The sequence below is a fragment of the Gilliamella sp. B3783 genome (assembly GCF_026536125.1).
GTDB lineage: Bacteria > Pseudomonadota > Gammaproteobacteria > Enterobacterales > Orbaceae > Gilliamella.
In genome coordinates, this window is sequence record NZ_JAFNOU010000007.1 from 1 (window position 1) to 206,744 (window position 206,744).

The window sequence follows — 206,744 nt, forward strand, 5'->3', positions numbered from 1 at the left end:
AGTTTGCTGTCTCAAGGGCTGCGTATACTACGCTACACCTTTTTATTCGTCAAGATCTTTTTTCAATATTTTTGATCTTGCTCTCCAACACGTTCTTCGTTTGTTTTTCACTAACGCCGTGTCAGTGGATGCGCATTATAGGCTCTTAAAAAATTCCTGCAAGTGTTTATTGCTATTTTTTTTCTGTTTGTGTTTTATTTGCTCAATTTAATTGTTGTATAGACAATTATCGTAAAATAAATAAACATTAATAAGTTTATTAAAAAATAATTTATTACTTTAATATTAGTTTATTAACTTGAACAGGAATTAATATCCTCGTATTATCTGATAATAATAGAAAGCTTAATAAGATATTGGGTTAAACAATGAAGAAGTTTGTATTATTAACTACTGGTCTACTTTTTACGTTCAATAGTTATGCTGATGAAATGGTATTTGATTGTCCTGAAGTGGTTTATATTGATTCAGTTGTATTAGAGCATAATCGTCCTTTACCTTTTAATATCGATGTGAATGCTTTTACTAAACCAAAAGCACATCTAACTAGCATTAATCTTTATAATAATGATAAACCCATACCCTCTGAAAACAAGGGCAATAAAAACTATCATTGGAAAGATTTGAATTCTTATAATCAGGGATTTAATGATTGGATTTACTTCGTTTGCCAGTATGAAAATAGTATTCAATTAACCAAAAAAGCTATTTATGTTTCTGATTGCAAAGCACTTACTGTGCCGTCAAATAATAACAAATATCTCATAAGCGCTGAATTTCAATGCGAATAATTGAGGATTAGCGACTTCCCCCAATAAAAAATTTAGCTTTATCTTTGAAGATAAATTTTATTGCATTAGCTATAACAATACTAATAGATAATGTTAATACTAAAAAGCTAATTGCACCTAATGATGCGAGTTGACCATTATCAGTTTTAATGACATCTCCTATAGCTGAACTAATCACTTGCTGCTCAAGTTCTAATACGATAATTTCATGTATAAAATAAATTGGAAAGCTGATATTAGCCATGTAAGAGAAAAATTTATAAACTCGACCATCGTTGTTTTTATGATTTAGTGGATCCAATAAATAGAGCGCTAATATGAATAAAATAATTTTTTGCAATGTATCAAAATAAAGATTTTCAATACCCAATTGGCTAATATATCGATAAGCAAAGGGCACAAAAAAGCATAAACAGAAAAAGGATATAAACAAAAATAGGTTATCTTTCACTGCCTTCATAATAGTTTGATAATTTTGCTTAATCATCATACCAATTAGATAAACCGGACCATAATGCAATAAATTTAAAATAGGCTGAGTAAAATCAGGTTTGGTAAAAATCACGACCCAAAACATAGACATTAAACCAGCAACAATTAAATTTTTATGTGACCACATATACAATAAAGGAGCCATTAAATAAATAATAATAATCATTGGCATAAACCATAACGGTAATAACTGTGTTCCAGTCAACATCATTTTAGTTATTGTGCTTAATATGCTAGGCTCTGTTGATGAAATCCACGGTAAATCAGATAAATATTGATAATGAAAAAACAGAAAACAAAAAATAGAGACTGAAATATATGGGCATACTACTGTTTTAAATTTCGATAAATAGTAAGTTTTAGTATTAAATTTATAAGTCAAATGTTGAAATAAAAATCCGGCAATGAGTACAAAAAATGTTGTGAAATTAAAGGCAAATAGATTTAAAAAAGAAAATAAGTAACTGTTTGCAATTAAATTACTATTTTTAAACACACCTAAACAGTGGCTAAAAACAATCATGATAATAGCAACACCACGTAAAACGTGGATTGAGTGAATTTTTTGTGATTTTGCAGATTCCATCTTAAATATCGAAATTCTACGTTTAGGAAATTGCTATACATTAGCACATATTCACTTAACTATAATTAAATTTGTAAAAAATAATAATCAAAATAAAACTTGACAGTATTTGATTCAAATTTTTTAGTTTATTTGAATATGGTTCTAGTATTATTTCATCAATTTTTTAGCTGCATAAGAACAGATAGGAATAATTTCACGTTGTTCTTGTTGCAATTTGGTCACAACCAAATTTAATAATTTATCTGCAATCCCTTTGCCACGATATTCAGGATCAATATAAGTATGATTAATTGTTGCTTTATTTTGACCAACTCTAGTAAACGTCATTTCTGCTATTTGCTTATTGTTAGCATCACAAACATAGAAACGCTCATGATCTTCTAAATAATTTAATGCCATTATTTATCTCCCCTCTTCAATAATTAATTACTTATAATTGATAATAATAATGAAATGAAACTTTATTGAAGCATTTATCAATGCTAATGACTAAAGTGGTGCATAAACCAGTTAATTTGCACTTTTGTAAAGACTATTATTTAAGAATAACGAACTAACTTAATTTTATCAGCTGATAACTAAGAACTTCAATGAAAAAAGTGAATACTTATTTGGTTAAATTATTACCAATAAGCATTCACCTAAATTGTTTTATTTTCATAACACTATTAATCGTGCGGGATCAAACTCACCGCTAGAAAAGACGTTTTGCTGTATTATAAAGATCCATATCAAATGGTCGTTTCATATTGTTAATTGCATCAATAATATCATGATGAACTAACTTACCATTTTGCACACCGACACTTCTACCTGCATGCCCTTCTAGAAGTAATTGAACGGCATATGCACCCATACGTGAGCCAAGTATACGATCATAAGGAACAGGACTTCCACCACGTTGCACATGTCCTAAAACAGTAGCACGAGTTTCATGATCTACCGCATCTTCAATGTCTTTAGCTAGCTGATTAACATCACACATATGCTCAGTGACAGTGACAATGGCATGTCTCTTACCTTTAGCAAAGCCTAATTTAATTTCTTCAATCAAATCTTCTTTAGTATAAGAAACCTCAGGAATGATCATGAACTCACACCCGCCAGCTACCGCTGCATTTAAGGTAAGATCACCACAATCGCGCCCCATGATTTCAATAACTGAAATTCGATGATGTGATGAACAAGTGTCACGCAGTCTATCAATAGCTTCAACCGCTGTACTTAACGCAGTGAAATAACCAATAGTATAATCAGTACCACGAATATCGTTATCGATAGTACCCGGTAAACCGATACATGGAAAACCTTCTTCGGTTAAACGCATGGCGCCCATATAAGAACCATCACCACCAATAACTACTAATGCATCAATACCGTGTTTTTTTAAATTCTCGATACCTTTTTTTCTAACTTCTTTATCTTTAAACTCAGGAAATCTAGCCGAACCCAAGAAAGTACCGCCACGAGTGATAATATCGGAAACACTATAACGATCAAGTTGAGATATGCGATCCTCACACAGCCCTAAATAACCATCATAAACACCATAAACATCTAAACCTTCTGTTAACGCAGTTCTAACTACTCCTCGAATAGCAGCATTCATTCCCGGAGCATCACCACCACTCGTTAAAATACCTATTTTTTTTATCATACAAAATAACTCCAACTAATTAAATTTTAACTATTATAGAGTTTAAACAGATATCTAACAATAGATGATAAAAGCTATTTTGCTGAAATTGTCTACTGCATCATTTCGATAGGTACAACAGAAATAGGATCTTGATGGATAATAACAGTTGCCGGTGAGAACTCTTCTGAAATACGTTTTTCAACACTATCGGCAATAGCATGGGCTTGAATTAAAGGCATATCATCATCTAGCTCAAGATGTAATTGAATAAATTTTAATGGTCCGGCTTGTCTGGTTTTAAGATCATGAAAACCACGCACATCGGGATAGGCAGCAATAATTTCAGCAATTTTGGCATTATCACTATCCGGTAAAGCGCGATCAAGTAAATCTTGAATAGCATTATAAGCTATTTGATAAGCGCTATAGCAAATATATAAAGCAATAAAGAAAGCAAAAAAAGCATCAGCATAAGCCACGCCATACCAACTTAAAGCTAAGGCAAATATGACAGCAATATTCATTAACATATCCGAAGAATAATGCAACATATCAGCTTCAATTGCTTTACTTCTTGTCAATTTTATGACGTACTTTTGATATAAGACTAAAAATGCAGTTATGACAGTCGATATAATTGAGATAATGATACCGAGTAAAGGAACCTGAATTTCACTAGGCGAAATAACTGATTTTACACTCGACAACAATACAATTGTTGCCGACCCTATAATAAAAGTACTTTGTGCTAAAGCAGCTAGTGATTCAGCTTTACCATGTCCAAAAGTATGATCATCATCTGCCGGCTTTAACGCATAACGAACCAAAAAAAAATTCAATCCTGAAGCAAGCAAATCAATACTTGAATCTAATAAAGATGCCAACAAACTTATTGATCCTGTAAGCCAACAAGTTAGCAGTTTTATTATGATCAAAACAATAGAAATTAAAACAGCACTAAGTGTCGCGCGTTTTACTAACTTTTCATACAAATGTGAATTTGACATTTGATACCTATTGATAGCATTCAATACCTGATGGTAGAACAAGTTGCTGTGCAACTTCAGCGGCTTTTTTACTACCGAGTAAAACATCAATAATTTTTAGCGCAAAATCAATTGATGTGGCAGGACCTTGACTGGTAATCACGTTATTTTTTTGATCAAAATAAACTCTTTCATTTTTCCAAAGTTGAAAGGCATCTTTCGTTGTTGGGTACCCAGTCATATAAGCGTTAGGAAATAAATGATGATGCTGTAAAACCATTGCTGGTGAAGCACAGATTGCAGCAACGATATTTCCAGCTTGATGGGTTTGCTGTAGTTTTTCAATAAGCGCAGGACAATCACGAAAATTTTCTGCGCCTTTTAATCCACCAGGTAAAATAACAACATCAAAATTAAGTTCTTTAACTTCAAGCCAAGTTTTTTGAGCTAAAATAGTCACCCCTCTTGAGCAATGCACTTCTCTATCCTGCGAAATACTTGCGGTGGCAACATTAATACCCGCTCGGGTTAAAAGGTCAATTGTTGTTACAGCTTCTGTTTCTTCACAACCATTTGATAAACAGACCAAAGCTTGTTTTGTCACGATTACACTCCTTTATCACCTTACGTTGTATTTACAAGTATTTTAAGTTAAAAACTACTTAATTCTTTCAATATTAGCGCCTAATTTTCTAAGCTTATCTTCAATATTATCATAACCACGATCTATGTGATAAATACGATCAACCAATGTCGAACCTTCAGCAATACAACCGGCTAAAACCAAACTAGCTGAAGCACGTAAATCAGTTGCCATAACTTGGGCACCACTTAGTTTATCAACTCCATGCGTGATTAAAGTGTTACCTTCAATCTCGGCTCTAGCGCCCATTCGAATAAGTTCAGGGACATGCATAAATCGATTTTCAAAAATTGTTTCTTTAATAATTCCTGTGCCTTGAGCAACCATATTAAGTAAAGAGAATTGAGCTTGCATATCAGTTGGAAACCCAGGATAAGGAGCAGTATGGATATTAACTGCATTAAGCTGTTTACCTTGCATATCTAAGCAAATCCAGTCATCGCCAGTTTGGATATCAGCGCCCGCTTCTTTTAGTTTAGATAATACAGCATCAAGCAATTTTGGATCTGTTTTACGACAGGTAATTTTACCTTTTGATATCGCTGCTGCTACCAAAAAGGTACCGGTTTCGATGCGATCTGAAACCACTTCATGTACGCCGCCGCCTAATCGCTCTACGCCTTCTATCTCAATACGCACGGTACCAGCACCCGAGATTTTAGCACCTAACGTATTTAAAAATTTAGCCGTATCAACAATTTCAGGCTCACAGGCAGCATTTTCGATTATCGTTTTCCCTTCCGCTAATGTTGCTGCTGACATAATAGTCACAGTAGCACCAACACTAACTTTATCCATTACAATATGTGCGCCTTTTAATCGACCATCGACAGTTGCTTTAACATAACCCTCGTCAAGAGAAATTGTTGCCCCTAGTTGTTGCAAGCCAATAATATGTAAATCAACAGGTCGAGCACCAATAGCACATCCCCCAGGTAAAGATACTTGACCATGACCAAATCGAGCAACTAATGGGCCTAATGCCCAAATGGATGCGCGCATAGTTTTCACTAGCTCATAAGGTGCGCAATAATTATTAACTTGCCCTGCATCTAAATGAATCGAGCCATTGCGGGTACATTTCACACCTAACTGACTGAGTAATTCTAACGTTGTATCAATATCTTTTAACTTAGGAATATTTTGAATTTCGACGGGTTTTTCAGCTAAAATTGCAGCAAATAAAATAGGTAGGGCTGCATTTTTAGCCCCAGAAATCACAACTTCACCATTTAAAGAAGTTGGACCAGTAAGGTGAAACTTTTCCATTATAGACTCTTATTAGAATTAAATTGCCCGATATTATAAAAGTTATTTACTCATAGATAAATCAATTTATTGAAACCTTTTTTAAAACATCACCACTTGAATTTAATCAATCAAAATTAAAATTGCTTTTAAGCTTTTATAGCATTGTATAAATTAGTATTAATCAGCAATTGACTCAAACAAATTAGCACTTTATAGTGAATCAACAGTAATTCGTGATTTATGTGTCACAGATTATAATGAAGAAATAAGATCTACTTATCAATATCTTTAGCTAATAAGAGATAAAATATGTTTGATTCAATCGCCAAAGCAGGAAAATATCTAGGCCAAGCAGCTAAACTTATGGTCGGTATTCCAGATTATGATACTTATGTTCAACATATGAAACTAACCCACCCAGAACAAACGCCTATGACTTATGAAGAGTTTTTTAAAGAACGGCAAGATGCACGTTACGGTGGTAAAGGCGGATTCAAATGTTGCTAGTTGCTAAAAAGTAAAGAATGAAGAAATGACAATACAAACCAGTTCCCCATCAATACCTGTCACTTTATTAACTGGATTTTTAGGTTCAGGTAAAACCACATTAATTAATCATTTGTTAGCACAGAATCCTAACGAAAAAATAATTATTATCGAAAATGAGTTTGGCCCGATAAACGTTGATAGCCATCTGCTAAATGTAACAACCGACATTAAAATTGTTGAAATGACTAATGGATGCATCTGTTGTACAGTACAAGGAGAGCTAACCGATGCCTTATACCAATTACACGATCAGCGCATAGCAGGAGAGTTATTATTTGATCGATTAATAATTGAAACAACTGGACTTGCCGATCCTGCACCAATTATTCAACTATTTTTTATTGATGATTTGATTCGTCAAAGCTTTCAACTTGATGCAATTATTACTTTAGTCGATGCCCAGCATATCTTACAGCATCTTGATGAGCATCGCGTCACGCTTTCACAAATTGGGTTTGCAGATCGTATTATTGTGACTAAAACTGACTGCATTAGTAATTCAGAAAAATTAAAAGTGATTAATCGAATTAACAACATCAACCATAAAGCCACAATCATTGAAGCCGTAAACGGGCAAATACCTAAATCGCAGTGGATTGATATACATGCTTTTGATCTAACGGATGATCTAAGTATTCATAAAGGCTATTTTGTCATTAATCCCGCCAAAAAATTTATGGCCGATTTCACTGTTCTGCCTCGACAAAAGCAAACTCAATCATGGAATGATGATATTTGCTCTTATCTTTTTGAAGCAGGTGAGCTTGATATCAAAAAAATTGGTTCTTTTATGGAAAATTTAGTCGAGCAATACGGCAATGACATGCTACGATACAAAGGTGTACTTGCTATCAAAAATAATCCACAACGCTTAATTGTTCAAGGTGTCCACAAAGTCGTTGGCTTTGATTATGGTTCACCCTGGCAAGATTCGGCAGAAAAACTATCACGTTTAGTCATAATTAGCCGAACTTTACCCTTTGAAGAATTAAACCAAGCTTTTTTGACAACCGTTGCCAGTTAAAAATAGCCAATTTTAACTTAGCTATATGGGATTATATATCCATATAGCTTAATAAATACTATGTCAACGATACCTAACTTACCCTATTCTCGTCCTTGATTAGCCACATTTCACTTTAAATGTGATAATATAACATTAGTCAAAAATTGATAGGGCAAATAACATAATTTTATGGATTACGATATTGCAATTATTGGTCTAGGGCCTGCCGGTAGTACGTTGGCACGATTACTTAGTCCTTCATTTAAAATTATTGCACTAGACAAAAAAAACCAAACAGGTCATGATGGCTTTCATAAACCATGTGGTGGATTACTGGCAAATGATGCGCAAAAATCTTTTGTCAGACAAAAATTAAACATACCTGCTGACATTTTAACCGATCCACAAATATTTAGCGTTAAAACCATCGATTTGCAAACTCAACTAGTTCGTAATTATCAACGCAGTTATATCAGCTTTGATCGACATAAGTTTGATCTATGGCTAAAGTCACTCATTCCCGAAACCGTTACTGTTTTACATAATACGTTATGCAAAGAAGTAAGAAGAATCATTGATGGATACCAAGTCACTTATGTTGATGAAAATAATAGAGAACAAAAATTCACTGCTCAATATGTCGTAGGTGCTGATGGTGCTAATTCCATTGTAAGGCGAATGCGTTACCCTAAACATTCCATTAGACAATATGTCGCTATTCAGCAATGGTTTGCTGAAAAACATACTACACCTTTTTATTCTTGCATTTTTGACAACAATTTAACTAACTGTTATGCATGGAGTATGTCTAAAGATGGTTACTTTATTTTAGGTGGAGCCTTTGCAAAAAAAGAAGCAAATCAACATTTCGAAAAGTTAAAACAAAAATTAACGCAACAAGGTTTTATTTTTAGTGATTTAGTCAAAACTGAAAAATGCCTCGTTATCTATCCAAATCGTTTACGCGATTTTTACACGGGCAATGAGAACATATTTTTAATCGGTGAAGCGGCTGGTTTTATTAGTGCAAGTTCTTTGGAAGGAATTAGCTATGCACTCGATAGCGCTGAGATTCTAAGTAAAATATTAAATAGCGGCCAAGCAAAACCCAATAAACTGTATTACCAAAAAACACTACTATTACGTCTAAAATTATACAGCAAAATTATCAAGGCCAAAATTTTAACCACACCAATGTGGCGAAAATTAATAATGAAAAGTAAAATCCAACACATTGAAACCAATTAAATAATATAAAGTTTATTTTCAAAAATAATACAATCTTATAATAATGAAATATTAAAGGAATAGATGAATGGTAAATGTAAACGATTTAATTCGTTTTAATCACGAGTGGTCAGAAAAAATTGAGCAAGAAGATCCCGAATTTTTTAAACAACTAGCAATTGCCCAAAATCCTAAATTTTTATGGATCGGCTGTTCTGATAGCCGGGTTCCTGCCGAAAAACTGATTAAATTGCAACCTGGTGAATTATTTGTCCATCGAAATGTAGGTAATTTAGTCATTCATACCGATCTCAATTGTTTATCTGTCGTCCAATATGCCGTTGATGTACTTAAAATTGAAGATATTATTGTCTGTGGCCATTTAGGATGTGGTGGAATACGCTCAGCTGTTGAAAACCCAGATTTAGGTTTAATTAACAATTGGCTTCTACATATTCGAGATTTATGGTTTCGATATAGCTCACTTATTGGTGAATTTCCAGCGCATATTCGCCTAGATATTTTATGTGAACTCAACGTCATTGAGCAAGTTTATAATTTAGGTCACTCAACCATTATTCAATCGGCATGGCAGCGCGGTCAAAAAGTTAATTTGCACGGATGGGTTTATGGTATTGATAATGGTAAAATTACTGACTTACACATCACCTCGTCTAGCAGTGAAAATCTAGAAATTAATTATCGTGAAGCGATTTCTTATCTTTTAAACTTACACAAATCGCAATAATGGCAAATAATTTTATTGTTTAAATCGATGTATGATTTGATTGCTGCTTCCTCGCCATAACAGCCGAGGATCAGCAAGTTCTTGAATAAATTTACCATCAATTAATACATCAATATAAGGCACTACTGCTTGTTGTTCGGCGGTTAATTCATCAAGTTTATACCCCGTCCATAGCCAAATATCTTTGTTAATACATTCTGATTTAACCCGTTGAACTAATTTTAATATAGCTGGAACATTTTGTGGATGCAAAGGATCACCACCAGAAAGCGATAATCCTTGGCGTTTGATCTCTGTGTCTTGCAGATCTTTAATAATTTGATCTTCAAGCGATTGTGTAAAAGGCACACCTGAATTGATTCCCCATGTACTTTTGTTATAACAACCAGGACACTGATGTACACAACCTGCGACAAACAGCACGCAACGCGTGCCTTCACCATTTACAACATCTACAGGATAATAACGATGATAATTCATAACTATTTAATTAACATTATCCAATTTGACCATTGTTTAAATGTTTAACTCGTCGTTTTACTTCCTCTTGTTTACCGGCATTAAATGGACGAGCATCAGGACTACCTAAATAGCCACAAACTCGGCGAGTAACTGAGACTTTTGACGAATCATGATTACCACAACTTGGACAAACAAAACCTTTACTTGTACACGAAAATTCACCAGTGTAGCCACACTCATAGCACTCATCAATCGGGGTGTTAGTCCCATAGTAAGGAACTCGACTATAACTATAATCCCAAACATCCTCTAATGCTTTAATATTATTCATCATGTTAGGGTATTCACCATAACAAATGAATCCGCCATTAGCTACTTCAGGATAAGGCTTTTCAAACTCTATTTTTTCGTATGGATTGACTTTCTTCTCTACATCTAAATGAAAACTATTTGTATAATAACCTTTGTCAGTTACCCCTGGAATAACACCAAATTCAGCAGTATCAAGTCGACAAAAACGATCACAAAGGTTTTCGCTTGGGGTACTATACAAACTAAATCCATAACCCGTTTCAGCTTTCCACTGTTCCACGGCTTGTCGTAAACGCTGAACAATAGCTACGCCTTTTTCGCGCAATGTATCATTATCAAATGGATGCGTTTTATTTCCATAAAGTGCATTTAATGTTTCGTGAATACCGATATAGCCTAAAGAAATCGAAGCTCGACCATTTTTGAATATTTCACAAACACTATCATCTTCTTTTAATCTCACACCACAAGCCCCTTCCATATATAAAATAGGTGCGACGCGAGCTTTTACCCCTTCAAGACGAGCAATACGTGTCATTAAGGCTTCTTTGCATAATTCTAAACGCTTATCTAAAATTTGCCAGAAACGAGATTCATCACCTTGGGCTTCAATGGCAATACGCGGCAGATTCAAACTAATCACGCCAAGATTATTACGTCCATCGTGAATTTGCTCACCATCTTCTTCATAAACACCTAAAAAGCTTCGACATCCCATTGGGGTTTTAAATGATCCTGTAACCTCAACCACTTTATCGTAATTCAAGATATCAGGATACATACGCTTACTTGCGCACTCTAACGCTAGCGCTTTAATATCGTAATTAATATCACCTTGTTTGTGATTAATACCATCTTTAATGGCAAACACCAATTTTGGGAAAACTGCTGTTTTATGATTTTTACCTAAACCCTTAATGCGAACTTTTAGAATAGATTCTTGAATTAAACGTGATTCCCAACTTGTTCCTAAACCAAAACCAAAAGTAACAAAAGGAGTTTGGCCATTAGCAGTATGTAAAGTATTAACTTCATACTCTAAAGATTGAAACGCATCATAACACTCTTTTTGAGTACGGCTTTCTGCATATGCCTCTGGATTAGGTATATCCCACTCTTGAGCGATTTGTTTATGTTTTTGATAACTAATGGTAACAAATTTCGCTAGCACTTCATCGATACGATTAATAGTTGTACCACCATAAATATGGCTCGCAACTTGTGCAATTATTTGTGCGGTGACCGCTGTCGCTGTTGCAATCGACTTTGGTGGCTCAATTTCAGCGTTACCCATTTTAAAGCCATTGGTCAACATACCATCTAAATCAATTAACATACAGTTAAACATAGGAAAAAATGGTGCATAATCTAAATCATGATAATGAATCTCGCCACAATCATGAGCGCGTGATATTTCTTTTGGTAATAAGTATTGTTTAGCATAATGCCTTGCTACAATACCGGCTAACAAATCGCGTTGTGTTGGAATAACTTTACTATCTTTATTAGCATTTTCGTTCAAAATTGCAACATTACTCTGTTCAATTAAGCCGCGAATATCTTGAGTCAAACGACTACGTTGGTCTCGCGCTCGGTCACGATCATGTCGATATTCAATATAAGTCCTTGCCAGTTTTTTATAAGGTCCTGACATTAACTGATTTTCAACCGCATTTTGAATTTCGTTAATATCAACACTTTCACGTTCTGTCATTTGATTAGTCACAACGCGAGCAACAGCAGCACAATAATCAGGATCATTCACATTAGCAGCAACAGCTGCTTTAACTATGGCATCTTTAATCCGACCTTCATTAAATGCGGTTTGACAACCATCACGTTTGATGACTACGGGCATATATACTCCTCAATATTCATGGTTTATTAGCGGTTAATGGGTCATATATCAATGTTAATACTCATTATAATTATCGGGATTTCTTAAATCTTTATTAGAATATTAGACTTAATTTGATATACGCCGGAATTTTCACATCGCTTGACTGATACTATATATAGTAAATATATTATGATTATACACCATATATTGTGTTTTTCTACAATTTAAAAAAAATAAAATTGCTTGACAAGCCTAAGATTAATGCACGCAACGGTTTTTATTTTTAATAATAGAAATGAGCTTAATAAAGCGGGGCGGATTCAAAGAATTTTTTAGTTAGAGCGGAAGGTATACTTACACTCTAACTAAAAAATAGATGTAACAGTATTACGACCAATTACGATTCAATATTTAACCAATCAGTGTGAAATACACCTTCTTTGTCTAAACGTTTATAGGTATGCGCACCAAAATAATCTCGTTGTGCTTGAATTAAATTCGCTGGTAAAACAGGCGAACGATAACTATCGTAATAAGCAATAGCAGCAGAAAGCGTTGGCACTGCAATACCTTGTTGAACGGCTAAACAAACCACATCACGTAATGCTTGCTGATAAGCTTGAGCTGTTTGAGAAAAATAAGGTGTTAATAACAAATTATCTATATCATTATTGTCTGCGTAAGCATCAGTAATTTTTTGTAAAAATTGTGCACGAATAATGCATCCTGCTCTAAATATTTTAGCAATTTCACCAAAATTTAACTGCCAATTATAATGAGTTGATGCAGCTTTGAGTTGTGCAAAACCTTGAGCATAAGAGATAATTTTTCCCATATAAAGTGCTTTGCGAACCTTCTCAATTAATTCTTTTTTATCACCAGTATAAGTCACTTGTTGTGGCCCTTTTAAAACTTTTGCCGCAGCAACACGCTGATCTTTAATAGCCGAAATGTAACGGGCAAATACTGATTCAGTAATCAATGATAAAGGCTCACCTAAATCTAATGCACTTTGACTGGTCCATTTACCGGTTCCTTTATTACCTGCTGCATCTAAAATCACATCTATCAGATATTGACCTTGTTCATCCTTATATTTAAAAATATCAGCAGTAATTTCAATTAAATAACTATTTAACTCGCCCTTATTCCAGTCAGTAAACACACTTGATAATTGCTCATTATCTAATCCGACCACATGTTTTAATACTGAATAGCTTTCAGCAATTAGCTGCATATCACCATACTCAATACCATTGTGAGCCATTTTCACATAATGGCCTGCGCCATCAGGTCCAATATAAGTAACACATGGTTCACCGTCAGCTTTGGCAGCGATTTTCTCTAATATTGGTGCAACTAAATCATAGGCTTCTTTTTGACCACCAGGCATAATAGATGGTCCTTTAAGTGCTCCTTCCTCACCACCAGAAACACCAGTACCAATAAAATTAAAACCCTCATCTGAAAGCATTTTATTGCGACGGATGGTATCTTCAAAATAGGCGTTACCACCATCAATAATAATGTCGCCTTTATCTAACAGGGGGCGTAGCTCATCAATTACGGCATCCGTTCCTTTACCTGCTTGTACCATTATCAGAATACGGCGCGGTTTTTCTAATGAAGCAACAAAATCTTCAATCGTAAAATGGGGAACCAATTGTTTATCGGGATGTTCAGCCATCACTTGCTCGGTTTTATCTTTAGAGCGATTATAAATCGCGACAGTATATCCACGGCTTTCAATATTAAGAGCAAGATTTCGCCCCATTACTGCCATTCCAATAACACCGATTTGTTGTTTAGACATGATTTGGCTCCTTTATATAATCTCACATGACCTTGATAATAAGGTTTTTACAACTTAAAACTTAAACGGGTTTTATAAATTATCTTATATTTTGCCATAAAAAAACCGTATCAAGATATAATACGGCTATTTTATTTTTGACTAAGCTAATTGATTCCCAAAATCATGAGCGTTTCATCATTTCAAAAAACTCGTCATTGGTTTTGGTCATCGCTAATTTATCAATTAAAAATTCCATCGCATCAATTTCACCCATTGGGTTTAAGATCTTACGTAGAATCCACATTTTTTGTAGTTCATCAGGCGAAGTCATTAAATCTTCTTTACGTGTACCTGAACGATTAAAATCAATAGCAGGGAAAACACGACGCTCAGCAATCTTACGAGATAAGTGTACTTCCATATTACCGGTACCTTTAAACTCCTCGTAAATAACTTCGTCCATTTTTGAACCGGTATCAATTAATGCTGTTGCAATAATGGTTAAGCTACCACCCTCTTCTACATTACGTGCTGCACCAAAAAAGCGTTTAGGGCGATGTAAAGCATTTGCATCCACACCACCTGTTAATACTTTGCCCGATGAAGGAATAACAGTATTGTAAGCACGCGCCAAACGAGTAATTGAGTCTAATAGAATAATCACATCTTTTTTATGTTCAACTAAACGTTTTGCTCGTTCAATTACCATTTCCGCAACTTGAACATGTCTTGCTGCTGGTTCATCAAAAGTTGAAGCAACCACTTCACCTTTAACTAAACGTTGCATCTCGGTAACTTCTTCAGGACGTTCATCAATCATCAAGACAACTAACTCACATTCAGGATGATTTACCGCTAAACTTTGTGCGATATTTTGCAGAAGCATGGTTTTACCTGCTTTCGGTGGAGCAACAATCAAACCACGTTGACCTTTACCGATAGGTGATGCTAAATCAAGTACTCTTGCTGTGATATCTTCTGTTGAACCATTACCTCGTTCCATACGTAATCGAGAATTTGGGTGAAGCGGAGTTAAGTTTTCAAAGAGGATTTTATTGCGGGCATCTTCAGGTTTATCATGATTAACTTCATTAACTTTTAATAAAGCAAAATAACGTTCACCTTCTTTAGGCGGTCTTATTTTACCGGCAATGGTATCACCCGTCCGCAAGTTAAATCGTCTGATTTGACTAGGTGAAACATAAATATCATCAGGACCCGCTAAATACGAACTATCAGCAGAACGTAAAAAGCCAAATCCATCTTGCAAAATTTCAAGCACACCGTCACCAAAGATATCTTCACCACTTTTGGCATGCTGTTTTAAAATAGCAAAAATAATGTCTTGTTTTCTAAGGCGAGCAAGATTTTCAAGACCCATTGTTTTTTCGCCAAGCGTTACAAGCTCGGAAACAGAAGTGTTTTTTAATTCAGTTAAATTCATAATTTTAAAAATTCTTGAGGATAAAATTGATATGTTTGCAATTACTGCTATTTTTGTATATTTCTTTCATTTATTAATAAAAAAATCTCTTTCTTACAATATACAAACGCAATGAATTACTAAGTTTTCAATGATAATTATGCGTTTAAATATAGACTGTTCACCCACTTAATCAATAAAAACAATGGATTGCAGAAAGGAGCTTTCGTAAGAAGTTAGCAATTTACACTAAAAAAGGTAGTCTGTCTATATTTAATTATGTTATTGAATATAACAACGCACTTGATTTAAGCAGTAATAAGCGTAATTTTTATTACGCTTATTACTGTTTTTTATTGATTTTGTGAGGGCAGCAATCACAACTATTACAATTGTGCTTCAATAAAACTTTTCAATTGGGCTTTAGATAACGCGCCAACTTGTGTTGAAACAACTTCACCATTTTTGAAAATGAGTAATGTAGGAATGCCACGAATACCAAACTTAGGTGCTATATTAGGATTTTCTTCAACATTTAGTTTAGCAATAACGATACGATCACTATATTCTTGAGCTATTTCTTCTAAAATAGGCGCAACCATTTTACAAGGACCACACCATTCAGCCCAAAAATCAACTAGTACGGGTTTAGTTGCTTCGTTAATGGTTTTCTCAAAACTTGCTTCAGTTAACGCAACAATATTATGACTCATTTTATTATCTCCAATAATAATATAATTTTTATGGTTTTAAATGTTAAAATATTTTCAAAGCACGCGCTAGTAATTATTATAATAGGAGATAATTATTAGTGATGTCAGTATGACTAATATGTTATAATTAAAAAACTTTGATAATTAACTTTGAAACCATAATGATTCAATCCTATCTCACCAAAACGACTTTTAGTCAGTTTCCTTTACATCCATTAGTACTAAAAGCCCTTGATCAAAATGGCTTTACTTATTGTACGCCAATTCAAGAAAAGACGTTACCGTTAACCACAAAAGGAATTGATATTGCTGGGCAGGGACAAACAGGGACAGGAAAAACCATCGCGTTTTTAGCCTCAACGTTTAATTATTTATTGAATCATCAACCATTACCTGATCATCAAACCAACCAACCTCGAGCAATCATTATCGCGCCAACTCGCGAACTCGTTGTGCAAATCTATCATGATGCTCAAGTATTATCAGAACAAACAGGTCTAAAACTAGGTTTAGCATTTGGTGGTGATGGTTATGATAAACAATTAAAAATGTTATCAGCTGGCGTCGATATTCTCATCGCAACGACAGGTCGTTTGATCGATTATGCTAAACAAAATTATATAAATCTTGAGTCAATACAAGTTGTTGTTTTAGATGAAGCTGACCGTATGTTTGACTTAGGATTTATTCGGGATGTTCGTTGGATTTTTAGACACATGACGCCACCACAAAAACGATTAACTATGCTATTTTCTGCAACACTCACGCATAATGTCCGTGAATTAGCATTTGAGCATATGAATAATCCACAATATGTTGAAGTGGAACCAGAACAAAAAATTGGTCATCGTATAAAAGAAGAACTATTTTTCCCATCGAATGAAGATAAATTAGCGCTGTTACAAACACTAATAGAAGAAGAGTGGCCAGATCGCTGTATTGTGTTTGCCAATACCAAAGTTGCGTGTGAAAAAATATGGCGCCATTTAGTTGCAGATGGCCATCGAGTTGGATTATTAACTGGTGATATTGCACAAAAGAAACGTTTATCGATTCTTGAACAATTTACGCAAGGCGATTTAGATATTTTAGTGGCAACAGATGTGGCTGCGCGAGGTTTACATATTCCTCATGTAACACATGTTTTTAATTACGACTTACCCGATGACTGTGATGATTACAGACATAGAATCGGGCGTACTGGTCGTGCTGGTGCAGAAGGTTATTCTATTTCACTTGCTTGTGAACGTTACTCACAAAATTTACCCGCTATCGAAAAAGCGATTGATCATGCTATTCCTGTTAGCCAATACGATCCAACAGCACTATTAACGAATTTACCTACACCAAAGCCATTTAAACGAACATCACGTCGTAGAACGTCTTCATAACAATATTTACAAAAAAACAGTTATCCTAACATGAATTGATTTCAGGATAACTGTTATTTTCATGGTTGACTGATAATCATAATAATAGATAAAAGTTTACAACTTAATTATCCGATATATTGTCTAAAAAATCTTGATATGCAACTTCAATATCAGTTTTTGTCGATTTAGATAATACTTCTACATGGCAATAATTTAATGCACTATATAAAACAAATAGAACATTGTCCGAAATAGTCGATTTTATACTCTTAATTCGGTAAAAAGCCTCCAGATAACCAACTTTATTAAATATTTCTATATTGGTTATACCAACGCTAAATAATAGTTTTTCCAAAGATAAGTTGATATTAGGTAAAGTCTTAATTTGCTGATTTTTTAATTGAATTTTCTCACTATGTTCTAAAATAGCATATTCAATGACCATTTTGACCATAGCGTGAAGCTTATTAGGATGTTTTAACAATTCATCACTCACTTTATAATAATCAAGTGATTTTCTAGACATTGCGGTTGGTAGTGTTAATGTGGGCATATCCAAATCAATAAAAACTGAACGATAGTGATCATGCCCCCTTAAATATATCTCACCTTTACCAATCCATCCAAACATGACTCCTTTGCTATTGATACTAAATCCACCAAAAAATGTTTTGATTGAAATATCCTCAAAGCAAGAAAAATCTTCTAGTATTTTATTTGCAAATGTTGAACTCATAATTTATTTCCATTTAAAATTAATTGACTGAATAACATAAACAACTTACTGCTCAAATAAAATTATAGTAATTTTTCTAATACTCAAACTATTTTTCAAATAAATTCATCATTTTGGGATCAGTCTTCCATAAATAAAGATAAATAAGATTATTGCTTGATAAAATATATAATTATATTGTTAGATTTACTCAATACCTTTAATAAAGGTTAAGTATTCACCAATCTTAATAATTCTTTAAAAAAGAAAAGGGGGATTAACATTGTTATTATTCTTTAAAAATTATACAATCAAGGCAACTTAACTTAATAATTTTTATTTTTTGTCAACTCCAACCAACATGATCAAAAGCGTTATTACAGTAATACTAATAGTTTGTTCTTTTGTCGCATCAGCCGATAAATTACCATTAATAGAGTCATTATCTCTCTGTAATACCAATTTTTTCAAAGCTATATATGATAATAAAGATGAGTTACTAAAAGTAACAAATGTCAATGTAATTAATAATAATCAGGCCTTTATTCCCGTTGAAAATCGCAGTGACACTAATAAAAATTATGTTTATTTTCAAACCCCTATCCACTATAACAATCTAACAATTAAAGGTTATTATGATAGTGCGATGGATTTAGGCAAAATAGGAAAATATTATTTTTGGGGTTTTATTATTGATAACGATATAAATCAAATAAAAGAGACATTAAATTTTATCAATTGGAAAGATATGGAAGATGACTTACTGTACATCGCCAATCCAATGATTCGTAACATTAATGATGATGTTCATGTATGGAAAGAAAACACCGGTACTGTAGTTGGTGTAAAAACAATTCCAGCACCGGATACAACAGAAAAATTACTCTTAATTGAAAAAGGCACAAATATGAATCTGCTTATTTGTTCTATGCAGGGCATTGTGACTAATGAATTACTCAAACAAGAGCGACCTGATATCAAATAATCTCAATTAAATTGCAGAATCATCCATCTCACCAGTACGAATACGGATAACTTGTTCTACATTATAGACAAAAATTTTACCGTCACCAATTTTGCCTGTTTGCGCTGTTTTCATAATGGTATCAATGCACATTTCTAAAATATCATCTGATACAACCAGTTCGATTTTTACTTTGGGTAAAAAGTCCACCATGTATTCAGCGCCACGATAAAGCTCAGTATGGCCTTTTTGACGACCAAAGCCTTTAACCTCAGTCACGGTCATCCCCGTAATACCTTGATCAGCTAGTGCCTCACGAATATCATCTAGTTTAAATGGTTTGATGATAGCTTCTATTTTTTTCATATCTATTTGCCCTTAATTGCCGATGGCCAATTGTTAAATCCAAAAGCAGAAGTAATTGGATAGCGTCTGCCTTTTCCAAAGTTGCGCGTTGTAATTTTAGGACCGACAGCTGCTTGACGTCTTTTATATTCATTTATATCAACCAGTTTAATTACCTGTCTTATGGTTTGCTCTTCATACCCTTGTGACTTAAGTTGTAAAACGGTAAGATCTTGCTCAACATAACCTTTTAATATGCCATCCAAAATTTCATATGGCGGTAAACTGTCTTCATCTTTCTGATCGGGTGCAAGCTCCGCTGAAGGTGGACGAGTAATAACTCTGTCAGGAATAACATAAGAACGTGTATTGCGGAATTGAGATAATGCAAACACCATCGTTTTAGGCACATCTTTAAGTACGTCAAACCCACCTGCCATATCACCATAAAGCGTTGCATAACCAACCGACATTTCACTTTTATTGCCAGTAGTTAAAACCAGTCTACGGCGTTTGTTAGAAAGTGCCATTAAAATAACACCTCGACAACGTGCTTGCAGATTTTCTTCGGTAGTATCTTTTTGTGTTCCTGCAAATAAGGGAGTTAATGAAGACATAAATGCATCAAACATTGGTTCAATCGAGATAATATCAAATTCAACACCTAATATTTCAGCCTCTTCTTTAGCATCAGCAATACTAATATCGGCCGTATATCGAAATGGCATCATGACGGCTTGTACTTTATCTTTACCAAGCGCATCAACGGCAATAGCAAGCGTCAAAGCAGAATCGATCCCACCAGATAGTCCCAATACCGCCCCTTGAAAACCATTTTTAGTAATATAATCACGGGTTGCCAAAACTAATGCATCATATACCGATGCTAATTGGGATTGTTCTGTTATCTCAACTTGTTGAGATGGGTAATTAGAAGAAAACGCAAAAAAGGCGACTTGCTCTTGAAAGGATTTCAATTGGCAAATGATATCGCCATGCTCATTACAGACAAAAGAATCACCGTCAAATATCAGCTCATCTTGCCCCCCTACCTGATTAACATAAATAATCGGTAATTGAGTACGAGTAGCATGTGCTTTAATTAAATCTTGTCGTTGTTTTTGTTTTTGGTAATCATAAGGTGAAGCATTGATAGTGATGACAAAATCAGCTTGTGCTTGTTTGATATCATCAATAGGTTGATTTTGCCAAAGATCTTCACAAATTAATAAGCCTATTTTTTGACCTTTAAAATGCACTACACAAGTTTGTGTTCCAGCAGTAAAGTAACGTTTTTCATCAAATACATCATAATTAGGAAGCAACTGTTTATGATAAGCCGCTAACAATTTTCCTTCGGCAAAAAACGAAAGTGAGTTATAAATTTTATCACCTTGCCAATCTGGATGACCAACAATCACAGCACATTTTGTGCTAGCTTGTTGGATATTTGATAATGCTTTTTGGCAACGTTGTTTAAAATCTGAACGAAAGATAAGATCTTCAGGTGGATAACCACATAACGCTAATTCTGAAAAGATAATAAGATCACAAGATACATGGCTATTGATTAATTCAATAATTTTTTGAGCATTGCCTTCTATATCGCCTACGCGCCAATTTTTTTGAGCTAAAACAAGAGATATTGACATATTAAATTTAATATTACTAAACAAAATTGGCGATAAGTTTAAATGATTCTAAGTTGCACTGCTACTTTTTTATCGCTAACATGCAACAATAAATTAGCTTTGACTTGTCTGGGTATTATTATGCAAAAAATTTTAAATGTGGCGCTAGCAAAACGTAGTTATCCTATTACTATCGGCGAAAATCTTTTAACTCAATTTAAACATTTCAAACTCCAGCCAGGTCAACGTGTATTAATCGCAACCAATGACACCATTGCTCCACTATATTTACAAACTTTAATTCATATGCTTGAAGACAACGGTATAAAAACTGATTCTGTCATTTTGCCTGATGGTGAACAATATAAAACCATGGAAACATGGAATAAAATTCTTACCGCTTTGCTTGCCAATAATCATACGCGCAATTCCAGACTAATTGCATTAGGTGGTGGTGTTATTGGTGATGTCGCTGGATTTGCGGCATCAGCGTATCAACGAGGAATTAAATTTATACAGGTGCCCACAACTTTACTTTCGCAAGTGGACTCGTCTGTTGGTGGTAAAACCGCCATTAATCACCCTCTTGGTAAAAATATGATTGGCGCATTTTATCAACCTCAATCAGTGGTTATCGATCTCAATTGTTTAAAAACGTTACCACAGCGTGAATTATCAGCAGGTCTGGCCGAAGTCATAAAATATGGCATTATTATGGATGCTGATTTTTTTAATTGGTTAGAATTGCACATTGACCAGTTACTTAAATTAGATGTCGAAGCACTCAGTTATTGCATTTATCGCTGCTGCGAACTCAAAGCACAGGTAGTTGCGGCCGACGAAACTGAACAAGATATGCGTGCAATTTTAAATCTGGGTCATACTTATGGTCATGCCATCGAAGCAGAATTAGGTTATGGTAATTGGTTACATGGTGAGGCTGTCAGTGTCGGTATGTTGATGGCTGCTCAAACAGCTAAACTGTTGGGTAAATTTACAACCGCTGATATTGATCGTATTAAAACACTGCTTATTAGAGCAAAACTTCCAGTTACCCGGCCATCTCAAATGACAAGTGATGCTTATATTCCTCACATGTTACGCGATAAAAAAGTTTTATCAGGCAAACTCAGGCTGGTTATTCCGACACAAATTGGACAAGTTGAAGTGCTTGATGGCATTGATAAAAACATCGTCCTTGAGTCGATAGAACGAACATAATAATGTATATAATAGTGAATTATTAGATTGGTAGTTAAGTATACAAAATAAGGAGCACAGAAATCTGGCTCCTTTAGCTTAAATGCGAACTTATTATTAATTGTTCGATTGTCTTTGTTTAGTAAATTTATAAATCATGTTTAACACTAAGCCAACAAAGGCTACAGCGATCGCAATATAAAATGCGTAAGTATAACTGCCATTATTATTGATAAGGATATCCGCCGTTAATTTTGGTGCAAAAAATGCCGCTGAAGAATAACCCACAAAAATAATACCGTAGTTAACACCTTGGTGAATCGGTCCATAATTTTCCATAACCATTGGTGGGAACACGCCCATCACACCACCAAAGCATAAACCAAGCGCGATAATTCCTATTGCAAATCCGGCTTGTGTTGGAATAAATAAAAATGCCATAAAAGCCAAAATAATTACCGAAAAGATAATATCTAATGTTCGATTACGACCAAGTTTATCCGATACCGTTCCCCAAACAACTCGCCCAGCACAATTACTTAATGAATATAAACTGACATAAAATGCTGCTGCCACAGAAGATAGCCCAAACATGTTTTGCCCAATACTCGATGCATTCGAAGCTATCATCAACCCAGAAAATGCACCAGTACCTAACATAAAAAATATGAGGTAAAAATATGGCGTTTGTAGCATTTGTTGCCAATTTTTGTTAACAATAGGCGCATTTTGTTGGCTGTGTGCTTGAGTCCAACCTTGCGGTTGATAATTAGCGGGTGCTACCTTTATAAAGAAACTGGCAACAATAACCACAGCTATGTAGGTACAACCTAGAATTTGGAAAGCATATAGCACATCAAAACGCTCAATCAAATGGTTACCGATTGGTGCTGATATAATTGCAGCGCCCCCCATACCTGCTGTAATGATACCTGAAGCGAGACCTTTTTTATCAGGAAATAATTTAATGGTATTACTTAAACAGCCCGAATAAGCAAGCCCTTGACCAAAGCCACTTAATAAGCCATAAGTCACATAAAGCATTAGTGGACTGGTCACATAACCCGTCAGAAAAAAGCCTAGTCCAAACAGCAAACCACCTAAAACACTAGACCATTTAGCTAATCCTCTATCCGTTAAAAAGCCACCTAAAATCATAGGAATTGGGCCAACAGCTGAATTAATAGCAAACGCTGTCATCACCTCTGACATACTCCAATTTTTAGCGGCACTTAAAGGACCGGCAAAAACACTAAAAGCATAAATCGCACCAGTACAAAGCAAGATTGATGTTGATGCTATCAGTACAAGCCATCGATTGAGATTTCTAGTTTGTTGTTCCATGTCCAGACTCCATTCTTGACTTGATATCTTTCAAAGCAGTTTTTCCCGCAATTCGTCCAAAGGTAAAAATATCGGTTAGTGAATTACCACCCAATCTATTACCCGCATGGATACCCCCAGCTACTTCTCCTGCCGCATATAAGCCAGAAATTTTTTGTCCTGATTTATCCAAAACATGGGTTTGTGTATCGATTTTTAGTCCACCCATTGTATGATGCACCGCTGGTTTTCTTGGTGTTGCATAAAATGGAGCGACTTCTACTTTCAAATCAAATACATCTTTACCAAATTCAGGATCATACCCAGCATCAGCATACGCATTATAGTTGGCAATCGTTTGTTTAAAAATATCAGCATCCATTCCCAGTTTTTCGGCCAATTCTTCTAAAGTGTCTGCACAAAATAGCGTACCAGCCGCAATTTGCTTATCAATTTTTTCTTGTGATGTGTTGTAAGCCGTCTTTTTGATTTCTTCATCAGCTATTAAATAAAATAATCCACCATTATCAATAGCGGCTTGTGTAAGTTTGTCTCGGCTGCCATATTCATTAACAAAACGTTTTCCTTGCTTGTTAACCATAATGAAATTTTGTGGTGGAACTTGTAACCCACTAAATAATGCCCCAGTCTCTGGGTCAGAAACAGGCATCATTTGTGAAAAGCCCATACCAACCAGATCCGCACCAACACTTTGTCCTAACAAAATACCATCACCAGTGATTGCCGGAGAATTAGAGGTTTTAATATTGTCATCAATTTCAGTCCAATAAGTGTTATACTCTTTGAGCATTTTGGTATTAGCACCAAAACCACCCGATGCCAAAATGACAGCATCGGCTTTAACGGTAACTTTTTTACCATTTAAGCCTTGTCCAATTACCCCAGACACATGCCCATCTTCAACAATTAACGATTTAACAGCCGTATCGGTTATGATAATTCCTCCCTTATCTTCTACATATTTTTGCAATGCAGAAACATAAGCATAACCTTCACTTTTTAACGGTTTATGACCTCGACGCCATAAAGCTCCTACTGGCATAGTGACATCATGTTTATCAAATTCAACACCAATATTTTCAAGCCATTTAACCGATTCTAGCGCCTCATCAGTCAAGATTTTAACCAGATCATATTGTCCATAAATTACATTTCCTAATTGGTCGGTACGCTTACCGCCAAGATAGGTTTGAATACGATGAAGTAGTGCCGAATCAAATAGGTAACCGGTTTTACCTTTATTTTCTGATAAATAATCATTAATTTGCTGTTTTAAGCTTCTAAAATCTTGCAAATATTCAGGATCAATCACGGACTCATCAATTGCTACTATTTCAGATAAAGTATGGCTTTCGCCCGCGATAGCATCGAAAGTATTTTGCCATTTAGGATTGGCGGCATTCATTGGACCACCAGTACGGACAGTATTCCCACCAACGGCTGGAAATTTTTCAACAACGACAACGCGCTTGCCTTCTTGTAAAATACTTGCCGCGGCTGATAATCCTGCACCACCAGCACCAACCACAACGACATCTGTTACATATTGCGCATCACTATTATCAAGCGCGCTTGGTGCTTTTGGTCTTTTCCTTAATACATCAGGATTAGCACCTGCCATTTTAATGGCTTTTGCCACACCATCAATAACACCATTACTTGTAACCGATGCACCAGAAATCAAATCGACATTCAGTGTCTGACCTTCAAGGATTTGAGATGGAATACGTTTAAACACAACGTCAGCAATACCTTCTGACTCGCCTTCGGTATCAATATCAATCGATTCAATGCGGTCAGTTGATAAAGTAACAACCATAGGTAAATCGCCATTATGACCCGGTGCTGTTACACAATATTTACCTGGTTCATACGAGATTTCTTCCGGCACATTAAGTAAATTGACAACTTGAGTAAATCGCAAAAAACGTAAAAAACAGCTTTCTAAAAAATCGACTGTTCGTTCTGATTTAAGATTGCCTTGCTCATCAAAAGCTTGATGGGCTCGACCCAGTAAAAATTCAGAGCCCGGCATAACTGTTGCATTAACCCCTGGCGCATCAAGGATTTGACGTAAATGTAATTGTGCTCGAGAAGAGCCTTGTACATCATAAGATGCACCAACAATCATAACCGGTTTACCATCAAACGGATGCAAATTAAATGACAACCATTCAATGATACTTTTTAAGGCCGATGGAATCGAATGATTATGCTCTGGCGTGGCAAGAATAACACCATCTGCTTGAATAATTTTATTATTAAAATTCTGAATGATAGGACTATTAGATTGGTCATCTGATTCATTAAACATTGGAACATCGGTCAACTCTAATATTTCAATTTCGGCTTTATGACTAAAATGTTTTTGCATAAATTGCAATAACATGCGGTTATAAGATTCTTGAGCATTTGTTCCTACTATACCAATAAATTTCATAACGATGCTCCTTCTTCTGCGGCCTGTTTCCAACTAAATTTTTTATTTTGATCTGTATTAATTTTTGCTGTTTTGAGTAATTGATTAGTAATGGACACAAATAATAAAAATTCATCAAAGCATTCATCTAACTCTTTGACTTTATCAGCATAAACAAGATTACCTTGATCATCAAAAGCCTGTAACGACTGCCCTAATAAAAACTCCGAGCTTGGCATAATTCGTGCTTTTAATTCTGGCGCATCCAAAATTTGGCGTAAATGAGCCTGTGCCCTTGATGACCCCAACATACCATGTGAAGCACCGACAATCATTACACATTTATTAATCAGAGGGCGGGTAGTATAAGACAACCACTCAATAACACTTTTCAACGCAGCGGTAATGGAATGATCATATTCGGGAGTAGCAATAATCACACCATCTGCGGCTAGTATTTTATCCGATAGCTCTTTTACTGCTGCTGGCGGAGTTTTATCCTTAGGTTCATTAAATGCTGGTAATGATTTAATTTCACAGACCTCAATTTCTGCTTTCTCGGCAAAATGCGTTCGCATAAAATGCAGTAATTTTCTATTAGTAGAACGATCAGAATTCGTTCCGACTATAGCAACAAATTTCACTTTAAAACCTCACTTAGTACCTTGCGGCACAATTTTGTTAATATTTAATTTTCGTAATACAAATTCTTTAGCTAATCACACAAAATGGTAAAATAAATTCTTGTTCTATTAATTATGTTAATTATTGTGCAATATGATTTGTTATCTAGTGTAAAATAGAAAAAAATATTTGTGAAATAGCTGATTAATTATGGGGTTATAACTAATTTGTTATAATCTTAAAAAGGATGAAAACAAGCGGAATGGCTAAAATTAATTCACTAATAATGCTGCAATATATTGATGTTTTAGTTAAGCATGGTAATTATACCAAAGCAGCACAAAACCTTTATATCTCGCAATCTTACCTAACACAAACCATAAAAAAAATAGAAAATGAACTAGGTATTGAAATCATCAATCGACAAACCGTCCCATTACAGTTAACCGAAGCGGGAAAAATTTATTATGAATATCTCACGTCGTTAGTCAACAAACAGGAACAGTTTAGAAAAAAAATCCAAAAATATACTGATACTAACTACACAGCAATTCAAATCGGTGTATTGCCAAGCTTAGGAACCTACTTATTACCTCTAGTTCTACCTGCTTTTATGCAAAAATATCCCAATATTAAAATCGAATTACATGAATATATGCCCAAAAATAGTGAAGAAAAAACCATTAACCAAACTCTCGATTTTTTTATTGGGCAAAATCCTGAAACAATATCCCCAAATTTAATTAGTCATAAATGTGGTAAACATCATTATTATGCACTTATACCAGAAAGTTCTAAACTTTATCGAAAAAAAACAAGTAATATTGAATGTAATCATTCTTTTATAAAAAAATTATTGCAAGAAAAACTTATTCTAACGTCTCACGGTTCAGGTATACGACAACAAATTGAATACCTCATTGCAAAATATAAGATTAAACCCGATATCGTACTTGAAAGCAGTAACATTTTTACTCTTGTCGAATTAGCAAAAAAAGGAATGGGGGTGACGTTTATTCCGGAAAGTGTCAATATCTGCGGAAAAACTGGCGATTTAGCATATAATTTGATCCCCCTACCACTAGAATTCATCTCGTTAAGTTATTTCATTGCATATTCAGCAAATAAAATGCTTAGCGTGGCTGAAAAAGAATTCGTCAACCTTTTCGTCTCTTCTTTTAATCAATAATACAAAGATGAAAACTAAACGAGTGTTAACGCGGTAACATCATATAAATACCTAGATCAATAGACCATTAGAACTAGCATATTCATGATTTTTGGTGATAACTATCCCTTCGATATGGTCAATTTTATTTATTTGCTTAATTACCTGTTGAGCAGAATAACCATATAATTGTGTAGTCCATATTTCGCCATCTATAGCATGCTCAGTCACAATAGTAATACTTTCAATATCGGTTTCAACAGGATAACCTGTTTGACTATCAAAAATATGATGATAGGTTTTACCATTATAGTTAAATGTTCTTTCATAGATACCAGAAGTCACCACTGATTGATTTTGAATCTTCAAAACAGTAATCACATTGCCTCTGGTTAAGAAGGGATTTTGAATGCCTACTCGCCAATATCCATCATCATGAAAAGGACACGCCCCAAATGTTAAGACATTTCCACCTAAATCAATATACGCTGCGTGAGCGTTTTGTTGTTTAAAAAATTCAATAACTTTATCAGCAAAATAACCTTTGGCTAACGCACCTAAATCGATTGCCATTCCAGAATGCTTTAACAACACAGATGAATTATCTTCATCTAAAAGAATATCATTAGGGTTAATGAGTGTTAAAAGCTGATTGATTTCTGAAACAGAAGGATATCTAGCATCACTAAAGCCAACCCGCCACGCTTGAATAAGTGGTCCTATTGCAATATTTAAAAAACTATTTTTTGCTAAACTCTGAGTTTTGCCTATTTTTATTAATCTAAAAAGATCAGATTGCAGTTTTACGGGTTTAATACCCGCATTAAGATTAACCTGCATTAATTGAGAATCTAAGCGATTAGCACTAAAGCGCTGTTCGTAGTCGATTAACATTTTTTGAGCTTGATTCAATAAGTGTTCAACCTCATCATGTTCTAGCCATATTTGAATCTTCGTGCCCATCAAATTAAGCAAGCGCTTACCTTGGTTCATTTTGCTTTGTTCCTAAAATTAATATCTTAATACCTTACAATGATAAAATAGGAAAATCTAGCCATCACCAAAGACTTGTTAATAATAAATCATTTCAAACATATAAAGTGTAAATATTTCATTACAATAAAGTGTAAAATAGCTTTTCTGGTATAGAAAAAATCAAAAAAACATCGATTATACCAACATTAAATTATTATCTTTGTAAAATTCACAAAATATCATTTACTATAATGTAATTTTGTGTTTACATATTAACCGTTAATTGTAATATTTTTTTTACAAAAAAGTTTAAATGATTTTAACTAGGAAAATACAATGTTAAAAGACACACTGAATAATGTTCGAATTCGAGATGAACACATGCTCATTACACCTGATGAAATAAAAAAACTTTATCCATTATCAAGTGAGTTAGAAAAACAAATTAGTTTATCTAGACAAACAGTCGTTGATATTTTAGAACGCCGCGATCACCGGCTACTTGTTGTTTGTGGCCCTTGCTCAATTCATGATACCGATGCTGCAATTGAGTATGCGCATCGATTAAAAAAACTTTCAGATGAAGTAAAAGATAATCTATTTATTGTGATGCGTGTTTATTTTGAAAAACCAAGAACCACCGTTGGTTGGAAAGGCATGATCAACGATCCACATATGGATAGTTCATTTGATATTGAATATGGTCTAAAAAAAGCACGAAAATTATTACTGGATATCGCGCAAATTGGCTTGCCAATGGCAACAGAAGCTTTAGATCCTAACACTCCACAGTATATCGGTGACTTAATTAGTTGGTCTGCTATCGGTGCAAGAACCACTGAATCACAAACACATCGAGAAATGGCTTCTGGATTATCGATGCCAGTTGGTTTTAAAAATGGAACAGATGGCAGTTTAGATGTTGCAATCAATGCGATGAAATCAGCGTCTATGGCACATCGTTTTGTTGGTATCAATCAACAAGGGCAAGTTACTGTCCTACAGACAATGGGTAATCCACACGGGCATGTTATTTTACGTGGTGGAAAAACGCCAAACTATGATGCTCAAAACGTATCATTATGTGAAATTCAAATGAAAAAAGCCGGTTTAGTACCAAATTTAATGATTGATTGTAGCCACGCTAATTCCAATAAAGATTATCGTAATCAACCAATTGTAGCTAATTCAATTATTGAGCAAATTGAGAACGGTAATAATTCAATTATTGGCGTTATGATTGAAAGTAACTTATTTGAAGGTAATCAATCGTCAGAACAACCAAAAGAAAACTTTAAATATGGTGTATCGGTTACTGATGCTTGTATTAATTGGGACAGCACTGATGAGTTATTACGAAAAATGAATAGCTTGTTAGCTGAGCCTTTATTAAAAAGACAACAACAACCAATAACCGCTTAATTGGTTGAAAACACATTATCGCCGACTTTTATCGGCGATAATTTTTATGTTAACCTAATTGCCGACGAGCGTTACGGAATATCCGCATCCATGGGCTATCTTCCCCCCAATTATTAGGGTGCCATGAATTACTTACCGTTCTAAATACCCGCTCTGGATGCGGCATCATAATTGTTGCGCGTCCATCTTTAGATGTCACAGCAGTAATACCATTAGGTGAACCATTTGGATTAGCCGGATATTGCTGGGTAACTTGACCAAAGTGGTCAATATAACGCACAGCAACAAGTTTGGCTGCCTCTAAATGAGTTAGATGATTTTCGTCATTAACTTCAACCTGTCCTTCCCCATGTGAAACTGCAATTGGCATATGACAACCCGCCATATCAGTAAAGAATAAAGAAGGGCTTTGCTGAATCTGCACTAAACTAAAGCGCGCTTCAAAGCGTTCTGATAAATTTCGCACAAAACGTGGCCATAATTCAGCACCTGGAATCAGATCTTTCAAATTAGACATCATTTGACAACCATTACAGACACCAAGTGATAGCGTATCGTTACGATTAAAAAACTGTTCAAACTCATGACGAACACGTTCATTAAAAAGCACTGATTTAGCCCAGCCTTCACCGGCCCCTAACACATCACCATATGAGAAGCCACCACAAGCAACAACGGCTTTAAATTGATCTAAACTGGTGTCACCAGCAAGTAAATCGGTCATATGCACATCGATTGCAGCAAAACCAGCCCGATCAAAGGCGGCAGCCATCTCAACATGTGAATTTACACCTTGTTCACGTAAAATAGCGACTTTAGGTTTTATACCTTTGGCTATAAATGGGGCTGCTATATCTTGCTGTGGATCGAATGTTAATAACACATTTAGACCCGGATCGTTTTCATTTTGTTTTGCCTGATGTTCTTGATCGGCACATAGCGGATTATCACGTAAGCGTTGCATCTGCCAAGTGGTTTCTGCCCACCATGTTCTTAACGTTAAACGTGACTCACTAAAAACAACTGCTGATTGATTTCGAATAATAAACTGCTGCCCAACTTTAGCACTACCAAGCACTTGCACGCAGTGAGATAAATTAAACTGCTTAAAGCACGCCATTACCTGATCTAAGTGACTATTTGCAATTTGAATAACAGCACCTAATTCCTCATTAAACAGCGCGGCAATCACATCATGACCTAGCATCGAAATATCAACATCTATACCACAATGTCCAGCAAAAGCCATCTCAGCTAAGGTAACCACTAAGCCGCCATCTGAACGATCATGATAGGCAAGCAATAAATGTTGATTCACTAGCATTTGCATAGCTTGATAAAAACCAGCCAACGCTTTAGCATCATGAACATCTGCCGTTTTTTGACCTAAATGGCGATAGACTTGAGCAAGGGCTGTCGCACCAAGAGCCTGATGACCTTTTGATAAATCGATAAATAATAATGTATTATCTTGATCTACACAAAGTTGAGGTGTAACAGTTTTGCGAACATCTTCAACCCGAGCAAAGGCCGAAATCACCAATGATAACGGCGAAGTTACCGATCTTTGTTCACCATCTTGCTGCCAAGTGGTTTTCATTGACATGGAATCTTTTCCAACAGGAATAGCAAGTCCCAAAGCCGGGCATAACTCTTCACCAATAGCTTTCACTGCTTGATAAAGTCCGGCATCTTCGCCTGGGTGACCGGCAGCGGCCATCCAGTTAGCCGAAAGTTTAATTCGTTTAATATCACCAATATTCGTTGCTGCAATATTGGTAATCGCTTCACCAACAGCTAACCTTGCTGAAGCGGCAAAGTTGAGTAATGCAACTGGCGCACGTTCACCAATTGACATTGCTTCACCATAATAACTATCTAAACTCGCTGTGGTAACAGCACAATCAGCCACCGGTACTTGCCATGGACCGACCATCTGATCACGTGCCACCATACCCGTGACAGTTCGATCACCAATAGTAATTAAAAATGTTTTTTCAGCAACTGTTGGTAAATGTAACACACGTTTTACCGCATCATATAAATTAATGTCAGAGGTTGAAAAATTATCACCATGAGCTTGATAGGTTTTTACATCGCGTAACATTTTCGGTGTTTTACCTAAAAGAACATCTAAAGGTAGATCAATAGGATTATTGTTAAAGTGATTATCATGCAAAACCAACGTTTTATTTAACGTTGCACTACCAATTACAGCATAAGGCGCACGTTCTCGCTGACACAATTTATCAAAGAGCACCAAACTTTCGGGGCGAATAGCTAGCACATAACGTTCTTGTGATTCATTACACCAAATTTCTAACGGTGACATGCCAGGCTCATCGTTTAAGATATTTCTCAATTCAAATTGACCACCACAACCACCATCATTAACAAGCTCCGGCATGGCATTAGATAACCCACCCGCCCCAACATCATGAATAAATAAAATAGGGTTGTCATCGCCTAATTGCCAACAGCGATCTATCACTTCCTGACAACGACGCTCCATTTCAGGGTTATCACGTTGTACTGAAGCAAAATCCAGATCAGCATCAGATTGACCGGATGTCATTGAGGATGCGGCTCCGCCACCTAATCCGATATTCATAGCAGGTCCACCTAAAACAATCAATTTAGAACCTACCGGAAATTCACCTTTTTGAATATGATCACGACGAATATTCCCTATTCCTCCCGCAAGCATAATGGGTTTATGGTAACCTCTAACCTCTTCACCATTGTAACTATTTACCTTTTCTTCATAAGTACGAAAATAGCCCAATAAAGCAGGACGACCAAATTCGTTATTAAAAGCAGCCCCACCTAAAGGTCCGTCAATCATAATATCAAGCGCACTCACGATACGATCAGGCTTACCAAAATCATATTCCCAAGGTTGAACAAAATCTGGTATACGTAAATTTGATACTGAAAAACCAACTAATCCTGCTTTTGGTTTGGCGCCGCGCCCTGTCGCACCCTCATCTCGAATTTCACCGCCACTACCGGTTGCCGCTCCTGGCCAAGGTGATATTGCTGTTGGGTGATTATGCGTTTCAACTTTCATTAAAATATCTGCATATTCTTGAGAATAGCTATAGGTTTTATTTTCGTTATCAGCAAAAAAACGTCCAACCATAGAGCCATCCATCACCGCTGCATTATCTTTATAAGCCGAGGAGACATAATCAGGTGTGCTTTCAAACGTATTTTTGATCATTTTAAATAGCGATTTAGGCTGCTTTTTGCCATCTATAACCCAATCAGCATTAAAAATTTTATGTCGACAATGTTCAGAATTCGCTTGTGCAAACATATAAAGTTCAATATCGGTCGGATTACGATTTAACTTTTTAAAATTTTCGATTAAATATTCAATTTCATCCGATGCTAATGCTAAACCCAATTTAAGATTGGCTTGCTCTAAAGCTTGTCGCCCCTGCCCTAACAAATCAATGGTAACAACTGGTGCGGGTTGTTCAGTTTTAAATAATTGATCAGCTTGATCAAAACTCGTTAATACCGATTCCATCATCCGATCATGTATTAATGCTGCAAACTCATTTTTTTGGATGTCGGTTAACGCAGAACTCACTTGCACATAATAGGCAATACCTCGCTCAATGCGATGAATGTGCGATAGACCACAATTATGTGCAATATCAGTTGCTTTTGATGACCATGGCGAAATCGTACCGGCTCGAGGTGTAACTAAAAAGAGTAATTTACTGTCTTTATTTTGAATATCGATTTGGGCATTTTTAGAACCATATTGCAACAAACTTTCGAGCGTAGATTGTTGATCCGCTGTTAAATCACCAAACAAGTCAATAAAGTGAATGTATTGCGCTTCTAAGTTAATAACAGGAATCGATGTTTCACGGCAAGTTGATAAGATTTTACTAATACGAAATGCAGATAGAGCAGAACAACCAGCTAAGATTTTCATGTAAGTTACTCTTTTTAAGCCAAAAATAAGTAAAAATAGAGCAATATTATAAAAGAAAGTAACCCAAGTGGCTATCTTAAATAGTGTATAAAAATTTTTTTTGTTGGTAAAACCAACTAGCCTTTCATCATAAAAAACACGAAATAAAATGCAATTATTCAACTATTTCAAACTAAAAACAATTTCACTAAATGGCAATATCTGTTATGCTCTTGATGAAAAAAACTACAACCAATAATTTATAAAACGTTAGTACGTTGATTAACTTGAAATAAAAGGATACTACTATGCCTAAGGCGCTCAGCAACCTAATTAGCACATTAGGTGAAAAAGCTGGCATTAACAACATGTTATCAGATGTTAGCCATAATCGTTACACATTAACAATTGAAGCACTAGGCTCAGCAATATCGGTATTAGAGGTAAGCAGTGATGAAGCCCTTAACCAGCCCTGGCATTATCGCATTTCCTTTACAAGTTCAGATAAACACCTCACGCTTGACTCGGTTTTAAATCAAAAAGCCGCATTTATTTTTCACCCGGCGAATAATTTCAATATTGTCTCAAAGGTAACGCAAACGCTTAATACCTTAAGTGCTTTTGCTCCGCTCGATCCCTCGTTGACCGACTTGTTATCGTCAGGCGATTCACGCATTGTATACGGGGTGATTACTGAGTTTAGTCAGTTATCGGTCAATAAAGAGCAAGCGCACTATCAGGTGGTATTGTCCTCGGTGCTGGCAAAGCTGGCACTCAGTCATAACAGCGCTATTTTTCAAAATTTGAGTGTGGTGGGCGTTGTTGAAGAGGTGCTGCGTGGACATGGTTTTACCGGTATTGACTACCGTTTAGAATTAAAAAACCGTTATCCGGTCCGGGAACTTATCACCCAATGGCAGGAGAGTGACCTGACCTTTATTCAACGAATTTTAGCCGATGTGGGGATTTGGTTTCGTTTTGAAACGCATGCTGAGCACAATTGTGATGTTATGGTCTTAAGTGATTACGAACAAGGCTATCAGCAGGCAAAGGATATCGACTACAAACTACCGAGTGGCACTTTAGATGCAGGCGTTGACAGTGTGTGGGATATGGGTTTACACAGTCAGATGGTTGAAGCATCAGTTCAGGTGCAGGATTATAATTACCGGGATGCAGGCAGCAATTTACAAACGGAAGTGAACAGTCAGCCAACAAACGCGACGACGTATGGCACGAATTACCGTTATGAAGAGCACTATAAAGGATTGAATGATAATGGCACGGCTAATGCCGGTCGTGATAGCGATACAGCCAACCGTTTTGCGGCAGGGGAGCAAAATGGTAACCGCGAAGGTGACCAGGATAACAGCATTGAAAGTGGGACATGGTATGCGCGTATTCGTCATGAACAGGCAATCAGTAGTCAGGTAATCATCAGCGGTAAAAGTAACCGCTGTCAGCTGGTGCCGGGTCAACGTATTTGCATAACAGGTAACCCGTTAGCCGATACGCAAGAGGGGTTTATCATTATAAGTGTGGCTGGGCACGGTAACCGCACGGATGCTTATGAAGTAGTATTTACCGCCATCCCGTATCAGGTATTAAAACCCTACCGCCCTAAACCGATAGCATGGCCACAAATCAGCGGCACCTTACCGGCACGGGTAACCAGTCCGGATAATGACACCTATGGTTATATTGACACTCAGGGTCGGTATCGGGTTAAGTTTAACTTTGACCTGAAAAGCTGGAACAGCGGTGAAGAGAGCTTATGGGTCAGACTGGCAAAGCCGTATGCCGGTAGCCGTTATGGTTTTCACTTTCCGCTTATTGACGGTACGGAGGTGGCGATAGCCTTTACTAACGGTAACCCTGACCGCCCTTATATTGCTTATGCGATGCATGACAGTGCCCACCCTGACCATGTTGCAACGGCCAACAAACATCGCAATGTGATTCGCACAGTGACCAACAATAAACTGCGGATGGATGATAAACGCGGTCAGGAGCACATCAAGTTAGCCACTGAATACGGAAAAACCCAGCTTAATATTGGTCACTTAGTTAACCAGAATAAAGAGCAGCGAGGTGAAGGGTTTGAACTGCGCACTGATGAATGGGGCGCCTTAGCGGCGGCAAAGGGGTTATATCTGACCACCCAAACCGAACCGAAAGCGCAGGGCAAACAGCTGGATATGCAAGGTGCAATTACTCAGTTAGAAAACGCCTTATCGATAGCTAAATCCCTGCAAAATGCGGCTAAACAATCGGAAGCACACAGTGCTGATACCGACAGTCAAAATCAGCTCAAGGCAAACTTAACTGAACTGGCGCAAAGTGGCATTTTAGCTTATGCTCAGGAGGGCATGGCGTTAACCAGTCCTGAAAACATCCAACTATCTACGAGTAGCAGTATTTCCTTAACCAGTGAAAACCAGACTGATATTACCGCCTTAAAAACCATCACCCTGTCTGGTGGTGAATCATTGGGATTATTTGCCCACAAATCGGGGATGAAAGTCTTTGCTAACCAGGGGGATATAAACCTACAAGCGCAAAATGCCAACCTGAATATGGCCGCCAGGCAGGATATCAAAATTGACAGTGTTGATGGTGAACTGACAATCACAGCCAGTCAAAAAATCACCTTAATTTGTGGTGGCTCTTATATCAAAATCAGTGAAGAGGGGATTGAACTCGGTACAGCTGGTAATGTGTATATAAAAAGCAATGCCCTGCAAAAAATGGGGGCGGCAACCATCAATATATCGCCCCCTTCTCTACCTAGCCCATTATCAGCCACAACAAACCGCATTTGTTTACGCTGTTTAATTCAAGCTGCTGAAAATGGTGAAATGTTTATAGTTAGTGAGAGTTAATTAGTCATGTTAAACACCCATATTGTAAATCAAATAATATTAGAACGCCAAAAACAGTCACGATTTAAATTACACCTTTATGCTTTAATCGATGGTCTTGAATATGAACGTTTATTTCGAGATGAAATCGTTGAAAGTGAAGGAGTGGCTCCGTTATTCATTAAACCCAATAATCAAGATGTTGCTTTTGCAGGACCTTGGATTTTGAATGTCTCGCAATTGAGTGATGATTTAAAAAGCCAAATCATTAAACTTGAACAAACGTATCCCTCTGTATCATGGATAATGTCATCGTTATCTTTTAACCATTTATTGAATCATTTAGAAAGACAATTACATTTAACATTGGAAGATAATCGTTATGCGTTACTTCGTTATTACGATCCACGAGTATTAAATAGACTCCCTAGCGTATTCACACCGGAACAATTTAAACTCTTTACGTTACAAATTAATGAGTGGATTTTTTATCTTAACAATCATTATTACTCATTGATGACAGGACGATTATCATGAAATTTAGTACAGAACAAATCAATAAAATTTTAGAGCAAGAAAAAGATGAATATCTTTGGGATCTCATACATAAATTTAAAAATGATAAACGTTTGAAATTACCTGATGAACAAATTGAAGATCTGTTTAAACGGTTAAAAGAAACATATGGCTATCTTATGGAATTAGGGTTTTCTAAAAAAAATCTTATTGAAGCATTTTTATATGGTGAAGCAGTTACCCCAGGTTATAAAGACAATCCAATGATAAAAAATTGGGTGGAAAAATTAGGGGAAACACCTGAAAACCAATATGAAGATTTATTGATTATTGCCGACAAAATGCAAAAAGGGTTACTTTAAGGATAACGGATGATTGAACAAATAATTTATGCTTATCAAGAATATTTACTGCTGATGGGCGCTTCACTTGAGAGTTATCAAAAAAGTCAGGATTCTAATTTATACCCGCCAGGTTATGAAACAAGTTTAGATCCAGTAAATCCCTCTCAATATAACGTACCACAAGTAAAGATTAAATTACCTAACTTACAAAATGCCACCATATTTTCATTATTAAATTTAGCTTTTACTTCCTGCACATGTAATACTCCCAATTCTCAATCCACTGAGGTAATTGATCAAACGGATAGTGATGACATTGAGCCAGATACTAAAGAAGCTATTGAGCAGTTAAAAAAAGAAATTGCACTTTTTCAAACTGTTCACATTGATTATTACCAAGAAGATTTGGATAGAATAGCAAACAATCAACCTCAAAAAACGACGTTAAGTAAAGCAAGATTGGAAGAGTTACTTACTAGTAGTAAGGAAAAGATGCGTTTATTAAAGTACGATCTTGCTATCGTTGAATCACATAGCCAACGGGGATTAACTGATGAGGAAGAAGAGAGCATTAGACAAACCGCAGCGGAAAAAATGGTAAGAGTTAAAGAAGGGCAAAAAGAGAAGGCTAAAAATTGTGATTGTTCTATCATCCCGTTCATAACAAAAAAGACATTTCGACGTAATATGAGCGATCTATCCGCCGATTACCAAGGCGCATTTTCAGGGGAATGTTGGCAACGGACAGAGAACCCGAAAACCGGTAAAATGTCCCTTGAGATGAAAGAGTGGTTATACGTAGGTCCTGCTGGACGAGCCGATTTTGATGGCTGGTTAGAAATGTTTTGTTTACTGCTTGAAATGAAAGCTAATTATGATTCATTGATGTTTAGTCGGACAGAGTTTGAAGATGTAGAGAAAACGATACCGAAGTTAAAATCGTTAGGAAAGACTAAAGTAAAAAGTTTTACTCAACAAGCAAAAAGACATAACAAAATTTGTTCGGCACACCCTTACGCCCACTGTTGTTGGATCTTTATGACACCATGGGCGTACAACGCTTTTTTGGATATTTTAAAAGCTAATTCCTACCCAGCATTAAGTGCAATTTGGGTTCCCTTACCCTAGTTATAGAGGATATTTTATGCGAGAAATAATAGATGTTCAGTTTGATATAATCATTTATTTACCGAAAGTCACCTTCATTACCTACGCTGATTTTTGTGACCGTTTGGAAAAGGCCTTAAAGGTTTATCAACACTGTTTTGACCCCAAAATGACTTGGTATTTGCTCAAAAATACGGTGAAAGTAAAACCCGAGGCGCTAGTCCATAGTCCCGATGGTTTTACTGAGTTTGGTTTAAAAAAACTCTCTTTCGCTCACAAAAAAATCGATAAAGAGGGTGATATGCTGATTTCATTTATTGATGGTGAACACAATACCTTCGGAAAAGTTATTACTTATGATGCATCTAAATCCTTAGATAACTCGTTTGTTCAATCTAATATTGACTTTTTTTTCACTGAACCCAACGAGCCTCAAATTTTAAAACAAATCACGTTTTTTGTTACCGAGCTGGCAAAAGTCTTTACCGATAGCTATATTGAAATCGATTTGATGCAGACCTTTTCGAAAGTGAATGCGCTATTTGTAAAACGGATTGGTGTCTCATTAATTGCTTATATTCCAAGTCCCTTAAAAGCTAGCGACTATCCCGAAGCCCACCAAGTGATCCCGATTTATAAAGACGATAAACAGGTGGGAACTGTGATTGTATCGCTTGATCATTTACCAAGTATTGAAAACACCGAAGATGTGAAAACAATCAATCGGATTGATTTAAGATTGCGCGATGCTGATTTATTACCAATAAGAAGTGATTTATAAGGGATATTATGTGACAAGCTACGCTGTTCAATGTGATTATTAACTTAGCGAAAAAAGCGTTCATTACCTTTGTCGATAGACATGTGTGACCTCGAAAAATTGTAATTGCCCACCCGATGTCTATAAGCGGGTTAAGGTAAAACCAATACGTCGAGGTATGAGCTTACTATCACTCGATTATCAATCAGCGAGTGGTGATGTTGAATAGTACGTTGAGGTAGGTAATAAAAAATCACATTTTATTCCTGAGTGGGTCTATTTTTAGAGGTTAAAGCTCATTATGATTTTTTATTTCAAAAAGGGTTAGGAAAGCCGCTGTTAAATAAATGAGCTAGGCATTATCACAATTCTTTAGTTAGTCAAGCTAAAAAGCAAAATAAGGTATGTAGTTTTAATACTACTGCAAAATGTTAATGATTTCGAATATATTCAATGAGTTATACTGCCCAAAAAAATAAATCAATACGGAAAAAATTAATCATTTTTGTCACTTTTTTGGGTTTTATTATTGGTATTGGCCTTATATATTTAAATACTGATAATTCAAAAAAACGAAACTATGAACTTAATCAATCCGAAAATTTAATTAGGGACTTTACCATTTACCCTTCAACTATTCCCGAAAATGAATTATTACGCATAGACGAAGCTAAAAAGCTGTATGAATCAGCCTTTGACGATGGCGTATTTTATGGTGTGGTTAATCCTGAACAATTGATAAAATTTCTTAAACATGCTTGGCAATGGGATAAAAATGCTATGCCATATTATTACTCTCTCCTTAGTTGGCAGGAACTCTTTAATGAAGGTTACAAAGATGGTGGGATGATCTCATTTACAGAATTTATGCGCAAATATCGGGATCAGTTAGTGGATAGTGCTGGTAAACCGTTAGTCGAACCTGACGTATTTAAAAGTGAGCAAATACAGTGGTATTTATGGGATAAGTTTGCCGATTTAAAATATCCGTATTTTGCCTATAAAAAGGGGTGGGGAATGGGTTTTTGTTGGTATGATGAACAAGGTATGGCGCGCCCCTGTCCTGATGAGCAATTAGAAAAAAGTATTGAGTATTTAAATTATGCCATTGACGGTGGCTATCATTGCTACGAAGATTTGATAGCTCGAATATTATTTCAACAAGGTGACCATTATCAGGATGAAAAGTATAAACAAATAATTAAATTAACCGAATACCGTAAAGCATTAAAATCAGACGATTTAAAACAGGCAATAGATTATGCACAGCTAATGGCCGAGCATAGCTCAATGATTGGCATATTGCGCATGACTGAAGCCTATTTCTATGGATTAGGTCGAGAGCAAGATCCGGTTAAAGCTTATGCCTGGTCGCTGTTAAGTGATTATGCAAAACAAAAAATCACTGAGATAGGCAACAATTTAGCGTGGGATGCAGAGCAATTACCACCGGTTTGGGAATATAACAAAGAAATCCAACAACGTTTAGAACAAATGCTTACCCCAACCGGAAAACAAGCGGCATTAGATTATTTGGAAACACTGAAAACCAAAGTGATCACTTGGAATTATAATCTGTGGCGCAACCAAATAGATGATTTTCATCCTAAACCTTAGTTTGTTTGAATATATTACCATACATTAAACTAAAAGGTGTTTGGATTGAAAAAAATACTGGTCAAATAGTGAAAATTAGCTGGCCGGCAAAAAGTGAAAAAGAGTACGCCAAAACACGTTTACTGCAAGTGCACCAACCGCACCTTAACCAACAGGGTGATTGGCAACGGCTCATTCACCCCGATCACTAACATAGAAGGACTGCTTATGTTGAAACACATTATTACCGTCATCAGTTTGGTAATGCTTATCACCGGTTGCCATACCTCACGTAACGCTAACCGAGTTGATCCCAATTTACCCCAAAAACCTTACGCTGAATGGCGTATTGGTGGTCGTTATCCACTCTATTTTCAATCAACAGTTTTTTCAACCATGGTAAAAACCCAATCCAATAAATATAAAATTATTAATATCGCTGCTGGGGGTAATTACAGTCGGGATCCGGGTAAATGGAATACACGTTTTGGTATCAATGACCTGCCTGTGTATTCTGATTTACCGGAAGAATTTTATATTTGCTGGTCCTCTTTTGCCGATCAAACCTTTTATCGTACTAAATTAGTGGTGCCATTGTGGGCACGGCAAGAAATGGTAACGCCACATCATTACTATTCTGAAGCCTACGATCAAAATGAGATTGGTTATAATGACACGGTTATTATTGGTTTTGCCCCGGGTGGCAGTGTGACCGGTTGGCTCATAGGCGTTGCTCACCCTGATGCACCATCAATAGAGTTTGGTAAAGGGATCACCGAACGGATACCGCAAGGATCTGATGTGTGTCCCAATCCTTACCCGAACGGAAAAATAACTGAAATCACTCCCGAAGCTAAAGCCTGGTTAAAAAAACACGGCATGCCTAAAGCGTGGCAAGAAAAGTACAATAACGTCACCATGGGACAATACCTGAAACTGAAAAATCCACCCAATTTTTAGGCTATGAGCAACGAGTAATGATCATTACAGCTAGTCAAAAAATCACCTTAATTTGTGGCAGCTCCTACATCAGAATAAGCCAATCAGATATTGAGCTGGGGACAGCCAGTAATGTGTATATAAAAAGCAATGCCCTGCAAAAAATGGTGGCAAAAACAATAGCACATAATCCACTTGCACTACCGTATATTATTGCTGATTATGCAGTTAAATTTATCTGTAAAGATGAAGATGAAAATGAAAAAATTAAAGCCATTACTACATTACCCAATGTTATATCCTATTTACCAAGAAATTAAAAAATTATCCGAAAAAAATTAAATTCTACCTTGCCGAGTATTTAATAAAGGTCAGTTAGAAGCGCGCATTGTTGAAGTAGATGTGTTTAATCAAAATGATTTGGAATATATTTAATGAGTTTTACTGCCAAAAAAAACAAATCAATACGGAAAAAATTAATCATTTTTGTCATTATTTTGGGTCTTATTATTAGTATTGGCTTTATATATTTAAATACTGATAATTTAAAAAAACGAAACTATGAACTTAATCAACCGGAAAATTTAATTATGGACTTTACCATTTACCCGTCAACTATTCCCGAAAATGAATTATTACGTATAGACGAAGCTAAAAAGCTGTATGAATCAGCCTTTGACGATAACGTATTTTATGGTGTGTTTAATTGATAAAATTTCTTAAACATGCCTGGCAATGGGATAAAAATGCCATGCCATATTATTACTCTCTCCTTAGTTGGCATAAATTCTTTGATGAAGATTACAAAGAAGATGGGATGATCTCTTTTACAGAATTTATGCGCAAATATCGGGATCAGTTAGTGGATAGTGATGGTAAACCGTTGGTTGAACCAGAGGTGTTTAAAAATAGTCAAATACAATGGTATTTAAGGGATCGGTTTGCCGATTTAAAATATCCCTATTTTGCCTATCAAAAAGGTTGGCAAATGGGTTTTTGTGGGTATGATGAACAAGGCATGGCGCGCCCCTGTCCTGATGAGCAATTAGAAAAAAGTATTGAGTATTTTAATTATGCCATTGATGGTGGCTATCATTGCTACGAATATTTAATAGCCCGCATGTTATTTCAACAAGCAGCTCACTATAAAGATGAGAAATATGAGCAACTGAATAAATTAACCGAATACCGCAGATCATTAAAATCAGATGATTTAAAACTGGCCATAGATTATGCGCAGCTAATGGCCGAGCATAGCTCAATTATTGGCATATTGCGCATGACTGAAGCCTATTTCTATGGATTAGGTCGAGAGCAAGATCTGGTTAAAGCTTATGCCTGGTCACTGTTAAGCGATTATGCAAAACAAAAAATCACTGAGATAGACAACAATTTGGCGTGGGATGCAGAGCAATTACCACCGGTTTGGGAATATAACAAGCAAATCCAACAACGTTTAGAACAAATGCTTACCCCAACCGGAAAACAGGCGGCATTAGATTATTTGGAAATACTGAAAACTAAAATTGTAACTTGGGATTACAATGAATGGCGAGATCAGATAGATGATTTTCATCCTAAACCGTAATTTATTTGACTATATTGTAGTGAGTAAAATTTAAGGTGTATTAAGAAATCGCAAATTGAAGTAAATGGACAATAGTGTGAATAAACGTAACGTTAAATGCTCGATGCTTAAATTATTAATCCTTATAATTGGCATGAATAGATTGGATGTTATTATGACAAAAATTTTGAATATTTTCGAATCATCTAAAAATAATCAACCTAAATAATGTTTTTTAATTTTATCTAGTACAGCCCCTTCTTTGGCTAAAGACTGCGTTATATATAATAATTCTAAAGATAGTTTCAAACTAGCTTTAAAATTTACTTAGTTATATTTTGCGTAAAAGTGATAACTTTTTAATTTTAATTAAAAATAAGTTAAATAAAACGCCGACTGAAGCCGGCGATCATCATTACTTAGCTTGAGTTTCGTTCCAGCTATCTCTTAATCCAACCGTTCGGTTGAATACTAAATTGTCATCAGTTGCATATTTACTATCTAAACAGAAGTAGCCTTCACGTTCAAATTGGTAAGCTTTGCCAACTTCAGCATGTTGCAGGCTTGGTTCAACAAATCCTTTTTTGATAATCAATGATTCTGGATTAATAGTTGATAAAAAGTCTTCAGCCGCCCCAGGATTTGGAGTATTAAATAAACGATCATAAAGACGAATTTCGGCTGGTTTTGCGAATTTAGCCGATACCCAATGAATCACACCTTTAATTTTACGCCCATCTTCTGGGTTTTTATTAAGGGTGGTTGGATCATAACTACAATAGATAGTTTGTATATTACCTTCTGCATCTTTTTCAACGCGATCAGCACGAATAACATAAGCATTACGTAAACGGACTTCTTTTCCTAATACTAAGCGCTTATAATTTTTGTTCGCCTCTTCTTTAAAATCAGCGCGATCAATATAAATTTCGCGGGTAAATGGTGCTTCACGATTGCCCATCTCCGGACGATTTGGATGATTTGGCATGCTGAGCACTTCATCTAAGGTTTCTGAAAAGTTTTCAATCACAACTTTCACTGGATCAAGCACAGCCATTGCTCGTGGTGCGTTTTCGTTAAGATCTTCACGAATACAAAATTCTAGCGTGCTCATTTCAACGGTATTTTCTTGTTTGGTTACACCAATGCGGTTACAAAATTCACGAATGGAAGCAGGTGTATAACCACGGCGACGTAAACCTGAAATAGTTGGCATACGTGGATCATTCCAACCATCAACAATTTGTTCTGACACGAGTAAATTTAATTTACGTTTTGAGGTGATAGCATACTCTAAATTTAATCGAGAAAACTCATATTGATGTGGGCGAGCGTCAATTGTGATGTTATCTAATACCCAGTCATATAAACGGCGATTGTCTTGAAATTCAAGTGTGCATAATGAGTGAGTAATATTTTCAATTGCATCAGAAATACAATGAGTAAAATCGTACATTGGGTAAATACACCATTTATTGCCTGTTTGATGATGTTCGGCAAATTTAATACGATATAACACTGGATCTCGCATAACAATGAAAGGGGAAGCCATATCAATTTTTGCTCTTAAACACGCTTTTCCTTCAGCAAATTTTCCTTCTTTCATTTGTTGGAATAGCGTTAAATTTTCATCGATACTACGATCACGATAAGGACTATTTTTGCCGGGCTCTTTTAAAGTGCCACGATATTCACGAATTTCATCTGCTGAAAGTTCATCAACATAAGCAAGACCTTTATTAATTAACTCAATTGCATATTCATATAATCGGTCGAAATAATCAGATGAGTAACAGATTTCACCATCCCACTCAAAACCTAACCAATGAACATCTTCTTTAATCGATTCAACGTATTCAACATCCTCTTTGACTGGATTAGTATCATCAAATCGTAAATTACATTTACCCTGATAATCTTGAGCAATACCAAAATTTAAACAAATTGATTTAGCATGACCAATATGCAAATACCCATTTGGTTCAGGTGGAAAACGCGTATGCGTAGTTTTATATTTACCTGCTGCTAAATCTGCATCAATAATTTGACGAATAAAGTTAGTTGGACGATTTTCTGTCTCTGTCGGTAAGGAACCGCTCATAAAAAAACCTCTGATTAAATATTTCAATGACGAATTTAGAAATTTGTTTTGTCACTTTTTATCATTTTGGCCAAAGAATATAACAAATTTTTTGTTTTTCTGAAATGGAAAAACGTGTATTTACTGTGACAAAATAATGTTTTTTATAAAATCGATGGTTTTCCTAAAAATTGCATGTGACGACAACCTAAAAAGTGACATTACTCAAATATAATTAAAACAACTATTAAAATTGGGTATTATTTATATTTGAGTAAACTAGTGAGTTTAAAATTTTAGTTTTAGTAATAAGATAATGTTAATTTTTATTTTTCTTTTCATTGACAAAAAGCATAGCGGTTATACCCACTAAAGTTAACGCTGCGGCTAAATAAAAACCACTATTTAAACTACCTGTTTTATCCGCTATCAATCCAGTAAAATAAGGAGCACAAATTGATGCGCTCATACCAAAAAAGTTGTATAACCCAAAAGCCGTACTAAGCGAAGCTTTAGGCGCATTATCGGCAACTAAAGCGATTAATACTGGATTCAAGCTTATTTTACCAATAAAACCATATAATATAAGTACTGCAATTAATACAGCATATGATTCACTATACACAATCGAAAAAATAGCAATTAATGATAATGGCATCATGCATAACACTACCGGTTTACGTCGACCAAGTTTATCCGATATATAGCTACACAACAAAGTACCAATAATTGAGATCCAAGGTACAATTGATGCAATTTGTGAAGCTTGTAATTTATCCATTCCTCTTTCTGCTTCAAGATAGTTTGGTAACCAGGTGATAATGACAAAAAAACCATATATTGAACAAAAGATTGTAATATAAGCTAAAACCAAATTGCGGTTCTTGAACAATTCCGAAAATTTTATAGACTGTGAAACCTGTGTTGCTGTCGGTTTGGCCACTTTTTCTTTAATACACACAGCCATCAGTAAAGTAACGATTATTATTGGAATAGCAACAACCACAAACGGTAGCTGCCAAGAACTATGGAATACTGAAATCATTATACTTGATAGATAATATCCCATGGCAATACCAAATGACATTCCACTGCCAATAATAGCACTGCCTAACGTTATCCATTTTTTAGGAATAGCTTCTGATGATAACGCATATTGTGGTCCATAATAACAGCCTTGTGCCGCACCAGCTAATATCCAAAGAATCAAAAAGATTATGAAAGAAGGAGCAAAATATATTGATGCAATAAAAATGGCATATAATATGAATCCTGTCACAAGCACACGCTTGCGACCTATTTTATCGCCCAATATACCTGAAGGTATTTGAAATACGGTATAAGCAAGAAAAAACAGGCTCATTATACCGCCAGTTTCAGCCTTATTTAAGCCAAACTGAGTTTGTAATTCACCAATAAGCGGACTTAAAACTGATCGCCCAGCATAAATAACAATCCAGCCCAAAAAGAAAATGATAACTAATTTGATCCAATAAGCATTTGGAGTGGCGTTTTTTGAATCGCTTGCCATGTTACTCACCTTACCGTTGCATAAAGTAAGTATCATCTTATGATAACGTCAAAAAAATAAATTACTCACATATCACAATTATGATTATTTTTAATAAAAAAACATTGATTATAAAAAAATAATTAACAATCATTCGATTTTAATGAAACAACAAATCGTGCGCCACCCAATGGACTTGTCACCACAAATGCTTTGCCATCGTGAAATTCAGCCATTAGTTTTACATAAGCTAAACCAAGACCATAGCCGCCCGTTGAACGAGTTCGACTAGTATCTAACCGCGCAAAAGGCATAAAAATTTTTTCTCGAGCATCAAATGGAATACCTGGACCATCATCATCGATTTCAAACACAACGCCATTTTCTTGTTTGGTGATATTTAATACCGCTTTATGTGCTGCATATTTAAAAGCATTTAGCAGTAAATTTTTAACAATGGTTTCGGCTAAATTGATATCTATCACGGCTTGAGCATCTTGACTATTACACACTAACTCAAAGTCTTTGGGTTTGAATAATGCGAGTGATTGGCAAACTTTTTCGCTCCACTGTTTTAGTGATACTGCTGTTAAATTTAGCTCAATATTACTCTGCTGCATTTTAAAGTAACTTAAACTAGCATTAATTAACGTTTCAAGTTCGTTAATGTCATCATTCATACCTTTTTGTAGCAATAACCGTTCTTGCTCGTCGGTTGACTCTTCAAGCATGCTAAGTTCAAATCGCATTCGTGCCAGTGGGGTTCGAAGTTCATGCGCCATGGCATGTGAAATAGTTTGATTGGTCCCAACTAAATGTTCAATATGTGTCCCCATGTTATTAAGGACATTAGCCAATGGCTGAAATAACCAACCTTTGACATTTTCCGTTCGCGCCTTAAGATTACCCTGTCCTAACTGCTCAGCTGTCTGCCTAATATTAACTAAATCTTTCCAGACCGCACTGAAAGCAAAATAGATCAAAATAAAGAAGATAATAGCGCTAAATAATGCCCATATAATTAAAAAAACACTAAGTGACATAGTGTTAGATTTTAAAATATCGCGCATAACCATGGGCCCGAGTTGTAGCAACTTGCCATCGTTTAAATCGATATAGACAACCTCTTCATCACCATCGTATGAAAAACCTAATTTTTTTAACTCGTTGTGTACAGTTTCAGGCAGTGGTGTATTAGCGGGTAAAATGGTTATTGGATAACCAAAATAGGGTTGTAATTCATTGACCACTTCTTGAAGAGGACGATGTTTATTTTCATTAATGCGCATGCGTATCAGGTTGACTGTACCTCGTTGTGACTCACGAAACACAATATGATCATCTGGCATATCGGTTAATGATGAAGGTAAAGAATCAAATACGAGTAATGCACCATAAGCAATGATACATTGCAATGAAAGCAAAATGACCAGATAAAATACGATGCGGCGATTAAAAAAAAGGGGTTTTGCTAATAATTGGCTCAATGATTATCCCCTTCTCGCATAAATAAATAACCTTTGCCTCTTACTGTTTTAATGCGTGATGGATTATCGGGATCATCAAGTAATTTTCGACGTAGTCGAGAAATCCGAGCGTCAATTGAACGATCACTACCATCAAAATCAATTCCTCGAACTTGAGAAAAAATATCATCACGAGTCAATATATTACCGGCGTTAACAGCGAGTAACCAAAGCAAATCAAATTCAGCGGTGGTTAAATCAATTTCTTGATCTTGTAATAGCACCTTACGATTTTCACCATCAATAGTAAGATTATCAAAAACTAATGTTTTGTTATTGAGCGGAGCGGCTGTTTCTTTACTGCTATCTTTGTCTAATTCAATTTGTTTTCGCCGAAGTAGCGCTCGAATACGTGCAAGTAATAATCTTGGTTCAACAGGTTTAGCCAAATAGTCATCGGCACCCAGTTCTAAACCGACAATTTCATCAATATTATCTTCACTTGCTGTCATAATAAGAATGTAATTATTGAACCAAGTACGTATATCACGGCAGATATCAAAGCCAGATTTTTCCGGTAACATGACATCTAAAATGACTAAATCGGGATTAAATTGTTGAATTTTTTCTTCTGCACCATTACCACTATTATGCCATTGAACAAGATAACCTTGTCGAATCAAATAAACTTGTATTAAATTAGCAAGTCGCTGGTCATCTTCAATAATTAGTATACGTTCACTCATTCTTATTCTCAGTATGGTAACAGTAAGTAGTAAGGCCTTATTATACAGGCAATTTTATTCTCGTTACAAAATATATACAAAGAGCCTACAAAGTTTGAAATCACTCTATGAGAAAATTTGCGACAATATCGATAAATAGGCTATTTAATTTCAAAAATGAATAATTTTTCATCAATTACAAGTCATCTATTTCATCCATCTTATTCACAACATCATACGCCAATCGTGTTGTGTGATTTTGATGGTACTATTAGTGTTAAAGATGTAACAGATACTTTACTGAATCATTTCGGTAAAGACGGATGTGACGAGCTTGAAGAGTTATGGGTGAATGGTAAAATTGGTTCTCAAGAGTGCATGAGTAAGCAAATTGCTTTGATGGATGCCAGTTTAGCAGAACTTAATGAAGTTTTATCACAAATTGAAATTGACCCAACCTTTAAGGCATTCATTGATTACACTGATCAAAACAACATACCGGTTCACGTTGTCAGCGACGGATTAGATTACGCAATTGAATTTGTGTTAAAACGTCATGGCATAGAAAATTTACCTATTTTTGCTAATAGATTATTACACGATAATGAACGTAGCTGGCGTCTTGAATTTCCTTATGCTAATCAAAATTGCATTAAACAAAGTGGAAATTGTAAATGTAATCACGTTAAAAAACAGCAATATTTTCCACAAATTCTTTATGTTGGTGATGGAACGTCTGATTATTGTGTTTCTCATAATGTGGATTTTGTTTTTGCCAAAGATAAATTGATTCATTATTGCCAAAAAAATAATATTGAACATAGTGCTATTAAATATTTTTCTGATGTTACTCAAGCATTAAAACAGTCACAGCAAGCACTTATTCCAACTGTGATGGTAAAATAATAGGAAATAATAATGAGTACAATTCAAGATTTATCTTACTTTTTACCAGGTAATAAAAATGGGGTGCTTTTAATTCATGGATTAACAGGTACACCAAATGAGATGAGAATTTTAGCAAATGGCCTACATAAAGCTGGATTCACCGTTTATGCAATACAATTAGCTGGCCATTGTGGGACTGAAGCCGATCTTTGTAAAACCACATGGCAAGATTGGTATAAAAGCGTACAAGATGGCGCAGATTATCTAGCCAACCATGTAGATAATATTTTTGTGGCGGGATTATCAATGGGCGCCCTGCTAGCGTTAAAGTTAGCAGCTGACAGACCTGAACAAATTAAGGGAGTGGGTGTGCTTGCGCCCACTTTTTATTATGATGGTTGGAGTATGCCTTTTTGGGCAAAAAAATTCTTTTTCTTACTCGTCTATTTTAAAAAATTAGGTATTTTTCAAAAAGTTTCTTTTATTGAAAAGCCGCCTTACGGGCTTAAAGATGAACGAATTCGTGCTGTCGTTTCAGAAAGTATGCTTAGTGGCGATGCAGCGTCTGCCGGCCTTGCTGGTAACCCTTTTCCGGCGCTGGCAGAAATGCAACTATTAGCAAAAAATGTACGACAAATTTTGCCGAATGTTACCTCACCTTGTTTAATTATGCATTCGGGTAATGATGATATCGCAAATATTGAAACCAATGCCAAATTAGTTGAAAAGCATGTATCGGGACCTAAAAAATTAATCGTATTAAATGAGAGTTATCATTTAATCACCATTGATTCTCAACGCCGCGAAGTGATTAAAGAATGTGTTTCTTTTTTTAACGGTATAGTAGAAGGAACAAACACTTAATGTCACCATTAGTCATCATACTTTGGGTTAGCAATATCTGTTTTGATACTTTAGGGCAAATAGCCTTTAAATTCGCTGCAACTTCAACAAATAATCGTGACGGTTGGTACTATTGGATCGATTTATCAAAAAATCATTGGATTTGGATTGGTATTATATCCTATATTGCTGAATTCCTACTTTGGTTAGCATTTTTAACATTAGTTCCACTGTCACAGGGTGTTTTACTTGCCTCATTTAATATTATTACCATCATGTTGGTTGGTCGTATTGTTTTTAAGGAACTTCTCACCTTTCATCGTATAGTTGGTATGCTTTTAATCACAGCTGGCGTTATTTTTGTGGGATTGTCTTAATATGGCACGATTTTATTTAATTGGCTTCACAGTATTACTCATCTTTGATACGATTGCACAATGCAGTTTTAAATTAGCAGCAATTCACGCTGAACCTTTAGCGATGAGTATTGATTGGCTGGTTCGCGTATTTACTAATCCATGGATCTATATATCAATTGCTGGTTATATTTTCACGTTTTTTACCTGGATGACCTTACTAAAAAAAGCACCAGTTGGACCCGCTTTTGCCGCTTCTCATTTTGAAGTGGTGACAGTTATGATCGCATCAATTTGGTTATTTAACGAGCCAATAACCTTATTTAAATTGATTGGAACAATATTAATTGTGTCAGGAATTGTGTTTTTAGCGATAGCTGAAAACAAATTAACTCAACAAAACAATCATTAAATTAAACCTAAATTATTCAATAAAGTGTAGGTGGTTTTCTATTAAAACAACTACACTTTCTATTCGATTTTTCAGTTATATAACTAATGCTTTTAACAAGGTCAAATTAAGTTGATGTTGTTCACTTTGCCAAGTTTGTAACTTATCAGCCGGTATGATGGGTTGTTTATCTAACGAACTTAAAAAGCGCTTAAACCAGTTCGATGGTTGCCATATTGACAATTCGCCGGTGATATCACTACCAATAACACGCTGTTTAATCGATGAAATAACATCCAATAGGTGGTAAGTCTGTAACTGACCTTGATCCCAATTGGTATGAATAACCTCTTCACTTAATACATCTTTATCAATCGATAAATAAACGGGTTCTGCATTGTGATACTGTTCAGATAAAAAACTCGCAATAAGATCATCTGGAGTAGAAAAATGCCGAAATGCATGACCTAAACCTATTTTTTTTGCCCATGACACATTAACACCTAGGCTCCAATAAGTGAGTTTTTTATGAAAAAGTGGTTTCCATCTATTTTCCCAAAAATGGCTAATGCCAATATCATGTGAGGTAATACCCAATACGTGCACCTGTTTCACAAACGGTAAGCTTGCGACATAACTGACCCATGAACCACAATGAATACCAAATAAGTAACGCATATTATCGGGATGATTATCAAAAATTATTACTTCAATGGGATTTTCTGCTGAGTAATATTTCGCTAAACGCGCAATCAATAATAGTGAGATATGATGATAATCCCCGCTTCCCATCAAAACTGTACCATAATGCTCAGGTAAAAATTGTTGAAGTTTTGCGCTAAATTGTTGAAATTTAGTTCGAGAGCATCCAAAACGCAGAGTCTCTTGCCAAGCAGTTAAATCTATTTTTTTAGCATCACTAATTTCACCGACACTTTGATCAAAGTCGAGAATTATAGGGCATTTCATGCTACTTTCTCCTTGTCACTTTCAAAGTGACCAATCAATTTACGTATTACCACTCTTAATAAAGGATTGCGGATATAAACTAAATGCTTTGTTAACGTAAATTTGGCACCAAGTGATGCTTTAACTTCGGGATCGGTCCAACCGGCAATATAGTGACTAAAGCCGTTTTCAACTGCATATTCAAGATTAACAAACCAGCTGACAAAATAGAGATTGAGATTTTGAGCTTGGGGGTAAACCATACCAATATATTTATCAATTAACATGTTATTGACCACGTAGCAGATATTGTAACCAATAAGTTCATTGTCATGATAATAAGTAAAAATACGTGTTTGAGCAGATTTGTTCTGTAATAATTGCACGAAAAATGGTTTAGTTAACAAATCAAAATGTACGTCGCTTTGCTGATAAACATTAAGATAAAGTTGATAATATTTATCTAAAACAGCATCATTAAAAAAACAGTCATCGCCACTATTTAAAACATTAATCTCTAGCTTTTGGCGAGATTTTAATTTCCGCCTAAAATTTTTTCGACGACTATATGAAAAACGTGAAAAAACTTCATCTAAGCTATCAAAATCTATAGGTAACCAAGCTAATGCTTGCCCTTCAACTTCAATAAAACCTTGATTTTTTAACGCCGATATAAATTCGGCAGAATATTGATTATCTTTATCACTCAATAAGGGGGAAGATAAAGGTAAATCTTTAACAATAACAAAAGGATATTCTTTGCTATAACTTGCTTTCAGGTTACCCGCTAATTTTTTTGCATCAACTTTATCATTGAGCATGCCATATTCAGAGACAGTTGTCCCAACAAAACATGTTTTAGGTTGTAACCAGTGCCGCCATTTTTTGGATAGTGGTAATTTTTCAATTTTATTTTTGAAATTATCATCAGCTGTTGTCAATAAATCGAACTTTGCTGAAAAAACAGGCACACCACCATCACTTAGCCAAGCAGCAAAATTATGTGGAGGATGATTTAAAAAATTGTCTATTAATTCATTAGGCTCTAACTGATTAATATATTTCATAACGATATAAATGTTAACTGTTTGAATTGAATAAGAGATCCCGCTAATAGCCATTAGCGGGAAAATTTAGAAATAATGGATTAAAGCTCTTTTTTAGCTCGAGTAATTAACTGATCCAGTAATTCAATACCTTGATCAATCTCTTGACGAGTAATGTGTAGCGAAGGGGCAAATGTAATTACGTTTTTGTAATAACCACCGATATCAAGCACTAAGCCCATTTTCGTACCTTTCCAATCAAGATCGCCTGACATACCAATGTCTACCATTTTATCAACCAAAGCTTTATTGGCTGTAAAACCATCATCAGTACAAATTTCAGCACGAAGTGCTAGACCTAAACCATCTACTTCACCAATCTCTTTGTGTTTTTTCTCTAGTGTTTTTAAGCCCTCAAGGAAATATGCACCGCTATCCATTACCATTTTTTCGTAATCAGTTTCAGACGTCATTTTTAACACTTCAAGACCAACGGCTGTACCTAGTGGATTTGATGCAAAAGTTGAATGCGTCGATCCAACAGGGAACACTTCAGGATTAATTAACTCTTCACGAGCCCACAAACCACCTAATGGATTTAAACCATTAGTTAATGCTTTAGCAAATACCACCACATCAGGTTTAACATCAAAATGTTCAATTGACCATAATTTACCAGTACGGTAAAAGCCCATTTGGATTTCATCTACAACTAATAAAATACCATATTGATCGAGAACTTTTTTCAAACCTTTAAAGTAATTACGTGGCGGAACAATATAACCACCCGTTGCTTGTAGTGGCTCAGCATAAAATGCAGCATATTCAGCTTGACCTACTTTTGGATCCCATACGCCATGGTATTCTGTTTCAAATAAACGCGCAAATTCAGCAACTAAATGTTCACCATACTCTTCAGCAGTCATGCCTTTTGGACGACGGAACGGATATGGGAATGGAACAAACATAGCACGATCACCAAAATGTCCATAACGACGACGGTAACGGTAGCTTGAAGTAATTGAAGAGGCACCCAGTGTACGTCCATGATATCCACCTTGGAAAGCAAACATCAGTGACTTACCGCCTGTTGCATTACGAACAACTTTTAGCGAATCTTCAATACATTGTGAACCACCAACATTGAAATGCACTCGACCTTGATAACCAAATCGCTGCTCCATACCTTGAGCAATGGTTTTTGCTAATTCGATCTTGGTTGGATGCAAATATTGGCTTGCACACTGTGGTAAGGTATCAATCTGTTTTTTTAGAACATTGTTTAATCGTTCATTAGCATAACCAAAGTTACATGCTGAATACCACATTTGTAAATCAAGAAAGGCTTTACCTTCTTTGTCGTACATGTAGCTACCTTCACAGCCATCGAAAATTTTTGGCGGTTCAACATAATGGACGGTATCACCAAAAGAGCAATATTTGGCTTCGTCGGCCAATAGAGTGACATCATCAGGGCGACTGTTAATCATTTCTAAAGTTGGTTTACTCATAATTTATCTCACTAATCCATATTCAAATACGATAAAATGTGGCATTATTATTCAAGAAATTTGTTTGTTACAATGTACAATTAATGTATAGATTTTGTGACCATTCTTTTTAGTTCAATCCAAAACAAAAATATTCGACCAGATAATGGCATTACAAATTTAATGGGTATAAAGAAAATGAAAAAATCGCGCTGCGCTGCTTATATATTTACATTAATGACTTTAGCATACATACCTATTGCTTCTGCTGATCCAACTTCTATTGGAATTGGAGCAGGTTGGGCAACGTCACCTTATAAGAGTTACAGCTCGAAACTTTATCCAGTTCCACATATTGATTATGATAACGGTGTATTTTTTATCGATGATTTATCTGCAGGTGTTTATGCATATCAGGCCAATGGACAAAGTCTTTCAATTGGTGCTCGCTATTTAGCTAATGAATTTAAACCTCATGATTCTGATAATCACCGCTTAAAACAATTAGATACTCGCCATTCTACTCTACTTGCAGAAATCGAATATTCAATTGATACTGACTTCGGCAGTTTTTCTAGTAGTGTTGGTACCGATGTTCTTAATGAAAGTAACAGCATTTTAGCTAATGCTGATTATAGCTTACCTTACCTAGAGGGTAATTTAGTTATAGTACCAACCATTGGTATCAATTGGGCAAACAGCAAACATAACGATTATTACTATGGTGTGTCTCACAGAGAATCATCTCGCTCTGGATTACGTTATTTTAATGCTGATAGTTCAGTAACCCCTTATGCTGAAATCGGCGCCCAATATTCATTAACGGATAATATTGCTACTTTTGGTGGTGTTCACGTTGATAAATTAACCGGTGATGCTGCCGATAGTCCAATGGTAGACAGCAGTACAATTACTTCTGTTTATATGGGATTATCTTATAAATTCTAAGTGTTTTGGTCTGTTTTAGAATTAAAGCTGATGATAAAACAATAGGTCAATCGTATTATTATCGTACGCTTTATTTACGACAATTATGGTAAAATAGTTATCCTAAATAAAACTTAGGAAGTGTAATAACATGCTTTGGTTTAAAAATGCCATTATTTACCAACTTAATAATGACACCTTACTAAATAAAGACACTATTGAAAAAGCAGTCAAATCCCAATTGTTTACACCCTGTGGTAACCTTGATACCACTAAAATAGGTTGGGTATCACCTTATCGTGATGATAACCAAGATAATTTAATTATTGATATCAATGGCCAATATTTACTACGTATAAAAAAAGAGACAAAAATATTACCTGCGCCAGTTATAAAACAAGCATTATTAGAAAAGATAGATAAACAAGAGCAAACATTAAGTAGAAAATTAACTAAAAATGAGAAAGCGACATTAAAAGATGAAGTCATGATTGATCTCATGCCTCGAGCCTTTAGTAAATATAATCACTATTGGCTTTGGATTGATACCAACAATAAACGTATCATTGTCGATAGTAGCAATTTTAAACAAGTTGAAGATATTTTAGCTATTTTACGTAAAGAGTTAGGTGCACTTGCCTTAACACCGTTATCAATTGATAAACCGCTAGAACAAATATTAACAACTTGGGCTAAAGAAAAACTTAGCTTTCCACCTTTTATATTAGGCGATCAAGCTGAATTGAAAGATCCGCTTGAAGGAAATGGCATTATTAGTTGCAAAAATCAAGACATCACTAGCGATGAAATGCTAATTCATTTTGATTCAGGAAAATGGATCACAAAAATGAAAATTATTGATGATAGAGGTGTGAATTTCATTGTACACAGTGATTTGACGTTAAAAAGAATCAAGTTTGATTCTATCATTTTAGATGAAAATGAAGATATTGGCTCAGATGAATTTGATAAGCGTCTCGAAGCTGATTTTATTATTATGTCAAATGTTTTAGCTAATACCATTAATGAGTTCACACTCGTGATTAACAAAATTATTTGATAATATTATTTAAATATTTTTTTAGTGTTGTATTATAAACTCTAGCTTTGCATATAAAGTATGCTATAATCACAAAAGATTATGTATAGCATAATTTACTTGAAGATAAATTATTATTAGTTTATTTCAAATAAACTTAAATAAAAACAAACTAAACAACGTCTATAACAACATATAAGTTGAGGCAAGAAAATGAAAAAAACAACTCTAGCTCTAGCAATCGCAGTTGCAAGCTTAACAGCTACTGCAGCTAATGCAGCATACGAAGACAACACTTTTTATACAGGTGCTAAATTAGGTTGGGGAGAACTTTATAGCTTAGATGCAAATAAAGTTAAAGGTGCTGATTTTGTTGGCATCAGTACTGCTGATCGTAGCAACGTTGCTGGCGGTGCATTCGTTGGCTTCCAAGCTAACCCTTACTTAGCATTTGAATTAGGTTACGACTGGCTAGGTTCAGCTAAATATAAAAGATCATTTGGTTTTCTAGGTAAAAGCTATGATTTAGGTCACAGTAAAGTATCTGCACAAGGTGTATCTTTAACTGGTAAATTAAGCTATCCATTATCATTCATCTCTGATGATTTAGATGTTTATGGCCGTGCTGGTGGTATGGTAACTATCGCTAAATGGAAAAATGGTGGTGTGTATAAAGACGTTTATGGTCATGGCGGCACTAAAACTGATGTATCACCAGTTTATGCATTAGGTCTTGATTATCGCTTCGACGAAGACTTCTCTACTCGTTTAGAATACCAATACACTCAACATATTCATACTAAAAGTGATGCATCACCTGATTCAGGCTTGTTAACTTTAGGTATTACTTACCGTTTAGGTTCTCCAGCAGTTGCTGCTCCAGAAGTTGAAGTTAAAACTCAAGAAAACCGTTATGTGTTAAACGAAGATGTTCTATTTGCTTATGCAAAAGCTGATTTAAAACCAGAAGGACGTCAAGCACTTGATAACCTATTAACATCTCTTGTTAAAATTAACCCAACTCAAAGTGCAATCGTTGTAATTGGCCATACAGACCGTATTGGTTCAGACAGCTACAACCAAAAACTATCTGAACAACGTGCACATTCAGTAATGAAATACCTAGTAGAAAAAGGTGTTCCAGCTGATTTAATTAGTGCTCGTGGTATGGGTAAATCTCAACCAGTTACAGGTACTAAATGTAATGCACTTCGCGGCGCTGACTTAAAAGCATGTTTAGCACCAGATCGTCGTGTTGAAATTGAAGTTAAAGCACGTAACGTTAAAGAAGTGAAAGTGATCGACTCAACCAATTAATTTTGATTGACCTAATCACTAGAACCCGGCTGATGCCGGGTTTTTTATTTATAAGATTTGGTTAGTAACTAAATAATATATCACCTTCGATCTATAAATTACCCACAAAAAAGATTATAATCAGTTCTGTTTTGTTAGTAATTATAATTAAAGGGGTTATTGTGCCTACCGCTATTTGGCAAGATTGTCTTTCTCAATTACAAGAAGAACTTCCGACAACTGAATTTAATTTATGGATTCGGCCATTGCAAGCGGAAATGGTTGATAATAAACTTTACATCTATGCCCCAAATAGATTTGTGCTCGATTGGGTTCGAAATAAATATCTCACAACCATATCACAACTATTAAATAAACATTTTAATAATGATTCTTTGAAGTTATATCTTGAAGTTGGCTCTACTTTATCAATTGATAAAAAAGTCAAAAAGGAACAACCGAAAGCTGATCTGGCTCCGGCATGGAAAACAACTAAAGAAAATAATAGTAATTATAATTATCATTCAGGAATCAATCAAAAACATACTTTTGATAGTTTTGTAGAAGGTAAATCTAACCAACTTGCTGTCGCGGCGGCAAAACAAGTGGCAGAAAACCCAGGTAAAGCCTATAACCCATTATTTTTATATGGATCAACGGGTTTAGGTAAAACACATTTATTGCATGCAGTTGGTAACCAAATAATTGAAGAACAAAATAATGCAAAAGTTGTTTATATGCATTCGGAACGATTTGTGCAAGATATGGTCAAAGCATTACAAAATAATGCTATTGAAGAATTTAAAAATTACTATCGATCAGTCGATGCGTTATTAATTGATGATATCCAATTTTTTGCCAATAAAGAGCGTTCACAAGAAGAATTTTTTCATACTTTTAACTCATTATTAGAAGGTAATCAACAAATTATCTTGACATCTGATCGCTATCCGAAAGAAATAAATGGTGTTGAAGATCGTTTAAAATCACGTTTTGGTTGGGGGCTAACAATAGCAATAGAACCACCAGAGCTTGAAACTCGCGTTGCAATACTAATGAAAAAAGCAGAAGAAAATCATATAAAGTTACTTGAAGAAGTAGCATTTTTTATTGCTAAACGCTTACGTTCTAATGTACGAGAACTAGAAGGTGCATTAAACCGAGTCATTGCCAATGCTAATTTTACAGGTAAAGCGATAACGATTGATTTTGTTAAAGATGCGTTAAAAGATTTACTCGCATTGCAAGAAAAACTTGTGACTATTGAAAATATTCAAAAAACTGTGGCGGAATATTATAAAATTAAAGTATCAGACCTATTATCTAAACGCCGCTCTCGCTCTGTAGCAAGACCTCGTCAAGTTGCGATGGCATTAGCTAAAGAATTAACCAATAAAAGTTTACCTGAAATTGGTGATGGATTTGGTGGCAGAGATCACACTACCGTTTTACATGCATGTCGAAAAATTGCAGAATTAAAAGAAGAAAACAATGATATTAAAGAGGATTATTCCAATTTAATTCGAACATTATCAACTTAAAAAAGAATCAACATTATGAAATTTATTATTGATCGCGAAAAACTTATCAAACCACTGCAACTTGTCAGCGCACCTTTAAGTAGCCGTCCAACGTTACCCATTTTAGGTAATTTATTATTACAAGTGAACGATAATACTTTATCAATGACAGGCACCGATCTTGAAATCGAAATGATTGCGCATTTACCTTTAACTGAAGCAAATGAACCGGGTGCAACAACAGTTCCAGCAAGAAAATTCCTCGATATCTGTCGAAATTTACCCAATAATGCGCAAATTTCGATAACCGTTGACGATAATCGATTAATAATTCAATCGGGTCGAAGTAAATTTTCCTTAGCGACCTTACCTGCTAGTGATTTTCCTAATTTAGAAAATTGGCAAAGCGATGTTGATCTTGCAGTTCCGCAAAAAACAATAAAACGACTTATTGATGCTGTTCAATTTTCAATGGCTAATCAAGATGTAAGATATTACTTAAATGGTATGTTATTTGAAATTGAAGACGGTCTATTAAAGACAGTTGCAACTGATGGGCATCGTTTAGCCGTTTGTGCTCAACCAATTGGTCAAAATATTGCTAGCCCTTGCTCAGTCATTATGCCAAGAAAAGGGGTGATAGAACTTGCAAAATTAGTTGCCGATAATGAAGAACTGATTAATATGCAAATTGGTAATAATAATTTACGCGTTAATCTTGGCGATTTTACCTTCACTTCAAAACTCATCGATGGTAGATTTCCCGACTATAAACGCGTATTACCTAGAAACCCAGATAAACCACTTGAAGTATCCTGTGATGAATTAAGAAATGCATTATCTCGCGTGGCAATTTTATCCAACGAAAAATTTCGTGGAATAAGATTATACGTACATAATGATCAGATAAAAATTACGGCCAATAACCCAGAACAAGAAGAAGCAGAAGAATTAATTGATGTTAAATATCAATCATCAGAGCTCGAAATCGGCTTCAATGTCACCTATTTATTAGATATATTAAATACTCTAAGATGTGATAGCGTACAACTTTTATTAACTGATGCAACATCCAGTGTTCAAATTGAAGATATCAATGATCAATCTGCCACATATGTTGTCATGCCAATGCGCTTATAATCATAACTTCTCTTAGCTTCTGATCCCAGTCGGAAGCCTTATTTTATACTATATGACAATTTCACAAATCAAAATTCATCATTTTCGTAATATTGATCATGCCGAGTTATCGTTATCTCGGCATTTTAACTACATTATTGGTGATAATGGTAGTGGAAAAACTAGCCTACTTGAAGCAATATACATGCTTGGACATGGCCGGGCATTTAGACATATTCAATCCAATCGAATTATACAACATGAACAACCTGAATTAATTTTATTTAGCCAAATTGAATCTGCCAATCAACAAACACGCACAATTGGCTTATCAAAAACACGCAATAATGAAAACAAAATAAAAATTGATGGTGATGAAGGTTTTCGGCTCACTGATTTAGCAAAACTATTACCTATTGAACTCATTACGCCAGAGGGTTTTGATTTACTCACTGGTGGTCCTAAATATCGACGAGCTTTTATCGATTGGGGCTGCTTTCACCATTACCCTGAATTTGTCTATCTTTGGAACAATTTAAAACGATTATATAAACAGCGTAATGCGTTATTAAAACAATCTTATAACTATAACCAACTATTACCTTGGGATAAACAGCTAGTCCCGGTTGCTGAAAAAATAAGCCAGATTAGAGCGGATTATACTCAACATATTTTTCCAAAAATTATAAAAACCTGTGTAGATTTTCTACCTGAATATCAATTAAATTGCCTGTACTATCAAGGTTGGGAACACAGCAGTGATTATGCAGAAATACTTTACAAGCAATTTGAACGAGATAAATTACTTAATTATACCTCGCTAGGTCCACATAAAGCAGATATCAAATTGCGAGTTGACAACATTCCCGTTGAAGATCTTTTATCACGTGGTCAGTTAAAACTACTCATGTGTGCTTTACGTTTATCACAAGGTGAGTATTATTCAAAACAAACCGGGCAATCATGTATTTATTTAATTGATGATTTTGCTTCTGAACTTGATAACAATAAACGAAATCTATTAGCAAAACGTTTAAAACTTGCAAATTCACAAGTGTTTATTACAGCCGTTAACCGAGACCAAATAACCCAGATGATCGATGAAAATGATAAGATTTTTAACATAAAATCTGGTATAATTTCATAATTGTACGAAACGATAAAAGAAATTAAATAGGTCAAAAAATCCATGTCTAACTCTTATGATTCATCTAGTATTAAAGTGCTTAAAGGGCTTGATGCAGTCCGCAAACGTCCTGGTATGTATATTGGAGATACCGATGATGGAACAGGCCTTCATCATATGGTTTTTGAAGTCGTTGATAATGCCATTGACGAAGCATTAGCAGGTTACTGTAACCATATCGAAGTAATCATTCATCCTGATAACTCTGTATCCGTTCGTGATGATGGACGCGGTATTCCAACGGGTATACATAAAGAAGAAGGTATCTCAGCAGCTGAAGTCATCATGACTGTTTTGCATGCTGGTGGTAAATTCGATGATAATTCCTATAAAGTATCGGGTGGTTTACACGGTGTTGGTGTTTCGGTAGTTAATGCTTTATCTGATAAATTAGAACTTGTCATTTATCGTGAAGGAAAAATACACAAGCAAACCTATCATTTAGGTGTGCCAGAAGAACCGCTTAAAGTTATTGGTGAAACCACTGAATCAGGGACTTATGTTCGTTTTTGGCCAAGTCCAAAAACGTTCACCAATATTGAATTTGTCTATGAACATTTAGCAAAAAGGCTACGCGAACTATCATTTTTAAACTCTGGTGTTTCTATTAAACTCATTGATGAACGTACAGGTAAAAGTGAGCATTACCATTATGAAGGTGGTATTAAAGCATTTGTAGAATATTTGAATAAGAATAAGAATCCAATTCATCCTAAAATATTCTACTTTAGTACCGAAAAAGATAATATTGGTGTTGAAGTTGCATTGCAATGGAACGATGGTTACCAAGAAAATATCTACTGTTTTACTAATAATATTCCTCAACGTGATGGTGGTACCCATTTAGCCGGTTTTCGTGGTGCTATGACTCGTACACTAAACAATTACATGGAAAGCGAAGGATACAGTAAAAAAGCAAAAATTAGTGCCACCGGTGACGATGCACGTGAAGGGCTTATTGCTGTCGTATCTGTCAAGGTTCCCGACCCTAAATTCTCATCACAAACAAAGGACAAATTGGTTTCATCAGAAGTTAAATCAGCAGTGGAATCGGTTATGGGTGAAAAGTTAACCGAATACCTACTTGAAAATCCTTCTGATGCGAAAATTGTTGTCGGTAAAATTATCGATGCAGCCAGAGCGCGTGAAGCAGCACGTAAAGCACGTGAAATGACTCGACGCAAAGGCGCATTGGATTTAGGCGGTTTACCTGGCAAACTTGCTGACTGCCAAGAAAAAGATCCTGCTTTATCTGAACTTTATTTAGTGGAAGGGGACTCTGCGGGCGGTTCAGCCAAACAAGGACGAAACCGTAAAAACCAAGCAATTTTACCATTAAAAGGTAAAATTCTAAATGTTGAAAAAGCTCGCTTTGATAAAATGCTCTCTTCTCAAGAAGTCGCAACATTAATTACAGCATTAGGTTGTGGGATTGGTCGTGATGAGTATAATCCAGATAAAATGCGATATCATAGCATTATCATCATGACCGATGCCGATGTCGATGGTTCACATATTCGCACATTATTACTCACGTTTTTCTATCGTCAAATGCCAGAAATTATTGAACGTGGTTATGTTTATATCGCACAACCTCCACTCTATAAAGTTAAAAAAGGCAAACAGGAACAATACATTAAAGATGATGATGCAATGACACAATTTCAAATTGCATTAGCATTAGAAGATGCCTCATTACATGTTAATGATCATGCACCAGCACTTGCTGGCGAAGCGCTTGAAAAACTGATTGCTGAATATCAAAAAGTTGAAAAACTCATTACCAAAATGGAACGTCGTTACCCTAAAGCGTTACTTTCTGAATTGGTTTATCATGATGTTTTAGATGAAAGTATTTTACAGAATCAACAATCAGCACAACATTGGGCTAAAACCATTATTGATAATTTAGCCAGCAAAGAACAACACGGTAGCAGTTATCGCTATTCAGCAGACTACAACGATAAAACACAATTATATGTGCCAATAATTAAAGTAAGAACACATGGTGTTGATAATAACTATGCATTAGATCAAGTGTTTATTCATAGTAATGAATACCGTAATATTTGTCATTTAGGTGCGCAATTAAAAGGTTTACTGGAAGATGGTGCTTTCATTCAACGAGGTGATCGCAAACAGCCAGTTAACTCATTTGAAGAGGCAGTAGATTGGTTAATTCGTGAATCTCGTCGTGGTTTAACCATTCAACGCTATAAAGGGCTTGGTGAAATGAACCCAGAACAGTTATGGGAAACAACAATGGATCCAACCAGCCGTCGAATGTTACAAGTGACCATAAAAGATGCAATCGAAGCTGATCAGCTGTTTACTACCTTAATGGGAGATGAAGTTGAACCACGTCGCTTATTTATTGAAGAAAATGCGCTAAAAGCGGCTAATCTTGATTTTTAACAGCCTATCAGCCCTATTACAGATAACAAAAAACCAGATAAACATCTGGTTTTTTTATAGTGATTAATAGTGATGGCTAAAGCAAATTAGCCTTATTTTGTAAGATAAGTTAATGCCTTAATACTTTATTATTGTCTTTATTGGCAAACAGGTCTATTTATTTTCAAATCAGACACCGCATTGTTCATCTGTTTAATCATATCTTTTGGACTCTGAGCGATATAGACCTTCCCTCCTGTCATATCCGCAACACAATCAATTTTATGTTCGCCTGCTATATCGACAATGTTAATTTTTAATTTTGGTTTCTGCGTCGAAATATAATTCGCTAAAGTACAAATATTATTCCTTGAACAGCTATCTTCACCATCACTGATGATCAAGATATAATCATTACGATTCACACCATCTAACATACTACTCGCTTTTTCAAGTCCACTATAAAGTGGTGTTCCACCCCCACCTGCACCTGATGGATTAAGTCTGGTGATATTATTTTTTAAAATACTACGACCAGCATAATCATAAAATTGCGTAAAATTTGCCGCCGGACAGCGATTTAACGTGACAAGCGATATACCAATATTGGGTTGTATTTTATCGATACTCGATAACGCTACGCTTTTACTTGTCGATAAACGACTGGGTAAACGCGTCATTTTTTTCTGATAATCAACTTTTTCCTGTTCGGACATATTACGAGGATAACCATAAGACAGGTATTGAAAAAATTGCTCAACTTCTGCTGGCGATTCAGCTAAAGTTGCAGTCATCGATAGGGAATTATCAAACACAATAACCATTTTCGATGGATTTGGATTGTTCTTTATCTCATCTTGAGTGATACAATTAGGCGGATTTTTAACCTTAGGTTTTGGTTTAACTTTGGGTACTTCTTGAGTATTAATGATAGGCTCTGGCTCTATAGCAGGTACGGGATCAGGTTCTGGCGTAGCGACAACTTGCGGCGCTTTCGGAGGTTCCACTACCGGTGCCGGCTTAGATACAGGTTCAGGTTTATTGACTAATACTGGCGGAATAATAATTAACTCAGGTACAGATTGCACCTTGTTTTCTGGTGAAGATGGATAAAAAATGTACCACAATAGGCTCAATAATCCTAGTAATAGCAATGCCAAAATTAACCAGTACCACCAACGCCAAAATGATTTTGAAACCGTAACAGGGGGAATAACCGGTTGCGATAAAACGGGTTTTGCTAGATCGAAAATAATAATGGGTTCATCATTAATAACAAAAATTTGATTGGCTAAATTTTTTATTCTAGGCAACCATAAAGCTACCAATTTTTGTTGTTCATCATTTAAAGGAATTGATTTAATCGCCGTTTCAATATCATTAATTCGCGTGGTTAATGTATCTTTTATTTTTTGCTTATGCGATTCATCTGCAACATGATCAATTAATATCGGTTGCCCTTCAAGATGAGTATACCAACCTAAATAGTCATTGTTACTCATAAGTTTAGGTATAGCAAAAATAGAAAAAGTGCGTTCTGTCAAATGCGGTTTTAACAACGATAACATTAAGGAGTATTGCTCCAATAAAGCCAACTTAGTTGAATCATTATGATCAATTGAAATCCGGGTTATTCGTTGCATTATTCACGCATTTCCTTCTATTTTGAACGTATAATAAACAAGCTATTAACTCAAGGCTGTTTTTATCAACAACATCAAAAATTTATTATCGCTTTACACTACTCACAAATCGGTTTACTAATATTCATATCAGACACAGCATGATTCATTTGATTGACAATTTCTGTTGGATTTTGTGCAATGTAAACTTTACCACCAGTACTTTGAGCAACACAGTCAATTTTATGTTGCCCTGCAATGTCGACAATATTAATTTTCAAACGTGGTTGCTTAGCCGCTATATTACTCGCTAAGGTACAAATATTACTTTTAGTACAATTATCATCACCATCACTAATAATTAAAATATAGTCATCACGATTTACGCCATTAAGTAATTTACTGGCTTGTTGTATACCACTATAAAGTGGCGTTGCGCTGTTATATTCTAACGGATTTAATTTATTGATTTTATTTTTTAACTTTGATCGATTAGTATAATTATAAAATGATGTGGTTTGAGCGACAGGGCAACTTGTAAGTGTCACTAATGCGATATCAATATTTTGCTGTATTTTATCAATTGTGGATAGTGCCACTTTTTTACTACTTGATAAACGATTAGGTAACCTAGTCATCTTTGCTTCATAAGCGTTGGCTTGACTTTCTGACATGGAATTCAAATTAGTTTTTAAATATTGATCTATTGCGGATTTTGACTCCATTAATGTCAATGTCATTGATGCTGAATTATCAAATATTATTACCATTTTAGAGGCGTCATTATTATGGGCGACGTCTTCTTTTCGAATACAATTTTTAGCTACTGGCTCAGGCACAGGTTGCGGAACAACAGGTTCAGGCTCTTTCGTCGGCGGTTCAACAACAGGAGCTGGTAGCTTGTTAACTAACACAGGCGGAATAATTATTAACGCCGGAATAACATCAGGCTTTTTATCTTTATTAAATGGGCAAAAAAAGTACCCTAACACACCTAAAAGTCCTAATAGCAATAATGCCAACAATAACAAATACCACCATCGCCAAAATGATTTTGGGGCAACCACAGGAGGAACCGGCGTAGGTTTGGGTAAAATTGGTTCTTCAAAAGAATTAACAATGACAGGTTCACCATTAACAATATAAATTTGATTACCTAAACTTTTAATTCTTGGTAACCAAGACGAAACTAATGTTTGTTGCTCACTATCTAAACGCATTGACTTAACGGATAATTCAATATCGTTGATGCGTGTTTGTAACGTTTCAGTAACTTGTTTCTTCACGAGCTCATCATTAACATCACTCAGTGAAGTAGGCTGTCCTTGAAGTTCGGTGTACCAACATAAATATTGATTATCATCAATTAATCGAGGTATCGCGAGAATTGAAAATGATCGCTGAGTTAAATTGGGCTTTAACAACGATAACAAAGAATTATATTGATCCAATAAAGCCATTTTTTGTGAGTCATTATGGTCAACTATAACCCTTGCTATTCGTTGCATGCGCAATATATTCCTTAATTTTAACTTTTCAAATAAATAATACTGTTCAAGTTTTCAGATAGCTAAATATTTAGTGCTTTCTGTAATTGTTGAAGTTTTTTATTTAATTTATCCAGTTCGACCTGTTTTTCTACTTCTGATTTGTTTGATTTATTTACTTGATTATACTGTTGCTCAATGTCATTAACTTGTTTTAATAAATCGTCACGACCTTTCGCTTTTGCTTTTATTTCGCTCGTTAATTTAGACAGATCTTGCTTTAACTTCTGCTGCTGAGCTTGTTTCTGTTTTACACTCAACGTAGTATCGTTTTTCTGTTTTTCGATATTTGCATAAATCTCTTTAAATTGTTGATTAGCCCTTTGTTCGTTCTCAAGAATTTGTTTTTTCTGATCAATTCTAGCCTGATAATTACCGGAATAATTGCAACTTATTTTATCCATAATACCGATATTAGTATTTTTAGGATCACATTGTTCTGGAGTTGTAGAACAGCCGGCGAGTAAAGCAAGCGATAAAATAGAGATAAAAGATATTTTTTTCATAATTAACCAACCTTAACAGCTGAGCGTTGTTGAGTAACTAAATTCACTTGTTTTTCAAGTGCTGCTATTTGTTTATGTAATTGACCGATTTCTTGATCCAATCTAGTGACGTTCACACCGGATCGTTGTTCCTGAACAGACAGGTTAACCCAATCATTTTCAACTTTCTTAATTCGTTTTAATTTATCATTTAAATAAGCAATATTCGCGTCGATTTGAGTTAACTCTTTCTGAGCCTGCTTTTTATTGACACTTTCGCTTTTTATTTGTTGATTTAAAGCGTTAAGCGTAGCTAAATTTCTATCCACAACATCTTTAGCACTTCGTGTAATTGATTGCACTTCTGCGGTGTTTTGTTGAACATCTTGAATATAGGCATCAATGCGCGCCTCAGCATTAGCATATTCTGCTCGTTTTTTATCCAGATAATAATTTCCGCCCATCATTACTCCACAACCAACAGCGGCAGAAGCAAGGCATGCAGCAGGTTTTCCACCTAATAACACACAGCCAAGCCCACTAATACCTGCACCTATGGCACAAGATTGCCATGCAGATTTACTAAAAAATTCAGCAGTTGAACCTTTAGTTAATTCAGGATCGACATTTTTTGTACTCGCTCCGCCAGATGTAGATTGACAACCTGCCAAAACTAGAGAAATGCATAAAGCAAGTGTACCTATCATTTTGTTCATTATTTCTTTCCTTTTATCTCATTACAAGATTGCAGCCAAGTTGTTCTTTCAATCTTACCAGACTCAATATATTGATTAATATGTTGTAAATAAAGTTTTAAGTAATCACTCATATTCGCTTTACCACTGTTTTCTAAAATAAATTGCGTGGGCTTTGCTTGCTCATCAAGAGTATTTTTTTCATAGTTTGATGCGGTATTAACAATGGTGTCAGCATAATATTTTAAAATAAAGTCTCTGGCATTTTTCGACTCATCAAGAACGTGTTTTAAATTATTGAGTTTTTCGGGTGAACACACACCGTCATTATTAACATTTTCTGAATCTTTTGTTTCACAAACTTCATTATTTATGGTGTTATATAAATTATTATTATATTCAAATTTACTATTTAAGTCAGAGACATTTGCACACAAAAAAGCGCCTAACTGTAGCGCGGATTGAATTGAGCGGTTTCGCTGTTCGTCGCGAGCTTGATTGGCACTACGTAAAAGGGTATTTAGTTGATTGAGTTCTTTTTTAGTCTTTTCATCTTCGACTTGTTTAGTGATTTTTTCAAGCTCACTCACCACATTTTGTTTTTGATTTTCTTCGGCTTCTGAGCCTAATTCATTCCATTCTTTGTCTAATTCTTTGATAATATCGCTACTAGACATCACTTCAGTTGTATAGACCACTCGAAAACCGACATCCATACTTTTATAAGCACCTTTATCATCGTAATACGGTTTTTCAATACGAAAAGCAGTGGTGATTGACGATTCAGGTGTCAAATAACTGCCGCCTCTAACCGTCATACCACCAGGTTGACCATGATAACGATCAAGTTTATTCATGCGAAAAGAATCAAACATCATTTCGCTAGCATTGCCTAACATATCATAAAGATCAATAGGATTAGGCTGTAAGCGTCCAATAAGCTGTAATTTACCATTGGCTGATTTTGCACCAGAAAACCATGCATAATTTTCTAAATTTGCCGTCATTGGGAAACGCATTTCACGGAACTCAGAATCTGTCACTTTTGACCCTCCACGAGCTGCATATTCCCATTCGGTATTATTAGGTAGACGGATATAACCTTTCGGTAAGGTATTAGCGTTAATCTTCGACTGATTTTCAATCAACCAACGATTATATTTATCAGTAAAAGCAACAGCATCAAACCAACTAATGTTGGTAATAGGAAAGGTAAGTGCTAGTTTTGCTGTGGGGCAAGTATCACTCATGACAGCTTGATATTGCAAAGCGGTTATTTCATATTTGCCAATCAAATAATAACGCTCTTTTCCCTTTTCAGAAAAACTACCAGAAATATAATTGGGGGTTGCATATTCGGCAAAACCGAGCTCTTTTTGATTACTGCCTAAAATAACTTTAATATCATCTAAAGGCTTATTCGTTGGTGTATAGATTTTTTTCATTACCAAACTACCATCACATGGCATAGGCAAAATAACATCATCTTTTGCTGGTTTTGGATTGAAAAAATTACTATTCCAAGGTTCAGCATAGCAACTTAACGGAAATAAACTGATAGTTAATCCCCAAAAAGCAATTTGTTTTAAGTTACGCTTCGCGTAAACTTTCTGCTGGTTGGATCTTAATAGCACGTCGACCTCCTATGGCTACAACGACACCTGAAATAACTATACACAACAAAAATGCAATGATAAGGTGGTAAAATTGTAAGCGACTTACAATTGGTTGTGAAATCAAATTTTTACCTAACACAGCATTAAAGGCATAATTGCCTAATAAAAATAACACAAAGGAAACGAAAAACGCCAAACAACTCAAAATAACGGCTTGATTGATTAAATACCCCATTATCGCTTTGGATTGGAAACCAAGTAATCGCATAAAAGCAATATCTTTGCGCTTACGTTCAATATTTGATAGAAACGAACCCGCAAACGATAAAATACAACCTAGTCCTGCGGTTATTGCAATCACGCTAAAAATAAAATTGAGTACCCGATCAATCGCCTTAACATTTTCAATGACATTAGACTGCGTGCGTGTTTCGATGTTCTTTTCTCTTAATTTAAACGACAATGGTGCTACGTTATCTAACGAATTGGCATAAATGCGAGCCCTTGCAAATAATGAATGGGGTGGCGGATTATTTTTACCGGTATTAGTTGCAAATAATTCACTTTGATAGCCATCATAAAAATTTTCCATTGCAATGAGTAAATCTAAACTGACAAACGCAGCAGCACGACTATAGCGATTGTCAGGAATAATACCTTTGACCTCTAATTCAATTGATCCTTTCTCGAACTTGCCATCTAATTGACGGGTAATAAATAATTTTATATGACTACCCACAGTTACTTGCAATTTTTCCGCTGATAATGCACTTAATAAAATTTGAGTTTTATCATTAATAGAAGGCAAATCCTGTGTAAGCGGATCGCCACTCGCTGTAGGAATAATTTCAGCACTGCTCACAAAGTGGCTTGAATCTTTGACTAGATCGGCTTGAGTATTAAGCGAACGCGTTAAAGGAATCACAAAGCCAGTTTCAGGTTGTTTTTTTATCCAGTCAAACATGGCATCATCCAGATTTAAATTACCCACAATCTTTATCTCTAAATTTTGTGGATCATTAAGTAGTTGCTGCCGTAGCTGCGAAACTACGCCATATTTTAAGCTGAACAATAACAATAATGGTGTAATGACCGATATGACCGATGCGATAATACAAAATGAGACTTTTTTGTCGTACCATAAATCAGACAATGATAACCGTATGATTAGCAACCATTTTAATATCATTTTACTCATCGACGCATACCTTGCTTTGTAATGGTAAAAAAACTGATGATTGTGGAGAGTTTAATTTGGCCGATAAAGTAAATAAGCCTTTACTTGCAATACGTTGCCAATCATGCGTAACAATCATCGCGGCAATATTATCTTGTTTTGCCTGTTCAATAATCAAATCAAACAGTAAATTGGCGTTATATGGATCTAACGCTGAAGTCGGTTCATCAGCGAGTAATAGTGCTGGTTTATGAATAATCGAACGAATAAACGATGCTCGTTGCCTTTCACCAATTGATAACTGCTTAGGATATTTACTGAGTAAATGTGCAATGTTAAGATTGTCGACTAAATAATCGAATCTTGACATATCAACGGGTAGCTGAAGTAATTTAAGCGGTAATACAATATTTTCCCGAATAGTCAAAAACGGCAGTAAACCACCAGTTTGTAACATAAATCCTAAATAACGAGCACGAATAATCGCTAACTCATCGATATCATTACGGTGAATTAATTTAGCTATATCAATATCGCTATTATCTAAAACTAATTTATAACAATCCAGCTCATCAGGTTTTAAAATCATGCCAATCATTTCAAGCAACGTACTTTTACCCGATCCGCTATCGCCTTGTATCACGACAACTTGCCCTGCGTTTAATGATAGCTCTGGCAGGCAAACGTTGAAAAAAGATTTGCCTGTAGAGCGAGAGATGGCTAATTGCTTTATTGTTAACATGAGCTTTACGGTAACATTTCTAATGGGATAGGGTAAACATTATCACGAGGATCACTACCTTCAGCTAATGAAATCCAACGATCAACATCGGCATTACATTTCTGATAATAACGAATTTTGCTATTAAGATTACGAATAAATTTTTCTTGTTCAAGTCCACTCATGCTTTTCCAAGTATCTTGATCCAGTCCAGTAACATCACTTTTATAAGGAATATTATCCAAATATTCGCCAAGCAAACCTAAATCAGCAATTTTGGTAACTGAATCTGATTTTAGTTTACTTGGATCTTGCCCCATAGCTGCGGCAACAGAACGTAATTGTGAAAACATATCATCAGAAGAAATCAATCCATCATTAGCTGCATTAGCAATTTTACTAACCACATCACTTAAGTCACTCAATTGCGACTTAGTTAATAAAATCCGAGGCTCTGCTGTTGGTATTGTTGGTTTAACAAAATCTTTATCCGCAATCCACGCTTTAAAAACTGAAGGGGCTTTCGTTCCATTGGTATCACCTAAATAAGCAAGCTGCATTGCTTTACTCAATAATAATGCATCTTTTAGCATATCCGAATCATCATCTTTAGCATTAAGTGCATTACCTACAGATGCTTCACCTTTATATGCTAATTTCACTTGTTCAGACAACGCATCAGCTAATAAATCAACTTTCTTACCAAATTCTTGAACATCACCAGCATTAACAGGGTAATAAAGTGATTTATGAATAAAATCATTGTAGGTTAAATCAGAATATTGCGCGGCAGCGACTTGATGATCTTTTTCACCACTTGGTGTTTTTAAATGCAGTGCATAAATAGCAACACCTTTATGCTGAGCTTCAAGCCTTAATTGTGCAGCATCCATACCGGTGCTAGACAGTTTATCGTCACCAGGAATGGCACTAGCATCAGTAATTAAAATCATATATCGCGCGCCAAAACTATTCCAATTGATATCATTTAGCGCTTGTGCAACACCTGCATAAGAATCTTCTGCAAAATAAGAAGTTGAAACAGTCGCTTGCTTGAGTGAAGCACTTAATTTCATGAACTCTTCTTTATTTTGAACTTTATTAGGATCAACAAAAATTTTAGAAACAAACTCCAATTTATCAGACGCTTTTAAACTAGAACGGAACGATACTAAACCAAATTTAACCTGATTTTGTAAGTGTTCCTTTTCAATATGTTGATAAACACGTTCAACTGCCTCTTTGGTTCTTGAAATATAAGGATCCATTGATATGGTTGAATCAATGACAAAAACAATTGCAGCTTTAAATGGTACAACTTGATTGGCCGTATTATCATCCGAGCTTTGGTTATTAGTGGAGTTAGAATTAGTGTTATTTTTAACCAATTTATCTTGTTTACTCACTGAAGCGACTTCTAAAACTCGCTCATAAAAACCTTTACCATTCATCACCTCTTCACCTTGTAAAATAGGTAATAAATAAAAGTTTGTTTTAAAATCAATATACGCTTTCGGCTCTTGCGCCACAATTTCAGGCGTTGCTTTATCAGCGTTTAGTGAGTCTCGAATGGGTTTTAACAAAGTTTCGGGCTGATCTGAATCTACAATTTTGGTTAAAGCCGCTTTATCTTTAAAAAATAATAGAGGATCACGATCAACTGGATTGGTAAAAACCAATGTCATTTGCATATTCCATGCTATTGCACAGGAATTATTTATCCAACCTACAGTATTACCATATGAATCAGGTCCAATACTAAGCCACTCTTGATTATTATCTGTTTTTCGTTCATACACATAATACCGAGAAAAAGCAGGTAATGTAGCGCCTGTTGGATCCGTAATATTTTTTTTCAATTCACAAGTTGGGGTACTTAGCACTCGTTGATAAAGTGTTGTTTTACCCTCTTGTTTTAGTGGTTCAGCAGCTAAACTTATCAACGGCATACAGGCAAGCGTTAGACTGATAACTAATTTTGAAACGGCTATTTTTTTCATACCTGTGTTCCCCATTATTTTTGTAACTCGTCTAATCGTTCTTTAGCTAATGTATTATTCGGATCACGGTCTAACGCAGTTTCATACCAATAACTTGCTGTACCTTTATCTGCTTTAAAACAATTATTTGCTTGATAAAATTTTTCGTCATACTCTTTAGCATAAAGGAAAGCAATCTGACCATTTTGCTGGGCTTGATTTGCATATAGACGCTGAGCAATATTACATTTATCCGCCTTTTTTGCATCATTAATTAACTGGATAATTGCCTGAGTATCAGGCTTGGTTTGTAAACACTGTTGAATAAAAGCCAGATCGTCAGTTGTGGTATTATTTAAACTGCATTGCGCATTAACTTGAGCTGTAGGTTCGACAGGTTGTGTTTTTTGAAACACTAAAAAATACCATGCAGCTAGGCCAAGACCAGCTAAAATCAATAGAACAATGATAATGGTGATAACCAAGCCTAATTTACTCTTCGATTTTTTTAACTGAGGAGTCTGAGCAATCTCTGGTTCAATTACTGTTTCGACGTCAAGTTTAACCGGCTCAATAAGGTCATCATTTTGCGTCTCAATGTTGGGGGTTTGTTCAGGCTCTTCAGGTAGTTCAACAAGTTCGGTAAGTGATTTGGTTTCAACCGATGGATTATCTAATGGCGGTTGAACAACATTTAATGCTGTTGAAGCAAGTACATCTTCGGCAATACTAACAACACCACCATCAATATAACGTTGGTTTTGTTTGTCGCGTAACTGTATTAGAAATCGTTTGGTATTGTCCTGAGATAATAACGAATCAACTAACCATTCACTCACATAACCACTAATTTGTTGATTATCTACTGACAAATCGGCTATTGAATGCCAACACTTTTCGGGTCCCCATTGTTGCAAACCAGATAAATAATAACCATCTTGATTACGCTGTATAAGCATATCGATATCGGCACTACCATTCCACTTTTTTGCCGAAAACTTCGCAATTCCAGGTTTATAACCTTCTAATTCAATTCTTAATGCCATAGTACCCTCTATTTCGCCTCCTAATCACCAAGCTATTTTGTCATTCAGTAATCAATAACAAAACTTTCATTTAAAATCAGGAAGATCTAATATTATTTTTAGTTAATTTTTCAATCTTATTGTTATAACATTAATTTATATAAGCTTGCTTAAAACTAGCCAAAATCTCGCCCAGGCGACTATTTTGTTCTTGACTGATTTCACGCCCAGCATGATGTCCAATGTTTTCTTGAGCAAGCATCGCAAATGCAATAAACCAATCGAATATTGCATACTGAGAATAATTTTTAGTTTTCTCATCTAATATAGGCAATGGATGGGATTGCTGATGCGTAAATTCAGCTACCGGTGAAGAAAAAATAGGTTTACCTTGATTCACCCGGCTCATTGGTATATCAACAGCTTGTCCCTGAACAAAACCAAGCCAAGCAATAAAATCTGCTAATAAAGTATGAATGGTGCTCACTTGTCTTGACTCAAGATCATCACGTTTACTACCCGTATTTTCATTATTTAAAATGCGATCAGTTAAATTTGCCTCAAGCTTTAAACGATTTGCAGCTGTGATTAACTCTTCGACGATAAAAGATAACGATTTCTGATGTAAACCAAAGAACTGCAAAACATGTTTATCTAATACCATATTTCTTAAATAATCCAACCAAGCGGTAAAAACTGTTTTGGCTAATTTTGACTCGGTAGGTAACGAAGATGTAAGCGTCACTTCAGACGAAAAGGTTGCATCAGAAAATAACTCAAAATCAGTATTTAAGCCAAAATCAGTTGATAAATCATCACTATTTGCATGCACATTATGAGTATCTTGAGTTGTTTCAGTATCAATATTACTCGTATGATAAAGCGCACGGATAGTTTGATCTGGCAGTTCTAAAGTTTTGAGTAATTCGCCAAGTAATAATGCTTTCCCTTGTAGTTCTTTCACTACATCAGTAATAATCTGTTTTTTCTTACTTAGTTCTTCATCACTATCAGCATGATACCAAGTATCAAAACGCATATTTATAATATAATCAATTTTTTCATTAAGCTGTTCTAAAATACGCTGTTGCTTAACTTCAGTAATGGCAACTTGTTCTAAATATTGGCTAATGCGTTCAATCCCACCATCATTTAGCTGCAACATAGCATCCCACGCATTAGCCGGTTGATTAACATATTGCTCAATATCAGGATTTTCAATAAATGTTTTTCTCAATAGCAACATTTTTTGTTGATAACTTTCGTTATAAGATAATTCACGATTGGAAGTGGCATCAACGTTTAAAAACGGCACATCAAAACCGGGTTTTCGCACTAAAAAAACATTATTGAATTTATGACCATTTGACCAATTTGTTAACCAATCATAATTACCAAAGCGCTCTAAAATAGTTTGTTGTAGTAACCCACCTTTACCCCAGCTATTTTTGAGATTATCTTCTGAAAGTATTAATGAGCTACCAATACGTTTATCAAACATGGTAATCGCCCATAATAATCCTGCTTTTTTTGTTGCTCTTTTTTCAGCTGTCTCACCTTGGGTTTTATCAATCCAACGTTCAAGCACGGGGCCGACATCGTTAACATCAGACTGTTTGTCTGATGGCGTACAGACAACCAGTACGTTCATTTCTTGATTATCAGTATATTTTTCAAAAAGATAAGCCACTTTACCTCGCAATAAAAGCTGAGCAATCGGGTTACCTTCTTTAACATCAGAGACAGAAATCAAATTCAAACGGCCGCGATACCCAGGAAAATCAAGCAAATCAACTTTTTCAAAAGTAGTAACCCGTGTTGGATTGACTAAAGGAAAAATCAGCTCAGCAGTCAAAAATGCTAATTGAGCGATAGATATTGTAGTTGGCTCACCATTTAGTGGCGTAATAGTGACTTGAGTATCGCGATCGGTATTTAATCGTTCAAGAATATCGACATTCATAATGCTATCAATTTGCGATTTAACACCATCTTTATCTTTCACTAATACTGATAGTGGAGCATAAACAGTATCAACATGGTTTAAGCTGCTTAACGTTGTGGCGAGTTGGGTATAAGCCACAGTCAATTCGTTTATGCCACCCCATAACACCGAAAAAAGTTCACCTCGATCAAGTATTGAAAGATAGGGGAGTAATTGCATCGCCTTTTCCCAATAGCCGCCTTTCAATCCTTCTAAAGCATTGCCAAAATTTTCGGAAAGATAATCATAAAGATCAACAATATCGTCTTCGGTTATCCCACTAGTGCGCTCAGTTTGCTTCTTGCCTTCAAGCTGTAGAAGCAGCTGTTTCAATGAAGAGAATTCGATTTTATTCGTGATTTTTTGTTGATCAAAATCTTTAAAATAAGCATTAATTAGAATTTTTACAATTTCAATCTCTTGAAATAATCTTAATTCTAATGGGTAGTTGGCTATTCCCCCTTTGGCTATACGACTAAAACGGGTAACCAGTCCAGTTGCTTCTTTACCACTTCCAACAGGATTAACATGTTCAATAAAGTCTAACACTTGATTGTCAACAACTGTTTCAAGTTTACCGTTTTCACCGGCAGCTAATGCCGAGATAAGATAAGATTTACCCGCTTGCGATAATCCAAAAAAACCGACCGCCACAGATTTACTTGAGACATCACCCAATCTTTTGGCTGTATTACGTAAACGACGAAGATCAAGAATTAAGTTATCAGCCTCGCTATTCAATCGTTTGGATGAATCACGAGTCTGTTTCACCCATTCAATCGCTTGTGCTGACGCTTGATACACTTGATCCCAAGATTTAGGAAGTTGTTCATTTAAATTATTCATCGTTTTATCATTCCACTATCAAGCCAATATTGTGTACTTATTAATCCAGAATTAACCATTGTATTTAGGTTCAATTTGATATCCTGATTTTTATTACAAGCACGCCCATCAGAGGCTTTAACATCTTTAATATAAAAATTCTCAATGGTTTTTTGTCGACTTTTTATGCCTAATGTCACTTCTAATACCACACCTTCAGTACTCAAGCGTTTAGCCACTTCACTGTTTTCTATAGTTAAAATATAAATTGGTGACGCCGGCCAACGTTCGATTTCTAATTGCTTGAAACCGAGCCGTGTGGTGCCACGGATCTCAAAAGAGGTATCGGGAAAGTCATAATCAGGATCATCTAAATCAATATCTCGGTAATAAACATTTTCCTTTTTTATCATATTAAGATTATCTAAAAGACCAATATATTTAACTGTAGAATATAAATCGATATTTGATGATCTAAAATAAAAATTAGGTAAACGTAAATTTTTACTTAAAAAGCATAACATAGCTCCAACAGCCGCTGTTGTTTTAGGATCGTCAATACGTTCTTGTTTATGGAATGGATACCAACCGCCAGTATAATAACCATGTAATGGTAAGATTCTTCCGGCTGGAATTGACAAGCGCGATCGAAAATAACTTTGTACACCAGGTAAACGTGACGGGCGACCGGTTAACAATAATACATCACATTGATAACAACTAATGATTTCAGACAGCGCGTCAAACGTTTTACAAATATTGTAATAATCACCACGTATAAATAAATAATGAATTCGTTTAAGATTAATCTCAATATTTAAGTCCAATACTGAAAAAGTAGGATTATTCAGTGCTCGCCGAATCGGTTCATTAATAAAATTAAGCACATGATCAGTCATGACATTATGCTGTAATAGCTCCCTAAAAGTAGCATTATACACATGTTGCTCGGCATGCAGCGGATCATAAAGCTCATACCTTTTTAGTACTTGCAAACCTAATGGCGTAAATAACTGTAAAGTTAATTGTTGACGTAATACCGCATCTTGAATAGAAAGCTGCTGAGAACCAATAATTGCTGATAAAATTGGATTAGGATCAGTAAGCCCAGCTTGTTTTAAGCCATTAGTCAAAGCTGTGAGTACAGTGTCTTGAATAATATCAAGTAAAATATCATCGCCCGCCACTTTAAAGCCATCACGAAAACGTTGAATTGGAACAATATAAGCATTACTGCTATTGATTTGCTTGCTGGTACCGTAATCAAGCTCATAATCATTTATGACTAAATCAGTAGTACCACCACCAATATCTACTGTTGCAATTGTGAGCTTTTGTTTATTGGTTTTATCTGGACGTACCATTGATGCAATAAATTCTTCACTGCGTCCATTGTAATTATTTTGTGTTTCGTTAAATAAATATACAACTTGTCCACAAGTTGCTTCATCCCATTGAATATAAACTTCAGGGATGTTTGGCCAAATACTTTTTAATTGTTCTGGATTATTAAAATCAATATTATCATCAGAACTATCCCAACCAAGACTTTTCCATACAAGTCCAATAGCTTGGTATACACAACTTTTAAAAATGGCTTGTTCTGGTTTTGGCATTGCAGGTGGAATAGTCAAAATAATAGAACGTAGGTTACGCGGCGTTTTAGCGTGTTCGAGTTTATTACGTTGCGCAACGCTATTCATCTGCATTAATGCATGCATCAAAACTTCACAGAGCATGAATGTCATTAACGAACTTCGCGAATATTTTGGATGAAAAACCGGCATTTTGCGATCAAACTCTTCCTCAATATCATTGCTTAAAATATGTAGTGCTTCACCATATTCGTTAATTAAACTCGAAAATGGTTCAGCGGTGGCAAAGGGTTCATGATCACTTTTTACATAATGGGAATTAAAACGCCAACCTTGCTCATATTTATCTTGATCCCATAAATAGCGTTTAGGGCTAGAAAGGCCAGTAGCACCTTCATTGCCTTCTCGTTGACTAGCTAAACGGCTTGCCTCAGTCCCAACACGAACAATACTTGGCCAACGGAATGTGTCTCGTCTTCCACTTTGTAACGAAAAATGTTCCTTACCAAAAAAAGTTTGCGCAAATTCAACACGGCTTTCGAAAGGTTCATTATAGATATGCTCAGGCTGACCTAAATCACGAATCTCAAGCTCATAACGACGATTTAAGCTATCTTTATCTTGCACATGATCTTCAATCAATATTCCACAAGTGCGTGAATTACCCACATCAAGAATCATATCAACGGGTATTGATTTAATCACATCATCTTTAGCATTTGATACAATCTTAATAGTTGGTAATTGTAATGAATCAGCAAGTAAATTGATGATATTTAGATAGTGTCCATAATAAGCTTTATTATTAATTTCTGTATTAATATCATCTTTATGTATTTTTAAACGATCAGTTTGAGGCGCTAGCTCTTGAAACAAATCAATTAGCCAGCTTGTTACCCATTTAAGTTCTAAATACCATGAAACGTGATCTGAACGATGTGCCAAACTAAATACTGCTCCAGTTTTAACATCATTTTCGGTAGGCGCTAAATAGATCACATCTTGCATATTGGTGAAAATTTTAGTATCAAATGCAAAGGTGATGCGATGGGTATTACCATCAGGATCTTCACCCTCAGGGATACTGACAATTCGCACGCGGCTCCAATTATGCGGTCCTTTATCAAAACGTTCTGGAGGAATCGATCTTAAGACAGGAATTGGCAACCAAATCCCATCATATAATTTTAGTGATTGCTCAACACTTATTTCTTGTGTTGGTTTAACCGCAAAAGATAAATCATCTGGCGCAAAAAATTTACCACTCTCGGCATTCTCAATCAGTCTTATTAATGCCCCGCTTTCAGATGGGTCAATAAAATAACCATTTAATTTACTGCGCCATTGATTATCTTTCCAATCTATCTTAAGTGCAAAATCAAGAAACTGAATACCACTATTCATAATAAGTGTGACTTCTTGACCATAATTGCGTAATTCTGGAAGCATATACTACCTTATTGTTTTTTCATAGTAATTGGGAATGTTTTCCCGTTATCATAAACCCCTTGGCAATCAGCTTGATTGTTTTTACCAGGCGTACATTGAATTTTTGGTAATTGATATTTACTATTGTCACTACATATTGCTTCAGTATTGCTGGCAATATTTAAATTCGACTTGTTAATACCGCTCTCTACTTTACCTACACACTTAACACCATCACTACGTGTTACGGTAACTTGACCATTACCTTCATTAAAGTCATAACTCAATTGTAATGGTTTGCCTGTAGCTTTATCTTGAATACCGCCTCCAACAGACCATTGACCATCTAAAAATTTAGTTGATCCTTGTTTAAGTTGATCTTGAGATAAAGCTAAATTATTAGTTTGATCTGGGTTAGTTCCTGTGCCTGTTTGCTTACCATCATCTAAATCGGGAGGAATTGATCCTTTGCTATTTTCATCTTTTTTATCAGGTTCATTAGTCGGCGACTTATCATCGTTATTATTTTGATTATCAACTTTATCTTTTTCTGAATGATTAACCTGCTCATCTTTATTTAACGTGTCTGAGTTTTGGTTAAGACTATTATCATCTTTAACATCATTAGGTAATGTAGCGGAATCAACAGGATTAACGGTGTTAGCTACAACATCACCATTCACTCGGGTACCATTGGCATCAATAATATCATGACCGTTGGTTGTTACTCCGTTAACCACTTTAATGTTTCTATCGATTACTTTATCAGTAGGTTCAGGATCTTTTTTATCTTGTTCCAGCTTTTCATCGGTAACAGTAGAAGAAGAAACATGATTATCTCTACCTAAATCAGCATTAATCGATACTACAGGGGATTGCCAACAGCCTCGAAGCCAAAAAATCGCCAATAAAAGTAATAATAGAGGCAGTAATGCAAGTAACCAGAGCCACCAGCGTTTCCACCATGGTTTGTTAATAGTGGCCGGCTCAGTAAATGTATGAGTGGCTGATGGAGTTGGTTGTTTGAATGATTCTAAACAATAAAATGGTGAATTGACTTGCGCAGTTTGCGGATAAACAAATCCCCAAAAAGTAATAACAGGTTTACCGTTAACAATATAGACAAATTGATTACTTGGAAATCGAATTGCCATCAAATTGGGTTCTAGGTCATCACTCTTATTGTTGGGATCATAAATCAAGCGACTAAAAAGCAGTTGATCGCCTTCTAAATTAGGGTTGCTTGCTAACTGTTTACCAAAATTCAATACTTTGTGTTCAAACTCTTTGAGTAAAATCAAAGCTGATTCTTGCTCTGATTCGCTCGCTGATGTCCAAGGTACAATATCATATTGCCCATCAGGTTGATCTGATTCAAAAGGAATGTACCAATCAATAATATTACCTTGATCATTACGTTGTGGTATAGCTAAACAATCGGCATATTGTTTACCTAATTTAATTCTAAACATTTCACGGATTTGCGCCGCAACAAGATAAGCGGCTTTCCCATCATGCCCAAGCATTTTGAAATCTTTAATATCACCACTTCGAAGTAATGTATTTACCATATATTCCTTTTTATCCCATTATTTTAATTATATTTATGTAACTCAATCAATTTCAACAAAAACCTAATTATAAACATAACCACACTACATGATAGTGTAAGTTTTTCATCGAATTTTTTTAGTCGACTAGGGTTAGTCAATAACAATGAGAACTTATTAAAAATAAGTTAATCAAGTGATAGTCATTTACCTATCTAAAATATGTCTATTCTTGTTACATCTGGTATAACTATAACCTGAAAATTCTTTACAAAGAAATTATTTCATAAATTGCTCATCAGTTAATACACGTAGTGGTTGCATATCACTTTCACCTTTTATCACCAAAGTGGGATCTGAACGTAAACACGCGCCACCATAATGACCTCCAACAGTGAAAGTACAAACTTGTAAATATCGATCATCGACCTTAGGTAAACACCAAAGCTCTTGGTAAATATTTTCTTGCTTAGCAAATTGACCAACCGTTTTGCCTAGTGTTTGTTCTTGACTACTGACTAATTCAATATCACTACCGCGTCGACCGGCAATAGGTTTAATGGCATACCCTTTTTTGATAAGATCTGCATTAAGTTCAAACGTTGATTCTAATAAATAACGATGATTAGGAAACAATGACCATAGCACCGGTAAAATCGCTTTATTACTTGGTATTACTGTCCATAAAGGCTCAAAAACCGAGACTTCAGGTCTTAAAAGCACGTCAATTAATCGGACCGCATTTTCAGGATGCCAAGTACGAATCGGTAAGCCAGCAACTTGCGCCTCACTTTCTTGTCGCAGCTGCTCTAATACTGTTTCCCATGCCCATGTTTTCCATACACAAGTGACCTGCCTGTTTTCATCATCAACTAATTGCCCTTGCTTATCCCATTTTAAACCAGTTAAGCCACGTAATATTTTGCTTTTAAAACCAGCTAAAGTCAGAGCTTTTTGCATAAACAAAGCGTGATAATTTTCCTCACTATCATTGTCTTGCATGATGTGTACAAAAGCTTGAGCATCACTATGCTTCCAACAGTTAGCAAGCGAATTGAGTAACCCTGCACTTGGATTAGTACCAATATTGAGTTCAGCTTGTACCGCCCATTTTTCCAAAATTTGCCCGGCTTCTGTATGACAAGATGCAGAATCTGCATTGTATTCATAGACTTTTAAACCGCGCTCATCCATACAAAAATCTAAACGACCTGTTATCATTTGATAGCGGCGCTGTTGCCATGAAAGCCTTAATCTTGGCCAAAGTATTTCTGGAATATTAAAATTATTTAATAAATGATCGTCTTTTAGCACTTTATCCGTTGCATGCAAATACATCAAATGTAATTCATTCGTCGCACGGATTAATTCTTGTTCAGCACTTTCTGAAATAGTGAAGTAACGATAATGATCATCATGACTAATTGCATGGCCTGCGGCTAACACATAGGTGCTTTCTAAAGGATCTGACTCATCAAGCCATTTTTTTTCAAATTGTTCTTTATTCGTTATATGAGCACTATGAATTTGTAGTAAGGGTTTTGCTACTTCAGGTTGCGGTAAACTATGTTCAGTTTTATCTGTTTGAATCATCCAACCTAAAATTTTCGTATCATCAAAGGTATCGTGTAATAAATAACCTTCATTTGTTACTGTCATCTTAAGTTCACGCGTCCATTGTTGACCAATAGGTAAACGCGTATGTATCACATTTTGTTCAGCTATTCTAATTTTGTCATCAAATACTTCGGTAATAACTGCAACATGCCCCGTTCTATCAAATACGCCACCATCATCCCAGATTAATAATGAGCCTGCTTCGGGTATTTTTTTACTACCATTAGCAAAAGCTTGTAAAGGTAAAATAGCTTCATTAACCACTTGCCTTAAAAAGCGTAGTGAAAATATTTCGTGAGCCATACCAACATCAGTGAAAACAATCCCATAATTCAAAAACAAAAAACGCCTTGCAAATTCGACACATTGCCACTTATAGCCCATATATTCGTATCCTGAATAACTACGAAAGGATGCATCATCAGGGTATTGTTCGGGATCTAATGTTTCATAATCTGAAGAATAAATGGCAACGCCGCCCGGTGCATAACCTAATAATGTACCAAAGGGTTCTTTATTGTTGGACTGAGATAACATGCTGTATGGCCTTATGATTGATAGTTAAGATATGTTTTATAAGTCATAATAGAATTTCATTATCATAGATCAAATTAGAGCCTTTAAAAAGCGATGTTTATTTTTTGTTACTTGAAGAATCATAAAATGCCTATATATAGGAAAAAGTAGATTACACTAGTAATTAAAAATACCGATTAACTGAGAAATCAAATTATGCAACAGAAAACAAAATTAAATGAATTATTAGAATTTCCATGCTCTTTCACGTATAAAGTAATGGGAGAAGCAAAACCTGAATTAGTTGACAAAGTGGTGACAGTCATTCAAAAACATGCGCCGGGTGATTATACACCTTCAGTTAAACCAAGTAGCAAAGGTAATTATCATTCGGTTTCAATTACAATTAATGCAACGCACATTGATCAAATTGAGAATCTATATAAAGAGTTAGGTGATATTGATATCGTAAGAATGGTATTATAACACTTTACCTTTTCAGGATTTTTTGCGCAAAATAGAGCCTTGTTGTTATATTATTATAATTATGAGGCTCTAACATGAAACCAGAAACAATTGCTCTACACACAGGCTATAGTCCAGAACCAACCACCCATTCCGTTGCTGTCCCCATTTATCAAACAACATCATATGCTTTTGATGATACTCAACATGGCGCTGATCTTTTTGATTTAAAAGTCGCTGGCAATATTTACACACGTATTACTAACCCAACCAATGCTGTACTGGAAGCGCGCATAGCTGCTCTCGAAGGAGGAATAGGTGCATTGGCTGTCGCCTCAGGTATGGCCGCAATTACTTATGCAATTCAAGCTATTACATTTGCCGGTGAAAATATTGTTTCGGTTTCCAAATTATATGGCGGAACGTATAATTTATTTGCTCACACACTACCTAACTTCGGCATTACAACCAAGTTTGCACCGCATGATAACCTTCAAGCTATCGAACAACAAATTGATGATAAAACCAAAGCGTTATATTGTGAAAGTATTGGTAATCCAGCCGGAAATATTGTTGATTTATCGGCGCTTGCGGAGATCGCTCATCGGCATGGCATTCCTTTAATTGTCGATAACACTGTAGCAAGTCCAGCACTTTGTCGTCCTTTTGAGTTTGGTGCCGACATTGTAGTGCATTCATTAACTAAATATATTGGCGGCCACGGCAATAGTTTAGGTGGCATGATTGTCGATTCCGGTAAATTTCCATGGAAAAAATATCCGGAAAAATATCCAATGTTAAATCAACCCGATCCCTCTTATCATGGTGTTTCATATACTGAAACTTTTGGCGATGCTGCTTATATTGCGCGCTGTCGAGTTATTCCATTGCGTAATATGGGAGCGGCACTTTCACCATTTAATACTTTTTTATTACTGCAAGGGCTTGAAACATTATCTTTACGTATTGAACGTCACTGTCAAAACACCTTAAAAGTCGCTAGATATTTAGCATCTCATCCACAAGTAAGTTGGGTTAACTATGCCGGTCTTGATACTCACCCTGAGCATTACTTAGCGGTTAAACAGATGGATAAGGGGTTGCCGGCTGGAATTTTATCTTTTGGTATAAAAGGCGGCATACAAGCTGGGGCTAAGTTTATTGATGCTTTAAAGCTAATTCTGCGTTTAGTTAATATTGGTGATACACGTTCACTTGCTTGTCATCCAGCGTCAACAACTCATCGTCAACTTAATGATGAAGAATTACAAAAAGCCGGAGTAAGTCAAGAAATGGTGAGATTATCTATCGGAATAGAACATATCGATGATATTATTGCCGATTTAGAACAAGCGCTTAACGCTGCAAAATAATGTCAAAAAGAGCAAGATAAAATTAACTTCTTGCTCTTTTAGTTAACTCGTAATTATCCTAAAATTTTAGCTAACTCTTTAGTGACCTCTGCCACAGGTTGCGTTCCATCAATACGGAAATATTGCGTATGACCTTGTTTAGCTTCATGCTGATAATAACTCACTAAAGGTTTAGTTAATTGATGATATTCAACAAGACGTTTACGCACGATATCTTCGTGATCATCTTTACGAATAGTTAATGGTTCACCAGTAACATCGTCAATATTCTCAACTTTTGGTGGATTATGGCGAACATGATAAACCCGTCCTGACGGTGCATGAATACGTCTGCCACTCATACGGTCAATGATTACTGAATCAGGAACATCGAACTCAAGCACATAATCTATGTCAATATCTGCCGCTTTCATTGCATCAGCTTGCGGTACTGTGCGAGGAAAACCATCTAGTAAAAAACCATTAGCACAATCACTTTGCGCAATACGCTCTTTAACTAACGCAATCACCAGCTCATCAGTAACAAGCTTACCGGCATCCATTAGTTCTTTAGCCTGCAAACCAAGTGGACTACCCGATTTAACTGCTGCACGTAACATATCCCCTGTTGAAATTTGGGGAATACCATATTTTTGCATAATAAATTGTGCTTGAGTGCCTTTTCCAGCGCCTGGCGCACCTAATAAAATAATTCGCATAAAATAACCTCTTATGACTCTAATATAGATAAAGTCTTTTTACTCTGGTAAATAGTGAAATATCACCTTACTGCTAGCAATTAAACCATCAGTATGACAAATATAATTAATTGCACCACAACCTTTAATCATTTGAGCATTTTGCTGACAAATGGGACAAATGTATTGTTCAAGGTAGTGCTGCTTACAATGAGAACAGACATAGTGTTGAGGTGAAACAACTTGCATTTTACAATGGCATTTAGGACAAAAACCCTCTTTACCATCTATACTAACTTGCTCTGACATAAACTACTTTCGCCCCCTAACATGTTTCATCAATCGACGGCGTTTACGTTGTTGAGATGCGGTTAAACTATTTTTTCTGCCTTCAAATGGATTAGCACCTTCTTTAAATTGAATACGAATAGGTGATCCCATAATTTTCAATGAGCGTCTAAAATAATTCATCAAGTAGCGCTTATATGAATCAGGTAACTCTTCAACTTGATTACCATGAATCACAACGATCGGTGGATTATATCCTCCCGCATGAGCATATTTTAATTTAACTCTGCGCCCTTTAACTAAAGGTGGTTGATGATCATCTTGAGCCATCTGCATAATTTTAGTTAATAATGCAGTGTTAACTCGTCGTGTTGCACAATCATAGGCTTCTTGAATTGAATCAAACAAGTTGCCAACACCACTGCCATGGAGAGCAGAAATAAAATGAACACGTGCAAAATCGATAAAATCCAGTCTATCATCTAGCGTAGTTTTCACTTGTTCTTTAATATCTTGCGATAAGCCATCCCATTTATTCACCGCAATAACAAGTGAGCGCCCACTATTAATAATAAAGCCAAGGAGTGATAAATCCTGATCAGATATACCCTCTCTAGCATCAATGACTAAAATCACAACATTGGCATCTTCAATAGCTTGTAGTGTTTTAATAACAGAAAATTTTTCAACGGTTTCTGTCACCTTGCCACGCTTACGAACACCAGCAGTATCTATCACAACATATTCGCGCTCATCACGGGTCATAGGGATATAAATACTATCACGAGTGGTGCCGGGCATGTCATACACGACAACGCGGTCTTCACCTAGAATACGATTTGTTAGTGTTGACTTACCAACATTTGGACGACCAACAATAGCTACTTTAATTGGCTGATTAATCAATGATTCGGTTTCATCACTTAAATCATCGTATGATTCAGGTAAATCATCTAGTTCATTGTAAACACTAACTTCAGTTGCTTCTTCTGATTCAAATTGAAAAATTGGATCTAAGACAGTTTCGATTAATGAGGTTACGCCACGACCATGACTAGCCGCGATGGGGTGAATTTCACCTAATCCTAAGCCATAAAAGTCAGAAACAGCAGTATCGACATCAATACCATCAATTTTGTTAGCAACTAAAAAAGTCGCTTTTTGACGTGAGCGTAAATGCTTGGCAATAGCATGATCAGCAGGCATAACACCCGATCTAGCATCGACCAGAAAAAGCACAATATCGGCTTCTTCAATTGCTTGTAGGGATTGTTCAGCCATAAAGCTTTCAACCCCTTCTTCTGTGCCATCGATACCGCCGGTATCAATCACGATATATTCATGACCTTTGATCTCAGCTCGGCCATATTTACGATCACGAGTTAATCCTGGAAAATCAGCGACTAAGGCGTCTCGAGTCCGAGTTAAGCGATTAAATAAAGTCGACTTTCCAACATTCGGACGACCAACTAGTGCTACTACAGGTATCATGTTTATCTAATTACCTTAATTTTTTGTAAATGCGTAAATATCACCATTTTTTGCTTGGACAATTAATTTATTGTCCACAACTAATGGTCGGGAGATTAATCCACTACTACTTACTTGTGTTTTAGCAACAATTTCACCATTGTCTTTATTTAGCCAATACAAATAACCCTCAAAATCACCCACAACAATATAATTTTGATACACAACAGGATCGGTTAATTGACGATGTAAAAGACTGGATTGAGTCCAATCGACAGCCCCACCATTTTTAGTGATAGCTTGGATATTGTCATCTTGATCAACAACAAATAGTTGATGAGAATCAACTGCAAAACTGTGCGTTGAGCCAATTTGTTTTTTCCATACAACTTGACCATTACTTAAATCTAATGCAGCAACATTACCATTATACCCTACAGCATAAACAAGATTGCCTTCAACAACTGGTGTGGAATCAACATCGTTCAATTTTGCAATTTCAGTTGAACCTGTTGGCTGCGAAATACGCTGCTGCCAAATAAGTTGTCCATCTTTAATAAAGTAAGCATCAACACGTCCATTATCATCACCGACAATTGCAGCACCATGAGCTATAGTTGGTGTTGAATTCCCCCTTAAAGATAAAGCAGGAACATCAAAAGACACATCCCATAATTCATCGCCAGTGTTACGATTAAGTCCTTGTAGTACACCGTTAGCAGTATGTATGATTAATTTATCTTCTGAAGATACAGGGCGCGCTAAGACTTCACCTTTCACCGGTTTTTCCCAAACCACTTTACCACTATTGCGTTCTAAAGCATAAACAACTGCTCGTTCACTGCCTACATATACATAATTATCATCTGCACTTACGCCACCAGAAAATAAAGCTGTTTTACTGCTAAATAAGGTACTTTGTGATAAATTGATATCCCAAATCGTATTACCGCTTGATAAATCAAGGGCTTTTACCTGACCACTACGACTCGCTACATAAATAGCATTATCATAATTAATCGGCCCTAATAAAGAGTAAATTTGCGTATTACCTGATGTACTATTTCGCCAAATTTGTTGAATAGGAAATTGATTGTTGACTGTCGGTGATGGTGAAATTTGAACCACATCTTCTTCACCACCAAATAACGAGCATCCAGCAAGTGAGAACATTAAAACACCGGTAAAAAAACATTTTGATAACTTCATTTTAAAGACCCTTATAGCAGGATAAATTAATTTTTATTTTGTTCTGTTGTTGCTTGTTGTGTCTGAGCTTTCTGCTCAGTTTTAGCTTGTTCTTCTTGTTCAACTTGTTGTTTAGCTTTTAAATATTCAGCTTGATTTAACTTCATTTTGATATTTGTTTCTAACTCTTTAGTTGGTCCCGAAGTTAAAGCGAGATTATATGCATCAACTGCATCACTGTAACGCTCTAATTTGACTAATATATCACCACGCAGATCGTTAACAATTGGCGCCCAACTTTTTTCAGTGATATTCGTTAACGAATTTAAGCTATCTTGATATTGACCTTGCTGATTTTGTAAGCGAGCAATACGAACATAAATGAGCGATTTTATCGGTTCTGCATCAGTCTTTTTCAGCGAATCAGTTAGCAATGTTTGCGCGCCAGCATAATCTTTTAATACATCAACATAAAACTTAGCTGCACGTAAATTAGCAAACACACTATAAACAGTATCATTATCTTTAGCAAAGGCAACTAATTCATTGACAGAATCGGATTTTGTCTCATCTAACTTTTTAATTAATTGCTCATATCGATCTGATGATTCTATCGATTGATTCACTTTATAAGATTGCCAGTAACGCCATCCATAAAAGCCTAATAATCCAATTACGATAACTGCTACAATAATTTTCCATGTCTTAGCAAGAAATTCTTTTATCATCGAAAATTGTTCTTCACTCGTTAATTGATGACTCACTTTTTTCTCCTATTTTCCTTATTCTATTGCTAAACAAGTTTGAACAATGTTGGCCTTTGCAACTTCAATTTGTTCACCTGTTTTCAAATTTTTAATCGTAACTGTTTGGTTTGCAATTTCATTTTCGCCAATAATGACGGCTATTTTAGCACCTAATTTATCTGCTTTCGCAAATTGTTTCTTAAAATTACTTGATCCATAATTAGTCACAATTCGTTTGTTAGGTAATCCATCGCGTAATTGTTCTGCAATACATTGTGCCGCTGAAATCGTTTTTTCATCGCCTGATGAAATCATATAGATATCAATCGCGTTTTCTTGCGTAAATGATGGATTTACCGCCTGAACTAATAATACTAAACGTTCAAGCCCCATCGCAAATCCTACTGCTGGCGTAGGTTGCCCACCGAGTTGGCTAACCAGTCCATCATAACGACCGCCACCACAAACAGTCCCTTGCGCACCTAAACTACTTGTTACCCATTCAAAAACAGTACGATTATAGTAATCTAAGCCGCGAACTAATCTTTGATTAATATTGTATTTTATTCCTGCATTATCTAACAATCGACATAAGCCTTCAAAATGCTGCTTAGAATCGTCATCTAAATAATCAAATAATTTTGGCGCTTGGTTAAGCAACTCTTGTACTACTGGATTTTTTGAATCAAGGACTCTTAGTGGATTAGTATACATTCTACGTAAACAGTCTTCATCCAATTTATCTTTATGTTGCTCAAGAAAGTCAACTAAAGCTTTTCGATAATTCGCTCTTGCCTCAAGTGAACCGATTGAATTTAATTCTAAAGAAGTATGTTTTTCAATACCTAAGGCTTTCCAAAAGCGTGCAGTTAACAATATCAGTTCAGCGTCAATATTGGGACCTTCAAGTCCAAATACTTCAACACCAAATTGATGAAATTGACGATATCGTCCTTTTTGCGGTTTTTCATAGCGAAAAGCAGGACCTAAATACCAAAGGCGCTGTTCTTGGTTATAAAACAGCCCATGCTCAATACCTGCACGTACACAACCAGCCGTTATTTCTGGACGTAAGGTAATACTTTCATCATTACGATCGTTGAAAGTATACATCTCTTTTTCAACAATATCAGTTACTTCACCTACGGCTCTTTTGAAGAGTGCTGTATCTTCAACAATGGGGGTTCTTATTTCATTATAGCCATAGCTATTTAAAACACCTTTGACAATTTTTTCTATCTGTTGCCAACTTGCACTATCTGCTGGGAGTAAATCATTCATTCCCCGTATTGATTGGATTTTTTTCTCTGCCATTCGTTTATTCGCTATTAAATAAAATTATAATTCAGTTGCTACAATTCGGTTTTTCAAAATCGAGGCTTTGGCTCGAATTTTGGATTCTAATTCATCAATCATTTTTTCGTTATCAATTCGACCTATACGCACACCATCTTCATAAAAGCCACTTTTATTATGTCCACCAGCAACGCCCATTGTCGACGCAAGTGCCTCACCAGGGCCATTGACAACACATCCAATAATAGAGACATCCATTGGTGTAATAATATCTTCTAATCGTTGCTCTAATATATTTACAGTATTAATTACATCAAACTCTTGTCTTGAACAGGTAGGGCATGCAATAAAATTGATGCCTCTTGCGCGTATACGTAACGATTTTAAAATATCAAATCCGACTTTAACTTCTTCAGTCGGGTCTGCTGCTAACGATACACGAAGCGTATCACCAATACCTTCCGATAGAAGTAACCCCAATCCTATTGCCGATTTTACCGCACCACTACGCACGCCCCCCGCTTCAGTTATACCTAAATGTAAGGGTTGCTTAATTTGCTTCGCTAATAATCGATAAGCATCTACCGCAGTAAAAACGTCCGATGCTTTAACGCTTACTTTAAATTGTTCAAAACCAAGCCGGTCGAGTATATCCACATGCCGCATCGCCGATTCAACAATTGCTTGAGGTGTCGGTTCGCCATATTTTTCTTGAATATCTTTTTCTAAAGAACCCGAGTTAACACCAATTCTTATCGGAATGTTTTTATCTTTTGCACAATCAACAACCGAGCGAATTCGGGTTTCATTACCAATATTACCGGGATTAATTCTTAAACAATCCACACCATATTCAGCAACTTTTAAAGCAATACGATAGTCAAAATGAATATCAGCTATGAGTGGAACTTTAGCCTGTTGTTTAATATATTTAAACGCTTCAGCTGCATCCATAGTTGGAACTGATACTCGCACAATATCAACACCTACGCGTTCAAGTGCTTGTATTTGAGCAACTGTTTTGGCAACATCAGTTGTACGAGTATTGGTCATCGATTGAACTGCTATAGGCGCACCACCACCTATAGGTACGTTGCCAACATAAATCCTTGTAGATTCTCGTCTAATAATCGGTGAATCTTGATGACTCATAACCTGCCTAATTATATTACAAAATAACTAGCCAGTAATCTTAACAAGATTTAAAGCAAAAGTCTGTATGAGAATAACAAAATTTGCTAACTATTAACATGGTTAGACGTCGAGGGAGAAATATAATGGCTAACTTCAACAAAATTACTTTTATTTGCTTTATTAACACAATATAGAGTGATACCTAATGCACATAAAATGACAAAAATAATCATAAACCAGAGTCCTTTTCCGCGTTTACGCTTATAATTACAGGAGTAATTACTCTTTGGTTGTGAAAGATATTGCTGAGATAGCTGATCAATATAAGGTTGATACTCTTGAGCGGATAAACCAACAAGCTCAGCATAAGAACGAATATACCCTTTAACAAATACGAGGGGGGTTGTAATTATTTGTCCGGTTTCAATATCTTCAATAATCGTTTTGCGGACATGGATTTTATTGGCGATATCATCTTGAGTTAACCCCATTTTTTCCCTTAAATCTGAAAGTTTTTCTCCTAATGATATAGTATCCATTATCCCCTCATTTATTTTGTTAAACGCAATTTAGTTTTATTTTCACATATTTTAATAATTAATCAATTTTTTTTGCACGAAACCAATGAGTTGGTTTTTCAATTTCATTTTGTGCTGCAACTAATTGTAATTCATATTCGTGTTGTTTTAAAGTTTCAAGCATCACTGCATATACCGCAGCAGTGGTATGTTCTAATGCCTCAACAAGCGATTTTCCAAGTAATATATTCGCCAAAAATAATCCACTTGTCATATCACCAACACCAACCGGTTGTTTAACACCAAAATCAACTAATGGACGGCTTATATGCCAAGCTTCATGTTGTGTAACTAGTAACATTTCAAAATTATCTTTGTTATAGCCTGCTCGGCTTAAATGTTTGACTAAAATAACTTTAGGACCTTTATTACAAATTTTTCGGCAAGCAATAACTGCTTCATCAACATTACTAATGTGTTGTTTATCATTTAGCTCTTCTAATTCGAGAATGTTAGGCGCCATCATATCAGCAACAGATAAAGCGGTATTACATAAAAACTCAGCAACACCAGGCGCAACAACACAACCTTTTTCAGGATGTCCCATTACAGGATCGCAAAAATAAATCGCATTTGGGTTGACCGTTTTGACCTTTTTAACAACCTCAATAATTGCATTGCCCTGTTCTGGCGAACCCATATATCCACTTAAAACTGCATCACACCGCTTTAACTCATGAATTTGATTAATTCCATCAACAATTTCAGTTAAGTGCGATGCTGGCATTACCGTTCCAGTCCATTGTTGATATTGTGTATGATTAGAAAATTGTACGGTATTTAAAGGCCATACATTTACACCAATACGACGCATAGGAAATACAGCCGCACTATTACCAGCATGACCAAATACCACATGTGACTGGATCGATAAAATATTTTTCACTCGATTATCCCCAAATTAACAAACAGTAATATTTTTTACCACGACGCAGTAAAGTATAACGATTAAACAGTTTATCGCTATCAGTAAAACGGTAATCAATTGTTGAGTTACGTTCTCCATTTACCGAAATGGCATTTGATTCTATCATGGTTCTGGCCTGACCTCGAGAAGGTGCAAACTGTGCATTAACGATTGCTTGTTGTAAATCAGCATCACTTTCAATTGATAGTGTTGGCATACCATCTTGCGCTAACTGTTCAAAATCAGCTTGCGATAAATCACTTAATTTTCCTGAAAAAAGACTTTCGGTAATACGTTTCGCGGCAATTAGCCCCTCTTCACCATGCACTAATCGAGTCACTTCTTCTGCCAATACATATTGAGCCCTTGGTGCAACGCCACTATTTTTGTCTTCTTCTTCCAGTGCATCAATTTCACTTAATGGCATGAAAGTGAAGAATTTTAAGAAGCGATATACATCAGCATCAGCCGTATTAATCCAAAATTGATAGAATTTATATGGACTAGTCTTTTTCGGATCAAGCCAAACAGCACCACTTTCTGTTTTACCAAATTTAGTTCCGTCAGATTTTGTGATTAATGGCACAGTTAAGCCATATACCTGTTTTTGATGTAAACGGCGGGTTAAATCAATACCTGCGGTAATATTTCCCCATTGATCTGAACCACCAATTTGTAATACGACACTGTGAGATTTATTTAAGCACGCAAAATCATAAGATTGTAATAGACTATAAGAAAACTCAGTAAATGAAATGCCTTGCTCATCGCGGTCAATACGTTGCTTCACTGATTCTTTATTAATCATAGCATTGACTGAAAAATACTTACCAACATCACGTAAAAAAGTGAGCACATTCATACCACTAAACCAATCATAGTTGTTGGCAACAATGGCGGCATTTTCACCACAATTAAAATCTAAAAATGGTGATACTTGTTGTTTAATTTTTTCACTCCATTCAACAACTGTTTCTTCTGTATTGAGTTTACGTTCAACGGCTTTAAAACTCGGGTCACCAATTAAACCCGTTGCGCCACCGACCAAAGCTATCGGTTTATGGCCAGCTAATTGAAAGCGTTTTAAACAAAGTAAAGGAACTAAATGACCAAGATGCAAACTATCGGCAGTAGGATCAAAACCACAATAAAGCGCAATGGGATGTTGTTCTATGAGTTCTACCAGTGCTTTTTCATCAGTAAGCTGAGCAATCAGTCCACGCTCTTGCAGTTGTTTGATCACATTTTTTGTCATGATATTTACCTATTATATTTTGTTACGTTTAGAGTTTACTTTAAATAAAAATTTTATTCTGCTTTATTATGAAAACGTTTATACGCCTGTTTAAAATGGTCTGCCACAACTTCGTTAGGTCTGTTATCGCATAAACTAACAATCACAATGGCAATAGATGCAAATAAAAATCCAGGAATAAGTGAGTAAAGGTTAAACCAATTAAAATTGATCCAAAGCAACACGGTTATTGCACCAATCACCATTCCCGCTAATGCACCATTACGTGTCATTCTTGACCAAAATACAGAAAAAACAATAATTGGTCCAAAAGCTGCGCCAAATCCTGCCCAAGCATGACTAACTAAATCAAGTACACTGTTATTAGGGTTTATTGCTAATAAAATAGCGATAACCGAAACCAATAGCACCATAATACGCCCCACCCAAACAAGTTCGCGCTGTTTAGCGTTTGGTCTTAAAAAGGCACGGTAAAAATCTTCGGTTAAAGCACTTGAGCAAACAAGTAGCTGACAACTTAACGTGCTCATTACTGCAGCTAAGATTGCAGCAAGTAAAATACCAGCAATCCAAGGATTAAACAGTAATTTTGATAGCTCAATAAAAATACGTTCATGCTTACCATTATTAATTAAGTAAGCTAAATCTGGGTTATTAGCAAAATAGGCGATTCCAAAAAAACCAACCGTAATGGCACCGACTAAACATAAAATCATCCATGTCATACTAATTCGACGAGCATTTTTCATTACCTCATGTGAATCAGCAGCCATAAACCTTGCTAAAATATGCGGTTGACCAAAATAACCTAATCCCCATCCTAATAAAGAGATAATAGAGATAAAGTCCATATGGGCAAAGATATTTATATAATCGGGATTAAGTGATTCAATATGAACAATAGCATCATTAAAACCACCTGCATTAGCTATAACCATAATTGGGGTTAAAATCAGGGCAAACATCATTAAACTAGCTTGAATCGTATCAGTCCAGCTCACCGCTAAAAAACCCCCAATAAAAGTATAGGCAATAGTCGCACCAGCGCCAGCTAACATTGCCCAACCATAGCTCATACCAAATGTACTTTCGAATAATTTTGCGCCAGCAACGACACCAGAAGCACAATAAATGGTAAAAAAGATCAGAATAATTACTGCCGAAATAATACGAAGTAAAGAGCTCTTATCATCAAATCGTCGAGCAAAATAGTCTGGTAATGTTAAAGAATTATGGTTAATTTCGGTAAAAACACGTAACCTGCCAGCAATGAGTAACCAATTTAGATAAGCACCGATTATCAAACCAATAGCAATCCAACTCTGAGATATACCGAATAAAAAAACGGCACCGGGAAGCCCCATTAACAACCAGCCACTCATATCAGAAGCACCGGCTGAAAGTGCTGTCACAACACTACCGATACGACGCCCACCGAGAATATAATCACCAAAGTTTTGCGTTGCACGAAACGCAAAAAAACCGATCGCAATCATCCCTAAAATGTACACACTAAAGGTGACAATCATTGGTAACGACATTTTTATAAAAAACCTTGTATTATGAAATTGAAATAGTGGGGTAGCTTATCATAAAAAGACGATGCTAAAAAGCAGGCTATTTAGGTATTTGAATCAATAAAAAATCAATAGCAAACCGTTATAAACATTATACTATTGGCTAATAGTCATATAGTATTGCTTATATTTATTTTAAATAACGCAATTTAACTTACCGATAAAGTCCAAATAAAGTATATAATATTAACCCAACATTCCACTATTTTTGATTATAATTAGTTTGTGAAACAATCAACTCGAATTCAGATTCTAGAAAGACTGAAAGAACATATTAAAGATCCTACAACAGAACTAGTATATCAAACACCCTTTGAATTACTTATTGCTGTTGTATTATCTGCTCAAGCAACTGACGTTAGTGTTAATAAAGCAACCAAACCGCTATTTGCTGTTGCTAACACGGCCGAGCAAATATTAGCACTGGGTGTTGATAAGTTGAAAAGTTATATCCGCACCATCGGTTTATATAATAGTAAAGCCGAAAATATCATTAAAACTTGCCAGATATTAGTCAATAAATATCAAGGTCAAGTGCCAGAAAATTTTGATTCATTAATTGAACTGCCAGGAGTTGGCAGGAAAACCGCTAATGTAGTACTTAACACAGCTTTTGGTTGGCCTACAATTGCTGTTGATACCCATATTTTTCGTGTATGTAACCGGACTGGTTTTGCACCCGGTAAAAACGTAGAGCAAGTCGAAGAAAAACTGTTAAAAGTTGTACCTAAAGCGTACAAACTAAACTGCCATCACTGGCTGATTTTACATGGTCGATATACTTGTATTGCTAGAAAACCAAGATGTGGCTCTTGTGTTATTGAAGATTTATGTGAATTTAAAGAAAAAATCTACCCTGAGTGATAATCAATGACAAATAAATATACATTGGATGACGAAGATATAAACTTATTTAAAAGTAGTATTGGTCATACTAAACAATTAAAACAAGATACTGTCATTCATCAACCGCAAAAACGGTCACAAAAAATAATGGAAACACAAAAACTTCAACATGAAAAAGGTCATGCTGAGTTCTATTTTTCAGACACCTATCAACCACTATTACAAGATGACCCAATTCGTTATATACGAGAAAATGCCGATCCATTTGAACTTAAGAAATTACGACGAGGTTTTTACGATCCCGAATTTTTTTTAGATTTGCATGGTTTAACCCAACAAGAGGCAAAAAAGGAAATAGCAGCCCTTATCGCAGCCTGCTTAAAAGAAGGGGCACACTGCGCTTGTATTATGTATGGTCATGGTAAGAATATTTTAAAAAAACAAACACCAATGTGGTTAGCCCAGCATCCGCATATAATCTGTTTTCATCAAGCCCCCAAAGAATTTGGCGGCAGCGCAGCATTATTGATTTTATTTGATATAATTAATCAATAGATATTGCTAATTCTATCCCAACAATTATTTGAATTGAGCATAATGATTGTATATCATTGATTCAACGCTATTTTTATAAAACTAATAAAACTCATACCCTAAAAAGTCTATAGCCTTGGGTCTAATTAAAAATAGCATTATTTATTATTACATTAAATTTTTTGATCTCTATTTAACGATGTCACAACATTTATGCATGATATTTCTAAATAGTGTATTAGAATTTAATACGTTATTTTAAAATTTGGCTTTGTTGGTTAATGGAATAAATGCAATAGCGCACAATAATAAGTGGCTTATTAATTATACAAAAAACGGATTTAGCTTAGTGATAAATGAAAAAAGCCAGCTTAGTTAGTGCTAGGCTGGCAAACATTGGAAGCAATGTGAGCAATGTCATACTTTTTCAGAAGTCTTGCGACGCTCTAACAAAGTACAAATTAATGATAATAATTCTCATTACTAAAATCAAGCATTATTTTTGACTTTTTTCAAAAAAAGGGTAAAAAAACTTTCAAACTCAATGGTTTTTAATTTTGACAATGAAGAATATTTAGAAAAAACAGTTAAAAAAGCAGAGCATAACCCTGCTTTTTTGTAAGAGATTAAATTTTGTAAAGAATAAAAAATGCATATCAACATCTATTTTTGGTAAATAAATTCGATGCCTTCCTCATCACTTTCATCCCAGTCGTCAAAATCATCATCGTCATCAAAAGCATCGTCCATAGCTTGTTGATGATAATCATCCCACATAAATTCAACTTTTTCTGGTGAGTTTTCTTCTTGTTCAATTTCTCGTGGGTGAGCATTCATATATTCCATCAGATCCCAACACAAAGACTTTACACCTTCATGATTGACCGCTGAAATCAAATAATATTTATCATCCCAATTAAGTGCCTTCGCGATTTCGGCGGCTCGTTTAGCGCTTTCTTCTTCACCTAATACGTCCATTTTATTAAACACTAACCAGCGTGGTTTACTGGCGAGTTTTTCACTATATTGATGGAGTTCTTGAATGATCACTTTTGCATTTTCAACAGGATCAGTACCATCAATCGGTGCAATATCAACTAAATGGACTAATACCCGGCATCGTTCAAGATGTTTTAAAAAGCGAATTCCAAGCCCTGCCCCTTCAGCAGCACCTTCAATCAACCCAGGTATATCAGCAACCACAAAGCTTTGTTCGTTATCCATTCTAACCACACCTAAACTCGGTACTAATGTTGTAAAAGGATAATCTGCAACTTTAGGTTTAGCTGCCGATACTGAACGAATAAACGTTGATTTACCAGCATTAGGTAAACCAAGCATTCCCACATCAGCAAGTAATAATAACTCTAATAAAACATCTCGCTTTTCACCCGGCGTACCATCAGTTTTCTGCCTTGGCGCGCGGTTAACTGACGATTTGAAACGAGCATTTCCCAAGCCATGAAAGCCACCTTTGGCAACTAAGACTTTTTGTTGATGATGAGTTAAATCACCAATGATTTCACCAGTATATTTATCGGTAATACGTGTTCCAACAGGCACTTTAACGGTAATATCTTTACCACGTTTACCCGTACAATCAGAACCTTGCCCATTTTGTCCGCGCTCTGCGCGATAATTTTTTTCAAACTGAAAATCAACCAAGGTGTTCAAGTTTTCATCGGCAACAAAAAACACATCACCACCATCACCACCATCACCACCATCTGGACCACCTTTAGGTATATACTTTTCCCGACGAAAACCTACACAACCATTGCCACCATCTCCGGCTTCAACTCGAATTGTAGCTTCATCAACAAATTTCATAAATTTTCCTCTTTTTTTCGGTTAATCAGCAAACCTTTTCTTGGTTGCCAAATATGGTGTCCAATTGTTGCAAACATCGCCCCTGCAACAACCGATATTGCGCCAATATAACCTAAAATATTTAAATATTGCATGGCAAACTTTTCTGGCCAAATTAATGCAAATAAATCAGAGAAGATCAATGAAAACAACGGTGTGAGTGTTGTTATAGCACTAACTTGAGCAGCCTGCCAACGCTCCATAGCCATCACTAATGCGCCATAAGCGATAATAGTATTTAAACCACAAAAAATAATGGCAAATAATTGTGTTGCATCAGCATGAGCAATTTTACTTGGCGAAGCAAGTGGCCATAAAAATACAGTACAAATTAGATAAATTAACCAAAGTAATTGTTCTGCGCGCAATTTACGTAATAATACCTTTTGCGCAAGAGCATAACTGGCCCACGAAACAGATGCAAGCAAGCCCAGCCAAACACCAATACCATAAGTAGACATATTAGAAAAAAGGTCAGCAATATTTTTATTAAAAAATAGTACTAAACCAGTTAACAATACCAAAATACCAATAATTTGGGTTGGTCTTAATCTTTCTTTAAAGATAAAAGCACTTGCTATCATAAATATCACAATACCGGTTTGGCCAACAACTTGCGCAGTTGTCGCCGACAGATATTGAACAGCGCTAGCAAATAACGCAAAATTACCGAGCAAACCAAACCCAGCAATCATTAATAAGATAAAACGGCGACGTTTTTTAAACATAATTAAATTAGGAAATTGCTTTTTATAAGCAAGCCATATCGTAATTCCAATCGCAGACATCCCTAGCCGAGACCACGCTAAAGTCAATGGATCAACAACGGCTAATGCATATTTCATTGCAATTGGCACTATGCCCCACATAACTGCCGTTAACATGGCTAATGCAAAACCTAATTTTACATTTTGCTGTTTTATCATAATAGATAATATTATATAAAATTTAAGAAATGAAAAAAGCCCCACAATAACTGTGAGGCTTCTATAATTTTTTTAAACCGTTTCTAATTAGCTGTTAGCAACGACACTAACATACCGACGGTTTTTAGGACCTTTAACTTCGAACTTTACTTGTCCGTCAATTAAAGCAAATAAGGTATGGTCACGACCACAACCTACATTAGTACCTGGGTGAAATTGCGTTCCACGCTGACGAACTAAAATATTACCAGCAAGAACTTCTTGACTACCATAACGTTTAACACCTAAACGTTTACTTTGGGAATCACGACCGTTACGTGATGAACCACCAGCCTTCTTATGTGCCATTGTTCGATACTCCTATTAAGCGATTGCAGTGATCTTCACATCAGTGAACCACTGACGGTGACCTTGTTGTTTACGATAGTGTTTACGACGACGGAATTTAACAATTTTTACCTTGTCACCACGACCGTGTTCAACAATTTCTGCTTTAATTGTTGCACCTTCAACAAACGGAGCACCAACTTTGATGTCTTCACCATTTGCTACCATTAAAACTTTATCGAAAACAACTTCTGCGCCGGTTTCGACTTCAATTTTTTCCAAGCGAACGACTTGTCCTTCGCTAACTCGGTGTTGCTTGCCACCACTTTGGAAAACTGCGTACATACTTAACTCCGCAATAAAAAGCAGACGATTACTTGATTTAAAATATATGTCTGCATTGATTAATCTTATAGGGCGTGAATTTTACGCAAAATTTATCCTTGTTGCAAGCTCTGATTTCTAAAAGATCGCAAAAAGTTACAAAAAAGATCAGAGGCATACACTTTTCAACTTAGAATAACGATAAATGATTATTTCTTTTACGATATTTATTATCAAATACTATTGAGTCTTAACGCGGTAAAAATAAAGCTACGCTGTCATATATCAATTATAACCGCTCTTGGTTTTCAAGTGAAATAGCTTAGTTTCACTTTTTTACTTACTCTAATCAGATAACAAGAATATGCAGTATATTTACCAATAAGCTTAATCCTTGATTAATTAAACTGAAAAGCCATCAAATTTTAACCACAATGACATTAAATAAAATACCGTATCATCAATTAGATGATATCAAGATATTCGTTATTAAATTGTCAGTAAAATACGTAAAAAGTAGACATCAAAGGTCTCTAACAAAACTAAATTTTAAAGTCAGAAAAATAATAGCAGGTTGTTTATATTGTAAACAGTAAATTCAATAAAAAAGCCAAGTATGACTTAACCTCGTTGCATAAATAAAATGTTCCCTTTTATTAATTAATATAAACTAATTAATTAGTTGATAAAAAACTTATTTTTATTATGATAAATTTTATACTTCTATATACATGAAATTTAAGATAAGGTCAGTTTAAAATGTCTACATTAATTACTGCTTACTCAACCCTCACCAATCCACCTGCTATTGATTTTCCGTGTAAACTACTTAATCAACTAAGCTTAGAATCATCTGAACTTCCCGATCACCTTGATGATTTTATCGGTTTTGTTATGAACGCAGGAGACGGAGAAATGAATTCTCGTCGTTATGCTTTATATCGTCATATACAAAGAGTACGACATCTGTTTAGTATTGAAATTGACGAAGATAAATTTGATCAGTTCGCCGATTGGGGCTGGCGAGCTAACGTAATTATTTATCTATATGACAATACTATTCGTAACCCTGACGGCGATGTGTTGCAAGATCCTTATGGTAAGTTTGATAAAAATGCCACCATGCCTTATCCTTTAGATGCAAAACAACGTAAAGCAAAAACAGAACAATATTTAAAAGAACTTGGTATAAACGTTCCCACCAGTTTACCGCCTGTCGTTGCTGAATCTGAAGTAGTATTAAGATCGCCTGACGAGATAGCCCATCGAGCTTTAGCTTTGATGATATGTTGCATTCAAGCAGAAGGCTTTTATGAAAACGACCCCATCGATCCTGATGAGTTTAAACAGCGTTGCCCGATCGGTTATGCTGCTCTATCCGATAATGAACGAGCGTTTATCCACAGTAAGCAACCAGAACAAAAAGATGTAATCAATAAGTCTTGGCGATATGAAGCTTTATTAGCTTTACAATGGGCAATTGAGTGGCAATCTCAGTTACCTTTTGCAGATACTGTATGTGATTCATCTGATTTAGTTAATCAAGCAATGAACTATAACCAACAACCAAATCAGTCTGTCAATTTAAGACCAGTGAGTGAAATATTGGATGCTTTAGACTTACATTATCGTTTACATTGGTTAACAAGAGAATACGGGCGTGAGGATAAGGCGCTTCCTGCATCAATTAACGGCGGTGTGATTTACGAACGCCATTACGCATTAAACTGGCTAACCAATTTTGAAAATGCTGATTGGGATGATGTGGATACGCCAACTTGATTTATAAGTGCTATTTAAAACCATAAACCCTCTGAACAAATAGAGGGAATTGCCATCAATCGATACACAAACGAACACAATAATTTAGATTTTAACTGCAAGATGTTTTACTTAAAATCCACATAATCCTAACTAAAGGATTATGTTAAGTGAAGTAAGCACATACTTGTGGTGAGATCTTATCCGTAAAATCTAATTATTTAACAAAACTTGCTAATATTTGACACTAAAAAGCGTGTAAAAAATTAATTGATAATTGTAGTGAAATTTGTATAATTAGCCGACTAAATAAATTGAGTAATGATAATTGAATTACAATTCAAGAATGCTACCATCTCGTGAAACTTTAGCACGAGCGCAAAGATTTAATGATGATGTTGTTGACGTTTCGGGTGTGGATCTAGTATTAAGCTTGATCACCACAGCAGATTTAATTCGAGCAAATATTTATGCACAGTTAACCAAAGATTATGGTGTATCTGAAGGCAAGTTTGCTTTATTAATGTCGCTCTATTCTGAAGGCGAAACTAATGCCAGCGATTTAGCATTGCGAATAGGCGTAACACCGGCAACCGTTTCAATTATGGTCAAGCGAATGCTTGCAGCATCAAGCCCTTTAATATCAATGAGCAAAAGTGGAGAAGATGGCCGTACACGTCTGATCGCTTTAACTGATGCTGGCATTAAACTTATTCATAACGCATTACCCAATCATCTCAAAGCTATCCGGGCTTTTGCTCAAGTTTTAGATAGCCAAGAACAAGAATCTTTAATACAGATGTTACGTAAATTATTACGAAAATAAACGACTTTATTACCTTAAAGTCATATTACTTTATCTTAATACTTAGCTGACTAAATAAATGGAAAATAAGCTATAATGAATATGCCAAAAAATATTAAAATCCCCGTTATATTTTTACTACTGCTTTTATTAGGATCAACATTAATTTATTTTGGTTCTCGAAACGACGCTGTATCGGTTGCCAAAAGCATTAAATCAGGTGTACTCACTGCTGATGAAATTAATGTCGCTTTCCAAAATGTTAGTGGTAAATTGTTAAAACGTACCGTCCAAGAATCACAACATGTGAAAAAAGGTGATGTTTTAATGGTACTGGAAGATACCGATACACAGCTTGCTATTGATCAACTTAAAGCAGTAATAGCAGGTCAAGAAGCGGCAATTAATCAAGAACAGGCCGCAATAAAAATTGCTGAAGATGAAACTAATCTATCAGAAGTATCAACGTGGCGAAATATTGAATCAACACAAGCCAATATTGATGCGGCAATTTCAGCAAGAGATTTTGCAAATACAGAATATGATCGCCACACCCAACTTCGTAAAACGGGTGGTGCATCACAATCGCAATTAGATAGTACGCGTAATACTTATATTTCAACTAAGATGAGTGTTATCCAATTACAAAGTCAATTAGCTACATTAATGGTCGGTGCAACACCAGATCAAATAAAACAATTTGCTCAAACTAAAAATGCTACCGGCATGACTTTACAATCGATTATTAATGCGCGTCATAATATTGAAAATCGTCAAAATCAATTAGCACAATTGCGTGCACAATTAGCACAATCACAAGCAGAATTAAAACAACTTGAGATCAATTATCAACGATTAACCCTTACCGCGCCAGAAGATGGAAAAGTCTTAAAACTCATGTATGAAGAAGGGGAATTAGTTCCTACTGGCGCACCAGCAGTGCTGTTAGAAACTGATCGTCAATATGTTGATATTTATGTCAATGAAAAGATGGTTAACGATTTCCAACCAGGTACTAGCGTAAGTGCTAATGTAATTGCGCTTGATAAAACAGTTAAAGGCAAGGTTAGATTTGCGACTGCAGCGCCGTCTTTTGCTGATTTACGCATGACTCGAGAAAGAGGACAAGCCGACTTAACATCTTATCAAGTTAGAATTTATGTTGATCCTATCCCACACTTATTAACGGGTATGACATTAGAGGTCGATCGATAATGCAAAACATGATTAAATCTATGCTTGAAGAGCTTGATGCTATGCTGTCCGGTCACTTTATACCTTATTATAAAGTAGCGATCGGTTTAGCGGCAATTGTTGCACTCATTTTTTCGCTCGTTCTTAGTCATGGAGCCGTGTTTGAAGGTAAAATTGCGGTAATTGATCTTGATGGTTCTAAATATTCTACTGAATTAATTAGTAAAGTGAACACTTCACCTTATATCCAAGTTGCTGAAGTGATAAGATCACCGGTTAATCCGATTACCCTAGTGTCACACGATCGTAATTTGGGGGTGTTATATATTCCTAAAGGCTTAGAAAAAAGTTTAAAAAAAGGTGATCAGACCGTTCGTTTAGGTTATTTTGCCGATGACACCAATGACGCGCAAAATGCGAAAGTGTTACAAAGTCTGAATGAATATATACCTGAATCAGGTGCGGAGCTAAGTGTTAGTCGTGTTTCTGCGTTAGGATTAGGTCGTGAAGGCACCGAGGCAGCATTATCACCAATGCAAATCAAAACACGGTATATGTTTAACCCAGCAAGTTCTTCGACCATATCGACCATTATTTATTTTGTCTACTTTTTTTCTTCTTTAACTTATGGTTTAACATCGTTAATGATCATAGGTCGCCTAAAAGTAACAGGCATGTGGCAAACGGTGTTAGAACGAGGTTTTATGCCATTATTGGCAAGAACAATACCTTATGCACTATTTTATACAACAGGGCTAACCTTGATTACGGCTATATTAGTAATATTTGGACAATTACGCTTTGATGGTAATTATTTTGCTTTTGTACCGAGTATTTTTATGACAGGACTTGCTTTTGGCTGGTTAGGTTTATTGCTATCTTGGAACACCAACAACCCAGGTGAAGGAGCTAGTCGTATGATCTTTTTGGTACCACCTGGGTTTATCATGGGGGGATCAACCATGGCCGTAGGTATCATGCCAATATGGGCTTATTATATCAGTCATGCCTTTCCTTTAGTGTGGCTTTTTCGCTTTTTCCGAGATTTTGCCATGCGAGGACGTTCATTAATTGATATGTTAGCAACATATGGCATGTTTATTATCTATCTGACCATTATTGCTTTTGTCGTCATGATGGTGATTAATCATGTTAGAAAGAAAACAGGTATTGAAAATGTAAACCAGATAAAAGATTATTAGTTAAAATACACTAAAATTTTATACTGAAACGCATTTATTTTCTTAACGTTTTTACAAAATTGGGTACTGTTTATTCTATGTGATTTAGATATTGTTAATTTTGGTGATAACGTGTTAACCCAAAGGGGGATGATCTGTCCCCCGCTTAAATCTCAATTCAAATACGACAATAATAACATGCTTTTTGTACTATATTCTGGTCAACAGATTAATATATAGTCGTTGGCAAGATATCTGTATTGCCATTTTGATCTATAAACAAACGGAACACTTTTTTTTCACCATTGTTAAGGGTAAATTCACGTTCACGACGAGGTGCATTGAAACTACACAATCCCTTTCCTTGTATTGATGCGCCAACTAAAATGTTTCCACTAGGTGCATACAATGAAACATACTCTTTTGTTTGTAGCTTTGCTGCCTCGTTACCATTAATGAATACATTAATATAACAGCCACTACCGACAAAGCCTTTATCTCTTATTAATACCAAATTGGCATAATTATCGACTCTATTGTCAAATCCTAAAATTCTCTCTTTTGGGGTATACTTAGCTTCACTCAATAAAGTCGGAGTAGTTGAGCAACCAGCAAGAAAGGTGACAATTAACAATGCAATAATTACTTTTTTCATCTTCTTTCCTAAATCACCTATTTTTCGTAATGTCATGTGATTTAATTGATAAAATTCAAACATAATCGCTTCAATAAAACGGTCAATGAACCAATTGCATCAAAAACGAGAAAATTGCAAAATAAGTTTCTGACAGAAATTTTAAGGAACTTTATGTGTTTAAGTATAAAAATATTTAGTACTACTCTCTAATTCGGGATAACACATAAAGGAGGATTAAAAACAACTTTGTCCTTGATGTTGCGTTAGAATGTTAGGGTATTTTGCAGCACATATCCCTATTTAAAATTATGACTAAAACGATAAAAACCTAAACATCAAGTGCTTACAATTTGAAATCAAAAAAATCCCTTATAGATATAAAAAAATAAAGTCACCGCATTATCCTTTTAACCCAGATACAATATTTGTAATAACTAAATAGTTTTACATAAACCATCCACAATCTAAATAACCACAAATACACGCTTTTTAAAAACATTCATATTTATATGAAAAGATAAAACTTGTGATCAAGATCACTTTGCTAATCGAAATCGACTATTTTGTAAATTGGTCAAATTGTTTTCTTTTACTTCTTATCAAGAATTACCTAACAGACTAAATTTACTGATAATATTCTATTTTTTGTTTTCTCCTATTTCCCCACTTCTTTCGTTTAATTTAAAAAAGAAAGCAATATTTACCGTTATTTTCATAAAAGCATTTTGTGACTTATCTATCATTTTCATTGTCTTTCGTGTGTTTAAATTTAATAACTCAATGAAAGTAATGTGAATGAACGTGTTATGAATGATGAAATGATGACCACACTACAACGCCGAGAAAAAATAATTCATTTACTTGATAACCAAAATACAGTTTCGGTTAATAAGTTGAGTAAATTATTTAAAGTATCAACAGTGACTATTCGTAATGATTTACGTCATTTAGAAGATAAAGGCTGCGTATTACGCTGTTATGGTGGTGCTATATTAAATAAGGCCTTTGCCTTTGATAAACCATTGTTAGATAAAAGCCGCATCAATTCAAACATAAAAAATAAAATAGCCCAAAAAGCTGCTGAGCTAGTGCAAGATGGCGATCGTATTATCCTTGATTCTGGCTCGACAACAGCAGCAATGGTGCCATATTTATATAAAAAACAAAACTTAATTGTTTTTACCAACGCTATCAATATTGCTTACGACTTATCAACCAATACCGATATTGATGTGATTATTGCTGGTGGCAATATTAGAAAAAAAGCCTACTCGATTTCAGGCCCTACTGTTGAAGAGCAACTAAAAATGTTTCACTTCAATAAGCTCTTTTTAGGCGTTGATGGATTTGACTTAAATGCTGGGATCACAACACCTAATTTTGCTGAAGCTGTTGTTAATCGAATCATGTGTCAAGTATCAAGCGACATTATTGCTATTACTGATTCGACCAAATTTGGACGTAAAAGTTTTTGTCTGATCGAAAAGATCAATTGTATTAATACGCTAATTACTGATTCAAAAATTCCAAAAGACTACTTAACGCAATTACATACATTAGGCATCAATGTCGTTATTGCAGATTCATAAACGACTTTATTTTTATCAAAACAAATTAATTACTAAACAGGGTTCTTATTATGCAACAATACTTTAATTATTCACTAGATTGGTTAACACAACGTAATGCACAACATACCGCTAAAGAAATTTGGCAACAACCACAAATTTGGCGCGAAGTTCTTGAACTAATCCAGCAAAAACAACCTGAACTACAACAATTTTTGCAACCTATACTGACTGATGCCAATTCAGATATCATTTTAACTGGCGCTGGTTCATCTGCTTTTGGTGGTGTTGCACTTGCTCCTTGGCTTCGTGAGCATACCCACCGCAACTTTTTTGCCTATGGCACAACCGAAATTGTCGCAGATCCACTACAATACCTACGTCCTAATAAAAAAACCTTAATCATATCCTTTGCGCGTTCAGGAAACAGTCCTGAAAGTGTGGCAACAGTTCAACTTGCTGACCAATTAGTGGCAGATTGTTATCACCTTTTTATAACTTGTAATCCGAATAGTGCTTTAACCCAATATGCAGCTAACGCCAACAATAGCAAACGAATTTTTGAGCTCATTATGCCAGAAGGTACCAATGATTTAAGCTTTGCTATGACATCGAGTATTAGCAGCATGATGCTAGCAACATTACTAATTTTTGGTCATTTTGATAACCAAACAACTCTCAATGCTGTTAATAAAATTGCTGATATAGCAGAGCAAAAATTGATAAGCTGGCAAGATATTACTAAACAATTAGCAGCAAAATCACATCAACGAGTGATCTATGTGGGTAGTAGCTGTTTTACCGGACTTGCTCAAGAATCAGCATTAAAAATTTTAGAACTAACTGCCGGCAAAATAGCCAGCCGTTTTGACTCAATACTAGGGCTTCGCCATGGTCCTAAATTTATGGTAGATAAACAAAGTCTAGTTATTTGTTTATGTTCGAATGATGCCTATATACACAAATATGATAACGATTTATTTAATGAGTTAGTTCACGATCATATCGCTACCGATGTTCTAGCCCTTAGTGGCAAAAACAATAACACCCCAAATGTCTTATCGATTGATAGTGATCTGGCTGATTGTTGGCTACTCTTCCCTTATCTTGTTTTTGCCCAAATGCTCGCTTTTGAAAAATCATTAAGCTGTGGCTTAACGCCCGACAATCCATGTCCTACCGGTGAAGTAAATAGGGTTGTAAAAGGTGTGACTATTTATCCATTTAATCGAGTCTAAACGGTAATTATTTTATATCAAACCACTAAGGAGGGAATCAGTATGGGGACGCCAAATATTCTAATGACACGCATAGATAATCGTTTAGTCCATGGTCAAGTCGGAGTCACTTGGGTAAATGCACTTGGTGCTAATTTATTATTAGTTGCCAATGACAGTGCTGCACAAGATCCAGTCCAACAAAACCTTATGGATATGGTCATCGCTGAAGGTATTCAAACCCGTTATTTTACTTTGCAAAAAACGATCGACATCATCGGCAAAGCCGCCGATCGTCAAAAAATTTTTATTGTTTGTAAAACACCACAAGATGTTCTTACGCTAGTAAAAGGTGGCGTACCTATCAAATTTGTCAATGTCGGTAATATGCATTTTTCAGAAGGGAAAAAACAGATACATAAAACGGTATCGGTTGACGAAAGTGATATTGCCGCATTTAAAGAACTTCACCAATTGGGTGTCACTTGCGAAATTCGCCGAGTGCCCGATGAGTCCGGTGAAAAAATTTCAGATTTACTCAACTTTTGTTAATAACAGGGAGCACTATATGTTAATCGATGCGTTATTAATTGGGCTATTAGCAGGTATTGCTGGCGTTGATCTGTTTGATGGACTCACGCATTTACATAGACCGGTTGTTATTGGTCCTTTGGTCGGTCTAATTTTGGGCGATGTCACAACAGGTTTATATGTTGGCGGTTCATTGGAATTGGTCTGGATGGGGATGGTACCGTTAGCCGGTGCACAACCACCAAATGTGGTCATTGGTGGTGTAATTGGTACCACATTTGCCGTTTTAACTCATGCCGATCCTAAAGTAGCGATTGGAATTGCCGTACCTTTTGCTATTGCAGTGCAAGGTTGCATTACTATTTTATTTACTATCTACTCACCAATGATGCATAAATGCGACAAATTTGTCGATCAACTCAACTTCAAAGGTATTGAATGGGTCAACTACTTAGGAATGATTATATTATTTTGTTTCTATTTTATTGTCGCATTTTTACCTATCTATTTTGGTGCAGATGCAGCTACTGAGTTAGTCAAAAAATCACCACAATGGTTACTTGATGGGTTAAGTATTGCCGGTGGTATGATGCCTGCAATTGGCTTTGCCATGTTAATGAAAATTATGATGAAAAAAACTTATATCGCTTATTTTATTCTCGGTTTTCTTGGCGTGACATTTCTAAAATTACCTATTTTGGCAATTGCATTAGGCGCACTTGCCATTGCAATGATCGATTTCTTTAATTATAGCCGTGATAACAATCAAAGTAACAAGCCAGCCGGCTCAATGGAGGTGGAAGATGGGATTTAATAACGATAGTGAAAGCCAAATGGCACAAAAAGCAGAAAAGCGTATGGAACAAGCGTTAGCTACCAGCAAAGTATCGACCGATACCTACAGTGATCAAAGCCAAAATATCACATTAACTAAGAGTGATATCAATCGTATGGCATTTCGATCACTTGCATTACAAGCTTCATTCAATTATGAACGTATGCAAGCGGGCGGTTGGCTATTTACAATTTTACCTGCATTACGAAAAATTCATCAAAATAAAGATGATTTAAAAAATTCAATGCATATGCATATGGAATTTATTAATGTCCACCCTTTTGATGCGACATTCTTGTCTGGACTGGTATTAGCCATGGAAAAAGGCAAAGAAAATATTTCAACCATCCGAGCAGTTAAAGTTGCATTAATGGGGCCTTTAGGCGGTATAGGTGACGCATTATTCTGGCTGACATTATTACCTATTTGTGCAGGAATTGGGGCATCATTGGCATTAGAAGGTAGCTTATTTGGACCAATTATCTTTCTATTAATGTTTAACGTGGTACACTTTGGATTACGTTTTGGCCTTGCTCACTACGGTTATCGGGCTGGTATCAGCACTTTACCATTATTAAAAACGCACACTAAACGTATTTCGCATGCTGCATCAATAGTTGGCATGACCGTTATTGGTGCTTTAGTTGCTTCGTATGTACATTTAGCCACACCACTAGAAATTAATGCAGGACAGGCACATATTGCACTACAAACCGATGTACTGGATAAATTAATGCCTAATCTATTACCGTTAGGCTTTACATTAATGGTTTATTCACTCATGAAACGTAACTTTTCACCGGTTAAATTAATTGGTTTAACTGTAGTAATTGGTGTTTTAGGTAAATTAGTTGGTTTTTTATAAAGGACAAATTATGATAGGTGTGATATTAACCGGTCACGGTAGCTTTGCTACCGGCCTTTTTCAGGCTGCAACACAAATTATTGGCGAGCAAATACAATTTAGCGCAGTTGATTTTCCTGATGGGATGAGTAGTGAACAACTTGAACAACAGCTCAAAGCATCATTAAAATCAAACGATACCGGTGAAGGCGTCATTTTTTTGACCGACATTGTTGGTGGATCTCCTTTTAAACTATCGGCTACGCTTAGCTTCGAATTTGAGAAAATCGAGGTGATTAGTGGTATTAATATGCCGCTATTATTAGAAATATTGTTACAACGCGATGAATTGGATTTGCAAACCTTACGTTTAAAAATTGTTGAAAATGCCGATAAAAGTATTAGTAGTTTATGGCATGAACAACAAAAAAAATCAACTTATGAGAAGGAATGTTCAGATGGCATCTAAGCAAATTCATGCAAAACAAGTTTTAACACCTATTGGTTGGTTAGAAAATGCCATTATCACTATTGAAAAAGATAGAATCACCAATATTGAGCTTAGTGATAAAACGAGTATCAATGAGATTAAGGTATTACCAGCACTAATTGATACCCATATTCATGGCGTAATGGGTGCAGATACGATGGATGCAACGCATACCGCTCTTGATACCATGAGTCGTTTTCTAGCACAGCGTGGTGTAGGTGCTTTTTTGGCAACAACAGTAACGGAAAGTCATGAAAAAATTGAAGCGGCTTTAATACAAGTAAAAAATAGTATTAAACAAGGGGTATCTGGTGCAACCTTACTTGGGTCATATCTAGAAGGACCTTTTTTTACCGCAACACACAAAGGTGCACACCCACAAGAACTACTACATGCCCCCAATCAATTACTCATTGAAAAATGGTTAAAACTTGCAGAAGGGACATTAAAGTGCATCGCTTTAGCGCCTGAATATCCTGAATCGATAGCGATAATCAAATGGCTATCTAGCCAAAAAATACGTGTCATGCTAGGACATACTGATGCAGACTATTCAACTACTAAAGCGGCACTGTTGGCCGGCGCAAGTGGCGTAGTACATTGTTATAATGGGATGTCAGGTTTACAGCATCGTAATCCCGGTGTTGTTGGCGCAGCACTCAGTATTGACAATTGCCAAGCAGAAATCATTGTTGATGGCCACCATGTTCATCCTGCAGCTGTTGCGATTGCTCACAAATGTTGTGGTAAAAATTTATTACTCATCACTGATGCTATGCGAGCAACCGGTATGCCTAATGGAGATTATCAATTAGGCAAATTAGTCGTACATATGCAAGATAATGTTGTACGCACCGATGAAGGAAGTCTTGCTGGAAGTGTATTAACGCTGGATCGTGCTGTTAACAATTTTGCTAAATTTACAGATATTTGTTTTGAACAAGCATGGCTACATGCTAGCTATTACCCAGCAAAAGCATTAGGTATTGATGAAGATTTAGGTAGTATTTCCATCAATAAATTAGCTAATTTAGTCTTACTTAATAAGCGAAATGAACTAGTTGCAACTATTGTTAATGGTAAAGTGGTATATAAATCAAAAGAATATGATGATCATTATTTTTGCTAAATGCTGAACAAAGCATAATTATGATCACTAAACCACGCCTAAAGAATATTTTTATGCTATAACCAAAAGAGTATAACAATGTTATAACTCACGTTTTTAAATGACATAAAAGGAGGTCATATGAAACAAATCCTATTTAAAGGAATATTAGGTTTAACAGCATTGTTGTCATTTTCAACATATGCAACAGATACGCTAGATGATTATACTTTAGAACAAGTGGTCGTATTTAGCCGTCATGGTTTACGTGCACCATTAGCAAGTCCAACAAGCACACTAGGGAAAGTCACGCCAAACCAATGGCCACAATGGGATACACCAGCGAGTTATTTGACCATACGCGGCGGTGTGTTAGAAACATATTTTGGTCACTATTTTAGCCAATGGCTTGTGGATAATAAATTATTAAATGCCGATAGTTGCCCAACTGAAAAAGATGTTTACATTTATACCAACAGCCTTCAACGAACAATTGCGACCGGACAATATTTTGCGGTTGGTGCTTTTCCTGGCTGCATAGTGCCTATTATTCATAAAGAAAAACTCGGTACGATGGATCCACTGTTTTTCCCTGTTATTCGAGATGATAGTCCTGAATTTAAACAAGCTGCGATTAATTCAATTAATCAAAATGCAGATTCTAATGGTATTGACGGGTTAAATAAAAAGCTAAATAAAGCCTATCGAGACATGGCTAATGTCATCAATTATCCAAAATCAAAAGATTGTTTAAACAACAAGCAATGTGACTTTATTGCTTTACCAACACAATTGATCATCGAAAAAGGTAAAGAACCTGGTATTACTGGACCACTACGAACAGGAACATCTATTGCCGATGCCTTTATATTACAATACTATGAAGGCGTACCTTTAGCAAAAGTAGCTTGGGGCAAAATAAAAAATGAGCAGCAATTTAAACAGCTTGTTGCCATTAAAGAAGATTATAATAAGGTTCTGTTTGGCTCACCTGTTGTGGCAAAACACGTCGCTGCAAATTTAGTTAATTACATTAATCAAGCATTCACTGAAAATGACTCAACTATAAAGTTTACTTTTTTAGTAGGGCATGACTCCAATGTAGCTTCTTTATTTTCAACAATGCAGATTCAACCTTATAACTTACCAAACCAGTTTGAAACAACACCTATTGGCGGCAAAGTGGTATTCGAAAAATGGCGAAACAACAGTAGTGGCGAAAAATTTATTAAAATTGAGTATTTTTATCAATCTACAGATCAAATTCGCAACTTATCACCATTGAATCGTGATAATCCACCACAAAAAGTCACCTTAAACATGACAAAATGCCCAACAAATGCAATGGGACTTTGCTCATTCACCACCTTCAAACAAGTGATGGATGATATCAGCAAATAGTGTTATTTATTAATAGTAAGCAAAAACTGTTAACTGCGTTTTATGCTTACTATCCATTATGTTTATCTAAGGTTATTCAGCATTAATTTTTGAAATCACAATATCCGTTGGCATAACTTTTTTAATGATTAATTCATCAAAACTATTAATGTTCAATGCAACGTTTGCCTGAGCACAGTTAAGTAAATTAACACCAATAACTTGGCATTTAGCATTAAAAGCAGATTGTATTCCCGCAATCGAATCCTCAAAAACAATACATTGCTCAGCAAGTAATCCAAGTGCTTTTGCGCCTTGCAAGTAACCGTCCGGAGCAGGTTTAGTCTTTGCTACCATTTCACCCGTGATAAAAACGGGTGGTTTCGCTACGCCAAGCAGGTTGAATCGAGATTCAGCAACTATTTTAGTGCCAGAAGTCACAATGCCCCAAGGTATATTTTGCGATGATAACAATTGTAAAAATTTACTCGCGCCGGGTATTTCACCTATGCCATCTAAGTCTTGTGATTCTAATTGCTCCATCCAGTTAAACTCTTGTTTTATCTCTTCATTAGGTTTATCCGGTAAAAAAAGCTTTATATTGTCAATCGCTTTACGCCCATGAATTGAAGTCAACACATAATCATGATCTAGATGATGACGCTTGGCAAATTTTAACCAACAACGCTCAACTGCTGATAATGAGTTGACTAATGTCCCATCTAAATCAAAAAGAAGTCCTTTAGCTTGCATATTATAATTTTCCTGTACGACTACATTGAATTTACTGTTCTATCGATTTTTGCATTAACTGATTTCCATTTAATGCAAATAACGTCAATCAATCACTTTTGCCATACCTGTATAGAGACTCATTAAACATTCAATCTCAACACAACAATACGCTGCTGATATTGTCACAAGTATCACAACAGGCTGCGACTGCATAGCCACATGAACTCACCGTTGAAATAGTTAACAAGTGATAAATAGTAAAAGTCGTTATCTGCTAACTTTATTATTGTGCTTTTTAGTATTTATTAAGATGAAATAAGTTAAATAGCCCCGCCTTTTCAAGCGTTATTTATCCATTACTTGTTGGACAACAACTTGCTGGAAATAGCCATCATAGTTTTGCATATTGACAAAACCAGTTTGTGACTCCATCGTATTTAACATGCCCATCGTCATAGCTCGTTTAAGCATCACCTCTACCGGTTCATGTTGGTGAATACCAACAGCCAGCCCAGCTAAAGTTACATCTCCAGAACCGACAGGATTAACCACATTAATTTTAGGAATTGTTACTCGATAATATTGTCCATGACAACGAGCAAAGGCGCCATTTTTACCCAATGATACAATGACAAAAGCGATGTTATCCAACAAAGGATGATTAACCGCTGAAATCAGTGAATCAATATTTTGTTCATCAATATTAACTTGTAGAATTTGTTGTAGTTCACTCTTATTGGGTTTTATCAAATATGGTTTATTTTGGGAGATTAACACCTCATGCAGCATGTTGCCAGATGAATCAAGTAAAACGGGAATATTGTTTTTATTCGCTTTTTCAATAAGTTGAGCATAAAAATTAACAGGAAAACCTTGGGGCAACGATCCAGAAATTGTGATTACTTTGGCCTGACTTAATAGTGTTTGATAATGATTGAAAAAATGAATCACATCTTGTTCAGTAAGTATAGGGCCTGATTCAAGAATTTCAGTTTGATTCCCCTCATGTAAAATCGCTATACAATTTCTTGATTCCTGTTTTGTAATATAAAAATCATATTTAATATCATCTTCAGTCAATTTTTTTTGAATATATTCACCCGTAGTGCCACCAACAATACCCGAAGCTAATACATCTATCCCCGAATATTTAATCCCCCGAGTTACATTCAGTCCCTTCCCTCCGGCTGTTTTTCTGACGTCTTTTACTCGATTAATATCATTAATGTTAAATTTTGCCAGTGGATAAGAGATATCCACCGAAGGGTTCATTGTAATGGTTAATATCATGTTTTTTTCCTACACAAATGATGCTCTACTATTGTTTATGAGAAATATTCAACTTACTTAATTTGGTTAATATGATGTAAGAAAAAAGTTTGTAACAGTATTAGTCTTTGCTTAAATTGGATAAGCTGAAATTGATGATTTTTTTATAAACGACATTCCATCGAAATCCCATCATCCTTGTATTTTATACAGCTATAAAACCAACACCTTTTGCTTCAAATTCTTGTTTACATCGACTATTAACATCAACATCTGTAATAATTACATCAAGCTGGCTCATAGGTAACACAACATTGATACCATTACGCCCAAACTTCGATGAATCTAAAACCGCAATCACATGTTTTGCAGCTTTAGCCATAACGCTACTTATAGTATAACCTTCATTAAACGTTGTTATTCCTCTTTCAGCATCAATCCCGTCTGCGCCAACAAACAAAATATCTGCTGAAATGCCGGCTAATGATTGCTCAGCAATTTTTCCATGAAAAGAACGTGTTTTGTGTCTGAGCGTACCTCCACACATAAACAACATGATGTCACTATTGTCTGATAAGATAAATGCTGACGTCAGACTATTGGTAATCACTGTAATATGTTTTAGTTTTACCAGCTCTTCAGCTATTAGCATAGTTGTACTACCGCTATCTAAAATAATTGTATCACCTTCTTTAACATGTTTAACTGCTTCAATTGCAATACGTTTTTTTGCTTCTATAAATCGCTGATAGCGCTCTTCTAATTGCAACTCTTTAAACGATTTCATTTCTCCATTATCAACGATTTTAGTTGCGCCACCATGAAAACGTATTAATACGCCTTGTTTTTCTAGCAATCTGAGATCGGTTCGAATCGTGACTTCTGAAACATCATATTGCTGAGATAAATCACTCACCAATAAAGTACCTTTCATATTAATAAGCGCTAATATCTGTTGTCGTCTTTCACTTGCATTCATATTATTTCCTTTTTCGAAAATTTTTCAGCAGTGTATAACAAACAAAATCAAAAGATAAGCGCTCTTTTTCATGGTGGAATTAATTTAAAATTCTAACGGCAATTCAATAAAATTTTGCCATTCATGGGTTGTCCATTCAAACTACTCACTTCATGAACAAAAGCGTCAAAATCACCAATCACAGCAATGAGATCATCAAGCTTAATTTTGCCGTCTACAAAAAATTGGCTCACCAGTTGCCACTCTTTACCAGGCCAAGGATCGGAATAGTTCATCCAACTACCTAAGATTGCAAGCTCCTTCCTTAAAATCAAACCAAATGTTTTTTCTGGCAAGGTAAGATCATTATGCAGTGTGCCAATCAAACAGACCTTGGCCCTAGGACCGGCAATTTCGATAGCTAATTTAACCGTAATAGGCGATCCTGCAGTTTCTAAAACAATTTGCTCAAAACGGCATGATGACAAAGCTTGATGAATATCTTGAACGGTTAAATCTTTAGAATTATAGACAGCATCAGCGCCTAATTTTTGAGCTAGTTTTAAACGCTCATCATTGATATCAACAACCGTAATCGATTTAGCCCCCATCGCTTTGGCACATAACAGGGTAAGTAACCCTATTGTGCCACCACCAACAATCACTAAATTTTTATCTTGGCATCCTTTAGCCAATAATAGTGCATGCATACCCACTGTCATTGGCTCAAAAAAAGCGCCTTCCAATGCATTTACTCCTTCGGGTAATTTAAATGCGTTTTTTTGATCTAATACTATATATTGAGCAAATCCACCTGCCATTCTTGATCCGACAAAGGTATAGTTTTTACACAGTGAATAATAGTGTTTTTGGCATTCATCACATTTAAAACAAGGCAATAAAGGCACACAAGAGATCAAATCACCAATTGCAAAGCCTGTGACTGCCTCGCCTTTTTCAACCACGGTACCACTAAACTCATGACCCAGTGTAATTGGATAAAAATGTGCAGCATGATGAAAGATTCTTGGGATATCAGAACCACATAAACCACAATAAGCCACTTTTACTAAAATTTGATTTTGCGAGGTTATTTTAGGTACTTCAACATGTTGTACAGCTAAAGTTCCGCCTTCATTGACAATAACTGTTTTCATTTTCATTTCCTTACGTTAGTCATCACATTTTGTTAATGTATTGCTTTGACTTATTACGCATAGTCAAAGCCAGTTAATTTTTTTTAAAGTGCAACTTCGAATTTATTGATTTATCTGGTCTTTTGCTATTATTTGCTGTTGCAATAATTTATGTTTTTGTGCTCGTTTCCAGGTTAAATACAGGCAGAACAAATAAAAGATACCAATAACTGCAAAACCAATAGGTTGATTTAAATTAACTAACTGAACCATGATATAGGTAATAGGCGAACCACCTTGATCCATCGCACCAACCGAGATGCCATTACCAGCAGTAATAGTACCGGCATTGACGGCAAGCTGAGTGGTTAGTGGCACCATTTGAGTTGCAATCCAAAGCGTAATAGCAATAATGATTGAACCGGAAATAATAATCCTAAATAGATTGCCTTGATGAATCGCCACACCCATTGCGATAAAAAAGCCAATTGTTGCTAAATCACCAAAAGGTAATACCTCATTACCGGGCAGCACAATGGCAATAAAAATACTTAATGGAATAAAAATTAAACTGGCAGATACGACTGTTGAGTGACCGAGTAATAAGGCAGGATCTAAACCAATTAAAAAGTCTTGCCCGCCAAATTTTGACTGTAAATGTTTACGTGCTTGTTTAGAAATAGGAGTTAATCCATCCATGATGGGTTTAATCACTCTTGGCATTAATAACATGACTGCCGCGGTTTGAATCGCCAGTTGTAATGTTTGTTTGACGCCATAACCTGCAAGTAATCCTAACAATATCCCCATAAATAAACCAACTGTAACCGGTTCGCCAAATGCGCCAAACCGTTTTTGCATATCAACAGCATTAAAATTAATTTTGTTAATGAAAGGGATTTTTTCAATTACTGTATCAACAAACACAGCTATCGGACCACAATATGCTGAGGTACCATGAGGCACGGCAATTCCATCTAACTCAAAAAAATCTTTTGTATCGTTAGCAAACCAATCACCTAATTTATAAGCAATAATGGCATGAACAATAACACCTAAAATACCTAACCAATAAGAACCAGTCGCGATATAAACAAGTGCACCTGTAAATGTCATGTGCCAAATATTCCAAATATCAACATTCACCACACGCGTCAATTTTAAAATTAACATAACTATATTGACGACAATGGCGATAGGAATGGCAACTAAGGCAATTTGTGAGGCCCAAGTCATTGGCGCTGCACCTGGCCATCCAACATCAACAATACTAAGACTAATATCAAACCGTTCCGCCATTGCTTGCGCCGCAGGTCCGACCGAACTAGTTAATAAACCAACAACCAATCCAATACCGACAAAACCAATACCTATATGGATTCCAGCTTTTAATGAATCACCCAGTTTCATTCTTAATGCTAACGAAAATAGGATAATGACAATAGGTAACATTACTGATGGACCTAGATCCAAAATGTACTGCATAATTTCAGTAAACATAGATTTATCCTTTTAAAATAGATAAGATTTTTTGTTTGAGTTGATCGATACCTACACCAGACACAAAAGGCATGCCATGTACAATAGGAATATCACCAAACTGTTGATCCATCTTTGCTGTAGTACAAATTAAGTCGACATCATCAATAAACGTGTTTATTTCGTTTATACGACATTGAATAAGATCAAGTTGAATATTATTTTCATTGCATAGTTCTTTTATTTCTTCCGCGGCTAATGTCGAAGTTGCAACAGCACCACCACAGGCAACAATAATCTTTTTTTTCATAAAAACTCCTGTAACTCATTGATGAAATATTACATTTTCAAAATGCGTCGTAATTTGTTCTTGCGATGCATTTAGAAGAAACTGATAAAATTCTTCATGTTGCAAATTAGTAAATAAGGCTTTTAAAAGCGCTAATTGATCTGCAGGCGAGGTAACAACTAACGAAATAATTAGCGAGACATCAACTAAACTATCATCATCAGCCCGATTGAAAGCAACCGGTGAACCTGTTCGCAAAATAAAAATAGCAGGGGTATTGGCATGTTCAGCTTCACAGTGAGGAATCGCAACAGCATAATTATCAAATGCAATGCCGGTTGGAAAGGCATTTTCTCTTGCGATAAGTGCTTGCAAATGACTTTTTTTAACAATTGTTTTTTGCTGCAATTGCTCACTGATATAGGTTAATGCTTCTAATTGATTTTTAAAAACAAGGTTGTCTTCGAAAAGAAGCCGGCATTTTTTCATAATTAATCTCCATACTTGATTTATGTTATTTCGAAAACAAAAGCTATATCGAAAGATTATTTTCTTTCGAATATAAAAGCAAACAGCAATAATAAGTTTTGTGATCGAAATCTATTTTTTTCAAATAAAGAGAAATAAATCATCTCCATCTAATTGAGATAGCAAGAGATAAAATCTGATCACGATCACAAAAAAATGTTTTATCTATTGCAAAAAAAGATTAATGTGACAAAATGTTACCCGTAACAAAGGAATAATAAGGATAAACAATGACTAAAAAAAATAAACAAGTTTTTGTTTTTATGGGAGTATCTGGTTGCGGAAAATCGGCTGTCGCAAAGCAAGTGGCTTATGACTTTGATGCTGCTTTTCTTGATGGTGATTTTTTACACTCTAAAGCAAATATCATAAAAATGCGTAATGGTATCCCATTAAATGATGATGATCGTATGCCTTGGCTCCATTTAATCAGTAATGCAGCATTTGCAATGAGTAATGTTAATAATATTTCGATCATAATTTGTTCATCGTTAAAAAAACGCTATCGAGATATTATTCGGGGTGAAAATGAAAATATTCACTTTATATACTTAAAAGGCAGCTTTAATGTTATTGCTGAACGGTTAGCAAAACGTGAAGGGCATTATCAAAAAGCCAATATGTTGCAATCACAATTTGATACCTTAGAAGAGCCGACGCCTGATGAAAAAGAGGTTTATACCATCAATATCGAACAGCCATTAGCAGGGGTTATCAACGATACTGAAAACGTCATCCGTTCAATTTGCCACTGCTTTTAACATATAAAAATTAAAAGAATATAACAATAAAAATTAAGAGGTTAATGTGAATCCAACAGTTCAAGCAGTTACACAGCGTATTATAGCGCGCTCAAAAGCTTCGCGTGAAGCTTATTTACAGAAAATAGAACATGCCATGTCTAACAGAGTCAATCGAGCCAATCTGCCTTGCAGTAATTTAGCACATGGTTTTGCCGCTTGTTGTATTGATGATAAAAATGACTTAAAAAATATATTAAAAAGTAATATTGGCATTATTAGTGCTTATAACGATATGTTATCAGCACATAAACCTTATGAGTTTTATCCAGAACAGATACGAAAAGTGCTGCATAAACTAGGTGCTGTTGGCCAAATGGCTGGCGGTGTACCGGCCATGTGTGATGGCGTTACGCAAGGTGAGCCGGGGATGGAACTTTCGTTAATGAGTCGAGATATCATTGCTATGTCAGTTGCTATTGGTTTGTCACACAATATGTTTGATGGCGCTTTATATCTTGGTATATGTGATAAAATTGTACCAGGATTATTTATCGGCGCGCTCACTTTTGGGCACTTACCTGCTATTTTTATACCAGCCGGCCCAATGCCTTCAGGTTTGCCAAATAAAGAAAAAGTTCGTATACGCCAGCTCTATTCAGAAGGAAAAGCCTCCCGCGAAGATTTATTAGAATCTGAATCAGCGTCATACCATACCAGTGGAACGTGTACTTTTTATGGCACCGCAAATAGTAATCAAATGGTCATTGAACTTATGGGATTACATTTACCCGGAGCCGCATTTGTCCATCCAGAAACAGCATTACGTTTTGAGTTAACTAATGCAGCCGCGCAGCAAATTACCCGCCTCACAAATCAATCAGGTAATTATATGCCTGTTGGTAAAATGGTTGATGAAAAAGTAATTGTAAATGGTCTAGTTGCATTACTCGCGACAGGTGGCTCAACCAATCTAACAATGCATATTGTTGCTATGGCTAAGGCTGCTGGGATTATCGTTAATTGGGATGATATTTCGGATCTTTCAACAGTTGTTCCACTCTTATGTCGAATTTATCCAAATGGCCCAGCTGATATTAATTATTTTCAAGCTGCCGGAGGAACATCACTACTTGTCAGAGAATTGCTTGAAGGTGGTCTATTACACGAAGATGTTGAAACTGTTGTTGGGCGAGGTCTTAGCCACTATACCAAAGAGCCTATTTTAGAAAATGGTAAATTAATTTTCCGCGAAGGTCCAAACAAATCACTCGACGAAAATGTTATCGCATCAATTAAAAAGCCATTTGATTCACATGGCGGCTTAAAAGTCATGTCTGGCAATTTAGGGCGAGCTATTATGAAAACGTCTGCTATCGCTAAAGAGCATCAAATAATTGAAGCACCAGCAGTAATATTTAATAGTCAATATGATTTAGATGCAGATTATAAAGCAGGTAAGTTAGATAAAGATTGTGTTGTTGTTGTTCGTTATCAAGGACCAAAAGCAATTGGTATGCCTGAATTACATAAACTGATTACACCACTCGGTGTTTTACAAGATCGTGGGTACAAAGTTGCGTTATTAACGGATGGTCGATTATCTGGTGCATCAGGCAAAGTACCAGCAGCAATTCATGTGACGCCAGAAGCTTACGAAGGGGGATTGTTAAGTAAAGTGCAAGAGGGTGATATTATTCGAGTTAATGGTCAAACGGGTGAAATCACTTTACTTGTAGATGAAGCTGAACTCGCTAAGCGTCAACCTTATGCGTTTGATTTACATGATTCTCATTATGGCTATGGCCGTGAGCTTTTTTCGGTTATTCGGGAAAATTTAACTTCAGCAGAACAAGGGGCGGTGAGCTTTTAATTCGATTTTCTGCCGCATGTTGCGGCAGAAATCTTAATATATCATGTAATTAGCCTTTATCTTAAACTTCATGATACATCATTAGGCGACTTAGCATGAATTATTTTTTAATGAAATTATCCACTAACAAATCAACTACATCTCCCATTTTGCCGTGCAATGAGGCTTTTACACTATAAAGTGCCATACCCATCACTTGTGACGCTTGGATTTCAGGTGGCATAACAAGCTCATTTGAGCTGGTTTTCACATCCAACAATGCAGGGCCTGGGTGTGATAAAAATGATTGCATTGCTGCTTCAAGCAGATCAGAGTCTTCTACACTTATTGCAAACAATCCCATAGATTCAGCAACTTTAGCAAAATTAGGGTTTTGTAGGTCGGTATAATGATCAACCAATCCTTCTACTTTCTGCTCTAATTCAACAAAATTAAGTGAACCATTGTTAAGTACGATAATTTTTATTGGTAATTTTTCTTGGATGGTGGTTAATAAATCCCCCATCAACATACTAATACCACCGTCACCAGATAAAGTTATGACTTGGCGATTAGGAAATGCCTTTTGTACACCTAACGCTTGAGGCATCGCATTTGCCATTGTGCCATGTTTTAAACTAATTACGGTGCGTCTTTTACCATTAGTATTAAAATGTCTACATGCCCAAACCATAGCAGATCCAACATCAGCACAAAGAACCGCATCATCTGTTGCATATTTATCCACTAATTCAGTTAAATATTGAGGATGAATGGTTGCTTTTGAAGGCATTGATTTTTTATTTAATTTATTCATTGACTTGGTGTATAGCTCACGACATTTCACTAAGAAAGCTGTCTCTTGCTTTTCGTTAATTAATGGCAATAAAGCTGTAATTGTTGGTTTAGTACTACCAACAACGCCCACACTCACAGGATGACGTCGTCCAAGATGCGTAGCATCAATGTCAACTTGGATAATGATTGCTTTATTTGGGTAAAATTGTGACCAAGCAAAATCAGCACCTAACATCAGTAGTACGTCACAATCTTTGATTGCGGTCGAACCTGATTCAACCCCAAACATACCAGTCATACCCACATTATATGGGTTATCATATTCAACAAAATCTTTGGCTCTTGATGTATGCACAATTGGCGCTTTTAGTTTTTCTGCAAGACCAATTAATTCATCATGAGCCTCATGAGCGCCTTGTCCGGCAAAGATTGCTATCTTATGATTTTTATTTAATATATCGGCAATTTGATTAAGTTCTTCGTTAGAAGGATGAATAATTGGTTTAGGATGGTAAATTTTATGACCACTATTATCTTCTACTTTTTCTAAACTAATATTATAAGGAATGACTAAAACAGCAACGCCTCGTTGATTAATCGCAGCTTGAACTGCCGCTGTGGTTATTTGTCTTGCTTGTGTTGGATCATTTATTTCCTGACAAAATACCGAACAATTTTTATAAACAGATGGAAAATCAACTTCTTGTGGAAAATCAGTTCCTCTTTGTGAAGTAACCAATTGGCTTGCTAATAAAATAACCGGCACTTTATTACGTTGCGCTTCGTAAATACCATTAATAAAGTGTAAGCTTCCTGGTCCACATGAACCTGCACATGCAGTTATTTGATCAGTTAGATAAGCTTCAGCGCCTGCAGCAAAAGCCCCCACTTCCTCATGACGAACGTGCACCCACTCAATATCACTTTTTTTAATGGCAGATGTAATTTGGTTTAATGTATCGCCCACAATCCCATAACAATGTTTAACTCCGGCTTCACCTAAAACATCGACTATAATTTGTGCTACTGATTTTTTTGATGACATAGTTTCTCCTAAAAACTTTTATTGTTTTATTCCACTTTTAGATGCATAAATTACACCTACTTTGCCATAATGCGAATAGGTTATAAAAAAAACAGCAGAAAATGTTAAAAATGTAATAATAAAGTGGGCAATTTTAAGATAACTTGACTGGATAATATTCCCTATTACAATAAATCAATGTATTATGTTTAACATAGTATTTACTTCATAGAGTTGCTTTTGTGAAACAATTGTCATCTGAGCATGGGTTAATATCATCAATTTCTGCTCTGTTACCTGATTATTTATCCCAATATTTTCCATTATTAATTATTTGTATATTGTTATTGATCGCAATTTTACTATTTTCGTTTAGTAAATTGAGAATGGACATAATAGCGATACTGACAATTACCGCTATTACCATTACAGGTATATTAACACCATCTGAAGCATTAGCCGGATTTAGCGATCCCAATATCGTTCTTATTGCATTATTATTTATCATTGGTGAAAGCCTAGTTAGAACCGGTATATCGTTTAAAATGAGTGAATATATCCTAAAAATAGCGGGTAAGAACGATATTCGTATCATCATTTATATTATGCTGGGCTCTGCTCTACTCGGTTCAATAATGAGTTCTACTGGCGTAGTTGCGATTTTTATTCCGGTTGCTATCAGTATTGCCAATCATACGGGTATTCATGTCAAAAAATTGATGATGCCACTTTGTATTGCCGCTCTTATTAGCGGTATGATGACTTTAGTTGCAACTGCACCAAATTTAGTCGTAAATAGTGAACTTAGCCATTTTAAATTAACTGAGTTTGGTTTTTTCTCAATTACGCCAATAGGTTTAGGCGTATTGTTTGTTGGTCTTATTTACTGTGTATTAACTCGTAACTGGTTGCTTACCGCAGATCAACTTGCGCCAACAACAATTCAACCGCAAAGACGACGAATTACGGATTTGATTCGTGACTATAAATTAATTGGTCGAGCACATCGTGCGCAAATTTTAGCGGGTTCACCTTTTGTTGGTCGAACCATCGATGGCCTACACTTGCGTAGTGAACATGGCGTAAATGTTATTGGTATTGAACGTTGGCGTAAATTCCAAAAGGTTCTTATTCCCGTCAATGGTTCAACGGAATTTAGAGAAAACGATATATTACTGCTTGATATGTCACACTCCGAAGCTGACTATCGTACTTTTCTAAATACCAATAATCTTGAACCTAAGGTATTGCGTGGTGAATATTTTTCAGAACAAGTTAAAGAGGTCGGTATGGCTGAAGTTGCCTTATTACCGGAATCAAGCTTATGTGGTAAAACACTTAATGAAATCGATTTTCGTAGTAAATATTTTTTGACCGTAATCGGTATTTGGCGCAATCATGCTCCTGTTGAAACTAATAACTTATTCCAAGAACGATTAGAAATGAGTGATACCCTGTTAGTCTGTGGAGATTGGGGATCAATTCAAAAACTACAAACCCGTACCAGTGATTTTGTAGTACTCGATTATCCTTCCGATATCGATGACATTGCTCCAGCAAGCTCACAAGCTTATGCTGCCTTAATTAATTTAGCTATCATGATTATATTAATGGTAACCGGTATTGTGCCAAATGTTGTTGCAGCACTTATTGCCTGTTTATTAATGGGCGCAACAAAATGCATTGATATGACTAACGCCTACAAGTCAATACACTGGCCAACATTAATTTTAATTATAGGGATGATGCCTTTTGCATTAGCACTAAATAAAACTGGTGGTATATCACTCATTTCGGCTTGGCTTGAAGTCCATTTACGATCTTTTGGTCCATATATGGTACTTACCTTTGTTTTTTTATTATGTTCAATTGTCGGATTATTTATTTCTAATACAGCGACCGCCATATTAATCGCGCCAATTGCGATTGATTTAGCCTTAAAATTTGGTTATTCCCCTTATCCATTCGCTATGACTGTTGCCATCGCAACCTCTGCGTCGTTTATCACACCCGTTTCTTCGCCAGTTAAAACGATGGTAGTTGCGCCTGGGGGGTATAGTTTTAGTGATTTTGTTAAAGTTGGCGTACCATTAACCTTTTTAGTGATGGCGGTTGATATTGCTTTAGTGCCAATATTCTTCCCGTTTTAAAGCTTAACGGCTATAATGATTGATAACTGATAATATTAATACATACTTCACGAAATTAATGAATAGGAGAATTAAAAAATGATGAATTTTCTACAAACTATTTTAGCTCTAGCGGTTGCAGCCGCGATTATTATCGGTTTACTGACTTTTATCGGATTACTGGCTAAGTTTCAATGTTATAGAACTATAAAACAAGTTGAATCTGGCAAAATGAGTGATGCCACACTGATGCGCCGTTATAATATGACCAAAAAATATAAAGACAGTGTTTTTTGGACATTTTTTAATTATGGTATTTACTATAAATACGGTAAGAAATTAAATCAAAAAGTTTTTGAAGTTTTTAAAGAATGTATGATTAAACGAAATCTACCTTTATAAAATTTTTACTTATTCTCTATCTTGAAGCAAAGGCGCTAATTATCAATTAAGCGCCTTTCTGTTTAAAGATTCTCAAGAAAATTTCAGTTATAATGCCACTCATTATTTTCTGATTATGGATAAAGATACATGCCACAAAATATCAAGCCATTAAACATTATTTTTGCAGGTACCCCTGATTTTGCAGCCAAACACCTACAAGCTTTAATCGAAGCGAAACATAATGTGATAGCTGTTTTTACTCAGCCCGATCGTCCTGCTGGGCGTGGTAATAAGTTAACGGCAAGTCCGGTTAAACAATTAGCCATCGAAAATCATCTTCCGGTTTATCAACCAGCTACACTCAAAACTGAAGAAAATCAAAAAATCATTGCTGAGCTCAATGCCGACATTATGATTGTGGTGGCATATGGTCTTATTTTACCGCAAGCTGTGCTTAATATGCCTAAACTAGGTTGTTTAAATGTGCATGGTTCATTATTACCAAGATGGCGCGGCGCAGCTCCTATTCAACGCGCTTGTTGGGCAGGTGATACTTTAACCGGTATTACGATTATGCAAATGGATGCTGGGCTTGATACGGGTGATATGTTATATAAGCTCACCTGTCCAATTGAACCTTCTGATACCAGTGCAACGTTATATAACAAACTGGCACAATTAGGTCCACAAGGACTACTTGATACCTTAACACTAATTACCGAAGGAAAAATCCAACCCGAAAAACAAGATCCATCACAGGTTACTTACGCTGAAAAATTATCTAAACAAGAAGCTAAACTTGATTGGAACCTATCGGCACAGCAACTTGAACGTTGCATTCGCGCCTTTAATCCTTGGCCTGTGAGTTATTTTGACGTTAATGGCGAGCCAGTAAAGGTATGGCAAGCAGAAGTGATAAAAACATCCAACAATCAACCTGTTGGTACTATTTTACAAGCGGATAAAAAAGGGATATGTATTGCAACAAGTGATGGCGCATTAAATATGACACTTTTACAACCCGCAGGTAAAAAACCGATGTCAGCTCAAGATCTATTGAACTCTCGCAAAGCATGGTTTGAAGTAGGTAAGATACTGGAGAAATAATTAAAAAGATATTGCAGGATAAATTCCTGTAATATTATCGTTTTTTGGCTAACAGCGTCGCAAAGCGGAGCTTTATTCGGTTGCCATGGATATCCGTTTTATGCAGTTCGCCAACATCTTCATTGTATTTTAGGATGTCCCAATTTTGATAATAATTAAGTAACTCATTCTCTTTAAACGTAAACGAAAATCCTACAGTGCAAGGAAAATCATCAGTTGACATAGCGCAAACAATTAAATTATAACCACCCGTTTTAGTTATGTTTTGCATATTATGAATGATATCGGGAATTCTATCTGGTTGTAAAAACATCATTACAACAGTTGAAATAATTAAATCGTAGTTACCTTTTAAATTAGCCTGGTTAATATCATAAATAGATGCATTGATATGCGATAAATGATCGTTTGCAATAATTTCTTGTAAATTACTAATACTCATTTCTGACTTATCAACGGCATCAACATCAAAACCAAGTAGCTGTAGATAGAGTGAATTACGGCCTGAACCACAACCTAAATCTAGCGCTTTTCCGGCCTGAATGATTTGACAGACTTCCAACACGTCAGAATGGGTTTTAGTCATCTGATATTTTTTCTGGCTATAATCCTCAGGTTGACAATAAAAAGCCAACTGGCACTGCAAATCATCTGAAACTTGAGCTATTCGATGCCATTGCTGAGGCTCAATAAATGGAGGCTGATGCTCAACATCAAAAACATATTGAGAAACGATATCGCCTTGCTCGGTTAACATATCAAAATTGATATGACCTTTTATAATGTTTAATTTTGCCCAAGTACCTAGTTGTGTATTATGTTTTTCACAAAACAAATCGGGTAACGTTTTTGCATCCCAAACAGGAAACGTTTTGTAGCAAACTAAATCTTTATCTTTCATCACGAAGTACCAACAATGCTATCTAATAGTTGATTATTATAGTCAAGTATTAACCCAATAAACAACTTACTTTTTATAAATAAAATGATGTTTAAATCAGGAAAAATAAATTTATAGTAGCGAAGTTAACTATATCAACATATAATCATCAGCATTCTAAAATATAGAGTAATAAATATTAGAGGAACAATTTATGGGATTTTTAACAGGTAAACGCATACTGGTTACCGGCGTTGCAAGTAATCGTTCTATTGCTTACGGTATTGCAAAAGCGATGCACCGTGAAGGCGCAGAATTAGCTTTTACTTATCAAAGCGAAAAATTAAAAGGCCGTGTTGAAGAGTTTGCTGCTGATTTTAATTCTAAAATCGTTTTACCTTGTGATGTCGCGCATGATGAAAGCATCACAACATTATTTACAGAGCTAGCTAAAACTTGGGATAAATTCGATGGTTTTGTTCATGCAATCGCCTTCGCACCAGGTGATCAATTAGATGGTGATTATGTTAATGCGGTAACGCGTGAAGGTTTTGCCATTGCGCATGATATTAGCTCTTATAGCTTTGTTGCGATGGCTAAAGCTTGTCGTTCAATGCTGAATCCTAACTCAGCATTAGTCACGCTTTCTTATTTAGGCGCTGAACGTGCAATTCCTAATTATAATGTTATGGGTCTTGCTAAAGCATCTTTAGAAGCAAATGTACGTTATATGGCAAATGCAATGGGACCTGAAGGTATTCGTGTCAATGCCATTTCTGCTGGCCCTATTCGTACTTTAGCTGCATCAGGCATTAAAGACTTTAAAAAGATGTTATCACATTGTGAATCAGTAACGCCTATTCGTCGTACAGTAACGATTGAAGATGTCGGTAATTCAGCAGCATTCTTATGTTCCAATTTATCGTCAGGCATTACGGGTGAAGTCATCCATGTTGATGGTGGCTTTAGCATCGCGGCGATGAATGAGTTAGAACTTAAATAAGTTATCGATTCAGTTATAAAAACGCTAAAATACTCCCACCCCATTGGTGGGAGTATCGTTCTAGGCATTAATTAATGTTTAATTATCTTAAAGCCATAATAAATTAAAATAGCCTTATTAATTTGCTAAATAACGACAAAGATAAGCTGTCGCTTCAACAACCTGAACATCAAATTTGCTTTCACCAGCAACATGAAAAACTTGTCCTGCTTGGAAAACTTGCCAATCATCGGCTGTAGGTAGTAACACCTTAAGCGAACCCGTTATAACTGTCATTTCTTCAGGATTGATAGTACTAAAAATATATTCGCCCGGTAACATTACACCAACAGAAGCAGAACCAGCCGAAGCATTTTCAAAACTAATTGATTTAACTTTACCATCAAAATATTCATTAACATTTAACATTGTGATACCTACCCGTTATTTTCTATATCGTAAATTTAACTGATTGCAAACTTCTGATTTAAGTCTACAAATTCGAATCATCATTTCCTAATACACTATAATTTACTGTCATATACAGTTAAGGTAAATAAGATTTTTACAAGGCCATATAAAATAACCAATTTAGCAATAACGTAAATTTTGATAAATTAATTTTTTATAAAAACCTTATTTAGTTTCATCTTAAACATAGTGATTTGTAATAAACTTAAGAAAATAGCATACAGATGGAGTTTTTTCCGTTAAAATCTATGCCAATTTGCGCAATACAAGTTTGTTGGAGAAAATATGAAAATAGCAAAAAACACGGTGGTTAGTTTAGCTTATCAAGTTAGAACAAAAGATGGGGTTTTAGTTGATGAAGCAACAGCGGCTGCACCACTTGAATATTTACAAGGTGCAGGAAACTTATTACAAGACCTTGAAAATGCCTTAGAAGGCCATCAAGTTGGTGATAAATTTGATGTTGAAATCATCAATGCCTATGGAGATTTTAACGATGCTTTAGTACAAAACGTTCCTCGTGATGTTTTTGTAGGCGTTGATGAATTAGAAGTTGGTATGCGTTTTTTTGCTGATACCGACCATGGCTCATTACCGGTTGAAATCACAGCTATTGATGGCGATACAGTGACTATTGATGGTAATCATATGTTAGCAGGACAAGATCTACAATTTAATGTTGAAGTATTAGCGGTTCGTGAAGCAACAGAAGAAGAGATAGCACATGGACACATTCACGGTGCACACGGGCACGACCATGGACATGGTGGTTGCGGTTGTGGTGGCCACGATGATGAAGATGAAGATACAGGTTGCTGTGGCGGTGGTCATGGTGGCTGTGGTTGTCATTAATTCACCGAACAAAATTCATTACAAAAGCGCCTGTCGGCGCTTTTTTTTCGTAAAGAATTCATGTATTTTGTGATTAATTTCCCAAAATTTTAAATTGGGCCTTTATACTTCCTTCTTTTTATCAATAATTTATTCTTATTTTGGAATAAATTACTAATTATGTCCTCACCCTCGCCAACATTAATGCCTCGTGAAAAACTCTTACGTTTTGGGGTTGAAACATTAAGTGATGCTGAATTGCTCGCATTATTTTTACGTACAGGTACGCGAAATATACCTGTTTTAGAATTATCACAAAAATTATTAAATGAATTTGGTTCTTTTTATAATTTAATTAATGCAAGTCACAGTGATTTTTGTAAAAAACATGGTTTAGGTACCGCCAAATACACACAACTAAAGGCGGTTGTCGAACTTTCACATCGCTATCTTAAAGTGAAAATAATGAAAGAAAATTCCCTTACTTCACCTTCTTTAACTCATCATTATTTAGCAAGTCGATTAGCAAACAAAGATCGTGAAATTTTTATGGTGATTTTTTTAGATAACCAAAATCATGTAATTACTGCAGAAGAAATGTTTACTGGTACCTATAACTGTGTTGAAGTTCATCCGCGCGAAATTGCTAGACAGGCATTACAGTATAATGCAGCTGCATTAATTCTAGCGCATAATCACCCTTCTGGTATTGCAGAGCCCAGTCAAGCCGATCGCGTCCTGACACAAAAGATTGAACAAGTTTGTGAATTAATTGATATTCGGATTCTTGATCATCTTGTGATAGGTAAAGGACAATATGTGTCATTTGCTGAACGAGGATGGATTTAATAACCATTTTTACTTACAATGTATCTTTACTTACACACTCTTATTAAAGATCTTATGAAACAACGATTAGAATTATTAGAAACCAAAGTAGCATTTCAAGATATGACCATTGAAGAACTCAATCAGATGGTCATGCACCTACAAGCTGATATTAGCAAATTAAAAGAACAATTAATGCTTTTATCACAAAAAATACAAGCAAATCAGTCATCTAATATTGCCAGCTTAGCAGAAGAAACACCACCCCCACATTATTAAACGACCTTGAAATTAACCTATTTTTATTTAAGAACAATTAAAATTAATCAACAAAACAGACAGTAAGCTTAATATATTTTAATTACGTGAAATTAATTGAAGTATTAAAACGACTTTAGTATAGCTAACAATATAACAACTGTATGTCAGATAAAATATCGAAAACTATAAACAATTTATTCCAATTATTTGTTTAGGAAACTTATCAAAGCAACCATTACGATAGTGGTTGTCTAAAATCATCAAGTTTGTTTATTAAAGATGAAGGTATAAAAGTTAAATTCAGCTCAATAAAAAACCGGCTTAATTGCCGGTTTTAGTTCTCAATGAGTTAAATTTTTTATTCAGCTGCTGCTTCTGCTTCTACTGCAGGGCGATCAACTAATTCAATATAAGCCATTGGTGCATTATCTCCATCGCGGAAACCACATTTTAAAATACGTACATAACCACCAGGACGGGTAGCAAAACGTGGACCTAAATCTGAAAATAATTTTTTCACTGTATCTTTATCACGGATACGAGCAAAAGCCAAACGGCGATTAGCTACGCTATCGCTTTTGGCTAGCGTAATTAACGGTTCAACAACACGACGCAACTCTTTTGCTTTAGGCAATGTAGTTTTGATGATTTCATGTTCAACAAGTGAACTAGTCATGTTACGAAACATTGCTTGACGATGGCTGCTATTTCGGTTCAGTTGACGACCACTTTTACGATGGCGCATAACTTTATCCTTCTTATATAAATTTTATCTTAGTCTTCAACAATACTTGCTGGTGGCCAGTTCTCAAGACGCATGCCTAAAGATAAACCACGAGAAGCGAGCACATCCTTAATTTCAGTAAGCGATTTCTTACCAAGATTAGGGGTTTTAAGTAGCTCAACTTCGGTACGTTGTACTAAATCACCAATATAATGAACTGCTTCTGCTTTTAAGCAATTAGCAGACCGAACAGTTAATTCGAGATCATCTACTGGACGTAGAAGAATCGGATCAAATTCCGGTTTATCTTCTTTAACTTCAGGTTGACGTACATCACGTAAATCAACGAAAGCTTCAAGTTGTTCAGCCAAAATAGTTGATGCGCGACGAATAGATTCTTCTGGATCAATGGTACCATTGGTTTCCATATCGATAACCAGTTTATCTAAATCGGTACGTTGTTCCACACGAGCCGCATCGACAGAATATGCAATGCGCTCAACTGGGCTATAACAAGCATCAACTAATAGACGACCAATTGGTCGCTCTTCATCTTCTGACTTAACGCGAGCAGAAGCAGGGACATAACCACGTCCTCGTTGTACACGAATACGCATACTAATTGAAGCATTGGCATCAGTAAGATGACAAATTACTAAATCAGGATTAACAATTTCAACATCACCATCATGAGTGATATCCGATGCAGTAACTGCACCAATACCTGATTTATTTAAAGTCAGCATAACATCATCTTTAGTATGCACACGTACTGCTAATTTTTTCAAATTAAGCAGAATATCAAGTACATCTTCTTGAACGCCTTCTTTAGTACTATACTCATGCAGAACACCGTCAATTTCAACTTCGGTTACTGCATATCCCGGCATAGATGATAATAAAATGCGGCGTAGTGCATTACCTAAAGTATGTCCAAAACCACGCTCAAGTGGCTCTAAAGTCACTTTTGCATGAGTTGGGCTGTATTGAACAACATCAACTAGGTGAGGTTTTAAAAACTCTGTTACAGAACCCTGCATTATGTCCTCTCTTAAGTGCTAAACTTTACTTAGAGTAAAGTTCGACGATCAAATGTTCGTTGATGTCAGCAGATAAATCTGAACGTTCTGGTAAGCGTTTGAATACACCTTCCATTTTGCTAGCATCAACTTCTAACCATGTTGGTTTTTCACGTTGTTCAGCTAACTCTAAAGCGGCTTTAATACGTGCTTGTTTTTTTGATTTTTCACGAACACTAATCACATCTTCAGGCGAAACTTGATAAGACGCAATGTTCACAACGTGACCATTAACAAGAACAGCTTTATGACTAACTAACTGACGAGCTTCAGCACGAGTTGCGCCAAATCCCATACGATAAACAACGTTATCTAAACGACGTTCTAAAAGACCAAGTAGGTTTTCACCAGTATTGCCTTTAATACGCGCAGCATTTTTATAGTAATTACGGAATTGACGTTCTAAAATTCCATAAATACGTCTAACTTTTTGTTTTTCACGTAACTGAACACCATAATCGGATAAACGCGGTTTACGCGCACCATGTTGTCCAGGCGCTTGTTCTAACTTACATTTACTGTCAACCGCTCGGACACCAGATTTAAGGAATAAATCAGTACCTTCACGACGACTTAATTTGAGCTTTGGTCCCAAATATCTTGCCATTTTATTTCTCCAATAATCCTATAAACATTCGATGTTTAATAAATAATTAAACACGACGTTTCTTTGGTGGACGACAACCGTTATGAGGGATCGGAGTAACATCAGTAATGTTAGTGATACGATAACCCGCAGCATTTAATGCACGAATTGTTGACTCACGACCAGGACCAGGTCCTTTTACCATAACTTCTAGATTCTTAATTCCGTAGTCTTTTACGGCTTCTGCACAACGCTCTGCGGCCACTTGAGCTGCGAACGGAGTTGACTTACGAGAGCCACGGAAACCAGAACCACCAGCGGTTGCCCAACCCAACGCATTACCTTGACGATCGGTAATAGTTACGATTGTATTGTTAAATGATGCATGAATATGAGCTACACCATCAGAAACTTGCTTTTTAACACGTTTACGTGTACGAACAGGTGTCTTTGCCATTTATTATCACCTCAATTATTTCTTGATTGGCTTACGCGGTCCCTTACGGGTACGAGCGTTAGTCTTAGTGCGTTGACCACGAACAGGAAGTCCACGACGGTGACGCATGCCACGATAACAACCAAGGTCTAATAAACGCTTGATACTCATAGTTACTTCACGACGTAAATCACCTTCAACAGTAAATTTAGCGACTTGTTCACGTAACTTTTCAATCTGATCTTCAGATAGTTCTCTGATCTTTACATGTTCAGGAATACCGGCTTCAGCACAAATTGTCTTAGCGCGAGTATTACCAATTCCATAAATTGCTTGTAACGCAATTACAGCATGTTGTTGATCAGGAATGTTAATGCCTGCTATACGGGCCACTATGCACTCCTTTATTGTTAATGTTAGTAAACTTACTATACTGAAAAGCCCGTTTTCAGGATACTCAAACAGCAAGTTTACAAATAAATTTAGGCTGGCTATTCTAGCCAGCTTTACTATACTTTGGCAAGTAAAATATGCAAAAGTTCAACTTTACAGTTAAATAAAATTAACCTTGACGTTGTTTATGCTTACCTTCAATGCAAATAACACGAACGATGCCATTGCGTTTGATGATTTTACAATTTCTGCATAATTTCTTGACTGAAGCACGAACTTTCATTTTTTTCTCCGTAACTTCTGGCTAACTTATCGGCCATAGCCTTTAAGGTTCGCTTTCTTTAACACTGACTCATAACGATTTGGCATCATTAAAGTCTGTACTTGTGCCATAAAATCCATGATTACAACAACCACAATTAATAAAGAGGTCCCACCAAATTGGACAGGAACTTTCATTGCACTTGTCATAAACATTGGTACCAAACATACAAAAGTAATGTAGATAGCGCCAATTAGCGTTAACCGTGTCATTACCTTGTCAATATACTTCGATGTTTGTTCACCTGGACGGATACCTGGAATAAATGCCCCAGATTTTTTTAACTGATCTGCTGTCTCTCTTGGGTTGAAAACCAATGCGGTATAGAAGAAACAGAAGAAAATAATCGCAGCTGCAAAAAAGATTATGTATAACGGTTGATCATGAGAAAAATATTGACCTATAAGAACAATAATGTATCTCCAACCTTCACCATCTCCTTGAAACCAAGAAGCCATCATAGATGGTAACATAACGATTGTTGAAGCAAATATAGCCGGAATTACACCTGCCATATTAATTTTCAATGGTAGATGTGTACTTTGTGCGGCATACACACGACGACCTTGCTGACGCTGCGCATAGTTGACGACAATACGTCGTTGACCACGTTCAACAAACACAACAAAATAAGTCACACCAACTACTAATGCGGCGACTACTAGTAATAAAATTGGATGCAATGAACCAGAACGAGCTTGTTCAATTGTTTCATATATTGCATGGGGAAGACCTGCCACAATACCCGCAAAGATAATGATTGAAATACCATTACCTACACCGCGTTCCGTGATCTGCTCACCCAACCACATAAGAAACATAGTGCCAGTAACTAAGCTAACCGATGCAATAAAATAGAAAGAAAATCCTGGATTAATCACAACATGACCATAACCAGGAATATTCGGTAGACCAGTCGCAATACCAACTGCCTGTACAATCGCTAAAGCAAGAGTGCCATAACGAGTGTATTGGCTAATTTTCTTACGACCTGATTCACCTTCTTTCTTCAATTCTGCGAGTTTAGGGCTAATAGCTGTTAATAACTGTACGATAATCGATGCAGAAATATATGGCATTATCCCTAATGCGAAAATTGAAGCACGGCTTAAAGCACCACCAGAGAACATATTGAACATACCGACAATACCATTAGATGATGCTTGTGCTAGTAAGTCCGATAACGCTTTAGTATCAATACCAGGAACCGGAATATAAGAACCTAGACGAAAAACAATAAGCGCTAAAAGCACAAATATCAAACGTCTTTTAAGCTCACCACTACCGCCTCGAGTACTTTGAAAATCTAATCCTGGTTGCTTTGCCATCTTTCTAATTATTCCTCAATTTTTCCGCCAGCAGCTTCAATTGCAGCTTTAGCACCTTTCGTTACTCGAATACCACGAACGGTAACTGGTTTAGTTACTTCACCAGATAACATGATTTTAGCATATTCGATTTGTGAATTAATCACATTTGCAACTTTTAAGCTATTTAAGTCAACAACATCACCTTCAACTTTCATTAAATCTGAAAGACGAACTTGTGCTGTTACCATAGCTTTACGTGAGGTAAAACCAAATTTTGGTAAACGACGATATAAAGGCATTTGACCACCTTCAAAGCCACGACGAACGCCGCCACCTGAACGAGATTTTTGACCTTTGATACCACGAGTACCTGTTTTACCTAATCCAGAACCGATTCCTCGACCTAGACGTTTTGGTGCATGCTTTGAACCTTCAGCAGGAGATAAAGTATTTAAACGCATTACTATTACTCCTCTACTTTAACCATGTAATAAACTTGGTTTACCATACCGCGAATCGCAGGTGTATCCTCGCGCTCAACAGTATGACCAATACGACGTAATCCTAAACCTACTAACGTTGCTTTATGCTTCGGTAGACGACCAATAGAACTACGAGTTTGTGTAATTTTAATTGTCTTTGCCATGGCTAATTACCCCAAAATTTCTTCGACGGTTTTACCACGCTTAGCAGCAACCATTTCAGGTGATTTCATGTTTTCTAAGCCATCAATTGTTGCACGAACCACGTTAATTGGGTTTGTAGAACCATATGCTTTAGCTAGAACGTTACGAACACCAGCAACTTCTAATACCGCACGCATCGCACCACCGGCGATAATACCAGTACCTTCTGATGCAGGTTGCATATAAACACGAGAACCTGTATGAGCACCTTTAACCGGATGCTGTAAAGTATCGTTGTTTAACGCAACATTAATCATATTACGACGTGCTTTTTCCATTGCTTTTTGGATTGCTGCTGGCACTTCACGTGCTTTACCATATCCAAAACCTACGCGGCCATTACCGTCACCAACAACAGTTAGTGCAGAAAAACTAAAAATACGACCACCTTTTACGGTTTTAGAAACTCGGTTAACTGCGATTAATTTTTCCTGCAGTTCACCAGCTTGTTTTTCGATGTTTGACATCTTTAACTCCTACCTTAGAACTGTAGGCCAGCTTCGCGAGCAGCATCTGCTAGCGCCTGAACTCGACCATGATATTGGAAACCTGAACGATCAAAAGAAACTTCTTTGATATCTTTCGCTAATGCACGCTCTGCGATTGCTTTACCAACTGCTGCTGCTGCATCTTTGTTTCCAGTGTATTTTAAACTTTCACTGATAGCTTTTTCTAATGTAGAAGCCGCTGCCAGTACTTCTGATCCGTTTGGTGCGATAATCTGCGCATAAATATGACGCGGAGTACGGTGAACTACTAAGCGAGTTGCAAGTAGTTCATGCATCTTACGACGCGCTTTAGTTGCACGACGGATACGAGCTGATTTCTTATCCATAGTGTTACCTTACTTTTTCTTAGCTTCTTTAGTACGCACAACTTCATCTGCGTAACGAACACCTTTACCTTTATAAGGTTCAGGACGACGATAAGCACGGATATCTGCTGCTACTTGTCCAATTAACTGTTTATCAGCACTTTTTAGTACGATTTCAGTTTGAGAAGGACATTCAGCTGTTACACCTTTAGGTAATTGATGTTCAATTGGATGTGAATATCCAAGAGATAGACCAATTGCATTACCTTTAACTTGTGCACGATAACCGACACCAACTAGCTGAAGTTTTTTAGTAAAACCTTCAGTAACACCAATAACCATTGAGTTAATCAATGCGCGCGCTGTACCTGCTTGAGCCCAAGCATTCGCAAAGCCGTCACGAGGGGCAAATTTAATTTGACCTTCTTCTTGATTAATAACAACAGCATTATTAATTGTACGAGATAACTCGCCATTTTTACCTTTAATCGTAATTACCTGACCATTGAGTTTTACCTCTACGCCAGCAGGAACAACGACAGGTGCTTTTGCAACACGAGACATTTTTTTCTCCCTTACGCTACGTAGCAGATAATTTCACCACCAAGACCTGCTTGGCGTGCTGCTCGATCAGTCATAACACCTTTAGAAGTAGAAATAACTGCGATACCTAATCCTGCCATTACTTTTGGCAATTCGTCTTTACGTTTATAAATACGTAGACCTGGACGGCTAACACGTTTAATACTTTCTACAACAGCCTTACCTTGGAAATATTTTAAAGTGATTTCCAATTCTGGTTTAGTGTCACCAACTACTTTATAGTCCCCGATATAACCTTCTTCTTTTAGCACATTGGCAATTGCCACTTTTAGCTTAGAGGAAGGCATGGTGACTGCAACTTTATTCGCAGCTTGACCGTTACGAATGCGGGTCAACATATCTGCTATAGGATCTTGCATGCTCATCTATAACACTCCCCTGATTACCAACTTGCCTTTTTAAGACCTGGAATCTCACCACGCATGGCTGACTCACGGACCTTAATACGGCTTAAACCAAACTTACGAAGGACGCCATGAGGACGACCGGTTTGACGACAACGACGACGTTGACGTGATGGACTAGAATCACGAGGAAGCGTTTGCAATTTAAGCACTGCATTCCAACGATCTTCATCTGATGCATTAAGATCAGAGATAATCGCTTTTAATTCTTGACGCTTCGCAAAATATCTTTCTGCTAGCTTTACGCGTTTCTTATCGCGTTCAATCATTGATTGTTTAGCCATTATGCCCTACCTTACTTACGAAATGGGAAGTTAAAGGCAGATAATAAAGCTCGGCCTTCTTCATCTGATTGTGCACTTGTTGTGATAGTAATATCTAAACCACGAACACGATCAACTTTATCATAATCGATTTCAGGGAAAACGATTTGTTCTCGAATACCCATGCTATAATTGCCACGACCATCAAAAGATTTTGCGCTTAAACCACGAAAATCTCGAGTACGAGGAAGAGCAATATAAACTAGACGTTCAAAAAATTCCCACATACGTTCGCCACGTAAAGTGACTTTACAACCAATAGGATACCCTTGACGGATTTTAAAACCAGCAACTGATTTGCGTGCTTTAGTGACAAGTGGTTTTTGACCACTGATTGCTGCTAAGTCAGCAACTGCATTATCTAATAATTTCTTATCAGTAATTGCTTCACCCACACCCATATTCAAGGTGATCTTTTCGATCCGAGGGACTTGCATGACAGATTTGTAGCCAAACTGGTCTTGCAGTTTATTTACTACCTGTGCTTTGTAGTAATCATGCAGTTTCGCCATCGTACACTCCAAATTACTTAATTGATTAATTCATTAGTAGACTTATAAAAACGGACTTTTTTTCCGTCTTCAAAACGAAAGCCTACGCGATCTGCTTTGCCTGTAGCTGGGTTAAAAATTGCTACGTTAGAAACATTAATAGCTGCTTCTTTCTCAACAATTCCACCATCTTGATTTAATGCAGGTACTGGTTTTTGGTGTTTTTTCACCAAATTGATACCTTCAACAATCACTTTGCCTGTAGACAAAACACTTTTTACTTTACCGCGTTTACCTTTATCTTTACCGGTTAACACGATAACTTCATCTTCTCGACGGATTTTCGCTGCCATTACCCGCTCCTTACAGTACTTCTGGTGCTAATGAAATGATCTTCATAAACTTCTCAGAACGAAGTTCACGAGTGACCGGTCCAAAAATACGCGTACCAATCGGTTGCTCACTGTTATTATTTAAAATAACACACGCATTGCGATCGAAACGAATGACAGATCCATCAGGACGACGAACACCTTTTCTAGTGCGCACAACCACAGCTTTAAGTACATCACCTTTCTTTACTTTACCACGTGGAATTGCTTCTTTAATGGTAACTTTGATGATATCACCAACCGCTGCATAACGACGGTGCGATCCACCGAGAACCTTGATACACATTACACTACGTGCGCCAGAGTTATCGGCAACATCTAGCCTAGTCTGTTCTTGGATCATTTTAATGCTCCGTATAAATAAATTATTGTCTAATCTACCTTCATCCACCTCAACTACCATGGATAAGAATAGACAACCAAAAACCCACATATGTGAGGGCGCATAGTATAACACCACTCAAATAAAATGGATAGCATAAAATAAACGGCCGATGAGCCGTTTATTATATTATGTACAGTTTTTAATCAAAAAGATTAACTAACTGCTTTTTCTACGATTCGAACAAGAGTCCAAGATTTGGTTTTTGATAATGGACGACACTCTTTAATTTCTACAGTATCACCAATACCACACTCGTTGTTTTCATCATGTACATGCAATTTAGTCGTACGTTTAATGAACTTACCATATAACGGATGCTTCACTTTACGTTCAATAGCTACAGTAATAGATTTATCCATTTTGTCGCTAATAACACGACCTTGCTGAGTACGAATTTTTACTTCAGTAGTCATATTACGCACCCGCCTTCTCAGTTAATAATGTTTTAACTCGTGCAATATTACGACGCACTTGTTTTAACACATGAGTTTGTGTTAACTGACCCCCAGCTAATTGCATACGTAAGTTAAATTGCTCACGTAATAAATTAAGAAGTTCAGTATTTAACTCTTCAACGCTTTTTTCGCGTAGCTCTTTTGCTTTCATTTACATCACCGTCTTAATCACAAAGGTGGTTTTAATTGGCAGTTTTGCAGCTGCCAACGCAAATGCTTCACGAGCAACTTCTTCCGGTACTCCGTCCATTTCATAAAGGACTTTACCTGGTTGAATCTGAGCAACCCAGTATTCAACGTTACCCTTACCTTTACCCATACGCACTTCAAGTGGTTTTTCAGTAATTGGTTTATCAGGGAAAACTCGAATCCAGATTTTACCTTGACGCTTAACTGCACGAGTCATAGCACGACGTGCTGCTTCGATCTGGCGCGCAGTCAAACGACCACGACCCACAGCCTTAAGACCGAATGTACCGAAACTAACGTCAGTACTTACAGCAAGACCACGATTGCGGCCCTTGTGCACTTTACGGAATTTTGTACGCTTTGGTTGTAACATCAGCGACGCTCCTTATTGTTTTCGGCCTTTGCGCTGCTTTTTCGGTTGAGCAGCAGGTTGTTTTTCTGCTTGTTCAACGGCAGCCATACCACCAAGGATCTCACCTTTGAAGATCCACACTTTAACACCAATAATACCATAGGTAGTTAATGCTTCAGATGTACCATAATCGATATCAGCACGTAGAGTATGTAGAGGCACACGACCTTCACGATACCATTCACTACGAGCGATTTCAGCGCCGCCTAAACGACCACTTACTTCAACTTTGATACCTTTAGCACCCGCTTTCATTGCGTTTTGAACCGCACGTTTCATAGCACGACGGAACATAACACGGCGTTCTAACTGAGAGGTAATACTGTCAGCAACTAATTTAGCGTCAAGTTCTGGTTTACGAACTTCAGCAATATTAATTTGTACTGCAACATCACGTTTCTCTTTCTTGTCTTTATATTTATTGACAATAGAAGCTACGGCATTACGTAATTTTTCAACGTCCTCGCCTTTTTTACCAATCACAATACCCGGACGAGCAGTGTGAATAGTAATGCGAACGTTAGTTTCTGCTGAACGGTCGATTACAATCTTAGAGATTGATGCTTGTGCTAATTCTTTGTTTAAGAATTCACGCACTCTAAAATCACTTTCTAAATTATCAGCGAATGTCTTTGTACCCGAATACCATGTAGATGTCCAAGGCTTGACGATGCCTAGTCGGATACCATTTGGATTTACTTTTTGACCCATTGCTATTCTCCAGCCTAGCGATCAGAGACGATCACGGTGATGTGACTCGTACGCTTCAAAATTCGATCTGCACGACCTTTTGCACGAGGCATAATACGCTTCATGGTTGGGCCTTCGTCTACGAAAATTTTCGCAACTTTTAGATCATCAATATCAGCACCATCGTTATGCTCTGCATTAGCAATAGCAGACTCTAATACTTTTTTAACTAGTACAGCCGCTTTTTTATTGGTGTACGTTAAAATATCAAGTGCCTGAGACACTTTCTTACCGCGAACAAGATCTGCAACTAAGCGAACTTTTTGTGCAGAAGAACGAGCGTGGCGGTACTTTGCAATTGTTTCCATCTCTTTCTCCTACTTATTTCTTCTTAGCTTTCTTATCCGCAGCATGGCCGCGATAAGTACGAGTCGGCGCGAATTCACCCAATTTATGACCAACCATTTCGTCGGAAACATAAACTGGAACGTGCTGACGACCATTATGGACAGCGATGGTCAAACCGATCATGTTAGGAAAGATCGTTGAACGACGGGACCAAGTACGAATTGGTTTCTTGTCCCCGCTTTCCACCGCTTTCTCTACCTTCTTCAGCAAGTGTAGGTCAATAAAAGGACCCTTCTTGAGAGAACGTGGCATAGCTAATCCTCTATATTAATTATTTCTTATTGCGACGGCGAACAATATACTTATCAGTACGTTTGTTGCTACGCGTTTTCAATCCTTTGGCTTTTTGACCCCATGGAGACACAGGATGTTTACCAAAGTTACGACCTTCACCACCACCATGTGGATGGTCTACCGGGTTCATTGCTGTACCACGAACAGTAGGACGAACACCGCGCCAACGCGAAGCACCCGCTTTACCTAGTACGCGAAGCATATGTTCTGAGTTACCCACTTCACCAATAGTGGCGCGGCAATCAGATAACACTTTACGCATTTCACCTGAACGTAGACGTAATGTTACATAAGCACCATCACGCGCAACGATTTGAACATAACTGCCAGCAGAGCGAGCAAGTTGTCCGCCTTTGCCTGGTTTCATTTCAATATTATGCACGGTAGAACCGACTGGAATATTGCGCATTGGTAAACAGTTACCTGTTTTAATTGATGCATCAACACCAGATTGGATCTGATCACCTGCTTTTAAGCCTTTAGGCGCTAAAATATAACGACGTTCACCGTCTTTATATAGAACCAATGCAATATTTGCACTACGGTTCGGATCATATTCCAAACGTTCAACAACTGCTGGAATACCATCTTTATTACGCTTAAAGTCGACAATACGATAATGTTGTTTATGACCACCACCGATATGACGGGTAGTGATACGACCATTATTATTGCGACCACCAGTTTTGCTTTTTGAATCAAGCAACGGTGCATAAGGCTTACCTTTATGCAACTCTGGGTTAACCACTTTAACAACGTGGCGACGACCCGGAGATGTAGGTTTACACTTAACAACTGCCATTGTTCTTACTCCTCCGAATTACTCAGCGACGCCAGCAAGGTCTAAGTTTTGACCTTCTGCTAAAGTAACGTAAGCTTTTTTCCAGTCGCTACGGCGACCGATTTGTTGACCACGACGTTTTACTTTGCCTTTAACAACAAGCGTATTTACGTCATCTACTTTAACTTCAAATAGTTGTTCAACTGCGGCTTTAATCTCTCTCTTAGTAGCATCTTTAGCAACTTTCAATACTAATGTATTTGTTTTTTCCATTGAAATAGATGCTTTTTCAGAAACATGTGGTGCTCGCAGGACTTTAAGCAGACGCTCTTCACGAATCATGCTAACATCTCCTCTACTTGTTTAACGGCATCAACAGTGATAACCACTTTGTCAAATGCAATCAAACTAACTGGATCAATACCTGCCACATCACGCACATCAACTTTATGCAAGTTACGTGCTGCTAAGAAAAGATTTTCATCAACGTCAGAGGTAATGATTAGAACATCATTAAGATTCATATCATTTAATTTCTGAGTTAATAATTTAGTCTTAGGTGCTTCAACAGTAAATGTTTCAACCACAACTAAACGTTCTTGACGCACTAATTCAGAGAAAATACTCTTTAATGCACCACGATACATTTTACGGTTAACTTTTTGGCTATGATCTTGTGGTTTTGCTGCAAATGTTACACCACCACTACGCCAGATTGGGCTCTTAATAGAACCTGAACGAGCACGACCTGTGCCTTTTTGACGCCATGGTTTTTTGCCTGAACCAGCGATTTCTGCACGAGTTTTTTGTGCGCGAGAGCCTTGACGAGCAGCAGATGCATAAGCAACAACTACTTGGTGAACTAACGCTTCATTAAACTCACGTCCGAAGGTAGTTTCGGAAACAGAAAGCGCTTGCGCGTCTTTTACTACTAATTCCATCTCTATCTCCTCGACGTTAAGCCTTGATTGCTGGTTTAACAATTACGTCACTATTGATTGCGCCAGGAACCGCACCTTTAATTAATAAAAGGTTACGCTCTGCATCAACACGTACAATATCTAAGTTTTGAACAGTTACACGTTCATTACCTAGGTGACCTGCCATTTTACGACCTTTGAACACTTTACCTGGAGTTTGGTTTTGACCAATTGAGCCATGACCACGGTGTGCCAAAGAGTTACCATGGGTTGCATCTTGAGTACGGAAATTCCAACGTTTAGTTACGCCAGCAAAACCTTTACCTTTAGATGTACCAGTAACATCAACTTTTTTAACGTCTGTAAAAATATCAACGTTAATGCTTTGACCTACAGTAAATTCACCTTCTTCAAAACGGAATTCCCATAGACCACGACCAGCTTCAACGCCAGCCTTAGCGAAATGACCTGCTTCAGGTTTGTTTACGCGGCTTGCTTTTTTGCTGCCAGTAGTAACCTGAATAGCTTGATAACCATCATTTTCAAGCGTTTTTACTTGAGTAATGCGGTTACTTTGAACTTCAACTACGGTGACAGGAATAGAAACACCCTCTTCGGTGAAGATTCGTGTCATTCCTACTTTACGACCGATTAAACCAATCATTGTTTCGACCTCTCAATCATTCAGCCTAGGATTAACCTAAACTGATCTGCACATCAACACCGGCAGCAAGATCTAGACGCATTAAAGCATCAACTGTTTTTTCAGTTGGCTCAACAATATCAACTAGACGTTTGTGAGTGCGAATTTCATATTGATCACGCGCGTCTTTATTAACGTGCGGAGAAATCAATACGGTAAAACGCTCTTTGCGTGTCGGTAATGGAATAGGACCACGAACTTGTGCGCCTGTGCGCTTCGCAGTTTCTACAATTTCAGCAGTTGATTGATCTATCAAACGATGATCAAACGCTTTTAACCGGATACGGATTCTTTGGTTCGACATGAGACCAGAGCTCCACTATTTAAAAGTTATAACAAAAGACTACTCCTCTTACCCTGTTTCGATTGACAGGAGAGTGTAATCCGTTCTTTTTCGTAACCCCCAAATCGGGAGTATTGTTGATATAATTCAATATTATTAAATAAGGATTATATCTTCATACGCATTTGCTTATCAAAAATTCAACAAACAAAGTGCGTCAATTATACGTAAATAATTAACTAATGCAAGGAGTAATTCATAAAGAGTAAAGATAATGACTTTAACAAATCAAACAAATATTTTTAGGATTACAGGTACTAAAGCGATAATACCTAAAGGAAGTGCATTAAATAAATATAGCTATTCTTCCTTTAGACTAAAAATTTAATAGTAATTATTTAATATGGCAATAATTTATTGCTATTTCTGATGCTAATTTAGCATTATTAAAGACGAGATTGATATTAGCTTCTAAACTATCACCACCCGTTATTTCTACCACTTTGGCTAACAAGAATGGCGTGGTTTCTTTACCTTTAATCCCTTTCTCAACCGACTCTTGTAACGCTTTTTCAATCGCAACGGAAATAATTTGCTCATCCATTGCATATTGTTCAGGAATAGGATTTGCAACCACAACGCCACCCTTTAAACCCAAATCCCATTTTACGTTAATCATGTCGGCAATCTGTTTAGCGCTATCTAGTTTTACGCTAACATCAAACGGACTAGTTCGGCTAAAGAACGACGGCAGTTTTTCGGTTTGATAACCAACCACAGGTACCCCATATGTTTCAAGGTATTCCATCGTTAGACCTAAATCTAAAATTGATTTGGCACCAGCACAAACTACAGCGACACTTGTATTAGCGAGTTCTTGAAGATCGGCTGAAATATCAAAGGTATGCTCAGCGCCACGATGAACGCCACCAAGCCCGCCGGTTGCAAAAACTCGAATACCCGCTAATTCAGCAATAATCATTGTAGCTGCAACGGTTGTCGCACCATTTTGTTTATTGGCTACAACAACTGGTAAATCACGACGGCTTACTTTTGTTACATTTAATCCTTCTTTACCAAGAATGGTGATCTCTTCTTTTGATAACCCAGCTTTTAATCGACCGTTAATTACCGCAATCGTTGCAGGAATTGCGCCATTTTTTCTGACAATTTCTTCCACTTTTAATGCGGTTTCCACATTTTGCGGATAAGGCATGCCATGTGAAATAATGGTCGATTCTAAAGCAACGACAGGTTGATTATTGTCAAGCGCTTGTTTAACTTCTGGCGAGATATCGAGATATTGATTATAGGTAGATACATTATTCATGAAACAGACTCCAATATATTTTGAACACAATTAATAGATAGATTTGGATTATTGGTAAATTCAGATGATAACGTTAAAGATGAGCACGCTTGAGCAAATCTCACACTTTGATAAAAACTCATATTATCCAAATAGCCATGAGCAAGGCCAGCAAGCATCGCATCACCTGCACCTGTAACGCTAATAATTGTTGTAGGAATAGAAGCAGACCAACCTTGCTCACCATTGATTTCGCTGTAATAAACACCTTCAGCACCCGTACTGATCGCTATTCGCTGCACGCCTTGTTTATGAAACCAATCAATAACAGCTGGTATGTCTTTATCGCTATTAATTTTTATGCCACTTAACATTTCAGCTTCAAGGCGGTTAGGTTTTAAAGTATGAATATGTGATAACCAATCTTTTATTTTATGCGATTTAAAGGCTGAAACGGTATCAACAAAAATAGGGACTGAGCCTGCGTTACTGAATAACCAAGCCAAAGCCTCTGATTGTAAATTACAATCAATAATTAATAATTTTGCATGTTGAATCAATTGTTTTGACTCATTTAATAAACTTGGTGTTAACTTATCAATAATGTCCATATCGTTGATAGCTAGAATCATTTCACCAGCTTCATCTAATAGAGAAAGATAAGTTGAAGTACTATCCCCTTTTACAACGTGGCAATGATCCATATTAACGCCAGCTTTTCGCGTGTGCTCAATCAATTGCATGCCATAAAAATCATCACCTATCATAGAAACCAGATGAGTATCTTGTCCCAATAATGCTAAATTTTCAGCAATATTACGACCGACACCACCAGGTGTACAAGCAATTTTTCCTGGGTTTGAATCACCATAAACTAATTTCTTATCTGAATATCCAGTCACATCCATATTGCTCGAACCAACCACCACAATATGATTATTTTCTGATAAAATATAACCCTTTCCTTTTATATAGCCTTTTTGAGTCAGTGTCATAATATAACCTGCAACACTCGAGCGAGTGATACCTAACATGTCAGCTATTGTATGTTGTTGGATAAGCGGATTATTACGGATAATTGTTAAGATTTGCTTTTCTCTATGATTCATAAACACCTGTTTATTTTTCAGCACATGTCTATAAATCAACTATACCAAAACGATAATCAAGTTAATAGTAAAGTATTATTTTTAATAAGAAAAATGTGACAAAAATCACAACGATATCAAAATCAAAGAAAAATAGAAAAAATTAAAATCTCAAATGATAAGTAAATTAGGCGCCGCCATAAAGGCGACTGATTAATGATCTTCTTTAGCGTGGTTAAGACTATATCTTGGGATTTCAACCTCAAGATCTTCATCGGTCACTCGAGCTTGGCAACTTAAGCGACTATGCGGTTCAACACCCCACGCTTTATCCAGCATATCGTCTTCTTGTTCATCACTCTCTTCGAGTGAATCAAATCCTTTTCGAACAATACAGTGGCAAGTTGAACAAGCACAAGACATCTCACAAGCATGTTCAATTTCAATGTCATTGCGCAAAGCAACTTCTAAAATAGATTCGCCTTCTTCTGCTTCGACAGTTAATCCATCAGGACAAAGATCGGCATTAGGTAAAAAAGTAATTTTTGGCATAATAATCTCGTTAGTTAAATATCATCAACTTTATGACCAGTTAAAGCATGACGAATTGACCTATCCATTCGCTTAGCAGCAAACTCCTGTGTCACTTTATCAACAACTTTGATTTGTTTTTCAATGGTATAACTGTCATCTAATTCACTTACGGCTTGTAATTGATGTTTAGCTGCTAAAATCTGATCCAGTTCATTTTCACTTAATAAATCGGCGTCTTTATCTAAGGCGCTTTGCAAACTCTCAAGAACTCGTGCGGCTTCAACTTTTTGTTCAGCGAGCATCCTAGCTTGTTTATCTTGCTGTGCATAGCTAATAGAATCTTGAATCATGGACGCGATTTCTTTATCTGTTAACCCATAAGATGGCTTAACTTGAATCGCTGCTTCAACGCCTGTTGATTTCTCTTTTGCAGTGACACTTAACAAACCATCAGCATCGACTTGAAAGGTAACTCGAATATGCGCTCCACCTGCTGGCATAGGAGGAATACCCCTTAACGTAAATCTTGCAAGTGATCGGCAATCAGCAACAGTTTCACGTTCACCTTGTAAAACATGAATCATCATCGCCGTTTGTCCGTCTTTAAATGTGGTGAATTCTTGCGCCCTCGCACACGGTATTGTGCTATTACGTGGAATAATTTTTTCAACCAATTCGCCCATCGTTTCTATCCCTAAAGACAAGGGAATAACATCAAGCAATAGCATGTCGGAATCTGACTTATTGCCAACGAGTATATCCGCCTGTATTGCTGCACCAATAGCTACAACTTTATCTGGGTCAATCGAAGTTAGTGGCTCAGTTTTAAAATAATCGCCGACAAGTTTACGAACTAACGGAACGCGAGTAGAACCACCGACCATCACAACTTCAACGATATCACTTATATCAGTTTGAGCATCTTTTAATGCCCGGCGACAAACCGCCAATGTGCGTTTGACTAACGGTTCAATTAACGCTTCAAATTGTTTACGTGTTAGAGTTAAAGATTGACCTTCTATGTTGACTAAAACAGAATCTTTCTGGCTTAGTGCAATTTTGATTTTAACCGCTTCATCAATAATTGTTTGGTTGATATGGGGATCAGTGTTAGTTTCTAAACCGACTTGTTTTTTTAGATAATCTGCAAGTAGTCGGTCAAAATCATCACCACCAAGTGCAGAATCGCCCCCCGTTGCTAATACTTCAAACACCCCTTTATGTAAGCGCAAGATAGAAATATCAAACGTACCGCCACCTAAATCATAAACGGCAATCACCCCTTCTTTGCCGGAATCTAAACCATAAGCAATCGCGGCGGCGGTTGGTTCATTTAAAAGACGAAGTACATGCAATCCAGCTAACTTTGCAGCATCTTTGGTTGCTTGCCGCTGAGCATCATCAAAATAGGCAGGAACAGTAATCACCGCGCCATCAATTTCACTTTGTAATGTCTGTTTTGCTCTATTGGCTAAAGCAACTAAGATTTCGGCTGAAACCTGAATCGGATTAACTTGGCCATTAGGTAAATTTAATAAGGGTACGCCATTTTCAGTTTGTGAAAATGCGTAGGGAAAATGCGAAAATTGAATATCGGATAAACTTCTGCCCATTAACCTTTTAACAGAACTTACTGTATTTTTGGGATCGTTGGCAGCATTATCTTTAGCATTCTTTCCAACGGTAATAACCGGATTATCATCATAATCGATGCCATAATGAACAACTGATGGCAATAAAGCATTACCGTCTAAATCAGGTAAAACCTCGGATTGTCCACTACGAACTGTTGCGACGAGTGAATTTGTTGTACCAAGATCAATGCCTACCGCCACACGACGTTGATGGGGTTCTGGTGTTTGTCCTGGTTCACTGATCTGTAATAATACCATTTAATCTATCTCTGTTGACGTGCGACTAATCTTAAAATTATAAAGCAAATTGCTTTTCTTGTAACTTCTCGATTTGTTCAATCAATCTAGTGAGATAACGGATTTTATAGAGTTGATTAAGTGCAGTTTGCCAATCTTGTTTAGCAATGAGCGCTAGTAATTGATTATAAACTGTTTTTTCACGTTCAATAATTTCTGCATGAAAATCATCTAACAAGGTAAAATTAGTTTGATTTTCAATGTCATCAAGCCTTTCACGCAAAGAAAATTGCTCCATTAAAAAATCGGCATCATGAATAATGCTCTGTTCTGCTGCAATATCAAAACCTTGTAACGATAAAAAATATTCAGCCGCTTTGATCGGATTTTTTAATGTTTGATAACCATCATTAATTTTAGCCGATTTTTGTACAACAGCGGATTTTTCGCTGTCATTTGCAGTCGCAAAATTATCTGGGTGATATTGTCTTTGTAGCTGTTGATAATGAAGCGCTAACTGTTTTGAATCAACCGGCAACTGTACAGGTAACTGAAATAACTCAAAGTAATTATCCATAATGATAGCTCCAACTAAACATTAAAGCTTTCGCCACAACCGCATTCATTCTTAGAATTAGGATTATTGAATTTAAAGCCTTCGTTTAGACCCTCTTTGACAAAATCAAGTTCTGTTCCATCAATATAAACTAAACTTTTTTTATCTACGATCACTTTGACATTTTTATCTTCAAAAACGCTATCATCGTCATTAATCACATCAGCAAATTCCAAGACATAAGCCATACCTGAACAACCGGATGTTTTTACACCTAACCTAAGCCCAACACCTTTTCCGCGATTAGCCAAAAAGGATTGAACTCGATTTGCTGCACTTGTTGTTAATGTGATTGCCATTAACCTTGCCCTTTCTTAGTTTTATAATCATCAATTGCGGCTTTAATTGCATCTTCGGCTAAAATTGAACAGTGAATTTTAACAGGTGGCAATGCAAGTTCTTTTGCGATATCAGTATTTTTAATCGCCTGCGCTTCATCTAACGATTTACCTTTAATCCATTCGGTGACTAAAGAGCTGGATGCTATTGCACTACCACAACCATAAGTTTTGAATTTAGCATCTTCAATAATACCCGCATCATTCACTTTGATTTGTAATCGCATTACATCGCCACACGCTGGCGCACCAACCATACCACTACCAACATTAGGATCATTTTGATCGAAAGAGCCAACATTGCGTGGGTTTTCATAATGATCAACGACTTTTTCACTATATGCCATAATTTGCTCCTAATTTTAATGGGCTGACCACTTAATTTTTGTTAGATCAACGCCATCTTTAAACATTTCCCAAAGTGGCGATAAATCTCTCAATTTGCCAATAGAATTTTTGATTAGTTTAATTACATAATCCACTTCTTCTTCAGTGCTAAAACGGCCTAATGAAAAACGGATTGAACTGTGAGCCAGTTCATCATTTAATCCTAATGCACGCAAAACATATGAAGGTTCTAAACTAGCTGAAGTACAAGCAGAGCCAGATGAAACAGCTAAATCTTTTAAAGCCATCATCAATGATTCGCCTTCAATATAAGCAAAGCTAACATTTAAGATATTGGGTGCACTGTGCTCTAACGAACCATTTAAGTAAACCTCTTCAATATCTTTTAAACCATTCCATAGGCGATTTTTAAGTGCTAATAGTCGCGGCATTTCAGTAGCCATTTCTTCTTTAGCTATGTGATAGGCTTCGCCCATCCCAACAATTTGATGTACAGGTAACGTGCCTGAGCGCATACCACGTTCATGACCACCACCATGCATTTGTGCTTCGATACGAACACGAGGTTTACGTCTTACATAAAGCCCACCAATGCCTTTAGGACCGTAAATTTTATGTCCAGAAAACGACATAAGATCGACTTTTAACTTTGTTAAATCAATCGGTAATTTACCAACACTTTGCGTTGCATCAACATGAAAAACAATACCTCGTTCTCGGCACATCTCACCGATTTTTTCAATATCTTGAACCACGCCTGTTTCATTATTAACGTGCATAATAGATACAACAGTTGTATCACTACGCATTGCAGCTGCAAGCTTATCTAAATCCAATATTCCATTAGATTCAGGGGCCAAATAAGTCACTTCATAGCCTTCTCGTTCTAATTGACGACAAGTATCAAGTACCGCTTTATGTTCCGTTTTACAGGTAATAATGTGTTTACCTTTTGCTTGATTAAAATGGGCAGCCCCTTTAATGGCTAAATTATCGGCTTCTGTAGCGCCAGAGGTAAACACAATTTCTCGTGAATCTGCACCAATTAGATCAGCAATTTGGTTTCTTGCTATATCTACCGCTTCTTCGGCCTGCCATCCAAATTTATGAGATCGAGATGCCGGATTACCAAATATACCGTCGAGTGTTAAATATTGCATCATTTTTTCAGCTACTCTAGGATCAACCGGCGTTGTCGCTGCATAATCCATATAAATAGGTAGTTTCATTTATTACTCCCAATTACAAATTCTGTATTATATATTTATTAGTTAATCCTAACTTGCTGTATGTGACTTTGACGGTCTGCTACCGCTTTAACTTCCTTATTATTCACTAATTCACTTAGTGTAATGCTTGTTAAAAAGTCATCAATGCGTTCACTTAAATCATTCCATAAACTATGTGTTAAACATCTAACACCACCTTGACAGCCATTTTGACCATGGCATTTTGTGGCGTGAACTGTTTCATCTACAGCTTTAACAATCGAACTAATTGCAATTTGATCCATACTTCGACTTAGCACGTAACCACCACCTGGTCCTCTAACACTTAGTACTAAGCCATTTTTACGTAAACGCGCAAACAATTGTTCAAGATAAGATAATGAGATTTCCTGACGTTCTGAAATATCGGCAAGTGAAACCGGACCAGAGCTTGAATGTAGTGCTACATCCAACATTGCTGTTACCGCATATCGCCCCTTTGAAGTCAATTTCATTGATCATCTCCTCTTTATATTTTGGATGTATTGTATATATCCTTTTAGTTTAGTCAAGTATTTAGTTGACTATTTTACTAGGAATTAAATATACGTTGCTTATCGACGAATAACGCTAAAATATGCTAATCTAATAAGCTAATATGCTACCGGAGTTAAAGGATGAGTTTAGTATTGCGTTCTTTTTTATTGATAACTTTACTGATAGCCAATAGTAGTTTTGCAAGCAATGCTCAGACTAACTTGCGAGCTAGCTATCAAAAATGGACCAATTCTTATCAATCATTAAGTTTTGAAGAACAACAAGCTTTGCTAAACGAGTTAACAACTTATCCTCTTTATCCTTATGCTGCTGTACAATTTTTGCAAAGTAATATTAAAGTTGTTTCACCCGAATTAGTCAGAAATTTCATCACGCAATATAATGACTTTCCGTTAACTTCATCATTGATACAAGCTTACCTGGCAGAATTGACTAATCGTCAAGATTGGAACACGATTGTCAATTTTCCACAAGATGGGTCACCTGCAGCAAATTGCCGAAATCTCTATGCCCAATTACAACAAAATAGTAATAATGAGTCCATTTACAATGAAATTGAATCATTATGGATGACAGGCAAAGAACTGCCTTCAGCCTGTGACTCGCTAATTAATGCATGGTCACAAACCGGTAAACAGACCGGAAATATGATATTATTACGCATCGAACTCGCCCTTGAGTCCAACAACATAAAACTGGCACGATATTTAGCAAACACATTGGATAGTAGTTATCAAACTACAAAAAGTCATTTACTTGCTCTATTTGATAATCCACAAAAATTAAGTGAATTTTCAAAAAATATTACAGCGAGTAAATTTACTAAAAAAATTGTTCTTGCTTCCTTTGCACGTTTAGCGAAAGCTGATATGAATTTGGCCGAAGCAATTTTACCAAAACTTATTGAACAACAAGCACTAACTGAAGAAGAGCAAATTGTTCTACAAAAAAGCTTGGCTGATCGTTTCTTTAATGATTCAGCAACGCAGCAACAAATTGAGTGGCGTGATAATTTTATTGCCAAAACACATGACACGCCATTAGTTGAAAAACGTATCCGTGTCGCGATTGATAACAACGATTTTAAAGATATTGCTTATTGGTTAACACAGCTTGATCCAAAAGATCAATTGAAAGACGATTGGCAATATTGGCAAGCACGCGTGCTACTTAACAATAATCAACGTGAACAAGCCCATACCATTTTACAAACATTAAGCAATAATCGAGGCTTTTACGGTATGATTAGTGCACAAACACTTAATCAACCTTATATACTTGTCAATTTATCGCAAGACCTTTCAGCAGCTGAACGTAGCAAATTAAATACTCAATATGATAGTCAAGCATTTATTAAAAGAATTAATGAATTGCGTTTTTTAGGCATGATATCGGAATCAAATCGTGAATGGCGATATGTATTAAGGAATCAACCTAATAATGATTATTTACAGTTAGCCAGATACGCTTACCAAAAAGGATGGGGCGATCTCAGTATCCAAGCAACAATCTCAGGAAAACTATGGGATAATTGGACAGAAAGGCTCCCAATTATGTATCAAAACTTATATAACAATGCATTAAAAGACAAAGTTATACCGCTTTCTTACGCATTAGCTATCTCGCGCCAAGAAAGCGCACTTGATACCACAATACAATCTCCCGTCGGTGCAAGTGGTTTAATGCAACTTATGCCGGCAACAGCTAAAGATACAGCTAAAAAAATGGGGTATGTAACCTATAACTCCCCTGCTCAATTATTTGATCCCGAAATCAATATACAACTTGGAACTTACTATCTAAATAGTGTCTATTTACAAAATAATAATAATCGTATTTTATCCTCTAGTGCTTATAATGCCGGCCCTAATCGTGTAAAAAAATGGCTTAATAAAAGTGGCGGCAAACTTGATGCTGCCTCATTTATTGATAGTATCCCTTTTACCGAAACCCGTAATTACGTGAAAAATGTATTAACTTATGATTACATTTACAAAACCATTTTAAAGCAAGAAAACGTAGGGATTTTAACCACAATTGAATTTAACCAACAATATTAATGACGAACAAGATGAAAAATAAAGAATGGCAACAAACCGTTGAAATATTACATCAAGCATTTAATGATGGCTATTCGCTTGATATATTAAAACTCCTATTAACTGCCGATGAACGAGATGCATTAATTACCCGAGTAAAAATTGTCCATGCTTTGTTAGATGGTTCAATTAATCAGCGTCAATTAAAAGAACAGCTTGGCATTGGTATTGCCACTGTCACTCGTGGTTCAAATAGTCTAAAAGAAGCATCGCCTGAATTTAAATATTGGTTAGAACAAAACTTATTAAATGACTAGTAAAAAAGGGAATGAAACAATTTTATCCACCATTTTTTTGGCGAATTTCATTTTCAGTAATGACGGGCACACAATAATCACACTCAATGCGTTGAAGATTTTTGACTGATTTAACCGAATCATCATGCAAATTATGATGAATTTCAATTAAACACCCTGAACGTAAACGAACTTTTAATGCAGGCATAGCAGCCAAGTGGACTTGCGAAATAAAATCTTTGAAATTTTCTGGTGGTCCGAAATATTTAAAACAAAGATACAATCCACCTTCACTTACAAATTGTTCAATATGTTCAAGGTTATTATTGTGTTCTAATGCAATAGTATAAAAAAGTTCTTGCTCATTGGCATTATCTTTACTTTTTAGTATTCGATTAAATGCATAAATTCTTTCTGGCAACGCTTCATTTTTATTAGCATAACGCGTTAAATAATTATGAAAAAATTGCACTCTTAATTTAATCTCTTCATCTAATAATTTACTTAGATTACAGTTATTTTTATAAGTAATTCCCCAAAAAGTCTGTTTAGGCATAGTGACAAATGTGGGTTCAGGCAGCGACAATCGCGTCTTATTGAGTTCAATGGCTGGCGTTAATCCTGTTGGATCCCAATATTCACTACGCCTATAACTTGCCGGTGTTTCATTAAATTGTTTTTTAAATGAACGGGTAAAAGTTTGTTGGGAATCAAAACGATATTGCATTGCAATATCTAATATAGGTTTACTGGTCATTCGTAAAGAAAGTGCAGCGTAAGTTAACCTTCGATGACGAATATAAGTACCAAGCACTTGACCGGTTACTTCTTTAAACATTCGTTGTAAATGCCATTTAGAATAACCTGATTTTTGCGAAACATTATCTATAGATAATGGCTGCTCCAGATTTTTCTCAATCCAAACGATAAGATCTGAAATAATACTAACTTGATTCATAAAACCCCATCATAAAGTGAATTGGCAAACAGCATTTGATTATGACTTAATCTTAGCAATAAGCAAGATTAAATTAGAAATTATTTTAACAATAAGAGTGGCTTCCGGCTTGATGTTCAGTAATATCTTTCACCCCTGCTAATTCTGGAAATTCGGCCAGTAACTGCTTCTCGATTCCTTCTTTTAAGGTATAATCCACCATCGAACAACCATTACAACCTCCACCAAATTGTAATATGGCATAATTATCTTCTGTCAACTCAACCAAGCTCACATGACCACCATGGCTAGCAAGTTGCGGATTAACTTGAGCTTGAATCAGATAATTAACGCGCTCGATTAACGGTGCATCATCTGCAACTTTCTTCATTTTTGAGTTTGGTGCTTTTAATGTTAATTGTGAGCCAAGTTCGTCGGTTACATAATCAATCACTGTCTCTTCCAAAAATGGAGCACTGATCTCATCAATATAAACAGAAAAACCATCTTGCTTTTCTTCAATATCACTCTCTTCAACAGTATCAGCGGGACAATATGACACGCCACATTCCGCTGTTGCGGTACCAGGATTGATAACAAACACCCGAATTTGTGTTCCATCCGCTTGATTAGCAAGCAATTTTTTAAAATGCTGTTGAGCTGCTTGAGAAATGGTAATAATAGACATAAACCCCTCACTTTGATGCCAGTTATTCAATGAATAATTATGAGCATCACTGATTATAATAGTTGACTAACTCTGTTGGTTATTATAGGGATTGTTTATGATTTTACAATACTGTGCGACATAAACAAATGACTTGAACACTTATTGCACCGCAGTTTTTCAATTGTTGACTAATAACATTTATAGTATTGGCGGTAGTGACTATATCATCTATCAGCATAACAGATTGATTAGTGATATCTTCCCGACAAAAATAGAGGGTATCAACATTATCAATTCGTTGTTGCAATGAAAGTGTTTTTTGATCTAAAGCTCGCTGTTTACGATATAATAAATGCGGATAAAAATCACGACCTAACCACTTAGCAATGGGGTTAGCCAATAATTCGGCTTGATTATAACCACGAGACCAATATCGTAAATGATGTAACGGGACACATGTCACTAAATCGGGTTTCATTAACCCGTCTGCTTCTCGTTGTTGATACCACGCTAAAAACATCAATCTAGCTAATGCTAAAGCAAATTCAGTTTTATGATAAAACTTTAACTGGTGAATAAGTTTTTTCAATGGATTAATATAATCACTCACTGCTATAAGCTTGTCATACTTTGGTTTATTGTCTCGACAACGGTAACAGATCTCAGTAAATAAAGAGTGTGGTAAGCAACATTGCTGACACACTTTATTTAACTTAGGTAAATTGTTCACACATTGACAACAAATGCCATGATGGCTTAAAGCTAATGGCATATTACATAAAATACAACGCATGAGTTCTCATTCTATTTCAAAATACAATTCAACAAAATAAATGTGGCATTTAAATGTTTCTATTTAATTAAAGCTATGTGAGGAATGCTAATAGTTAATTAAAGATAACAACTTTAAATAAGTCATACGATATAGAACAGTATTATTGTGAACTAAAACTCAAATTTTTATCTTATTTTACATATTTGTCATTTAAAATAGTTTAATATTCGGTATAATCTGCCAACTAAATTGGATAAGGAATTTAATATATGAATAAAATCAAAATGTTATTTGCTTCATTGTTGTTAACAATGGCTGCTACTTTTGCTTATGCTGATACAAAAGTACTATTACAAACCAGTATGGGTGATATCGAAATTGAATTAGACAGCGAACATGCGCCTATTTCTAGCAAAAATTTTATTGATTATGTCAAAAGCGGATTTTATGAAAATTTAACTTTCCACCGTGTTATCCCTGGCTTTATGATCCAAGGTGGTGGCGCAGATGATCAATTAAAATTCAAAGATAATACTACTCCAATTAAAAATGAAGCAAATAACGGTCTAAAAAATGATCGCGGCACTATTGCCATGGCAAGAACCAGTGAAATCAACAGTGCAACTAGCCAATTTTTTATTAACCTAGTAAATAATGATTTTCTTAATTATCAATCACCAGAAAAATATGGTTATGCAGTATTTGGTAAAGTAATTAAAGGAATGGATGTGGTTGATAAAATTGCCGCGGTACCAACTAAACGTATGGGACCTCACCAAAATGTTCCTGTTGAACCCATTTATATTAAAAAAGCAATAGTGGTTGAAGACAAATAATTTATCCCACTTTAAATATCTAAAATATAAAAAAACCACTCTTACAGTGGTTTTTTTCAATCCTAGTTAAGTTCACTTAATAAATGTGCTATGGCGCGAACACCTACTCCGGTTGCCCCTGTTGCCCATAAGGAAGTAGCACTTTTACGAAATGTGGCTGAGCAGTCAATATGTAACCAGTTTTGTTTATAATTTTTTATAAAATGCGATAAAAATGCCGCTGCGGTGCTAGCACCTGCGGTATTAGGTAAGCCAGAGTTAGCCATATCGGCAAAAGATGAAGGAAATTGCGAACGATGAAACTCAGCTAACGGTAATCGCCAAAATGCTTCGTGTTCGGTAGTCGCACTTTCAATTAGCCGATTAGCAAATGAATCATCGAATGATAACAAGGATTGATAATCGTTACCTACAGCAATTTTTGCAGCGCCGGTTAGCGTGGCACAATCAATAATATAGTGTGGTTTATCATTATCTGCGCAAATTAATCCATCAGCTAACACTAAGCGTCCTTCCGCATCTGTGTTATCAACCTCAACAGTTTTGCCATTACGATAATGAATAATATCGCCTAATTTAAACGCATTACCACTGACTAAATTATCCGCACAACATAAATAAAGCTTAATACGGTGTTGTACACCACGAGCTATCGCTAATGCTAACGCGCCACTCACCAATGCAGCTCCGCCCATATCAGCACGCATTGACTCCATAAAACTGCTTGGTTTTAAACTATAACCACCAGAATCAAAGGTAATACCTTTACCCACTAAACAAGCAATAATCGGTGCTTTAGGATCTTTGCTCGGATTATAATCAAGTTCAAGCAATGCAGCTGGTCTATCCGAGCCTTTGCCAACAGTATAAATTCCCATATAATCTTGTTCTTTTAAGGCTTCGCCTGAAATAATTTTATAAGTTACATTAGATGAATACGCACTAATTAATTTTGCACTTTGTGTTGCTAATTCAAGAGGACTTAAGGTTTCGGCTTGCTGATTAACAATATCGCGACACCAATCAATAATATCCAAACGATATTTAAGTTCTGTTTTTTCTTTGCTATTGAGTTTTGCCCACGTCACTTTATTGTTTTTTTTGGCATTACGGTAACCTAACCAAAAATGCCAAGACGCTTCTAAATCCCAACCTTCACCACTCAGTTTCACCGCTTTAATGCCTTGATTATCCAATTTACGCCCTGCTCGCTGAATTGCACCTAAGCGATGTTCCGACTTATAGTGTATTGTTATAGCATCATCAGAAAAGCTGAGTAAGGCATCTTTGCCCCACTGCGCTTGAGCCGGTTCATTTGAAAGAAAAATAGATAACATCGACATATTAAAAACCTCATTGATTATCAAACAACAAAACATTGACTTAATTCTAATCAGAAACATGTTAATATAGCAAGCGAAGTTAAGAATAAATAAGGAGCGGTAATGACATCAGTTATCCCTATCAAAAACAGTATCAATTTTCGTGATTTAGGTGGAATCAAGACAACCGACGGCCGTCAAATTCGATCGGGGTTGTTATACCGTGCTGGTGACTTTTCTCGCTTAACTGAAGATGAAAAAAACATTTTATCTAACCAATTAAAGCTTCATCATATTTTAGATTATCGTGATCAGCATGAAATCGATCGCTGTCCCGATAATTTATGGGCTAATACTCAATATATTAATGTCCCGGCTAATCCATTAAGTAACGAAATTACTGCAAGTTTAACTAGTGATTATGATGATATCTTTATTTTAAAAAAATATTCACCATTTGATTTTATGGTAAAACTTTATCAGTTACTTCCATTTAATAATCAGGCTTATCAACAATTAATCTCACTTTTACTTAACGCTAATGGTAAACCATTAGTTCAGCACTGTGCAGTTGGTAAAGATAGGACCGGCATTGGTGTCGCGCTAACACTTTTTGCATTAGGCGTGAGTGAAGAAGATGTCATGCAAGACTATCTATTTACTGAACAATGCTTACAAACTTTTCGTGAAGAAACACTTAATCAATATAAAAATAAATTTACGCAGGAAGAATTAGACAAGTATAAAATCATATTTTCTGCCAAAAAAGAGTTCTTAACTGCTGCTATAAATGAAATTAAACAGCGTTATCAAACCATCGACAATTGGTTAGCCAAAGAGTACCAATTAGATGAAAAGCACAAAAAAAACCTACAACAAATTTATTTAGTTTAATCAATTTAAACCAATTAGCTAAATCGCTAAGGTTTATATAATAACCACGTTTAAAAAGTGGAATAATAAAATAGCAATGAGAGGAAAGTCAGATGTTAACAACACAAATGGTCAAAAAACTTAATGACCAACTGAATCTAGAATTTTATTCTTCAAATCTTTATTTACAAATGAGTGCATGGTGTGATGACCAAAATTTTCCCTCTTTTGGAAAATTTTTACGAGATCATGCCGGTGAAGAGCGCAAACATATGGAACGTTTGTTTGATTATGTTCTAGATTGTGGTTCACTTGCATTAATTGGAAAAATTGATGCACCAGAAGCAAAATATAAATCGTTACTCGATGTATTTAAAGCAGCCTATCAACATGAATTGACCATTACCAAAGCAATTAACTCACTGGTCGATTATGCCCTTACTCAAAAAGATTTTTCAACTTTCAATTTTTTACAATGGTATGTATCAGAACAGCATGAAGAAGAAAAGCTATTTAAAACCATTGTTGATAAACTAGAATTAGTAGGCGAAAATAAACGTGATTTATTCTTTATGGACAAAGACTTTAATAAAACCTTAAGTGAGTCAGGATTACTCACCACAAACGAATAATAAAATATTTGTAATAACTGTTACCCTAAAAGGGTAACAGATTATAATAATTAGGATTTTACAACAATATTGGTAATAGGATTATCACAATTAACCGCAAGATGAACGCCTGACAGCTGTTGATAATGAAAATAGAAATGCTGTCCAAAAGGGGCGCAAATAGAGTGACGTTCTAAATTAACATTGACTGATTTTATTTGCCAAACGCCTTTAGCATAAAGTTTTAATGCCGATTCTTTCAATGTCCAAAGCTGCCAAAAAGCTAATAATGTATCTTCTTGGTTAATCATCCATTGGTACTCTTCATCAGCAAAACAATGTTTAGCGACATTTAGGTAATTTTTTCGCGGCCTGTCTACCTCAATATCGACGCCCACCTTTCCTGACAATGCAACCGCTACAGCAACCCAATCCCCACTATGACTAATATTAAAATCAGGAAACGAGCAATCTAAAAAACGAGGTCGACTATTATCGCCAATGACCATTTCGGGTAAAATATCGACACTATAATGTTGTTTGAGTAACTGCGCTAAGATTGAACGACAAACTAAAAATTGCCTTTTACGTTGGCCATGCAATTTATTTGCATAATCAACAATTTGCTTAGGTAATAACGAAAAATCGATGATTGCATGATTTAGGTTAGCCAGTTGAGTTATTAGCATTATCAGAAAACAACTATTCATAAAAATTATTTTTTACTATTTTAACAGCATGCTATGCTAACTGTTATTAAAATTTATCCCTAACCTAGGATTGATCATGTCATTACCAACAAAATTAGTTCATGCAGGACGAAAACAACGCTATACCCAAGGTGCGGTAAATACCGTTATTCAACGAGCCTCTTCATTGGTGTTTGATACTCTTGCAGCCAAAAAAGAAGCGGCAGAAAATCGTACAAATGGTGCACTATTTTATGGACGACGTGGCACATTAACCCACTTTGCTCTGCAAGATGCCATGATTGAAATTGAAGGTGGAGCAGGTTGCTATCTTTACCCTTGCGGTGCTGCTGCCATTGCTAATTCGATTCTAGCTTTTGTCAAAACTGGGGATCATATCTTAGTATCCGAAGCAAGTTATGAGCCAACCCAAGAATTTTGTGAACATATTTTAAAAGATATGGGGGTTGAAACTGATTACTTTTCCCCTTTAATTGGCCGTTATATTACCAACCATATCAAACCTAATACCAAAGTGGTATTTTTAGAGTCACCAAGTTCAATCACTATGGAAGTTCAAGACATACCGGCAATTGTTAAGGCCATTCGAAGTGTTAATCCTGAAATCACCATTATGATCGATAATACATGGGGGGCAGGGATATTATTTAAAGCATTAGAACATGGTATTGATATCTCAATTCAATCAGGCACTAAATATCTTATTGGGCACTCAGATGGCATGTTAGGGACTGCTGTTGCCAATGAGAGATGTTGGGATAGATTACGAGAACGTTCTTATTTAATGGGACAAATGTGCGATGCCGATACGGCCTATATGGCGGCGCGTGGATTACGTACCTTAGCGGTGAGACTTAAACAACATCATGAAAATGGCTTAAAAGTTGCTAAATGGCTTGCTAGTCACCCGAAAGTGGCAACCGTTAATCACCCTGCACTTGAAAGTTGCAAAGGACATGAATTTTTTAAACGTGATTTTAGTGGTGCAAGTGGTTTATTTTCGTTTGTTCTCAAAGACCGCTTAACCGACATACAATTAGCTGATTTTTTAGATCATTTAAACCATTTTACCATGGCGTATTCATGGGGAGGATTTGAATCATTAATTTTAGCAAACCAACCTGAAGAATTAGCAAAAATTAGACCGGTATCAGGTGTCGACTTTACTGGCACATTAATTCGTCTGCATATTGGTCTTGAAGATCCTAACGATTTAATTGCCGATTTAGCTGCTGGTTTAGATAGAATAAAACTTGATAAAATCAAAACTACTGCGCTAACAAGCTTAATATAATTCACTTTAATATGAACAATACACATAACCCAATGCTTGATGACGTAATAAAACAAACCGTTTTACATCATTTAAAAGGCAATAATGCACTACTGGTGGCTTTCAGTGGTGGCGTCGATTCGACGGTATTACTGCATGTATTGGTAATGTTGAAAAAACAGCTTTTACCCAATTTACAAATTAGGGCTATTTATATTCATCATGGTTTAAGTCAAAATGCCGATAACTGGGCAAACCATTGTGTACAACAATGCCAAACATGGCAAGTACCTATAATTATTGAAAAAGTGAAGCTTGATGATATGAACAAGAATATCGAGGAACAAGCTAGAGAGGCCCGCTATCAAGCAATTCATCATCACTTAAAAAGTGACGAAATGCTCTGCACAGCCCAACATCTTGATGATCAGTGCGAAACCTTTTTATTAGCCTTAAAGCGAGGTAGTGGTCCAGCTGGACTCTCTGCTATGCCCATCGAAAATGGACAACATCTTCGCCCATTATTATCGATATCACGCAAACAAATAGAAACTTATGCGAATCAAAATCAACTAACTTGGATAGAAGATGAAAGTAATCAAGATGACCATTACGATCGCAATTTTTTACGTTTAAATGTTTTACCAATTATCAATCAACGTTGGCCACATTTTCCGCAAATGGTCGCTCGAAGTGCCGAGTTATGCCAACAACAAGAAGCCTTAATTAACGAGCTATTACTGTCCGAGTATCAACAAGTGATTACCGTTCAAGGTCAGCTACGCTTAAAACCCTTGTTTGATTATAGCGAATATAAACGCAATGCTATTTTACGAATGTGGCTTCGGCAACAACAAGTTATCATGCCAAGCCAAAAACAACTCACGCTAATTTGGCAAACTGTTGCGCAAGCTAAAGACGATGCCAATCCACAATTTATTTTGCATAATAAACAAATCCGCCGTTACCAAAACCAACTCTACCTGTTGCCACTATATCAAAATATTGAACAACACGTGCTTAAATGGGATTTATCGTCATCGTTAGTCTTACCTGATCATATTGGTGAATTACACGCCAATAATAAGCACAACTTAAATTGCCGCTTACCTCGTGCCGACGAAGATGTAACTGTGCGCTTTCATGCACAAGGACAGCTAAAAATTGTCAATCGTCAGGGTTCAAGAGCAATCAAAAAATTATGGCAAGAGCACCATATTCCACCTTGGATGCGAACCCGCATTCCTTTAGTTTATTATAATGAACAGATAATTTGTGCCGTCGGCGTATTTATTACTGAACAAGGAAAAGGATCGCAAATCCATTTTAGTTTGACGTAAATGGTCAATATGCAGACAAACAAACCTATTGCCAGAAAATGACCCGATTAGGCGGCATAAACGACCGCCTTAATTCAATGACCGTTATTGGTTATCGGCTCTCGCTTTCCAACGTTTAAGCAGTAATGCATTTGTTACCACACTAACGCTACTTAAAGCCATGGCAGCACCTGCAATCATTGGATTTAAAAATCCTAAAGCAGCTAATGGAATGCCAATTAAATTATAGAAAAACGCCCAAAACAGGTTTTGTTTTATCTTATTATATGTTCGACGCGAAATATCAATGGCATCAGCAATAAGGTACAAATTACCACGCATTAATGTAATACTCGCCGTATGCATAGCAACATCGGTGCCCGTTCCCATAGCAATGCCAATATCTGCGGCTGCCAATGCAGGGGCATCATTAATACCATCGCCGACCATGGCAACTAAATTATTATGCTCACTATGGCTCTCTTTCTGTAATTGATAAATATAGTTTGCTTTATCTTGCGGTAAAACTTCAGCAATCACTTTATCTAAACGCAACTGCTGCCCGACATAATTAGCCGCTTGCTGATTATCGCCAGTTAACATAACACTGGTAACATGCGATTGATGTAATGCTTCAATTGCATTTTTGGCTTCAGGTTTAATGACATCAGAAAAACCAAATAAAGCCAAAATTACGACCTGATTTTCTGATTGTTGTTTAGCCAAAAATGAAATAGTGTAACCTTTACCGGTAAGCTCATTGATTTTATCATCCATATTCACAAAATAGGCATTTAACGATTTCATCCAGCGTAAACTACCTAAATAGTATTCGGTATTATCAATCATTGCCATAATCCCTGAACCAGCTACTGAGGTAATATTCTGTGCATAATTATAGTGCTTAGCTTTAGATAACATCGCTTTAGCTAAAGGATGTTCACTCCCCGCTTGCATTGATGCCGCAATTGATAAAATCTGCTCGGGTGTTTCAGTACCGACGACGTCAATTTCCACTAATTCAGGTTTACCTACTGTTAACGTACCGGTTTTATCAAATGCGATCGTATTAATATTGTGCAGCGTTTCTAACGCTTCGGCATCTTTAATTAAAATCCCCTGACGAGCCGCTGCTCCCGTTCCCACCATAATCGCAGTAGGTGTTGCCAATCCTAAAGCACATGGACACGCAATAACCAATACGGCAACGGCATGAAGCAAGGCTTGTTGCCAATCATGATAAATTACTCCCCAAAACAGCAAGGTTACCAACGCAATAACCAAAATCACCGGTACAAAAATCGCACTGATACGATCTACAATTCGCTGGATTGGTGCTTTCTTAGCTTGGGCTGATTCAACCATATTTATAATTTTTGAAAGCATTGAGTCAGCTTGAATTGCGGTAGTTTTCACTATCAGCAACCCTTCACCATTAATTGTCCCCCCAGTAACAATATCATTAATGGATTTAGTTACAGGAAAGCTTTCCCCTGTTAACATCGACTCATCACTACTGGATGAACCTTCAATAACAATACCATCAACAGCAATACGTTCACCGGGTTTAATCACCACAATATCATTTACTTTTACCTGGTCGATAGGTACATTCACTTCTTGGTTACCTTGCCTGACTAATGCCATCTCTGGTCGTAACGCTGAAAGAGCTTCAATTGCTTGGGTTGTTTGATGCTTCGCTCTTAACTCTAACCACTTACCAATCAAAATTAAGGTAATAATCACCACTGATGATTCAAAGTAGAGGTGATCATAATGACCACTAATAAGCTGATATAACGACAAGCCATAAGCGGCACTGGTACCAATTGCGACTAATAAATCCATATTACCGGTTAATGCTTTTAACGCATTAAACCCACTACGATAAAACTTACCACCTAGTCCAAATTGCACAATCGAAGCAAGAATAAATTGCAACCAAGCAGGTAGCATCAAATTAATGTCAAACGGTTCAAGTAACATAGGGATGACAAAAGGTACAGACAAGATAATAGACAAAACAATAGGCCAAAGTGAAGCTTGCTTATCAACATCTTTATGGTGCATTTGTTGATCAGTAATTTTTACCGCATGATATCCGGCATTGTCCACAGCTGACATGAGTGTGTCTAACTTAACATTCGAATTTGCATTAACGGTTGCTTTTTCAGTCGCAAGATTCACACTAACATCAATGACACCATCAATCTTTCTCAGCGCCTTTTCAACTCGACTAACACATGATGCACAGCTCATATCCTCAACAAAAAAATGGTATTCGACAGTTTTCATTTAACACATCCCTTAATTTTTGGTGTGGTACATATTGTAGTATTAATTATCCTTTTAACAAGAATGCACTTTTTTGATATATACTACCCAAAAAGATACTATCAAGATAATTAAGTGAAAAATAAATCAATCAATAAAAGCTGCTGTGAAAACAAACATCAAACAATAACCTATTGCCCTGTTGATGCCACCATCAATATGATTGGTGGTAAATATAAATCGCTCATATTATGGAAACTTATGGCTAAAACTACCTTAAGATTTTCTCAGTTACGTAAGGAACTCCCTACGGCTACAGCTAAAATGCTAACCCAACAACTACGCGAACTTGAATCTAATGGCTTAATTCATCGACAAGTTTTTCCAGTGGTACCACCTAAAGTTGAATATTCTTTAACAAACTTTGGCAAAAGCATTAGACCAGTACTTGAATCAATGTATATATGGGGTAGTGACTATTTAAACAATCAAGGTTTACACGTTAATTGTTCAATGACGTCATTAGATGACGCAAAATAACTAAAATGACTCTTTGTAGTTGATGACTAGTATAAAGCAAAATGCAAGGCTACAACCCTGCATTTCGAATAAAGAAAGTACAATTAATTACGCAAATTTTCTGGCCAATCGTTTTGGGTCGAAACTAACAAATCTTTGACCACACGAGGATTACCCGCCACAATATTGCCCGAAACCATATAATTATTGCCACCAGCAAAATCGGTGATAACGCCACCTGCTTCACGTAAAATTAACTCGCCTGCGGCAATATCCCAAGGTTTTAAGCCAATTTCAAAAAAGCCATCTAAACGGCCTGCTGCTACATAAGCTAAATCTAACGCGGCAGACCCACTACGGCGAAAATCACCACATCTTACAAATAATTTTTGCAATACCGCAAAATAACTATCACTATATTGTTTAACTTTAAATGGGAAGGCCGTTGCGAGCACACTACCCTCAAGGTCTTTAGCATTGCTAACACGAATACGATACCCATTAAGCTGTGCACCTTTACCTCGCGCCGCGGTAAACAGCTCATTACTCATAGGATTATATACAACGGCAATTTCTGTTTTACCTTTAACTCGAGCCGCAATAGAAACTGCAAAATGTGGGATATTTTTAATAAAATTGGTCGTACCATCAATTGGGTCAATTATCCACTGCGTATCGGCATCACTACCTTTAGCTAAACCACTTTCTTCAGCAATAATCGTATGATCAGGATACGCTTTTTTGATTGTTTCAATAATAAGTGATTCAGCAGCACGATCTGCATTAGTGGCAAAATCGTTAGCACCTTTAGTATCAATTTCGATTGAACTTGGGTTTTCATAAGCCTTAATGGCAACATTACCTGCTTTACGAGCAGCACGAATAGCAATATTAAGCATCGGATGCATAAATTTTTTTCCAATTGATGATGTTAAAGAACGGAGTGTTTTAGTAAAACTCTATAGAGTGATACCAATAATGACGGCATAGTATAAAGGTTTTGCCGCTTTATTGCCAGAATATGTTCAAATTGATTAATTGTAATATATAGTCCGCCTCCAACAAAAAGCACTACTTAAGACTACATCAACGTTTTTTTATGTATATTTTATCGCATGTTAATTATTAAATCAGGTAAGAATTAACACTGATCGAATGTAAACATACAAAACAAAAATACAAATAAAAATTTTTTAATCGAAAATATACATGCATCAATTAAGCTCAAATGTGGCAAACAAATCTCGACATTCAATACTTTTACAACCATAATGAAAACGCATCAAAAAAACACATAGACACATTTTACATAGCTTATTGAAAAATAACAAAAATAATAATACCTAATAGGAATAATAATGATGAAAGTTTTTAAATTGTTTATAGTAACCTGTAGTATGTTAAGCCTAATTTCTTGTGCTAATAGAGAGTCACTACCTAGAACAACAATTGTAAATACCGATACAATAACGTTAAATAATGGCACAACAGTTGATATTTTAACTGAAAACGCGATTAATGGTGACGTTGTAGACGATACAAATAATTATTTAAATATTGTCTCTCGTGCAGATACAGCAAAAGTTGTCGGATTAAAGGTTCTTGAATTTGCCACACTATTCCTTGATGGGACTGGTAGCGGTAGTATTGATGGTTTTTCAAAAGAGGATTTAAAAGGCAGTTATATCAATTCGGTTCCAAATAAAACTATGGATTATTTAACCCCACAGTTATATACAATAATTAAAAAATTCGATGCTAATAACCAAAAAGACAATGTTATAACCATACAACCTTATAAATTTAAATTAATTTATGATGGATTAACCGATAATAAATATAATTTTATTTATAACACCACTATACGTACTAACGGATTTCGTTTTGATTGTTCTGAGCAAAACGATCTGACACCAGAAGAGAGAACTAAGCCCTTTAATGAATGGGAGATCAATAATTATCAATTAGTACAAGATACTGCCAGTAAAGCAATTAATGCCTGTATAAACCGATTAAAATCAGAGCAAAATATGACTAATTTTGAAAATGCGCTAAAATAGAGAATTAATTAAGTTAATTTTTTATAACATCCTGACCAGATAAAAAATAGTTAATATCTGGTCATTAATTTATTAAATCAGCTTAGTTAGTTGCTACTATTTTATAGTGTCACCGTGACTGACTAGTTTAATTCCTTATTATCTTCAATATTAATTAGTCACTGTTAACTTTATAATACCCAAAACTAAACCTGTGCTGTTCTTTTAGCTAAAATTAGCTTTCTATTCGCATTAGATGATAATTTATTGCATAATACACCACGTATTGAATACATAACATAAGTTAGGAATTATTATGGAACTTCTGTGCCCTGCTGGATCTTTACCTTCACTAAAAGTGGCAATTGATAATGGCGCTGATGCTGTTTATATCGGTTTGAAAGATGACACTAATGCTCGTCATTTTGCCGGTTTAAACTTTAATGAGAAACGATTATTAGAAGCTTCAGACTATGTGCATAAGCGTGGTAAAAAATTGCATATTGCGATTAATACTTTCGCTCACCCCGAAAACTTTGAGCGCTGGCAACATGCGGTAGATACCGCAGCTAATATCGGCGCTGACGCATTAATTATTGCAGATCTGGCCATGCTTGATTACGCAGCAGAGAAGTATCCAAATCTTGAACGTCATGTGTCGGTGCAAGCGTCGTCAACCAATGAAGAATCAATTAAGTTTTATTATAATAATTTTGACGTACATCGTATTGTTTTACCCCGCGTTTTATCTATGCATCAAGTAAAACAACTTTCACAAGTTTCACCGGTTCCTTTAGAGGTGTTTGCTTTTGGTAGTTTATGTATTATGGCTGAAGGTCGCTGTTATTTATCGTCTTATTTAACTGGCGAATCACCTAATACCGTTGGCGCCTGTTCACCCGCAAAATTTGTACGTTGGGAGGAGACCGAAAAAGGTCTTGAGTCCCGTTTAAATAATGTGTTAATTGACTGCCATAAAAAAGGCGAAAACGCCGGCTATCCAACCCTTTGCAAAGGACGTTACTTTGTTGGTAATGAACTTTATCACCCAATTGAAGAACCGACGAGCTTAAACACTATCGAATTATTACCCGAACTGTTTGCAGCCAATATTGCATCAGTTAAAATTGAAGGGCGACAGCGTAGTCCGGCTTATGTTGAACAAGTAACAAAAGTCTGGCGCCAAGCGATAGATCGCTATAAAGCAAATCCTCAAACATTTCAGGCAGAAAAAAGTTGGATGGATACACTTGGTTCGGTTTCTGAGGGAACACAGACAACATTAGGTGCATACCATCGCAAATGGCAATAATGTGATATTGGTCGACTTAAAACACCACAATAAAACATTTAAAAAAGATTTAATCTTTTTTAAATCGCTTCTTTTTTAAAGAAATGATGTCGATTAACAATTATTATTAATCATTTTTAACAATAAAATATCAATATAGTGAGCAAAACTATGAAATACGCATTAGGTCCAGTGCTTTATTATTGGCCTAAAATCGAAACTGAAGCTTTTTATCACGCAGCTAAAGATAGTGAGGCTGATATTATTTATATGGGTGAGACCGTATGCACTAAGCGTCGTGAAATGAAAGTGGCTAATTGGTTAGAATTAGCAAAGCAGATCGCAAAATCAGGTAAGCAAGTTGTCTTGTCAACACTTGCACTACTCGAAGCCCCTTCAGAACTTAATGATTTACGACAATTAGTTAATAATGGCGACTTTTTAGTTGAGGCGAATGACTTAGCTGCAATTAATATAGCGCAAGAACATAAATTACCCTTTGTAGCAGGCCCTGCGATTAATTGCTATAACGCTTTAACCTTAAAATTATTACAAAAACAAGGTATGATACGTTGGTGTATGCCGGTTGAACTGTCACGTGATTGGTTAACTAATGTGCTTAATCAATTTGATGGTTTACATATTGAACGAAAGTTTGAAGTTGAAGTGTTTAGTTACGGCTATCTACCTTTAGCGTATTCAGCGCGTTGTTTTACTGCAAGATCAGAAGATAAGCCTAAAGATAAATGTGAAACTTGTTGTATCAAATATCCGGTTGGTCGAGAAGTATTTTCTCAAGAACAACAAAAGGTCTTTGTACTAAATGGCATTCAAACACAAAGTGGTTATTGTTACAATTTAGGAAATAATCTTAAAGACATGAAAGGACTTGTCGATATCGTTAGAATTTCGCCACTTGGGCTAGCAACACTCGACATTGTTAAGCAATTTAAAGCAAATGAAGATGGATCACATCCATTAAACATTGAACATAAACGAGATTGTAATGGTTACTGGAATGGTATCGCCGGACTTGAACTCAGCCAATAAACATTTTTCGCCTAAACAATTTAGAGCGGATTTTCCAGCATTAACTAGCGAAAGTGTTTACCTAGACTCAGCAGCAACCGCACTCAAGCCTAAAGCGATGATTGATGCAACGGTGCAATATTATACCCATAATACGGCAACTGCTGAGCGTAGTTTACATCACGATGCGGTAAAAGTGACAGAAGCAATCAAGCAGGCCAGACAAAATGTTGCTGATTTAATTGCAATCAAAAACAGTAGTGAAATTATTTGGACCAAAGGGGCGACTGAATCAATTAACTTAATTGCACAAAGCTATGCTCGCCCTTTATTGAAGCCGGATGACGAAATTATTGTCAGTGAATTAGAGCATCATAGCAATTTATTACCTTGGCTAATTGTTGCGCAGCAAACCGGGGCCAAAATTATAAAATGGTCGTCCAATGTTGATGAACTGACATCACTACTTTCATCACGAACTAAAATTGTAGCTATCACGCAAATGTCAAATGTCACTGGATTTTGCCCTGATTTAGTCGCTATAAGTCAGTTAGTACATCAATATAACGCTATTTTAGTGGTTGATGGTGCCCAAGGTATTGTTCACCAACCGATCAATGTAGAAGCACTTAACATTGATTTTTATGCTTTTTCTGCTCATAAATTATATGGTCCAACAGGTCTAGGTATTTTATATGGTAAAAAAGCATTACTTGAACAAATGGCGGTTTGGCAAGGTGGGGGCAAAATGTTAAAAAAGGCATCATTAACAGAATTTGTTGTGGCAGATCTACCTTATAAGTTCGAAGCAGGTACCCCTAATATTGCTGGAATTATAGGATTTGATGCCACACTGCAATGGCTTAAAAATTGGTCATTGGCTCAACTTGAGCAATATACAGATCAATTATCTCAGTATGCTAAAACACAGTTAACACAATTAGCTAATATCAAGTTTTACAGCGTTGATAATAGCCCCATTATTAGTTTTAATATTAATCAAATTCACCACAATGATATCGCGATTTTATTAAGTGAGCAGCAAATTGCTATTCGAACTGGCGAGATTTGTGCCCAGCCTTTGATGAGCAAATTAGGTTGCCAAGGCGTGATCCGTATATCGCTCATGCCATATAATAACCAGGAAGATATTGATAAATTCATTACAGCATTAAAAAATGCGATGGAGGTATTGAGTTAACTATAGCCTAAAACATAGGCATTAGCTTAATCTATTTGGTAATTAATCAGCGATAAAAGGGTTTAATTATGCTATCACCGCAAACGTTAACTGAATTATTTTTAGCACAACAAAACTGGCAAGATCGTTATCGTCAGTTAATTATACTGTCCAAACAGTTACCTGATTTTCCAGACGAATTCAAAACAGAGCAAAACCTAGTACAAGGTTGTGAAAATCGAGTATGGTTAACTTGGCAAAAACAACCAGATGGTACATTTATTTTTCAAGGCGAAAGTGAAGGTAGGATTGTAAAAGGGTTATTGGCTATATTGATTATATTGGCAAACAATAAAACAGCCCAGCAAATTAGTAATATTGATTTTCTAGCTGTTTTAAATAAGCTCAAAATTACTGATGAATTAAGCCCTTCACGTTTACACGGATTAAGCCAATTAATTACTCGGATTCAATCTATAGGTTAATTGCAATTAAAATGGGGAGTCAGTTCCCCATTTAATCATCAGATAAATTAATTTTCTGGAGAGGTAAAGAGCGTAATTACCTTTTTAACGCCATCAACTTTACTTGCGACATCAGCAACAGATTTGCCTTCTTGCTCAGTAACAATACCGATTAAAAAAACTTCTCCGTTTTCGGTCACAACTTTTATTTTACGTGCTTTTGTTTCAGCGTTAAAAACTAATTGAGATTTTACTTTGGTAGTGATCCACGCATCATTGGTCATGGTACCTGCATCAACAGGCTCACCAACACGAATTTGATTATAAACTTTTTTTATCCCTTCAACTTCATGGGCTAAGCTATCCGCTTTTTCTATTTGTTCATTTGTTGCCTGACCAGTTAAAAGAATATTGCCATCATAAGCAGTTGTTGCAATATGGGATCCAATAAATGTGGATGCGTTATCTTTTAACTTCATGCCCATACGTGAATTGAGTGTAGTGTCATCAACTTGTGTTCCTGCTGTTCGTGGATCTGAAGCCACTTTAGCAGTAGCGCCCGCCCCTGCGCCAATTACGGCAGCAACACAACCTTGCAACATAAACACACCAAATATGAATATTGCAAATAAAGCAATTTTTTTCATGGTGACTCCTTTTTATTTATTGCTTCTTAGTAATCAAATAGTGATTACTTTGCTTTTATTATGCCTTGTTGACATTGATTTGCAAAATATAATTACCGTAACTGCAACAAGTCTAAGATTCATTTCACTCAATCAAAGGGATTTTTAAAATGTATCTAATCCCATTAATTTAAATAACAATTTCGTTTTTAAGCTTAAATCTGCTATCTTTTTATATTAAATAATATAAGTAATGATATAAATAAAAAATATGAATCAAGATATTATCGATTGGTTATATGGATTGTCAGCACCGATGGTTGTATTACATAAAGATAAGGGTGCCAGTTATACTTCACCATTTTTTTATCCTCAACAAGATTTTGTTGATATGAGCGAAAGTTGGGGGATTGATTCTCGAGAAACTTTACTAAATTGCGTGTTTGATATGGTCGATGATGGGCATGCTTCAACACTGTCTCACTATTATTTTATCTATTCACGATATGCAGAATTTGACTGGTGTAAGTATTATAACGAGCAAACTGACTACCAAAAAGTGTTGCTTGATTTTGTTAAACAAACCTTTCCTATATGTGGTGTAGCTAGCATCCGAAGTTGGGATTATGCACGGATGGCCTATATTTTACGTAATGGTATCACAAACAAATATATCACCGAACAAGAAGCATTATGGATTTTATTCAGAATTGGTATTCGTGCCCAATATTATTATAGCTCTTGGCAACATTATTTCACCAGTTGGTTTATTGGCTATCAGTATTGGATATCACTAAATAATAAAGAAAACTTAGAATTACTACGTTGCGAATTATCCAGAGCTTCAAACGCGCATACCATGACCAATTTATATTCAGACTTACAAGCACCATTTAACTGCTTACCTTGGTTTATTGATTTGGATGATCAACAAAAACCTGAATCATTAATGGAGTATCAATGGTCATGAATGAAGATATTTGGCATTTATTAGGAATTGTTCCAACAAAAGATATCGCAGTTATTCGTCAAGCATATCGAACTAAGTTACCTGATTATCATCCTGAAAGGGATCCTGAGGGGTTTAAAGCGTTACGCCAAGCCTATGACAATGCAATACTGTATGCACAATCCACCGAAACAGTAATTGATCAACCACAAGCAGAATCTGAAGTAAAACCAAACGATCCTTTAAGTGACGAACAAATTCAAGCAAATGAAATTTGTGCTGCTTATCAAGCGCTATTAAACGATCCTAACCGTTGTTACAAAATTGATGAGTGGCAAAAATTTATTGGTTCATTTTATGATTATCCAATGGCGGTAATAGATATCGTCAAATGGCAATTGCTAGAAATAAGTTATGAAACTACCAATATATCACAATCATGTGTTAACTTATTAGCCGAAAATTTGCGTTGGCGACAACAACTCATCACTCAATATCCCGATCAATATGAACACTACAACAATTTTTTAAAATATCTTGAGGGTGGGGATTTTTTTGATTACACCGCCTTACCCACAACGAATAAGCCAATACAAAATGTCACAATTGAGTATGTGTATAATGCCAAATGGATATATTGGGAGCAACGTTCAGCGGACCTTTACGCCTATTTACAACAAGATACTGTTATTTATTTGCCTGATGATAAAACATTGATGCTTGCTTTAAGCTACTGGCATTGTGTGGCTGAATTAGAAAATCAAGCAATTTTAGACTATGCGCTATCAGCAATAACACAACCAGATCAAGCCGAACATTTGATTATTGAATGGAAATATATCGCGGCAAATCAATATACTTTACTCAATAATAAACAGCAGGCTTTACAAGCTTGGATTGATCTTTACCATTCAGGGCATTATGTAGAAAAAGCAGAAAGTTGGATTGCGGGTTGGTGTGCATATTATGCTAGTAATTACCTGCCATTATTATTTGTTGCGCTTAATGACTCTTACTGCCTTGAAGTAGATAAAAGTGACAATTATCTATTTACCATTCCACAATTTACACCAACCACCATCGCTCGATTAGCCAAAATTGATCCGAGCGAATATAGCACGGAGATTGCAGATTTTATTAATTGGGCTTTAAGTACAAACTGGAATTACCGACAAATCTTATCAATGTTATTACTTGATGATGGTAGCAATCGCTTATTGCGTTTATATCGTCATGCCATCATGTTACGGCACGGTAACGAAACAATGTTACAACAAATTTTAGATGAACAGAGCGATGATCCATTTGAACAATTTATTCTGACTAATTTAAAGCGACAAGCTAAACAACATTTAGCATGGCTATCAAGACTTACGCCAGTGAAAGAGTTCAAAGCTTGGCTCTATGATAATAATGAAAACTTACCTATTCCCACTAGATTTGATCCAGATGAAAATGGCGATCAGTTTTTATACAGCCGGTTGTTCCTTGATAGGTTTGATCATTTACCTGACATCGCAATATTACATCTTTATAAAAATCTAAACTACACCCATATGGAGATGTATGACTGGGTTGTATATTTTAAATTTCAAAATGTTTATCAATTACCCTCACCACCCAATGACAACACAATATTTTACAACAAAAATAACTATTGGCAGTGGTATCGTGAATGTATCTTGGCGCTAGCCATTGTTAACTCGCCTTTTAAAACCGCTCAATACCTGCAACAACACAGTAATACCTTTAATTTATCGAATAATAATGCACTTAAACCCATTATAGAAATTTTTAAAAATCCTAAATGGCAAACAAGCGATGAATTATACAGTTTGATTAATAATGATAATAAATTGATTAATAGTATGTTAATCAGTTATCCCGATTCGATAGAGTCTTTTATTGATGAGCCAAACAACGTTGATTTTAATGATATTGAGCAAAAATTAGCACACTCATGGCATGCAAAATTAAAAAATGGCAATCGAATTTATTTAATGTTTTTATATAAGATTGTCTTAAATAAACCTTCGCAAACTAAACAGCTAGATCAAATACTAAAAAACTTTGCTGGTGATGATAAAGCATTAATCAAAGTAGCAACTAATTTGCAGAAAAGCGGGGATTTACCTTATTTGAATAACTTCAAACAAAACGCCAGCCATCACCAACCAGCACAATTGATACAGTCAATGATTGCACTTTTATCTCAAAAATATGGTATATGCTCAGAAACTGAACTTGAAAAATTAGAAGAGTTAAAAGATAACACGGATAATGATTTGATACTGCGACTTTGTGCCACACTGCTTTTAGCCCAAAATAACCAAAAACAAGCGTATTTAAACTCGTTATCGCTGCCTAAAAATGAATGGACGCAATTTTGGCGTTGGAATGGCCGTACTGACCTATCTGGATTTGCGAAACAGTTATTTGTTAGTTTGATTATCATTGCTTACGGTAAGACATTTATGGATATATATAATCAGACGCCAAATATATTTTCTGTACTCTTGACGATATCTTATATTTTTGCCGGAATAAATATCGTGTTTGCCATAAAACGACGTCTGAATGATAGCTATCAAGGACAAAAATACTTTTTTAGTATAAACACATTTTTGTTAATCTTTTTACTGTATCCTTGTTATCAGCCTAGTTTTACACAGCTCAATCGTTTTGGTCCGCCTTTAGAATAAAGCAAAAGTCTTTAGCCAAACTTCCCCCTTTTTTAAATCAACTAAATAAAAGGGGGGGAATTAAACGTTTATCAAATCATGCAGCTAAGCAATTACCGACCTAAATCGTTTAATTGTGACTCAATTTCACTGCGCATCTGATTTATTTCATCTAAATTTTGTTGATTTAATACCGTTAAAAAATCTTCAATATAAGATCCAATCAACAGTCGTTCATCGCCTAGTGATTGCGCCCATGCACGCTCTAATCTTGCCAATAAAGTACGATTTGGCATTTCATCACGTGGGTGTATTTTTAACGCTTTTAACCGCTCATGGCTTTCCTGTTTTTGCTTATCGGTTAATCCAATTGGGCTTTGATCGATCACTTTACCATATTGCTCACCGGTCTCAAGTAGAACAACGTCAACTTCTAATAATCCATTTAAATCATAGCTAAAACGAACATCAATACCCTGTGTTTTTTCCATCGGTGTAAGTGGTATTTCAAACTCATCAATCAACACATTATTTTCTACTCGAGGATTTTCGCCTTGATAAACCGAAATGCAGATCGCTTTTTGTTGTGGTTGCGTTGAATAAAACGTTTTTACCTTAGACGTTGGCACAATAGTGTTACGTTCAATGATAGGTGAAAACAAGCCACTTACCTTACCTGAACAACTTTCAATACCAAGTGTATAAGGACAGACATCAGTTAATATTACCTCTTCAACATCTTGATTGCGCAAACGGCAAGCCGCTTGTACCGCCGCACCTTGTGCCACAATTGTAGTCGGATTGATGTGACGATAAGGTAATTTACCAAAAAGTTTAGTCACCAATTCACGCACCACACCTAGCTGTGATGATCCCCCTACTAATACGATATGTTCAAGTTGAGCAGGCTTTAAACGCGCATCACTTAAGGCTTGTTCAACTGGCGCTCGCAAACGATTAAGCAGTGGTAGCCAAATCACTTTAGCTCGACTTTCATTAAGTTCAAATTGCCACTCTTTATCTTGCCAAAACCAAGTTAAATATTGCATTTGTTCACCATTTAACTTGCATTTGACTTGTTCAGCTAAATCTAATAATCGAGCATAATCATCAACAGCAATATCTTGTTGTTTAAGCTTCCATTCACTTAAACAAGCTTGAACAATTTCATGGGTAAAATCTTCACCGCCTAGATAGTTATCACCCGCTGACGCGTGAACCTCAATAATGGGTAGAGCATATTCAAGTACGGTTACATCAAAGGTCCCGCCACCTAAATCAAATACTAACGTATTACCTGATTGTTCTTCATGTAATCCATAGGCCATGGCAGCAGCAGTTGGTTCATTAATCAAACGAACTGCGTTTAAACCAGCTAACTCGGCAGCAAAACGAGTCTGCTTTCGCTGTTCATCATTAAAATAAGCCGGAACAGAAATAACAACATCACAAATTTCTTGTTGCAAAAATGCTTCGGCATCGGCTTTTAACGATTTTAAAACTAATGCTGAAAGTTCTGTTGGGGTGAATTTTTTACCGGCTAGCTCATAAATTTTATTTGAACCTAAAAATCGTTTAAATGCGGCAGCACTTTTATCAGGATGAGTCGTTAGGCGAGACAGCGCTGCACGGCCAACTAAAATAGAATCATCTTCATCAATACTTACCACAGAAGGTGTTACAACTTCACCGATAGCATTGGGAATCAACGTTGGCTTACCTTCTTGCCAGACACAAATTAAACTGTTGGTCGTACCTAAATCAATACCAATTGGAGGATTCATACACTTTTTAAATAAAATAATAATTTGTTATGCTCGAATTATATACTAGTGCCAGCCTAAATTGCAAAGCAAATAACACCTTGAAATATCGATAAAAAATATAATTTTCAGCAAGTTTTGACAATTCAATTAATAAATATAGTGAACAACCAATTTAAATATCAACCTTGTGATAAAGCTTATTCAATTTAGATCGAATACTCTTAATTTTTATATTCACTGAGATCACTTTGAGGTGATATCTTTATCATCAATTGTAGTAATTTGACTAACAAGTTTACCTTGTTTTAACCTGGTAATGATGAAATCACCAACGGTCACTTGTGCCGCACAACCGACCACCGCATTATCAACCGTTGTGGTCACTGAATAACCTCGTTCTAATGTGGCAAGTGGACTGACACTATTAAGCTGTGAGGTTTGTAAGGCGAATTGATGTTGTGATTGAGTAAATTTTTGCTCAATCAGATGGATTATTTGTTGCTGACGTTGATTAATTGTCTGCTGTAAAGCGCTTATCGTATTTTGCGGAGAGAGACGTAACAATCTTTTATCTAAGTAATTATATCGATTTGTTTGTCGAAGCAAATATTGCTGAATATTGTCATATAAGGCATGACGATAAGTTAATAGTACATTTAACTGTTTGGCTAACTTTGCTTGCGGATGTTGAGTTTGTAATCGATGATACCCTTTATTTAACATTTCACGGCATCTTGTTAAATAGTAATCAATAGCCATAGATAAATACTGTTCTTGAATTTGTAACCGCTTTATTTGATCTAAGCTATCTTGGCTAACTAATTCAGCAGCAGCCGAAGGCGTAGCAGCTCGAACATCAGCGACAAAATCGGCAATGGTAAAATCAATTTCATGCCCAACAGCACTGACAATCGGTAAACGGCTAGCAAAAATCGCTCTTGCTACGACCTCTTCATTAAAAGACCAAAGATCCTCTAATGATCCCCCTCCTCGGCCAACAATTAATACATCACATTCTTGACGAATATTGGCAATTTCAATCATTCGAGCAATTTGCGCGGCAGCTTCAGTACCTTGTACTTGTGTTGGATAAATAATTAAATGCAAACTTGGATCTCGGCGCTTTAATATCTGACAAATATCATGTAGTGCTGCGCCGGTTGATGAAGTAATAATACCTACTGTTCGAATATTATCCGGTAAGGGTTTTTTATAAATAGCATCAAATAGCCCCTCGTCGGATAGTTTTTGCTTTAACTGTTCAAATTTTTGTTGTAATAAACCTGCACCTGCTGGTTGTAGCTGATCAATCACCAGTTGATATTCACCGCGTGCTTCATAAAGTGTGACAGTTGCTCGAACTAAAACTTGCTGGCCATTTTGGGGAGTAAAGCCCGTTCGAAAATTACTATTACGAAACATTGCACATCGCACTTGAGCTGCATCATCTTTTAGCGTGAAGTACCAATGACCTGATGATGGGCGAGAAAAATTAGAAATCTCACCCACTAACCAAATCTGGCCAATAGCATCTGAAAGTACATCTTTTACCATTTGATTAAGATCTTTAACTGATAAAATTGAACGACTTTGCATGCTATTATCCTTACTAAATAGGTGTATAAACTTAAACTAAATCAAACTCTGCCCAAATTGGCGCATGATCAGACGGCTTTTCCATTGCCCGAATTTCATAATCAATACCTGTTTGCTGACAATAAGATAACAGTTTTGGGCTGGCTAAAATTAAATCAATTCGAAGCCCAGTACCCGTATCAAAGCCTTTGGAACGATAATCAAACCAAGAATATTCCTGTTTTGTTCGATGTTCATTACGATAAGTATCTGTAAAGCCAAGTGACAGTAAATTGTTCATCCAATCTCGCTCTTCAGGTAAAAACGAACATTTACCAGTACGTAGCCAGCGTTTACGGCTATCTTCCGATATTCCAATATCAATATCAGTTGGACAAATATTCATATCGCCCATAATTAAACAGAGCTGTTCACTTAATTGTTGCTGTTTTAGGTAATCAATCAGATCCTGATAAAACTTACGTTTTGCTGGATACTTGATTTCATGATGTAAACTTTCGCCTTGAGGAAAATAACCATTAATCACCGTTAAATTACCTTCATTGGTGGGTAATTGTGCCATGATTAAACGGCATTGGGCATCTTGTTCATCGGTGGGAAAGCCACATTGTACTGATATGGGCTGTTGCTTGGTTAAAAGTGCAACACCATAGTGCCCTTTCTGCCCATGATAATGTAAGTGATAACCAAATTGGGCTAACTCTTCAACCGGAAACTGATCATTATGTACTTTCGTTTCTTGTAAACCGATTATATCAGGCTGATGGATATCAATAATCGCAGCGAGCTGATGAATTCTGGCGCGAAGACTATTAATATTAAATGAGATAACTTTCATAATAAATTTATTATACTGGAATTAACGTTGTCATTGACTCATGCTACCAAAAATACGTTATACTGTTAAGCTATTACAGTAAAAGCTTCAATTTGTGCTAAAGGAATCCCATCTATGTCAACGGAATTACTCACACTACGCGATAAAATTGATGAAGTCGACAAATCAATTTTAGCTTTAATTAGTCAACGACTAGCATTAGTTGCCAAAGTTGGTGAGGTAAAAAGCAAACATGGAATTCCGATTTATGATCCCAAACGTGAAGCCGATATGTTAGCTAAACGTAAACACGAAGCCGAAAATTTAGGCATATCACCCGTTTTAATTGAGGATATTTTACGCCGGTTAATGCGTGAGTCTTACATCAGTGAAAACGATAAAGGTTTCAAAAAAGTATATACAGGTAGCGGATCAATTGTCATCATCGGTGGTAATGGTCAAATGGGGCGCCTGTTTTCTCGTTTATTTACATTATCTGGCTATCAAGTTAAAACGCTGGGTTCTAAAACCATGCATCAAGCAGCCGAAGTTGTCGCTGATGCCGCTGCCGTTATTGTTACAGTACCTATCAACAAAACATGCGAAATCATTGAACAATTACCGCCATTACCCAAAGATTGTATCTTAACTGATTTTACGTCTATAAAAGTCAAACCATTACAAGCCATGCTTGATAAACATTCAGGGCCAGTAGTTGGATTACACCCAATGTTTGGTCCAGACGTGCCAAATTTAGCCAAACAAATTATTGTTTATTGCCAAGGTCGTTATCCAGAACAATACCAATGGCTTATCGAGCAAATGCGAATTTGGGGTGCTAACTTATGCGCAATTGACGCTAAAGAACATGATAAATGTATGTCGTTTATTCAAGCTTTACGCCATTTCACCTCTTTTTCATATGGCGTTAATCTACAACGTGAACAAGCCGATTTGGAGCAGCTCATCGCCTTATCATCACCGATTTATCGATTAGAACTCATGATGGTGGGGCGTTTATTTGCTCAAGATCCCGAGCTCTATGCCGATATCATCATGGCATCCGATGATAATATTGAACTAATTAAACGCTATTATGAATGTTTTGGCCAAATGGTGAAATTAATTGAACAACGAGATAAGACTAAATTTGTTGAAAATTTCAATGAAGTCACCAAATGGTTTGGTCCTTATGCCAAGCGATTTATAAAAGAGAGCCAAGTTTTATTAAAATTTGCCAATGATAATCGTGATTAAAATTACAGTTAACATTCAGTAAAATTTAAATATTTTACGATAATTTAGTCATTAATTACACCTTATTGGCGTGTAATTATTAATGTTTAATAATAAAAATTACTCATTATAAATGAGTTAATCAAAATTACTTTTGTGTGAGGGAATAAACATGTCGAATCGAAAATACTTTGGAACCGATGGAATTCGAGGAAAAGTGGGGCAATATCCTATCACACCAGATTTTGCACTTAAATTAGGTTGGGCTGCCGGTCGCGTATTAGCGAAAGATGGAGTAAAAAAAGTTATTATCGGTAAAGATACCCGTATTTCAGGTTATATGCTTGAATCAGCTTTAGAAGCAGGATTTGCTTCAGCGGGCGTTGCTGCTGCTTTTACTGGACCAATGCCGACGCCTGCTATTGCTTATTTAACCCGAACATTTCGTGCAGATGCTGGGGTTGTCATTTCAGCTTCACATAACCCTTTTTATGATAACGGTATCAAATTTTTTTCGACAGAGGGTAAAAAGCTTGATGACGAAATTGAATTAGAGATCGAAGCTCAGCTTGAAAAACCAATAGACTGCGTTGAATCAAAACAACTGGGCCGAGCTAGTCGTATCACTGATGCTGCTGGCCGCTATATTGAATTTTGTAAAAGTACTTTTAACCATGATCTTAGCTTATCTGGTTTAAAAATTGTTGTCGATTGTGCGAATGGGGCAACCTACCATATCGCCCCTAAAGTATTACGTGAACTTGGTGCCAATGTGATAAAAATCGGTTGTGAACCAGATGGCGTCAACATCAATGATAATTGCGGTGCTACAGACATTAGAGCATTATCCAAACGTGTCATTGATGAAAAAGCGGATTTAGGTTTTGCTTTAGATGGTGATGGTGATCGCGTTATTATGGTCGATCATAAAGGCTGTAAAGTTGATGGAGATCAGATCATCTATATCGTCGCCCGAGAGGCTTTAAGACAAGGGCAACTAAAAGGCGGCGTTGTCGGCACATTAATGAGTAACATGGGGCTTGAGCTCGCGCTAAAAAATCTGGGTATCCCATTTGAAAGAGCGAAAGTTGGCGATCGTTATGTACTAGAAAAACTCATTGAAAAAAACTGGCGACTCGGTGCTGAAAATTCAGGGCATGTTTTATTATTAGATAAAACAACCACAGGGGATGGCATTGTCGCTGGTTTACAAGTATTGGTTGCAATGGTACACAATAATATGTCTTTAGCCGATCTTTGTAGTGGTATGACTATGTTGCCGCAGGTATTAATCAATGTTCGATTCACAAGCCAACATGATCCTCTACAGAGTCATGCAGTAAAAACCGCCATTAAACAAGCCGAACAACAACTCGGTAACCATGGTAGAGTTTTGATTCGTAAATCAGGCACAGAACCACTTATTCGAGTTATGGTAGAAGGAACCGATCAATCCGAAGTTCAAAACCTAGCTGAACAAATTGCCCAAGCAGTCAAAGCGCAAAATTAGCGCCATTTATCCCCATTAATTTAGCTATTGATGGGGTAATATTTCTAATAAAGTTATTCTTACAGCTTCTATTCTTTACACAAAATTAGTAAAAAGTGTCTAAATTCTTAATTTTGTTAATCAGTTGTTGACTTAATATAGGCAATTGGGTTTAAAATAGTAGCTTCGGTTATTACAGCGATTGCTTATACCTTTTAAGGTTAAAAATAAGCAGTGTTTTTTTTATTATTAGAAATAGGTAAGAGGGTTATATGTCAGTTTCCTCTCCAGCTTCACCACAAGCTTATATTAAGCATCACCTTGAGAACTTGCAGGTGGGTTCGGGTTTTTGGACCTTTAATCTTGATTCATTATTTTTCTCAATTTTACTTGGTGTGCTTTTCTTATGGATTTTCCATCGTGTAGCAAGGAAAGCAACCAGTGGTGTACCAAGTAAACTACAATGTGCAGTCGAGATGATCTTCGAATTTGTTAATAATACTGTCAAAGACATGTTTACAGGTCAAAATAAACTGATCGCTCCACTTGCTTTAACAGTGTTTATTTGGGTTTTCTTAATGAATTTAATGGACCTTATCCCTGTTGATTTTCTACCTTATGCAGCGCAATGGTTAGGTCTTTCTCATTTAAGAGTGGTACCGACAGCTGATGTTAGTATTACAATGTCAATGTCACTCGGCGTGTTTGCACTCATTATTATTTATTCAATCAAGTACAAAGGAATTTCTGGATTTATCAAGGAATATACCCTTCACCCATTTAATCATTGGGCATTTGCGCCGATCAATTTAGTGCTTGAGTTAGTTAGCCTTTTAGCTAAACCCGTATCTTTAGGACTTCGATTATTTGGTAACATGTATGCAGGTGAGCTTATCTTCATCTTAATTGCTGCACTATTACCTTGGTGGTCACAGTGGGTATTATCATTACCGTGGGCCATTTTCCACATTTTAATTATTACATTACAAGCATTTATTTTTATGGTGTTGACGATCGTCTATTTAGCTATGGCATCGGCAACGGAAGAACATTAATTTCACTATTTTTTTGATAATAAACTGGAGTATATAATGGATAGTATGTTATTTGTAGCCGCAGGCATAATGATGGGATTAGCTGCAATTGGTGGTGCAGTTGGTATTGGTTTACTAGGTGGTAAATTCTTAGAAGGTGCTGCACGTCAACCAGAATTAATGCCTATGTTACGTACTCAATTCTTTATTGTTATGGGTCTAGTTGATGCGATCCCAATGATTTGTGTAGGTATTGCACTATATGTCATTTTTGCTGTTGCAGGTTAATAAAAATTTAAGAGGAATCGTCTCATGAATATGAACGCAACTCTTCTCGGCCAAGCAATTACATTTGTATTGTTTGTTTGGTTCTGTATGAAGTTTGTTTGGCCTCCAGTTATCCGCGCGATTGAAAAACGCCAAAAAGAGATAGCGGAAGGACTTGCTTCAGCAGAAACAGCAAAAAAAGATTTGGAATTAGCCAAAGCAAATACATCTGACATAATGCAACAGGCTAAGGTTGAGGCTAATGCAATTATTGAGCAAGCGAATAAACGCAAAGCGGCCATTCTTGAAGAAGCTAAACAAGAAGCTACTCGTGAAAAAGAAAGGATTGTTGCTCAAGGACTTGCTGAAGTTGAAGCTGAGCGTAAACGCGCTCGTGAAGAGCTTAAACAACAAGTTGCTACACTCGCTATTGCCGGTGCAGAAAAAATTATTGAACGTTCTGTTAATGAAGCCGCTAACAGCGACATCATTGATAAACTCGTAGCTGAACTATAAGGAGAATAGAGCAATGGCTGACTTAATTACGATTGCTCGCCCTTATGCTAAAGCCGCTTTCGACTTTGCTGTTGAAAAAAATAGCATCGAATCATGGCACAAAATGTTAGTGTTAACTGCTGAAGTGAGCAAAGATGCTCAAATAAAAAGTATTTTAACATCTGACATGAAAACCGATTCAGTGGCGAACTTACTCATTAACATCTGTAAAGATGTGCTTGATGAGTTTAGCACTAATTTTATTAAAGTGATGGCTGAAAACAAACGTTTATCGCTTCTTCCTGAAGTGTTAACACTGTTTGAGCAATACTGTTTAGAGAGAGAAGCCCAGGCAGACGTTGATGTAATTTCTGCTAATGAGCTGAGCAGTGAACAACTTGATAAAATTTCTGTCGCTGTCGAAAAACGTTTATCACGAAAAGTAAAACTAAAATGTCATATTGATAAATCGCTCATTTCTGGTTTTATTATTCGTACGGGCGATATGGTTATTGATAGTAGTATCAGAGGACGTCTAAATCGACTAAATGACGTTCTACAGTCTTAAGGGGACTGATAATGCAGCTAAATTCAACTGAAATAAGTGAACTAATTAAAGAGCGAATCGCTCAGTTCAATATTGTGAGTGATGCTCACAATGAAGGAACAATCATCTCAGTAAGTGATGGTATCCTTCGAATCCACGGATTAACTGATGTCATGCAAGGCGAAATGATTGCATTACCCGGCAACCGTTATGCAATGGCATTAAACCTTGAAAGAGATTCTGTTGGTGCAGTGGTCATGGGACCCTACGAAGACTTGTCTGAAGGGATGAAAGTACAGTGTACAGGTCGCATTTTACAAGTACCAGTTGGTGATGGTTTATTAGGTCGTGTTATTAATACACTTGGCGAACCAATTGATGGTAAAGGTTCGATTCAACATGACGGCTTCTCACCTGTAGAAGTCGTTGCGCCAGGCGTTATCGACCGTCAATCAGTTGACCAAGCGTTACAAACTGGTTATAAAGCGGTTGACTCAATGATTCCAATTGGTCGTGGTCAACGTGAACTTATCATCGGTGACCGTCAAACGGGTAAAACCGCATTAGCAATCGACGCCATTATCAATCAACGTGATTCTGGTGTTAAATGTATCTACGTCGCAATCGGTCAAAAACAATCAACTATTGCTAACGTAGTACGTAAACTCGAAGAGCATGGTGCACTTAAAAATACGATTGTGGTTGTTGCATCAGCATCTGAATCAGCAGCATTACAATACTTAGCACCTTATGCAGGTTGTGCGATGGGTGAATACTTCCGCGATCGCGGTCAAGATGCACTAATTGTTTATGATGATTTATCTAAACAAGCCGTTGCTTATCGTCAAATTTCATTACTACTTCGTCGCCCACCTGGACGTGAAGCTTATCCTGGTGACGTGTTCTATCTTCACTCACGTTTACTTGAACGTGCAGCGCGTGTTAACGAAGCTTATGTTGAAGAGTTCACTAAAGGCGAAGTAAAAGGTAAAACCGGTTCATTAACTGCGTTACCAATTATCGAAACTCAAGCGGGTGACGTTTCTGCATTCGTACCAACTAACGTAATTTCGATTACAGATGGTCAGATCTTCCTTGAAACCAGCTTATTTAACTCAGGTATCCGTCCTGCGGTAAACCCGGGTATTTCGGTTTCTCGTGTGGGTGGTGCGGCTCAAACTAAGATAATGAAAAAATTATCAGGCGGTATTCGTACAGCACTTGCACAATATCGTGAACTGGCTGCGTTCTCACAGTTTGCATCTGACTTAGACGAAGCAACAAGAAACCAATTAAGCCATGGTGAAAAGGTAACTGAATTACTCAAACAAAAGCAATATTCACCAATGACAGTTGCTGAGCAATCAATTGTGCTTTACGCTGCTGAACGTGGTTATCTTGAAGATGTTGAACTGACTAAAGTGTTACCATTTGAAGCAGCACTTCTTGCTTATGCCCATAGCCAATATGCCGATTTTGTTAAGGAAATCGATACAACTGGTAACTACAATGATGAGATTGAAAACAAGCTAAAAGCAATGCTTGAAAGCTTTAAATCAACTCAAACTTGGTAAGGATGGGATAACAAATGGCTAATGCAAAAGAGATTAGAACCAAAATTGCCAGTATCCAAAGTACACAAAAGATCACTAAAGCAATGGAGATGGTTGCCAACTCTAAAATGCGTAAAACGCAAGATAGAATGGCAGCTAGCCGACCATATGCCGAAATGATTCGTGAAGTAATTGGACATTTAGCGTTAGCTCAAATAGGTGCCAAACATCCCTATTTAGAAGAAAGAGATGTTAAGCGAGTTGGCTATCTTATCATTTCGACCGATCGTGGTTTATGCGGTGGTTTAAATATTAATCTTTTCAAAACTGTCATTGCTGATATGTCAGCATGGCAGGAAAAAGGTGTTGAGTCTGATGTCGCTTTAATTGGATCACGAGGGGTATCGTTTTTCTCATCGGTTAAAGCGAACATACTAACCCAAGTAACCAACTTGGGGGATGAACCAACATTATCTGATTTGATTGGACCGGTAAAAACAATGCTTGAGGCATATGACAATGGCAAGGTTGATAGATTATATATTGTCACCAATAAATTTATTAATACCATGTCGCAAAAGCCAACTATACAGCAGTTATTACCATTACCACATTCAGATGATGAAAAGCTTAAAGCTTCATCAGGGGATTATATTTATGAGCCAGATGCGAAATCATTATTAGATGTGATTTTACGTCGTTATATTGAATCACAAGTCTATCAAGCTGTGGTTGAAAATCTAGCGAGTGAACAAGCAGCAAGAATGGTAGCCATGAAAGCAGCAACCGATAACGGTGCAAACTTAATCAATGAATTACAAATTGCGTATAACAAAGCACGTCAAGGTGCAATTACCAATGAATTAATTGATATTGTATCGGGTGCCGCTGCTGTTTCAGGTTAAGGCTAAATATTGGCTAATAGTTAAGAAAAAGACGTAGAGGATTAAAAATGGCTACTGGAAAGATTGTCCAGATCATCGGTGCGGTGGTTGATGTCGAATTCCCTGAAGATGCTGTACCAAAGGTATATGATGCATTAGAAGTGGAAACCGGCACTGAAAAATTAGTTCTGGAAGTTCAGCAACAATTAGGTGGTGGCGTTGTATGTTGTATTGCAATGGGATCATCTGATGGTTTAAGACGTGGACTTAAAGTAGTAAACACAGGTCACGGCATAGAAGTTCCTGTGGGAACAAAAACACTTGGCCGAATTATGAACGTACTTGGTGATCCTGTTGATAAAGCAGGTCCTATTGGTGAAGAAGAGCGTTGGGCAATTCACCGTGCAGCACCAACATACGAAGAGTTGGCTAACTCAACAGAATTACTTGAAACCGGCATCAAAGTTATCGACTTAATTTGTCCTTTTGCTAAAGGGGGTAAAGTTGGTCTATTTGGTGGTGCGGGTGTGGGTAAAACCGTTAATATGATGGAGTTAATTCGTAACATCGCGATCGAACACTCAGGTTACTCAGTATTTACTGGTGTGGGTGAACGTACACGTGAAGGTAACGACTTCTATCACGAAATGAAAGAATCAAACGTACTTGATAAAGTATCACTGGTTTATGGTCAGATGAATGAGCCACCAGGAAACCGTTTACGTGTTGCGTTAACTGGTTTAACCATGGCTGAAAAATTCCGTGACGAAGGTAAAGACGTACTCTTATTTATCGATAATATTTACCGTTATACCTTAGCCGGTACCGAAGTATCAGCTTTATTAGGACGAATGCCATCTGCGGTAGGTTACCAACCAACACTTGCAGAAGAAATGGGTATTCTTCAAGAACGTATCACCTCAACCAAAACAGGGTCAATCACCTCAATTCAAGCGGTATATGTACCTGCGGATGACTTAACCGACCCATCACCAGCAACAACCTTTGCTCACTTAGATGCAACAATCGTATTAAGTCGTCAAATCGCATCATTAGGTATTTATCCAGCGGTTGATCCACTTGACTCAACAAGTCGTCAGTTAGATCCACTTGTTGTTGGTCAAGAACATTACGATTGTGCTCGTGGCGTACAGTCAATTTTGCAACGTTATCAAGAATTAAAAGATATCATTGCAATCCTTGGTATGGATGAATTATCAGAAGATGATAAATTAACTGTTGCTCGTGCACGTAAGATTCAACGTTTCTTATCTCAACCATTCTTCGTTGCGGAAGTATTCACTGGTTCGCCAGGTAAATACGTACCATTAAAAGACACCATCAGTGCATTTAAAGGTATTATGAACGGTGATTATGACCATATTCCTGAACAGGCATTTTATATGGTTGGTTCAATCGACGAAGCGATTGAGAAAGCAAAATCTCTCTAAGAGATTTATAGAACGGAGAGAGCATTATGGCACTAACTTCCTATCAATTAGAAGTTGTTAGTGCTGAATCTCACCTTTTTTCAGGTGATGTTCAGCGAATCAGAGTCACAGGACAAGAAGGTGAACTTGGGATCTATCCTGGTCATACTCCGCTACTTACCATGATTAAACCCGGTATGGTAGGCATTGTGAAAGCAGATGGTGAAGAAGAGTTTATCTATCTATCAGGTGGCATCTTAGAGGTGCAACCGACCCTTGTAACGATTTTAGCCGATACCGCTATTCGCGGAGAAGACTTAGATGAAGCCAGAGCGCAAGAAGCAGTAAGACAAGCGCAAGAGCATATTAATCATCCGAGTGATGATATGTCATTTGCACAAGCATCAGCTGAACTATCAAAAGCTTTAGCGAAAATCCGAGTCATCGAATTAACGCGCCGTATTGGACAATAACTGAGTTACCCTATCCAAACTTAAAAAAGGTTACAAAAATTAAATTTGTAACCTTTTTTATTATTCAAACGCAATCTTTAAATATCTTTATTTTATTGAAGAATTATTCTTATTTTTATTACGTTAATAAACATTTCATTGTTTCGAAGTTGTAAAATTTAAGCAAAACGAATATTTTATAAACAACTGTAAAAATTAACATATATAAAAATTTATATACAAAGTGATGTAAAAAAAATATAGTGCATTTATAAAGGAATATTGAGGAATAAAGATGCGTTTTTCCAATTTGCTATCAACAGCACTCGATGCAATGAATAATACTATTCACCATAACCGTTACACACTAAAAATTAATAACAATGATTCAACCGATATTTCAGTCTTTTCCCTAGACGTTGATGAGAAACTCAATCAGCCTTGGCGTTATACCATTACCTTTACTTCAGCCAATGGTTCGTTTTCTGTTAATAACATGATAAACCAACCAGCTTCATTTAGCTTTAAACCTGACAGTTTAAATAGCTTAATTGAAACAACAAGTGCTTTAAATTTTCTTTCACAATCTCGTACTTTATATGGTGTCATTACTCATTTTAACCAATTATCCTTTAGCAAAGATGAAACACATTATCAGATAGTATTACAACCAAGATTAGCCCTACTCAATTACAGTCGTGGAAGTGGAATCTACCAAAATCAAAGTGTGGTCAGTGTGGTAGAATCAGTATTACGCAAACATGGCTTGACAGGTATTGATTACCGTTTAGTTTTAAAAAATGATTACCCTAAGCGTGAGTTAATCACTCAATGGCAGGAAAGTGATTTAGCTTTCATACTTCGTTTGTTGGCTGATGTAGGCATATGGATACGTTTTGAAACACATCCTGAGCACCATTGCGATGTGGTTGTGATAAGTGATGAATCACAAGGCTTCGACAATAGAGGCAGCATTATTAATAATGATCCAAATGGTATGGAAGATAAAAATTTACACAGTATTTGGGCGCTTAAACAACATAGCCAAACAGTTCATCAAAGCGTCACTGTGAATGATTATAATTACCGTAAGGCTGATAAAGATCTAATTTGGCAAACCAATACTGATTTAACAAATGCGACTACGTTAGGTAATGATTATCGTTATGGCGAACATTATAAAAAACAATCAGATAGTAATGAGAATAATGAAATCGAAAGTGGAAAATGGTACGCAAAAATTCGTCACCAGTATGTCATTAGTCATCAGCGCATAATTCAAGGTAAATGTAATGACTTTGATTTAGCACCGGGTCAGATATTATCAATCCAAAATAATCAACTTAGTGATGATATTAGGCAAGGTGTCATTATATTAACAACTCGCGGATATGGTGACCGCAGTCGTGCTTATCAAATAGAATTTACTGCAATCCCTTTTCAGATATTGAATCCTTATCGCCCTAAACCATTACCCTTCCCGACTATTCATGGTACATTACCAGCAAGAGTCACCAGTCCAGATAATGATACATATGGCTACATAGACATACATGGTCGTTATCGGGTAAAACTGAATTTTGATTTAGTCGATTGGAGTAATGGCGAAGAAAGTTTATGGATTAGGCTGGCAAAACCTTATGCAGGAAGCACCTATGGTTTTCACTTTCCTTTAATTGATGGTACTGAAGTCGCAATTGCGTTTACCGATGGCAATCCAGACAGACCATACATTGCTTATGCTATGCATGATAGTAACCACCCAGACCATGTGACCACTGCCAACAAACATCGTAACGTAATACGTACACCAGCAAACAATAAATTACGTATGGATGATAAACGTGGTAAAGAACATATCAAACTAGCGACCGAATATGGAAAAACACAATTGAATATTGGTTACTTAGTCAATCAAAATAAAGCACAAAGGGGGGAAGGTTTTGAGTTACGTACTGATGCTTGGGGAGCAATTTCAGCCAATCGAGGGCTTTATTTAACCACTCAAACTGAACCAAATGCGCAAGGCAAACAATTGGATATGCAAGGCGCTATAACGGAATTAGAAAATGCTCTATCGATAGCTAAAGCATTACAAAACGTAGCAGAAAGTGCACAAGGATTAATCGCGGATACTGAATCACAACAGAAATTACAAACTAATTTAACCAACCTTACCCAACCAAGTATATTAGCTTATGCCTCAGAAGGAATCGCACTAACCAGCCCTGAAAATATTCAATTATCCACCGCCAATAATCTCACAATGACTTCTAGCAATCAGACAGATATTAGTGCTTTAAAAAGCATCAACTTTTCAGCATCTGAAGCAATTAGTTTACTTGCACAAAAATCCGGAATGAAAATTTTTGCTAACCAAGAAGATATTGAAATACAGGCACAAACCAACAATTTATTATTAGCTGCTAAACAAGATATCCAAATTGACAGTACTGAAAGTAAGGTTGATGTTTCTGCATCTAAAAAAATTGTGTTTATCTGTGGTGGTTCATTTATCAAAATCAGTGAGGAAGGTATTGAGCTGGGCACTTCGAATAATATTACTATTAAAAGCAATGCTATGCAAAAAATGGATGCTGCTAGTTTAGCTCATACTAATGATTTACCTGGTGATATACACTGTCAAGGAACGCAAGGACAGCAAGTTTCAGAGCAGCAAGCTTGTATTACATTAGAATAAAGAAAGGAATTATCATGCTAAAAAATGGACAAATCGCCATTGATTTAAGCAAATTATCAGCGAATGCTTTGGCAATTAGCCAACAACTCATCACATTGTCTCAACCTTTTCAGTGGCGTTGTTTAGTAATACTTGATCCTTTTTTGAATCCAATTAACCAATCTTTAATTCAATATTACAAAAATCGCTTACGTTTACACCAGATAGTGATTATGCACTCATCGGTATTAGCTATTCGCCGGCCATGGTTAATAGAATTAGATCTGCGTGATAAATATGACTATAAAGTTTTAAGCTACATGCTTAATGTAGCATTAACCCAATTAACACCTGAATCAATTAACGCTGGTAACGGTCAACAATATTGTGCTTGGTTGTTTACACATAAAGATATTGTAACAATAGCTAACAATATTGCTTCTCTCTCATTGCAACAGAGAGATAATAAAAAAATACTCTTACGTTATTACGATCCTGCTGTATTTTTTCAATTAAAAAGCTTATTCAATACCAAACAACAGAATAAACTTTTAAATGATATCAAAATATGGACAATGTTAGGGCGCGATGGCCACCTCAAAATTCACTATAACGAAAATGAGTTTCTTTCTTTATCTATTAATCAACTTGGCATAACACATGAACAGTACCAACAAATTGACTGTATTGGTATTAATAATCAAATTATTTTGTCACACAATTTAAAAAATCCCGATATCCATATTGATGAAGTTCAATCACTACAAATTATCATGCCATGTTTACAGCGACTAAAAATAAAAAATATTTATGATCGTGATCTTTATCTTGAATGGGCGAGGTTAGCATTAGAATGGGGACAGGATTTCGACCTTATCCCTAAAATTGCTGAAAAAACTCAACATCTATTATTAGATCATCAATATTATCCTTTAGTAAGAGAATTAACAGCATTAAGCCAACAAGATTGGTTAGCATTAGAAAGGAATTAGGAAAAAGTATGACAAACACAAAAGATAATGTACCTGAATGCGGGTGTCAAACCAAAGGAATTGCAATTTTACCTGTTAGATATACTGTAGTACCAACCTATCTTAATAGTAAACTTCCTAGTTGGGCTAACTTATCAACCGTTACAAGTTTACCATTAAATGAGGGTTACCAATATCATGTAAGGATCATGCGTCAGGGTTTTTTATATTGTTATATACCAGAAAAATTAGTATCTAAATGGCAAATATATAGTATTGATAGTAAAGGACATTTAATCAAACAAATTTCAAATTCTGCTGCCAGACCAATAACTGATTCAGAACAAGAAGGACAATATCATTGCCCACAGTTAAAATTGAATGAAAGTCATAACGCATTTATTACTATTGATCATCCTGAAAATATAAAAGAAATATATATAGCATTTACTGAATTCAAATGGTCTGAAAAAACACTAAAAAAATATGAAAAAAATCCGAAAAAAAGGATGCAAAAGATTGATATTGCAAAATGGCAAGGCAGTGCAACGAGTGCAACAACAGCTAATCAAGAAAATATTCAAAAAATATTAGATTTATCCCCTAATGTTGACAAATCTTTATTACCATATGATGGAAATAGGGAGCTTTTATTCAGCAAAGACAACGCCAATGCACAACATTGGGCTATATTTGAAGATAAATTCAGTGAAGGGCGTGAACAAAATTACCAATTTAATAAAAAACTATTAGATAAAAATAGTACATGTGAACCATGGAGTATTTTTACGTCTAAAACCAGTGAACACTTAGCTTATAATATGCAACGCTATAGCCCTAGTAAAAAACCAATGATTATCGCTATTGAAGATCCTGTTGGTATTGCGACTGAACTAAATGGCTATTATAACGAACCTTATGTACGGGTTTTACAATATCAAGAAGAACGCAGATTAGAATTTGATGCTTTATCATATATTGAACAAAGTAAATCGTTGGCAGTATTAAAAAAGTATTATCAAGACTACTCTTTTCCAAATCATGACAACTATTATGTAAAAAATGTTATGAAATCAGGTAAGCTAGATAATAATCCCGATAAACCAATGTATTGCACTAGTCGAGGATTGCAAACACTAATACGTGAGCAATTATATAGTAAACAGGGTAGTTATAGCTTTTACCAAAATTTTCATGATTTTTGTATGTACAAAAAAGTCGGGGAAGATGTTTATGACATCTCAATTTATGAGAATTATATACAAAAAGAAAGAGATAATAGCATTACATCAAAAGATAAGATTTTACTTAAACCCTTACAAATAAGTTTAGTTAGCAAATATAAAAAAACGGTCAAGGATTTCTACAGTCAAGAATCAGATTTGAAAACTCAACGTGAAAAAGATATTAAAAACTTTTTGAAACAATATGAAAAATTGGTTAATACCAAACCTTTTGAAGATAAATACCAAGAATTACTAACACTCGTTGAAAGCAGATATCAAAGCCTTTCTAGACAACTTATTACTTGGATACAAGACAGTAATTTTTATGATACTGTCTACAATGACATTGATGGCAATCAATTGTATGATTTTGACGATGAAAATTCTACTAAAATCAAAGAACTTGTAGAACATTATGAAAGCATATACCAAGAGTCCGTTCAATTAGGTGAAATAAACGATAGTGATTTAGAAAATCTAAGAAAGATCAATTTTGAAGGAATTCTATTTGCTTTTAATATTAATAAGGTTACCCAAGGACTTGAGCTATGTGAAAATGGCAAAAAATTTTTAGAGTCTATGTCCAATATAGACTATGCCAAACCATATAATGATAACGTCAAAGGTATGTTATGGCGCATGTTCGCTTTTCATAATGATGAATTACTTAGTATGATTGACCAAGTAGTTACCAAAGCTGAATCGGCTCCGATGAAAAATATAATTGAGTTATCAGTTGAAAAGTTGATCGAAAATTTCGATACCCTACCTTACGCAAAAATCGCATTAATGTTTAAAAAATTACAAGATGTAATTATCACCCTTGATGAATTAGAACGTAATGATCCGAATAATCATATCAAAATGAAAATTTTAGGTATTATCAAAATTAAAGGATTTACAGGTGGCGAAATAAAAATCATGAAAGCCACTCAACTATTACAGCCTATATTTAATGGACTGGCAAACACACTATATTCTGTTAGTACAGCAATATATAAAGTTTTAGCTTTAACTATCGCTGGAGTATTAAAGAGCACTGCAATTACATATTTACATTTAGAGTATCAGATGCTAGCTGCATTTATTACTTTAGAGCCACTCCCTAATTTAGGAAGGGTCAAAATTCCACAGAATCACTCGCGCTGGGAATTACGAAAAAGAGCTGCTATCAGTAAAGCCCGTTCATTATTAGACGATGCTAGAGTCAAGCTCGATAAACGCCTTAATCTCATATTTAATAATGCAGGCACTAAAGTAAATAAATATGCACACTTAATATTTAAAGCAAGTAATGCAGAACCCGGTATATCAAAAGCCATGTCCAGTTCACTTAAATCTATGCGCATGTCTGTTGTGGTCGCCATGCTTGAACTTTATAATTTTAATAGTTTAAGTAAAACCCATCCAAATTTAGCAGAAAATGAGTATTTTAAAACATTAAAAATATCTTCTGGTTTTGCATTAGCTGCCGCTTGTGTAGAAATCATGGCGATGGTGACAGCCGTAACCAAAGGCATGCAAAATGTGGTGTTTAGTCTAGGTAAGGCTCTATCAGGAGTATTAGGTGGGATTGCGTCATTTGTATTAATGTCCAACGATTTAGAACAATTGCGTGAAAGCGGAGAAAAACATCATAGCAAACTGCTGAAAATAACGTTAAATTTAAAATTAATTATTACCTTTCTATCTGGAAGCGCTAGCATACTTTTAGGTTGTTCTTATCATTTTATATGGTGTAGAACTTTTTTAACCTCTAATGTCATGCAGAGAATTTTTATATATTTAGGTAGAGGAGTTGGTGTTACTGAAGTTGCTTCCATCGCGGCAATACGATTAGTATTATGGCGTTTACTTGGAATAATAGGCTTAGCCTTGTTAGTTATTGATTTTACTATTATGATGCTATCTGATGATAATTTGGAAACTTGGCTTAAACGATGCGCTTTACGAACAGATAAATATTTGATGCCACATAATAAAAGTCATATTTATAAAACGCCTGAGCAACAAAGCAACGCTTTTAAACAAGAAGTATTATATGAGATGTTCGGTGTTAAAGATAATAATCAGGCTAATATGGAAAATTATACTATCACTATGGACGAAGCATTAGCATTAATTGAACAAGATTTAGATAACAGAGGATTTTTAAATGACTAAAGGCTACAGTTTATTGAAAGGTACAGTCAGTCAGTTACAAGTACTGGATGATCCCAAAGAGTTACGCTCGGATAATATTGGTCTGCTCGCTATAATTGGATTAATGATTGTCGGAGCTTTTGAACTTATCGGTACTTTAATTGGAACAATAACTGCCAGCAGTATTACTCTGGACGGGAAAAGTTTTCGATGCTATGTCGGTAGAAAAGAGGTAGTAGGCAAATTAGCTCATGTTAGTTTTAAAGATGGCGATTATGTTGAAATGTTAGTTAAACCAATCGAAGTTAACGAATATCAATCTGATTCTCCCGAGATGGCTGACTATCTTGCTTATGCTGTCCGCATGCCTCAATATCATGCTCTGTATTTCCCTCGTTCTGTCGGAACATCGTTCTTATTATTATTAAAATATCTTTCAATAGGCGTTGGTATACTTTGCTTATGTACCTTTATGATTGTAATGATTTATACGTTTATATCAACAGATGTTGATTTTTCTTTTTTCATTTCAACATTTTTGACATTTATTTTGTCATATATTATAGTTTTATGCTTTTTCTTTTTTATATTTGGAGGTATAAATTCCTTTGTTACTAGTCGAATTTTTGCAGCTTTAGGCTATCCTAAACCCTGGTCGCACAATTGCTATGAAGAAAGTAAACGATTTCTGAAACTCAATCGCTCGGGTGCGCCTGAACTTTTTGACGATCCTCAAACTCCTGAATTTCGAAAAATTAGAAAATTCGATCGTAGTGCAAGCTATTACTGCCGAACCCCTATTTTACCCAATTGGGTTAAAGTCATTGATGAGCGCAAATTTACGCCAAATTTGACCACTCCAAATCAAGAGCAGTCCAATGATTAAAGGCTACAACTTATTGAAAGGTAAAGTCAGCCAATTACAAGTACTGGATGATCCCAAAGAGTTACGCTCGGATAATATTGGTCTGCTCGCTATAATTGGATTAATGATTGTCGGAGCTTTTGAACTTATCGGTACTTTAATTGGAACAATAACTGCCGGCAGTATTACCCTAGACGGGAAAAGTTTTCGATGCTATGTCGGTAGAAAAGAGGTAGTAGGCAAATTAGCTCATGTTAGTTTTAAAGATGGCGATTATGTTGAAATGTTAGTTAAACCAATCGAAGTTAACGAATATCAATCTGATTCTGCCGAGATGGCTGACTATCTTGCTTATGCTGTCCGCATGCCTCAATATCATGCTCTATATTTTCCTCGTTCTGTCGGAACATCGACCTTATTATTATTAAAATATCTTTCAATAGGTGTTGGTGTATTTTGCTTAATTTTCTTCATTTTTATTATGATTATAATGTTTATAAGCATGGAAATAGACTCCTCTCTATTTATCATGACTTGTATAGGCGTTTTATTATTATTTGTTTTCACTGTATGTTTATTTTTCTATACTGTCGGTGGTCTAAATTCTTTTGTCAGCAATCGAATTTTTACAGCGTTAGGCTATCCTAAACCCTGGTCGCACAATTGCTTTGATATTTTTTCAGTCGTTGCCGTTTGTAATTTTAAAGCGTAACCAAATAACTGTGTTAAAACATAAGCACCTTGATTATAACTACGTAAAAACACACCTTCTTTAAAAAGTAAAATATCCTTGAATTGGTGTTGTAAATTGAGTTTTTCAGAGATATTCATACAAAATATTATAATTCATCAGCCTCGACAAGCAGTCATAATTACCCAACCTAAATTAGAACCAGGCACGTTCCCAATTAGAAAATGACTCGCGAAATATTAAACAACAATAAAGCGCTTTTTGTCATTTAACGAGGCTTAATTTATGAATTTCTACAAGTAATAATTTTGACTCACTTTTGCTTATTTTTTAAGCTAGTTCGGCGCCGGCGGCTCCGACGCCAGCATATGCATTTACATCGCATATGCTGGCTATTGCCATTATAGGCGCATAGCGCCAACAATGGCATCGTCGCTCATATCATCACTTATTTTTTATAACGCTGCTTTAATTTAACGTTTACATGCCACTCGCCCACCTGAACTGTTAGGGGCCTCCATATGTGAAACATAACCAGAAAAATTCACAGTAAAATAAATATTATAAGCGGACCAATCTAATTCACGCGTCCAATAGTAAGAAAAAAAGGTATTTTCCGCTTCCCAATTCGAATTAGGATAGTTTGTGCCTGCTACCCATCCCCATTCTCCCATAATAGAACTACCAATTGCGCGGATAAAACTGTTCGTATAAACAGTCCAATTACCGCCAACTGAATTTGCTGGAGAGCTGGTATAATCGCGCCTTAATGGCACATTAGCAAGTCCACCACATAAATTTTGCGCGGTAGCCTGATTTATATCACCACTCTTTATAGGAACTAACCATACCGATGTTGGATTAAAGGTATAATCATGCGATATCGATTTATCATACCCTAAAGTTGCGCGCACTGTCACATTACCTGTTGGCTTATCATTTAATGTAATAAACCCTAATGAATCTACAGCAACCTTACCACCAGGATTACTGATCAAAGTGTAAGTATAGTCCGTTTGTGCACCAGTCATCACTAACTGAAATTTAGCACCAGGAAAGCCAGTTGTCGGAAACGTTTTTGCAGATACCGTTGGTTGGACTTTAAATCCATAATTAGGCACATAATCAGCTGTGTAACCACCACCATGAACAGCATCCGGCAAGCCTTTAGAACCATTCCATTCCCAAGGTCCCGAAACCGGTGAAGTTATTGTTGCATCATAAGTTCGCCACTGCATCTTAGGTGAAAGAACGATGTCATTAGGTTTAGCATAACAAATCATAGAGTCAGGAGCGATCTTATATTTTTTGGTTAACGTCACGCTATCGCTTTCATTGGGTATGCCATATTGAGAATAGGTTTTGAGCACTGCAGATATCTCTAACGTTAACGGCATGACATAACCACTGCCACAACCGATAATATTATTCAAATCACTATTTGGTATTTTATTTCCTTTTCCATCATACCATTGTGAAGTTGTCACTGTGAGTAAAAAAGGCTTAATCGGATCTGCTTTATCTCCATCAATATCTGAAAAATTAGTTATACTACTTAAGTTATTGTAATAATACGTTTTCACAACAAAATCGCTGAACCGAAGATTTCCATCAAATCTTTTTACTACATCACTAATAATATTGCCACTTGCTTCACTATAAAATACATTTTTTACCGTAAAACCATGTTTATCGGATGCTTCTTTTACATTTGCCACTTTTGGCGCATTACCTATAATATTTTGCACGGTAGTAGAGGTTAAGCCATACGCATTTGATTGCAAAAATAAACTCATAAATAATATAACGATTATTAACTTTATCTTCGCTATCGAAAAATATAAATTGAAAAATTTTGAGCTAAAAATAGCGAAAAAGTGAATAGATGATTTTACTAATGTAAACGGGAGAATATTTTGTAATAATACCAATACCGAAAGGCGGCATTTACTACCTAATTGACTTATTGCCCGATGCCCGATGCCCGATGCCCGATGCCCGATGCCCGATGCCCGATGCCCGATGCCCGATGCCCGATGCCCGATTAAGACC

At 36.1% G+C, this 206,744-nt stretch carries 201 protein-coding genes; 87 read left to right on the forward strand and 114 right to left on the reverse strand.

Going from position 1 to position 206,744, the window contains the following annotated elements; genetic code table 11:
• Window positions 1-368 precede the first annotated feature (368 nt).
• On the forward strand, window positions 369-791 hold the full coding sequence (locus J3U59_RS07940) for an STY0301 family protein (protein WP_267333832.1): 423 nt from the start codon (window positions 369-371) through the stop codon (window positions 789-791).
• 7 nt (window positions 792-798) lie between these two features.
• On the opposite strand, the gene J3U59_RS07945 is transcribed toward J3U59_RS07940, so the two are convergent.
• From J3U59_RS07945 to murA, 6 genes are all read right to left on the reverse strand, one after another.
• Entirely contained in the window at window positions 799-1,869 is a 1,071-nt protein-coding gene (locus tag J3U59_RS07945) for an acyltransferase (protein ID WP_267333833.1), read from the reverse strand.
• 150 nt (window positions 1,870-2,019) lie between these two features.
• Window positions 2,020-2,271: a GNAT family N-acetyltransferase gene (locus J3U59_RS07950; RefSeq protein ID WP_065634940.1), complete on the reverse strand. Its 252-nt coding sequence runs from the start codon at window positions 2,269-2,271 to the stop codon at window positions 2,020-2,022.
• Window positions 2,272-2,566: 295 nt separating this feature from the next.
• Window positions 2,567-3,529, reverse strand: coding sequence for a 6-phosphofructokinase (gene pfkA, locus J3U59_RS07955; protein WP_267333834.1), 963 nt, complete (start codon window positions 3,527-3,529; stop codon window positions 2,567-2,569).
• Between the two features lie 92 nt (window positions 3,530-3,621).
• A complete protein-coding gene (locus J3U59_RS07960; protein ID WP_267333835.1) occupies window positions 3,622-4,518 on the reverse strand; it encodes a cation diffusion facilitator family transporter in 897 nt (298 codons plus the stop codon).
• A gap of 7 nt (window positions 4,519-4,525) precedes the next feature.
• On the reverse strand, window positions 4,526-5,101 hold the full coding sequence (gene yajL / locus J3U59_RS07965; RefSeq protein WP_267333836.1) for a protein deglycase YajL: 576 nt from the start codon (window positions 5,099-5,101) through the stop codon (window positions 4,526-4,528).
• Window positions 5,102-5,155: 54 nt separating this feature from the next.
• Entirely contained in the window at window positions 5,156-6,409 is a 1,254-nt protein-coding gene (gene murA, locus J3U59_RS07970; RefSeq protein ID WP_267333837.1) for a UDP-N-acetylglucosamine 1-carboxyvinyltransferase, read from the reverse strand.
• Between the two features lie 291 nt (window positions 6,410-6,700).
• On the opposite strand from murA, the gene J3U59_RS07975 reads away from it, so the two are divergent.
• From J3U59_RS07975 to can, 4 genes are all read left to right on the forward strand, one after another.
• The gene (locus J3U59_RS07975) at window positions 6,701-6,898 is read left to right on the forward strand and encodes a YbdD/YjiX family protein (protein ID WP_065577812.1); all 198 of its coding nucleotides are present in this window, start codon (window positions 6,701-6,703) and stop codon (window positions 6,896-6,898) included.
• Window positions 6,899-6,923: 25 nt separating this feature from the next.
• Complete coding sequence (locus J3U59_RS07980) at window positions 6,924-7,964, forward strand: CobW family GTP-binding protein (RefSeq protein ID WP_267333838.1); 1,041 nt, start codon at window positions 6,924-6,926, stop codon at window positions 7,962-7,964.
• A 171-nt stretch (window positions 7,965-8,135) separates the two neighbouring features.
• Window positions 8,136-9,194, forward strand: coding sequence for an FAD-binding protein (locus tag J3U59_RS07985; protein WP_267333839.1), 1,059 nt, complete (start codon window positions 8,136-8,138; stop codon window positions 9,192-9,194).
• A gap of 67 nt (window positions 9,195-9,261) precedes the next feature.
• On the forward strand, window positions 9,262-9,921 hold the full coding sequence (gene can, locus J3U59_RS07990) for a carbonate dehydratase (protein ID WP_065634946.1): 660 nt from the start codon (window positions 9,262-9,264) through the stop codon (window positions 9,919-9,921).
• A 12-nt stretch (window positions 9,922-9,933) separates the two neighbouring features.
• Here can and nrdG read toward each other — a convergent pair whose 3' ends face one another.
• The 5 genes from nrdG to trxA all read right to left on the reverse strand — a co-directional run bounded on the left by nrdG (window position 9,934) and on the right by trxA (window position 16,466).
• On the reverse strand, window positions 9,934-10,401 hold the full coding sequence (gene nrdG, locus J3U59_RS07995) for an anaerobic ribonucleoside-triphosphate reductase-activating protein (RefSeq protein ID WP_065798231.1): 468 nt from the start codon (window positions 10,399-10,401) through the stop codon (window positions 9,934-9,936).
• Window positions 10,402-10,417: 16 nt separating this feature from the next.
• Window positions 10,418-12,553 carry an anaerobic ribonucleoside-triphosphate reductase gene (nrdD, locus tag J3U59_RS08000; protein WP_267333840.1) on the reverse strand — a complete coding sequence of 712 codons (2,136 nt, stop codon included), beginning with the start codon at window positions 12,551-12,553 and terminating at the stop codon, window positions 10,418-10,420.
• Window positions 12,554-12,932: 379 nt separating this feature from the next.
• Window positions 12,933-14,348, reverse strand: coding sequence for an NADP-dependent phosphogluconate dehydrogenase (gndA, locus tag J3U59_RS08005; protein WP_267333841.1), 1,416 nt, complete (start codon window positions 14,346-14,348; stop codon window positions 12,933-12,935).
• Between the two features lie 163 nt (window positions 14,349-14,511).
• On the reverse strand, window positions 14,512-15,774 hold the full coding sequence (rho, locus tag J3U59_RS08010; protein ID WP_065617994.1) for a transcription termination factor Rho: 1,263 nt from the start codon (window positions 15,772-15,774) through the stop codon (window positions 14,512-14,514).
• A 365-nt stretch (window positions 15,775-16,139) separates the two neighbouring features.
• On the reverse strand, window positions 16,140-16,466 hold the full coding sequence (gene trxA / locus J3U59_RS08015; protein ID WP_267333842.1) for a thioredoxin TrxA: 327 nt from the start codon (window positions 16,464-16,466) through the stop codon (window positions 16,140-16,142).
• A gap of 161 nt (window positions 16,467-16,627) precedes the next feature.
• Between trxA and rhlB the strand changes: the two genes are divergently transcribed.
• Window positions 16,628-17,857, forward strand: coding sequence for an ATP-dependent RNA helicase RhlB (rhlB, locus tag J3U59_RS08020; RefSeq protein ID WP_267333843.1), 1,230 nt, complete (start codon window positions 16,628-16,630; stop codon window positions 17,855-17,857).
• A gap of 103 nt (window positions 17,858-17,960) precedes the next feature.
• On the opposite strand, the gene J3U59_RS08025 is transcribed toward rhlB, so the two are convergent.
• A complete protein-coding gene (locus tag J3U59_RS08025; protein WP_267333844.1) occupies window positions 17,961-18,575 on the reverse strand; it encodes a TfoX/Sxy family protein in 615 nt (204 codons plus the stop codon).
• Window positions 18,576-18,915: 340 nt separating this feature from the next.
• Here J3U59_RS08025 and J3U59_RS08030 point away from each other — a divergent pair, with 340 nt between their 5' ends.
• Window positions 18,916-19,539 (forward strand): hypothetical protein, encoded by a 624-nt coding sequence (locus J3U59_RS08030; RefSeq protein ID WP_267333845.1) that lies wholly within the window; start codon window positions 18,916-18,918, stop codon window positions 19,537-19,539.
• Window positions 19,540-19,545: 6 nt separating this feature from the next.
• On the opposite strand, the gene glnB is transcribed toward J3U59_RS08030, so the two are convergent.
• Both glnB and J3U59_RS08040 read right to left on the reverse strand, forming a co-directional pair.
• Window positions 19,546-19,884: a nitrogen regulatory protein P-II gene (gene glnB / locus J3U59_RS08035; protein ID WP_267333846.1), complete on the reverse strand. Its 339-nt coding sequence runs from the start codon at window positions 19,882-19,884 to the stop codon at window positions 19,546-19,548.
• 2 nt (window positions 19,885-19,886) lie between these two features.
• A complete protein-coding gene (locus tag J3U59_RS08040; RefSeq protein WP_267333847.1) occupies window positions 19,887-21,515 on the reverse strand; it encodes an NAD+ synthase in 1,629 nt (542 codons plus the stop codon).
• 120 nt (window positions 21,516-21,635) lie between these two features.
• Here J3U59_RS08040 and aroB point away from each other — a divergent pair, with 120 nt between their 5' ends.
• Window positions 21,636-22,715: a 3-dehydroquinate synthase gene (aroB, locus tag J3U59_RS08045; RefSeq protein WP_267333848.1), complete on the forward strand. Its 1,080-nt coding sequence runs from the start codon at window positions 21,636-21,638 to the stop codon at window positions 22,713-22,715.
• Between the two features lie 96 nt (window positions 22,716-22,811).
• Here aroB and J3U59_RS08050 read toward each other — a convergent pair whose 3' ends face one another.
• From J3U59_RS08050 to J3U59_RS08060, 3 genes are read right to left on the reverse strand one after another with little or no spacing between them, the layout of a single operon-like run.
• Window positions 22,812-24,038 (reverse strand): OFA family MFS transporter, encoded by a 1,227-nt coding sequence (locus J3U59_RS08050; RefSeq protein ID WP_267333849.1) that lies wholly within the window; start codon window positions 24,036-24,038, stop codon window positions 22,812-22,814.
• Window positions 24,022-26,478, reverse strand: coding sequence for a flavocytochrome c (locus tag J3U59_RS08055; protein ID WP_267333850.1), 2,457 nt, complete (start codon window positions 26,476-26,478; stop codon window positions 24,022-24,024). The genes J3U59_RS08050 and J3U59_RS08055 overlap by 17 nt, the downstream gene beginning before the upstream one ends.
• Window positions 26,475-27,101 carry an NADPH-dependent FMN reductase gene (locus J3U59_RS08060; protein WP_065798237.1) on the reverse strand — a complete coding sequence of 209 codons (627 nt, stop codon included), beginning with the start codon at window positions 27,099-27,101 and terminating at the stop codon, window positions 26,475-26,477. Before J3U59_RS08060 ends, J3U59_RS08055 begins: the two co-directional genes overlap by 4 nt.
• A gap of 242 nt (window positions 27,102-27,343) precedes the next feature.
• Here J3U59_RS08060 and J3U59_RS08065 point away from each other — a divergent pair, with 242 nt between their 5' ends.
• A complete protein-coding gene (locus tag J3U59_RS08065) occupies window positions 27,344-28,270 on the forward strand; it encodes a LysR family transcriptional regulator (RefSeq protein WP_267333851.1) in 927 nt (308 codons plus the stop codon).
• Window positions 28,271-28,321: 51 nt separating this feature from the next.
• On the opposite strand, the gene J3U59_RS08070 is transcribed toward J3U59_RS08065, so the two are convergent.
• Entirely contained in the window at window positions 28,322-29,242 is a 921-nt protein-coding gene (locus J3U59_RS08070) for an FAD:protein FMN transferase (protein WP_267333852.1), read from the reverse strand.
• 318 nt (window positions 29,243-29,560) lie between these two features.
• On the opposite strand from J3U59_RS08070, the gene J3U59_RS08075 reads away from it, so the two are divergent.
• Window positions 29,561-30,646, forward strand: a complete 1,086-nt coding sequence (locus tag J3U59_RS08075; protein ID WP_267333853.1) for a 3-deoxy-7-phosphoheptulonate synthase — start codon at window positions 29,561-29,563, stop codon at window positions 30,644-30,646.
• 49 nt (window positions 30,647-30,695) lie between these two features.
• Here J3U59_RS08075 and purL read toward each other — a convergent pair whose 3' ends face one another.
• Complete coding sequence (gene purL, locus J3U59_RS08080; protein WP_267333854.1) at window positions 30,696-34,598, reverse strand: phosphoribosylformylglycinamidine synthase; 3,903 nt, start codon at window positions 34,596-34,598, stop codon at window positions 30,696-30,698.
• 287 nt (window positions 34,599-34,885) lie between these two features.
• On the opposite strand from purL, the gene J3U59_RS08085 reads away from it, so the two are divergent.
• The 11 genes from J3U59_RS08085 (at window position 34,886) to J3U59_RS08135 (ending at window position 44,288) form a co-directional block, all read left to right on the forward strand.
• The gene (locus tag J3U59_RS08085) at window positions 34,886-37,459 is read left to right on the forward strand and encodes a type VI secretion system Vgr family protein (RefSeq protein ID WP_267333855.1); all 2,574 of its coding nucleotides are present in this window, start codon (window positions 34,886-34,888) and stop codon (window positions 37,457-37,459) included.
• 6 nt (window positions 37,460-37,465) lie between these two features.
• Window positions 37,466-37,975, forward strand: coding sequence for a DUF4123 domain-containing protein (locus tag J3U59_RS08090; protein ID WP_267333856.1), 510 nt, complete (start codon window positions 37,466-37,468; stop codon window positions 37,973-37,975).
• A complete protein-coding gene (locus tag J3U59_RS08095) occupies window positions 37,972-38,316 on the forward strand; it encodes a hypothetical protein (protein ID WP_267333857.1) in 345 nt (114 codons plus the stop codon). The genes J3U59_RS08090 and J3U59_RS08095 overlap by 4 nt, the downstream gene beginning before the upstream one ends.
• Before the next feature lie 9 nt (window positions 38,317-38,325).
• Window positions 38,326-39,426: a Tox-REase-5 domain-containing protein gene (locus J3U59_RS08100; protein ID WP_267333858.1), complete on the forward strand. Its 1,101-nt coding sequence runs from the start codon at window positions 38,326-38,328 to the stop codon at window positions 39,424-39,426.
• 16 nt (window positions 39,427-39,442) lie between these two features.
• The gene (locus J3U59_RS08105; protein ID WP_267333859.1) at window positions 39,443-40,186 is read left to right on the forward strand and encodes an Imm52 family immunity protein; all 744 of its coding nucleotides are present in this window, start codon (window positions 39,443-39,445) and stop codon (window positions 40,184-40,186) included.
• 432 nt (window positions 40,187-40,618) lie between these two features.
• Window positions 40,619-41,782 carry a hypothetical protein gene (locus tag J3U59_RS08110; protein ID WP_267333860.1) on the forward strand — a complete coding sequence of 388 codons (1,164 nt, stop codon included), beginning with the start codon at window positions 40,619-40,621 and terminating at the stop codon, window positions 41,780-41,782.
• A 5-nt stretch (window positions 41,783-41,787) separates the two neighbouring features.
• The gene (locus tag J3U59_RS08115) at window positions 41,788-41,973 is read left to right on the forward strand and encodes a hypothetical protein (RefSeq protein ID WP_267333861.1); all 186 of its coding nucleotides are present in this window, start codon (window positions 41,788-41,790) and stop codon (window positions 41,971-41,973) included.
• A 16-nt stretch (window positions 41,974-41,989) separates the two neighbouring features.
• Entirely contained in the window at window positions 41,990-42,721 is a 732-nt protein-coding gene (locus J3U59_RS08120) for a DUF2931 family protein (protein WP_267333862.1), read from the forward strand.
• Between the two features lie 17 nt (window positions 42,722-42,738).
• On the forward strand, window positions 42,739-43,020 hold the full coding sequence (locus J3U59_RS08125; RefSeq protein ID WP_267333863.1) for a hypothetical protein: 282 nt from the start codon (window positions 42,739-42,741) through the stop codon (window positions 43,018-43,020).
• A 114-nt stretch (window positions 43,021-43,134) separates the two neighbouring features.
• Window positions 43,135-43,410: a hypothetical protein gene (locus J3U59_RS08130; RefSeq protein ID WP_267333864.1), complete on the forward strand. Its 276-nt coding sequence runs from the start codon at window positions 43,135-43,137 to the stop codon at window positions 43,408-43,410.
• On the forward strand, window positions 43,407-44,288 hold the full coding sequence (locus tag J3U59_RS08135) for a hypothetical protein (RefSeq protein WP_267333865.1): 882 nt from the start codon (window positions 43,407-43,409) through the stop codon (window positions 44,286-44,288). The genes J3U59_RS08130 and J3U59_RS08135 overlap by 4 nt, the downstream gene beginning before the upstream one ends.
• A 394-nt stretch (window positions 44,289-44,682) precedes the next feature.
• On the opposite strand, the gene glnS is transcribed toward J3U59_RS08135, so the two are convergent.
• The 4 genes from glnS to J3U59_RS08155 form a co-directional block, all read right to left on the reverse strand.
• Entirely contained in the window at window positions 44,683-46,368 is a 1,686-nt protein-coding gene (glnS, locus tag J3U59_RS08140; RefSeq protein ID WP_065634533.1) for a glutamine--tRNA ligase, read from the reverse strand.
• Between the two features lie 298 nt (window positions 46,369-46,666).
• Window positions 46,667-47,878 carry an MFS transporter gene (locus J3U59_RS08145; RefSeq protein ID WP_267333866.1) on the reverse strand — a complete coding sequence of 404 codons (1,212 nt, stop codon included), beginning with the start codon at window positions 47,876-47,878 and terminating at the stop codon, window positions 46,667-46,669.
• Between the two features lie 122 nt (window positions 47,879-48,000).
• Window positions 48,001-49,344: an ATP-binding protein gene (locus tag J3U59_RS08150; RefSeq protein ID WP_267333867.1), complete on the reverse strand. Its 1,344-nt coding sequence runs from the start codon at window positions 49,342-49,344 to the stop codon at window positions 48,001-48,003.
• Complete coding sequence (locus tag J3U59_RS08155; RefSeq protein ID WP_267333868.1) at window positions 49,341-50,069, reverse strand: winged helix-turn-helix domain-containing protein; 729 nt, start codon at window positions 50,067-50,069, stop codon at window positions 49,341-49,343. The genes J3U59_RS08150 and J3U59_RS08155 overlap by 4 nt, the downstream gene beginning before the upstream one ends.
• A 156-nt stretch (window positions 50,070-50,225) precedes the next feature.
• Between J3U59_RS08155 and J3U59_RS08160 the strand changes: the two genes are divergently transcribed.
• From J3U59_RS08160 to J3U59_RS08175, 4 genes are read left to right on the forward strand one after another with little or no spacing between them, the layout of a single operon-like run.
• The gene (locus J3U59_RS08160; protein WP_267333869.1) at window positions 50,226-50,954 is read left to right on the forward strand and encodes an MtnX-like HAD-IB family phosphatase; all 729 of its coding nucleotides are present in this window, start codon (window positions 50,226-50,228) and stop codon (window positions 50,952-50,954) included.
• 12 nt (window positions 50,955-50,966) lie between these two features.
• Entirely contained in the window at window positions 50,967-51,800 is an 834-nt protein-coding gene (locus J3U59_RS08165) for an alpha/beta hydrolase (RefSeq protein ID WP_065634529.1), read from the forward strand.
• On the forward strand, window positions 51,800-52,156 hold the full coding sequence (locus J3U59_RS08170; RefSeq protein ID WP_267333870.1) for an EamA family transporter: 357 nt from the start codon (window positions 51,800-51,802) through the stop codon (window positions 52,154-52,156). Before J3U59_RS08165 ends, J3U59_RS08170 begins: the two co-directional genes overlap by 1 nt.
• A 1-nt stretch (window position 52,157) precedes the next feature.
• Window positions 52,158-52,547: a DMT family transporter gene (locus J3U59_RS08175; RefSeq protein WP_065634527.1), complete on the forward strand. Its 390-nt coding sequence runs from the start codon at window positions 52,158-52,160 to the stop codon at window positions 52,545-52,547.
• A 75-nt stretch (window positions 52,548-52,622) separates the two neighbouring features.
• On the opposite strand, the gene J3U59_RS08180 is transcribed toward J3U59_RS08175, so the two are convergent.
• The 3 genes from J3U59_RS08180 to J3U59_RS08190 all read right to left on the reverse strand — a co-directional run bounded on the left by J3U59_RS08180 (window position 52,623) and on the right by J3U59_RS08190 (window position 56,031).
• Window positions 52,623-53,495, reverse strand: a complete 873-nt coding sequence (locus J3U59_RS08180) for an arginase family protein (RefSeq protein WP_267333871.1) — start codon at window positions 53,493-53,495, stop codon at window positions 52,623-52,625.
• A complete protein-coding gene (locus tag J3U59_RS08185; protein ID WP_267333872.1) occupies window positions 53,492-54,541 on the reverse strand; it encodes a GNAT family N-acetyltransferase in 1,050 nt (349 codons plus the stop codon). The genes J3U59_RS08180 and J3U59_RS08185 overlap by 4 nt, the downstream gene beginning before the upstream one ends.
• An 80-nt stretch (window positions 54,542-54,621) precedes the next feature.
• On the reverse strand, window positions 54,622-56,031 hold the full coding sequence (locus J3U59_RS08190) for an aspartate aminotransferase family protein (RefSeq protein WP_267333873.1): 1,410 nt from the start codon (window positions 56,029-56,031) through the stop codon (window positions 54,622-54,624).
• A gap of 177 nt (window positions 56,032-56,208) precedes the next feature.
• Here J3U59_RS08190 and J3U59_RS08195 point away from each other — a divergent pair, with 177 nt between their 5' ends.
• The 7 genes from J3U59_RS08195 to gyrB all read left to right on the forward strand — a co-directional run bounded on the left by J3U59_RS08195 (window position 56,209) and on the right by gyrB (window position 65,512).
• The gene (locus J3U59_RS08195; RefSeq protein WP_267333874.1) at window positions 56,209-56,958 is read left to right on the forward strand and encodes a MipA/OmpV family protein; all 750 of its coding nucleotides are present in this window, start codon (window positions 56,209-56,211) and stop codon (window positions 56,956-56,958) included.
• A gap of 130 nt (window positions 56,959-57,088) precedes the next feature.
• Window positions 57,089-57,997 carry a recombination-associated protein RdgC gene (locus J3U59_RS08200; protein ID WP_267333875.1) on the forward strand — a complete coding sequence of 303 codons (909 nt, stop codon included), beginning with the start codon at window positions 57,089-57,091 and terminating at the stop codon, window positions 57,995-57,997.
• A 192-nt stretch (window positions 57,998-58,189) separates the two neighbouring features.
• Window positions 58,190-59,293: a porin OmpA gene (ompA, locus tag J3U59_RS08205; RefSeq protein WP_267333876.1), complete on the forward strand. Its 1,104-nt coding sequence runs from the start codon at window positions 58,190-58,192 to the stop codon at window positions 59,291-59,293.
• A gap of 161 nt (window positions 59,294-59,454) precedes the next feature.
• Window positions 59,455-60,813 (forward strand): chromosomal replication initiator protein DnaA, encoded by a 1,359-nt coding sequence (dnaA, locus tag J3U59_RS08210; RefSeq protein ID WP_267333877.1) that lies wholly within the window; start codon window positions 59,455-59,457, stop codon window positions 60,811-60,813.
• 15 nt (window positions 60,814-60,828) lie between these two features.
• A complete protein-coding gene (gene dnaN / locus J3U59_RS08215) occupies window positions 60,829-61,932 on the forward strand; it encodes a DNA polymerase III subunit beta (RefSeq protein ID WP_267333878.1) in 1,104 nt (367 codons plus the stop codon).
• Between the two features lie 52 nt (window positions 61,933-61,984).
• Window positions 61,985-63,058 (forward strand): DNA replication/repair protein RecF, encoded by a 1,074-nt coding sequence (gene recF / locus J3U59_RS08220; protein WP_267333879.1) that lies wholly within the window; start codon window positions 61,985-61,987, stop codon window positions 63,056-63,058.
• Between the two features lie 42 nt (window positions 63,059-63,100).
• A complete protein-coding gene (gene gyrB / locus J3U59_RS08225) occupies window positions 63,101-65,512 on the forward strand; it encodes a DNA topoisomerase (ATP-hydrolyzing) subunit B (RefSeq protein ID WP_267333880.1) in 2,412 nt (803 codons plus the stop codon).
• Between the two features lie 137 nt (window positions 65,513-65,649).
• On the opposite strand, the gene J3U59_RS08230 is transcribed toward gyrB, so the two are convergent.
• From J3U59_RS08230 to gss, 13 genes are all read right to left on the reverse strand, one after another.
• A complete protein-coding gene (locus J3U59_RS08230) occupies window positions 65,650-67,134 on the reverse strand; it encodes a hypothetical protein (protein ID WP_267333881.1) in 1,485 nt (494 codons plus the stop codon).
• Between the two features lie 98 nt (window positions 67,135-67,232).
• Window positions 67,233-68,621 carry a VWA domain-containing protein gene (locus tag J3U59_RS08235; RefSeq protein WP_267333882.1) on the reverse strand — a complete coding sequence of 463 codons (1,389 nt, stop codon included), beginning with the start codon at window positions 68,619-68,621 and terminating at the stop codon, window positions 67,233-67,235.
• Window positions 68,622-68,683: 62 nt separating this feature from the next.
• A complete protein-coding gene (locus tag J3U59_RS08240; RefSeq protein ID WP_267333883.1) occupies window positions 68,684-69,166 on the reverse strand; it encodes a hypothetical protein in 483 nt (160 codons plus the stop codon).
• Window positions 69,167-69,168: 2 nt separating this feature from the next.
• Window positions 69,169-69,861 carry a hypothetical protein gene (locus J3U59_RS08245; RefSeq protein WP_267333884.1) on the reverse strand — a complete coding sequence of 231 codons (693 nt, stop codon included), beginning with the start codon at window positions 69,859-69,861 and terminating at the stop codon, window positions 69,169-69,171.
• Window positions 69,861-71,474, reverse strand: a complete 1,614-nt coding sequence (locus J3U59_RS08250) for an SUMF1/EgtB/PvdO family nonheme iron enzyme (protein WP_267333885.1) — start codon at window positions 71,472-71,474, stop codon at window positions 69,861-69,863. Before J3U59_RS08250 ends, J3U59_RS08245 begins: the two co-directional genes overlap by 1 nt.
• Window positions 71,431-72,654 carry an ABC transporter permease gene (locus J3U59_RS08255; protein WP_267333886.1) on the reverse strand — a complete coding sequence of 408 codons (1,224 nt, stop codon included), beginning with the start codon at window positions 72,652-72,654 and terminating at the stop codon, window positions 71,431-71,433. Before J3U59_RS08255 ends, J3U59_RS08250 begins: the two co-directional genes overlap by 44 nt.
• On the reverse strand, window positions 72,647-73,375 hold the full coding sequence (locus J3U59_RS08260) for an ABC transporter ATP-binding protein (protein ID WP_267333887.1): 729 nt from the start codon (window positions 73,373-73,375) through the stop codon (window positions 72,647-72,649). The genes J3U59_RS08255 and J3U59_RS08260 overlap by 8 nt, the downstream gene beginning before the upstream one ends.
• Before the next feature lie 5 nt (window positions 73,376-73,380).
• A complete protein-coding gene (locus J3U59_RS08265) occupies window positions 73,381-75,354 on the reverse strand; it encodes a vWA domain-containing protein (protein WP_267333888.1) in 1,974 nt (657 codons plus the stop codon).
• 14 nt (window positions 75,355-75,368) lie between these two features.
• Complete coding sequence (locus J3U59_RS08270) at window positions 75,369-76,379, reverse strand: hypothetical protein (RefSeq protein ID WP_267333889.1); 1,011 nt, start codon at window positions 76,377-76,379, stop codon at window positions 75,369-75,371.
• Between the two features lie 130 nt (window positions 76,380-76,509).
• On the reverse strand, window positions 76,510-79,188 hold the full coding sequence (locus J3U59_RS08275; protein WP_267333890.1) for a putative virulence factor: 2,679 nt from the start codon (window positions 79,186-79,188) through the stop codon (window positions 76,510-76,512).
• Complete coding sequence (locus J3U59_RS08280) at window positions 79,185-82,211, reverse strand: virulence factor SrfB (RefSeq protein ID WP_267333891.1); 3,027 nt, start codon at window positions 82,209-82,211, stop codon at window positions 79,185-79,187. The genes J3U59_RS08275 and J3U59_RS08280 overlap by 4 nt, the downstream gene beginning before the upstream one ends.
• Before the next feature lie 8 nt (window positions 82,212-82,219).
• Window positions 82,220-83,761, reverse strand: coding sequence for an SrfA family protein (locus tag J3U59_RS08285; protein WP_267333892.1), 1,542 nt, complete (start codon window positions 83,759-83,761; stop codon window positions 82,220-82,222).
• Between the two features lie 258 nt (window positions 83,762-84,019).
• The gene (gss, locus tag J3U59_RS08290; RefSeq protein ID WP_267333893.1) at window positions 84,020-85,894 is read right to left on the reverse strand and encodes a bifunctional glutathionylspermidine amidase/synthase; all 1,875 of its coding nucleotides are present in this window, start codon (window positions 85,892-85,894) and stop codon (window positions 84,020-84,022) included.
• A 195-nt stretch (window positions 85,895-86,089) separates the two neighbouring features.
• Here gss and ybeD point away from each other — a divergent pair, with 195 nt between their 5' ends.
• Both ybeD and J3U59_RS08300 read left to right on the forward strand, forming a co-directional pair.
• Window positions 86,090-86,359: a DUF493 family protein YbeD gene (gene ybeD / locus J3U59_RS08295; RefSeq protein ID WP_065634508.1), complete on the forward strand. Its 270-nt coding sequence runs from the start codon at window positions 86,090-86,092 to the stop codon at window positions 86,357-86,359.
• A 74-nt stretch (window positions 86,360-86,433) separates the two neighbouring features.
• Window positions 86,434-87,711, forward strand: coding sequence for a bifunctional O-acetylhomoserine aminocarboxypropyltransferase/cysteine synthase (locus tag J3U59_RS08300; RefSeq protein ID WP_267333894.1), 1,278 nt, complete (start codon window positions 86,434-86,436; stop codon window positions 87,709-87,711).
• A gap of 53 nt (window positions 87,712-87,764) precedes the next feature.
• Here J3U59_RS08300 and adk read toward each other — a convergent pair whose 3' ends face one another.
• The 11 genes from adk to putP all read right to left on the reverse strand — a co-directional run bounded on the left by adk (window position 87,765) and on the right by putP (window position 98,797).
• Entirely contained in the window at window positions 87,765-88,409 is a 645-nt protein-coding gene (gene adk / locus J3U59_RS08305) for an adenylate kinase (RefSeq protein ID WP_267333895.1), read from the reverse strand.
• A gap of 39 nt (window positions 88,410-88,448) precedes the next feature.
• Window positions 88,449-88,697: a zinc-ribbon domain-containing protein gene (locus J3U59_RS08310; RefSeq protein WP_267333896.1), complete on the reverse strand. Its 249-nt coding sequence runs from the start codon at window positions 88,695-88,697 to the stop codon at window positions 88,449-88,451.
• A 3-nt stretch (window positions 88,698-88,700) separates the two neighbouring features.
• Window positions 88,701-90,167, reverse strand: coding sequence for a ribosome biogenesis GTPase Der (der, locus tag J3U59_RS08315; RefSeq protein ID WP_267333897.1), 1,467 nt, complete (start codon window positions 90,165-90,167; stop codon window positions 88,701-88,703).
• 15 nt (window positions 90,168-90,182) lie between these two features.
• Window positions 90,183-91,355 carry an outer membrane protein assembly factor BamB gene (gene bamB / locus J3U59_RS08320; protein WP_267333898.1) on the reverse strand — a complete coding sequence of 391 codons (1,173 nt, stop codon included), beginning with the start codon at window positions 91,353-91,355 and terminating at the stop codon, window positions 90,183-90,185.
• Between the two features lie 26 nt (window positions 91,356-91,381).
• Window positions 91,382-92,098 (reverse strand): YfgM family protein, encoded by a 717-nt coding sequence (locus tag J3U59_RS08325; protein WP_267333899.1) that lies wholly within the window; start codon window positions 92,096-92,098, stop codon window positions 91,382-91,384.
• Window positions 92,099-92,116: 18 nt separating this feature from the next.
• Window positions 92,117-93,394 carry a histidine--tRNA ligase gene (gene hisS / locus J3U59_RS08330; protein WP_267333900.1) on the reverse strand — a complete coding sequence of 426 codons (1,278 nt, stop codon included), beginning with the start codon at window positions 93,392-93,394 and terminating at the stop codon, window positions 92,117-92,119.
• A gap of 24 nt (window positions 93,395-93,418) precedes the next feature.
• On the reverse strand, window positions 93,419-94,528 hold the full coding sequence (gene ispG, locus J3U59_RS08335) for a flavodoxin-dependent (E)-4-hydroxy-3-methylbut-2-enyl-diphosphate synthase (RefSeq protein WP_065634500.1): 1,110 nt from the start codon (window positions 94,526-94,528) through the stop codon (window positions 93,419-93,421).
• Between the two features lie 86 nt (window positions 94,529-94,614).
• Complete coding sequence (locus J3U59_RS08340; protein ID WP_267333901.1) at window positions 94,615-95,049, reverse strand: helix-turn-helix domain-containing protein; 435 nt, start codon at window positions 95,047-95,049, stop codon at window positions 94,615-94,617.
• Between the two features lie 58 nt (window positions 95,050-95,107).
• Window positions 95,108-95,974, reverse strand: a complete 867-nt coding sequence (pdxY, locus tag J3U59_RS08345) for a pyridoxal kinase PdxY (RefSeq protein ID WP_267333902.1) — start codon at window positions 95,972-95,974, stop codon at window positions 95,108-95,110.
• A gap of 4 nt (window positions 95,975-95,978) precedes the next feature.
• On the reverse strand, window positions 95,979-97,250 hold the full coding sequence (gene tyrS / locus J3U59_RS08350; RefSeq protein ID WP_218056882.1) for a tyrosine--tRNA ligase: 1,272 nt from the start codon (window positions 97,248-97,250) through the stop codon (window positions 95,979-95,981).
• Window positions 97,251-97,303: 53 nt separating this feature from the next.
• Window positions 97,304-98,797 carry a sodium/proline symporter PutP gene (putP, locus tag J3U59_RS08355; RefSeq protein WP_416379599.1) on the reverse strand — a complete coding sequence of 498 codons (1,494 nt, stop codon included), beginning with the start codon at window positions 98,795-98,797 and terminating at the stop codon, window positions 97,304-97,306.
• 255 nt (window positions 98,798-99,052) lie between these two features.
• Between putP and nth the strand changes: the two genes are divergently transcribed.
• A complete protein-coding gene (nth, locus tag J3U59_RS08360; protein WP_065634495.1) occupies window positions 99,053-99,691 on the forward strand; it encodes an endonuclease III in 639 nt (212 codons plus the stop codon).
• Between the two features lie 6 nt (window positions 99,692-99,697).
• Entirely contained in the window at window positions 99,698-100,228 is a 531-nt protein-coding gene (gene smrB, locus J3U59_RS08365) for an endonuclease SmrB (protein WP_267333904.1), read from the forward strand.
• Window positions 100,229-100,870: 642 nt separating this feature from the next.
• On the opposite strand, the gene cgtA is transcribed toward smrB, so the two are convergent.
• The 4 genes from cgtA to rplU form a co-directional block, all read right to left on the reverse strand.
• On the reverse strand, window positions 100,871-102,037 hold the full coding sequence (gene cgtA / locus J3U59_RS08370; RefSeq protein WP_267333905.1) for an Obg family GTPase CgtA: 1,167 nt from the start codon (window positions 102,035-102,037) through the stop codon (window positions 100,871-100,873).
• Window positions 102,034-103,002, reverse strand: coding sequence for a DMT family transporter (locus tag J3U59_RS08375; protein ID WP_267333906.1), 969 nt, complete (start codon window positions 103,000-103,002; stop codon window positions 102,034-102,036). Before J3U59_RS08375 ends, cgtA begins: the two co-directional genes overlap by 4 nt.
• Window positions 103,003-103,089: 87 nt before the next feature.
• Window positions 103,090-103,350, reverse strand: coding sequence for a 50S ribosomal protein L27 (gene rpmA / locus J3U59_RS08380; RefSeq protein ID WP_034915250.1), 261 nt, complete (start codon window positions 103,348-103,350; stop codon window positions 103,090-103,092).
• A gap of 15 nt (window positions 103,351-103,365) precedes the next feature.
• A complete protein-coding gene (rplU, locus tag J3U59_RS08385; RefSeq protein ID WP_025314436.1) occupies window positions 103,366-103,674 on the reverse strand; it encodes a 50S ribosomal protein L21 in 309 nt (102 codons plus the stop codon).
• A gap of 738 nt (window positions 103,675-104,412) precedes the next feature.
• On the opposite strand from rplU, the gene J3U59_RS08390 reads away from it, so the two are divergent.
• The 4 genes from J3U59_RS08390 to J3U59_RS08405 all read left to right on the forward strand — a co-directional run bounded on the left by J3U59_RS08390 (window position 104,413) and on the right by J3U59_RS08405 (window position 108,615).
• A complete protein-coding gene (locus J3U59_RS08390) occupies window positions 104,413-105,435 on the forward strand; it encodes a DUF4272 domain-containing protein (protein ID WP_267333907.1) in 1,023 nt (340 codons plus the stop codon).
• A gap of 307 nt (window positions 105,436-105,742) precedes the next feature.
• Window positions 105,743-106,240: a MarR family winged helix-turn-helix transcriptional regulator gene (locus J3U59_RS08395; RefSeq protein ID WP_267333908.1), complete on the forward strand. Its 498-nt coding sequence runs from the start codon at window positions 105,743-105,745 to the stop codon at window positions 106,238-106,240.
• A gap of 75 nt (window positions 106,241-106,315) precedes the next feature.
• Window positions 106,316-107,434 carry an HlyD family secretion protein gene (locus J3U59_RS08400; RefSeq protein ID WP_065634490.1) on the forward strand — a complete coding sequence of 373 codons (1,119 nt, stop codon included), beginning with the start codon at window positions 106,316-106,318 and terminating at the stop codon, window positions 107,432-107,434.
• Entirely contained in the window at window positions 107,434-108,615 is a 1,182-nt protein-coding gene (locus J3U59_RS08405) for an ABC transporter permease (protein WP_267333909.1), read from the forward strand. Before J3U59_RS08400 ends, J3U59_RS08405 begins: the two co-directional genes overlap by 1 nt.
• 208 nt (window positions 108,616-108,823) lie before the next feature.
• On the opposite strand, the gene J3U59_RS08410 is transcribed toward J3U59_RS08405, so the two are convergent.
• Entirely contained in the window at window positions 108,824-109,249 is a 426-nt protein-coding gene (locus tag J3U59_RS08410; protein WP_267333910.1) for a lipoprotein, read from the reverse strand.
• Window positions 109,250-110,049: 800 nt separating this feature from the next.
• Between J3U59_RS08410 and agaR the strand changes: the two genes are divergently transcribed.
• The 8 genes from agaR to agp all read left to right on the forward strand — a co-directional run bounded on the left by agaR (window position 110,050) and on the right by agp (window position 117,225).
• Complete coding sequence (gene agaR, locus J3U59_RS08415) at window positions 110,050-110,820, forward strand: transcriptional repressor AgaR (protein WP_416379600.1); 771 nt, start codon at window positions 110,050-110,052, stop codon at window positions 110,818-110,820.
• 50 nt (window positions 110,821-110,870) lie between these two features.
• Window positions 110,871-112,037, forward strand: a complete 1,167-nt coding sequence (locus J3U59_RS08420) for an SIS domain-containing protein (RefSeq protein ID WP_267333912.1) — start codon at window positions 110,871-110,873, stop codon at window positions 112,035-112,037.
• Window positions 112,038-112,079: 42 nt separating this feature from the next.
• Window positions 112,080-112,568, forward strand: coding sequence for a PTS N-acetylgalactosamine transporter subunit IIB (gene agaV / locus J3U59_RS08425; protein ID WP_267333913.1), 489 nt, complete (start codon window positions 112,080-112,082; stop codon window positions 112,566-112,568).
• Window positions 112,569-112,584: 16 nt separating this feature from the next.
• On the forward strand, window positions 112,585-113,361 hold the full coding sequence (agaW, locus tag J3U59_RS08430) for a PTS N-acetylgalactosamine transporter subunit IIC (protein WP_065634485.1): 777 nt from the start codon (window positions 112,585-112,587) through the stop codon (window positions 113,359-113,361).
• Window positions 113,351-114,247 carry a PTS system mannose/fructose/sorbose family transporter subunit IID gene (locus J3U59_RS08435; RefSeq protein WP_267333914.1) on the forward strand — a complete coding sequence of 299 codons (897 nt, stop codon included), beginning with the start codon at window positions 113,351-113,353 and terminating at the stop codon, window positions 114,245-114,247. The genes agaW and J3U59_RS08435 overlap by 11 nt, the downstream gene beginning before the upstream one ends.
• 10 nt (window positions 114,248-114,257) lie before the next feature.
• Complete coding sequence (agaF, locus tag J3U59_RS08440) at window positions 114,258-114,695, forward strand: PTS galactosamine/N-acetylgalactosamine transporter subunit IIA (RefSeq protein ID WP_267333915.1); 438 nt, start codon at window positions 114,258-114,260, stop codon at window positions 114,693-114,695.
• A complete protein-coding gene (nagA, locus tag J3U59_RS08445) occupies window positions 114,685-115,845 on the forward strand; it encodes an N-acetylglucosamine-6-phosphate deacetylase (protein WP_267333916.1) in 1,161 nt (386 codons plus the stop codon). The genes agaF and nagA overlap by 11 nt, the downstream gene beginning before the upstream one ends.
• A gap of 120 nt (window positions 115,846-115,965) precedes the next feature.
• Window positions 115,966-117,225: a bifunctional glucose-1-phosphatase/inositol phosphatase gene (gene agp / locus J3U59_RS08450; RefSeq protein WP_267333917.1), complete on the forward strand. Its 1,260-nt coding sequence runs from the start codon at window positions 115,966-115,968 to the stop codon at window positions 117,223-117,225.
• A 72-nt stretch (window positions 117,226-117,297) separates the two neighbouring features.
• On the opposite strand, the gene J3U59_RS08455 is transcribed toward agp, so the two are convergent.
• The 7 genes from J3U59_RS08455 to gatA all read right to left on the reverse strand — a co-directional run bounded on the left by J3U59_RS08455 (window position 117,298) and on the right by gatA (window position 123,559).
• Complete coding sequence (locus J3U59_RS08455; RefSeq protein ID WP_267333918.1) at window positions 117,298-117,957, reverse strand: HAD-IA family hydrolase; 660 nt, start codon at window positions 117,955-117,957, stop codon at window positions 117,298-117,300.
• Between the two features lie 327 nt (window positions 117,958-118,284).
• The gene (locus J3U59_RS08460; protein WP_267333919.1) at window positions 118,285-119,229 is read right to left on the reverse strand and encodes a hexose kinase; all 945 of its coding nucleotides are present in this window, start codon (window positions 119,227-119,229) and stop codon (window positions 118,285-118,287) included.
• A 184-nt stretch (window positions 119,230-119,413) separates the two neighbouring features.
• Window positions 119,414-120,187 carry a DeoR/GlpR family DNA-binding transcription regulator gene (locus tag J3U59_RS08465; RefSeq protein ID WP_267333920.1) on the reverse strand — a complete coding sequence of 258 codons (774 nt, stop codon included), beginning with the start codon at window positions 120,185-120,187 and terminating at the stop codon, window positions 119,414-119,416.
• A 92-nt stretch (window positions 120,188-120,279) separates the two neighbouring features.
• A complete protein-coding gene (locus tag J3U59_RS08470) occupies window positions 120,280-121,323 on the reverse strand; it encodes an alcohol dehydrogenase catalytic domain-containing protein (RefSeq protein ID WP_267333921.1) in 1,044 nt (347 codons plus the stop codon).
• Between the two features lie 102 nt (window positions 121,324-121,425).
• Window positions 121,426-122,802, reverse strand: a complete 1,377-nt coding sequence (locus J3U59_RS08475; RefSeq protein WP_267333922.1) for a PTS galactitol transporter subunit IIC — start codon at window positions 122,800-122,802, stop codon at window positions 121,426-121,428.
• Window positions 122,803-122,806: 4 nt separating this feature from the next.
• The gene (gatB, locus tag J3U59_RS08480; RefSeq protein ID WP_065634476.1) at window positions 122,807-123,091 is read right to left on the reverse strand and encodes a PTS galactitol transporter subunit IIB; all 285 of its coding nucleotides are present in this window, start codon (window positions 123,089-123,091) and stop codon (window positions 122,807-122,809) included.
• 15 nt (window positions 123,092-123,106) lie between these two features.
• Window positions 123,107-123,559: a PTS galactitol transporter subunit IIA gene (gene gatA / locus J3U59_RS08485; RefSeq protein WP_267333923.1), complete on the reverse strand. Its 453-nt coding sequence runs from the start codon at window positions 123,557-123,559 to the stop codon at window positions 123,107-123,109.
• A 269-nt stretch (window positions 123,560-123,828) separates the two neighbouring features.
• Between gatA and J3U59_RS08490 the strand changes: the two genes are divergently transcribed.
• Both J3U59_RS08490 and edd read left to right on the forward strand, forming a co-directional pair.
• A complete protein-coding gene (locus tag J3U59_RS08490; RefSeq protein ID WP_267333924.1) occupies window positions 123,829-124,359 on the forward strand; it encodes a gluconokinase, GntK/IdnK-type in 531 nt (176 codons plus the stop codon).
• 46 nt (window positions 124,360-124,405) lie between these two features.
• On the forward strand, window positions 124,406-126,211 hold the full coding sequence (gene edd / locus J3U59_RS08495) for a phosphogluconate dehydratase (RefSeq protein ID WP_267333925.1): 1,806 nt from the start codon (window positions 124,406-124,408) through the stop codon (window positions 126,209-126,211).
• Window positions 126,212-126,311: 100 nt separating this feature from the next.
• On the opposite strand, the gene J3U59_RS08500 is transcribed toward edd, so the two are convergent.
• Window positions 126,312-128,033 carry a thiamine pyrophosphate-dependent enzyme gene (locus J3U59_RS08500; protein WP_065634472.1) on the reverse strand — a complete coding sequence of 574 codons (1,722 nt, stop codon included), beginning with the start codon at window positions 128,031-128,033 and terminating at the stop codon, window positions 126,312-126,314.
• Window positions 128,034-128,344: 311 nt separating this feature from the next.
• On the opposite strand from J3U59_RS08500, the gene J3U59_RS08505 reads away from it, so the two are divergent.
• From J3U59_RS08505 to fmt, 3 genes are all read left to right on the forward strand, one after another.
• Entirely contained in the window at window positions 128,345-130,162 is a 1,818-nt protein-coding gene (locus tag J3U59_RS08505; protein ID WP_369126357.1) for an SLC13 family permease, read from the forward strand.
• 78 nt (window positions 130,163-130,240) lie between these two features.
• Complete coding sequence (locus J3U59_RS08510) at window positions 130,241-130,543, forward strand: hypothetical protein (protein ID WP_065634471.1); 303 nt, start codon at window positions 130,241-130,243, stop codon at window positions 130,541-130,543.
• A 129-nt stretch (window positions 130,544-130,672) separates the two neighbouring features.
• A complete protein-coding gene (gene fmt, locus J3U59_RS08515; RefSeq protein ID WP_267333926.1) occupies window positions 130,673-131,632 on the forward strand; it encodes a methionyl-tRNA formyltransferase in 960 nt (319 codons plus the stop codon).
• Window positions 131,633-131,666: 34 nt separating this feature from the next.
• Here the strand turns inward: fmt and tehB are convergent, their stop codons facing one another.
• Window positions 131,667-132,533, reverse strand: a complete 867-nt coding sequence (gene tehB, locus J3U59_RS08520) for an SAM-dependent methyltransferase TehB (protein WP_267333927.1) — start codon at window positions 132,531-132,533, stop codon at window positions 131,667-131,669.
• A gap of 193 nt (window positions 132,534-132,726) precedes the next feature.
• Between tehB and fabI the strand changes: the two genes are divergently transcribed.
• Complete coding sequence (fabI, locus tag J3U59_RS08525) at window positions 132,727-133,515, forward strand: enoyl-ACP reductase FabI (protein ID WP_267333928.1); 789 nt, start codon at window positions 132,727-132,729, stop codon at window positions 133,513-133,515.
• Between the two features lie 117 nt (window positions 133,516-133,632).
• On the opposite strand, the gene ppnP is transcribed toward fabI, so the two are convergent.
• Entirely contained in the window at window positions 133,633-133,923 is a 291-nt protein-coding gene (gene ppnP, locus J3U59_RS08530) for a pyrimidine/purine nucleoside phosphorylase (RefSeq protein WP_065634467.1), read from the reverse strand.
• A gap of 327 nt (window positions 133,924-134,250) precedes the next feature.
• Here ppnP and slyD point away from each other — a divergent pair, with 327 nt between their 5' ends.
• The 3 genes from slyD (at window position 134,251) to J3U59_RS08545 (ending at window position 135,903) form a co-directional block, all read left to right on the forward strand.
• Window positions 134,251-134,817, forward strand: a complete 567-nt coding sequence (gene slyD / locus J3U59_RS08535) for a peptidylprolyl isomerase (protein ID WP_267333929.1) — start codon at window positions 134,251-134,253, stop codon at window positions 134,815-134,817.
• Window positions 134,818-134,976: 159 nt separating this feature from the next.
• Window positions 134,977-135,645, forward strand: coding sequence for a RadC family protein (radC, locus tag J3U59_RS08540; protein WP_267344398.1), 669 nt, complete (start codon window positions 134,977-134,979; stop codon window positions 135,643-135,645).
• A 54-nt stretch (window positions 135,646-135,699) separates the two neighbouring features.
• Window positions 135,700-135,903, forward strand: a complete 204-nt coding sequence (locus J3U59_RS08545; protein WP_416379596.1) for a SlyX family protein — start codon at window positions 135,700-135,702, stop codon at window positions 135,901-135,903.
• Between the two features lie 340 nt (window positions 135,904-136,243).
• On the opposite strand, the gene rplQ is transcribed toward J3U59_RS08545, so the two are convergent.
• The 37 genes from rplQ to iscR all read right to left on the reverse strand — a co-directional run bounded on the left by rplQ (window position 136,244) and on the right by iscR (window position 157,795).
• Window positions 136,244-136,630: a 50S ribosomal protein L17 gene (rplQ, locus tag J3U59_RS08550; RefSeq protein ID WP_034884211.1), complete on the reverse strand. Its 387-nt coding sequence runs from the start codon at window positions 136,628-136,630 to the stop codon at window positions 136,244-136,246.
• Between the two features lie 29 nt (window positions 136,631-136,659).
• Window positions 136,660-137,649 carry a DNA-directed RNA polymerase subunit alpha gene (locus J3U59_RS08555; protein WP_065634463.1) on the reverse strand — a complete coding sequence of 330 codons (990 nt, stop codon included), beginning with the start codon at window positions 137,647-137,649 and terminating at the stop codon, window positions 136,660-136,662.
• A 25-nt stretch (window positions 137,650-137,674) separates the two neighbouring features.
• The gene (rpsD, locus tag J3U59_RS08560; RefSeq protein ID WP_065558591.1) at window positions 137,675-138,295 is read right to left on the reverse strand and encodes a 30S ribosomal protein S4; all 621 of its coding nucleotides are present in this window, start codon (window positions 138,293-138,295) and stop codon (window positions 137,675-137,677) included.
• A gap of 46 nt (window positions 138,296-138,341) precedes the next feature.
• Window positions 138,342-138,731: a 30S ribosomal protein S11 gene (rpsK, locus tag J3U59_RS08565; RefSeq protein WP_034948028.1), complete on the reverse strand. Its 390-nt coding sequence runs from the start codon at window positions 138,729-138,731 to the stop codon at window positions 138,342-138,344.
• Window positions 138,732-138,746: 15 nt separating this feature from the next.
• Window positions 138,747-139,103 (reverse strand): 30S ribosomal protein S13, encoded by a 357-nt coding sequence (gene rpsM / locus J3U59_RS08570; protein ID WP_025314404.1) that lies wholly within the window; start codon window positions 139,101-139,103, stop codon window positions 138,747-138,749.
• Window positions 139,104-139,272: 169 nt separating this feature from the next.
• Entirely contained in the window at window positions 139,273-139,386 is a 114-nt protein-coding gene (gene rpmJ, locus J3U59_RS08575) for a 50S ribosomal protein L36 (RefSeq protein WP_034884218.1), read from the reverse strand.
• 26 nt (window positions 139,387-139,412) lie between these two features.
• Window positions 139,413-140,753: a preprotein translocase subunit SecY gene (gene secY, locus J3U59_RS08580; protein WP_267333931.1), complete on the reverse strand. Its 1,341-nt coding sequence runs from the start codon at window positions 140,751-140,753 to the stop codon at window positions 139,413-139,415.
• Between the two features lie 8 nt (window positions 140,754-140,761).
• The gene (gene rplO, locus J3U59_RS08585) at window positions 140,762-141,196 is read right to left on the reverse strand and encodes a 50S ribosomal protein L15 (RefSeq protein ID WP_065634461.1); all 435 of its coding nucleotides are present in this window, start codon (window positions 141,194-141,196) and stop codon (window positions 140,762-140,764) included.
• Between the two features lie 5 nt (window positions 141,197-141,201).
• Window positions 141,202-141,381: a 50S ribosomal protein L30 gene (gene rpmD / locus J3U59_RS08590; protein ID WP_025314400.1), complete on the reverse strand. Its 180-nt coding sequence runs from the start codon at window positions 141,379-141,381 to the stop codon at window positions 141,202-141,204.
• 6 nt (window positions 141,382-141,387) lie between these two features.
• Complete coding sequence (gene rpsE, locus J3U59_RS08595) at window positions 141,388-141,888, reverse strand: 30S ribosomal protein S5 (RefSeq protein WP_025314399.1); 501 nt, start codon at window positions 141,886-141,888, stop codon at window positions 141,388-141,390.
• Between the two features lie 14 nt (window positions 141,889-141,902).
• Complete coding sequence (rplR, locus tag J3U59_RS08600) at window positions 141,903-142,256, reverse strand: 50S ribosomal protein L18 (protein ID WP_025314398.1); 354 nt, start codon at window positions 142,254-142,256, stop codon at window positions 141,903-141,905.
• A gap of 9 nt (window positions 142,257-142,265) precedes the next feature.
• Window positions 142,266-142,799, reverse strand: coding sequence for a 50S ribosomal protein L6 (gene rplF, locus J3U59_RS08605; RefSeq protein ID WP_267333932.1), 534 nt, complete (start codon window positions 142,797-142,799; stop codon window positions 142,266-142,268).
• 11 nt (window positions 142,800-142,810) lie between these two features.
• A complete protein-coding gene (gene rpsH, locus J3U59_RS08610; RefSeq protein ID WP_034884228.1) occupies window positions 142,811-143,203 on the reverse strand; it encodes a 30S ribosomal protein S8 in 393 nt (130 codons plus the stop codon).
• A gap of 17 nt (window positions 143,204-143,220) precedes the next feature.
• Window positions 143,221-143,526, reverse strand: a complete 306-nt coding sequence (rpsN, locus tag J3U59_RS08615; RefSeq protein ID WP_065634459.1) for a 30S ribosomal protein S14 — start codon at window positions 143,524-143,526, stop codon at window positions 143,221-143,223.
• Window positions 143,527-143,537: 11 nt separating this feature from the next.
• A complete protein-coding gene (gene rplE / locus J3U59_RS08620; RefSeq protein ID WP_065634458.1) occupies window positions 143,538-144,077 on the reverse strand; it encodes a 50S ribosomal protein L5 in 540 nt (179 codons plus the stop codon).
• A gap of 17 nt (window positions 144,078-144,094) precedes the next feature.
• Window positions 144,095-144,409, reverse strand: a complete 315-nt coding sequence (rplX, locus tag J3U59_RS08625) for a 50S ribosomal protein L24 (RefSeq protein WP_065634457.1) — start codon at window positions 144,407-144,409, stop codon at window positions 144,095-144,097.
• A 10-nt stretch (window positions 144,410-144,419) separates the two neighbouring features.
• Window positions 144,420-144,791, reverse strand: coding sequence for a 50S ribosomal protein L14 (rplN, locus tag J3U59_RS08630; protein ID WP_025314392.1), 372 nt, complete (start codon window positions 144,789-144,791; stop codon window positions 144,420-144,422).
• Between the two features lie 194 nt (window positions 144,792-144,985).
• Entirely contained in the window at window positions 144,986-145,246 is a 261-nt protein-coding gene (gene rpsQ / locus J3U59_RS08635; protein ID WP_025314391.1) for a 30S ribosomal protein S17, read from the reverse strand.
• A gap of 1 nt (window position 145,247) precedes the next feature.
• Window positions 145,248-145,439 carry a 50S ribosomal protein L29 gene (gene rpmC, locus J3U59_RS08640; protein ID WP_065634456.1) on the reverse strand — a complete coding sequence of 64 codons (192 nt, stop codon included), beginning with the start codon at window positions 145,437-145,439 and terminating at the stop codon, window positions 145,248-145,250.
• Complete coding sequence (gene rplP, locus J3U59_RS08645; RefSeq protein ID WP_025314389.1) at window positions 145,440-145,850, reverse strand: 50S ribosomal protein L16; 411 nt, start codon at window positions 145,848-145,850, stop codon at window positions 145,440-145,442.
• A gap of 12 nt (window positions 145,851-145,862) precedes the next feature.
• Entirely contained in the window at window positions 145,863-146,600 is a 738-nt protein-coding gene (gene rpsC / locus J3U59_RS08650) for a 30S ribosomal protein S3 (RefSeq protein ID WP_065634455.1), read from the reverse strand.
• A gap of 14 nt (window positions 146,601-146,614) precedes the next feature.
• Complete coding sequence (rplV, locus tag J3U59_RS08655; protein WP_034884235.1) at window positions 146,615-146,947, reverse strand: 50S ribosomal protein L22; 333 nt, start codon at window positions 146,945-146,947, stop codon at window positions 146,615-146,617.
• 13 nt (window positions 146,948-146,960) lie between these two features.
• The gene (gene rpsS / locus J3U59_RS08660; RefSeq protein ID WP_024496505.1) at window positions 146,961-147,239 is read right to left on the reverse strand and encodes a 30S ribosomal protein S19; all 279 of its coding nucleotides are present in this window, start codon (window positions 147,237-147,239) and stop codon (window positions 146,961-146,963) included.
• Window positions 147,240-147,258: 19 nt separating this feature from the next.
• On the reverse strand, window positions 147,259-148,083 hold the full coding sequence (rplB, locus tag J3U59_RS08665) for a 50S ribosomal protein L2 (RefSeq protein ID WP_065562943.1): 825 nt from the start codon (window positions 148,081-148,083) through the stop codon (window positions 147,259-147,261).
• Between the two features lie 18 nt (window positions 148,084-148,101).
• Entirely contained in the window at window positions 148,102-148,404 is a 303-nt protein-coding gene (gene rplW / locus J3U59_RS08670) for a 50S ribosomal protein L23 (RefSeq protein ID WP_034885052.1), read from the reverse strand.
• Window positions 148,401-149,003, reverse strand: a complete 603-nt coding sequence (gene rplD / locus J3U59_RS08675; RefSeq protein ID WP_025314384.1) for a 50S ribosomal protein L4 — start codon at window positions 149,001-149,003, stop codon at window positions 148,401-148,403. Before rplD ends, rplW begins: the two co-directional genes overlap by 4 nt.
• 16 nt (window positions 149,004-149,019) lie before the next feature.
• Window positions 149,020-149,646, reverse strand: coding sequence for a 50S ribosomal protein L3 (gene rplC / locus J3U59_RS08680; RefSeq protein WP_065567159.1), 627 nt, complete (start codon window positions 149,644-149,646; stop codon window positions 149,020-149,022).
• 31 nt (window positions 149,647-149,677) lie between these two features.
• A complete protein-coding gene (gene rpsJ / locus J3U59_RS08685) occupies window positions 149,678-149,989 on the reverse strand; it encodes a 30S ribosomal protein S10 (protein ID WP_006120582.1) in 312 nt (103 codons plus the stop codon).
• 373 nt (window positions 149,990-150,362) lie between these two features.
• On the reverse strand, window positions 150,363-151,298 hold the full coding sequence (locus J3U59_RS08690) for a pseudouridine-5'-phosphate glycosidase (RefSeq protein ID WP_267333933.1): 936 nt from the start codon (window positions 151,296-151,298) through the stop codon (window positions 150,363-150,365).
• Window positions 151,295-152,386, reverse strand: a complete 1,092-nt coding sequence (locus J3U59_RS08695; RefSeq protein WP_267333934.1) for a PfkB family carbohydrate kinase — start codon at window positions 152,384-152,386, stop codon at window positions 151,295-151,297. Before J3U59_RS08695 ends, J3U59_RS08690 begins: the two co-directional genes overlap by 4 nt.
• Window positions 152,387-152,578: 192 nt before the next feature.
• On the reverse strand, window positions 152,579-152,917 hold the full coding sequence (gene fdx / locus J3U59_RS08700; RefSeq protein WP_065634451.1) for an ISC system 2Fe-2S type ferredoxin: 339 nt from the start codon (window positions 152,915-152,917) through the stop codon (window positions 152,579-152,581).
• Window positions 152,918-152,931: 14 nt separating this feature from the next.
• Window positions 152,932-154,791, reverse strand: coding sequence for a Fe-S protein assembly chaperone HscA (gene hscA, locus J3U59_RS08705; RefSeq protein ID WP_267333935.1), 1,860 nt, complete (start codon window positions 154,789-154,791; stop codon window positions 152,932-152,934).
• A 37-nt stretch (window positions 154,792-154,828) separates the two neighbouring features.
• Window positions 154,829-155,347 (reverse strand): Fe-S protein assembly co-chaperone HscB, encoded by a 519-nt coding sequence (gene hscB, locus J3U59_RS08710; protein ID WP_267333936.1) that lies wholly within the window; start codon window positions 155,345-155,347, stop codon window positions 154,829-154,831.
• 14 nt (window positions 155,348-155,361) lie between these two features.
• A complete protein-coding gene (gene iscA, locus J3U59_RS08715; RefSeq protein WP_065634448.1) occupies window positions 155,362-155,685 on the reverse strand; it encodes an iron-sulfur cluster assembly protein IscA in 324 nt (107 codons plus the stop codon).
• Window positions 155,685-156,071: a Fe-S cluster assembly scaffold IscU gene (iscU, locus tag J3U59_RS08720; protein ID WP_065634447.1), complete on the reverse strand. Its 387-nt coding sequence runs from the start codon at window positions 156,069-156,071 to the stop codon at window positions 155,685-155,687. Before iscU ends, iscA begins: the two co-directional genes overlap by 1 nt.
• Window positions 156,072-156,086: 15 nt before the next feature.
• Window positions 156,087-157,301: an IscS subfamily cysteine desulfurase gene (locus J3U59_RS08725; RefSeq protein WP_267333937.1), complete on the reverse strand. Its 1,215-nt coding sequence runs from the start codon at window positions 157,299-157,301 to the stop codon at window positions 156,087-156,089.
• Window positions 157,302-157,339: 38 nt separating this feature from the next.
• Window positions 157,340-157,795 carry a Fe-S cluster assembly transcriptional regulator IscR gene (gene iscR / locus J3U59_RS08730; RefSeq protein WP_065634445.1) on the reverse strand — a complete coding sequence of 152 codons (456 nt, stop codon included), beginning with the start codon at window positions 157,793-157,795 and terminating at the stop codon, window positions 157,340-157,342.
• A 162-nt stretch (window positions 157,796-157,957) separates the two neighbouring features.
• On the opposite strand from iscR, the gene sltY reads away from it, so the two are divergent.
• Together sltY and trpR are read left to right on the forward strand one after the other, a co-directional pair.
• Window positions 157,958-159,898 (forward strand): murein transglycosylase, encoded by a 1,941-nt coding sequence (gene sltY / locus J3U59_RS08735; RefSeq protein WP_267333938.1) that lies wholly within the window; start codon window positions 157,958-157,960, stop codon window positions 159,896-159,898.
• Between the two features lie 11 nt (window positions 159,899-159,909).
• A complete protein-coding gene (trpR, locus tag J3U59_RS08740; protein ID WP_218056877.1) occupies window positions 159,910-160,194 on the forward strand; it encodes a trp operon repressor in 285 nt (94 codons plus the stop codon).
• A gap of 22 nt (window positions 160,195-160,216) precedes the next feature.
• On the opposite strand, the gene robA is transcribed toward trpR, so the two are convergent.
• The 3 genes from robA to J3U59_RS08755 all read right to left on the reverse strand — a co-directional run bounded on the left by robA (window position 160,217) and on the right by J3U59_RS08755 (window position 162,573).
• On the reverse strand, window positions 160,217-161,131 hold the full coding sequence (gene robA / locus J3U59_RS08745; protein WP_065634442.1) for an MDR efflux pump AcrAB transcriptional activator RobA: 915 nt from the start codon (window positions 161,129-161,131) through the stop codon (window positions 160,217-160,219).
• An 85-nt stretch (window positions 161,132-161,216) separates the two neighbouring features.
• Complete coding sequence (gene nfuA, locus J3U59_RS08750; protein WP_267333970.1) at window positions 161,217-161,792, reverse strand: Fe-S biogenesis protein NfuA; 576 nt, start codon at window positions 161,790-161,792, stop codon at window positions 161,217-161,219.
• A gap of 109 nt (window positions 161,793-161,901) precedes the next feature.
• Window positions 161,902-162,573 (reverse strand): phosphoribosyltransferase family protein, encoded by a 672-nt coding sequence (locus J3U59_RS08755; protein WP_267333939.1) that lies wholly within the window; start codon window positions 162,571-162,573, stop codon window positions 161,902-161,904.
• A gap of 251 nt (window positions 162,574-162,824) precedes the next feature.
• On the opposite strand from J3U59_RS08755, the gene J3U59_RS08760 reads away from it, so the two are divergent.
• On the forward strand, window positions 162,825-163,391 hold the full coding sequence (locus J3U59_RS08760; RefSeq protein WP_416379597.1) for a peptidylprolyl isomerase: 567 nt from the start codon (window positions 162,825-162,827) through the stop codon (window positions 163,389-163,391).
• A 62-nt stretch (window positions 163,392-163,453) separates the two neighbouring features.
• On the opposite strand, the gene pepB is transcribed toward J3U59_RS08760, so the two are convergent.
• Window positions 163,454-164,734 (reverse strand): aminopeptidase PepB, encoded by a 1,281-nt coding sequence (gene pepB / locus J3U59_RS08765; RefSeq protein WP_267333940.1) that lies wholly within the window; start codon window positions 164,732-164,734, stop codon window positions 163,454-163,456.
• A 102-nt stretch (window positions 164,735-164,836) separates the two neighbouring features.
• On the opposite strand from pepB, the gene J3U59_RS08770 reads away from it, so the two are divergent.
• On the forward strand, window positions 164,837-165,607 hold the full coding sequence (locus J3U59_RS08770) for a tyrosine-protein phosphatase (protein WP_267333941.1): 771 nt from the start codon (window positions 164,837-164,839) through the stop codon (window positions 165,605-165,607).
• Between the two features lie 92 nt (window positions 165,608-165,699).
• The gene (ftnA, locus tag J3U59_RS08775; RefSeq protein ID WP_065634437.1) at window positions 165,700-166,218 is read left to right on the forward strand and encodes a non-heme ferritin; all 519 of its coding nucleotides are present in this window, start codon (window positions 165,700-165,702) and stop codon (window positions 166,216-166,218) included.
• A gap of 50 nt (window positions 166,219-166,268) precedes the next feature.
• Here ftnA and J3U59_RS08780 read toward each other — a convergent pair whose 3' ends face one another.
• Entirely contained in the window at window positions 166,269-166,907 is a 639-nt protein-coding gene (locus J3U59_RS08780; RefSeq protein ID WP_267333942.1) for a 4'-phosphopantetheinyl transferase family protein, read from the reverse strand.
• A gap of 76 nt (window positions 166,908-166,983) precedes the next feature.
• On the opposite strand from J3U59_RS08780, the gene metC reads away from it, so the two are divergent.
• Window positions 166,984-168,201 (forward strand): cystathionine beta-lyase, encoded by a 1,218-nt coding sequence (gene metC, locus J3U59_RS08785; RefSeq protein ID WP_267333943.1) that lies wholly within the window; start codon window positions 166,984-166,986, stop codon window positions 168,199-168,201.
• Window positions 168,202-168,233: 32 nt separating this feature from the next.
• A complete protein-coding gene (tilS, locus tag J3U59_RS08790; protein ID WP_416379601.1) occupies window positions 168,234-169,520 on the forward strand; it encodes a tRNA lysidine(34) synthetase TilS in 1,287 nt (428 codons plus the stop codon).
• 84 nt (window positions 169,521-169,604) lie between these two features.
• Here tilS and J3U59_RS08795 read toward each other — a convergent pair whose 3' ends face one another.
• On the reverse strand, window positions 169,605-171,794 hold the full coding sequence (locus tag J3U59_RS08795) for a heavy metal translocating P-type ATPase (protein ID WP_267333945.1): 2,190 nt from the start codon (window positions 171,792-171,794) through the stop codon (window positions 169,605-169,607).
• A 198-nt stretch (window positions 171,795-171,992) separates the two neighbouring features.
• Here J3U59_RS08795 and J3U59_RS08800 point away from each other — a divergent pair, with 198 nt between their 5' ends.
• Window positions 171,993-172,313 carry a winged helix-turn-helix transcriptional regulator gene (locus tag J3U59_RS08800; protein WP_267333972.1) on the forward strand — a complete coding sequence of 107 codons (321 nt, stop codon included), beginning with the start codon at window positions 171,993-171,995 and terminating at the stop codon, window positions 172,311-172,313.
• Between the two features lie 83 nt (window positions 172,314-172,396).
• Here J3U59_RS08800 and suhB read toward each other — a convergent pair whose 3' ends face one another.
• Complete coding sequence (gene suhB / locus J3U59_RS08805; RefSeq protein ID WP_267333946.1) at window positions 172,397-173,200, reverse strand: inositol-1-monophosphatase; 804 nt, start codon at window positions 173,198-173,200, stop codon at window positions 172,397-172,399.
• A 450-nt stretch (window positions 173,201-173,650) separates the two neighbouring features.
• Between suhB and J3U59_RS08810 the strand changes: the two genes are divergently transcribed.
• The 5 genes from J3U59_RS08810 to csdE all read left to right on the forward strand — a co-directional run bounded on the left by J3U59_RS08810 (window position 173,651) and on the right by csdE (window position 178,316).
• Complete coding sequence (locus J3U59_RS08810) at window positions 173,651-174,352, forward strand: hypothetical protein (protein WP_267333947.1); 702 nt, start codon at window positions 173,651-173,653, stop codon at window positions 174,350-174,352.
• A 295-nt stretch (window positions 174,353-174,647) separates the two neighbouring features.
• Complete coding sequence (gene ubiU / locus J3U59_RS08815) at window positions 174,648-175,643, forward strand: ubiquinone anaerobic biosynthesis protein UbiU (protein WP_267333948.1); 996 nt, start codon at window positions 174,648-174,650, stop codon at window positions 175,641-175,643.
• Between the two features lie 150 nt (window positions 175,644-175,793).
• Entirely contained in the window at window positions 175,794-176,672 is an 879-nt protein-coding gene (locus tag J3U59_RS08820) for a U32 family peptidase (protein WP_267333949.1), read from the forward strand.
• Window positions 176,629-177,852: a cysteine desulfurase CsdA gene (gene csdA, locus J3U59_RS08825; protein ID WP_267333950.1), complete on the forward strand. Its 1,224-nt coding sequence runs from the start codon at window positions 176,629-176,631 to the stop codon at window positions 177,850-177,852. The genes J3U59_RS08820 and csdA overlap by 44 nt, the downstream gene beginning before the upstream one ends.
• 68 nt (window positions 177,853-177,920) lie before the next feature.
• The gene (gene csdE / locus J3U59_RS08830) at window positions 177,921-178,316 is read left to right on the forward strand and encodes a cysteine desulfurase sulfur acceptor subunit CsdE (RefSeq protein ID WP_267333951.1); all 396 of its coding nucleotides are present in this window, start codon (window positions 177,921-177,923) and stop codon (window positions 178,314-178,316) included.
• A 47-nt stretch (window positions 178,317-178,363) separates the two neighbouring features.
• Here csdE and dolP read toward each other — a convergent pair whose 3' ends face one another.
• On the reverse strand, window positions 178,364-178,942 hold the full coding sequence (gene dolP, locus J3U59_RS08835) for a division/outer membrane stress-associated lipid-binding lipoprotein (protein ID WP_267333952.1): 579 nt from the start codon (window positions 178,940-178,942) through the stop codon (window positions 178,364-178,366).
• Window positions 178,943-179,192: 250 nt separating this feature from the next.
• Here dolP and J3U59_RS08840 point away from each other — a divergent pair, with 250 nt between their 5' ends.
• Both J3U59_RS08840 and J3U59_RS08845 read left to right on the forward strand, forming a co-directional pair.
• Window positions 179,193-179,891 (forward strand): DUF1266 domain-containing protein, encoded by a 699-nt coding sequence (locus tag J3U59_RS08840; protein WP_267333953.1) that lies wholly within the window; start codon window positions 179,193-179,195, stop codon window positions 179,889-179,891.
• Window positions 179,882-182,572 (forward strand): hypothetical protein, encoded by a 2,691-nt coding sequence (locus J3U59_RS08845; protein WP_267333954.1) that lies wholly within the window; start codon window positions 179,882-179,884, stop codon window positions 182,570-182,572. The genes J3U59_RS08840 and J3U59_RS08845 overlap by 10 nt, the downstream gene beginning before the upstream one ends.
• 92 nt (window positions 182,573-182,664) lie before the next feature.
• Here the strand turns inward: J3U59_RS08845 and J3U59_RS08850 are convergent, their stop codons facing one another.
• The 3 genes from J3U59_RS08850 to xthA form a co-directional block, all read right to left on the reverse strand.
• Window positions 182,665-184,335, reverse strand: a complete 1,671-nt coding sequence (locus J3U59_RS08850; protein ID WP_267333955.1) for a molecular chaperone HscC — start codon at window positions 184,333-184,335, stop codon at window positions 182,665-182,667.
• A gap of 225 nt (window positions 184,336-184,560) precedes the next feature.
• Entirely contained in the window at window positions 184,561-185,913 is a 1,353-nt protein-coding gene (gene xseA / locus J3U59_RS08855) for an exodeoxyribonuclease VII large subunit (RefSeq protein WP_267333956.1), read from the reverse strand.
• Window positions 185,914-185,944: 31 nt separating this feature from the next.
• Window positions 185,945-186,751, reverse strand: coding sequence for an exodeoxyribonuclease III (xthA, locus tag J3U59_RS08860; RefSeq protein ID WP_267333957.1), 807 nt, complete (start codon window positions 186,749-186,751; stop codon window positions 185,945-185,947).
• 114 nt (window positions 186,752-186,865) lie between these two features.
• Between xthA and tyrA the strand changes: the two genes are divergently transcribed.
• From tyrA to J3U59_RS08935, 15 genes are all read left to right on the forward strand, one after another.
• Window positions 186,866-187,987, forward strand: coding sequence for a bifunctional chorismate mutase/prephenate dehydrogenase (tyrA, locus tag J3U59_RS08865; RefSeq protein ID WP_267333958.1), 1,122 nt, complete (start codon window positions 186,866-186,868; stop codon window positions 187,985-187,987).
• Between the two features lie 151 nt (window positions 187,988-188,138).
• A complete protein-coding gene (glmM, locus tag J3U59_RS08870) occupies window positions 188,139-189,476 on the forward strand; it encodes a phosphoglucosamine mutase (protein WP_267333959.1) in 1,338 nt (445 codons plus the stop codon).
• Between the two features lie 251 nt (window positions 189,477-189,727).
• On the forward strand, window positions 189,728-190,510 hold the full coding sequence (atpB, locus tag J3U59_RS08875; RefSeq protein WP_267333960.1) for a F0F1 ATP synthase subunit A: 783 nt from the start codon (window positions 189,728-189,730) through the stop codon (window positions 190,508-190,510).
• Window positions 190,511-190,546: 36 nt separating this feature from the next.
• Entirely contained in the window at window positions 190,547-190,777 is a 231-nt protein-coding gene (gene atpE, locus J3U59_RS08880; protein ID WP_034901511.1) for a F0F1 ATP synthase subunit C, read from the forward strand.
• A 24-nt stretch (window positions 190,778-190,801) separates the two neighbouring features.
• Entirely contained in the window at window positions 190,802-191,272 is a 471-nt protein-coding gene (gene atpF / locus J3U59_RS08885; protein WP_065563773.1) for a F0F1 ATP synthase subunit B, read from the forward strand.
• A 13-nt stretch (window positions 191,273-191,285) separates the two neighbouring features.
• Complete coding sequence (gene atpH, locus J3U59_RS08890; RefSeq protein WP_267333961.1) at window positions 191,286-191,819, forward strand: F0F1 ATP synthase subunit delta; 534 nt, start codon at window positions 191,286-191,288, stop codon at window positions 191,817-191,819.
• Between the two features lie 11 nt (window positions 191,820-191,830).
• On the forward strand, window positions 191,831-193,372 hold the full coding sequence (gene atpA / locus J3U59_RS08895) for a F0F1 ATP synthase subunit alpha (RefSeq protein WP_416379598.1): 1,542 nt from the start codon (window positions 191,831-191,833) through the stop codon (window positions 193,370-193,372).
• A 14-nt stretch (window positions 193,373-193,386) separates the two neighbouring features.
• Entirely contained in the window at window positions 193,387-194,256 is an 870-nt protein-coding gene (gene atpG / locus J3U59_RS08900) for a F0F1 ATP synthase subunit gamma (RefSeq protein WP_065633167.1), read from the forward strand.
• Between the two features lie 47 nt (window positions 194,257-194,303).
• Complete coding sequence (gene atpD, locus J3U59_RS08905; RefSeq protein WP_267333962.1) at window positions 194,304-195,686, forward strand: F0F1 ATP synthase subunit beta; 1,383 nt, start codon at window positions 194,304-194,306, stop codon at window positions 195,684-195,686.
• A 26-nt stretch (window positions 195,687-195,712) separates the two neighbouring features.
• Window positions 195,713-196,138 (forward strand): F0F1 ATP synthase subunit epsilon, encoded by a 426-nt coding sequence (locus J3U59_RS08910; RefSeq protein WP_065633169.1) that lies wholly within the window; start codon window positions 195,713-195,715, stop codon window positions 196,136-196,138.
• A 274-nt stretch (window positions 196,139-196,412) separates the two neighbouring features.
• Complete coding sequence (locus J3U59_RS08915; protein ID WP_267333963.1) at window positions 196,413-198,818, forward strand: type VI secretion system Vgr family protein; 2,406 nt, start codon at window positions 196,413-196,415, stop codon at window positions 198,816-198,818.
• A 14-nt stretch (window positions 198,819-198,832) separates the two neighbouring features.
• On the forward strand, window positions 198,833-199,789 hold the full coding sequence (locus J3U59_RS08920; RefSeq protein WP_267333964.1) for a DUF4123 domain-containing protein: 957 nt from the start codon (window positions 198,833-198,835) through the stop codon (window positions 199,787-199,789).
• Between the two features lie 8 nt (window positions 199,790-199,797).
• Window positions 199,798-203,157 carry a T6SS effector BTH_I2691 family protein gene (locus tag J3U59_RS08925; RefSeq protein ID WP_267333965.1) on the forward strand — a complete coding sequence of 1,120 codons (3,360 nt, stop codon included), beginning with the start codon at window positions 199,798-199,800 and terminating at the stop codon, window positions 203,155-203,157.
• The gene (locus tag J3U59_RS08930) at window positions 203,150-204,022 is read left to right on the forward strand and encodes a hypothetical protein (protein ID WP_267333966.1); all 873 of its coding nucleotides are present in this window, start codon (window positions 203,150-203,152) and stop codon (window positions 204,020-204,022) included. Before J3U59_RS08925 ends, J3U59_RS08930 begins: the two co-directional genes overlap by 8 nt.
• Window positions 204,015-204,713, forward strand: coding sequence for a hypothetical protein (locus tag J3U59_RS08935; protein ID WP_267333967.1), 699 nt, complete (start codon window positions 204,015-204,017; stop codon window positions 204,711-204,713). Before J3U59_RS08930 ends, J3U59_RS08935 begins: the two co-directional genes overlap by 8 nt.
• Window positions 204,714-205,165: 452 nt before the next feature.
• On the opposite strand, the gene J3U59_RS08940 is transcribed toward J3U59_RS08935, so the two are convergent.
• Window positions 205,166-206,476, reverse strand: a complete 1,311-nt coding sequence (locus J3U59_RS08940; protein WP_267333968.1) for a hypothetical protein — start codon at window positions 206,474-206,476, stop codon at window positions 205,166-205,168.
• Between the last annotated feature and the right edge of the window lie 268 nt (window positions 206,477-206,744).

Bases quoted from the DNA above. Each gene is read 5' to 3' on its own strand.
- J3U59_RS07940 (WP_267333832.1), top strand. From the start codon at position 369: ATGAAGAAGTTTGTATTATTAACTACTGGTCTACTTTTTACGTTCAAT.
- J3U59_RS07945 (WP_267333833.1), bottom strand. From the start codon at position 1,869: ATGGAATCTGCAAAATCACAAAAAATTCACTCAATCCACGTTTTACGT.
- J3U59_RS07950 (WP_065634940.1), bottom strand. From the start codon at position 2,271: ATGGCATTAAATTATTTAGAAGATCATGAGCGTTTCTATGTTTGTGAT.
- pfkA (WP_267333834.1), bottom strand. From the start codon at position 3,529: ATGATAAAAAAAATAGGTATTTTAACGAGTGGTGGTGATGCTCCGGGA.
- J3U59_RS07960 (WP_267333835.1), bottom strand. From the start codon at position 4,518: ATGTCAAATTCACATTTGTATGAAAAGTTAGTAAAACGCGCGACACTT.
- murA (WP_267333837.1), bottom strand. From the start codon at position 6,409: ATGGAAAAGTTTCACCTTACTGGTCCAACTTCTTTAAATGGTGAAGTT.
- J3U59_RS07975 (WP_065577812.1), top strand. From the start codon at position 6,701: ATGTTTGATTCAATCGCCAAAGCAGGAAAATATCTAGGCCAAGCAGCT.
- J3U59_RS07980 (WP_267333838.1), top strand. From the start codon at position 6,924: ATGACAATACAAACCAGTTCCCCATCAATACCTGTCACTTTATTAACT.
- J3U59_RS07985 (WP_267333839.1), top strand. From the start codon at position 8,136: ATGGATTACGATATTGCAATTATTGGTCTAGGGCCTGCCGGTAGTACG.
- can (WP_065634946.1), top strand. From the start codon at position 9,262: ATGGTAAATGTAAACGATTTAATTCGTTTTAATCACGAGTGGTCAGAA.
- nrdG (WP_065798231.1), bottom strand. From the start codon at position 10,401: ATGAATTATCATCGTTATTATCCTGTAGATGTTGTAAATGGTGAAGGC.
- nrdD (WP_267333840.1), bottom strand. From the start codon at position 12,553: ATGCCCGTAGTCATCAAACGTGATGGTTGTCAAACCGCATTTAATGAA.
- gndA (WP_267333841.1), bottom strand. From the start codon at position 14,348: ATGTCTAAACAACAAATCGGTGTTATTGGAATGGCAGTAATGGGGCGA.
- rho (WP_065617994.1), bottom strand. From the start codon at position 15,774: ATGAATTTAACTGAATTAAAAAACACTTCTGTTTCCGAGCTTGTAACG.
- trxA (WP_267333842.1), bottom strand. From the start codon at position 16,466: ATGAGTCATAATATTGTTGCGTTAACTGAAGCAAGTTTTGAGAAAACC.
- rhlB (WP_267333843.1), top strand. From the start codon at position 16,628: ATGATTCAATCCTATCTCACCAAAACGACTTTTAGTCAGTTTCCTTTA.
- J3U59_RS08025 (WP_267333844.1), bottom strand. From the start codon at position 18,575: ATGAGTTCAACATTTGCAAATAAAATACTAGAAGATTTTTCTTGCTTT.
- J3U59_RS08030 (WP_267333845.1), top strand. From the start codon at position 18,916: ATGATCAAAAGCGTTATTACAGTAATACTAATAGTTTGTTCTTTTGTC.
- glnB (WP_267333846.1), bottom strand. From the start codon at position 19,884: ATGAAAAAAATAGAAGCTATCATCAAACCATTTAAACTAGATGATATT.
- J3U59_RS08040 (WP_267333847.1), bottom strand. From the start codon at position 21,515: ATGTCAATATCTCTTGTTTTAGCTCAAAAAAATTGGCGCGTAGGCGAT.
- aroB (WP_267333848.1), top strand. From the start codon at position 21,636: ATGCAAAAAATTTTAAATGTGGCGCTAGCAAAACGTAGTTATCCTATT.
- J3U59_RS08050 (WP_267333849.1), bottom strand. From the start codon at position 24,038: ATGGAACAACAAACTAGAAATCTCAATCGATGGCTTGTACTGATAGCA.
- J3U59_RS08055 (WP_267333850.1), bottom strand. From the start codon at position 26,478: ATGAAATTTATTGGTATAGTAGGAACAAATGCTCAAGAATCTTATAAC.
- J3U59_RS08065 (WP_267333851.1), top strand. From the start codon at position 27,344: ATGGCTAAAATTAATTCACTAATAATGCTGCAATATATTGATGTTTTA.
- J3U59_RS08070 (WP_267333852.1), bottom strand. From the start codon at position 29,242: ATGAACCAAGGTAAGCGCTTGCTTAATTTGATGGGCACGAAGATTCAA.
- J3U59_RS08075 (WP_267333853.1), top strand. From the start codon at position 29,561: ATGTTAAAAGACACACTGAATAATGTTCGAATTCGAGATGAACACATG.
- purL (WP_267333854.1), bottom strand. From the start codon at position 34,598: ATGAAAATCTTAGCTGGTTGTTCTGCTCTATCTGCATTTCGTATTAGT.
- J3U59_RS08085 (WP_267333855.1), top strand. From the start codon at position 34,886: ATGCCTAAGGCGCTCAGCAACCTAATTAGCACATTAGGTGAAAAAGCT.
- J3U59_RS08090 (WP_267333856.1), top strand. From the start codon at position 37,466: ATGTTAAACACCCATATTGTAAATCAAATAATATTAGAACGCCAAAAA.
- J3U59_RS08095 (WP_267333857.1), top strand. From the start codon at position 37,972: ATGAAATTTAGTACAGAACAAATCAATAAAATTTTAGAGCAAGAAAAA.
- J3U59_RS08100 (WP_267333858.1), top strand. From the start codon at position 38,326: ATGATTGAACAAATAATTTATGCTTATCAAGAATATTTACTGCTGATG.
- J3U59_RS08105 (WP_267333859.1), top strand. From the start codon at position 39,443: ATGCGAGAAATAATAGATGTTCAGTTTGATATAATCATTTATTTACCG.
- J3U59_RS08110 (WP_267333860.1), top strand. From the start codon at position 40,619: ATGAGTTATACTGCCCAAAAAAATAAATCAATACGGAAAAAATTAATC.
- J3U59_RS08120 (WP_267333862.1), top strand. From the start codon at position 41,990: ATGTTGAAACACATTATTACCGTCATCAGTTTGGTAATGCTTATCACC.
- J3U59_RS08125 (WP_267333863.1), top strand. From the start codon at position 42,739: ATGATCATTACAGCTAGTCAAAAAATCACCTTAATTTGTGGCAGCTCC.
- J3U59_RS08130 (WP_267333864.1), top strand. From the start codon at position 43,135: ATGAGTTTTACTGCCAAAAAAAACAAATCAATACGGAAAAAATTAATC.
- glnS (WP_065634533.1), bottom strand. From the start codon at position 46,368: ATGAGCGGTTCCTTACCGACAGAGACAGAAAATCGTCCAACTAACTTT.
- J3U59_RS08145 (WP_267333866.1), bottom strand. From the start codon at position 47,878: ATGGCAAGCGATTCAAAAAACGCCACTCCAAATGCTTATTGGATCAAA.
- J3U59_RS08155 (WP_267333868.1), bottom strand. From the start codon at position 50,069: ATGAGTGAACGTATACTAATTATTGAAGATGACCAGCGACTTGCTAAT.
- J3U59_RS08160 (WP_267333869.1), top strand. From the start codon at position 50,226: ATGAATAATTTTTCATCAATTACAAGTCATCTATTTCATCCATCTTAT.
- J3U59_RS08165 (WP_065634529.1), top strand. From the start codon at position 50,967: ATGAGTACAATTCAAGATTTATCTTACTTTTTACCAGGTAATAAAAAT.
- J3U59_RS08170 (WP_267333870.1), top strand. From the start codon at position 51,800: ATGTCACCATTAGTCATCATACTTTGGGTTAGCAATATCTGTTTTGAT.
- J3U59_RS08175 (WP_065634527.1), top strand. From the start codon at position 52,158: ATGGCACGATTTTATTTAATTGGCTTCACAGTATTACTCATCTTTGAT.
- J3U59_RS08180 (WP_267333871.1), bottom strand. From the start codon at position 53,495: ATGAAATGCCCTATAATTCTCGACTTTGATCAAAGTGTCGGTGAAATT.
- J3U59_RS08185 (WP_267333872.1), bottom strand. From the start codon at position 54,541: ATGAAATATATTAATCAGTTAGAGCCTAATGAATTAATAGACAATTTT.
- J3U59_RS08190 (WP_267333873.1), bottom strand. From the start codon at position 56,031: ATGAGTAAACCAACTTTAGAAATGATTAACAGTCGCCCTGATGATGTC.
- J3U59_RS08195 (WP_267333874.1), top strand. From the start codon at position 56,209: ATGAAAAAATCGCGCTGCGCTGCTTATATATTTACATTAATGACTTTA.
- J3U59_RS08200 (WP_267333875.1), top strand. From the start codon at position 57,089: ATGCTTTGGTTTAAAAATGCCATTATTTACCAACTTAATAATGACACC.
- ompA (WP_267333876.1), top strand. From the start codon at position 58,190: ATGAAAAAAACAACTCTAGCTCTAGCAATCGCAGTTGCAAGCTTAACA.
- dnaN (WP_267333878.1), top strand. From the start codon at position 60,829: ATGAAATTTATTATTGATCGCGAAAAACTTATCAAACCACTGCAACTT.
- recF (WP_267333879.1), top strand. From the start codon at position 61,985: ATGACAATTTCACAAATCAAAATTCATCATTTTCGTAATATTGATCAT.
- gyrB (WP_267333880.1), top strand. From the start codon at position 63,101: ATGTCTAACTCTTATGATTCATCTAGTATTAAAGTGCTTAAAGGGCTT.
- J3U59_RS08230 (WP_267333881.1), bottom strand. From the start codon at position 67,134: ATGCAACGAATAACCCGGATTTCAATTGATCATAATGATTCAACTAAG.
- J3U59_RS08235 (WP_267333882.1), bottom strand. From the start codon at position 68,621: ATGCAACGAATAGCAAGGGTTATAGTTGACCATAATGACTCACAAAAA.
- J3U59_RS08240 (WP_267333883.1), bottom strand. From the start codon at position 69,166: ATGAAAAAAATATCTTTTATCTCTATTTTATCGCTTGCTTTACTCGCC.
- J3U59_RS08245 (WP_267333884.1), bottom strand. From the start codon at position 69,861: ATGAACAAAATGATAGGTACACTTGCTTTATGCATTTCTCTAGTTTTG.
- J3U59_RS08255 (WP_267333886.1), bottom strand. From the start codon at position 72,654: ATGAGTAAAATGATATTAAAATGGTTGCTAATCATACGGTTATCATTG.
- J3U59_RS08260 (WP_267333887.1), bottom strand. From the start codon at position 73,375: ATGTTAACAATAAAGCAATTAGCCATCTCTCGCTCTACAGGCAAATCT.
- J3U59_RS08265 (WP_267333888.1), bottom strand. From the start codon at position 75,354: ATGAAAAAAATAGCCGTTTCAAAATTAGTTATCAGTCTAACGCTTGCC.
- J3U59_RS08270 (WP_267333889.1), bottom strand. From the start codon at position 76,379: ATGGCATTAAGAATTGAATTAGAAGGTTATAAACCTGGAATTGCGAAG.
- J3U59_RS08275 (WP_267333890.1), bottom strand. From the start codon at position 79,188: ATGAATAATTTAAATGAACAACTTCCTAAATCTTGGGATCAAGTGTAT.
- J3U59_RS08280 (WP_267333891.1), bottom strand. From the start codon at position 82,211: ATGCTTCCAGAATTACGCAATTATGGTCAAGAAGTCACACTTATTATG.
- J3U59_RS08285 (WP_267333892.1), bottom strand. From the start codon at position 83,761: ATGGTAAATACATTACTTCGAAGTGGTGATATTAAAGATTTCAAAATG.
- gss (WP_267333893.1), bottom strand. From the start codon at position 85,894: ATGTTATCTCAGTCCAACAATAAAGAACCCTTTGGTACATTATTAGGT.
- ybeD (WP_065634508.1), top strand. From the start codon at position 86,090: ATGCAACAGAAAACAAAATTAAATGAATTATTAGAATTTCCATGCTCT.
- J3U59_RS08300 (WP_267333894.1), top strand. From the start codon at position 86,434: ATGAAACCAGAAACAATTGCTCTACACACAGGCTATAGTCCAGAACCA.
- adk (WP_267333895.1), bottom strand. From the start codon at position 88,409: ATGCGAATTATTTTATTAGGTGCGCCAGGCGCTGGAAAAGGCACTCAA.
- J3U59_RS08310 (WP_267333896.1), bottom strand. From the start codon at position 88,697: ATGTCAGAGCAAGTTAGTATAGATGGTAAAGAGGGTTTTTGTCCTAAA.
- der (WP_267333897.1), bottom strand. From the start codon at position 90,167: ATGATACCTGTAGTAGCACTAGTTGGTCGTCCGAATGTTGGAAAGTCG.
- bamB (WP_267333898.1), bottom strand. From the start codon at position 91,355: ATGAAGTTATCAAAATGTTTTTTTACCGGTGTTTTAATGTTCTCACTT.
- hisS (WP_267333900.1), bottom strand. From the start codon at position 93,394: ATGGCAGAGAAAAAAATCCAATCAATACGGGGAATGAATGATTTACTC.
- ispG (WP_065634500.1), bottom strand. From the start codon at position 94,528: ATGAGTCATCAAGATTCACCGATTATTAGACGAGAATCTACAAGGATT.
- J3U59_RS08340 (WP_267333901.1), bottom strand. From the start codon at position 95,049: ATGGATACTATATCATTAGGAGAAAAACTTTCAGATTTAAGGGAAAAA.
- tyrS (WP_218056882.1), bottom strand. From the start codon at position 97,250: ATGACAAAAAATGTGATCAAACAACTGCAAGAGCGTGGACTGATTGCT.
- smrB (WP_267333904.1), top strand. From the start codon at position 99,698: ATGACAAATAAATATACATTGGATGACGAAGATATAAACTTATTTAAA.
- cgtA (WP_267333905.1), bottom strand. From the start codon at position 102,037: ATGAAATTTGTTGATGAAGCTACAATTCGAGTTGAAGCCGGAGATGGT.
- J3U59_RS08375 (WP_267333906.1), bottom strand. From the start codon at position 103,002: ATGATAAAACAGCAAAATGTAAAATTAGGTTTTGCATTAGCCATGTTA.
- rpmA (WP_034915250.1), bottom strand. From the start codon at position 103,350: ATGGCACATAAGAAGGCTGGTGGTTCATCACGTAACGGTCGTGATTCC.
- rplU (WP_025314436.1), bottom strand. From the start codon at position 103,674: ATGTACGCAGTTTTCCAAAGTGGTGGCAAGCAACACCGAGTTAGCGAA.
- J3U59_RS08390 (WP_267333907.1), top strand. From the start codon at position 104,413: ATGTCTACATTAATTACTGCTTACTCAACCCTCACCAATCCACCTGCT.
- J3U59_RS08400 (WP_065634490.1), top strand. From the start codon at position 106,316: ATGAATATGCCAAAAAATATTAAAATCCCCGTTATATTTTTACTACTG.
- J3U59_RS08405 (WP_267333909.1), top strand. From the start codon at position 107,434: ATGCAAAACATGATTAAATCTATGCTTGAAGAGCTTGATGCTATGCTG.
- J3U59_RS08410 (WP_267333910.1), bottom strand. From the start codon at position 109,249: ATGAAAAAAGTAATTATTGCATTGTTAATTGTCACCTTTCTTGCTGGT.
- agaR (WP_416379600.1), top strand. From the start codon at position 110,050: ATGATGACCACACTACAACGCCGAGAAAAAATAATTCATTTACTTGAT.
- J3U59_RS08420 (WP_267333912.1), top strand. From the start codon at position 110,871: ATGCAACAATACTTTAATTATTCACTAGATTGGTTAACACAACGTAAT.
- agaV (WP_267333913.1), top strand. From the start codon at position 112,080: ATGGGGACGCCAAATATTCTAATGACACGCATAGATAATCGTTTAGTC.
- agaW (WP_065634485.1), top strand. From the start codon at position 112,585: ATGTTAATCGATGCGTTATTAATTGGGCTATTAGCAGGTATTGCTGGC.
- J3U59_RS08435 (WP_267333914.1), top strand. From the start codon at position 113,351: ATGGGATTTAATAACGATAGTGAAAGCCAAATGGCACAAAAAGCAGAA.
- agaF (WP_267333915.1), top strand. From the start codon at position 114,258: ATGATAGGTGTGATATTAACCGGTCACGGTAGCTTTGCTACCGGCCTT.
- nagA (WP_267333916.1), top strand. From the start codon at position 114,685: ATGGCATCTAAGCAAATTCATGCAAAACAAGTTTTAACACCTATTGGT.
- agp (WP_267333917.1), top strand. From the start codon at position 115,966: ATGAAACAAATCCTATTTAAAGGAATATTAGGTTTAACAGCATTGTTG.
- J3U59_RS08455 (WP_267333918.1), bottom strand. From the start codon at position 117,957: ATGCAAGCTAAAGGACTTCTTTTTGATTTAGATGGGACATTAGTCAAC.
- J3U59_RS08460 (WP_267333919.1), bottom strand. From the start codon at position 119,229: ATGATATTAACCATTACAATGAACCCTTCGGTGGATATCTCTTATCCA.
- J3U59_RS08465 (WP_267333920.1), bottom strand. From the start codon at position 120,187: ATGAATGCAAGTGAAAGACGACAACAGATATTAGCGCTTATTAATATG.
- J3U59_RS08470 (WP_267333921.1), bottom strand. From the start codon at position 121,323: ATGAAAACAGTTATTGTCAATGAAGGCGGAACTTTAGCTGTACAACAT.
- J3U59_RS08475 (WP_267333922.1), bottom strand. From the start codon at position 122,802: ATGTTTACTGAAATTATGCAGTACATTTTGGATCTAGGTCCATCAGTA.
- gatB (WP_065634476.1), bottom strand. From the start codon at position 123,091: ATGAAAAAAAAGATTATTGTTGCCTGTGGTGGTGCTGTTGCAACTTCG.
- gatA (WP_267333923.1), bottom strand. From the start codon at position 123,559: ATGAAAAAATGCCGGCTTCTTTTCGAAGACAACCTTGTTTTTAAAAAT.
- J3U59_RS08490 (WP_267333924.1), top strand. From the start codon at position 123,829: ATGACTAAAAAAAATAAACAAGTTTTTGTTTTTATGGGAGTATCTGGT.
- J3U59_RS08500 (WP_065634472.1), bottom strand. From the start codon at position 128,033: ATGTCATCAAAAAAATCAGTAGCACAAATTATAGTCGATGTTTTAGGT.
- J3U59_RS08510 (WP_065634471.1), top strand. From the start codon at position 130,241: ATGATGAATTTTCTACAAACTATTTTAGCTCTAGCGGTTGCAGCCGCG.
- fmt (WP_267333926.1), top strand. From the start codon at position 130,673: ATGCCACAAAATATCAAGCCATTAAACATTATTTTTGCAGGTACCCCT.
- tehB (WP_267333927.1), bottom strand. From the start codon at position 132,533: ATGAAAGATAAAGATTTAGTTTGCTACAAAACGTTTCCTGTTTGGGAT.
- fabI (WP_267333928.1), top strand. From the start codon at position 132,727: ATGGGATTTTTAACAGGTAAACGCATACTGGTTACCGGCGTTGCAAGT.
- ppnP (WP_065634467.1), bottom strand. From the start codon at position 133,923: ATGTTAAATGTTAATGAATATTTTGATGGTAAAGTTAAATCAATTAGT.
- slyD (WP_267333929.1), top strand. From the start codon at position 134,251: ATGAAAATAGCAAAAAACACGGTGGTTAGTTTAGCTTATCAAGTTAGA.
- radC (WP_267344398.1), top strand. From the start codon at position 134,977: ATGTCCTCACCCTCGCCAACATTAATGCCTCGTGAAAAACTCTTACGT.
- J3U59_RS08545 (WP_416379596.1), top strand. From the start codon at position 135,700: ATGAAACAACGATTAGAATTATTAGAAACCAAAGTAGCATTTCAAGAT.
- rplQ (WP_034884211.1), bottom strand. From the start codon at position 136,630: ATGCGCCATCGTAAAAGTGGTCGTCAACTGAACCGAAATAGCAGCCAT.
- J3U59_RS08555 (WP_065634463.1), bottom strand. From the start codon at position 137,649: ATGCAGGGTTCTGTAACAGAGTTTTTAAAACCTCACCTAGTTGATGTT.
- rpsD (WP_065558591.1), bottom strand. From the start codon at position 138,295: ATGGCAAGATATTTGGGACCAAAGCTCAAATTAAGTCGTCGTGAAGGT.
- rpsK (WP_034948028.1), bottom strand. From the start codon at position 138,731: ATGGCAAAGACACCTGTTCGTACACGTAAACGTGTTAAAAAGCAAGTT.
- rpmJ (WP_034884218.1), bottom strand. From the start codon at position 139,386: ATGAAAGTTCGTGCTTCAGTCAAGAAATTATGCAGAAATTGTAAAATC.
- secY (WP_267333931.1), bottom strand. From the start codon at position 140,753: ATGGCAAAGCAACCAGGATTAGATTTTCAAAGTACTCGAGGCGGTAGT.
- rplO (WP_065634461.1), bottom strand. From the start codon at position 141,196: ATGCGTTTAAATACTTTATCTCCTGCTGAAGGTTCAAAGCATGCACCA.
- rpmD (WP_025314400.1), bottom strand. From the start codon at position 141,381: ATGGCAAAGACAATTAAAATTACACAAACTCGTAGTTCTATTGGTCGT.
- rpsE (WP_025314399.1), bottom strand. From the start codon at position 141,888: ATGTCAAACATCGAAAAACAAGCTGGTGAACTGCAGGAAAAATTAATC.
- rplR (WP_025314398.1), bottom strand. From the start codon at position 142,256: ATGGATAAGAAATCAGCTCGTATCCGTCGTGCAACTAAAGCGCGTCGT.
- rplF (WP_267333932.1), bottom strand. From the start codon at position 142,799: ATGTCTCGTGTTGCAAAAGCACCTGTCGTTGTTCCTGCTGGCGTAGAG.
- rpsH (WP_034884228.1), bottom strand. From the start codon at position 143,203: ATGAGCATGCAAGATCCTATAGCAGATATGTTGACCCGCATTCGTAAC.
- rpsN (WP_065634459.1), bottom strand. From the start codon at position 143,526: ATGGCTAAACAATCAATGATTGAACGCGATAAGAAACGCGTAAAGCTA.
- rplE (WP_065634458.1), bottom strand. From the start codon at position 144,077: ATGGCGAAACTGCATGATTACTACAAAGCACAGGTAGTAAATAAACTG.
- rplX (WP_065634457.1), bottom strand. From the start codon at position 144,409: ATGGCAGCGAAAATCCGTCGAGAAGATGAAGTTATCGTGTTAACCGGT.
- rplN (WP_025314392.1), bottom strand. From the start codon at position 144,791: ATGATCCAAGAACAGACTAGGCTAGATGTTGCCGATAACTCTGGCGCA.
- rpsQ (WP_025314391.1), bottom strand. From the start codon at position 145,246: ATGACTACTGAAGTAAAAATTCGTACTCAGCAAGGTCGTGTTATTAGC.
- rpmC (WP_065634456.1), bottom strand. From the start codon at position 145,439: ATGAAAGCAAAAGAGCTACGCGAAAAAAGCGTTGAAGAGTTAAATACT.
- rplP (WP_025314389.1), bottom strand. From the start codon at position 145,850: ATGTTACAACCAAAGCGTACAAAATTCCGTAAAGTGCACAAGGGCCGC.
- rpsC (WP_065634455.1), bottom strand. From the start codon at position 146,600: ATGGGTCAAAAAGTAAATCCAAATGGTATCCGACTAGGCATCGTCAAG.
- rplV (WP_034884235.1), bottom strand. From the start codon at position 146,947: ATGGAAACAATTGCAAAGTACCGCCACGCTCGTTCTTCTGCACAAAAA.
- rpsS (WP_024496505.1), bottom strand. From the start codon at position 147,239: ATGCCACGTTCTCTCAAGAAGGGTCCTTTTATTGACCTACACTTGCTG.
- rplB (WP_065562943.1), bottom strand. From the start codon at position 148,083: ATGGCAGTTGTTAAGTGTAAACCTACATCTCCGGGTCGTCGCCACGTT.
- rplW (WP_034885052.1), bottom strand. From the start codon at position 148,404: ATGATTCGTGAAGAGCGTCTGCTTAAAGTCCTGCGAGCACCACATGTT.
- rplD (WP_025314384.1), bottom strand. From the start codon at position 149,003: ATGGAATTAGTAGTAAAAGACGCGCAAGCGCTTTCTGTTTCCGAAACT.
- rplC (WP_065567159.1), bottom strand. From the start codon at position 149,646: ATGATTGGTTTAATCGGTCGTAAAGTAGGAATGACACGAATCTTCACC.
- rpsJ (WP_006120582.1), bottom strand. From the start codon at position 149,989: ATGTCGAACCAAAGAATCCGTATCCGGTTAAAAGCGTTTGATCATCGT.
- J3U59_RS08690 (WP_267333933.1), bottom strand. From the start codon at position 151,298: ATGAATAATGTATCTACCTATAATCAATATCTCGATATCTCGCCAGAA.
- J3U59_RS08695 (WP_267333934.1), bottom strand. From the start codon at position 152,386: ATGAATCATAGAGAAAAGCAAATCTTAACAATTATCCGTAATAATCCG.
- fdx (WP_065634451.1), bottom strand. From the start codon at position 152,917: ATGCCAAAAATTACTTTTTTACCTAATGCCGATCTTTGTCCTGATGGA.
- hscA (WP_267333935.1), bottom strand. From the start codon at position 154,791: ATGGTATTATTACAGATCAGTGAACCAGGACAAACACCAGAACCCCAT.
- hscB (WP_267333936.1), bottom strand. From the start codon at position 155,347: ATGGATAATTACTTTGAGTTATTTCAGTTACCTGTACAGTTGCCGGTT.
- iscA (WP_065634448.1), bottom strand. From the start codon at position 155,685: ATGGCAATCACATTAACAACAAGTGCAGCAAATCGAGTTCAATCCTTT.
- iscU (WP_065634447.1), bottom strand. From the start codon at position 156,071: ATGGCATATAGTGAAAAAGTCGTTGATCATTATGAAAACCCACGCAAT.
- J3U59_RS08725 (WP_267333937.1), bottom strand. From the start codon at position 157,301: ATGAAACTACCTATTTATATGGATTATGCAGCGACAACGCCGGTTGAT.
- iscR (WP_065634445.1), bottom strand. From the start codon at position 157,795: ATGAAATTGACTTCAAAGGGGCGATATGCGGTAACAGCAATGTTGGAT.
- sltY (WP_267333938.1), top strand. From the start codon at position 157,958: ATGAGTTTAGTATTGCGTTCTTTTTTATTGATAACTTTACTGATAGCC.
- trpR (WP_218056877.1), top strand. From the start codon at position 159,910: ATGAAAAATAAAGAATGGCAACAAACCGTTGAAATATTACATCAAGCA.
- robA (WP_065634442.1), bottom strand. From the start codon at position 161,131: ATGAATCAAGTTAGTATTATTTCAGATCTTATCGTTTGGATTGAGAAA.
- J3U59_RS08755 (WP_267333939.1), bottom strand. From the start codon at position 162,573: ATGCGTTGTATTTTATGTAATATGCCATTAGCTTTAAGCCATCATGGC.
- J3U59_RS08760 (WP_416379597.1), top strand. From the start codon at position 162,825: ATGAATAAAATCAAAATGTTATTTGCTTCATTGTTGTTAACAATGGCT.
- pepB (WP_267333940.1), bottom strand. From the start codon at position 164,734: ATGTCGATGTTATCTATTTTTCTTTCAAATGAACCGGCTCAAGCGCAG.
- J3U59_RS08770 (WP_267333941.1), top strand. From the start codon at position 164,837: ATGACATCAGTTATCCCTATCAAAAACAGTATCAATTTTCGTGATTTA.
- ftnA (WP_065634437.1), top strand. From the start codon at position 165,700: ATGTTAACAACACAAATGGTCAAAAAACTTAATGACCAACTGAATCTA.
- J3U59_RS08780 (WP_267333942.1), bottom strand. From the start codon at position 166,907: ATGAATAGTTGTTTTCTGATAATGCTAATAACTCAACTGGCTAACCTA.
- metC (WP_267333943.1), top strand. From the start codon at position 166,984: ATGTCATTACCAACAAAATTAGTTCATGCAGGACGAAAACAACGCTAT.
- tilS (WP_416379601.1), top strand. From the start codon at position 168,234: ATGCTTGATGACGTAATAAAACAAACCGTTTTACATCATTTAAAAGGC.
- J3U59_RS08795 (WP_267333945.1), bottom strand. From the start codon at position 171,794: ATGAAAACTGTCGAATACCATTTTTTTGTTGAGGATATGAGCTGTGCA.
- J3U59_RS08800 (WP_267333972.1), top strand. From the start codon at position 171,993: ATGATTGGTGGTAAATATAAATCGCTCATATTATGGAAACTTATGGCT.
- suhB (WP_267333946.1), bottom strand. From the start codon at position 173,200: ATGCATCCGATGCTTAATATTGCTATTCGTGCTGCTCGTAAAGCAGGT.
- J3U59_RS08810 (WP_267333947.1), top strand. From the start codon at position 173,651: ATGATGAAAGTTTTTAAATTGTTTATAGTAACCTGTAGTATGTTAAGC.
- ubiU (WP_267333948.1), top strand. From the start codon at position 174,648: ATGGAACTTCTGTGCCCTGCTGGATCTTTACCTTCACTAAAAGTGGCA.
- J3U59_RS08820 (WP_267333949.1), top strand. From the start codon at position 175,794: ATGAAATACGCATTAGGTCCAGTGCTTTATTATTGGCCTAAAATCGAA.
- csdA (WP_267333950.1), top strand. From the start codon at position 176,629: ATGGTTACTGGAATGGTATCGCCGGACTTGAACTCAGCCAATAAACAT.
- csdE (WP_267333951.1), top strand. From the start codon at position 177,921: ATGCTATCACCGCAAACGTTAACTGAATTATTTTTAGCACAACAAAAC.
- dolP (WP_267333952.1), bottom strand. From the start codon at position 178,942: ATGAAAAAAATTGCTTTATTTGCAATATTCATATTTGGTGTGTTTATG.
- J3U59_RS08840 (WP_267333953.1), top strand. From the start codon at position 179,193: ATGAATCAAGATATTATCGATTGGTTATATGGATTGTCAGCACCGATG.
- J3U59_RS08845 (WP_267333954.1), top strand. From the start codon at position 179,882: ATGGTCATGAATGAAGATATTTGGCATTTATTAGGAATTGTTCCAACA.
- J3U59_RS08850 (WP_267333955.1), bottom strand. From the start codon at position 184,335: ATGAATCCTCCAATTGGTATTGATTTAGGTACGACCAACAGTTTAATT.
- xseA (WP_267333956.1), bottom strand. From the start codon at position 185,913: ATGCAAAGTCGTTCAATTTTATCAGTTAAAGATCTTAATCAAATGGTA.
- xthA (WP_267333957.1), bottom strand. From the start codon at position 186,751: ATGAAAGTTATCTCATTTAATATTAATAGTCTTCGCGCCAGAATTCAT.
- tyrA (WP_267333958.1), top strand. From the start codon at position 186,866: ATGTCAACGGAATTACTCACACTACGCGATAAAATTGATGAAGTCGAC.
- glmM (WP_267333959.1), top strand. From the start codon at position 188,139: ATGTCGAATCGAAAATACTTTGGAACCGATGGAATTCGAGGAAAAGTG.
- atpB (WP_267333960.1), top strand. From the start codon at position 189,728: ATGTCAGTTTCCTCTCCAGCTTCACCACAAGCTTATATTAAGCATCAC.
- atpE (WP_034901511.1), top strand. From the start codon at position 190,547: ATGGATAGTATGTTATTTGTAGCCGCAGGCATAATGATGGGATTAGCT.
- atpF (WP_065563773.1), top strand. From the start codon at position 190,802: ATGAATATGAACGCAACTCTTCTCGGCCAAGCAATTACATTTGTATTG.
- atpH (WP_267333961.1), top strand. From the start codon at position 191,286: ATGGCTGACTTAATTACGATTGCTCGCCCTTATGCTAAAGCCGCTTTC.
- atpA (WP_416379598.1), top strand. From the start codon at position 191,831: ATGCAGCTAAATTCAACTGAAATAAGTGAACTAATTAAAGAGCGAATC.
- atpG (WP_065633167.1), top strand. From the start codon at position 193,387: ATGGCTAATGCAAAAGAGATTAGAACCAAAATTGCCAGTATCCAAAGT.
- atpD (WP_267333962.1), top strand. From the start codon at position 194,304: ATGGCTACTGGAAAGATTGTCCAGATCATCGGTGCGGTGGTTGATGTC.
- J3U59_RS08910 (WP_065633169.1), top strand. From the start codon at position 195,713: ATGGCACTAACTTCCTATCAATTAGAAGTTGTTAGTGCTGAATCTCAC.
- J3U59_RS08915 (WP_267333963.1), top strand. From the start codon at position 196,413: ATGCGTTTTTCCAATTTGCTATCAACAGCACTCGATGCAATGAATAAT.
- J3U59_RS08920 (WP_267333964.1), top strand. From the start codon at position 198,833: ATGCTAAAAAATGGACAAATCGCCATTGATTTAAGCAAATTATCAGCG.
- J3U59_RS08925 (WP_267333965.1), top strand. From the start codon at position 199,798: ATGACAAACACAAAAGATAATGTACCTGAATGCGGGTGTCAAACCAAA.
- J3U59_RS08930 (WP_267333966.1), top strand. From the start codon at position 203,150: ATGACTAAAGGCTACAGTTTATTGAAAGGTACAGTCAGTCAGTTACAA.
- J3U59_RS08935 (WP_267333967.1), top strand. From the start codon at position 204,015: ATGATTAAAGGCTACAACTTATTGAAAGGTAAAGTCAGCCAATTACAA.